General features: G+C 68.3%; 215 protein-coding genes, 4 tRNA genes and 1 riboswitch (2 of these 220 cut by a window edge). Of the genes, 107 read left to right on the top strand and 112 right to left on the bottom strand.

From position 1 onward, the window contains the following. The 7 genes from dapA to LOS8367_RS05130 form a co-directional block, all read left to right on the top strand. Positions 1-219, top strand: the final stretch of a protein-coding gene (gene dapA, locus LOS8367_RS05160) for a 4-hydroxy-tetrahydrodipicolinate synthase (RefSeq protein ID WP_085895401.1). 657 nt of this gene lie to the left of the window's left edge; only the last 219 of its 876 coding nucleotides appear in the window; its start codon lies beyond the left edge, outside the window; its stop codon occupies positions 217-219. A gap of 108 nt (positions 220-327) precedes the next feature. Continuing rightward, entirely contained in the window at positions 328-804 is a 477-nt protein-coding gene (gene smpB / locus LOS8367_RS05155; RefSeq protein ID WP_085895400.1) for an SsrA-binding protein SmpB, read from the top strand. A gap of 64 nt (positions 805-868) precedes the next feature. After that, positions 869-1,750, top strand: a complete 882-nt coding sequence (gene sseA, locus LOS8367_RS05150; RefSeq protein ID WP_085895399.1) for a 3-mercaptopyruvate sulfurtransferase — start codon at positions 869-871, stop codon at positions 1,748-1,750. 2 nt (positions 1,751-1,752) lie between these two features. Then, entirely contained in the window at positions 1,753-2,937 is a 1,185-nt protein-coding gene (locus tag LOS8367_RS05145; protein WP_085895398.1) for an amino acid aminotransferase, read from the top strand. A gap of 204 nt (positions 2,938-3,141) precedes the next feature. Next, entirely contained in the window at positions 3,142-3,981 is an 840-nt protein-coding gene (locus LOS8367_RS05140; RefSeq protein WP_085895397.1) for a hypothetical protein, read from the top strand. After that, positions 3,978-4,412: a phage holin family protein gene (locus LOS8367_RS05135; RefSeq protein WP_085895396.1), complete on the top strand. Its 435-nt coding sequence runs from the start codon at positions 3,978-3,980 to the stop codon at positions 4,410-4,412. Before LOS8367_RS05140 ends, LOS8367_RS05135 begins: the two co-directional genes overlap by 4 nt. Beyond that, entirely contained in the window at positions 4,405-5,508 is a 1,104-nt protein-coding gene (locus LOS8367_RS05130) for a DUF3618 domain-containing protein (protein WP_165761383.1), read from the top strand. The genes LOS8367_RS05135 and LOS8367_RS05130 overlap by 8 nt, the downstream gene beginning before the upstream one ends. Before the next feature lie 123 nt (positions 5,509-5,631). On the opposite strand, the gene LOS8367_RS05125 is transcribed toward LOS8367_RS05130, so the two are convergent. Both LOS8367_RS05125 and LOS8367_RS05120 read right to left on the bottom strand, forming a co-directional pair. Further along, positions 5,632-7,011 carry an ammonium transporter AmtB gene (locus tag LOS8367_RS05125; RefSeq protein ID WP_085895394.1) on the bottom strand — a complete coding sequence of 460 codons (1,380 nt, stop codon included), beginning with the start codon at positions 7,009-7,011 and terminating at the stop codon, positions 5,632-5,634. A 25-nt stretch (positions 7,012-7,036) separates the two neighbouring features. Next, positions 7,037-7,375 (bottom strand): P-II family nitrogen regulator, encoded by a 339-nt coding sequence (locus LOS8367_RS05120; protein ID WP_085895393.1) that lies wholly within the window; start codon positions 7,373-7,375, stop codon positions 7,037-7,039. Positions 7,376-7,620: 245 nt separating this feature from the next. On the opposite strand from LOS8367_RS05120, the gene LOS8367_RS05115 reads away from it, so the two are divergent. Beyond that, positions 7,621-9,942, top strand: coding sequence for a transglycosylase domain-containing protein (locus LOS8367_RS05115; protein ID WP_085895392.1), 2,322 nt, complete (start codon positions 7,621-7,623; stop codon positions 9,940-9,942). Position 9,943: 1 nt separating this feature from the next. Here the strand turns inward: LOS8367_RS05115 and LOS8367_RS19240 are convergent, their stop codons facing one another. Beyond that, positions 9,944-10,636 (bottom strand): hypothetical protein, encoded by a 693-nt coding sequence (locus LOS8367_RS19240; protein WP_242665504.1) that lies wholly within the window; start codon positions 10,634-10,636, stop codon positions 9,944-9,946. 145 nt (positions 10,637-10,781) lie between these two features. Between LOS8367_RS19240 and LOS8367_RS05105 the strand changes: the two genes are divergently transcribed. The 6 genes from LOS8367_RS05105 to LOS8367_RS05080 all read left to right on the top strand — a co-directional run bounded on the left by LOS8367_RS05105 (position 10,782) and on the right by LOS8367_RS05080 (position 16,667). Further along, positions 10,782-12,521 carry a type I secretion system permease/ATPase gene (locus LOS8367_RS05105; RefSeq protein WP_085895391.1) on the top strand — a complete coding sequence of 580 codons (1,740 nt, stop codon included), beginning with the start codon at positions 10,782-10,784 and terminating at the stop codon, positions 12,519-12,521. Then, positions 12,518-13,840: an HlyD family type I secretion periplasmic adaptor subunit gene (locus LOS8367_RS05100; protein ID WP_085895390.1), complete on the top strand. Its 1,323-nt coding sequence runs from the start codon at positions 12,518-12,520 to the stop codon at positions 13,838-13,840. Before LOS8367_RS05105 ends, LOS8367_RS05100 begins: the two co-directional genes overlap by 4 nt. Positions 13,841-13,905: 65 nt before the next feature. Next, positions 13,906-14,376, top strand: a complete 471-nt coding sequence (locus tag LOS8367_RS05095) for a RidA family protein (RefSeq protein ID WP_085895389.1) — start codon at positions 13,906-13,908, stop codon at positions 14,374-14,376. Continuing rightward, the gene (locus LOS8367_RS05090) at positions 14,373-15,149 is read left to right on the top strand and encodes a glycerophosphodiester phosphodiesterase family protein (RefSeq protein ID WP_085895388.1); all 777 of its coding nucleotides are present in this window, start codon (positions 14,373-14,375) and stop codon (positions 15,147-15,149) included. Before LOS8367_RS05095 ends, LOS8367_RS05090 begins: the two co-directional genes overlap by 4 nt. Positions 15,150-15,180: 31 nt before the next feature. After that, on the top strand, positions 15,181-16,383 hold the full coding sequence (locus LOS8367_RS05085) for a GNAT family N-acetyltransferase (RefSeq protein WP_085895387.1): 1,203 nt from the start codon (positions 15,181-15,183) through the stop codon (positions 16,381-16,383). Then, positions 16,380-16,667, top strand: a complete 288-nt coding sequence (locus LOS8367_RS05080) for a 4a-hydroxytetrahydrobiopterin dehydratase (protein ID WP_085895386.1) — start codon at positions 16,380-16,382, stop codon at positions 16,665-16,667. The genes LOS8367_RS05085 and LOS8367_RS05080 overlap by 4 nt, the downstream gene beginning before the upstream one ends. Positions 16,668-16,797: 130 nt before the next feature. On the opposite strand, the gene LOS8367_RS05075 is transcribed toward LOS8367_RS05080, so the two are convergent. Next, a complete protein-coding gene (locus LOS8367_RS05075; RefSeq protein WP_085895385.1) occupies positions 16,798-17,286 on the bottom strand; it encodes a peroxiredoxin in 489 nt (162 codons plus the stop codon). A 78-nt stretch (positions 17,287-17,364) separates the two neighbouring features. Here LOS8367_RS05075 and LOS8367_RS05070 point away from each other — a divergent pair, with 78 nt between their 5' ends. Continuing rightward, a complete protein-coding gene (locus tag LOS8367_RS05070; RefSeq protein WP_085895384.1) occupies positions 17,365-18,576 on the top strand; it encodes an NAD(P)/FAD-dependent oxidoreductase in 1,212 nt (403 codons plus the stop codon). Then, positions 18,573-19,130, top strand: coding sequence for a 16S rRNA (guanine(966)-N(2))-methyltransferase RsmD (rsmD, locus tag LOS8367_RS05065; RefSeq protein WP_085895383.1), 558 nt, complete (start codon positions 18,573-18,575; stop codon positions 19,128-19,130). The genes LOS8367_RS05070 and rsmD overlap by 4 nt, the downstream gene beginning before the upstream one ends. Here the strand turns inward: rsmD and map are convergent. Then, entirely contained in the window at positions 19,127-19,954 is an 828-nt protein-coding gene (gene map, locus LOS8367_RS05060) for a type I methionyl aminopeptidase (protein WP_085895382.1), read from the bottom strand. The genes rsmD and map overlap by 4 nt on opposite strands. 119 nt (positions 19,955-20,073) lie before the next feature. On the opposite strand from map, the gene LOS8367_RS05055 reads away from it, so the two are divergent. From LOS8367_RS05055 to LOS8367_RS05040, 4 genes are read left to right on the top strand one after another with little or no spacing between them, the layout of a single operon-like run. Continuing rightward, positions 20,074-20,808 carry a competence/damage-inducible protein A gene (locus LOS8367_RS05055; RefSeq protein ID WP_085895381.1) on the top strand — a complete coding sequence of 245 codons (735 nt, stop codon included), beginning with the start codon at positions 20,074-20,076 and terminating at the stop codon, positions 20,806-20,808. Next, entirely contained in the window at positions 20,805-21,491 is a 687-nt protein-coding gene (locus LOS8367_RS05050) for a GNAT family N-acetyltransferase (protein WP_085895380.1), read from the top strand. The genes LOS8367_RS05055 and LOS8367_RS05050 overlap by 4 nt, the downstream gene beginning before the upstream one ends. Continuing rightward, positions 21,488-22,405, top strand: a complete 918-nt coding sequence (locus tag LOS8367_RS05045) for an OmpA family protein (RefSeq protein WP_085895379.1) — start codon at positions 21,488-21,490, stop codon at positions 22,403-22,405. Before LOS8367_RS05050 ends, LOS8367_RS05045 begins: the two co-directional genes overlap by 4 nt. 45 nt (positions 22,406-22,450) lie before the next feature. Continuing rightward, positions 22,451-23,392 carry a cation diffusion facilitator family transporter gene (locus LOS8367_RS05040; RefSeq protein ID WP_085895378.1) on the top strand — a complete coding sequence of 314 codons (942 nt, stop codon included), beginning with the start codon at positions 22,451-22,453 and terminating at the stop codon, positions 23,390-23,392. A gap of 62 nt (positions 23,393-23,454) precedes the next feature. On the opposite strand, the gene LOS8367_RS05035 is transcribed toward LOS8367_RS05040, so the two are convergent. The 4 genes from LOS8367_RS05035 to ilvD all read right to left on the bottom strand — a co-directional run bounded on the left by LOS8367_RS05035 (position 23,455) and on the right by ilvD (position 28,934). Next, positions 23,455-24,360 (bottom strand): LysR family transcriptional regulator, encoded by a 906-nt coding sequence (locus LOS8367_RS05035; RefSeq protein WP_085895377.1) that lies wholly within the window; start codon positions 24,358-24,360, stop codon positions 23,455-23,457. Between the two features lie 121 nt (positions 24,361-24,481). After that, a complete protein-coding gene (locus LOS8367_RS05030; RefSeq protein ID WP_085895376.1) occupies positions 24,482-26,497 on the bottom strand; it encodes an NADPH-dependent 2,4-dienoyl-CoA reductase in 2,016 nt (671 codons plus the stop codon). Between the two features lie 77 nt (positions 26,498-26,574). Next, positions 26,575-27,204: a DUF6478 family protein gene (locus LOS8367_RS05025; RefSeq protein WP_278247959.1), complete on the bottom strand. Its 630-nt coding sequence runs from the start codon at positions 27,202-27,204 to the stop codon at positions 26,575-26,577. Further along, entirely contained in the window at positions 27,201-28,934 is a 1,734-nt protein-coding gene (gene ilvD / locus LOS8367_RS05020; RefSeq protein ID WP_085895374.1) for a dihydroxy-acid dehydratase, read from the bottom strand. Before ilvD ends, LOS8367_RS05025 begins: the two co-directional genes overlap by 4 nt. A gap of 280 nt (positions 28,935-29,214) precedes the next feature. Between ilvD and accD the strand changes: the two genes are divergently transcribed. From accD to LOS8367_RS05005, 3 genes are read left to right on the top strand one after another with little or no spacing between them, the layout of a single operon-like run. Beyond that, positions 29,215-30,207: an acetyl-CoA carboxylase, carboxyltransferase subunit beta gene (gene accD, locus LOS8367_RS05015; RefSeq protein WP_085895373.1), complete on the top strand. Its 993-nt coding sequence runs from the start codon at positions 29,215-29,217 to the stop codon at positions 30,205-30,207. Continuing rightward, the gene (locus tag LOS8367_RS05010; protein ID WP_085895372.1) at positions 30,204-31,481 is read left to right on the top strand and encodes a bifunctional folylpolyglutamate synthase/dihydrofolate synthase; all 1,278 of its coding nucleotides are present in this window, start codon (positions 30,204-30,206) and stop codon (positions 31,479-31,481) included. The genes accD and LOS8367_RS05010 overlap by 4 nt, the downstream gene beginning before the upstream one ends. Continuing rightward, positions 31,478-32,002 carry a hypothetical protein gene (locus LOS8367_RS05005; RefSeq protein ID WP_085895371.1) on the top strand — a complete coding sequence of 175 codons (525 nt, stop codon included), beginning with the start codon at positions 31,478-31,480 and terminating at the stop codon, positions 32,000-32,002. The genes LOS8367_RS05010 and LOS8367_RS05005 overlap by 4 nt, the downstream gene beginning before the upstream one ends. A 251-nt stretch (positions 32,003-32,253) precedes the next feature. Here the strand turns inward: LOS8367_RS05005 and zapE are convergent, their stop codons facing one another. Next, a complete protein-coding gene (zapE, locus tag LOS8367_RS05000; protein WP_085895370.1) occupies positions 32,254-33,327 on the bottom strand; it encodes a cell division protein ZapE in 1,074 nt (357 codons plus the stop codon). A 66-nt stretch (positions 33,328-33,393) separates the two neighbouring features. Here zapE and LOS8367_RS04995 point away from each other — a divergent pair, with 66 nt between their 5' ends. Then, entirely contained in the window at positions 33,394-33,888 is a 495-nt protein-coding gene (locus LOS8367_RS04995) for a GNAT family N-acetyltransferase (RefSeq protein ID WP_085895369.1), read from the top strand. 99 nt (positions 33,889-33,987) lie between these two features. Continuing rightward, entirely contained in the window at positions 33,988-35,226 is a 1,239-nt protein-coding gene (locus tag LOS8367_RS04990; RefSeq protein WP_085895368.1) for an MFS transporter, read from the top strand. Between the two features lie 19 nt (positions 35,227-35,245). On the opposite strand, the gene LOS8367_RS04985 is transcribed toward LOS8367_RS04990, so the two are convergent. Further along, positions 35,246-35,893 (bottom strand): YggS family pyridoxal phosphate-dependent enzyme, encoded by a 648-nt coding sequence (locus tag LOS8367_RS04985; protein WP_085895367.1) that lies wholly within the window; start codon positions 35,891-35,893, stop codon positions 35,246-35,248. 180 nt (positions 35,894-36,073) lie between these two features. Here LOS8367_RS04985 and LOS8367_RS04980 point away from each other — a divergent pair, with 180 nt between their 5' ends. From LOS8367_RS04980 to holA, 4 genes are all read left to right on the top strand, one after another. Further along, positions 36,074-37,174, top strand: a complete 1,101-nt coding sequence (locus LOS8367_RS04980; protein WP_085895366.1) for a porin — start codon at positions 36,074-36,076, stop codon at positions 37,172-37,174. A 187-nt stretch (positions 37,175-37,361) separates the two neighbouring features. Beyond that, positions 37,362-39,920 carry a leucine--tRNA ligase gene (gene leuS, locus LOS8367_RS04975; protein WP_085895365.1) on the top strand — a complete coding sequence of 853 codons (2,559 nt, stop codon included), beginning with the start codon at positions 37,362-37,364 and terminating at the stop codon, positions 39,918-39,920. Further along, the gene (lptE, locus tag LOS8367_RS04970) at positions 39,907-40,395 is read left to right on the top strand and encodes an LPS assembly lipoprotein LptE (protein WP_085895364.1); all 489 of its coding nucleotides are present in this window, start codon (positions 39,907-39,909) and stop codon (positions 40,393-40,395) included. The genes leuS and lptE overlap by 14 nt, the downstream gene beginning before the upstream one ends. Further along, on the top strand, positions 40,392-41,414 hold the full coding sequence (gene holA / locus LOS8367_RS04965) for a DNA polymerase III subunit delta (protein WP_085895363.1): 1,023 nt from the start codon (positions 40,392-40,394) through the stop codon (positions 41,412-41,414). The genes lptE and holA overlap by 4 nt, the downstream gene beginning before the upstream one ends. 166 nt (positions 41,415-41,580) lie before the next feature. Here holA and LOS8367_RS04960 read toward each other — a convergent pair whose 3' ends face one another. From LOS8367_RS04960 to LOS8367_RS04945, 4 genes are all read right to left on the bottom strand, one after another. After that, positions 41,581-41,802, bottom strand: a complete 222-nt coding sequence (locus LOS8367_RS04960) for a hypothetical protein (protein ID WP_085895362.1) — start codon at positions 41,800-41,802, stop codon at positions 41,581-41,583. 100 nt (positions 41,803-41,902) lie between these two features. After that, on the bottom strand, positions 41,903-42,523 hold the full coding sequence (locus LOS8367_RS04955) for a YjbF family lipoprotein (protein WP_165761382.1): 621 nt from the start codon (positions 42,521-42,523) through the stop codon (positions 41,903-41,905). 14 nt (positions 42,524-42,537) lie between these two features. After that, positions 42,538-44,685 carry a YjbH domain-containing protein gene (locus tag LOS8367_RS04950; protein ID WP_242665503.1) on the bottom strand — a complete coding sequence of 716 codons (2,148 nt, stop codon included), beginning with the start codon at positions 44,683-44,685 and terminating at the stop codon, positions 42,538-42,540. Between the two features lie 88 nt (positions 44,686-44,773). Further along, positions 44,774-45,919, bottom strand: a complete 1,146-nt coding sequence (locus tag LOS8367_RS04945; protein WP_106534985.1) for a TIGR03862 family flavoprotein — start codon at positions 45,917-45,919, stop codon at positions 44,774-44,776. A gap of 132 nt (positions 45,920-46,051) precedes the next feature. Here LOS8367_RS04945 and LOS8367_RS04940 point away from each other — a divergent pair, with 132 nt between their 5' ends. After that, the gene (locus tag LOS8367_RS04940) at positions 46,052-46,399 is read left to right on the top strand and encodes an HNH endonuclease family protein (RefSeq protein ID WP_085895359.1); all 348 of its coding nucleotides are present in this window, start codon (positions 46,052-46,054) and stop codon (positions 46,397-46,399) included. A gap of 6 nt (positions 46,400-46,405) precedes the next feature. Here LOS8367_RS04940 and LOS8367_RS04935 read toward each other — a convergent pair whose 3' ends face one another. Then, positions 46,406-47,149 carry an SDR family oxidoreductase gene (locus tag LOS8367_RS04935; RefSeq protein ID WP_085895358.1) on the bottom strand — a complete coding sequence of 248 codons (744 nt, stop codon included), beginning with the start codon at positions 47,147-47,149 and terminating at the stop codon, positions 46,406-46,408. Between the two features lie 124 nt (positions 47,150-47,273). On the opposite strand from LOS8367_RS04935, the gene LOS8367_RS04930 reads away from it, so the two are divergent. The 6 genes from LOS8367_RS04930 (at position 47,274) to lpxK (ending at position 53,455) form a co-directional block, all read left to right on the top strand. Continuing rightward, positions 47,274-48,785, top strand: coding sequence for a DUF2125 domain-containing protein (locus LOS8367_RS04930; protein ID WP_085895357.1), 1,512 nt, complete (start codon positions 47,274-47,276; stop codon positions 48,783-48,785). 79 nt (positions 48,786-48,864) lie between these two features. Then, positions 48,865-50,211 carry a TldD/PmbA family protein gene (locus LOS8367_RS04925; RefSeq protein ID WP_085895356.1) on the top strand — a complete coding sequence of 449 codons (1,347 nt, stop codon included), beginning with the start codon at positions 48,865-48,867 and terminating at the stop codon, positions 50,209-50,211. Further along, on the top strand, positions 50,198-51,001 hold the full coding sequence (locus tag LOS8367_RS04920; protein WP_085895355.1) for a 3'(2'),5'-bisphosphate nucleotidase CysQ: 804 nt from the start codon (positions 50,198-50,200) through the stop codon (positions 50,999-51,001). The genes LOS8367_RS04925 and LOS8367_RS04920 overlap by 14 nt, the downstream gene beginning before the upstream one ends. 65 nt (positions 51,002-51,066) lie before the next feature. After that, entirely contained in the window at positions 51,067-51,312 is a 246-nt protein-coding gene (locus LOS8367_RS04915) for a DUF4170 domain-containing protein (RefSeq protein ID WP_085895354.1), read from the top strand. Beyond that, complete coding sequence (locus LOS8367_RS19170) at positions 51,309-52,454, top strand: 3-deoxy-D-manno-octulosonic acid transferase (protein ID WP_207569225.1); 1,146 nt, start codon at positions 51,309-51,311, stop codon at positions 52,452-52,454. The genes LOS8367_RS04915 and LOS8367_RS19170 overlap by 4 nt, the downstream gene beginning before the upstream one ends. Then, the gene (gene lpxK, locus LOS8367_RS04905; protein ID WP_085895352.1) at positions 52,454-53,455 is read left to right on the top strand and encodes a tetraacyldisaccharide 4'-kinase; all 1,002 of its coding nucleotides are present in this window, start codon (positions 52,454-52,456) and stop codon (positions 53,453-53,455) included. Before LOS8367_RS19170 ends, lpxK begins: the two co-directional genes overlap by 1 nt. Here lpxK and LOS8367_RS04900 read toward each other — a convergent pair. Further along, positions 53,442-54,278, bottom strand: coding sequence for a DsbA family protein (locus LOS8367_RS04900; RefSeq protein ID WP_242665502.1), 837 nt, complete (start codon positions 54,276-54,278; stop codon positions 53,442-53,444). The two genes, lpxK and LOS8367_RS04900, sit on opposite strands and share 14 nt — an antisense overlap. 13 nt (positions 54,279-54,291) lie before the next feature. Continuing rightward, entirely contained in the window at positions 54,292-54,801 is a 510-nt protein-coding gene (locus LOS8367_RS04895) for a DUF721 domain-containing protein (protein ID WP_085895351.1), read from the bottom strand. Positions 54,802-54,847: 46 nt separating this feature from the next. On the opposite strand from LOS8367_RS04895, the gene mutY reads away from it, so the two are divergent. After that, the gene (gene mutY, locus LOS8367_RS04890; protein ID WP_085895350.1) at positions 54,848-55,924 is read left to right on the top strand and encodes an A/G-specific adenine glycosylase; all 1,077 of its coding nucleotides are present in this window, start codon (positions 54,848-54,850) and stop codon (positions 55,922-55,924) included. Positions 55,925-55,934: 10 nt separating this feature from the next. Further along, positions 55,935-57,077: an alkane 1-monooxygenase gene (locus LOS8367_RS04885; RefSeq protein WP_085895349.1), complete on the top strand. Its 1,143-nt coding sequence runs from the start codon at positions 55,935-55,937 to the stop codon at positions 57,075-57,077. Here LOS8367_RS04885 and LOS8367_RS04880 read toward each other — a convergent pair. From LOS8367_RS04880 to LOS8367_RS04870, 3 genes are all read right to left on the bottom strand, one after another. Next, entirely contained in the window at positions 57,074-58,183 is a 1,110-nt protein-coding gene (locus LOS8367_RS04880; RefSeq protein WP_085895348.1) for a site-specific DNA-methyltransferase, read from the bottom strand. The two genes, LOS8367_RS04885 and LOS8367_RS04880, sit on opposite strands and share 4 nt — an antisense overlap. 90 nt (positions 58,184-58,273) lie before the next feature. Beyond that, complete coding sequence (gene rnhB / locus LOS8367_RS04875; protein WP_085895347.1) at positions 58,274-58,903, bottom strand: ribonuclease HII; 630 nt, start codon at positions 58,901-58,903, stop codon at positions 58,274-58,276. Positions 58,904-59,098: 195 nt separating this feature from the next. Further along, positions 59,099-60,103 (bottom strand): hypothetical protein, encoded by a 1,005-nt coding sequence (locus LOS8367_RS04870; RefSeq protein ID WP_133056288.1) that lies wholly within the window; start codon positions 60,101-60,103, stop codon positions 59,099-59,101. 169 nt (positions 60,104-60,272) lie between these two features. Between LOS8367_RS04870 and LOS8367_RS04865 the strand changes: the two genes are divergently transcribed. Further along, entirely contained in the window at positions 60,273-60,569 is a 297-nt protein-coding gene (locus LOS8367_RS04865; RefSeq protein ID WP_370737690.1) for a hypothetical protein, read from the top strand. Beyond that, on the top strand, positions 60,541-61,245 hold the full coding sequence (locus LOS8367_RS04860; RefSeq protein ID WP_207569219.1) for a winged helix-turn-helix domain-containing protein: 705 nt from the start codon (positions 60,541-60,543) through the stop codon (positions 61,243-61,245). Before LOS8367_RS04865 ends, LOS8367_RS04860 begins: the two co-directional genes overlap by 29 nt. Positions 61,246-61,279: 34 nt before the next feature. On the opposite strand, the gene LOS8367_RS04855 is transcribed toward LOS8367_RS04860, so the two are convergent. Continuing rightward, entirely contained in the window at positions 61,280-62,080 is an 801-nt protein-coding gene (locus LOS8367_RS04855) for a Crp/Fnr family transcriptional regulator (protein WP_242665501.1), read from the bottom strand. 88 nt (positions 62,081-62,168) lie between these two features. Beyond that, a tRNA-Arg gene (locus tag LOS8367_RS04850) sits at positions 62,169-62,245 on the bottom strand. Positions 62,246-62,351: 106 nt separating this feature from the next. On the opposite strand from LOS8367_RS04850, the gene LOS8367_RS04845 reads away from it, so the two are divergent. After that, positions 62,352-63,377: a LacI family DNA-binding transcriptional regulator gene (locus LOS8367_RS04845; RefSeq protein ID WP_085895343.1), complete on the top strand. Its 1,026-nt coding sequence runs from the start codon at positions 62,352-62,354 to the stop codon at positions 63,375-63,377. Positions 63,378-63,535: 158 nt separating this feature from the next. Continuing rightward, positions 63,536-64,528, top strand: coding sequence for a histidine kinase dimerization/phosphoacceptor domain -containing protein (locus tag LOS8367_RS04840; protein WP_242665509.1), 993 nt, complete (start codon positions 63,536-63,538; stop codon positions 64,526-64,528). A 151-nt stretch (positions 64,529-64,679) separates the two neighbouring features. On the opposite strand, the gene LOS8367_RS04835 is transcribed toward LOS8367_RS04840, so the two are convergent. Continuing rightward, positions 64,680-64,755, bottom strand: a tRNA-Lys gene (locus LOS8367_RS04835). A 95-nt stretch (positions 64,756-64,850) separates the two neighbouring features. On the opposite strand from LOS8367_RS04835, the gene dapF reads away from it, so the two are divergent. The 3 genes from dapF (at position 64,851) to LOS8367_RS04820 (ending at position 67,733) form a co-directional block, all read left to right on the top strand. Next, positions 64,851-65,669 carry a diaminopimelate epimerase gene (dapF, locus tag LOS8367_RS04830; RefSeq protein ID WP_242665500.1) on the top strand — a complete coding sequence of 273 codons (819 nt, stop codon included), beginning with the start codon at positions 64,851-64,853 and terminating at the stop codon, positions 65,667-65,669. Continuing rightward, positions 65,669-66,940, top strand: a complete 1,272-nt coding sequence (gene mtaB / locus LOS8367_RS04825) for a tRNA (N(6)-L-threonylcarbamoyladenosine(37)-C(2))-methylthiotransferase MtaB (protein WP_085895340.1) — start codon at positions 65,669-65,671, stop codon at positions 66,938-66,940. The genes dapF and mtaB overlap by 1 nt, the downstream gene beginning before the upstream one ends. Positions 66,941-67,124: 184 nt before the next feature. Continuing rightward, complete coding sequence (locus tag LOS8367_RS04820; RefSeq protein WP_085895339.1) at positions 67,125-67,733, top strand: glutathione S-transferase N-terminal domain-containing protein; 609 nt, start codon at positions 67,125-67,127, stop codon at positions 67,731-67,733. A gap of 22 nt (positions 67,734-67,755) precedes the next feature. Here the strand turns inward: LOS8367_RS04820 and LOS8367_RS04815 are convergent, their stop codons facing one another. Next, on the bottom strand, positions 67,756-68,403 hold the full coding sequence (locus LOS8367_RS04815) for an outer membrane protein (protein WP_085895338.1): 648 nt from the start codon (positions 68,401-68,403) through the stop codon (positions 67,756-67,758). A gap of 329 nt (positions 68,404-68,732) precedes the next feature. On the opposite strand from LOS8367_RS04815, the gene petA reads away from it, so the two are divergent. From petA to LOS8367_RS04800, 3 genes are read left to right on the top strand one after another with little or no spacing between them, the layout of a single operon-like run. Beyond that, positions 68,733-69,293 carry a ubiquinol-cytochrome c reductase iron-sulfur subunit gene (gene petA / locus LOS8367_RS04810; RefSeq protein ID WP_085895337.1) on the top strand — a complete coding sequence of 187 codons (561 nt, stop codon included), beginning with the start codon at positions 68,733-68,735 and terminating at the stop codon, positions 69,291-69,293. 11 nt (positions 69,294-69,304) lie between these two features. Continuing rightward, entirely contained in the window at positions 69,305-70,648 is a 1,344-nt protein-coding gene (locus tag LOS8367_RS04805; RefSeq protein WP_085895336.1) for a cytochrome b, read from the top strand. Between the two features lie 14 nt (positions 70,649-70,662). Next, positions 70,663-71,508 (top strand): cytochrome c1, encoded by an 846-nt coding sequence (locus tag LOS8367_RS04800; protein ID WP_085895335.1) that lies wholly within the window; start codon positions 70,663-70,665, stop codon positions 71,506-71,508. A 173-nt stretch (positions 71,509-71,681) separates the two neighbouring features. Here LOS8367_RS04800 and LOS8367_RS04795 read toward each other — a convergent pair whose 3' ends face one another. The 3 genes from LOS8367_RS04795 to LOS8367_RS04785 form a co-directional block, all read right to left on the bottom strand. After that, entirely contained in the window at positions 71,682-72,377 is a 696-nt protein-coding gene (locus tag LOS8367_RS04795; protein ID WP_085895334.1) for a thiamine ABC transporter ATP-binding protein, read from the bottom strand. After that, positions 72,364-73,833, bottom strand: a complete 1,470-nt coding sequence (locus LOS8367_RS04790; protein ID WP_242665499.1) for an ABC transporter permease family protein — start codon at positions 73,831-73,833, stop codon at positions 72,364-72,366. Before LOS8367_RS04790 ends, LOS8367_RS04795 begins: the two co-directional genes overlap by 14 nt. Before the next feature lie 83 nt (positions 73,834-73,916). Further along, a complete protein-coding gene (locus LOS8367_RS04785; RefSeq protein WP_085895332.1) occupies positions 73,917-74,903 on the bottom strand; it encodes a thiamine ABC transporter substrate-binding protein in 987 nt (328 codons plus the stop codon). Between the two features lie 34 nt (positions 74,904-74,937). Next, a riboswitch (TPP riboswitch) is annotated at positions 74,938-75,036 on the bottom strand. A 93-nt stretch (positions 75,037-75,129) separates the two neighbouring features. On the opposite strand from LOS8367_RS04785, the gene aroC reads away from it, so the two are divergent. Continuing rightward, complete coding sequence (gene aroC, locus LOS8367_RS04780) at positions 75,130-76,230, top strand: chorismate synthase (RefSeq protein WP_085895331.1); 1,101 nt, start codon at positions 75,130-75,132, stop codon at positions 76,228-76,230. A gap of 103 nt (positions 76,231-76,333) precedes the next feature. On the opposite strand, the gene LOS8367_RS04775 is transcribed toward aroC, so the two are convergent. The 4 genes from LOS8367_RS04775 to LOS8367_RS04760 all read right to left on the bottom strand — a co-directional run bounded on the left by LOS8367_RS04775 (position 76,334) and on the right by LOS8367_RS04760 (position 80,601). Beyond that, positions 76,334-76,690 carry a PRC-barrel domain-containing protein gene (locus LOS8367_RS04775; protein WP_085895330.1) on the bottom strand — a complete coding sequence of 119 codons (357 nt, stop codon included), beginning with the start codon at positions 76,688-76,690 and terminating at the stop codon, positions 76,334-76,336. Between the two features lie 207 nt (positions 76,691-76,897). Further along, the gene (locus LOS8367_RS04770; protein ID WP_017927686.1) at positions 76,898-77,188 is read right to left on the bottom strand and encodes an HU family DNA-binding protein; all 291 of its coding nucleotides are present in this window, start codon (positions 77,186-77,188) and stop codon (positions 76,898-76,900) included. Positions 77,189-77,320: 132 nt separating this feature from the next. Beyond that, positions 77,321-78,796: an AMP nucleosidase gene (locus tag LOS8367_RS04765; RefSeq protein WP_085895329.1), complete on the bottom strand. Its 1,476-nt coding sequence runs from the start codon at positions 78,794-78,796 to the stop codon at positions 77,321-77,323. A 5-nt stretch (positions 78,797-78,801) separates the two neighbouring features. Then, the gene (locus LOS8367_RS04760; RefSeq protein ID WP_085895328.1) at positions 78,802-80,601 is read right to left on the bottom strand and encodes an adenine deaminase; all 1,800 of its coding nucleotides are present in this window, start codon (positions 80,599-80,601) and stop codon (positions 78,802-78,804) included. Positions 80,602-80,798: 197 nt separating this feature from the next. On the opposite strand from LOS8367_RS04760, the gene LOS8367_RS04755 reads away from it, so the two are divergent. From LOS8367_RS04755 to LOS8367_RS04745, 3 genes are read left to right on the top strand one after another with little or no spacing between them, the layout of a single operon-like run. Beyond that, positions 80,799-81,779, top strand: coding sequence for a DNA topoisomerase IB (locus LOS8367_RS04755; RefSeq protein ID WP_085895327.1), 981 nt, complete (start codon positions 80,799-80,801; stop codon positions 81,777-81,779). Beyond that, positions 81,776-82,186: a DUF1810 domain-containing protein gene (locus tag LOS8367_RS04750; RefSeq protein ID WP_085895326.1), complete on the top strand. Its 411-nt coding sequence runs from the start codon at positions 81,776-81,778 to the stop codon at positions 82,184-82,186. The genes LOS8367_RS04755 and LOS8367_RS04750 overlap by 4 nt, the downstream gene beginning before the upstream one ends. 24 nt (positions 82,187-82,210) lie before the next feature. Continuing rightward, a complete protein-coding gene (locus LOS8367_RS04745; RefSeq protein ID WP_085895325.1) occupies positions 82,211-83,068 on the top strand; it encodes an SDR family oxidoreductase in 858 nt (285 codons plus the stop codon). Positions 83,069-83,120: 52 nt separating this feature from the next. Here LOS8367_RS04745 and dxs read toward each other — a convergent pair whose 3' ends face one another. The 6 genes from dxs to LOS8367_RS04715 all read right to left on the bottom strand — a co-directional run bounded on the left by dxs (position 83,121) and on the right by LOS8367_RS04715 (position 88,455). Next, positions 83,121-85,061: a 1-deoxy-D-xylulose-5-phosphate synthase gene (gene dxs, locus LOS8367_RS04740; protein ID WP_085895324.1), complete on the bottom strand. Its 1,941-nt coding sequence runs from the start codon at positions 85,059-85,061 to the stop codon at positions 83,121-83,123. 16 nt (positions 85,062-85,077) lie between these two features. Beyond that, positions 85,078-85,944: a polyprenyl synthetase family protein gene (locus tag LOS8367_RS04735; protein ID WP_085895323.1), complete on the bottom strand. Its 867-nt coding sequence runs from the start codon at positions 85,942-85,944 to the stop codon at positions 85,078-85,080. After that, the gene (locus tag LOS8367_RS04730) at positions 85,937-86,179 is read right to left on the bottom strand and encodes an exodeoxyribonuclease VII small subunit (protein ID WP_085895322.1); all 243 of its coding nucleotides are present in this window, start codon (positions 86,177-86,179) and stop codon (positions 85,937-85,939) included. The genes LOS8367_RS04735 and LOS8367_RS04730 overlap by 8 nt, the downstream gene beginning before the upstream one ends. Continuing rightward, entirely contained in the window at positions 86,176-87,102 is a 927-nt protein-coding gene (locus LOS8367_RS04725) for a histone deacetylase family protein (RefSeq protein ID WP_085895321.1), read from the bottom strand. The genes LOS8367_RS04730 and LOS8367_RS04725 overlap by 4 nt, the downstream gene beginning before the upstream one ends. A 145-nt stretch (positions 87,103-87,247) precedes the next feature. Next, the gene (locus LOS8367_RS04720; RefSeq protein WP_085895320.1) at positions 87,248-87,949 is read right to left on the bottom strand and encodes a response regulator; all 702 of its coding nucleotides are present in this window, start codon (positions 87,947-87,949) and stop codon (positions 87,248-87,250) included. Continuing rightward, complete coding sequence (locus tag LOS8367_RS04715; protein WP_085895319.1) at positions 87,946-88,455, bottom strand: MarR family winged helix-turn-helix transcriptional regulator; 510 nt, start codon at positions 88,453-88,455, stop codon at positions 87,946-87,948. Before LOS8367_RS04715 ends, LOS8367_RS04720 begins: the two co-directional genes overlap by 4 nt. 156 nt (positions 88,456-88,611) lie before the next feature. On the opposite strand from LOS8367_RS04715, the gene LOS8367_RS04710 reads away from it, so the two are divergent. After that, the gene (locus LOS8367_RS04710) at positions 88,612-89,481 is read left to right on the top strand and encodes a branched-chain amino acid aminotransferase (RefSeq protein WP_085895318.1); all 870 of its coding nucleotides are present in this window, start codon (positions 88,612-88,614) and stop codon (positions 89,479-89,481) included. A 62-nt stretch (positions 89,482-89,543) separates the two neighbouring features. Here the strand turns inward: LOS8367_RS04710 and LOS8367_RS04705 are convergent, their stop codons facing one another. The 13 genes from LOS8367_RS04705 to LOS8367_RS04645 all read right to left on the bottom strand — a co-directional run bounded on the left by LOS8367_RS04705 (position 89,544) and on the right by LOS8367_RS04645 (position 105,211). Next, positions 89,544-90,002 (bottom strand): DUF1294 domain-containing protein, encoded by a 459-nt coding sequence (locus LOS8367_RS04705; RefSeq protein WP_085895317.1) that lies wholly within the window; start codon positions 90,000-90,002, stop codon positions 89,544-89,546. A gap of 9 nt (positions 90,003-90,011) precedes the next feature. Beyond that, on the bottom strand, positions 90,012-90,923 hold the full coding sequence (locus tag LOS8367_RS04700; RefSeq protein ID WP_242665508.1) for a DMT family transporter: 912 nt from the start codon (positions 90,921-90,923) through the stop codon (positions 90,012-90,014). Positions 90,924-91,119: 196 nt separating this feature from the next. After that, entirely contained in the window at positions 91,120-91,305 is a 186-nt protein-coding gene (locus LOS8367_RS04695; RefSeq protein WP_085895315.1) for a hypothetical protein, read from the bottom strand. Positions 91,306-91,433: 128 nt separating this feature from the next. Next, complete coding sequence (locus tag LOS8367_RS04690; protein ID WP_085895314.1) at positions 91,434-92,636, bottom strand: PQQ-dependent sugar dehydrogenase; 1,203 nt, start codon at positions 92,634-92,636, stop codon at positions 91,434-91,436. A 21-nt stretch (positions 92,637-92,657) separates the two neighbouring features. Then, the gene (gene queG, locus LOS8367_RS04685; protein ID WP_085895313.1) at positions 92,658-93,722 is read right to left on the bottom strand and encodes a tRNA epoxyqueuosine(34) reductase QueG; all 1,065 of its coding nucleotides are present in this window, start codon (positions 93,720-93,722) and stop codon (positions 92,658-92,660) included. Between the two features lie 46 nt (positions 93,723-93,768). Beyond that, the gene (gene fzlA, locus LOS8367_RS04680) at positions 93,769-94,455 is read right to left on the bottom strand and encodes an FtsZ-binding protein FzlA (protein WP_085895312.1); all 687 of its coding nucleotides are present in this window, start codon (positions 94,453-94,455) and stop codon (positions 93,769-93,771) included. A 45-nt stretch (positions 94,456-94,500) separates the two neighbouring features. Beyond that, the gene (mtgA, locus tag LOS8367_RS04675) at positions 94,501-95,244 is read right to left on the bottom strand and encodes a monofunctional biosynthetic peptidoglycan transglycosylase (protein ID WP_085895311.1); all 744 of its coding nucleotides are present in this window, start codon (positions 95,242-95,244) and stop codon (positions 94,501-94,503) included. Positions 95,245-95,275: 31 nt separating this feature from the next. Further along, complete coding sequence (locus LOS8367_RS04670) at positions 95,276-96,280, bottom strand: alpha/beta fold hydrolase (protein ID WP_207569218.1); 1,005 nt, start codon at positions 96,278-96,280, stop codon at positions 95,276-95,278. Between the two features lie 139 nt (positions 96,281-96,419). Beyond that, the gene (gene gltB, locus LOS8367_RS04665) at positions 96,420-100,967 is read right to left on the bottom strand and encodes a glutamate synthase large subunit (protein WP_085895310.1); all 4,548 of its coding nucleotides are present in this window, start codon (positions 100,965-100,967) and stop codon (positions 96,420-96,422) included. After that, positions 100,954-101,673 carry a hypothetical protein gene (locus tag LOS8367_RS04660; RefSeq protein ID WP_085895309.1) on the bottom strand — a complete coding sequence of 240 codons (720 nt, stop codon included), beginning with the start codon at positions 101,671-101,673 and terminating at the stop codon, positions 100,954-100,956. Before LOS8367_RS04660 ends, gltB begins: the two co-directional genes overlap by 14 nt. 134 nt (positions 101,674-101,807) lie before the next feature. Next, complete coding sequence (locus LOS8367_RS04655; protein WP_085895308.1) at positions 101,808-103,247, bottom strand: NAD(P)-dependent oxidoreductase; 1,440 nt, start codon at positions 103,245-103,247, stop codon at positions 101,808-101,810. Between the two features lie 157 nt (positions 103,248-103,404). Continuing rightward, positions 103,405-104,211 (bottom strand): undecaprenyl-diphosphate phosphatase, encoded by an 807-nt coding sequence (locus LOS8367_RS04650; protein ID WP_085895307.1) that lies wholly within the window; start codon positions 104,209-104,211, stop codon positions 103,405-103,407. 16 nt (positions 104,212-104,227) lie between these two features. Beyond that, on the bottom strand, positions 104,228-105,211 hold the full coding sequence (locus LOS8367_RS04645; protein WP_085895306.1) for a complex I NDUFA9 subunit family protein: 984 nt from the start codon (positions 105,209-105,211) through the stop codon (positions 104,228-104,230). Positions 105,212-105,441: 230 nt separating this feature from the next. Here LOS8367_RS04645 and LOS8367_RS04640 point away from each other — a divergent pair. From LOS8367_RS04640 to LOS8367_RS04605, 8 genes are all read left to right on the top strand, one after another. Next, positions 105,442-105,528, top strand: a tRNA-Leu gene (locus LOS8367_RS04640). A 31-nt stretch (positions 105,529-105,559) separates the two neighbouring features. Further along, positions 105,560-106,171: a ribonuclease D gene (locus LOS8367_RS04635; protein ID WP_085895305.1), complete on the top strand. Its 612-nt coding sequence runs from the start codon at positions 105,560-105,562 to the stop codon at positions 106,169-106,171. 1 nt (position 106,172) lies between these two features. After that, positions 106,173-107,153 carry a KpsF/GutQ family sugar-phosphate isomerase gene (locus tag LOS8367_RS04630; RefSeq protein WP_085895304.1) on the top strand — a complete coding sequence of 327 codons (981 nt, stop codon included), beginning with the start codon at positions 106,173-106,175 and terminating at the stop codon, positions 107,151-107,153. Beyond that, complete coding sequence (lptC, locus tag LOS8367_RS04625; RefSeq protein WP_085895303.1) at positions 107,154-107,765, top strand: LPS export ABC transporter periplasmic protein LptC; 612 nt, start codon at positions 107,154-107,156, stop codon at positions 107,763-107,765. Then, the gene (locus LOS8367_RS04620; RefSeq protein ID WP_085895302.1) at positions 107,762-108,244 is read left to right on the top strand and encodes an LptA/OstA family protein; all 483 of its coding nucleotides are present in this window, start codon (positions 107,762-107,764) and stop codon (positions 108,242-108,244) included. The genes lptC and LOS8367_RS04620 overlap by 4 nt, the downstream gene beginning before the upstream one ends. Then, positions 108,241-108,999 (top strand): LPS export ABC transporter ATP-binding protein, encoded by a 759-nt coding sequence (gene lptB, locus LOS8367_RS04615; RefSeq protein WP_085895301.1) that lies wholly within the window; start codon positions 108,241-108,243, stop codon positions 108,997-108,999. Before LOS8367_RS04620 ends, lptB begins: the two co-directional genes overlap by 4 nt. Positions 109,000-109,213: 214 nt before the next feature. Continuing rightward, complete coding sequence (hpf, locus tag LOS8367_RS04610; protein ID WP_085895300.1) at positions 109,214-109,789, top strand: ribosome hibernation-promoting factor, HPF/YfiA family; 576 nt, start codon at positions 109,214-109,216, stop codon at positions 109,787-109,789. 53 nt (positions 109,790-109,842) lie between these two features. Beyond that, a complete protein-coding gene (locus LOS8367_RS04605) occupies positions 109,843-110,307 on the top strand; it encodes a PTS sugar transporter subunit IIA (protein ID WP_085895299.1) in 465 nt (154 codons plus the stop codon). Between the two features lie 13 nt (positions 110,308-110,320). Here LOS8367_RS04605 and LOS8367_RS04600 read toward each other — a convergent pair whose 3' ends face one another. The 8 genes from LOS8367_RS04600 to cysQ form a co-directional block, all read right to left on the bottom strand. Then, positions 110,321-111,742, bottom strand: a complete 1,422-nt coding sequence (locus LOS8367_RS04600) for a nodulation protein NodH (protein ID WP_085895297.1) — start codon at positions 111,740-111,742, stop codon at positions 110,321-110,323. Then, positions 111,735-113,435 (bottom strand): DUF5927 domain-containing protein, encoded by a 1,701-nt coding sequence (locus LOS8367_RS04595; RefSeq protein ID WP_085895295.1) that lies wholly within the window; start codon positions 113,433-113,435, stop codon positions 111,735-111,737. The genes LOS8367_RS04600 and LOS8367_RS04595 overlap by 8 nt, the downstream gene beginning before the upstream one ends. Next, positions 113,432-114,442 (bottom strand): glycosyltransferase family 2 protein, encoded by a 1,011-nt coding sequence (locus LOS8367_RS04590; protein WP_085895293.1) that lies wholly within the window; start codon positions 114,440-114,442, stop codon positions 113,432-113,434. Before LOS8367_RS04590 ends, LOS8367_RS04595 begins: the two co-directional genes overlap by 4 nt. A 28-nt stretch (positions 114,443-114,470) precedes the next feature. Beyond that, positions 114,471-115,655 carry a glycosyltransferase gene (locus tag LOS8367_RS04585; protein WP_085895291.1) on the bottom strand — a complete coding sequence of 395 codons (1,185 nt, stop codon included), beginning with the start codon at positions 115,653-115,655 and terminating at the stop codon, positions 114,471-114,473. Positions 115,656-115,682: 27 nt separating this feature from the next. Beyond that, positions 115,683-116,576: a UTP--glucose-1-phosphate uridylyltransferase GalU gene (galU, locus tag LOS8367_RS04580; protein ID WP_085895289.1), complete on the bottom strand. Its 894-nt coding sequence runs from the start codon at positions 116,574-116,576 to the stop codon at positions 115,683-115,685. 119 nt (positions 116,577-116,695) lie between these two features. Continuing rightward, a complete protein-coding gene (locus LOS8367_RS04575) occupies positions 116,696-117,940 on the bottom strand; it encodes a glycosyltransferase family 2 protein (protein ID WP_085895287.1) in 1,245 nt (414 codons plus the stop codon). Beyond that, positions 117,937-118,740, bottom strand: coding sequence for a 3-deoxy-manno-octulosonate cytidylyltransferase (locus LOS8367_RS04570; RefSeq protein WP_085895285.1), 804 nt, complete (start codon positions 118,738-118,740; stop codon positions 117,937-117,939). Before LOS8367_RS04570 ends, LOS8367_RS04575 begins: the two co-directional genes overlap by 4 nt. Continuing rightward, on the bottom strand, positions 118,740-119,534 hold the full coding sequence (cysQ, locus tag LOS8367_RS04565) for a 3'(2'),5'-bisphosphate nucleotidase CysQ (RefSeq protein WP_085895283.1): 795 nt from the start codon (positions 119,532-119,534) through the stop codon (positions 118,740-118,742). The genes LOS8367_RS04570 and cysQ overlap by 1 nt, the downstream gene beginning before the upstream one ends. A 146-nt stretch (positions 119,535-119,680) precedes the next feature. On the opposite strand from cysQ, the gene LOS8367_RS04560 reads away from it, so the two are divergent. Together LOS8367_RS04560 and LOS8367_RS04555 are read left to right on the top strand one after the other, a co-directional pair. Then, positions 119,681-120,502: an ABC transporter permease gene (locus LOS8367_RS04560; RefSeq protein WP_085895469.1), complete on the top strand. Its 822-nt coding sequence runs from the start codon at positions 119,681-119,683 to the stop codon at positions 120,500-120,502. Next, on the top strand, positions 120,499-121,101 hold the full coding sequence (locus LOS8367_RS04555; protein WP_085895281.1) for an SH3 domain-containing protein: 603 nt from the start codon (positions 120,499-120,501) through the stop codon (positions 121,099-121,101). Before LOS8367_RS04560 ends, LOS8367_RS04555 begins: the two co-directional genes overlap by 4 nt. 56 nt (positions 121,102-121,157) lie before the next feature. On the opposite strand, the gene LOS8367_RS04550 is transcribed toward LOS8367_RS04555, so the two are convergent. After that, the gene (locus tag LOS8367_RS04550; protein WP_085895278.1) at positions 121,158-121,766 is read right to left on the bottom strand and encodes an alpha-ketoglutarate-dependent dioxygenase AlkB family protein; all 609 of its coding nucleotides are present in this window, start codon (positions 121,764-121,766) and stop codon (positions 121,158-121,160) included. A gap of 207 nt (positions 121,767-121,973) precedes the next feature. On the opposite strand from LOS8367_RS04550, the gene dnaK reads away from it, so the two are divergent. The 3 genes from dnaK (at position 121,974) to radC (ending at position 125,939) form a co-directional block, all read left to right on the top strand. Continuing rightward, on the top strand, positions 121,974-123,896 hold the full coding sequence (dnaK, locus tag LOS8367_RS04545) for a molecular chaperone DnaK (protein WP_085895276.1): 1,923 nt from the start codon (positions 121,974-121,976) through the stop codon (positions 123,894-123,896). An 81-nt stretch (positions 123,897-123,977) separates the two neighbouring features. Continuing rightward, positions 123,978-125,132 (top strand): molecular chaperone DnaJ, encoded by a 1,155-nt coding sequence (gene dnaJ / locus LOS8367_RS04540; protein WP_085895274.1) that lies wholly within the window; start codon positions 123,978-123,980, stop codon positions 125,130-125,132. 45 nt (positions 125,133-125,177) lie between these two features. After that, positions 125,178-125,939, top strand: coding sequence for a RadC family protein (gene radC / locus LOS8367_RS04535; protein ID WP_085895272.1), 762 nt, complete (start codon positions 125,178-125,180; stop codon positions 125,937-125,939). Here radC and LOS8367_RS04530 read toward each other — a convergent pair. The 3 genes from LOS8367_RS04530 to secA all read right to left on the bottom strand — a co-directional run bounded on the left by LOS8367_RS04530 (position 125,936) and on the right by secA (position 131,396). After that, positions 125,936-127,546: a phosphate ABC transporter substrate-binding/OmpA family protein gene (locus LOS8367_RS04530; RefSeq protein ID WP_106534970.1), complete on the bottom strand. Its 1,611-nt coding sequence runs from the start codon at positions 127,544-127,546 to the stop codon at positions 125,936-125,938. The two genes, radC and LOS8367_RS04530, sit on opposite strands and share 4 nt — an antisense overlap. Further along, entirely contained in the window at positions 127,543-128,445 is a 903-nt protein-coding gene (locus LOS8367_RS04525) for a hypothetical protein (protein WP_085895269.1), read from the bottom strand. Before LOS8367_RS04525 ends, LOS8367_RS04530 begins: the two co-directional genes overlap by 4 nt. A 134-nt stretch (positions 128,446-128,579) precedes the next feature. Next, the gene (gene secA / locus LOS8367_RS04520) at positions 128,580-131,396 is read right to left on the bottom strand and encodes a preprotein translocase subunit SecA (RefSeq protein ID WP_085895267.1); all 2,817 of its coding nucleotides are present in this window, start codon (positions 131,394-131,396) and stop codon (positions 128,580-128,582) included. A gap of 185 nt (positions 131,397-131,581) precedes the next feature. Between secA and LOS8367_RS04515 the strand changes: the two genes are divergently transcribed. The 4 genes from LOS8367_RS04515 to LOS8367_RS18985 all read left to right on the top strand — a co-directional run bounded on the left by LOS8367_RS04515 (position 131,582) and on the right by LOS8367_RS18985 (position 134,310). Next, positions 131,582-132,424 carry a peptidylprolyl isomerase gene (locus tag LOS8367_RS04515; protein WP_085895265.1) on the top strand — a complete coding sequence of 281 codons (843 nt, stop codon included), beginning with the start codon at positions 131,582-131,584 and terminating at the stop codon, positions 132,422-132,424. Between the two features lie 2 nt (positions 132,425-132,426). After that, positions 132,427-133,644 carry a bifunctional glutamate N-acetyltransferase/amino-acid acetyltransferase ArgJ gene (argJ, locus tag LOS8367_RS04510; protein WP_085895264.1) on the top strand — a complete coding sequence of 406 codons (1,218 nt, stop codon included), beginning with the start codon at positions 132,427-132,429 and terminating at the stop codon, positions 133,642-133,644. Continuing rightward, the gene (locus LOS8367_RS04505; protein WP_085895263.1) at positions 133,641-134,039 is read left to right on the top strand and encodes a (deoxy)nucleoside triphosphate pyrophosphohydrolase; all 399 of its coding nucleotides are present in this window, start codon (positions 133,641-133,643) and stop codon (positions 134,037-134,039) included. The genes argJ and LOS8367_RS04505 overlap by 4 nt, the downstream gene beginning before the upstream one ends. Positions 134,040-134,169: 130 nt before the next feature. After that, on the top strand, positions 134,170-134,310 hold the full coding sequence (locus LOS8367_RS18985) for a hypothetical protein (RefSeq protein WP_165761381.1): 141 nt from the start codon (positions 134,170-134,172) through the stop codon (positions 134,308-134,310). 79 nt (positions 134,311-134,389) lie between these two features. Here the strand turns inward: LOS8367_RS18985 and LOS8367_RS04500 are convergent, their stop codons facing one another. From LOS8367_RS04500 to dps, 8 genes are all read right to left on the bottom strand, one after another. Next, positions 134,390-134,935, bottom strand: a complete 546-nt coding sequence (locus LOS8367_RS04500) for a P-loop NTPase family protein (RefSeq protein WP_085895262.1) — start codon at positions 134,933-134,935, stop codon at positions 134,390-134,392. Between the two features lie 111 nt (positions 134,936-135,046). Next, on the bottom strand, positions 135,047-137,548 hold the full coding sequence (infB, locus tag LOS8367_RS04495) for a translation initiation factor IF-2 (protein ID WP_085895261.1): 2,502 nt from the start codon (positions 137,546-137,548) through the stop codon (positions 135,047-135,049). A gap of 5 nt (positions 137,549-137,553) precedes the next feature. Beyond that, the gene (locus tag LOS8367_RS04490) at positions 137,554-138,177 is read right to left on the bottom strand and encodes an RNA-binding protein (protein ID WP_085895259.1); all 624 of its coding nucleotides are present in this window, start codon (positions 138,175-138,177) and stop codon (positions 137,554-137,556) included. Between the two features lie 7 nt (positions 138,178-138,184). Further along, positions 138,185-139,801 (bottom strand): transcription termination factor NusA, encoded by a 1,617-nt coding sequence (nusA, locus tag LOS8367_RS04485; protein ID WP_085895258.1) that lies wholly within the window; start codon positions 139,799-139,801, stop codon positions 138,185-138,187. After that, positions 139,801-140,379 (bottom strand): ribosome maturation factor RimP, encoded by a 579-nt coding sequence (gene rimP / locus LOS8367_RS04480; RefSeq protein ID WP_085895256.1) that lies wholly within the window; start codon positions 140,377-140,379, stop codon positions 139,801-139,803. The genes nusA and rimP overlap by 1 nt, the downstream gene beginning before the upstream one ends. A 148-nt stretch (positions 140,380-140,527) precedes the next feature. After that, the gene (locus tag LOS8367_RS04475) at positions 140,528-141,145 is read right to left on the bottom strand and encodes a glutathione S-transferase family protein (protein ID WP_085895255.1); all 618 of its coding nucleotides are present in this window, start codon (positions 141,143-141,145) and stop codon (positions 140,528-140,530) included. Between the two features lie 31 nt (positions 141,146-141,176). Further along, a complete protein-coding gene (locus LOS8367_RS04470) occupies positions 141,177-141,671 on the bottom strand; it encodes a DUF2165 family protein (RefSeq protein ID WP_085895254.1) in 495 nt (164 codons plus the stop codon). Positions 141,672-141,899: 228 nt separating this feature from the next. Further along, positions 141,900-142,373: a DNA starvation/stationary phase protection protein Dps gene (gene dps, locus LOS8367_RS04465; RefSeq protein ID WP_085895252.1), complete on the bottom strand. Its 474-nt coding sequence runs from the start codon at positions 142,371-142,373 to the stop codon at positions 141,900-141,902. Positions 142,374-142,723: 350 nt separating this feature from the next. Here dps and LOS8367_RS04460 point away from each other — a divergent pair, with 350 nt between their 5' ends. Continuing rightward, positions 142,724-143,356, top strand: a complete 633-nt coding sequence (locus tag LOS8367_RS04460; RefSeq protein ID WP_085895250.1) for a hypothetical protein — start codon at positions 142,724-142,726, stop codon at positions 143,354-143,356. Positions 143,357-143,620: 264 nt separating this feature from the next. Here the strand turns inward: LOS8367_RS04460 and LOS8367_RS04455 are convergent, their stop codons facing one another. The 5 genes from LOS8367_RS04455 to pip form a co-directional block, all read right to left on the bottom strand. After that, positions 143,621-145,165: an ABC transporter substrate-binding protein gene (locus tag LOS8367_RS04455; protein ID WP_085895249.1), complete on the bottom strand. Its 1,545-nt coding sequence runs from the start codon at positions 145,163-145,165 to the stop codon at positions 143,621-143,623. 46 nt (positions 145,166-145,211) lie between these two features. Then, positions 145,212-146,855, bottom strand: coding sequence for an ABC transporter ATP-binding protein (locus LOS8367_RS04450; RefSeq protein ID WP_085895248.1), 1,644 nt, complete (start codon positions 146,853-146,855; stop codon positions 145,212-145,214). Continuing rightward, on the bottom strand, positions 146,852-148,024 hold the full coding sequence (locus LOS8367_RS04445) for an ABC transporter permease (RefSeq protein WP_085895247.1): 1,173 nt from the start codon (positions 148,022-148,024) through the stop codon (positions 146,852-146,854). The genes LOS8367_RS04450 and LOS8367_RS04445 overlap by 4 nt, the downstream gene beginning before the upstream one ends. Further along, entirely contained in the window at positions 148,021-149,013 is a 993-nt protein-coding gene (locus LOS8367_RS04440) for an ABC transporter permease (protein WP_085895246.1), read from the bottom strand. Before LOS8367_RS04440 ends, LOS8367_RS04445 begins: the two co-directional genes overlap by 4 nt. Before the next feature lie 128 nt (positions 149,014-149,141). Then, positions 149,142-150,134: a prolyl aminopeptidase gene (gene pip, locus LOS8367_RS04435; RefSeq protein WP_085895244.1), complete on the bottom strand. Its 993-nt coding sequence runs from the start codon at positions 150,132-150,134 to the stop codon at positions 149,142-149,144. A 63-nt stretch (positions 150,135-150,197) separates the two neighbouring features. Here pip and ubiG point away from each other — a divergent pair, with 63 nt between their 5' ends. Beyond that, a complete protein-coding gene (ubiG, locus tag LOS8367_RS04430) occupies positions 150,198-150,965 on the top strand; it encodes a bifunctional 2-polyprenyl-6-hydroxyphenol methylase/3-demethylubiquinol 3-O-methyltransferase UbiG (protein ID WP_085895242.1) in 768 nt (255 codons plus the stop codon). Here ubiG and LOS8367_RS04425 read toward each other — a convergent pair. The 4 genes from LOS8367_RS04425 to LOS8367_RS04410 are packed head-to-tail and all read right to left on the bottom strand — an operon-like array spanning position 150,962 to position 153,251. Beyond that, a complete protein-coding gene (locus LOS8367_RS04425; protein WP_085895241.1) occupies positions 150,962-151,405 on the bottom strand; it encodes a MarR family winged helix-turn-helix transcriptional regulator in 444 nt (147 codons plus the stop codon). The genes ubiG and LOS8367_RS04425 overlap by 4 nt on opposite strands. Continuing rightward, the gene (locus LOS8367_RS04420) at positions 151,402-152,238 is read right to left on the bottom strand and encodes a carbon-nitrogen hydrolase family protein (protein WP_085895240.1); all 837 of its coding nucleotides are present in this window, start codon (positions 152,236-152,238) and stop codon (positions 151,402-151,404) included. The genes LOS8367_RS04425 and LOS8367_RS04420 overlap by 4 nt, the downstream gene beginning before the upstream one ends. Continuing rightward, a complete protein-coding gene (grxC, locus tag LOS8367_RS04415; protein ID WP_085895239.1) occupies positions 152,235-152,504 on the bottom strand; it encodes a glutaredoxin 3 in 270 nt (89 codons plus the stop codon). The genes LOS8367_RS04420 and grxC overlap by 4 nt, the downstream gene beginning before the upstream one ends. A gap of 36 nt (positions 152,505-152,540) precedes the next feature. Next, positions 152,541-153,251 carry a ComF family protein gene (locus tag LOS8367_RS04410; protein ID WP_085895238.1) on the bottom strand — a complete coding sequence of 237 codons (711 nt, stop codon included), beginning with the start codon at positions 153,249-153,251 and terminating at the stop codon, positions 152,541-152,543. A gap of 28 nt (positions 153,252-153,279) precedes the next feature. On the opposite strand from LOS8367_RS04410, the gene LOS8367_RS04405 reads away from it, so the two are divergent. Together LOS8367_RS04405 and hemH are read left to right on the top strand one after the other, a co-directional pair. Then, a complete protein-coding gene (locus LOS8367_RS04405; protein ID WP_085895467.1) occupies positions 153,280-154,107 on the top strand; it encodes a methyltransferase domain-containing protein in 828 nt (275 codons plus the stop codon). A 117-nt stretch (positions 154,108-154,224) separates the two neighbouring features. Beyond that, positions 154,225-155,274, top strand: a complete 1,050-nt coding sequence (gene hemH / locus LOS8367_RS04400) for a ferrochelatase (protein WP_085895237.1) — start codon at positions 154,225-154,227, stop codon at positions 155,272-155,274. Between the two features lie 53 nt (positions 155,275-155,327). Here the strand turns inward: hemH and LOS8367_RS04395 are convergent, their stop codons facing one another. Then, complete coding sequence (locus LOS8367_RS04395; RefSeq protein WP_085895236.1) at positions 155,328-155,927, bottom strand: L,D-transpeptidase; 600 nt, start codon at positions 155,925-155,927, stop codon at positions 155,328-155,330. Between the two features lie 164 nt (positions 155,928-156,091). Between LOS8367_RS04395 and dalA the strand changes: the two genes are divergently transcribed. Then, complete coding sequence (gene dalA / locus LOS8367_RS04390; protein ID WP_085895234.1) at positions 156,092-156,601, top strand: divisome-associated lipoprotein DalA; 510 nt, start codon at positions 156,092-156,094, stop codon at positions 156,599-156,601. 73 nt (positions 156,602-156,674) lie between these two features. Here the strand turns inward: dalA and LOS8367_RS04385 are convergent, their stop codons facing one another. The 7 genes from LOS8367_RS04385 to hslO all read right to left on the bottom strand — a co-directional run bounded on the left by LOS8367_RS04385 (position 156,675) and on the right by hslO (position 165,078). After that, positions 156,675-157,169 (bottom strand): L,D-transpeptidase family protein, encoded by a 495-nt coding sequence (locus LOS8367_RS04385; protein WP_207569216.1) that lies wholly within the window; start codon positions 157,167-157,169, stop codon positions 156,675-156,677. Positions 157,170-157,256: 87 nt separating this feature from the next. Continuing rightward, on the bottom strand, positions 157,257-158,507 hold the full coding sequence (locus tag LOS8367_RS04380) for a class I SAM-dependent RNA methyltransferase (protein ID WP_085895233.1): 1,251 nt from the start codon (positions 158,505-158,507) through the stop codon (positions 157,257-157,259). Between the two features lie 11 nt (positions 158,508-158,518). Then, positions 158,519-160,351, bottom strand: a complete 1,833-nt coding sequence (locus LOS8367_RS04375) for an ABC transporter ATP-binding protein (protein ID WP_085895232.1) — start codon at positions 160,349-160,351, stop codon at positions 158,519-158,521. Next, positions 160,348-162,213 carry an ABC transporter ATP-binding protein gene (locus tag LOS8367_RS04370; protein WP_085895231.1) on the bottom strand — a complete coding sequence of 622 codons (1,866 nt, stop codon included), beginning with the start codon at positions 162,211-162,213 and terminating at the stop codon, positions 160,348-160,350. The genes LOS8367_RS04375 and LOS8367_RS04370 overlap by 4 nt, the downstream gene beginning before the upstream one ends. 81 nt (positions 162,214-162,294) lie before the next feature. Then, positions 162,295-163,452, bottom strand: a complete 1,158-nt coding sequence (locus LOS8367_RS04365) for a CCA tRNA nucleotidyltransferase (protein WP_085895229.1) — start codon at positions 163,450-163,452, stop codon at positions 162,295-162,297. Further along, positions 163,449-164,057, bottom strand: coding sequence for a CoA pyrophosphatase (locus tag LOS8367_RS04360; protein ID WP_085895227.1), 609 nt, complete (start codon positions 164,055-164,057; stop codon positions 163,449-163,451). The genes LOS8367_RS04365 and LOS8367_RS04360 overlap by 4 nt, the downstream gene beginning before the upstream one ends. After that, positions 164,044-165,078, bottom strand: a complete 1,035-nt coding sequence (gene hslO / locus LOS8367_RS04355) for an Hsp33 family molecular chaperone HslO (RefSeq protein ID WP_085895225.1) — start codon at positions 165,076-165,078, stop codon at positions 164,044-164,046. Before hslO ends, LOS8367_RS04360 begins: the two co-directional genes overlap by 14 nt. 70 nt (positions 165,079-165,148) lie before the next feature. On the opposite strand from hslO, the gene LOS8367_RS04350 reads away from it, so the two are divergent. The 3 genes from LOS8367_RS04350 (at position 165,149) to msrA (ending at position 167,709) form a co-directional block, all read left to right on the top strand. Continuing rightward, positions 165,149-165,616, top strand: coding sequence for an NUDIX domain-containing protein (locus tag LOS8367_RS04350; RefSeq protein WP_085895223.1), 468 nt, complete (start codon positions 165,149-165,151; stop codon positions 165,614-165,616). 63 nt (positions 165,617-165,679) lie between these two features. Then, entirely contained in the window at positions 165,680-166,906 is a 1,227-nt protein-coding gene (locus LOS8367_RS04345; RefSeq protein ID WP_085895222.1) for an argininosuccinate synthase, read from the top strand. Positions 166,907-167,067: 161 nt separating this feature from the next. Beyond that, the gene (gene msrA / locus LOS8367_RS04340) at positions 167,068-167,709 is read left to right on the top strand and encodes a peptide-methionine (S)-S-oxide reductase MsrA (protein ID WP_085895221.1); all 642 of its coding nucleotides are present in this window, start codon (positions 167,068-167,070) and stop codon (positions 167,707-167,709) included. A 5-nt stretch (positions 167,710-167,714) separates the two neighbouring features. On the opposite strand, the gene LOS8367_RS04335 is transcribed toward msrA, so the two are convergent. From LOS8367_RS04335 to LOS8367_RS04325, 3 genes are read right to left on the bottom strand one after another with little or no spacing between them, the layout of a single operon-like run. After that, a complete protein-coding gene (locus LOS8367_RS04335) occupies positions 167,715-168,278 on the bottom strand; it encodes an HD domain-containing protein (RefSeq protein ID WP_085895220.1) in 564 nt (187 codons plus the stop codon). A gap of 32 nt (positions 168,279-168,310) precedes the next feature. Then, the gene (locus LOS8367_RS04330) at positions 168,311-169,351 is read right to left on the bottom strand and encodes a glycosyltransferase family 8 protein (RefSeq protein WP_085895219.1); all 1,041 of its coding nucleotides are present in this window, start codon (positions 169,349-169,351) and stop codon (positions 168,311-168,313) included. Next, complete coding sequence (locus LOS8367_RS04325; protein ID WP_306456250.1) at positions 169,348-170,310, bottom strand: glycosyltransferase family 8 protein; 963 nt, start codon at positions 170,308-170,310, stop codon at positions 169,348-169,350. Before LOS8367_RS04325 ends, LOS8367_RS04330 begins: the two co-directional genes overlap by 4 nt. A 136-nt stretch (positions 170,311-170,446) precedes the next feature. Between LOS8367_RS04325 and ahcY the strand changes: the two genes are divergently transcribed. Next, positions 170,447-171,838: an adenosylhomocysteinase gene (gene ahcY / locus LOS8367_RS04320; RefSeq protein WP_085895217.1), complete on the top strand. Its 1,392-nt coding sequence runs from the start codon at positions 170,447-170,449 to the stop codon at positions 171,836-171,838. Between the two features lie 3 nt (positions 171,839-171,841). Here the strand turns inward: ahcY and LOS8367_RS04315 are convergent, their stop codons facing one another. The 6 genes from LOS8367_RS04315 to tsaD all read right to left on the bottom strand — a co-directional run bounded on the left by LOS8367_RS04315 (position 171,842) and on the right by tsaD (position 176,030). Continuing rightward, a complete protein-coding gene (locus tag LOS8367_RS04315) occupies positions 171,842-172,579 on the bottom strand; it encodes a ZIP family metal transporter (protein ID WP_085895216.1) in 738 nt (245 codons plus the stop codon). Positions 172,580-172,818: 239 nt separating this feature from the next. Then, the gene (locus LOS8367_RS04310) at positions 172,819-173,214 is read right to left on the bottom strand and encodes a DUF1761 domain-containing protein (protein ID WP_085895215.1); all 396 of its coding nucleotides are present in this window, start codon (positions 173,212-173,214) and stop codon (positions 172,819-172,821) included. Positions 173,215-173,265: 51 nt separating this feature from the next. After that, positions 173,266-173,691: an EVE domain-containing protein gene (locus LOS8367_RS04305; protein ID WP_085895213.1), complete on the bottom strand. Its 426-nt coding sequence runs from the start codon at positions 173,689-173,691 to the stop codon at positions 173,266-173,268. Beyond that, positions 173,691-173,963 carry a YciI family protein gene (locus LOS8367_RS04300; protein WP_085895212.1) on the bottom strand — a complete coding sequence of 91 codons (273 nt, stop codon included), beginning with the start codon at positions 173,961-173,963 and terminating at the stop codon, positions 173,691-173,693. Before LOS8367_RS04300 ends, LOS8367_RS04305 begins: the two co-directional genes overlap by 1 nt. Beyond that, entirely contained in the window at positions 173,960-174,928 is a 969-nt protein-coding gene (locus LOS8367_RS04295; protein ID WP_085895211.1) for an NAD(P)H-dependent glycerol-3-phosphate dehydrogenase, read from the bottom strand. The genes LOS8367_RS04300 and LOS8367_RS04295 overlap by 4 nt, the downstream gene beginning before the upstream one ends. 10 nt (positions 174,929-174,938) lie before the next feature. After that, entirely contained in the window at positions 174,939-176,030 is a 1,092-nt protein-coding gene (tsaD, locus tag LOS8367_RS04290) for a tRNA (adenosine(37)-N6)-threonylcarbamoyltransferase complex transferase subunit TsaD (RefSeq protein ID WP_085895210.1), read from the bottom strand. Positions 176,031-176,115: 85 nt separating this feature from the next. On the opposite strand from tsaD, the gene LOS8367_RS04285 reads away from it, so the two are divergent. From LOS8367_RS04285 to LOS8367_RS04265, 5 genes are all read left to right on the top strand, one after another. Beyond that, positions 176,116-176,847 (top strand): uroporphyrinogen-III synthase, encoded by a 732-nt coding sequence (locus tag LOS8367_RS04285; protein ID WP_085895209.1) that lies wholly within the window; start codon positions 176,116-176,118, stop codon positions 176,845-176,847. A gap of 86 nt (positions 176,848-176,933) precedes the next feature. Continuing rightward, positions 176,934-178,406 carry a COG4223 family protein gene (locus LOS8367_RS04280; RefSeq protein WP_085895208.1) on the top strand — a complete coding sequence of 491 codons (1,473 nt, stop codon included), beginning with the start codon at positions 176,934-176,936 and terminating at the stop codon, positions 178,404-178,406. A gap of 10 nt (positions 178,407-178,416) precedes the next feature. After that, entirely contained in the window at positions 178,417-180,003 is a 1,587-nt protein-coding gene (locus tag LOS8367_RS04275) for a heme biosynthesis protein HemY (protein ID WP_085895207.1), read from the top strand. 42 nt (positions 180,004-180,045) lie between these two features. Then, positions 180,046-180,121 (top strand) — tRNA-Thr (locus LOS8367_RS04270). Positions 180,122-180,703: 582 nt separating this feature from the next. Next, entirely contained in the window at positions 180,704-181,531 is an 828-nt protein-coding gene (locus LOS8367_RS04265) for a hypothetical protein (RefSeq protein ID WP_085895206.1), read from the top strand. Positions 181,532-181,924: 393 nt separating this feature from the next. Here the strand turns inward: LOS8367_RS04265 and LOS8367_RS04260 are convergent, their stop codons facing one another. Both LOS8367_RS04260 and LOS8367_RS04255 read right to left on the bottom strand, forming a co-directional pair. Then, positions 181,925-182,476 carry an ActR/PrrA/RegA family redox response regulator transcription factor gene (locus LOS8367_RS04260; protein ID WP_085895205.1) on the bottom strand — a complete coding sequence of 184 codons (552 nt, stop codon included), beginning with the start codon at positions 182,474-182,476 and terminating at the stop codon, positions 181,925-181,927. Positions 182,477-182,528: 52 nt separating this feature from the next. After that, positions 182,529-183,155, bottom strand: a complete 627-nt coding sequence (locus LOS8367_RS04255; RefSeq protein WP_085895204.1) for an SCO family protein — start codon at positions 183,153-183,155, stop codon at positions 182,529-182,531. 91 nt (positions 183,156-183,246) lie between these two features. Between LOS8367_RS04255 and regB the strand changes: the two genes are divergently transcribed. The 10 genes from regB to hslU all read left to right on the top strand — a co-directional run bounded on the left by regB (position 183,247) and on the right by hslU (position 197,314). After that, positions 183,247-184,620 carry a sensor histidine kinase RegB gene (regB, locus tag LOS8367_RS04250; protein ID WP_242665498.1) on the top strand — a complete coding sequence of 458 codons (1,374 nt, stop codon included), beginning with the start codon at positions 183,247-183,249 and terminating at the stop codon, positions 184,618-184,620. A 118-nt stretch (positions 184,621-184,738) separates the two neighbouring features. Beyond that, on the top strand, positions 184,739-186,343 hold the full coding sequence (locus tag LOS8367_RS04245) for a PAS-domain containing protein (RefSeq protein WP_085895203.1): 1,605 nt from the start codon (positions 184,739-184,741) through the stop codon (positions 186,341-186,343). 47 nt (positions 186,344-186,390) lie between these two features. After that, positions 186,391-186,858 carry a tRNA (adenosine(37)-N6)-threonylcarbamoyltransferase complex ATPase subunit type 1 TsaE gene (gene tsaE / locus LOS8367_RS04240; protein WP_085895202.1) on the top strand — a complete coding sequence of 156 codons (468 nt, stop codon included), beginning with the start codon at positions 186,391-186,393 and terminating at the stop codon, positions 186,856-186,858. Beyond that, complete coding sequence (locus tag LOS8367_RS04235; RefSeq protein WP_085895201.1) at positions 186,851-187,810, top strand: aminoglycoside phosphotransferase family protein; 960 nt, start codon at positions 186,851-186,853, stop codon at positions 187,808-187,810. The genes tsaE and LOS8367_RS04235 overlap by 8 nt, the downstream gene beginning before the upstream one ends. After that, the gene (locus LOS8367_RS04230) at positions 187,807-188,508 is read left to right on the top strand and encodes a nucleotidyltransferase family protein (protein WP_085895200.1); all 702 of its coding nucleotides are present in this window, start codon (positions 187,807-187,809) and stop codon (positions 188,506-188,508) included. Before LOS8367_RS04235 ends, LOS8367_RS04230 begins: the two co-directional genes overlap by 4 nt. Beyond that, positions 188,498-191,467 (top strand): double-strand break repair protein AddB, encoded by a 2,970-nt coding sequence (gene addB, locus LOS8367_RS04225; protein ID WP_085895199.1) that lies wholly within the window; start codon positions 188,498-188,500, stop codon positions 191,465-191,467. The genes LOS8367_RS04230 and addB overlap by 11 nt, the downstream gene beginning before the upstream one ends. Beyond that, on the top strand, positions 191,464-194,835 hold the full coding sequence (gene addA / locus LOS8367_RS04220; protein ID WP_085895198.1) for a double-strand break repair helicase AddA: 3,372 nt from the start codon (positions 191,464-191,466) through the stop codon (positions 194,833-194,835). The genes addB and addA overlap by 4 nt, the downstream gene beginning before the upstream one ends. 57 nt (positions 194,836-194,892) lie before the next feature. Continuing rightward, positions 194,893-195,213, top strand: a complete 321-nt coding sequence (trxA, locus tag LOS8367_RS04215) for a thioredoxin (protein WP_085895197.1) — start codon at positions 194,893-194,895, stop codon at positions 195,211-195,213. A gap of 178 nt (positions 195,214-195,391) precedes the next feature. Continuing rightward, entirely contained in the window at positions 195,392-195,949 is a 558-nt protein-coding gene (gene hslV / locus LOS8367_RS04210; protein WP_085895196.1) for an ATP-dependent protease subunit HslV, read from the top strand. Positions 195,950-196,015: 66 nt separating this feature from the next. Then, a complete protein-coding gene (gene hslU / locus LOS8367_RS04205) occupies positions 196,016-197,314 on the top strand; it encodes an ATP-dependent protease ATPase subunit HslU (RefSeq protein ID WP_085895195.1) in 1,299 nt (432 codons plus the stop codon). Here hslU and LOS8367_RS04200 read toward each other — a convergent pair. Next, positions 197,311-198,099, bottom strand: a complete 789-nt coding sequence (locus LOS8367_RS04200; RefSeq protein ID WP_085895194.1) for a metallophosphoesterase family protein — start codon at positions 198,097-198,099, stop codon at positions 197,311-197,313. The genes hslU and LOS8367_RS04200 overlap by 4 nt on opposite strands. After that, a complete protein-coding gene (locus LOS8367_RS04195; protein WP_085895193.1) occupies positions 198,096-199,034 on the bottom strand; it encodes a diacylglycerol/lipid kinase family protein in 939 nt (312 codons plus the stop codon). The genes LOS8367_RS04200 and LOS8367_RS04195 overlap by 4 nt, the downstream gene beginning before the upstream one ends. Before the next feature lie 122 nt (positions 199,035-199,156). On the opposite strand from LOS8367_RS04195, the gene LOS8367_RS04190 reads away from it, so the two are divergent. Further along, positions 199,157-200,404 (top strand): MFS transporter, encoded by a 1,248-nt coding sequence (locus LOS8367_RS04190; RefSeq protein ID WP_085895192.1) that lies wholly within the window; start codon positions 199,157-199,159, stop codon positions 200,402-200,404. Here the strand turns inward: LOS8367_RS04190 and LOS8367_RS04185 are convergent. From LOS8367_RS04185 to LOS8367_RS04175, 3 genes are read right to left on the bottom strand one after another with little or no spacing between them, the layout of a single operon-like run. Then, positions 200,401-201,018 carry a Smr/MutS family protein gene (locus LOS8367_RS04185; RefSeq protein ID WP_085895191.1) on the bottom strand — a complete coding sequence of 206 codons (618 nt, stop codon included), beginning with the start codon at positions 201,016-201,018 and terminating at the stop codon, positions 200,401-200,403. The genes LOS8367_RS04190 and LOS8367_RS04185 overlap by 4 nt on opposite strands. Continuing rightward, positions 201,018-202,049: a murein transglycosylase A gene (gene mltA, locus LOS8367_RS04180; RefSeq protein WP_085895190.1), complete on the bottom strand. Its 1,032-nt coding sequence runs from the start codon at positions 202,047-202,049 to the stop codon at positions 201,018-201,020. The genes LOS8367_RS04185 and mltA overlap by 1 nt, the downstream gene beginning before the upstream one ends. Beyond that, entirely contained in the window at positions 202,046-202,705 is a 660-nt protein-coding gene (locus tag LOS8367_RS04175; RefSeq protein WP_085895189.1) for a Tim44/TimA family putative adaptor protein, read from the bottom strand. Before LOS8367_RS04175 ends, mltA begins: the two co-directional genes overlap by 4 nt. Positions 202,706-202,846: 141 nt before the next feature. Between LOS8367_RS04175 and LOS8367_RS04170 the strand changes: the two genes are divergently transcribed. Together LOS8367_RS04170 and secB are read left to right on the top strand one after the other, a co-directional pair. After that, positions 202,847-203,344 (top strand): FxsA family protein, encoded by a 498-nt coding sequence (locus LOS8367_RS04170; protein ID WP_085895188.1) that lies wholly within the window; start codon positions 202,847-202,849, stop codon positions 203,342-203,344. Between the two features lie 55 nt (positions 203,345-203,399). Beyond that, a complete protein-coding gene (gene secB, locus LOS8367_RS04165) occupies positions 203,400-203,945 on the top strand; it encodes a protein-export chaperone SecB (RefSeq protein WP_085895187.1) in 546 nt (181 codons plus the stop codon). 3 nt (positions 203,946-203,948) lie between these two features. Here secB and dnaQ read toward each other — a convergent pair whose 3' ends face one another. Genes dnaQ through LOS8367_RS04145 form a run of 4 tightly spaced genes read right to left on the bottom strand, consistent with a single transcriptional unit; the run spans position 203,949 to position 206,644 of the window. After that, a complete protein-coding gene (gene dnaQ / locus LOS8367_RS04160) occupies positions 203,949-204,635 on the bottom strand; it encodes a DNA polymerase III subunit epsilon (RefSeq protein ID WP_085895186.1) in 687 nt (228 codons plus the stop codon). Further along, positions 204,628-205,221 carry a dephospho-CoA kinase gene (gene coaE, locus LOS8367_RS04155; RefSeq protein WP_085895185.1) on the bottom strand — a complete coding sequence of 198 codons (594 nt, stop codon included), beginning with the start codon at positions 205,219-205,221 and terminating at the stop codon, positions 204,628-204,630. The genes dnaQ and coaE overlap by 8 nt, the downstream gene beginning before the upstream one ends. Continuing rightward, a complete protein-coding gene (locus LOS8367_RS04150) occupies positions 205,218-206,048 on the bottom strand; it encodes a shikimate dehydrogenase (RefSeq protein ID WP_085895184.1) in 831 nt (276 codons plus the stop codon). The genes coaE and LOS8367_RS04150 overlap by 4 nt, the downstream gene beginning before the upstream one ends. Then, complete coding sequence (locus LOS8367_RS04145; RefSeq protein ID WP_085895183.1) at positions 206,045-206,644, bottom strand: Maf family protein; 600 nt, start codon at positions 206,642-206,644, stop codon at positions 206,045-206,047. Before LOS8367_RS04145 ends, LOS8367_RS04150 begins: the two co-directional genes overlap by 4 nt. 417 nt (positions 206,645-207,061) lie before the next feature. On the opposite strand from LOS8367_RS04145, the gene hemJ reads away from it, so the two are divergent. The 7 genes from hemJ to LOS8367_RS04110 all read left to right on the top strand — a co-directional run bounded on the left by hemJ (position 207,062) and on the right by LOS8367_RS04110 (position 214,375). After that, positions 207,062-207,511: a protoporphyrinogen oxidase HemJ gene (hemJ, locus tag LOS8367_RS04140; protein ID WP_085895182.1), complete on the top strand. Its 450-nt coding sequence runs from the start codon at positions 207,062-207,064 to the stop codon at positions 207,509-207,511. Between the two features lie 133 nt (positions 207,512-207,644). After that, positions 207,645-208,919 (top strand): transcription termination factor Rho, encoded by a 1,275-nt coding sequence (rho, locus tag LOS8367_RS04135; protein WP_085895181.1) that lies wholly within the window; start codon positions 207,645-207,647, stop codon positions 208,917-208,919. 24 nt (positions 208,920-208,943) lie between these two features. Next, positions 208,944-210,227 (top strand): tRNA uridine-5-carboxymethylaminomethyl(34) synthesis GTPase MnmE, encoded by a 1,284-nt coding sequence (mnmE, locus tag LOS8367_RS04130; protein ID WP_085895180.1) that lies wholly within the window; start codon positions 208,944-208,946, stop codon positions 210,225-210,227. A gap of 3 nt (positions 210,228-210,230) precedes the next feature. After that, positions 210,231-212,096: a tRNA uridine-5-carboxymethylaminomethyl(34) synthesis enzyme MnmG gene (gene mnmG, locus LOS8367_RS04125; protein WP_106534975.1), complete on the top strand. Its 1,866-nt coding sequence runs from the start codon at positions 210,231-210,233 to the stop codon at positions 212,094-212,096. After that, positions 212,093-212,710, top strand: a complete 618-nt coding sequence (gene rsmG, locus LOS8367_RS04120) for a 16S rRNA (guanine(527)-N(7))-methyltransferase RsmG (RefSeq protein WP_085895179.1) — start codon at positions 212,093-212,095, stop codon at positions 212,708-212,710. Before mnmG ends, rsmG begins: the two co-directional genes overlap by 4 nt. After that, positions 212,703-213,485, top strand: coding sequence for a ParA family protein (locus tag LOS8367_RS04115; RefSeq protein ID WP_085895178.1), 783 nt, complete (start codon positions 212,703-212,705; stop codon positions 213,483-213,485). The genes rsmG and LOS8367_RS04115 overlap by 8 nt, the downstream gene beginning before the upstream one ends. A gap of 8 nt (positions 213,486-213,493) precedes the next feature. After that, positions 213,494-214,375 carry a ParB/RepB/Spo0J family partition protein gene (locus LOS8367_RS04110; protein ID WP_085895177.1) on the top strand — a complete coding sequence of 294 codons (882 nt, stop codon included), beginning with the start codon at positions 213,494-213,496 and terminating at the stop codon, positions 214,373-214,375. Between the two features lie 6 nt (positions 214,376-214,381). On the opposite strand, the gene hemW is transcribed toward LOS8367_RS04110, so the two are convergent. From hemW to rph, 3 genes are read right to left on the bottom strand one after another with little or no spacing between them, the layout of a single operon-like run. Beyond that, complete coding sequence (gene hemW, locus LOS8367_RS04105) at positions 214,382-215,545, bottom strand: radical SAM family heme chaperone HemW (protein WP_085895176.1); 1,164 nt, start codon at positions 215,543-215,545, stop codon at positions 214,382-214,384. After that, a complete protein-coding gene (gene rdgB, locus LOS8367_RS04100; protein ID WP_085895175.1) occupies positions 215,535-216,143 on the bottom strand; it encodes an RdgB/HAM1 family non-canonical purine NTP pyrophosphatase in 609 nt (202 codons plus the stop codon). The genes hemW and rdgB overlap by 11 nt, the downstream gene beginning before the upstream one ends. Next, the gene (rph, locus tag LOS8367_RS04095; RefSeq protein ID WP_085895174.1) at positions 216,143-216,850 is read right to left on the bottom strand and encodes a ribonuclease PH; all 708 of its coding nucleotides are present in this window, start codon (positions 216,848-216,850) and stop codon (positions 216,143-216,145) included. Before rph ends, rdgB begins: the two co-directional genes overlap by 1 nt. Positions 216,851-217,016: 166 nt before the next feature. Between rph and hrcA the strand changes: the two genes are divergently transcribed. Next, positions 217,017-218,051 (top strand): heat-inducible transcriptional repressor HrcA, encoded by a 1,035-nt coding sequence (gene hrcA, locus LOS8367_RS04090; RefSeq protein ID WP_370160985.1) that lies wholly within the window; start codon positions 217,017-217,019, stop codon positions 218,049-218,051. A 15-nt stretch (positions 218,052-218,066) separates the two neighbouring features. Continuing rightward, positions 218,067-218,627 (top strand): nucleotide exchange factor GrpE, encoded by a 561-nt coding sequence (locus LOS8367_RS04085; RefSeq protein ID WP_085895172.1) that lies wholly within the window; start codon positions 218,067-218,069, stop codon positions 218,625-218,627. Between the two features lie 96 nt (positions 218,628-218,723). On the opposite strand, the gene mutS is transcribed toward LOS8367_RS04085, so the two are convergent. Further along, positions 218,724-221,375 (bottom strand): DNA mismatch repair protein MutS, encoded by a 2,652-nt coding sequence (gene mutS, locus LOS8367_RS04080; RefSeq protein ID WP_085895171.1) that lies wholly within the window; start codon positions 221,373-221,375, stop codon positions 218,724-218,726. Positions 221,376-221,519: 144 nt separating this feature from the next. Between mutS and LOS8367_RS04075 the strand changes: the two genes are divergently transcribed. Continuing rightward, on the top strand, positions 221,520-223,283 hold the 5' portion of the coding sequence (locus LOS8367_RS04075; protein WP_085895170.1) for an NADP-dependent malic enzyme. Its footprint extends 498 nt past the window's final position; the window shows 1,764 of its 2,262 coding nt (coding positions 1-1,764); the start codon lies at positions 221,520-221,522; the stop codon falls past the right edge of the window.

The raw sequence follows: 223,283 nt of genomic DNA, 5'->3' as shown, positions 1-223,283 counted from the left end.
CTCCGGGGCCGCTACGACACCGCGCTCGACCTCTTGGACCGGCTGATGCCGCTGCACGAGGCGATCTTCATGGAGCCGGGCGTGGCGGGCGCGAAATACGCGATGAGCGTGCTCGGCCTGTGCCGCGACGAGGTGCGCTCGCCGCTGACCACGCCGCTCGAAGGCACGCGTCTGGCGATCAAGGACGCGCTGCGCCATGCCGGGCTGATCGGGCACTGAACCGGATCGGCCCCGCAGGGGGCTGGCCGGGCGCCATGCGTATTTGAAGAAAGATGAACCGGAGGGGCGGTGCTGGACTTGCGCGCCCCGCATCCCTAGATCGGGCGCATGGCCAAGAAAGAGCAGAACAAGAACTACAAGGTGATCGCCGAGAACCGGCGGGCCCGCTACGATTACGCGATCGAGAGCGATCTCGAATGCGGGATCATGCTGATGGGGTCGGAGGTCAAGAGCCTGCGCACCGGCCAGTCCAACATCGCCGAGAGCTATGCCGCGGTCGAGGATGGCGAGCTGTGGCTCACCAACGCCTATATCGCGCCCTATGACGCGGGCCGCACCTTCGGCCACGAGGAACGGCGCAAGCGCAAGCTCCTGGTCAAGCAGAAGGAGCTGGTGCGGCTGGGGAACGCCACCCAGCGCGAGGGCATGACCATCGTGCCGCTGGTGATGTATTTCAACGATCGCGGGCTGGTGAAGCTGAAGATCGCCATCGCCAAGGGCAAGAAGCTGCACGACAAACGCGCCACCGAGGCCAAGCGCGACTGGGGCCGCCAGAAGCAACGGCTGCTGCGCGAAGGGGTCTGAGCGGCTTGCACCCGGCGGGCCGGGGGGCTACTGCTCCGCCGAGCGCCCCGACCCGAGGTAACGCATGCCCGAGACCGCCGACGATCCCCGCACGCTCGTCTCCACCCGCTGGCTGGCCGAGCGGCTGAAGGACCCGGACCTGCGGATTCTCGACGCGTCGTGGTATCTGCCCGACACCGGTCGCGATGGCCGCGCCGAATACCGCCAGGCACATATCCCCGGCGCCCGTTTTTTCGACATCGACGACATCTCGGACCACCGCAGTGGCCTGCCCCACATGGCGCCGCCGCCCGAAAAATTCGTCTCGAAGCTGCGCGCCATGGGCGTGGGCGACGGCCACCGGATCGTGGTCTATGACGGCGCCGGGCTCTTCTCGGCGGCGCGGGTGCGCTGGCTGTTCAGGCTGATGGGCAAGGAAGAGGTGGCGGTGCTCGATGGCGGGCTGCCGAAATGGCGCGCCGAGGGCCGGCCGCTCACCGCCGAGGCCACGCCGCTGCGCGACCGGCACCTGACGGTGAATCCGCGCCGCGACATGGTGGTCGACGCCACAGAGGTGGCCCGCGCCGTGAAGCTCGGCAGCCATGTCATCATCGACGCCCGCGCCTCGGCCCGGTTTGAGGGCAGCGCGCCCGAGCCCCGCGCCGGGCTGCGCGCGGGCCACATCCCCGGGTCGCGCAACCTGTTCTTCCGCAACTTGCTGCGCCCCGACGGCACCATGAAGGACGAGGCGGGCATCCGCGCCGCCTTCGCGGAGGCGGGCGTCGATCTCGACCGCCCCGTGATCACCAGCTGCGGCTCTGGCGTGACGGCGGCGGTGCTGTCGCTGGCGCTCGAGCGCATCGGCAAGACCGACCACCAGCTCTATGATGGCTCTTGGTCCGAATGGGGCATGTACCCCGACCTGCCGGTGGAAACCGGCCCCGCCAAAGACAACCTCGAAGGATAGACATGTTCGAGCACCTGACCGACCAGCCGGCCGACAAGATCCTGGCGCTGATGAGCGCCTACAAGGCCGATCCGCGCGACGACAAGATCGATCTCGGCGTCGGCGTCTACAAGGACGCCGAGGGCCGCACCCCCATCATGCGCGCGGTCAAGACCGCCGAGGCGCGGCTGCTCGAGACCCAGGACACCAAGAGCTACACCGCGCTCGCGGGCGATCCGGCCTTTGCCGACGCGATGATCGAGCTGGTGCTCGGCGACACGCTGCCGCGCGACCGGGTCGCCGCCGTGGCGACCCCGGGCGGCACCGGCGCGGTGCGCCAGGCCTTCGAGATGATCGGCATGGCCTCGCCCGAAGCCACGATCTGGGTCTCCGACCCGACCTGGCCGAACCACCTGTCGATCCTCAAGCATCTCGACGCGAAGACCCGCAACTACCGCTATTTTGACAGCGAGACCCGCTCGGTCGACATGGCCGGCATGATGGCCGATCTGGCCGAGGCGAAGCCCGGCGACGTGGTGCTGCTGCATGGCTGCTGCCACAACCCGACCGGCGCCAACCCCAGCCCCGAGCAGTGGGACGAGATCGTGGCGACGCTCAAGGCGCGCCATCTCGTGCCGATGATCGACCTCGCCTATCAGGGCTTCGGCGACGGTCTCGACGCCGACGCGGCGGCCACCCGGCTGATCGCGGGCGCGCTCGACGAGGTGATCATCGCCGCCAGCTGCTCGAAGAACTTCGGCATCTACCGCGAGCGGACCGGCATCCTGATGGCGATCGGCCGCGACGTGCCGCAGACCCGGAAGGCGCAGGGCACGCTGGCCTATCTGAACCGGCAGAACTACTCCTTCCCGCCCGATCACGGCGCGCGGGTGGTCACCACGATCCTCACCGACGCCGAGCTGCGCGCCGACTGGCAGGCCGAGCTGGAAGAGGTGCGCACCGGCATGCTGCGGCTGCGCGAGGCGCTCGCTTCCGAGCTCAAGCGCCTGTCGAACTCGGATCGCTTCGACTTTCTGGCCCAGCATCGCGGCATGTTCTCTCGCCTCGGCGCCGCGCCTGAGCAGGTGGCGCGGCTGCGCGACGATCACGGCATCTACATGGTCGGCGACAGCCGCATGAACATCGCCGGTCTCAACGACCGCACCATCCCGGTGCTGGCGCAGGCGATCATCGACGTCGGCGTCTGAGACGCCCCTGCCCCTCTGTACGTTACCGGACGCCGCCCCTCGGGGCGGCGTTTCGCGTTTCCGCCCTGCGTGGCAGGGGAATGGCGGAATCCGCCACTTCCTCACGAATCCGCGAAACTTTTGATCCCGCCCGGTGGTTCTGCCAGCGAAACGGGTCCGAGGCCACGCTTCGGAGCCCGCTCAAGCAAACCCAAGGAGGTCGACATGGCCAACACTGGCGAGACGATGGACCAGAAGGCGAAACGGGCGGCCGCCGACGCCAAGAGCGGCGCGGCCGAATTCGCCGATACCGCCCGCGAGCGGGCGCGCGAGATGGCCGATGAAGCCAAGACCCGCGCCTATGATTACGGGCGCGAATACAAGAACGAAGCCGCGAACGAGACGTCGAAGATCGCGGAAGCGCTGCGCAAGGCCGCCGACGACCTGCATGACGGCTCGCCGCAGGAGCGCATCTTCGCCAAGCTCGCCGACACCGTGGCCGACACCGCCGACGGCATCCGCGACATGGAACTCGACGAGATGGCCTATGCGGTCAATGATTTCGCGCGCCGCAACCAAGCCGCCTTTCTCGGTGGCGCGGCGCTGCTCGGCTTCGTCGCGGCCCGCTTCATGAAGGCGTCGGCCCGGCATGACGATCACCGCATCGGCAGCTATGGCGCGAGCGGCGACTACGGCCGGGATGACCGCTATTCGCCCGATGTGACGCCCAATGATTACGACGATGACGACCGGGTTTCGCGCCCGGTGCCGACCTCGTCGCCCACCACCAGCGCCGCACCGCGTCCCGCGCCCACCGGCACCACGCAGAGCACGGCGCGTCCGGCTGCGACGGGCACCAGCGGCACGAGCGGAGCCGCCAGCACCGGCGCCACCACCGGCACCGCCGGAACCTCGTCATCGGCTGGCTCGACGGGTTCGACCGGGTCCGCCGCATCCAAGGGTTCCGGCTCCACCGGCTCGGTCGGTGGCATCGACAAGCCCGATGAAAAGCCGGAAATCCCCGGTGCGCCGCAGCCCGGTACAACGGGAGCGGTGAAAAAATGACCCAGACAGATCCGCATCACGACACCCCGGGGACCGTACACCGGGTCGAGAGCAAGAGCACGGCGTCCCTGCTGTCTGAGGCGCTGAACCATGTGAGCGGCCTCGTGCGCAAGGAGGTCGATCTGGCCCGCGCCGAGATGTCGCGCGCGGCGAGCCGTGCCGGCATGGGGATCGGCCTCATCGTCGCCGCGGTGATCCTGAGCCTGACCGCGCTGAACGTACTGGCCGCCGCCTTCGTGGCCTGGCTGGCCGAAACCGGCCTCGGCGCGGGTTGGTCCGCGCTGATCGTCGGCGGCGTGATCCTCGTGATCGCCGCGATCCTCGTGAAGGTGGGCATCAACCGCGTGAAAGCCGTGACCAATGCACCAAAGCGCAGCGCCGAGAGCATCCGCCGCGATGCCGCTGCCGTCAAAGGAGCCATCAATGACTGACCAGACCCGTTCCCCCGAAGAGATCGAGCGCGAGATCGAGACCGAGCGCTCGGAATTGCAGCGCACGATCGACGACCTGCAGGAGCGCCTGTCGCTCGACGGGATCCTGCGCTCCGTGACCGACAGCGTGACCGACAACGCCTCCGACATCGGCCGGACCATCTCGACCACCGTGCAGCGCAACCCGGTGCCGATCGCGCTGGTAGGCGCGGGCCTTGCTTGGCTCGCGGTCTCCAACGTCCGCGGCAGCCATGAGGACGAGCGCTATGCCGGCGAGGTCGATTATCGCGGCCAGCGCGACTATGCCCGCTCGGGCCGCCTCGGCGCCGATCCCTACCTGTCGCGCAAATACGGCACCGACAAGATGGACGAGCCGCGCGGCCCGGTGCACGCGACGCCCGAGGATCACGGCGATTCGCCGTGGCACGAAACCCGCTCGCGGGGCGGTGCCCTGCGCGACCGCGTCAGCGGCGCGATGGGCGGCGCCAAGGGCCGGATCGGCAAGTATCGCGAACGCGCCCGCGCCCGTGGCGCCTCGATGGGCGCCTCGGCGCGCAGCCTGCGCGAGCGCATCGCCGACGGCACCCATGGCATGTCCGAAGAGGGCAAGAAGCGCGTGATCGCGGCGCGCACCCGCGCCTATGAGGCGCAGGTGAAGGCCGAGTACTACGCCCGTCAGGGACGCGACCACGCCGCGAGCCTCTACGACCAGCAGCCTCTGCTGGGCGGTCTTCTGGCGATGGCGGCGGGTGCCGCCGTGGCGGCGATGCTGCCGCGGACCCAGCGCGAGGACGAGGCTTTCGGCACCTATCGTGACGACCTGATGGACGAAGCCTATCGCGTCTACGAGGAAGAGCGGGCGCGCCTGAGCGACGTGGCGAAGGCCACGGCCGAGGATGCGCGCCAGCAGGCCGAAGGTCTGGCCCGTACCGTGCAGGAAGACCTCAAGGGCGCTGCGACCGACGTGCAGGGCCGGGCCCGCGAGGCGGCCGAGCACGTGGCCGATACCGCGAAATCCGAAGCCCAGAAGAAGGATGTGGGCGCCAGCGCCCAAGCCGAGGCGGAGAAGGCCCGCCAGAAGGCTGGCGGCCACTGAACACGGCCTCCCTCCAAAACCTGAAAAGGCGCCCCGCGGGGCGCCTTTTCCTTTGGCTTCTCCTTGTAGGCGGCCCGGACGCCGAGGCGTCCGGGCCTTTCCACCTCGGGCCCCCGGGGGAGGTCAGCTCGGGGTGAAGTCGGGATAGGCCTCCATGCCCAGCTCGGCCATGTCGAGCCCGGTGACCTCGGCCTCTTCGCCGACCCGGATGCCCATGACGGCCTTGAGCACCATCCAGACCACGAGGCTGACTACGAAGGTGAAGATACCGACGATGACGATCGGGACGATCTGGCCCGCCAGGGTGGCGTCGGGGTTGGTGAACAGCACCGCGATGGTGCCCCAGATGCCGCAGAACAGGTGCACCGGGATCGCGCCGACCACGTCGTCGATCTTCATGCGGTCGAGCATCGGCACCGCGAAGACCACGATCACGCCGCCCACCGCGCCGATCAGCGTCGCCGCGCCGAGCGTGGGGGTCAGCGGTTCGGCGGTGATCGAGACAAGGCCCGCCAGCGCGCCGTTCAGCACCATGGTGATGTCGGGCTTCTTGTAGAGCAGCTGTGTGAAGACCAGCGCGGCCACCGCACCGCCCGCCGCGGCGGCGTTGGTGTTGGCGAAGATCCGGCCGATATCGGCCACGTCGCCCACGGTGCCCATCGCCAGCTGCGAGGCGCCGTTGAAGCCGAACCAGCCCATCCACAGGATGAAGGTGCCGAGCGTCGCCAGTGCCAGGTTCGAGCCCGGCATCGGGATCACCCGGCCATCCTTGAACTTGCCCGCCCGGGCGCCAAGCACCAGCGCGCCGGCCAGAGCCGCCCAGCCGCCGACCGAGTGCACCACGGTCGAGCCGGCGAAGTCGAGGAAGCCCCACTGGCTATCGAGGAAACCGCCGCCCCATTTCCAGCTCGCCTGGATCGGGTAGATCAGGCCGGTCAGCACGATGGTGAAGATCAGGAAGGGCCAGAGCTTGATGCGCTCGGCCAGGGTGCCCGAGACGATCGAGGCGGTGGTCGCCGCGAACATCAGCTGGAAGAAGAAGTCGCCCGAGGTCGCGGCATAGCCGTAATCATCGGCCGCATCGCGACCGATGCCGACCGCCTCCATCACCGCGACGCCGAAGGCGCCGATATAGCCGCCGGTCTCGTCCGAGCCGATCGACCAGTTACCCAGCGGATACATCAGGTTGTAGCCGATCAGGTAGTACATGATCCCGGCGAGCGAGAAGAGCGCGACGTTCTTCATGCACTGCATGGCGACGTTCTTGGAGCGCACCAGACCGGCTTCGAGCATGGCGAAGCCCGCCGCCATCCAGAACACGAGGAAGCCGCCGATCAGGAACAGCAACGTGTTGAGGATGAAGGCGGTGTCGGTCGCGGCGGCGATACCCGCCTCGAGCACGGCGGGTTCGGCGGCCTCGGCCGCCTCCTGTGCGAAGGCCGGGCCGGCCATCAGGCAGGCAAGCGGCGCAAGCCCGCGAAGCGGGGTTTTCCAGTTAGTCATTCCTTGGTCTCCTGGGAGGGTCGGCTCAGAGCGCGTCGTCGTTGATTTCGCCGGTGCGCACGCGCAGCGCGCTCTCGACGTCCAGCACGAAGATCTTGCCATCGCCGATCTTGTCGGTACGGGCGGTCCTGGCGATGGTCGCCACCACCTGCTCGGCCAGCCCCTCGGGGACCACGATCTCGAGCTTGACCTTCGGCACGAAATTCACGGCGTATTCTGCGCCGCGGTAGATCTCGGTGTGACCGGACTGGGAGCCGAAGCCCTTGATCTCGGTCACCATCATGCCGCGCACGCCCTGCGAGGTCAGCGCCTCGCGCACCTCCTCGAGCTTGAACGGCTTGATCGTTGCGATGATGAGTTTCACGTCGGTCCCCTTGTGGCGTCTCGGTTCGACTGCCCTCAACAGCCCCGCATCCTGCCTTCGGGGCAAGCTTCGGCGCGGCTGATAAATGCCCCGGACCGGGCAGGATGCACAATTTTTGCACAATGGCGGATAACTGCTCGATTCGTGGGCGGCATAAAAAAGCCGACATCGCAAAACCGGGCTGCTCAACATTCCGCTGCGATGCGGCTATGGTGGCGCCAATCATAACGGACAGGCAGCGGCAGATGAGCGCGAGCAACGGCAGGAAACCGCCCCTAACTGCGGAGCGGCGCTACGGCGCGGGCGGCGGCAAGGGTGGTGGCAAGGGAAGCGGCGGCGGCGGCAGGCCCGGCGCGGCAAAGCCCGCGACGCCCGCCGCCAAGTCACGCCGCCGCGCCGCCAAGCCCGCCAAGGCCAGGCCGCGCGGTCCGCTGGGCTGGCTCTCGGCGCTGGTGTCGGGGCTGTTGCGCTTCGTGATGCGGGTGATCTGGGGCGTCGGCTGGCGCGTCGCCGTGGCGCTGAGCCTCGTGGTGGGCCTCGGCGTCGCCTATTACGCGGCGCAACTGCCTCCGGTCACCAACCTCGTCGATGGCCGCGCCCGCGGCTCGGTGACGCTGCAGGACCGCGATGGCGCGACCTTTGCCTGGCGCGGCGACCAGTTCGGCGGCATGGTCACCGCCGACACCATCAGCCAGCATTTGCGCAACGCCGTGGTCGCGACCGAGGATCGCCGCTTCTGGTGGCATCCGGGCATCGACCCACAGGGCATCGCCTCGGCGGTCCGCATCAACCTCTCCGAGGGGCGCGGCCCGCTCTCGGGCAATGGTGGCTCGACCATAACCCAGCAGACCGCCAAGCTTTTGTGCCTCGGCAAGCCGTTCGATCCGGAAGTCTGGAAGAACGAGAGCGAATACGAGGCCGACTGCCGTCGCACCACGCTGTGGCGCAAGGTGCAGGAGGCGGTCTACGCGATGGCGATGGAGGCGCGCTATACCAAGGAGGAGATCCTGACGGTCTACCTCAACCGCGCCTATCTCGGTGCCGGCACGCGCGGCTTCGAGGCCGCCTCGCAGCGCTATTTCGGCAAGCCCGCCGCGCAGGTGAACCCGGCCGAGGCAGCGATGCTGGCGGGGCTTCTGAAGGCCCCCACCACCTACGCCCCCACCAATAATCTCGGCCGCAGCCAAAGCCGAGCCAACGTCATCGTCGGGCTGATGCAGGAGCAGGGCTATCTCGCGGCCGCCGAGGCCGAGGCGGCCCGCGCCAACCCCGCCACGCTCTCGGCCACCGCGCAGCAGGACCAAGGCGGTTATTTCGCGGACTGGGTGATGGAGACCGGGCCCGAATTCTTCACCCGCGACACCACCGAGGACGTGGTGATCCGTACAACGCTCGACCCCCGCATCCAGACCGCCGCCGAAAAGGCGCTGCTGCAGGTGTTCGAGGAGCGGGTCAGCCCCGGCTCCGAGGCGCAGGCGGCGATCGTGGTGATGAGCGCCGACGGCGCGGTGCGCGCCATGGTCGGCGGCCGCAACGTCTCGGCTTCGGGCGCCTTCAACCGCGCCACGCAAGCGCTGCGCCAGACGGGCTCGGCCTTCAAACCATTCATCTACGCCGCCGCGCTCGATCTGGAGAAGGAACCCACTAGCTTGGTCGATGATAGTCCTCTGACTATAAACATCCCTGGTTCCGGACCGTGGTCGCCAGAGAATTACGACCGGCAGTATGATGGGATGGTGACGCTCACCGAAGCGCTGGCCGAGAGCCGCAACATCCCTGCGGTGCGGGTTTCCGAGGAAGTCGGCCGCGAGAACGTGCGCACGGTGGCCTCGATGTTCGGCATCGACAGCGACCTCGCTGCCGGGCCGGCGCTGGCGCTGGGCGTGTCGGAGAGCACGCTTCTCGAGATGACCGGCGCCTATGCGGGTATCCTCAACGGCGGCTCGTCGGTGACGCCCTACGGCCTCGTGGAGCTGCGGCTCAAAGGCGACGACACGCCGTTGATGGGTACCGGCGGTGGCATCGGCGAACGGGTGATCAGCCAAGACGCCGCTGAAAAGCTCACCTGGATGATGAGCCGCGTCGTAGCCGAGGGCACCGGGTCCCGCGCCCAGATCGACGGCTGGGAGATCGCGGGCAAGACCGGCACCACCCAAGGCGCGCGCGACGCCTGGTTCGTGGGCTTCGCGGGCGATTACGTCGCCGGCGTCTGGATGGGCTATGATGACAACCGGCCGCTTTCGGGCGTCACCGGGGGCGGCCTGCCCGCCACGATCTGGCGCGAGACCATGGTGCGCGTGCTCGAGGGCCAGCCGGTGAAACCGCTGCCGATGCGGGTGCCCGAGCCGAGCCAAGCCACCGGCGCCATCGCCGATAGCGGCAACGTCTCGCCCTCGAACGGGCAGGCCAGCGACCCCGAGACCGATCGGCTGCTGCGGGAAATGCTCGGCACGCCCGAGGGCCAGCAGCCTCAACCCCAGCCGCAGCCGACGGGCGAGGCCTCCGGCAGCCGCGAGCGGATGATTCTCGACGTGCTGACCAACATCCTCGGCGCGGCCACGAACTAGTTCAGTTCGGCTCCCCCGCGCCGATGGCGCGGGCCGAGGCGCCGCCGCTGGCATCCGGCCCGCCCTCGTCCTCATCCCCGTCTTCGTCGGGCGACGCCTCGTCCCCATCGGATGACGGCGCGCCGGCCTTGGGGGCCGTCGCGCCCCCTGCCGGTCCGGGCAGGGCGGTGACAACCGGTACTTCGACCTTGGGCAACTCGACCCGAGGCAGTTCGACCACGGGCAGCACCACGCGGGGTGGCGGCAACCCGTCGCCCCCGCCCTCGGTCTCCGCCTCGATCTCGGCGCCCGTTTCGGCGGCTTGCTCCGCCTCCTGCGCTTCGGCCGTGCAGCGCTCGTAGCGGAAGGCATAGCCGTCCCAGAGCATGATCAGGCCGTCATCCTCCGCCGCGCGCATCAGCAGCGCCCGCTCGCTCCAGCGGGTATCGCCGGCGCTGCACTCCATCGTGTAGAGGGTGGCATCCATGTCGACCACATCGACCGGGCGCGTCATCCGGCACTCGCTGTCGATCCCTTCGAACAGACCGTCAGCGATCCGTAGCGCCCCGCCTTCCTCGCCTATCTTGGTGCAATCGGCATCCCGGCTGAGCCGGTAGGTGCCGTCATAAGGCGCGGCTGCCGCACCGCTCGCCAAGAGCGCCGCCAGTGCCAAGCCACCGATCCAGCGGCTGTTTTTCATGAAGTCGTCGGACATGGAGTGAAAGCTAGCGGCAAGAATCCGCAGGTCCAGAAGTCGTTGCAAAACAATCGCTGCAGCCCTGATCGCAACATGCTACCCAGCTTGCCGCGTTTGCTCTACTAAGGGTGACGTAGCGGACCTACGGGGAAATGAGGCCGATATGACACATGATGCAGGCGCCATTGGCGCCGCAGAACTCCGCGCTGCGCGCAACCAGAGCCTCTGGCTGTTCTGGGCCGTGGCGATCTTCAGCTTGATCGTCAACGTGCTGATGTTGACCGGTCCGCTCTACATGCTCAACGTCTATGACCGGGTATTGGGTTCCCGCTCGGTCGCGACCTTGGTGGCATTGTCGGTGCTGGTGGTGTTCCTCTACGCGATGATGGGGCTTCTGGACATGGTGCGCGGCCGGGTGATGAACCGGATCGCGGCGCGGTTCCAGGCCCGGCTCGACCAGCGCGTCTTTTCCGCGGCGCTGCGCGCCAGCTCCGGCCCGAAGGCCCGCGCCGAGGCCGCCACCGCCCAGCGCGATCTGGAATCGATCCAGCGCTTGATCGCGTCGCCAGCTCTGATGGCCAGCTTCGATTTGCCATTCGCGCCGCTGTTCTTCCTCGGCATCTTCATCTTCCATCCGATACTGGGCTTCCTCGGCCTGGCAGGCGCAGCGGTGCTGATCGTGATGGCGCTCGCCAACCAGCTGATGACCCGCAAGCAGCTGGAGGAGGCCAACGCCACCTCCTTCCGCTCCGAACAGCTCGGCACCCAGATCCGTCAGGACAGCGACATGGTGCAGGCGCTGGGCATGCGCGGCGCCGCTTTCGGACGCTGGAACGAGGCGCGTTCGCGCTCCCTGACCGCCTCGATCGACGCTACCGATACCGGTGGTGGCTTCTCCGCCGTGATCAAGGCGTTCCGGCTTCTGCTGCAATCCGCGATGCTGGGCCTCGGCGCCTATCTGGTGCTGCAGGGCGAGATGACGCCGGGCGCCATGATCGCGGGTTCGATCCTGCTCGGTCGCGCGCTGGCGCCGATCGAGATGATCGTCAACCAGTGGCCCTCGTTCCAGCGTGCTCGCGAGGGCTGGCACCGGCTCACGGTGCTGTTGGGTGAGGTTCGCCCCGAAGAGCCTCGCACCACCCTGCCTCGCCCCCGGGCCCGCATCTCCTGCGAGCAGGTCACCGTGCTGCCGCCCGGCGAGAGCCAAGCCGCGCTGCGGATGGTGAGCTTCGTCGTGGAGCCGGGCCAGGCGGTCGGCGTGATCGGCCCGTCGGGTGCCGGCAAATCGACGCTGGCGCGCGCCGTGACCGGCCTGTGGCGCCCCGCCGCCGGAAAGATCCGCCTCGATGGCGCCAGCCTCGACCAGTACGACCCCGACGTTCTGGGCAGCTATGTGGGCTACCTGCCGCAACAGGTCACCCTGTTCGACGGCACCATCAAGGAAAACATCGCGCGGATGTCGCGCAGCCCGGATGACGCGGAAGTGGTGCGCGCCGCCAAGGCCGCGGCCGCGCACGAGATGATCCTCAAGCTGCCGGATGGCTACGACACCCCGGTTTCCTCCAAGGGCGGCCGCCTCTCCGGCGGCCAGATCCAGCGCATCGGTCTGGCCCGCGCCCTTTATGGCGACCCGGTTTTCCTGGTGCTCGACGAGCCGAACTCCAACCTCGACAACGCTGGCAGCACCGCGCTGAACCAGGCGATCCGCGACGCCAAGGAGGCCGGGAAATGCGTGCTGATCATGGCGCACCGACCCGCCGCGATCGCCGAATGCGATCTGATCCTGATGATCGAGGGTGGCGGCCGTCGGGCCTTTGGCCCCAAGGACGAGGTGTTGCGCGAAATGGTGCAGAATCATCGTGAAATCGCTGCCTCCGGCGGCAAGGGCGGAGGCGTCTCGTGAACCGCAAACCCCTTTCTCCCGCGGACGGCCCATCGGCCTGGTCGGCGGCACGGCCCTTGATCGTGGGCTTTCTCGCCCTCGTCGTGCTGCTCGGCGGCTTCGGCACCTGGGCCGCAATGAGCCAGATCTCCGGGGCCGTGGTGGCGTCGGGCCGGGTCGAAGTCGATCAGAACCGGCAGGTCGTGCAGCATCCCGATGGCGGCGTGGTCGAAGAGATCCTCGTCGACGAGGGCGACGAGGTTAAGGCGGGCGACCTGCTGATCCGGCTCGACCCCGAGGAGATCCGCAGCGAACTGGCCGTTGTCGAAGGCCAATTGCTCGAAGTTCTGGCCCGCCGGGCCCGGCTCGAGGCCGAGCGCGACAACACTCAGGAGCTGAACTTCGACCCTCTGCTACTGGAGACCGACAACGAGGTCGCGCCCGAACTGATGGAGGGTCAGCGGCGGCTGATCGAGGCGCAGCTCGAGAGCGAGCAGCAGCAGGCCGACCAGCTGGCCCGCCAACGCGAGCAGATCGCCGACCAGATCGTCGGGCTCGAATCCCAGCAGACCGCCGTGGCCAAGCAGCTCGAGATCGTCGAGAAGGAGCTGGCGGACCAGCAATCCCTGCTCGACCGCGGCTTGGCTCAGGCCCAGCGGGTGCTGGCGCTGCAGCGCGAGCAGGCCAACCTGTTAGGGCGCGAAGGCGAATTGAAGGCCTCGACGGCACAGGCCGGTGGGCGCATCGCCGAGATCGAGATCGAGATCCTGAAACTGGCCTCGACCCGGCGGCAGGAGGCAATCAGCCAGCTGCGCGATTTGCAGTTCAACGAGATCGAACTGTCGAACCGCCGCCGCGCGCTGCTCACCCAGCTCGACCGGCTCGACATCCGCGCCCCGGTCGGGGGCATCGTCTACGGCCTCACGGTCTTCACCCCCCGATCGGTGATCCGCGCCGCCGAGCCGATCCTGTACATCGTGCCGCAGGACCGGCCACTGGTCATCGCCACTCAGGTGCAGCCCACCGATATCGACCAGCTGTTCCTGGGCCAGGAGGTCAGCCTGCGCCTGCCCGCCTTCGACCAGCGCCGCACCCCGGAACTGACTGGCGAGGTGGTGCAGATCTCGGCCGACGCCTTCCAGGACGAGGGTCAGGCCATCTCCTACTACCGCGCCGAGATCCGGTTGCCGGAGGGCGAGATGGACAAGCTGCCGAAGGACATGACCCTGATCCCCGGCATGCCGGTCGAGGCCTACATCCGGACCAGCGACCGCACGCCACTGGCCTATCTGGTCAAGCCGCTGGCCGATTACTTCGCCCGCGCCTTCCGCGAGGGGTGAGCCGACGTTGCCCTTGGTTCCGGCGCAAGCTAGCTTGCGCCGGAACCAACACCCGGAGGGACGTCATGGGCATCGCCGCGAACATCGAAACGAAACTGGCCGAGATGGGGCTCGCGCTTCCCGAGGCGCCGAAGCCCGCGGCCAATTACGAGCCCTTCGTGATCCATGACGGGCTGCTGCACGTGTCGGGCCAGATTTCGGCCGGACCGGACGGGCTCATCACCGGCCGTCTCGGCGACAACATGACCACCGAAGAGGGCGCCAAGGCCGCCCGCGCCTGCGCGCTGAGCCTGCTGGCCCAGGCCCGTGCCGCCTGCGACGGCGATCTCGACCGCGTCGCGCGTCTGGTGAAGCTGACCGGCTTCGTCGCCTGCACCCCCGATTTCACCGAGCAGCCCAAGGTGATCAACGGTGCCTCCGACCTGATGGCCGAGCTTCTGGGCGAGGCCGGCCGCCATGCCCGCGCCGCCGTCGGCGTGGCCGCGCTGCCGCTCGGCGTCGCGGTCGAGGTCGAAGCCGTCTTCGCCCTCGCATGAGCCGCACCGCCCCGGCGCTGCCGCAGGGCTTTCTCGACCGGCCCATCGCGCATCGCGCCTTTCACGGCGCGGGGCGCCCCGAAAACTCGATGAGCGCGATCCGTGCCGCGATCGAAGCGGGGTTCGGCATCGAGATCGATGTGCGCGCCTCGCATGACGGCGCGGCCATGGTGATCCACGATGCCGCGCTCGACCGGCTGACCCGCGAACGCGGGCTGGTCGCGTCGCGCGATGCCGCGGCGCTGCAGGCGCTCCAGTTGATCGGCAGCGCCGATACCATCCCCACCCTCGAACAGGTGCTCGACCTCGTTGCCGGCCGGGTGCCGCTGCTGATCGAGATCAAGGATCACGACTACACGCTCGGCCCCAATGTCGGCGTGGTCGAACCTGCCGTGGTCCGTGCGCTCGAAGGCTATGCGGGCCCCGTCGCGGTGATGTCGTTCAACCCGCACGCGGTGTCCGAGATGGCCCGCCTCGCTCCCGACCTGCCGCGCGGTCTCGTCACCTGCGCCTTCGAGCCCCAGGACTGGCCTGACCTTCCGGCACGCACCGCCGCGCGGCTGCGCGAGATCCCCGATTACGACAATCTGGGCGCCAGCTTCATCAGCCACGAGGTGTGCGATCTCGACCGGCCGCGCGTCGCCGAACTGCAGGCGCAGGGTGCGAAGATCCTGTGCTGGACGACCCGCTCCCCCGAGGAGGAGGCCGCAGCACGGCGCATTGCCGACAACGTGACCTTCGAGGGCTACCTTCCGGGCCCCGCCACCGCTTGACCCCACGCCCCGGGGGCCCAACTCTGCGGCCATGAGCCAGACAGACACGGACCCCGAGGCGGTGGTCGAGATCACCGCCCATGCGCGCCTGCGCGACATCGCCGCCGCCGAATGGGATGGCTGTGCCTGCCCCGAGGCGGCGACGGGCCGTCCGCGCGACCCCTTCACCACGCATCGCTTTCTCTCGGCGCTCGAGGAGAGCGGCTCGGTCGGACCCGGCACCGGCTGGCAGCCGCATTACATCACCGCCCGGCGCGGCGGCGAGCTGATCGGCTGCGCGCCGCTCTACGCCAAGGGTCACAGCCAGGGCGAATACGTGTTCGACCACGCTTGGGCCGACGCCTATGAGCGCGCGGGCGGCGATTACTACCCGAAGCTGCAGATCGCGGTGCCCTTCACCCCGGTGACGGGGCGGCGTTTCCTTACCAAGCCGGGCTTCGAGGCCGAGGGTATGGCGGCGCTGCTGCAAGGCGCGGTGCAACTCGCGGCCAATAACAACCTGTCGTCGCTGCATGCCACCTTCTGCACCGAGGCCGAGGCCGTGGCGGGCGAACAGATGGGGCTGATGCGCCGCACCGGGCAGCAATTCCACTGGATCGACGAGGGCTATGGCGATTTCGCGGGTTTTCTGGCGGCGCTCTCCTCACGCAAGCGCAAGACCATCCGCAAGGAGCGGGAGGGCGCAAGTGCGGCGGGGCTGCGGATCGAGCACCTGACCGGCGCGGATCTGAAACCGCATCACTGGGACGCGGTCTGGGCCTTCTATCAGGACACCGGGCGGCGCAAATGGGGCTCGCCCTATCTCAACCGCGCCTTCTTCGAGATCGCGCACGAGACCCTGCGCGACGACATGCTGCTGATCCTCGCCTCCGACGGCAACCGGCCGGTGGCCGGCGCGCTGAACCTGATCGGGCGCGACACCCTGTTCGGCCGCTACTGGGGCGCGCTCGAACACCATCCCTTCCTGCATTTCGAGCTGTGCTACTATCAGGCCATCGACTGGGCGCTGGCGCATGGCCTGCCCCGGGTCGAGGCCGGCGCGCAGGGCGAGCACAAGCTGGCGCGCGGCTATCTGCCGGTGGCGACGCATTCGCTGCACTGGATCGCCGATGCGGGGTTTCGCGACGCGGTGGCGCGCTATCTCGAGGCCGAACGCGCGGCGGTGGACGAGGAGATCGAGGTGCTGACGGGCTACGGCCCGTTCCGGCGCACCCGAATGGAGGATCAGGAATGACCGAGACGCTCGACGAGGCGGGCCGCAAGACGTTGAAGGCCGCGGGCTGGACCCCGGAACCGGATCGCGACGCGGTCACCAAGACCTTTCGCTTCAAGAACTTCGTCGAGGCCTTCGGCTTCATGACCCGGGCCGCGCTCTGGGCCGAAAAGCTGAACCACCATCCAGAGTGGAGCAATGTCTACCGGACCGTGACCGTCACGCTCACCACCCATGACGCGGGCGGGCTGACCGAGCTCGACGCCAAGCTCGCTTCCAAGATGGACAAGCTGGCGGAAGGCTGAGCGGCCCCCGCATGCGCAGCGAGCGCGGGCCGCCGTTTCGGACGGCCCTGCGCCCCGGCCAGCCGACCGATGCGTGGGCCGGCGGACGTGTATCGGAGAAGCGTGAAAGAAGGCCCTTTCCCGACAGGGATCAGAGCGCCTCGACCATGCTCTCGCCGCCCGAAATGTCGCAGGTGCCGGTGCCCTCCTCGGGGTGCCAGACCTTGACCACCCCATCCTCGGCCATCAGGGCGAACCGCTTGCAACGGCGGATGAAGCCGCGATCGGGGTTGGAGAACTCCATGCCGATCGCCGAGACCCAGTCGCAGCCCGGATCGCCCAGCAGGGTGATCCCCGCCGCCGTGGCGCCGGTGGCCTCGCCCCAGGCCCTCATCACGAAGGGATCGTTGACGGAGATGCACAGCACCTCGTCGATCCCCTTAGCCCTCAGCGCCTCCTTCGAGCGGATGAAGCTAGGCACATGCGCGGTCGAGCAGGTCCCCGTAAAGGCGCCGGGCAGGCCGAAGATCACGACGCGGCGGCCCTTCAGGATCTCGTCCAGACTCACCTTTTCCGGGCCATCCGGCCCCATCCGCAGCAGATCCGCCCCCGGCAGCCTGTCTCCCAGCCCGATCGTCATGCCTCGCTCCCTTTCGCGATTGCGGTCAGGTCCCAGCGATATAGGTTGCCGCAGGTCAGCGGAAGAAGGAGCGCGCCCATGTCCCATTTCGTCGTGATCGGGGCCGGACAGGCCGGTGCCGCCCTCGTGGGTAAGCTGCGCGCCGAAGGCTTCGACGGTCGCATCACGCTGGTCGGCGCCGAGACCGCGCCGCCCTACCAGCGGCCGCCGCTCTCCAAGGCCTATCTGCTCGGCGAAATGCAGAAGGAGCGGCTCTTCCTGCGTCCCGAAAGCTGGTATGGCGATCACGGCGTCGATCTGCGGCTGGGGGCGACGGCGACGGCGCTCGACACCACGTCCCGCAGCGTGACGCTCTCGGATGGCGAAACGCTCGCCTATGACCGGCTGGCGCTGTGCACCGGGGCGCATCCCCGTCGCCTGCCCGCCGCGATCGGCGGCGATCTCGCTGGCGTCTTCACCATGCGCGATCTCGCCGATGCCGACAGGCTGGCGCCGGAACTGGTCGAGGGGCGTCGCCTGCTCGTGGTCGGCGGTGGCTATATCGGGCTAGAGGCGGCGGCGGTGGCCGCCAAGCGCGGGCTCGAGGTCACGGTGATCGAGCAGGCCGAGCGGATTCTGCAGCGCGTGGCGGCGCCCGAGACCGCCGGATATTTCCGCGACCTGCATCGCCGCCACGGCGTCGAGATCCGCGAGAGCTGCGGTCTGGAAACGCTTCTGGGCGAGACGCGCGTGACCGGCGCCCGGCTCACCGACGGGACCGAGATCGCCTGCGACTTTGCCGTCATCGGGGTCGGCGTGGCGCCGGGCACGGCGCTGGCCGAGCCCGCGGGCCTCGCGGTCGAGAACGGCATCCGCTGCGACATCCATTGCCGGACCTCGGACGAACATGTCTGGGCCGCCGGCGACTGCGCCTCGCTGCTCTGGGGCGACATGCGCATCCGGCTCGAAAGCGTCGGCAATGCCATCGACATGGCCGAGACGGCGGCGCTGAACATGATGGGGCGCGGCGTCGAATACCGGCCCCGCCCCTGGTTCTGGTCGGACCAGTTCGACGTGAAGCTGCAGATCGCCGGGCTCAACGCCGGTTGGGACGCGGTGCATGTTCGGCCCGGCGAGAGCCCCGCCCAATGCTCGCACTGGTATTATCGGGGCGACCGGCTCATCGCCGTGGACGCGATGAACGACAGCCGCGCCTACATGGTCGGCAAGCGGCTGATCGAGGCGGGCAAGTCGCCCGACCCGGCGCGGGCCACGGACCCGGGTGTCGAGCTGAAGGCGCTGTTGAAATGAGGATCATCGCCGGCAGCCATCGTGGCACGGCCCTCGCCGCGCTCGGCAAGGGCGATGCGGGCGCGCATCTGCGCCCCACCGCCGACCGGGTGCGTGAAAGCCTGTTCAATGCGCTGATGGGCGGCCGCTACGGCGATCCGATCACCGAGGCCCACGTGCTCGATCTCTTTGCCGGCACCGGCGCGCTGGGGCTGGAGGCGCTATCGCGCGGTGCGTCCCACGTCACCTTCGTCGATGACGGGCGCGTCTCGGGGCGTTTGATCCGCGAGAACGTCGCCAAGCTGCGCGTCGCGGATCGGGTGACTCATCTGAAATGCGACGCGACCCGCCTGCCCGCCCCCGAGGCCCCAGCGGGGCTCGTCTTTCTCGATCCGCCCTATGGCAAGGGCCTTGGCGCGCGGGCGCTGGCCTCGGCGCTGGCGCAGGGCTGGATCGCCACCGGCGCGCTGATCGTCTGGGAGGAGAGCGCGCCACAGCCCGCGCCCGAGGGGTTCGCCCCGCTCGATACGCGTCGCTACGGCGACACCCATGTCACGCTGCTGGAGCGGCTCTAGATATCCCAGGTTGGATGAAACCGGTCGGCCGGCGACAGGGTGAAGATCTCGTTGCCCTGCGCGGTGATGCCGATCGAATGCTCGAACTGCGCCGAGAGCGACTTGTCGCGGGTCACCGCGGTCCAGTCGTCGCCAAGTACCTTGGTCTCGGGACGGCCCAGATTCACCATCGGTTCGATGGTGAAGAACATGCCCTCTTCGAGCACCGGCCCGGTGCCGGGGCGGCCGTAATGTAGCACGTTGGGCGGCGCGTGGAACACGCGGCCCAGCCCGTGGCCGCAGAAATCGCGCACCACCGACATGCGATTCTCCTCGACATAGGACTGGATCGCATGGCCGATGTCGCCGAAGGTGTTGCCCGGCTTCGCCGCCTCGATACCGCGCATCAGCGCATCATGGGTAACCTGGATCAGCCGCTCGGCCTTGCGCCCGAGCTTGCCCGCCACGTACATCCGGCTGGTATCGCCGTACCAGCCATCTACGATGACGGTGACGTCGACGTTGAGAATGTCGCCGTCCTTGAGCTTCTTGTCGCCGGGAATCCCGTGGCAGACCACGTGGTTGACCGAAATGCAGCTGGCGTGCTGGTAGCCCTTGTATCCGATCGTCGCGCTTTCGGCGCCGGCCTGCTTGATCAGGTCGGTGATGAGACGATCGATCTCAGAGGTCCGCTGGCCCACGACGACATGCTCGGCGATGTCGTCGAGGATCGAGGCGGCAAGCCGCCCGGCACGGTTCATCCCCGCGAAATCCGCGAGATCATGGATGCGGATGCCGTCGCGCGTGAGGCGGCCCTTGCGTTCGTCAGCGGCGGTCTCGTCCAATGTGTCACCTCTTTCCCTTTGCCCATGAAATAGGCCCTATGGCCGGGGGAATCCACCCGCTCGCGTGGAAATGGCCCCGCCCCTGCCCTATACATTGAGGCAACAGACGGAGCCCGCCAATGACCGAACGGACCAGCAACCCCACCGCCGCCATGCTCGTCATCGGCGACGAGATCCTTTCGGGGCGGACCCGCGACAGCAACATGAACCATCTCGCCCGCGAACTGACGCTGCGCGGCATCGACCTGCGCGAGGCGCGGGTGATCTCCGACGATCACGACGCCATCGTCGCGGCGGTGCGCGAACTGTTGGCCACCCATGACCACCTGTTCACCTCGGGCGGCATCGGCCCGACCCATGACGACATCACCGCCGAGGCGGTGGCCGCGGCGATGGAAACGCCGATCGACGTGCGCGACGACGCCCGCGCGATCCTCGCCGCGCATTACGAGGCCCGTGGGGTCGAGCTGAACGCCGCCCGGCTGCGCATGGCGCGCATCCCCGATGGCGCCACGCTGATCGACAACCCGGTCAGTGCCGCGCCGGGATTCTCGCTGCGCAACGTTCATGTCATGGCGGGCGTGCCGCGCATCTTCGAGGCGATGCTGGCCGGGCTCCTGCCGACGATCCCCGGCGGCCGCCCGGTGCTGTCGCAATCCTTGCGCGTCGAGCGCGGCGAGGGCGACGTGGCCGAGCCGCTGTCCGAGCTTGCCCGCGCGCATCCGACGCTGGCCATCGGCTCCTATCCGTTCACCGAGAACGGCGTCTCCGGCACCAACGTCGTGATCCGCGGCAGCGACGGCGCCGAGATCGAGGCGGCGCTGGTGCAGCTCTCCGGTTGGCTCGAAGCGTGACGCCGCAGGCGGGCTTCGCGACGCTCGCCGCAACATGGCCTGCCGCGGCCACGCGCGATCTCGGGCCGATGCGGCTGCGCGACGGCGCGGGCGGCGGCAGCCGGGTTTCGGCCACGACGCTGGAAGGGCCTTGGCAACCCGCCGACGTCATTGCCGCCGAGACGGCGATGCGCGCGGCCGGTCAGGTGCCGCTCTTCATGCTGCGCCAAGGCGAGGACGATCTCGACGCGGCGCTGGGAGCGCGCGGATACGGGATCATCGATCCGACCCTGATCCTTGCCGCGCCACCGGACAAACTTGAGACAGGCAGCCCCCGCGCCGTCTGGCCGCCACACCCCGAGCAGATCGCGATCTGGGAGGCTGGCGGCGTCGGCCCGTCGCGCATCGCAGTGATGCAGCGGGTGACGGCGCCCAAGGCGGTGCTGCGGGCCGCGCAGGCCTGCGCCTTCGTCGCCTGCCACGAGCGCCACGCGATGCTGCACGCGCTCGAGGTTGCGGCACCGGCGCGGCGGCGTGGCACAGGGCGGGCGCTGATGGCGATGGCGGCGGGCTGGGCTCGCGCCGCCGGCGCGCAGAGCCTCTGCCTCGCGGTGACCCGCGCCAACGCCCCCGCCCGCGCCCTCTATGCCGATCTCGGCTATGCGGAACTGACCGGCTATCACTACCGCCGCGCCGCCGCATGAGGCGGCTGCTGCCACTGGCCCTACTCTGGCCCGGCCTCGCCTTGGCGCAGCCGCCGGAACTGCCGCTTCCCGATGGCGCGGTCCGAACGGCCGGGATCCTGCGCGAGGCCGATGCCTATGCCCTGCCCACCGGCCCCGCCCGCGACGGGCCGCCCCCCGCCACGCAGTTGCAGGGAGACGTGCGGATAGAGGCGTGGCGCATCGCGGATGCCCCCGATCCAGCTCGAATCCTCGCGCCGATCCGCGCGGCTCTGGAGCGCGCGGGCTTCGAGATCCTGCTCGACTGCGCGGCAGAAGGCTGCGGCGGATTCGATTTCCGCTATGGGACAGAGGTGCTGCCGCCACCGGAGATGCATGTCGACCTCGGCGCGTTCCGGGCCCTTTCGGCCCGGCGCGACGGGCCCGAGGGCGCGATCGCGGTGAGCGCGCTGGCGAGCCGCGCCGGGCCCTCTGCATTCCTGCAGCTGGTCACGGTCACGCCCGACGGCGAGGCCGTGTCAGTCACCGCTCCGGCCGCCACACGCCCGGGCATTCCAGCGTCCAATGGCTTGACCAGCGAGCTCATGCGCGAGGGACACGTTGCGCTGAACGGCATCGATTTCGCCCCCGGCAGCGCCGAGCTACGCGTGGCCGACATCCCGGCGCTCGACGCTTTGGCCGCGTGGCTTGCCGCCGATCCGTCGCGCCGCCTTGTGCTGGTGGGCCATACCGATATGACCGGCCCGCTCGACGCCAATATCGCGCTGTCGCGGCGACGGGCCGAGGCGGTGCGGCGCAGGCTCACCGAGGCCGGCATCGCGCCGGCCCAGCTCGAAGCCCATGGGGCGGGCTGGCTCGCCCCGCGCGCGCCCAACGCCACGGCAGAGGGCCGCGCCGCCAACCGCCGGGTCGAGGCAGTGGTCCCGGGGGGTTGAATTCGCGACATAACGGTCTTCCATGAACCGTATTGGAGGACAGGCATGGCCGGACATTCGCACCAGCATCATGGCGGCCACGGCCACCATCATCATCACATCGACCCGGAGGCGGGCGACTGGCGGGTCGGCGGCGCGATCGCGGTCAATCTCGCGCTGACGCTGGCGCAGATCGTGGGCGGACTCGTGTCCGGCAGCCTCGCTCTGATCGCCGACGCGCTGCACAACCTTTCGGACGCGGTCTCGCTCGGCATCGCCCTTGCGGCCCGCCGCATCGCCCGGCGTCCCGCGGATGCGGAGATGACCTTCGGCTATGGCCGGGCCGAGGTGGTGGCGGCGCTGGTCAACTACACCACGTTGATCTTGATCGGGCTCTATCTCGGCTACGAGGCGATCGCGCGCATCTTCGCCCCCGAGCCGGTCATCGGCTGGATCATGATCTGGGTCGCCGGGCTGGCGCTGGTGGTCGATCTCGTCACCGCCGCACTGACCTACACGATGTCCAAGGACAGCGTGAACATCCGCGCCGCCTTCGCGCACAACCTCGCCGATGCGCTGGGCTCGGTCGCGGTGATCGTGGCGGGCGTCGCGGTGCTGGTCTTTGGCTGGGTCTGGGTCGATCCGGCGGTAACGCTGGCGATCGCCGGCTACATCCTGTGGATGTCGCTGGGACAGATCGGCGGCGTGATCCGCATCCTGATGCTCGGCGCGCCCCCCGATCTCGACACGGCGGCCGTGCTCGACCACCTGCGCGGCATCGACGGTGTCGCCTCGGTTCACCACGTGCATCTGTGGCAGATGCAGGAGAACACGCCCGCGCTCGACGCGCATGTCGCGGTGCCGCAGGGGCGCTGGGGCGAGGCCGACGCGATCAAGGCGCGCGTGAAGCGGGCCTTAGAGGAACGCTATGGCATCGGCCATGTGACGCTGGAGATGGAATGCGCGGCGCATGCCTGCGATGGCGCCAGCGCGATCGGCCACGGATGAAAAAAATGCGACCCCCGAGGGGGCCGCAAGGTCGAAAGCGGGATGCAGCTCCGCTTTCGGGGCTACCAGGTGTCGGGGCCCTTCTCGGCGAAGGCCTCGACCAGGAAATCGATGAAGGCGCGGACCTTGGGCTGGGTGAAGCGACCCGGCGGGTAGACCGCGTAGATGCCCTGCGTCTCGGTCGGCAAGTCCGGGATCGCCTCCTCCACCAGACCCTTTCGCAGCGCGTCCGCGTAGAGGAAGGACGGCAGATAGGCGATGCCGAGCCCGCCGATGCAGGCATTGAGCAGCGACTGTCCATCATTGACGGTGAGCCAGCCCGCGGTGCGCACCTGCCGCTTTTCCCCGGAGGGGGCGGTGAGCTTCCACACCGCGCCATTGGCGGCGTTCGAGTAATGCAGCAGCTTGTGCTCGTTCAGATCGTCGATCCGCGCAGGGCGGCCATACCGCTCGAAATAGGCGGGGGAGGCGATCATCTTCTTGGAAGTCTCTGTAAGCTTGCGAGCGCGCAGCGTGCTGTCCTCCAGCTCGCCGATGCGGACCGCCATGTCGAAACCCTCGGAAATCAGCTCCACGAAGCGGTTGTTGAGAACCATGTTGACGGTGATGTCGGGAAATTCCTGAAGGAAATCGCCGAGCACCGGGCTCAGATGATTGACCCCGAAATCGGTGGCGACCGAGATCCGCAGCAGACCCGAGGGCGCCGATTGCATCGAGGTAACCAGCGCGTCGGCCTCGCCCGCGTCGTTGAGCACGCGCCGGGCGCGGTCGTAATAGGCCAGGCCGATTTCGGTCGGAGACACGCGCCGCGTGGTGCGGTTCAAGAGCCGCGCACCCAGCCGCGCCTCGAGCGAGGAGACATGCTTGGACACCGCGGATTTGGAGATGCCCATCTTGCGCGCCGCATCGGTGAACCCGCCTTGGTCCACCACGGTGGCGAAGGCCTCCATCTCGGTCAGCCTGTCCATGGCCGTTCTCCACGCTGTTCGTTTCGGTCGACCTCATGGATGACGGAGGATTCGGGCATGAATTGGTCCGTGCCCTGACAATATAGCGGTTTGGGCGCGACCGATGCGCAGGCGGAAACAGCTAGAGCGTAGCGGCGAGCCGCGTGCCCTGATCGATCGCGCGCTTGGCATCGAGCTCGGCCGCGACATCCGCGCCGCCGATCAGATGCGCCTCCACCCCGCTGCCGCGCAGGGCTTCGGCCAGCGTCCGCTCGCTCTCCTGACCCGCGCAGAGCACGATGGTGTCGGCCTCGATCAGCCGCGGCCCCTCCGAGGTGGTGATATGCAGCCCCTGCGCGTCGATCCGCTCGTAGCTCACGCCGCCCAGCATCTCGACGGCGCGCATCTGCAGACCAGCGCGATGCACCCAGCCGGTGGTCTTGCCAAGCCGCTTGCCCAGCTTCTCGGCCTTGCGCTGCAGCAGCGTCACCTTGCGGATCGCCGGGTCGGGGCGCGGCCCTTCGGGGGCGAGGCCGCCGCGCGCGACCGACGGATCGGTCACGCCCCATTCGGCGCGCCAGGCGGGCGGGTCGATAGTGGTGCTATGCCCGGTCACCAGATACTCGGCCACGTCGAAGCCGATGCCGCCCGCGCCGACCACGGCGACTCGTGGCCCCGCCTGCACCCGGCCTGACAGCAGGTCGGCATAGGAGATCACGTTGTCCCCCTCCTGCCCCGGGATGCCCGGATCGCGCGGTCGCACGCCGGTGGCGACGATCACCGCGTCGAAGTCCGCCAGCTCCTCGGCGCTTGGCGCGTGGCCGAGGCGCAGATCGATCGCGCTCGCGGCCACTTCCGTCTCGAACCAGTCGATCAGGCCGCGGAACTCCTCCTTGCCGGGGATCGCGGCGGCGTAATGCAGCTGCCCGCCGATCCGCTCCGCCCTGTCGAACAGCGTCACCGCGTGCCCCCGCTCGATCGCGGCCAGCGCCGCCGAGAGACCCGCCGGCCCGGCGCCGACCACCGCGATGCGGCGCGGAGTCATGACCGGCTCCAGCACCAGCTCGGTCTCGTGGCAGGCCCGCGGATTGACGAGGCAGCTCGACAGCATGCCCGAGAAGGTGTGATCGAGACAGGCCTGATTGCAGGCGATGCAGGGTGCGATGCGCGCGGCATCGCCCCGCGCCGCCTTGGCGACGAAATCCGGATCGGCGAGAAAGGGGCGCGCCATGGAGATCATGTCGGCTTGGCCCTCGGCGAGAATCGCCTCGGCCACCTCGGGCGTGTTGATCCGGTTCGAGGCGATGACCGGTGCCGCGACCTCCGCGCGCAGCTTCGCGGTCAGATGCGCGAAGGCGGCGCGCGGCACGGAGGTCACGATGGTCGGCACCCGCGCCTCGTGCCAGCCGATGCCGGTGTTGAGCACGTCGGCACCCGCCTCGGTCACGGCATGGGCCAGAGCCACAATCTCGGACCAGTCCTGCCCCTCCGGCACCAGGTCGATCAGCGAAATGCGGTAGATCAGCAGTTTTTCGGGGCCCAGCGCGGCACGGACCCGGCGCACAACTTCGACCGGCAGGCGCATCCGGTTCTCGAGGCTGCCGCCCCAGCGATCCTCGCGGCGATTGGTGCGCGGCGCGAGGAACTGGTTGAGGAAATAGCCCTCCGAGCCCATCACCTCGACCCCGTCATAGCCCGCCTCGACCGAGCGGGCGGCAGCGGTGGCGATGTCGGCGATCTGTTTCTCGATTCCCGCCTCGTCGAGCGCGTTGGGGGTAAAGGCGCTGATCGGGGCCCTGATCGCCGACGGCGCGACACAGTGCTTGGAATAGGCGTAGCGGCCCGCATGCAGGATCTGCATGGCGATGCGCCCCCCCGCCTCGTGAACCGCACCGGTGACCCTGGCGTGGTTCGCGATGTCCTCTTCGCTAAAGAGCCCGGCCGCGCCGGGATAGACGCCGCCTTCGCGGTTGGGCGCCATGCCGCCCGTCACCATCAGCCCCGCGCCGCCACGGGCGCGGACGGCGTAGAAGGACGCGACCCGGCCCCAGTCGCCGGTCTCCTCGAGCCCGGTATGCATTGAGCCCATCATCACCCGGTTGGGCAGGCGGAGCGGCCCGAGGTCGATCGGCGATAGCAGCGTCGGATATGCGGACATGTCGGGCCTCCCTGGTGCCCGGAGATTGGCGGCGCTTGACGCGCGCGTCACCATCGACGCGGCGTCAACCGGGCGGCTCAGAGCCCGGCGCGAGGCCTGCGCGCCACCACCAGATCGCGGATCTCGATCCGCGCCGGCAGCGGTGCCTCGAAGATCAGGTCGATCCAGCCTGTATCCACCCGCTCGGGCTCGATCCCGAGCGGCCAGAGATCGAACTCGGTGCCAGTGGCGCCGCCTCGAGGCAAATCGCGCAGCAGCGTTTCGCTGTTGGGGCCTTGCTTCAGGTTGAGACGGGCATAGGCGCGCGGCATGTCCTGCGCAGCCCATGCGAGGTCGAGGCCCAGCAGGTGACGTCGTTCCAGCCCCGCCAGAGCACCCTTGGGCAGGGCTATGGCAAGGCTGAGAAATCCGCCGTCGAAGCCTTCGAGGCCAAATTGCAGCGGATGCGTTGCGTCAGCATCATCCGTGCCGCGGCCAAGCCGGACCCCTCCCTGCGCCGCATCGTGGAACAGCCGCACCTCGCAGCCGAGATCGGCACCGTTCGCGACCGGGTCGGTCGAACCCACCGCCCCGCCCCACGGCCCGGGCCGCCAGGCCCAATCCGCGCCGGGCTGGCGCAAAGGCGAGGCCGCCCGCGCCGCTGCCCCAAAGGGCGTACGGATTGGACGGCCGGCTCCGGCCCGCCAAGGCAGGCCGAAACGTCTCACTGGTCCATATAGACGTGGCTTTCGCCCTGCGCGCCGGGATGCGTCACCGCACCCTTGCGGGCCGAACCCACGAGCTGCGCGTATTTCCAAAGCGCGCCGGCGGTGTAGTCATTGGTGCGCGGGCCTTTCCACGCGCCCTTGCGCTCGGCCAGCTCGGCATCCGACAGGTCGACCGAGATCTCGCCCTTGATCGCGTCAATGGTGATCACGTCGCCGGTCCTGACCAGCGCGATCGGACCGCCATGCGCGGCCTCGGGGCCGACATGACCGACGCAGAAGCCACGGGTCGCGCCCGAGAAACGGCCATCGGTGATCAGCGCCACCTTCTTGCCCATGCCCTGCCCCGAGAGCGCGGCAGTGGTCGAGAGCATCTCGCGCATGCCGGGGCCGCCCGCCGGGCCCTCGTTGCGGATCACGATCACGTCGCCCTCGGCGTATTCACGCTTGCGCACCGCCTCGAAGGCCTCCTCCTCGCATTCGAACACGCGCGCCGGGCCGGTGAAGACCTGGTCCTCGGCGGCCATGCCCGCGACCTTCACGATGGCGCCGTCGGGGGCGAGGTTGCCCTTGAGGCCCACAACGCCGCCGGTGGGCGTGATCGGTTTCGCCACGGTGTGGATCACACGGCCGTCTGCCTCGCGGTCGATGCGGTCGAGCTCCTCGCCCAAGCTCCGGCCGGAGGCGGTGATGCAGTCCTCGTGCAGCAGCCCCGATTTGCGCAGCTCCTTCAGCACCACCGGCACGCCGCCCGCCTCGTGCAGGTCCTTTGCGACGTATTCGCCGCCCGGCCGAAGGTTCACGAAATAGGGCGTGTCGCGGAAGATGTCGCAGACGTCGAGCAGGTCGAAATCGATCCCCGCCTCATGCGCAATCGCCGGAAGGTGCAGGCCGGCATTGGTCGAGCCGCCGGTGCATGCCACCACACGCGCCGCGTTCTCGAGGCTCTGGCGGGTGACGATGTCGCGGGCGCGGATGTTCTTCTCGATCAGGTTCATGACGGCCTGGCCGGAGAAATCGCCATACTGGTCGCGGCTCTCGTAGGGCGCGGGCGCGCCGGAGGAGTTCAGCAGCGCGAGACCGATCGCCTCGGACACGCAGGCCATGGTGTTGGCGGTGTACTGGCCGCCGCAGGCACCCGCCGAGGGGCAGGCCACGCGCTCGAGGATCGCCAGTTCGGCGTCGGTCATGTTGCCCGCCGCGTGCTGGCCCACGGCCTCGAACACGTCCTGGACCACGACGTCCTTGCCGTTGAGCTTGCCCGGCAGGATCGAGCCGCCATAGATGAACACCGACGGCACGTTCAGCCGCACCATCGCCATCATCATCCCCGGCAGCGACTTGTCGCAGCCCGCGAGGCCCACCAGCGCGTCGTAGCAGTGCCCGCGCATCGTCAGCTCGACCGTGTCGGCGATCGCGTCGCGCGAGGCGAGCGAGGAGCGCATCCCCTCGTGGCCCATGGCGATGCCGTCGGTGACGGTGATCGTGGTGAACTCGCGCGGCGTGCCGCCGCCCTTCTTCACGCCCATCTTCACCGACTGCGCCTGCCGGTTGAGCGCGATGTTGCAGGGCGCGGCCTCGTTCCAGCAGGTGGCGACGCCGACCCAGGGCTGGTGGATCTCTTCTTCCGAGATGCCCATGGCATAGAAGTAGCTCCGGTGCGGGGCGCGCTCGGGCCCTTCGGTCACGTGGCGGCTGGGCAGTTTCGTCTTGTCGAAACGGGCGTTGGTCATGGGGCTGTCCCTTCCCGGAGTTAGCTGGTGGCAAGGGATAGACAGGCCCCGCCGCAACGGCAAGCCGCGATGACCCTCCCCGAGGCGGCAAGGCGGCACAATCCGCGCCTTTTCTGCCCGAAACCCGCAACGAAGGTCCCGCCGGGCCGCACTTTCGGGACAGATCCGCAAACCCCCTCCCGGGCCGGGCCCCACTGCGGTAATGCGGCAGCAGGCCGAATTGCATTCCGACGTCGCGGGGCGTATCTCCGTCTCGACCCGACGCGCCCGGAGCTGCAAGATGAACTGGATTTCCAACTACGTCCGTCCGCGGATCAACTCGATCTTCTCGCGCCGCGAGGTGCCCGAGAACCTGTGGACCAAGTGCGACGAGTGCGGGACGATGCTGTTCCACCGCGAGTTGGCGGACAATCTCAACGTCTGCACCAATTGCGAACACCACATGGCGATCACGCCGCGCGACCGGTTCAAGGCGCTGTTCGACGGCGGCGTCTTCACGGAGGTGAAGGTGCCTGAGCCGATCGCCGACCCGCTCAACTTCCGCGACCAGAAGAAATATGTCGACCGGATCAAGGAAGCCCGCCGCAAGACCTCGGAAAAGGAGGCGATGCTGGTGGCCGAGGGCGAGATCGGCCGCACCAAGATCGTCGCCGCCGGTCAGGACTTCTCCTTCATGGCCGGGTCGATGGGCATGTATGTCGGCAACGCGATCATCGCGGCGGCCGAACACGCGGTGAAGCTGAAATGCCCGCTGGTGCTCTTCTCGGCCGCCGGCGGCGCGCGGATGCAGGAGGGGATTCTCAGCCTGATGCAGATGCCGCGCACCACGGTCGCGGTGGAGATGCTCAAGGAGGCCGGGCTGCCCTATATCGTGGTGCTCACGCACCCCACCACCGGCGGCGTCACCGCCTCCTACGCGATGCTGGGCGACGTGCAGATCGCCGAGCCGAACGCGCTGATCTGCTTTGCCGGTCCGCGCGTGATCGAGCAGACGATCCGCGAGAAGCTGCCCGAGGGGTTCCAGCGCGCCGAGTACCTGCTCGACCATGGCATGCTGGACCGGGTGACGGCGCGCGGCAAGCTGCGCGAGGAGTTGATCGGCATCACCCGGATGCTGATGGGGCTGGAGCCCGCTGTGATGGGCGATCTGCCCGCCCCGGCCACGCCGGAACCGGCGGCGGCCAAGGATGCCGAAGCGGCGCAGGACAAGCCGGTCGAAACCCCGGCCGCCAAGCCCGCCCCCGCCAAGAAGGCGGAGACGTCGAAGAAATGAGCGCTGCGCCCGGATCCGACGCGATTCTCGCGCGGATGATGACGCTGCACCCCAAGGTCATCGACCTGACGCTCGACCGGGTGTGGCGGCTGCTGGCGGCGCTTGACCATCCCGAGCGGCGGCTGCCCCCGGTGATCCATCTCGCCGGGACCAACGGCAAGGGCTCGACCCAGGCGATGATCCGCGCCGGGCTCGAGGCGTCGGGCGACCGCGTCCACGCCTATACCTCGCCGCATCTGGCGCGGTTTCACGAGCGGATCCGGCTCGCGGGCGAGCTCATCTCAGAGCCGGCTCTGACCGATCTGCTGGACCGCACCCACGCGGCGAACGGCCCAGACCCGATCACCTATTTCGAGATCACCACGGCGGCGGCGCTCATGGCCTTTGCCGAGAGTCCGGCCGAGTGGACGCTGCTCGAGACCGGCCTCGGCGGCCGCCTCGACGCGACCAACGTGGTCGAGCGTCCGGCGCTCACCGTCATCACCCCCGTCGATCTCGACCACCAGCAATATCTGGGCGAGACGCTCGAAGAGATCGCCGGCGAGAAGGCCGGCATTCTCAAGCGCGGCGTGCCCTGCGTGGTGGCGCCGCAGCACGAGGCCGCGCTCGAGGTGATCGAGGCCAAGGCCGCGCGGCTCGGCGTGCCGCTTCTGGCGCATGGCCAGCACTGGCATGTCACGACCGAGCGCGGCCGCCTGATCTACCAGGACGAGCGCGGGCTTCTGGATCTGCCGCTGCCAACCCTTCGCGGTCCGCATCAGCTGGTGAACGCGGGCACCGCCATCGCGGCGCTGCGGGCACTGGGCCAGGACGAGGCCGCCTGCGAGGCCGCGACCCGCGCCCAGTGGCCCGCCCGAATGCAGAAGCTGGGCCGCGGCCCGCTGGTGGAACTCGCCGGCGGGGCCGAGCTGTGGCTCGATGGCGGCCACAACCCGGCGGCGGGCGCTGTGCTGGCGCAGACGCTGCGCGAACTGCCGGAGCGCGCGACGCATCTGGTCTGCGGCATGCTCAACACCAAGGATATCGCGGGCTATCTGCGCCCCTTGGCCGAGGTGGCGCAAAGCCTTCAGGCGGTCTCGATTCCCGGCGAGGTCAACACTATCCCCGCCGCCGAGACCGCCGCCGCCGCCCGCACGGCGGGTTTCGCGCAGGTGGCCGAGGCTAATGACGTGGCCGGGGCGATCCGCGCCATAACCGCGCGGGAGCCGGGCGCGCGCATCCTAATCTGCGGCTCGCTCTATCTGGCGGGCCACGTGTTGCGCGACAACGGATGAGGCTCTGGCCGCCGCTTCTCGCGGCGCTGGCTGCCGGCCCCGCGCAGGCGGTTGAGCTGCACTTCTGCTGGCGCGGCGCCTCGGGCTACAGCATGACCGGCACCATGCGGTTTCCCGACGCCCTGTTGCAGGCAGCGCGCGTCACCGAATCCGATCTGACCCATTTCGAAATCACCGGCTGGCAGGATGGCGTGCGGATCGGCGGCTGGAGCCTCGACGCGCTGACGCCCGAGACCACCTGGCTGCTGAGCTTCGACCCGCGCGCCATGCGCTTTCCAATGCCTGGAATCGGCGTCTTCCAAGCCTGGAACGCCGATGGCGGCGTCGCGAATTGCGGCGATCCGGGCTTTGGCTTCAACGCCGGCAATGCCGGGCAGGATGTCTGCGTCGACAACCGATTCGTGTCCGAATCGACGATTCCATGGTGGACGCCGCTAACTGCCTCTCCCGCACCCGTCTCGCCCGACTGTAACGCACCGATGGTGCTGTCTTTGCTCCATGAAAAGAAAACTTCGCCATAAATACAGGCAATTGCGCCGAATGGTGGCGCAGCGAACCTGCCGAATTGCGCCAATATGCAAGGCGCGATCGGCGTCCCGCTAAAAGTTAACGACGTTACGAAACTACGCCCTTCGGTTGACCCACCGCGGTCAATTCAGGATTCTGAATGCAGGGGAACGAACCGAATATCTCGGCAGGAAAGATCGGGACTTCGGCAGGTTGACGGGCAGTGAGGAAGGGGGCCAGGGGAAACGGCCCCCTTCATACTGCATCAAATGCGGCCCCAGTCTTCGCCCTGCATTTCTTCCAGCCGGCTCGCGGTGCGTTCGAATTCGAAGCTGCCCTCGCCCTCGACATAGAGATAGGCAGGCGCCGCTGCTGCCGAGGCCACGAGCCGGGTCTTCGCCTCGTAGAGCGCGTCGATCAGCGTCACGAATCGCTTTGCCTCGTTGAAGTTCGAGCGCGACAGCCGCGGAATGCCGTCGATCATCAGCATCTTCACCGCTTCGGCGAGCGCGAGATAGTCGGCCGCGCCGAGGGGCCGGCCGCACAGCTCGTGAAATCCCGCCCGTGCGATGCCATTGCGGTACTCCGGCACGGTCACCTCGCGCCCTGACACGCGCAGCACGAGCGGCTCGCCCCCCGGCGCGCCCGCCAGATCCGCCCAGATCGCGTCGAGCTTCGCGCGCGCGCTCGAATCATTTGGCATGATCCAGCTTTCCGAGCCCTTGAGCCGCCCTTGCCGGTGATCGACGGGGCTTTCCAGCTCCAGCACCTCCATCCGCGCCTTCAATTTCTCGATGAACGGCAGGAACAGCTGGCGGTTCAGCCCGTCCTTGTAGAGGTCGTCCGGCACCCGGTTCGAGGTGGTGACGATGGTGACGCCCTGCTCGAACAGCTTCTCGAACAGGCGACCGACGATCATCGCATCGGTGATGTCGGTGATCTGCATCTCGTCGAAGGCAAGGAACCGCAGCTCTCCCGCCAGCCCCTCGGCCACCGGCGCGATGGCGTCGTCGACGCCCTGCGCGCGGGCCTTGTTCATGTCGGCGTGGACCCGTTGCATGAAGGCGTGGAAGTGCCAGCGCGCCTTGGGCAGGTCGATCTCCTCGTAGAGCAGGTCCATCAGCATCGACTTGCCGCGCCCCACCCCGCCCCAGAAGTACAGGCCCTTCACCGGCTCCGGAGGTTTGGGCTTTCGGAACCAGCCGCCGCGCTGCGGCTCGGGCTGGCGCGCGAGGTCGCGGGCCACGCGGTCGAGCGCGGGCAGCACGGCCTCTTGCGCCGGGTCGGGTTTCAGCGCGCCCTGCTCGATGCGGGCGCGGTAGGCGTCTTCGATGCTCATGGGATGGCGACATAGCTGCCGCCCGGCGCATTGCAAAGCGGCGCGCCGCACGCGAGGGTCGCGGCCATGGAGATCCGCATTGCCCGCCCCAGCGACGCGCCCGAACTGGCCGATCTGCACGTGACCTGCTGGGCCGAAACCTATCCCGGCCTGCTGCCCGCGGAAGAGATCGCGCGCTTCGACCGCGACTTTCGACTGCGGCAATGGCGCGAGCAGATTGCCCGAGGTGGCAGCCGCATCGTGATCGCGCCGGGTGCGGGCTTCGCGCAGATCGGCCCGCAACGCGAGGCGGCGCTCGCGGCGCGCGGCTACTCAGACGAGCTTCACGCCCTCTACCTCACCCGCGCTGCACAAGGCCGGGGCCTCGGTCGCGCACTTCTTGCCGCGGCACTCGGCCCCGCGCCGGGGCGGCTTTCCGCGCTGGTGTTGGGCGGCAATGACCGCGCCTGCCGATTCTATGAGGCCACGGGTGCGCGACTGGCCGAGCGCCGGCCGGAGCGGATCGGGACCGCGGAGATCACCGACCTGCTCTTTTTGTGGGACGCCGCCCCCCGTCCCTGATTTCGGGCAACTTTGTTCCCCAAATACGCAAAACCCGGCCCTGCCGCCCGCGAAACGCCGGAGATTGACACCGCCACGCCGGCGGCGCCTAGATCGCGCATGACACGTCAGCCGCTCTTTACCCCCGTCCTGATCGCCGGTTGCATCATTGTGATGGCAGGCTTCGCCATCCGCGCGAGCTTCGGCGTGTTCCAGATCCCCATCGCCGAGGAGTTCGGCTGGCCGCGGGCCGAGTTCAGCCTCGCCATCGCGATCCAGAACCTCGCCTGGGGAATCGGCCAGCCGCTCTTCGCGGCGATGGCCGAGAAGGTCGGCGACCGCAAGGCGATCGTGCTGGGCGCTCTGGCCTATGCCGCCGGCCTGATCCTGTCGGCGGGCGCGACCCTGCCGATCCAGCACCAGCTTCTGGAGATCTTGGTGGGATTCGGTATCGCCGGCACCGGCTTCGGGGTGATCCTCGCCGTGGTGGGCCGCGCCGCTTCGAACGAGAATCGCTCAATGGCGCTCGCGGTAGCGACGGCGGCGGGATCGGCGGGGCAGGTCTTCGGCGCGCCGATGGCCGAGATCCTGCTGGGCTACATGACCTGGCAATCGGTCTTCCTCGTCTTCGCCGGGCTGATTCTCGCCAGCTTGCTGACCCTGCCGATGATGCGCTCTCCCGCCCCCGCCTCGACGGCAGAGCTGCAGGAGAGCATGGCCCGCGTGCTGGGCCGCGCCGCGCGGGATCCTTCCTATGCGCTGATCTTCATCGGCTTCTTCTCCTGCGGCTACCAGCTCGCCTTCATCACCGCGCATTTCCCGGCCTTCGTGACCGAGATCTGCGCGCCAATCGCCGCCGGCGGCGTGCTGGCCTCGCTGGGGATCACCACGACCGCAGGCCTCGGCGCGGTGGCGATCTCGCTGATCGGGCTGGCCAACATCGCGGGCACCATCGCGGCGGGCTGGGCCGGCAAGCGCTATAGCCGCAAGTACCTGCTGGCCGGGATCTATACCGGTCGGACGCTGGCGGCGGCGTGGTTCATTCTGACGCCGATGACGCCGGCGACGGTGCTGATCTTCTCGGGCGTGATGGGCAGCCTGTGGCTCGCCACGGTGCCGCTCACCTCCGGCCTCGTCGCGCATCTCTACGGGCTGCGCTACATGGGCACGCTCTACGGCATCGTGTTCTTCAGCCACCAGCTCGGCAGCTTCATGGGCGTCTGGCTCGGCGGGCGGATGTACGACATCTACGGCAATTACGAAGCGGTGTGGTGGGTCGGCGTCGGCGTAGGCGCGCTGTCGGCGATCGTGCACCTGCCGATCCGCGAGGCCCGGGCCCCGATCGCCGCCCCCGCCTGAGTCTGGGCCTGAGCCCGCCCTAGTCGCGCGCGCCGAAGATCGCCGAGCCCACCCGCACATGGGTGGCGCCTCTCGCGATCGCGGCCTCGAAGTCGCCGCTCATCCCCATCGACAACCCCGCGAGACCGTTGCGCGCGGCCATCTCGCGCAGCATGTCGAAATGCGGCGGGGGGTCCTCCTCGGCGGGCGGAATGCACATCAGCCCGACCACCGGCAGGTCGAGGTCGCGGCAGCGCGCCACGAAGCCGTCGGTCTCGGCGGGCAGCACCCCGGCCTTCTGCGGCTCTTCGCCGGTGTTGACCTGCACGAAGAGCTCGGGACAGCGGCCGAGCTCCTGTGCCAGCCGCGCCAGCGTCTCGGCCAGCCGAGGCCGGTCAAGCGAGTGGATCGCATGGGCGATCTCCATCGCGGCGCGCGCCTTGTTGGTCTGCAGCGGGCCGATGATGTGCAGCTCGGTTCCCGGAAAGCGCGGCGCCAGCACCCCCCAGCGCGACTGCGCCTCCTGCACCCGGTTCTCGCCGAATACCCTTTGCCCGGCCTCGAGCACCGGCAGCACCCGCGACTCGGGCTGCATCTTGGAGACCGCGACGAGGGTGATGTCGGCGGGGTCGCGACCCGCCGCACGGGCCGCCTCGGCAATGCTTCGACGGATCCGGTCGAGCGACATGGGCATCTCCTGCTTGGTTCCGAGAGGTGGTCTGACATGTGTGTGACCCGGTTGCATCAATTTTCGGGCAGCACCGGGAGGGGGGGCCAAACTCCTTGAGTGTGAAGCGTCTGGTGCGCAATGAAACCTCCAATGCTGGCTCGACTGGCATTCTCGGGAATGCAAACACGAGGGAAATCCATGAAACGCATCCTGCTCGCCTCGGCCTCGATCGTGGCCTTTGCCGGCGCCGCCGCCGCTGAAATCAGCTTCAACGGTGAAGCCGCTCTCGGCTACAACGACACCGAGTCCGTTTCCGAAACCGACGACGATGACGGCTTCTACTGGGACGCCGAGCTCGGCATCACCTTCAGCCAAGAGCTCGACAACGGCCTGACCGCCGCCGCGACCGTCACCTCCGACGTCGTCGACAACCAGCTCGAGGGCGACATCTTCGCCGAAGGCTACGTGCTGTCGCTGACCTCCGAGACCGCCGGCCTGTTCTTCGGCGACACCGACATGGCTGCCAACCTGCGCTGGGACGGCGTTTCGGAAATGGCCCATGACGGCTTCTCCGAGACCGACGGCGAGACCGTGCTGCGCGGCGACTTCATGGCCTATGGCTTCAACGTCTCGCTCTCGGGCCTCGTGGACGACACCACCGACGGCAACATCGAGCCGGTCGGCGACACCCTCGACCAGTACTCGGTCGGCGTGGCTGGCTCCTTTGGCGCGTTCGAGATGAGCGCTGCCTACCAGGAGAAAGAGACCGACTTCTCCGAAGCTGTCGCCCTCGACAACGGTGACTACAACCCGAACGAGATCTTCGGCATCTCGGTCGGCACCGCCTTCGCCGGCGCCGATGTCGACGTCGCCTATGCTCGTGAAGAGGATGCGGTGACCGGTGACGCCGAAGACTCGACCGGCATCGAGGTCGCCTTCCCGGTCGGCCCCGTCACGCTCGGCGCCTTCTACGTGGCCGAGTCGGACCAGGATGACGGCTACGGCGTTGCCGTGGACTACGTCTCGGGCGCGCTCACCGTCTCCACCGCTTGGGAGAACGTGGACGACTCCGAGGACTGGGCGATCGAAGCCGGCTACGACATGGGCCAGGGCCTGAACTTCTACGCCGGTGTCGCCGACGCGGGTGACGACTACTACGTCGCCACCACCTACGAGCTGGCCGAAGGCGCTCAGCTGCTCGTCTCCTACGGCGTCGACGATAACGACGACTCCGAGGACGAGATCGGCGATCCCGAGTACCAGGAAGGCACGACCGTCGAGGTCTCCTTCGAGTTCTGATCCAACCGGATCACGACTTCAGGCAAGGGCGGTCCTTCGGGGCCGCCCTTCGCTTTTGTAGGGGGTGCATTCGGGCGTCGCAGGAGTGGCACAGCCGCGCGATGTGCAGTATCACCGCCAGCGGGCCGGAACGCCCCCTTGCAGACCCGCACCCAAGACGTGCCAGACCATCCGAGGGACACCCAACATGTCGCGCTACACCGCCGCCGAGATCGAAGCCAAATGGCAGGCCGCCTGGGACGAGGCCGGCCTCTTCACCGCGCGGCGCGACGAGAGCCGTCCGAAATACTACGTGCTCGAGATGTTCCCCTACCCCTCGGGGCGGATCCACATGGGCCACGTGCGCAACTACACGATGGGCGACGTGATCGCGCGCCATAAGGTGGCGACGGGCCATAACGTGCTGCACCCGATGGGCTGGGATGCCTTCGGCATGCCCGCCGAGAACGCCGCCATGGCCTCGGGCGGGCACCCGAAGGAATGGACCTACAACAACATCGCCGACATGCGCGCGCAGATGAAGCCGCTGGGTCTCTCGATCGACTGGAGCCGCGAATTCGCGACCTGCGACCCGGAATATTACGGCCAGCAGCAGGCGCTGTTCATCGACATGCTGGAGAAGGGCCTCGTCTACCGCAAGAACGCGGTGGTGAACTGGGACCCGGTCGACATGACCGTTCTGGCGAACGAGCAGGTGATCGACGGCAAGGGCTGGCGCTCGGGCGCCGAGGTCGAGCGGCGCGAACTGACCCAGTGGTTCTTCAAGATCTCCGAATATTCCGACGAGCTGCTCGCGGCGCTGGACGGGCTCGATGACTGGCCCGCCAAGGTCAAGCTGATGCAGGCCAACTGGATCGGCCGATCGCGGGGTCTCGAAATGGCCTTCGGCCTGACCGAGCCCACACATGGCCATGACCGGATCGAGGTCTACACCACCCGCCCCGACACGCTCTTGGGCGCGAGTTTCATCGGCATCTCCCCCGACCACCCGCTGGCGCGGGCGCTGGAGCGCGACCGCGAGGACGTGGCGGCCTTCTGCGCCGAGGCGCGCAAGGGCGGCACCACCGAAGAGGCGCTGGAGACCGGCGAGAAGCTGGGCTTCGATACCGGGCTCACGGCGCGGCACCCGTTCGATCAGGGCCGCGAGCTTCCCGTGTGGATCGCCAATTTCGTGCTGATGGATTACGGCACCGGCGCGATCTTCGGCTGCCCCGGCCACGACCAGCGCGATCTCGACTTCGCGCGCAAATACGACCTGCCCGTCATCTCGACCTTCGCGCCCACCAAGGATGACGGCCAGCCGCTCGCCGAGGATGGTGGCCCGGCCTTCGTGCCGCCCAAGACCGAGCCGGTGATCTACATCAAGGGCTTTGCCGGCGAGACCGAGCAGACCGGCGAGCAGGCGATCGACGCGGCCATCGCGTTTTGCGAGGAGCACGGCGTCGGCCGCGGCGTGACGCGCTTCCGGCTGCGCGACTGGGGCCTGAGCCGCCAGCGCTACTGGGGCTGCCCGATCCCGATCGTGCATTGCGCCGATTGCGGCGCGGTGCCCGAGAAGAAGGAGAACCTCCCGGTCCGCCTGCCCGACGATGTGAGCTTCGACGTGCCGGGCAACCCGCTCGATCGCCATGCCACGTGGCGCGACGTCCCCTGCCCGCGCTGCGGCAAGGACGCGCGCCGCGAGACCGACACGATGGACACCTTCGTGGACAGCTCGTGGTACTACGCGCGCTTCACCAGCCCCCGCGCAGAGACGCCGACCGATCTGGCCGAGGCCGAGTACTGGATGAATGTCGATCAGTATATCGGCGGCATCGAGCACGCGATTTTGCACCTGCTCTATTCGCGCTTCTTCGCGCGGGCGATGCATGTGACCGGGCACCTGCCGGAAAAGGCGATCGAGCCGTTCAACGCGCTCTTCACCCAAGGCATGGTGACGCACGAGATCTACCAGACCCGCGACGCCAATGGTCGACCGGTCTACCACCTGCCCGAGACGGTCGAGAACGGCGCGTTGAAGGCGACCGGCGAAGAGGTCGAGATCATCCCCTCGGCCAAGATGTCGAAGTCGAAAAAGAACGTGGTCGATCCGGATGCGATCCTCGCGCAGTACGGCGCTGATACCGCGCGCTGGTTCGTGCTGTCCGACAGCCCGCCCGAGCGCGATGTCGAATGGACCGCCGCCGGCGCCGAGGCCGCGCACAAGCACCTCGCCCGGGTCTGGCGCATCGCCGACGAGCTGGCCGGAGCCACGGACGGTGATGTCGCGCAGGACGAGGAGCTGATGCGCCAGCTGCACCGCACAATCCGCGATGTCACGCTGGGGCTCGAAAGCTTCGGCTTCAACGCCGCCATCGCCAAGCTCTACGCCTTCACCTCGGTGCTGTCGAAATCCACCGCCTCGGCCGAAGCGCGGCGCGGTGCCGCCCGGGTGCTGGCGCAGCTAATGTCGCCGATGACCCCGCATCTCTCGGAGGAGATCTGGGCCCGGCTCGGCGGCGAAGGTTTCGTGGCGCGGGCCCCATGGCCGGTGGCGGAGGAGCGCTTCCTCGTCGAGGACAGCGTCACCCTGCCGATCCAGATCAACGGCAAGCGCCGCTCCGAGATCACCGTGCCCAAGGCGATGCCCAAGGACGAGATCGAGGCGCTGGTGCTGGCCGACGAGGCGGTGGCGAAGGCGCTCGACGGGTCCGCGCCGAAGAAGCTGATCGTGGTGCCCGGCCGGATCGTCAATGTGGTTCTCTGAGCCCGGCCGCCGCGCCCTGCTGCTGGGGGCGCTGGCGCTCGGCGGCTGCGGCTTCGCCCCGGCCTACGGGCCGGACAACGACGCCGCGCGGCTGCGTGGCAAGGTCGCGGTCGAGGCGCCGGCGAGTTTCCCGGGCTACCTGCTGCGCGCCCGGCTGCTGGACCGGCTCGGCGCGCCGGTCGAGCCGCTCTACGAGCTCGATGTCGAGACCTCCGAAGAGGTCGAGCAGGCCGCGATCAGCGCCGATGGCGCGGTGCTGCGCTACCGGTTGCTGGGACGCGCGAGCTACGCGCTGCGCCCCGTCGCGGGTGGTCCGGCCCTGGCCGAGGGCGCGGTCGAGGAGTTCGCGGGTTACTCCGCCACGCTCGGCACCGTCGCCTCCGACGCGGCCGAGCGCGATGCGCGCGAGCGGCTGGCGGTGCTGCTCGCCGACCAGATCGTGACCCGGCTGCTGGTCCTCCCGGCGCTGCCATGAAGCTCTCGGCGCGCGACGCTGCGGCCTTCTTCCGCAAGCCCGACCCCAAGGTCGCCGCCGCGCTGATCTGGGGCGAGGACGCGATGCGCGTGGCGCAGCGCCGGGCCGAGGTGATCGCCGGACTCGCCGGGCCCGATGCCGAGGCCGAGATGCGGCTGACCCGCCTGCCCGCCGCCGATCTGCGTCGTGAGGGCGCGCTTTTGATCGACGCGGTGAAGGCGCAGGGCTTCTTTCCCGGCCCGCGCGTGGTCTTCGTCGAAGGCGCGACAGACGGGCTTTCGGGCCTGTTCGACGCGGCGCTGAAGGACTGGCGCCCCGGCGACGCGCAGATCATCGCCACCGCCGGTCAGCTGGCGTCGAAATCGGCGCTGCGCAAGCTGTTCGAGGCGCAGCCCGTCGCCGTCTCTATCGGGATCTACGACGATCCGCCTGGGGCGGAGGAGATTGCCGCGATGCTGGGCGCGGCCGGTGTGCCCGACCCCGATTCTGATGGGCGGGCGCTGCTCACGGAACTGTCGCGTGCGCTCGATCCCGGCGCTTTCCGGCAAACGGTGGAAAAGCTCGGCCTTTACAAGCATGGCGACGCCACGCCGACCACGGCCGCCGACATCGCCGCCGTCGCACCCCGCTCCACCGAGGCCGATACCGACGCCCTGCTCGCGGTGGTGGCCGAGGGACGGGCGCCGCAGATCGCGGCATTGCTGCGGCGCCTCTATGCGCAAGGCACCACGCCGGTGTCGCTATGCATCATGGCGCTGCGGCATTTCCGGCAGCTGCACGCCGTGGCCAGCGATCCGGGCGGGCCGGGCCAGGGAATCGCCCGGCTCAGACCGCCGGTCTGGGGGCCACGCCGCGACGCGATGACCCGCCAGGCCTCGGGCTGGGGCCGCGACCGGCTAGAGCGGGCGGTGAGCCTGCTGATCGAGACCGACCTGCAGCTGCGCTCGGCAAGCCGGGCGCCGTCGCAGGCGCTGGTCGAGCGCGCGCTGATCCGGCTGGCGATGATGGCGCGGCGCTGATCCCGATTCCGGCCGCTGATCGGAATCAATTCCCCGCCACACAAGCGAATGCAGCCCCGACAGGCCCCGCCGATCGGTAACGAACGCAGGCACCATAAACGAAAAACGGCGGACCCGAAGGCCCGCCGTTTCAAGCATCCGGCCCGAAGACCGGATGGTCCTGAAATCAGGAGTCGTCCGAAGCGGCCAGAGCGACCAGACCGGCGACAGCGGCCAGCGGCAGCAGGAAGCCGAGCGGGCCAGCAAGGGTGCCGCGGGGCTCGGCTTCGGGCTCGACCACGACGACCGGGGGCTCGACGATCTCGACGGCCAGGCCACCGGCGAAAGCCGAAGAGGCGGTCATGGTGCCGGCGAGGGCGGCGGCGACGAGGGTCTTGGTGAGGCGCATGTCTCTACTCCAGTTGATAACAAAGCGTTAGGTCGGCTATAGCCAAGATAGGTGTATCACACAAGCTGGATGACCAGTGTGGCGCGGCCCGAATGCGAAACTAAAGGTCGCTGCTGCGCAAATATGCAACACTTTGGCTGATGAACTGACGTGACGAAATGATCTCCCCCGCAGCGTCAAGCCAATAATAGTTCGTGAAGATCAGGCCCGTGCCTTGGCATTCCTCGTCGAAGCGCCGGGCGGTGACCTGGCGATTGCCGAGATTAACGGCTTCGGTCCCTTGCAAGCTCACGGTGCAGTTGAATTCGGCCCGCTCGATTCGATCCAGCCCGTCGAGCGTCTCGTGCACCCGCACAGCCTGCCCGCCGCCGGCGCGCAGCGCGGCGCGGCTCTGGCGGGCATCGGCGGCCATCAGGTCGGGGCCGAGGCCGCGGGTCGAGACCAGCATCCCGTCGCGCAGCGTGTAGGTGAAGCCAGCCGGCCCCGAAAAGCTCTTCGAGACCCCGTTGTCGATCACCTGCCGCGCCGTGCCCGACAGGCCGAGCGCCGCGATCTCGACCCGGCGCGAGGTCGCGGCATTCGCAGGGGCGGCGACCGCGCCCCCTGCCGGGGCCGCCTGCGTGCCGACCAGCGGCGCGATCGCACCTTGCAGCGCCGCAGTAACCCCCGCGCCGCCACCGCAACCCGCCAGCAGCGCCAGAGCCGTGAGGGCGCCCGTCATCCTGATCCGCATCGTCATTTCCAGAACCGTCCCCAGCCATCGTCGAGATCGTTCAGATGGCCGTCACGGACCACCTCATAGAGCCGCCCGTCCACGCGCAGCTTGGCGCCGCCATCGCGCTGCAGAGAGGCAAGCGCACTCGACGCCTCGCGGCGCGTCGGCTGGCCGACCACGTAATCGAGCGGAATCGTCACCCGGATGCCCTTGTCGAAGGAGCCTTCGCCGTAATCCTCGAAAGGCACGTCGGTCAGGGTGAAATAGCCCCCGACGCTCCAGCCGTTCTCGAATTCGCGGTCGAGGGTAAAGGTGGCACCCCAATCACCGGCGAGATAGCGGCCGACATCGATCTGGCCGTAGAAGCGGTTGTCGAAGTCGTAATAGGCCGAGGCATGGCCCGTCACGACGTCGTAATCCTGAAAGCCGAATCCGAGGTCGAAATCGCGCTGCCGCGCGTAGTTGACCTCCGCGCCGAGGCCGAGACGGCTGTCGGCGGGCTTCCAAAGCACCTCGGTCGAGACGCCGCCATACATCTCCTCGAGATAGCCCAGAGTGGTGCGGGCATAGACGTCCGGCGCGAGGCGTCCGTATTGCGCCAGCGTCAGGTCGCGGAAGCCGGTGGTGCCTTCCTTGGCGTAGAGCGCGGCGTTCCGGCGCACCGGATAGGGCTCACCGCCTTCGGCCACGATCAGTTCGGGATCCTCGCGGTTGGTATAGAGCTGCTGGCGCAGCGTGCCCGAGGCGACGAGGCTATCGGTGATCTCGTAGCTGGCAGTGACCTGTGCGCCGAGCTCGACCTGGAACGGCGCGTCGCCGTCGAAGACAGTGATGCGGGCATAGGGCGCGAGCCCCCAGGAGAACCGGTCATCGACGCGCGGCAGCGGCTTCAGGCCCACCGACGGGCCCGCATCGTCGAGCACGAGGCGCTGGGACAGCGCCTCGGTGCCGCCGGCAGTGTCGGCGAAGGCCTCGATATCCGACCGGCTCAGCGTCACGGCGGAGAGCGGCACGCCCCGTTGCATCGGCTCGAGCGTGAAGCTCTCGATCGAATCTGGCAGGCCGATGCTCAGCATCCGCGCGATCCGCCCCATCGCCTGCGCCTCGGCGCGGTAGCGGGTGTTGGTATAGCGCAGCCGCACGGCGCGATCCGACAGCTGGATCGAGGACAGCTCGACCCCCTCGGCGGCCAGCGCCTGCTGCAGCGCCGTGCCGATCGTCGCTTCGGGCAGCGCCGCGCGATTCCAGCTCTGGGCCGCGCGGGCGTCGCCCTGGCGGATTTTCACCGGTGCCGGAGCGGGATCGAGACCGGGGCCATAGGGCCGCTCGGTCGGATCGATCAGGAAGGTGCCGGTCAGCGCCAGCTCCGAGCCGTAGAGCCAGGACGCACCGAGTTGCACCCCCGGCAACGGCCGGTAGACCGCACCGAAATTGAGCGGCGAATCGCGATCGATCAGTCCCAACTCGGTCTCGCGATCATATGCGTCCGAGGAGTACTCGGCCTTGAGCGTGAGCTTTTCGGTCGGGGCATATTCGAGACCCGCGAACAGCGCCGCGTCGCCCCTGAACAGCTGATCGAAGGCCAGCGTGCCGCCTTCCTCGAAATCGAGATCCGGACGCTCGTCGAAATCCGAGGCAAGCACGCCCAGCGGGTTGTCGAAGCCGTTATGGGAGCCGAAGCGGCCCCAGCCGAGACCCGCCGAGACCCGCAGCGTATCGCCGAAGGTCTTGGTCGCGACGAGGTACTCCGCACCATAGGCACCGGTCCCGAGGAAATCCTGTAGGCCAATGGCGAAAGCGGGCATCACCGCCGTTTCGTCGTTGAAGCGGTAGCGCAGGTCGAAGCTGCGGTCGAAATAGGTGTCTACCTGCCCCCGCTGCCCCGGCAGGCTGTAATCCTCGATCCGGCTGTAGCGGAAACTGCCCGAGAGGCGCGGCAACAGCTGGAAGGTGAAAGTGGTGCGGGTCTGGCCGTCGAAATTGCCGATCGTCGCGGCGATCTGGCCATCCTTGGCGCTCAGCGCCGAGGGCATTTCGATCAGCCCCGGCGTACCATAAAGCGTGTAGCTCAGGCCCCTGTCGGACACCGTCTGGGCGTTCACCGCCCCGGCCGCCAGAAGGGCCGCAAGGCTGGCCGCCCCGCCCCGGCGCATCGCTCGGATCGTCATGTCGTGCTGCACTCCCTGCTCGCTCGCCGCACCCTAGCCGCGCCTCGGTGCAATTGAAAGCCGGGCCGACCGGGCGCGCAGCCGCGCCTCAGCCCTCGGCGCGGGGTCCCGCCCCGGCCCAGGCCGCCGCCGCGCGCCCGGCATGGCGTCCGGTGGCCAGACAGGCGGTGAGCAGGTATCCGCCCGTCGGCGCTTCCCAGTCGAGCATCTCGCCCGCGGCGAAAACGCCAGGCCGGTCGCGCAGCATGAGGCCCGCATCGAGCGCGTCGAAACGCAGCCCGCCCGCGGTCGAGATCGCCTCGTCGAGCGGGTGCGGCCCAATGATCGGCACCGGAAGCGCCTTGATCAGCGCCGCCAATGTCTGGGGGTCGTTCGGCAGCGGCCGCGCGAATTCCTGCAGCAGTGCCAGCCGTACCGGGTCGAGCTTCAGCGCCTTGCGCAGGTGGTTGCCGAGGCTCGCCTTGCCGCGCGGACGTGCCAGTTTTCGCGCTACCGCGTCGGTGTCGAGATCCGGCAGCAGGTCGAGCGCCAGCGCCGCACCGTCGCGCAGATCGGCCGAGACCGCATAGAGGCCGCCGCCCTCGAGCCCGCGCGCCGAGATCACGCATTCGCCCCGCACCCGGCGCGCCCCGGCGATCAGCGCCACCGGCTTGACCGGTGCGCCGAAATGCGGGTGCATATGCGCCGACCAATCAATGCCGAAGCCCATGTTCGCCGGGCGGAACGGCGCGACATGGTTCGGCAACAAGGTGGCCCAGGCCCCGTCGGAGCCCAGCCGCGACCAGCTTGCCCCGCCCAGCGCCAGCACCGTGACATCGGCTTGAGCGACCTGCCGCCCCTCCGGGGTCTCGAACGCGGCCCCGCCTTCCTCCCAGCCGACGAAGCGCCAGCGGGTGCGCAGCTCCACCCCGGCCCCGGCCAGCCGAGCTAGCCAGGCCCGCAGCAGCGGCGAGGCCTTCATCACGGTGGGAAAGACGCGGCCCGTCGAACCGGTGAAGACCTCCTGCCCGAGCCCGCGCGCCCAAGCTTGCACCGCATCGGGACCAAAGCCGGCTAGCGCCGCCCTCAACGGCCCGGGCATCGCGCCATAGGCCGCGTCGAACGCCTCGCGCGGCTCCTCCTTCGTCATGTTGAGCCCGGACTTGCCGGCCATCAGCAGCTTGCGTCCCATGGTCGGCATCTGCTCGGCGAGCAGCACCCGGAGACCCGCGCTCGCCAGCTCCTCGGCCGCCATCAGCCCCGCCGGTCCGCCGCCGATCACCAATGCCCGCACGCCATGCCTCCCCGCGGCCCCGGGGACCGCCTTCGCACCTGCGGCCCGAGGCCGCGCTTGAGGACGCCATCGCCGCGCCCCATCTTTTCCCCCATGCCAAGCCGCCGCGAGAAACGCCAGACCGAGGCCCTGTCCGTCGCCACACCGCACGCCGATCCGCTCTGCGCGCTGTGCCAGCGGCCGATCCCGCCCGGCGTGCCACAAAGCGCGCATCACCTCGTGCCGAAACTCAAGGGCGGCACGCATGGGCCGCAGGTGCTGCTGCACCACATCTGCCACAAGGAGATCCATGCGACGCTGAGCGAGGCAGAGCTGGCGCGCGACTACAACACGCCGGAGCGGTTGCGCGCGCATCCCCGGCTGGAGAAGTTCATCGCATGGGTGTCGAAGCGGCCGCCGAGCTTTTCCTCGAAGGTGTCGGGCAAGCGCCGCGGCCGCTGAGCCCTCTCAGCGCAGCCCGATGCGTCGGCGGATTTCCTCGTCGCGCAGCGACACCTCCTGACCGACCTGATCCTGCGCCTTGTCGGAGCACATCCAGACCAGCGCTTTGGCCGGCCATTCCGGCGGGATGTGCACCGACCAGTCGAGCCGGCTCACCGCGTTGATGCCCGATGCCTTGATCTCGCGCTGCATCTGCGTGGCGACGGTGCCCGGGCTCAGCCCCATGGCGCGAATGCCGCGGCCGCGATACTCGAGATCGAGCGAGCGGGTCAGCATCGCCGCCCCGGCCTTGGACGCGCAATAGGCGGACCAGCCCTCGACCGCGTTGTGCGCGGCGCCCGACGAAACGGTGATGATCGTGCCGCCGCCCTGCTCGAGCATCACCGGCAGCGCCGCGCGCATGCCGTTGAAGACGCCCTTGAGGTTGATGTCGATCACCTTGCCCCAGGCCTCGGGGTCGAGCCCGCCCATGGCGCCGATCGGCTCGATCGCGCCCGCGTTGTTGACCATCACGTCGAGCCGGCCGAATTCCTTGACGCAGGCCTCGACCGCCGCCTCGACCTCCCAGTAGCGGCTGACGTCGCAAGGAATGGCGAGACCGGCCTCGCCCAGCTCCTTGGCGATGTCCGAGAGCGCCTCGGCGCTGCGCGCGAGCAGCGCGACGCGGGCCCCGGCCCCGGCGAAGGCGCGCGCGGCGGCGGCTCCGATGCCGCGGCTGGCCCCGGTGATCAGTACCGTCTTCCCCTGCATCGCACCCTCCCCGCGCTTTGACCTTTCGTCCAGCGTAACGGGGGCCTAGTCTCCGGTCCAGACGCCCCGGTCACCGGCGCGACGGGCCCGGCCCGTGGAACTGCGATTGCGAGGAGGGCCCGACATGGCCGCATTGTCCAAAACCGCGCCGATCGGCGCGCTGATCCTGTTGGCCGGCGCCGCACAGGCCGAGGTCACCGCCGAGCAGGTCTGGCAGGACTGGCAGGAGGGCGCGGCCCGGCTGGGCGATACCCGGATCGAGACCGGCGCCGAGACCCGCTCCGCCGACGGCCTGACCGTTACCGACCTCGTGCTGACCATGCAGGGCGAGGATGGCGAGCTGGTGGCGCGGGTGGCCGAGATTACCTTCACCGAGGCCGGCGACGGCACCGTCGCGGTGTCGCTGCCCGACAGCTACCCGGTCGTCATCACCGGCACCGACGAGGACGGCGTCGAGACCGAGATCGACCTCGGGGTGCGGCAGGACGGGCTCGAGGTGACGGTCAGCGGCGATCCCGGCGCGATGCGCTACGACTATGCCGCACGACGCTACGCGCTGGTGCTCGAGGCGTTGCGCGAGGACGGGGTGCAGATGCCGGCCGAGGCAACGCTCGCGCTCAACGTCCTGCGCGGCAGCTACCTGTCCGAGACCGGCCCGGAGGGGCTGCGCCGCACCGATTACGACATCGCCGCCGAGACGCTCGAACTGTCGATCGAGGGCGAGGACCGCGAGGAAGGTGGCACCGTCTCGATCGATGGCAGCGTCGCCGAGATCGCCCTGTCCGGTGCGCTGGCGCTTCCCGAAGGCATGGAGGACGCCGAAGCGCTGCCCGAGGGCTTCGCGCTCGGCTTCGACTACGCCACCGGCCCGGCGCTGGTGGAATTCGAGGGCGAAGGGCCCGAGGGGCGCGCCGCCGGCACCGCGCGCACCGTCTCGAGCGCCGTCGAACTGGCGCTCGACCCGGCCCGCGTCGCCTATGCCTCATCGACCAAGGGGCTCGACCTGCGGCTCACCGGGCCGCTGCCCTTCCCTGTCGAGATCGGGGTCGGCGAATACGGCTTCGGCCTCGACGCGCCGCTGGCGGCGGGCGAGGCGGCGCAGGATTTCTCGGCCCGGGTCACGCTCGACAGCCTGACGCTCGGCGACCCGGTCTGGACGCTGTTCGATCCCGCCGCGGTGCTGCCGCGCGAGCCCGCAACGCTGATCGCCGAACTGTCGGGCACCGCCCGTCTGCCGCAGGATCTCACCGATCCCGACACCGCCGAGGCGGTGGGCGAGGAGGCTGCGATGGCCGAGGCCGCGCCCGAAATCGAGAGCCTGATGCTGGACCGGCTGGTGCTGCGTCTCGCCGGTGCCGAACTTCTGGGCGACGGCGCCTTCACATTCGACAACGAGGATTTCGAAACCTTCGAGGGCTTTCCCCGTCCCGAGGGCAGGATCGAGCTGAAGATCGCCGGTCTGAACGCGCTGATCGAGAACCTCTCGACGCTGGGCGTGATCCCGGCCGAGCAGCTGATGGGCGCGCGGATGATGCTGGGGCTGTTCACCACCCCGATCGGCAATGACGAGCTGCGCTCGGAGATTGAGTTCAACGCCGAGGGCCACGTCATCGCCAACGGCCAGCGGATCAAGTGAGGCGCACCGCCCGCGGCCTCGCTTTCCAGCGCGGCGCGGGCGCGCTAGATGGTCGGGCGACAGCCCGAAAGGATGCGCCATGACCGTCTCGCTCGCCGACCTGACCGACAGGATGCTCGCCGCCGCCCGCCGCGCCGGGGCGGAGGCCGCCGACGCGGTCGCGGTGGACGGCACCTCGGTGTCGATCGACGTGCGCGAAGGCTGGCTGGAGCAGGCCGAGCGCGCCGAGGGGGTCGATATCGGCCTGCGGGTGCTGATCGGGCGTCGGCAGGCGGTGGTCTCCTCGTCGGATGCGCGCGACGCCACGATCGAGACCATGGCCGAACGCGCCGTCGCCATGGCGCGCGAGGCGCCCGAGGACCCGCATGCCGGGCTCGCCGATCCGTCGCAGCTGGCCCGCGACACCGATTCGTCGCGACTCGAGATGTACGACCCCGCGCCCGAGCCGGACCCGGCCGCGCTCGAGGAGGATGCGCGCCGCGCCGAGGCGGCGGCGCGCGGCGTCGAGGGGGTGACGCAGGTGCAGGGCGCCAGCGCCGGCTATGGTCATCGCCGGATCCATCTCGCCGCCACCAACGGCTTTTCAGGCGGCTACGAGCGCTCGGACCGCGCGATCTCCTGTGTCGCGGTGTCGGGCAGCGGCACCGGCATGGAGCGCGACTATGATGGCGACAGCCGCATCTTCCAGTCCGAGCTGCGCAGCGCCGAGGAGATCGGCCGCACCGCCGGGGAACGCGCCGCCGCCCGGCAGAACCCGCGCCGCCCGCGCACAGGGAAATACCCGGTTCTGTTCGACGAGCGCATCTCCTCCTCGCTGATCGGCCATCTGCTGGCCGCCGCCAATGGCGGGGCGATCGCCCGCGGATCAAGCTGGCTTCTGGGCCGCGACGGGTCGCAGGTCCTGCCCAAGGGGCTCTCGGTGATCGAGGAGCCACACCGCCCGCGGGCCTCCGGCTCGCGGTTGTTCGACGGCGAGGGGCTGCCCACCGCCGAGCGTGCGTTGATCGATGACGGGGTGCTCACCGGCTGGGTGCTCGACCTCGCCACCGCGCGCAAGCTGGGGCTGGAAAGCACCGGCAACGCCGCGCGCGGCACCTCGGCGCCGCCCTCCCCCGCCGTCACCAATGTCCGGCTGACCGAGGGCAGCGCCACGCGCGCCGATCTGATCGCGCAGATGGGCACCGGTCTTCTGGTCACCTCGATGATCGGCTCGACCATCAATCCCAACACCGGCGACTACTCGCGCGGCGCTTCTGGCTTCTGGGTCGAGAAGGGCGAGATCGTCCACCCGGTCAATGAATGCACCATCGCGGGCAACCTGCGCGAGATGCTGATGACCCTGTTGCCCGCCAACGACGCGCGCCAGCATCTGAGCCGCGTCGTGCCCTCCCTGCTCGTAGATGGAATGACCCTTGCCGGCGACTGATCCAAGCGACGATCTGGCGCTGCTGGTCGCGGCGGCGCGCGAGGCGGCGGTCATCGCCTGCGGCTTTCGCGCGCCGCAGGTCTGGGACAAGCCCGATGAGGGCGGCCCGGTCTGCGAGGCCGATCTGGCGGTGGACGCGATGCTGCGCGAACGACTCGGTGCGGCGCGCCCCGATTATGGCTGGCTGTCCGAGGAGACGGCGGACGCGCCTGAACGGCTTCAGGCCGAGCGGATCTTCATCGTCGATCCGATCGACGGCACCCGCGCCTATCTCGAAGGCAGCCGCGACTGGGCGCATTCGCTGGCGGTGGCCGAGAACGGCCGGATCACCGGCGCCTGCGTGCTGCTGCCGCAGCGCGATCTTCTCTATACCGCCACGCTGGGCGGCGGCGCCTTTCTCAACGGCGCGCCGATCCGCGCCAGCGCCGAGACCGACCCCGCCCGCGCCACGCTCTTGGGCCCGCGCCTTGCCATGAGCCCCGAGCATTGGCTGGGCGGCGAGGTGCCGCCCCTGCGACGCGCGTTCCGCTCGGCGCTGGCCTGGCGGCTGTGCCTGCTGGCCGAGGCGCGCTTCGACGCGATGCTGACGATCCGCCCGACCTGGGAATGGGACATCGCCGCGGGCAGTCTGATCCTGAGCGAGGCCGGCGGCACCGCCACCGACCAGCGCGGCGCCGAGCTGGGCTTCAACAAGCCGCATCCGCAGAGCGACGGCGTGCTGGCGGGCGGGGCGCTGCACGACGTGCTGCTGCCGCTGCTCGCCGCTTCGCCCGTCTCGCCTCCAACTTGACCCCGGCTTGACCCGGGCCCTTCGACGCGTAATTTGCCGCGAAAGCCCCAACCCCGAGGATTCCCATGACCCAGCGCCTGCATCTCGTCTTCGGCGGCGAGCTGATCGATCCTTCGAAGAACGTGTTCCGCAACACCGACGACATCCACATCGTCGGCATGTTCCCCGATTACGCCTCGGCCTATTCGGCTTGGAAGAGCGAGGCGCAGCGCACCGTCGACAACGCCCACATGCGCTACTTCATCGCGCATATCCACCGGCTGCGTGACGAAGAGGCCGCCGCCTCGCCGACCGAGGAACTCGGCAACTGAGACAGCCGCCCGCCGATCCCGCGAAGCGCCCCGAGGGACCGCTGGTCTGGGTCCATTGCCCCGACCCGGCACGCAGCGCCGCGGTCGCGGCGCTGGCCCGGCGCTTCGACGAGGATCGCGACCCGCTGACGCTGCTGCTGACGGCACCGGCGCGGCTGCGCGACGCGCCGCGCAAGCTGCTGCAATGGCCGCCGTTGCCGGATAGCCGCTCTGCCACGCAGGATTTCCTGATGCGCTGGCGGCCCGATCTTCTGGTCTGGATGCGTGGCCCGGTGCAGCCCTCCGTGCTGTTCGAAACCGCCAAGGCGGGGCTGCCCGCTCTAATGGTCGATGCAGAGGCCGAAATGATCGCGGTGGCGGGCGGCGGCTGGCGGCTTGGCACGAAGCGTGCGGCCTACCAGCAGTTCGAGCGGCTGCTCGCCGCCGACGGCACCGCCGCGGCACGGCTGCGCCGCATCGGCGTCGAGCCGACACGGATCGAGATCATCGGCCGCCTCGACGCCACGCGGCCGCTGCCCGATTGCTACGAGCGCGACCGGGCCGATCTCGCCGCCGCGATCGGCTCGCGGCCGGTCTGGCTCGTCGCGGGTGGGGTCGAGGCCGAGATCGACGCCATCGCTGCGGCCCAACGTCAGGCCAGCAAGCGCGCGCACCGGCTGCTGATGATCGTTGCCCCCGCAAGCGAGGCCGCCGCTCTGCCGATCGCCCGCGCCCTGCGCGCGCGGGGCTTCATCGTGGCCGAGCGGGCGGAAGGCGACGAACCGGACGAGGCGACCGAGATCTACGTCGCCGACGGGCCGGGCGAGATCGGGCTGTGGTACCGACTCGCACCGATGACCTTTCTGGGCGGAACGCTCTCCGACCTGCCCTGCCGCGACCCGATGGAGCCCGCGGCGCTTGGCTCGGCGGTGCTGCACGGCCCGCGACAGGCGCTGCATGCCCCAGGATTCGGCCGGCTGGCCGCCGCCGGGGCCTGCCGCATCGTGCGCGGCCCCGCCGATCTCGGACAGGCGGTCGAGGCGCTGCTCGCGCCCGACCGCGCGGCGATGCTGGCCCGCGCCGCCTGGGACGTGGCGACCGAGGGCGCAGAGGCGACCAACCGGACCATGGAACTGGTGCGCCAGACCTTGGAGCGGCGCTGATGAGGGCGCCGGCCTTCTGGGATGGCGACCCGGCGCGACCCGGACCGCGCGCCCGCGCGCTGGCGCCGCTCGCAGCGCTCTATGCCACGGCCACCGCGCGGCGGGTCGCGCGGCCCGGCTGGCGCGCGCCGGTGCCGGTGATCTGCGTCGGCAATCTCAACGCCGGCGGTACCGGCAAGACGCCGACCGCCATCGCGCTGATGCAGCGCCTCGTCGAACGCGGCATCGAGGCCCATGTGGTGAGCCGGGGCCATGGCGGACGGCTGGAAGGACCGGTCCGGGTCGATGAGCGCCGCCATGCGGCGGATGAGGTCGGAGACGAGCCGCTGCTTCTCGCGGCCTTCGGCCCGGTCTGGGTCGCGCGAGACCGCGCCGCGGGGGCACAGGCGGCGGTGGCCGCGGGCGCGCGGGCGCTGATCCTCGACGACGGCTTCCAGAACCCGGCGCTCGACAAGGATCTCTCGATCGTGGTGGTGGATGCCGCGCGCGGCTTCGGCAATGGCCGGGTGATCCCGGCCGGGCCGCTGCGCGAGCCGGTCCCCGCCGGGCTAGCGCGCGCCGACATGGTGCTCTCGATCGGCGGCGCGGCGCAGCAGGCCCGCTTCTCCGAGCGCTGGGGCGCGCAGCTGGCCGGTCTGCCGCATCTGACGGGCCGTCTTGCGCCGCTGATGACCGGCATGGTGTGGGAGCGGATGCCGGTGCTCGCCTTTGCCGGCATCGGTCACCCGGAAAAGTTCTTCGCGACGCTCAAGGGACTTGGTGCCGATCTGCGCCGGGCCGAGGCCTTGGGCGATCACCAGCCGCTGACACCGGCGCTGATGGCGCGGCTCGAACAGGAGGCGCGCGCCCTGCCGGCGCAGCTGGTGACGACGGAAAAGGACGCGGTGCGCCTGCCCGCCTCCTTCAGATCCAAGGTACTGACCCTGCCGGTGCGGCTCGAATGGGGCGATACCGCCCCGCTCGACGCCGCGCTGGACCGGCTGGGGCTTACTCCTCGATAAGCCCGTCGATGATCTCGGCCATGTCGGCCCAGGCCATGTTCGAGTGCTTCTCGCCATTGATCAGGAACGTGGGCGTCGACGTGATATCGTCCGCCTTGGCGTTTTCTTCGAACCAGCTCACCAGCTCCTGCGCCTTGCCGCCATCGGTCAGGCAGGCCTCGAGCTGCGCCTCATCGAGCCCGGCCTTGAGGCCGATCTCGCGCAGCTTCGCGGCGATCGCCGCCGGGTCGCCGCCGGCTGCCCAGTCGCGCTGCTGCTCGTAGAGCATGTCGGAGATGCCGAAGAACTTCTGCTCGCCGCCGCAACGCGCGATCATCGAGGCCCAGAGGCCGGGCCGGTCGAAATACACCTCGCGATAGACGAAGCGCACCTTACCCTCGTCAATGTAGTCCTTGAGCTGCGGATAGCTGGTCTCGTGCCAATTCGCGCAATGCGGGCAGGTGTAGGAGGCGTATTCCATCACCGTGACCGGCGCGTCCTCGGCGCCCTGCACCATCTCGACGATGCCGTCCTCGGCCGGGGCGGCATCCTCGTCGGAGGCAGTTGCCGTCCCGGTTTCGGCCTCGGCGCCGGCTTCCGCTTCGATTTCGGTTTCGGCGCTTTCAGCTTCGGCCTCCATCTCCGTTGCGGCTTCGGTCTCAGCCTCGGCCGCTGCGTCGGCTTCCTCGGTCCCGGCCTCGGCCTCTGCGCTGGTCTCCTCAGCCGTAGTCTCGGCGGTTGTCTCGGTCTCGGTCTCGGTGGCCTCCTGCGCCGAGAGCGGGGCGGCGAGGGCCATCCAGCCCAGCGCGGCGGTCAGGGCGATGGTGGAGCTTGCGAGTTTCATGCGGTGTCCTGTCTTAATTCCGACGTTTGGACAGGACATTGGCAGCCAAGGCCTCGAGCGCAAGTCGCAATTCCGTGTCCCCGACACCCTCGGCGGTCTTCGCCGCCTGCGCCTGCACCTCGGGGTCCGGCGCGCGCGGCGCCGCTTTGGGGGCGGGCGCGAAGGCCGCTTGGCCATCGGCGAATCCCGTCGGCGCGGTCTGGGTGATCCGCACCTTGGAGATGGCGCGGTAGCCGTAGCAGGCATTGACCCGCTCGCGGATCGTCTCGGCCTGCATCGACAACATCGGCGCCTGCGCGCCGGTGGTCAGAAGCGTCAGCGTCGCGCCCAGACCGTCGCGGCCATAGCCGATCTTCACCGGCTGCGCGATCCGCGCCGTATCTTCGCCGACGATCTCGGCCCAATGGGTCAGAAGCCGCGTGACGGCAAAGCCGCGTGCCTCGGAGGCGCCGCGGATGCGCGACTGCAACAGGCCCGAGGCCTGCGCAAATCCGCGTGTGGTGGAGGTGCGTCGCTGTTTCATGACAGCGCCCATCCTACTAGATCGGGCGGGGGCCGGACCAGAGGGGATGCGCGTGACCGAGACCGAAATGACCAAGGCGCTGCGCGACTGGTACGACCGCTACGCCCGGACCATGCCGTGGCGCACCGGGCCGGCCGAAAAGCTGGCGGGCACGCGTCCCGACCCCTACAGCGTCTGGCTGTCCGAGGTGATGCTGCAGCAGACCACCGTGGCCGCGGTGAAGAAGTACCACGACCGCTTCGTCGCGCTGTGGCCGAGCGTGGCCGATCTCGCGGCGGCCGAGGATTCGGAGGTGATGGCCGAATGGGCGGGGCTCGGCTATTACGCCCGGGCCCGCAACCTCCTGAAATGCGCCCGCGCCGTGGTGGCCGATCACGGTGGCCGGTTCCCGGACACGCATGACGCGCTGATCGCGCTTCCGGGCATCGGCCCCTATACCGCCGCCGCCATCGCCGCGATCGCCTTCGACCGGGCCGAGACGGTGGTGGACGGCAATGTGGAGCGGGTCATGTCACGGCTCTTCGACGTCGCCACGCCCTTGCCCGCAGCCAAGCCCGAACTCACCGCCCATGCCGCCCGGCTGACACCGCGCGACCGCCCCGGCGATCACGCGCAGGCGGTGATGGATCTCGGCGCGACGATCTGCACGCCACGCAACCCGGCCTGCGGCATCTGCCCGCTGCGTGATCCTTGCCTCGCGAGGCAGCGCGGCACGCAGGGCGAGCGCCCGGTGAAGGCCCCGAAGAAGGCCAAACCGCAACGCCGCGGCTATGCCTATGTCGGACGGCGCGCCGACGGTGCTTGGCTCATGGAAACCCGGCCCGACAAGGGGCTTCTGGGCGGCATGCTGGGCTTTCCCGGATCGGACTGGACGCAGGCGCCCGAACCCGCGCCGCCAGCCCCCGCCGATTGGCGCGAGGCGGGCGAGGCCGTGCATGTCTTCACCCATTTCGCGCTGACCCTGACCGTGATGGTGGCGGAACTGCCGCCCACCAATCCCGAGCGCGGGCATTTCGTCGCGGCCGAGGCGTTCCGCCCCGCCGCCCTGCCGACGCTGATGCGCAAGGTGCACGACGTGGCGACGCCGCATCTCGCCGTTGAGCGGCCCGGAGCGGCGGGCTAGGCTCTCGCGCATGACCACGCTGCCGGCGCCGCGCGCCCCGTTCCTGTCCGCCCTGCCCTACTGGGTGTCGCTGCTGACGCTGCCACTCGCGGCCGTCGCGGCGCATATGGGAGGCTGGTGGGTGCTGCTGCTGCCCGCCTTTGCCTGGCTGCTGTTCGACATCCTCGACCTCGTCGGCGGCCTCGACCGCTCGAACCCCGACCCCGAAACGCCCGAGAGCGCGCTCATCTGGCACCGGCTGCTCACCATGATCTGGGTCCCCGCGCAGGCGGTCATGACCTTCGGCCTCGTCTTCTATTCCAGCCGCGCAGGCCATCTTGGGACGTGGGAAAAGATCGGGCTCTTCGTGGGACAGGGCGTGATCTCGGGCGCGGTCGGGATCGTCTATGCGCATGAATTGCTGCACCAGCGCGACCGGCTGGAGCGCTGGCTGGGCGACATCCTGCTCGCCATGGTGCTCTGGTCACCGTTCCGCTCGCATCATCTGCGGGTGCATCACCTGCATGTCGGCACCCCCGCCGACGTGGTGACGGCGCGCTACAACGAGGGCTTCCACCGGCACTTCTTCCGGGTGCTGTGGCGGATGCCAAGGGATGCTTGGCGCGCCGAGGCGCGGCTCTTGGCGCGCAAGGGGCTGAGCATGCGCAGCGCCAAGAACCCGTTCTGGCGCTACGCGGCGCTGCAGGCGGGGATGCTGGGGCTGGCGCTAGCCTTGGGTGGCATCGAGGGGCTCGTGCTGTTCGCGTTGCAGGCCTTCGTCGCGATCTGGCAGCTGGAGCTGGTGAACTACATCGAGCATTACGGGCTAACGCGAAAGCATCTCGGAGAGGGGCGCTACGACCACGTGCAGCCGCGCCATTCATGGAACGCCGAGCACCGTGCCTCGAACCGACTTCTGATCAACCTGCAACGCCATTCGGATCACCATTACAAGCCCGACCGCCGCTATCCGCTGCTGCAGACCTATCCCGAGGACGAGGCGCCGCAGCTGCCGCAGGGCTACCCGATCATGGGGGTGGCGGCGCTGATCCCGCCCGTCTGGCGGCGCATGATGAATCCGCGCGTGCGCGCCTGGCGCAGGCGGTTCTACCCGGAGATCACCGATTGGGGGCCGTACAAGCGAAGCGAGCTGCCGCTGCCGCGCGGCGCCTAGTCCCCTGCCATCTCCGCGCGCACCTGCTGGCGCAGCAGATCGATCGGCACCGTCGCGCCGTCGCGCTTGAAGTGCCAATAGGTCCAGCCGTTGCAGGAAGGTGCGCCCTCCAGCTGGGCACCGACCTGGTGGATCGAGCCCTTGGCCTCGGAGCAGACCAGCGTGCCGTCGGCGCGCACCCGGGCGCGGTGACGACCGTTGAGGCTGTGCAGCACCTCGCCCGGGCGCAGCATGCCGCGCTCCACCAGAACGCCGAAAGCGACGCGCGGCTCGGCGCGCTTCGAGGTCGAGACCTGAAGCGCATCCGAATCGTAGGGGCGGACCTGCGCGATCCGGGCCTCGGCGACACGACGATAATCGGCCTCGCGCTCGATGCCGATGAAATCGCGGCCCATCGCCTTGGCCACGGCGCCGGTGGTGCCGGTGCCGAAGAACGGATCGAGGATCACGTCGCCGGGGTTGGTGGTGCCGAGAATCACCCGGTGCAGCAGCGATTCGGGCTTTTGCGTCGGATGCGCCTTCTGGCCGTTCTCGTCCTTGAGCCGCTCGCCACCCGTGCAGATCGGGAGCACCCAATCCGAGCGCATCTGCACGCCTTCGTTCAGCGCCTTCAGCGCCTCGTAATTGAAGGTGTATTTCGCGCCCTCGGATTTCGACGCCCAGATCAGCGTCTCATGCGCGTTGGTCAGCCGCTTGCCGCGGAAGTTCGGCATCGGGTTCGACTTGCGCCAGACCACGTCGTTGAGAATCCAGAACCCCTGGTTCTGCAGCTCGGCGCCGAGGCGGAACACGTTGTGATAGCTGCCGATTACCCAGATCGCGCCCTCGGGCTTGAGAACGCGGCGCGCCTGTTTCAGCCAGGCGCGGGTGAAGGCGTCATAGGTCTTGAAGCTGGCGAAGCTGTCCCAGGCATCATCCACCGCATCGACGCGGGAATTGTCCGGGCGCATCAACTCGCCCCGGAGCTGCAGATTGTAGGGCGGGTCCGCGAAGACCAGATCGACGCTCGCATCCGGCAGCTTCTTCATCTGCGCGACGCAGTCGCCGGCCAAAACGCTGTTCAGGGGGAGCGTGGCCGCCCCCCGGCTTGTCGTCTTCGTGGTCATGGAAACGCCTCTGATCCGCGGCGGTGGCCCGCTTCGTGCTTGTGGATAAATATGAGTCAGAGGTGAGTCGGTGTCAAAATCTTTTTCGAATCAGTCGGTTGCGATTGCGGGTTGATACAAGATGTTGTGGATGGGTTTGAAGCCACGTCTATGATGAGGCGTCACCCCCAGATCCAGTAGCGCCGCCATGTGTTGGGCCGTTCCATAGCCGGAGTTCCGCTCCCAGCCATAGCCCGGATGGCGCAGCGCCAACTCCGCCATGATCCGGTCGCGCGCCACCTTGGCGACGATCGAGGCCGCGGCGATCGACAGCGACCGCGCATCGCCGCCCACCATGGTTTCGTTCGGGTACTCCAAGCCGCGCGGCACCATGTTGCCGTCGATAAGCACGTGGCAGGGCGGTGCCGAAAGGCCGGCCACGGCGCGGACCATCGCCAGATGCGACGCGCGCAAGATGTTGTGGCTCTCGATTTCCTCGACGCTCGCATGGGCGATCGAAACCTCGGCCACCGCCGCGATCTCGGTGGCCAAAGCGAGCCGACGACGCGCAGTGAGCCGCTTCGAATCGTCGAGCCCTTCGGGAATGCGCTCGGGATCGAGAATCACCGCAGCGGCGGTGACCGGGCCGGCGAGCGGGCCGCGCCCCACCTCGTCGACGCCGCAGATGCGGACGAGCCCGCGGGTGCGGGCGGTGGTCTCTGCTGTGAAATCGGGTGGCATGCGGGGGTTCTGGCGCGACGGCGACCGGCGATCAAGGGCCGCATCGGGAAAACAGGGGCGGGGCACAAGGACACCGCCGCCCCCCACTCGTCACCAGGGCCACCGGGAAAAAATGATTAGGGGGTGGAAGCCAAGCTTCCACCCCCGGGGGCGATGCGGCAACTGGGGCAAGAGCCGCATCTCTGCTCGACCGTTTTACCGGACGGCAATTCTGTAGCCGCGATCGCGCAGGCACTGCGTGTCGTAGCCGGAGGTGATCCGGCCCTCCTCGCGGCCCGTCACGGCGCAATCGAGCGGAAAGCTGCGGGCCAGCACCGGGTAATCGTCGAGGCAGTCGCCATCGACCAGCGAGGCGGATTCGAAGCCGCTTTGCTGCCGGCGCAGGCAGGCGAAGGGAATCTCTCCCGTGGCGACCGGGGTGGTCGTCTCGGGCAGGGTCTGCGCAGAGGTCGTGGCCGGCTTCCAGTCGCGCAGCAGATCCGGGGTCACCTCGTCGCGCGGTATCGGCGGCAGCGCCTCGGGTGCCGGGGCCACCGGGCTTCCCTGCGCTTCGAGCCGGGCACGCGCCTCGGCGCGGCGCCGCTCTTCGGCGGCCCGGGCGATCTCGGCGAGCCGGGCCTCCTCGGCCTGGCGCACAATCTCGGCGCGGCGGGCCTCGGTTTCGGCGCGTTCGCGTTCGGCCGCCAGGGCCTCTTCGCGCGCGACTGCCTCGGCGCGGGCCTGCGCTTCGGCCTGGGCCCGGGCCTCGGCCTGCGGATCGCTCAGATCGAGCCCGAACTCGCGCGCGATGGCTTCGATCCCGGAGCCCCCGCCCTGCCCGGCGATGATCGCGCTCAAGGCGCCCAGCGCCGCGCGGGTGCGGACATCGGACTCGCTTTCGCGCTCTTCTTCCTCTTCGCGGCGCTCCAGCTCGCGCTTCAGGCGCTTCTCGGCTTCCTTGCGCTCTTCCTTGGCAGCCTTGCGTGCCTCCTTGCGCTCCTCCTTGGCCTCCTTCTCGGCGGCCTTGGCCTTCTTCTCGGCGCGCTCCTTGTCCTTGTCGCGCTGCTGCTTGGCGGCGGCACCGATTACGCCGAGCGCCACCAGCCCGCCGATCAGCCGGCCCATGCTCGCATTGTCGTCCTGCGCCATGACCGGCGCGGGGGCGAGGCCGGACAGCCCGAGCGATAGCGAAAGCGTTGCGGCGATGAGGCGTCGTGCCATGTCGGTCTCCGTCATGCGGCTCCCGGCGGAGCGAATACCCTGCTGCCGGCCGATCGTGCGGGGCCGGGTGGAGGCAGGTCTTGTGAGGCAAAGTTGGGCCGATTGCTCCGTCAGGCAATAACGCGGCGTCCCGCGGGGCGCGTTATTGAATAGCGCCGGGCCGCGCCGCATGGTGAAGCCCATGAAAACCCTCGCCCTCACCCTCTCATTCATCGTCGTCGGCGCCGCATCGGCGCAGGCGGCCTGTTACGCCGATTACAAGGCCAAGCGCGACGATCCGCTCAGGCTGCATTACGGCGTTGCCGAAATCTCCTCGCCATGCGACCAACCCGACGCCGCCGCGGACGAACTGCGCCCGCGGCTCGGCTCGGATGGTTGGAAGCTCCTTGCCATCGTGAGCCTGTTCGGCGACGAGGGTCTGGAGAAAAGGCGGGACAGTGCAGGCGATTACTTCCTCCGCTACTGAGGCGCGACAAGCAGGCAACAAGATCGTCACCGCGGGACTCGCGGCAATCGCGCTGTTGCTGATCGGCGCGGCGATCCTGCTCTTCGTCAACCTGCCCGACGCCAATGCCTTCAATGCCCGGGTCGAACGGCTCTTCGTCGAGAATGACGACCTGACCGCGCAGGCCGAGATCAAGCTCCTTGAGATCCTCGCGCAGTCGGGCACCGCCTTTTCGGAGGTGCTGTCGAGCTACCGCTTCGTGATCTTCGTGCTGCTGACCTTCGCGATGGCGATGCTGGTGGCGGCGGTGGCGTTCCTGCTGATGCTGATCCAGCTCAACCGCCGCATGGGCCGGATCGAGCGCAAGGGCATCGAGGTGAACAGCCTCGTCATCAACCGCGACCAGAACGCGGTGCATCTCAACGATTTCGAGTTCAAGCTGACGCCGGCGGCGATCGAGACGCTGTCGGTGCTGGCCGAGGCCCGGATGGATGACGAGGTGCTCTCGGGTTCGGAAATCGAGGCGGTGATCTCGGGCCGCTCCGCCGCCGATTGCGACGAGGCCGCCGGAGCCACGCGGATCAAGCGGTTGCGCGATACGCTGGGCAACCAGCTGGTGAGCGAGCTTCTGGTGAAGAACATCGCCAAGCGCGGCTACGTGCTGGCGATCGACAAATCGGTGATCCGGATGCAGTGAGGCCGGGCCCTCGGCCCGCGTTCTCGATCCTGCCTCAGTCGCGCATCAGCCGCGCGTATTCCGCCTCGGGCACGCCGTAGCAGCCGCCGACCATCTCTTCGAGGCCGCGGCGGTTCAGGATGCGGATCTGCCCGCGCGTGGCCCGCACCAGCCCCTGCCCTTCGAGAATGTGCAGCGACACGGTGACGCCGGCGCGGCGCACGCCGAGCATGATCGACAGGAAATCATGCGTCAGCATCACCTCGTCCCCGTCGATCCGGTCGTGACACATCAGCAGCCAGCGCGCGAGCCGGGCATCGAGCTTGAGCTTGGCGTTGGCCAGAGCGGTATGCGCGGTCTGCACCGACAGCGTATGGCAATAATGCAGCAGCCGCTCGCGCAGCGGCTCCTGCTCGAGCGCGTCGCGCAGCCGGTCCGCCTCGAGCCGGTAGCCGGTCCCGGCGATTTGCACCGTGGTCTGGTGCGGCGACCGGTCGGTGCCCATCACCACCATGGTGCCCGACATCCCCTCGCGGCCGACCAGCCCCGCCTCGATCTGGGCATTGCCCTCGCCGTTCATCGCCACGATGGAGATGACGCCACCTGTCGGGAAATAGATGTGCTCGACCGGTTCGTTGGGCTGCTCGATCACGAGGCCCTGCGGCAGGCTGACGGGTTCGAGATGGGCGAACATGAGGTCGGCAAGCGCTGCGGGCATCCGGGCCAGCAGCTGGTTGCCTTCACCCCGTGTACCTTTTTCCTCGACCTTCATCGGCGCCTTCTCGTCGCGGGCGGTCGCACGACGCTCGTCGCAGCCCCGGCGGATGCATCCCGTATTCGTCCTTGCAACCGCCATACTGTGCTACTGCGCCGTAATAATAAACGCCAGTAACCCAAGAGGTTCCGTGCGGAGCCGCACAAAGTTCGAACATCGTGTCAGTCCATGGTGACCCCGGCAGGACTCGAACCTGCAACCTATCCCTTAGGAGGGGATTGCTCTATCCAGTTGAGCCACGGGGCCACGGCCCCTTCCATGCCCGGCTTTGCCGGGCCCGTCAACGTCGCTTGGACAAGCCCGGCGTCGCATCCTATAGCTCGTTCCGTTCTCCCCCACCGGACCCGTTGCCATGACCATTCCGCCCCGCCGCCCCCTCACGCTCCGCGACGTCTCGGAGGCGTCAGGCGTGAGCGAAATGACCGTGAGCCGGGTCTTGCGCAACAAGGGCGACGTCAGCGAGGCGACCCGGACCAAGGTGCGCGCCGCCGCCAAGAAGCTGGGCTACGTGCCGAACCGGATCGCCGGATCGCTGGCGTCGAGCCGGGTCAATCTGGTCGCGGTGATCATCCCGAGCCTTGGCAACATGGTCTTTCCCGAGGTGCTGTCTGGCATCTCCGAGACGCTGGCCGGGACCGGGCTGCAGCCGGTGGTGGGGGTGACGGATTACCTGCCGGACACCGAGGAGCGGGTGCTGTTCGAGATGCTGTCCTGGCGGCCCTCGGGGGTGATCATTGCCGGGCTGGAGCACACCGAGGCGAGCCGGGCGATGCTGATGCGCGCCGAGATCCCGGTGATCGAGATCATGGATACCGACGGCGCGCCGATCGATGCCTGCGTCGGCATCAGCCATCGGCGGGCCGGGCGCGAGATGGCCGAGGCAATCCTGCGCGAGGGTTATCGCCGGATCGGCTTTCTCGGCACCAAGATGCCGGCCGACCACCGGGCCCGCAAACGCTTCGAAGGCTTTACCCGCCATCTCGCCCGCGCCGGCATAGAGATTGCCGACCAGGAATTCTATTCCGGCGGCTCGGCGCTCAAGAAGGGCCGCGAGATGACCGAGGCGCTGCTCACCCGCACGCCGGATCTCGATTTCCTGTATTTCTCCAATGACATGATCGGCGCGGGCGGACTGCTGTGGCTGCTCGAACAGGGCATCGACATTCCCGGGCAGATCGGACTCGCCGGCTTCAACGGGGTCGAGCTTCTCGACGGGTTGCCGCGCCAGTTGGCCACGATGGATGCCTGCCGCCGCGAGATCGGTCGCGAGGCGGCACGGATCATCGCGGCGCGCTGTGCCAACCCGTCCGAGGGCGGTGCCGAGCGGGTCGAACTGACGCCGCTGATCGCCCGGGGCGACACGCTGCGGCGTCACTGAAAGCCTCCTCCGGCCAAAAACGGACGTACGAATCGGCACTTATGTGCAGTTCGGCCGATCTTTGCTTCGCATACGGCGCGATTCGGCATAGCCTGTTATCCACAGGTCGCTTCCGGGAATGAGCGGCCCGGACGGGGGAGTGGTTTGCCGTGACCAAGATGCCGCTGCAGTTGTCGGCGCGCGAAGTCGACATGTTCATCGGATTTCTCGATGACGGCTTCTGCACCTGCGAGATGATCACCGACAGCGAGGGTCAGCCGGTCGATTACAGGTTCCTCCAGATGAACCCGCAATTCGAGGAGATGACCGGCCTCTATGGCGCCAAGGGGCGTACCGCGCTCGAAATGGTGCCGAACCTCGAAACGTTCTGGATCGAGACCTATGGCCGGATCGCCCTGAATGGTGAATCGCGGCGCTTCCAGCAGGGCTCGCTCGCCATGGGACGCTATTTCGACGTCTACGCCGCGCCGATCGAGCCGCATGGGCGCTTCGCGATCCAGTTCAGGGACATCACCGAAACCAAGCGGATCGAGGCGGAGCGCGAGGCGGCGCTGAGCGAGGCGCAGCAATTGCTGGCCGAGCTGAACCACCGGGTGATGAACAGCCTCGGCACTATCTCCTCCATTATCTCGATGGAATCGCGGGCCCGCGCCGAAGGCGAGGGACGCGAGGCGCTGCGCCGGATCGGGGCACGGGTGCAGGCCGTGGCCAGCCTTTATCGCCGGCTCAATGCCTCGGGTTCGATCGACACGGTGTGTTCGCGCGACTACCTCGACAAGATCGTGGAAGGGCTGTCCGAATCGATCGGCAGCGACAGCGTCCTGCTTGAACCCCGGATCGCGCCGATGAAGCTCTCGACCCGGATCGCGGTGCCGCTGGGGCTGATCGTCAACGAACTGGTGACGAACAGCCTCAAATACGCCTTCGCACCTGGCGGGACGGGCAAGGTCATCGTGGCGCTTGAAGAGCTGCAGGATGGAAAATTGCAACTCACGGTTGCGGACGACGGCTGCGGGCTTGGCGCGGATCGGCGCTCGGACAGCGGCATCGGTCAGCAGCTCGTGCATGCCTTCGCCACGCAGCTCGGCACCACCCCGGTGATCGAGAGCGGCCCTGGCGGCACCACGGTGACATTGCGGTTCGACGACTGAAACAGGCCGGGTATTGAAGAGGTGCGCTGCACTGCGGCATGACGCGCATTGATGACGAGGCCGGGCAGCACATCGGGAGGGGCACGATGCCGCGGTAGGGGAAGGCATGCGCTCCCGCCCCGTCCGCGATCGATGATCCTGGAGTGATCAGTGGTGAGCCGTGCAGGATTCGAACCTGCGACCCACTGATTAAAAGTCAGTTGCTCTACCAACTGAGCTAACGGCCCACTGGGCGGCTAACTACGGTTAGTGGCCGGGGGGGTCAACCGCAAAAATACGCTTTTTCTGGATAAAGTTCGCGGGCTTTGCTATGGGCCCCGCCATGCAGGACAACAGCCCCCTCCCCGGCCTGCCGTTCATGAAGATGCACGGCCTCGGCAATGATTTCGTCGTCATCGACGCGCGCCGAGGGGTGCCGGAGATGACGCCCGATCTCGCGCGCGCCATCGCCGACCGCCATCGCGGCGTCGGTTTCGATCAGCTGGCGACGATCCATCCGAGCGCGGATGCCGACCTGCATCTCGTCTTCTGGAACGCCGATGGTTCGCGTTCGGCGGCCTGCGGCAACGCCACACGCTGCATCGCGGCATGGGAAATGGCGCGCAGCGGCAAACCCGCGCTCGACCTCACTACCGAGCGCGGCCGCCTCGCCGCCCGCGACGCCGGAGACGGGCTGGTCGCGGTGAACATGGGACAGCCGCAGCTCGACTGGCGCGAGATCCCGCTGGCAAGGGAGGTGGATACGCTGGAGTTGCCGATCGAAGGCGCGCCCACTGCCACCGGCATGGGCAATCCCCATTGCAGCTTCTTCGTCGCGGATGCCGAGGCGATCGATCTCGACAGTTTCGGCCCGCCGCATGAGCATCACCCGCTGTTCCCGGAGCGCACCAACGTGCAGGTGGCGCAGGTCACCGGGCCCGATCGAATCCGCATGCGGGTCTGGGAGCGCGGCGCCGGGCTGACGCTGGCTTCGGGCTCGTCCTCATGCGCCGTGGCCGTCGCCGCCGCGCGGCGCGGACTTACCTCGCGCGCCGTCACCATCGATCTCGACGGCGGCACGCTTCACATCGACTGGCGCGAGGACGGGGTCTGGATGACCGGCCCGACCGCGCATGTCTTCGACGGAGTCTGGAGGCTCTGATGGACCGCCCCGAATCTTCCAAGGCACCGATCTTCACCACCATGGGCTGCCGCCTCAACGCCTACGAGACCGAGGCGATGAAGGATCTCGCCGCGCGCGCCGGGGTCGAGGATGCGGTGGTGATCAACACCTGCGCCGTCACCGCCGAGGCGGTGCGCAAGGCGGGGCAGGAAATCCGCCGACTGCGGCGCGAGAACCCGACGGCGAAGATCATCGTCACCGGCTGCGCCGCGCAGACCGATCCCAAGCGCTTTTCCGACATGGAAGAGGTCGACCTAGTCATCGGCAACACCGAGAAGATGCAGCCCGAAACCTGGAAGGGCATGGCGCCCGACCTGATCGGCGCGACCGAGCCGGTGCAGGTCGACGACATCATGTCCGTGACCGAGACCGCTGGGCACCTGATCGACGGCTTCGGCAGCCGTTCGCGCGCCTATGTGCAGGTCCAGAACGGCTGCGATCACCGCTGCACCTTCTGCATCATTCCCTTTGGCCGGGGCAATTCGCGCTCGGTGCCGGCGGGCGTGGTGGTCGAGCAGATCAGGCGGCTGGTGGATCGCGGCTATGAGGAGGTGGTGCTGACCGGCGTCGACCTGACCTCCTGGGGCGCTGACCTGCCCGCGCAGCCGAAGCTGGGCGATCTGGTGATGCGCATCCTCAAGCTGGTGCCGGATCTGAAACGGCTGCGCATTTCCTCGATCGATTCGATCGAGGTCGACGAGAACCTGATGCAGGCGATCGCCACCGAGAAGCGGCTGATGCCGCATCTACACCTGTCGCTACAGCACGGTGACGACCTGATCCTCAAGCGGATGAAGCGCCGCCACCTGCGCGACGACGCGATCCGCTTTGCCGAAGAGGCGCGCCGGCTGCGGCCCGACATGACCTTCGGCGCCGACATCATCGCGGGCTTTCCGACCGAGACCGAGGCGATGTTCGAGAACTCGCTGAAGCTGGTCGAGGAGTGCGACCTGACCTGGCTGCACGTCTTTCCCTATTCGCCCCGCCCGGGCACCCCGGCGGCACGGATGCCACAGGTGAATGGCCGGGCGATCAAGGCGCGCGCGGCACGGCTGCGCGCCGCAGGCGATCTGGCGGCGCAGGCGCATCTGGCGGCGCAGGTCGGGCGGACCCACCGCGTGCTGATGGAAAGCCCGCACATGGGGCGGACCGAGCATTTTGCCGAGGTGGATTTTGCTAGTGACCAGCCGGAAGGGCGCATCGTCGAAGCCACGATCACCGGGGTCTCCGGCACCCGCCTCATCGCCTGAGCGGCGACCCCGGTTCGTCTTCTCGTAAATACGCAGATCTCTTCCGCTTCAGACCGGCGCACATGCCGTGACGGGGTGCCATGCGTATTTGAGGAAAGATGAACCAAGGGGCGCGCTCTCCGGGTCGGCCTTGCGCGTGGCGGGCGCCGCTGCTTGACTGCGCGGGCCAACCGGAGCGTTCCACATGAAACTTCTCACCTCCCCCGCCTCGCCCTTCGCGCGCAAGGTCCGCGTCGTCCTGCGCGAGACCGGGCAGGCCGAACAGGTCACCGAGATCGCCGCCGCGACCGATCCTCTCGGCGATCCGGTCGATGTGATCCATGCCAATCCGCTGGGCAAGATCCCCGCGCTGGTGCGCGATGACGGGCCCGCGCTTTATGACAGCCGGGTCATCACCCGCTATCTCGATGCCCGCGCCGAGGGGCGGCTCTATCCCGAGCGTCGGATCTGGGAGGTGCTGACGCTCGAGGCGACGGCGGACGGCATCATGGACGCGGCGCTCGCCATGGTGCTGGAGGCCCGCGTCCGGCCTGAAGGCCAGCGCTCCGAGAAATGGGTCGCCGGCCAATGGCGCAAGGTCGAGCGCGCGCTCGACGCGATCGAGGCGCGCTGGATCAGCCATCTCGAAGGTCAGGTCGACATGGGCCAGATCGCCGTGGCCTGCGCGCTGGGCTATCTCGATCTGCGCCATGCCGCGCGCGACTGGCGCGCCGGGCGCCCGCAGCTCGCCGTCTGGGCCGAGCGCTTTGCCACCCGCGAGAGCATGATCGCCACCGCCCCGCCCGCCGCCTGAGGCGGGCGCCGGCCGGGTCGCATCAGAAGTTGAAGCTGACGCCGAGATTGAGCGCGTTGGTCACGATATCCGATTCCAGCGTGCCGCCGCCGACCAGATCGGCCTCGTTCTGGGAATAGGTGCCCTTGTACTCGCCGAACACCGAGACCCGGTCGCTGAACTCGTAGCTCGCCCCGGCCATCAGCGCCACCGCCGGACCGGTGATCTGGTATTCGTCGGTGCGGCCTTCGCCGTCATCATATTCGACCCGCGGCGCCGCGATGCCGAGACCGCCGCCGACATAGGGCGTCAGCCCGTAGGCGGCATCGGGGAAGCGGCGATAGGCGTTGAGGGTCAGGATGTTCAGCCCGTCGGTGAATTCCAGCGTCTCGAGCCCCTGCTCGGCGAGGGTATCATCGTCGGCATAGACCTTGGTGTGGTTCAGATCGACGCCGAAGCCGAGATTGTCCTCGCGCCACCAGGTCGCGCGCAGGCCGTAATAGGGCGGCGCGTCGAAGGAGTTGCCGTCCCAGCCGGCGGTGAAGTCGCGGTCGTTTGCGGTGCCGGGCCGATCGACGTCGACGCCCGAATGCGGCGCGCCCTGGACACCGCCATAGAAACTCAGCTCGACCTCGGCATTGGCCAGGGCGGGGGCGAGGATCAGGAGCAGCGGCGCGGCAAGGCGGAACATCGGATGCGGCTTTCGAACAGGCGGTGGCGGAGGAGCGGAATCGGGAATAGCGATGCGCTACTATCACCCGGATTTGGGATCTGCGGAGTCAAACCGCAACGTAACGGCAATTCACATCGGCGTTGTCGCTTTCGCGCAACGCGACGCGTGTCTTCCCGCCCCTTGTCGGGCCGGATCACACGGCATAGCTGCCTCCGGCTGCGCGGTATTGTCCGCTGGACGGGCGCGGGATTGATGGCTAAACAGCGCGAAAACGCCAAGCGGGTCACGGCCCGCGGTCTTTTGCCGTCCGGGCGACGCCGCCCCAGCCATACCGGAGATCCACCCCCGTGTCACACGCAGACGATCATCAGGGCACCCGCCGCGATTTTCTCTACTATGCCACCGCCGGGGCGGGCGCCGTCGTCGCCGGTGCCGCGGTCTGGCCGCTGGTCAACCAGATGAACCCCTCGGCCGATGTCCTGGCCCTGGCTTCGATCCGGGTCGACGTCTCGGGCGTCCAGCCGGGCACCCAGCTGACCGTGCTGTGGCAGGGCAAGCCGGTGTTCATCCGTGCCCGCACCGAGGCGGAGATCGCCGCCGCGCGCGAGGTCGATGTCGACTCGCTGCCCGACCCCGTTGCCGGCAACGAGAACCTCGCCGGTGCCGCGCCCGCGACCGATGAGAACCGCGCCCTCGACGAGACCGGCACCTGGCTCGTGCAGATGGGTGTCTGCACCCATCTGGGCTGCGTGCCGCTGGGCGAGCAGGGCGATTTCGGCGGCTGGTTCTGCCCGTGCCACGGCTCGCATTACGACACCGCCGGGCGCATCCGCAAAGGGCCCGCGCCGAAGAACCTGCCCATTCCCGTCGCCGAATTCGTCGACGAGACGACCATCAAGCTCGGCTGAGGAGACCTCTGATGTCCGGTATTCCGCACGATCACTACGAACCCAAGACAGGCGGCGAGCGCTGGCTCAACAACCGCCTGCCGGTCCTCGGCCTGCTCTACGACACGCTGATGATCCCCACGCCGAAGAACCTGAACTGGATGTGGATCTGGGGGATCGTCCTCACCTTCACCCTGGCGCTGCAGATCGTCACCGGCATCGTGCTGGTGATGCACTACACGCCGCATGTCGACATGGCCTTCGCCAGCGTCGAGCACATCATGCGCGACGTGAATGGCGGCTTCATGCTGCGCTACATCCACGCCAACGGCGCATCGCTGTTCTTCGTGGCGGTCTACGCGCACATCTTCCGCAGCCTCTACTACGGCAACTACAAGTCGCCGCGCGAGGTGACATGGATCATCGGCATCCTGATGTACCTGCTGATGATGGGCACCGCCTTCATGGGCTACGTGCTGCCCTGGGGCCAGATGTCGTTCCACGGCACCGCGGTGATCACCGGCCTGTTCGGCGCGATCCCCTTCGTCGGTGAATCGATCCAGACCTGGCTGCTGGGCGCCTCGGCCGTCGGCCAGCCGGCGCTGAACCGCTTCTTCTCGCTGCACTACCTGATGCCCTTCATCCTGGCGGGCCTGACCATCGTGCACATCTGGGCCTTCCACTCGACCGGCAACAACAACCCCACCGGGGTCGAGGTGCGCCGCACGTCGAAGGAAGAGGCCAAGCGCGACACCCTGCCCTTCTGGCCCTACTTCGTCATGAAGGACCTGTTCGCTCTGGCGATCGTGCTGATGATCTTCTTCGCCATCGTCGGCTTCATGCCGAACTATCTGGGCCACCCCGACAACTACATCGAGGCGAACCCGCTGGCGACGCCCGCGCACATCGTCCCGGAATGGTACTTCCTGCCCTTCTACGCGATCCTGCGCGCCTTCACCGCCGACGTCTGGGTCGTGATGTTCGCCAACTGGGTGACCTTCGGCATCGTCGACGCCAAGTTCTTCGGCGTGCTGGCGATGTTCGGCGCCATCGCGGTGATCGCCCTCGCGCCGTGGCTCGACACCTCGAGCGTCCGCTCGGGCCGCTACCGGCCGATGTTCAAGTGGTGGTTCGCGCTGCTCGTCGTCGACTTCTTCGTGCTGATGTGGGTCGGTGCGATGCCGGCCGAGGGGATCTATCCCTACATCTCGCTGATCGGCGCCGCCTACTGGTTCGGCTACTTCCTCGTGGTCCTGCCGCTGCTGGGCGTGATCGAGAAGCCGCTGCCGATCCCGGCGACGATCGAAGACGACTTCAACGCGCATTACGACCCCAAGACCGGCGGCACCCACACCGCCGTCAAGCCGGCCGAGTGAGAGAGGCAAGACAGATGCTGAGAACCGTCACGCTGGCCGCGATCGCGGCGATGGGCCTTGCCGGCACCGCCATGGCCGCCGAGACCGAAACCCACATCACGGATTACGACTTCCCCTATGAGGGTCCCTTCGGGGCCTTCGACCAGATGCAGCTGCAGCGCGGCCTGCAGGTCTACACCGAGGTCTGTGCCGCCTGTCACGGGTTGCAGTACGTCTCCTACCGCACCCTGCATGACGAGGGCGGCCCCGGCCTGCCCGAGGACCAGGTGCGGGCCTATGCCGCGCAGTTTGAGACCTTCGACGAGGAGCTCGACGATTTCCGGCCGGCGACCCCGGCTGACCACTTCGGCAAGAGCGCCATGCCCGAGGCGCCCGACCTGTCGCTGATGGCCAAGTCGCGCGCAGGCTTCTCCGGCCCCTACGGCTCGGGCCTCAACCAGCTGTTCAAGGGCATGGGCGGACCGGAATACATCGCCTCGCTGCTGACCGGCTACGAGGAAGCGCCGGCCTGTGCCCCCGAGGACTTCCCGGGCTACTACAACGTCGCCTTCGCGGCCGGCGGCTACCCCGAGGAATGCATCGACGAGGAGGGTCACCACGTGGCGCCCGGCTCGTGGATCGCCATGCCGCCGCCGCTCCTGGGCGACGACGTCGTCTACGAGGACGGGCACGAGGCCTCGGTGGTCGAGGAGTCGAAGGACGTGACCGCCTTCCTGATGTGGGCGGCCGAGCCGAAGATGATGGCCCGCAAGCAGGCCGGCTTCACCGGCGTGCTATTCCTCGGCCTTCTCGCCGTGCTGCTCTACTTCACCAACAAGCGGATCTGGTACCGCGCCAAGTACGGCCCGCGCGACGAGTGATCGCAGGGCCATGACGGCAAACGGGGCGTCCCTTCGGGGGCGCCCTTTTTTATGCGCGGGTCCGTGAGTTTCTCGGCCTCGGAAGACGGACAAGAGCGCGCCCTGTCGCGTTCACGCGTTTCAACACAAACGCATGATGCAGCATCGGCACTGGCGCGATGGCGGCAGAGGTCTCAGCGTCCCAGATAGCTCCTGAGCGCCCGCGGCGGGTCGGCCAGCAGCGGCCCTGCCGCCTCGGGCGTGGCGGCGACGCCATCGTGGACGAGGACGATATGGCTGGCGATGCGCGCGGCGTCCTCGGGCGCGTGGCTCACCATCAGCAGCGTCCGCCCCTCCCCCGACAGCACCTCGCGCGCCAGGTCGAGCATCTCCATCCTGAGCCCCGGCCCCAACGCCGCGAACGGCTCGTCGAGCAGCACCAGCGCGCGGTCCATCAAAAGCGCCCGCGCCAGCGCCGCCCGGCTCTGCTGGCCGCCCGACAGCGCCGCGGGTTTCCGCGCCCCCATGCCGGCAAGCCCCACCCGGTCCAGCACCTCGGCGATCCGCTGGCGCGAGCCGGCGTCGAGCCGCCCGCGGGGGTCGAGCCCGAGCGCGAGATTGCGCTCCACCGTCAGATGCGGGAACAGGTTGTTGTCCTGAAACAGGATCGAGATCGGCCGCCGCGCCGGGGGCAGCGCGGTCAGCTCGTGCCCGTTCCAGGAGACCCGACCGGATGTGGGCGCGAGAAACCCCGCGATCACCGCCAGAAGCGTCGACTTGCCGCCGCCCGAGGGACCCATGACCGCGCAGACCGCGCCGTCGGGCAGCGCCCAGTCCGCCCGCAGCTCGAAATCTCCCTGCCGGATCTCCAGCCCCTCAAGACGCAGCATCGACGCGCCCTCCCCTGTCGAAAATCCAGAACAGCGCGAGGCTGAGCGCCAGAAGCACCAGCGCCACACCCGCCGCCTGCTCCATCCGGTAGGCCGCCATCAGCCGCACCATCAGGAGTGGCAGCGTCGCCTCGCCGTCGCCCGCGAACAGCGCGATCACGCCCAGATCCCCCATCGACAGCGCCCCCGTGAGACCGGCGGCAAAGCCCAGTGGCCGGCGCAGGCGCGGCAGGATCAGCCAGCGCAGCCGGGCCCAGCCGACAAGCCCCAGCGAGGTCGCGAGCCGCCCATGCGCGGTTTCGGCCTGCGCCAGCGCAGGAACCAGCACCCGCGCCGCGAAGGGCAGCGCCATCGTCGCGTTGACCAGCCCGGTAACCACCAGCGCCGCGTCACGCGGCGCGACCACCGGGTAGAGCAGCACGAAGAGACCGGTGCCCATCACGAGGCTGGAGGCCGCCAGCGGCAGCAGCATCGCCAGTCGCGCCAGCGCGCCGCCGCGCAGCGCGAGGGCCAGCGCCATGGCCAATGTCAGCGCCGTCGCACCCAGCGCCACCGCGATCGATCGCAGCGCCGCGCCCCAAAGCCCCTCCGGCAAGTCGAGCAGGCCCGGCGCGCCGCGCGCCACGATCATCGCCAGCGGCGCCATGAGGAACAGCGCCGCCAGCGCGACGGCCACTGCATCGCGCATCCGCCCGCCTGGCTCGAACCGCTCGACCACCCGGTCGAGCCCGGCACCCAAGGCGTCGGGCGCGCCTGCCGCGCGCACCATCAGCGCCGCTGCCAAGCAGAGGCCGAACTGCACCATCGCCAGCACCGCCGCACGCCCCAGGTCGAACTCGAATCGCACCGCCTGGTAGATCGCCAGTTCCACGGTGGTGGCGCGCGGCCCACCGCCCAGGGTCAGTGCCACGGCAAAGCTGGTCAGGCAGATCAGGAAGATGACCGCGAAGGCCCCCGGCGCCACGGCGCGCAGCATCGGCCATTCGAGCAGCCGGCCCACCGGCGCGCCGAGCGAGGCGGCAAGGCGAAACCGCTCGGCCGGGATCGAGAGCCAGCCCTGCAGGATCAGCCGCACTGCCAGCGGCAGGTTGAAGAAGACATGCGCCAGCACCACACCGTGCCAACCATAGACCGAAACCGGGCCCAGTCCCACGAGCGCCAGCGCGTCGTTGAGGATGCCGCCGCGCCCGAACACGCCGATCAGCCCGATCACCGCGACGATCACCGGCAGGATGAAGGGGGCACCCAGCAGCGTCACCAGCGCCCCCCGCCCGGGGAAGCGCCGCCGCGCCAATGCCCGGGCCACCGGCACGGCGAGCGCTACCGACAGCGCCGCCGAAAGCGCGGCCTGCCAAGTGGTGAACCAGATCGCCGAAAGATCGGCGGGGCCGAGGCTCAGCGCGAAACCGGCCCGCCAGGCGACCGCGGCGAGCGTGCCCAGCGTCAGTCCCAACACCAGCCCGGCGGCGACGCCGCCCGCCCAGCGCGTCGGGTTGCCCCCCCGCCACTGCGCGGAGGGCGCTGCGCCCAGGCCCGGCGTTATCGCGACATCCCCTGCCGCCAGGCCTCGATGGCCGGTGCGCGCAGCGCGTCGGCCTCGTCCTCGGGCAGCCAGATCGCCTTTTCGGGCATGTCGAGTTCGCGGAAGCCTTCAGGCCATTCGGCCTCGGGCAATGCCGCCGGGTAGGACCAGTTAGAGGTCGGGATCAAGGACTGGAAATCGGCGCTGACCACGAAATCCATGAATTGCTGCGCCAATTCGGCGTCATCGGTGCCCTTGAGCTGGGCCGCCAGCTCGATGGTCATGTAATGCCCCTCGTCGAAGATCGCGGCCGAAACGGTGTCATCGGCCTCGGCGATCGCGTGATAGGCGGGCGATGTGGTGTAGCTCAGCACCATGTCGACCTCGCCCTCGGTGAACAGGCCATAGGCTTCGGACCAGCCGGGCGTCACCGTGGTGATCTTGGGCGCGAGTTCGGCCCACTTGGCCTCCGCCTCGTCGCCGAACACCTCCTCGGCCCACAGCACCAGCGACAGGCCCGAGACCGAGCTGCGCGGATCTTGGATCGCGATGCGCAGGTCGTCGGGCGCCGCGACCAGCTCGGCGAAGCTGCCCGGCACATCCTTCAGCGCCTCGTTGTCGTAGACGAAGGCAAGATAGGACCAGTCGAAGGGCAGGAACACCGCGTCGTCCCAGTCGATCGGCAGCGTCAGGGCGGCGGTGTCGACCCCATGCGGCGCGAAGAGCCCGGTCTCGCGCGCCTTCTTCATCTCGGTGGAATCGAAACCGATGGCCACGTCGGCCTCGGTGCGTTCGCCCTCGAGCAGCAGGCGCGGCAGCAGGTCACCGGTCTGGTAATCGAGCGTGCAGCCGCAACGCGCCTCAAAGGCCTGCTTGATCGCCGGGCCGGGCCCCCATTCGGAGGCGAAGTAGTCAGGCGCGTAGACGGTGAGGGTCTTGTCCTGGGCGATCGCCGGCAGGGCGGCGAGCGACAGGGCGAGACCCGCGATCAGGCGATGGTGCATGGTCATCCTCCGATGCGGGCGAAGAGCAAGGAGGACATCGGTCCGCTACCTTCCCTCCGCCGGTGTGATCCGGTTCAGGTTCAACGGGTCCGCGCGATGCGCATCTCAGCCATTGGCTCCCCGAGGTGCGCCGGACACTAGGGCATCGGGGGCCACGCGCAAGCCCCCCGGCCTTTCCCCCGGGTCCGCGCCGCGCTACACCGGCCCCGCCACAAGGAGAGCGCCCATGTCCCTCAACAGCTTCGGCCACCTGTTCCGCGTCACCACATGGGGCGAAAGCCACGGCCCCGCGCTCGGCGCCACGGTCGATGGCTGCCCGCCGGGGGTCGAGATCCGGGAAGAGGAGTTGCAGGTCTGGCTCGACAAGCGGCGCCCGGGACAGAACAAGCACACCACCCAGCGCCGTGAGCCGGATGCGGTCGAGATCCTGTCGGGCGTGTTCGAGGGCAAATCCACCGGCACGCCGATCCAGCTGATGATCCGCAACACCGACCAGCGGTCCAAGGATTACGGCGACATCGCCGAAACCTTCCGGCCCGGCCATGCCGACATCGCCTATCACCAGAAATACGGGCTGCGCGACTATCGCGGCGGCGGACGTTCGAGCGCCCGGGAAACGGCGGCACGGGTCGCGGCAGGCGGCGTCGCGCGTGCAGCGCTGGCGGCGCTGCTACCCGAGCTGAAGATCACCGGCTACATGGTGCAGATGGGCGAGAAGGTGATCGACCGCTCGAAGATCGACATGGAAGAGATCGCGCGCAACGACTTCTGGTGCCCCGATGCGGCCGCGGCGGCCGAATGGGCCGACTATCTCGATGCGCTGCGCAAGGACCACAACTCGGTCGGCGCGATGATCGAGGTGACGGCCTCGGGCGTGCCCGCCGGCCTCGGCGCGCCGGTCTATGGCAAGCTCGACACCGATCTTGCGGCCGCGATGATGTCGATCAACGCCGTGAAGGGGGTGGAGATCGGCGAAGGCATGGCCGCCGCCGCCCTGACCGGGCGCGACAATGCGGATGAGATCTTCATGGGCGCGAACGGGCCGGAATATGGCTCGAACCATGCGGGCGGCGTGCTGGGCGGGATCAGCTCCGGACAGGATGTGGTGGTACGCTTCGCGGTAAAGCCGACCTCGTCGATCCTGAGCCCGCGCCGCTCGATCCGCATCGATGGCAGCCCCACCGAGGTGGTCACCAAGGGACGACACGATCCCTGCGTCGGCATCCGCGCGGTGCCCGTGGCGGAGGCGATGATGGCCTGCGTGCTGCTCGATCACTACCTGCTCGATCGCGGCCAGACCGGCAGCGCGCGCGGCCGGATCGGCTAGAGCCGGACCCTTGCAAGGGTCCGGACCGATCTCTTGGAAGAGATCGGAAACAGGCCGCCGAGGCTGTGCCCAGCGGCCTCACCGCGTCGCGGTCGCGAAGGGCTCAGATCCAGTAATATGGCGCGCCGTAATGGGCATAGGTCGCCTCTTCCCAGCGGCGGTCCTCATACCAGCGTTCGGGCCGTTCCGGCGCCCCCTTGAGCTGGCTTTCGGTGATGTCCGTACGGTAGCCGTTCAGCCTGGTGTCGTATTCGAGCTTGGCCCAGGGGATCGGGTGATGCTCCTCGCCCATGCCGAGAAAGCCGCCGAAACCCATCACGGCGTAAGTGATCTTGCCGGACTTCTTGTCGATCACGAGATGGTCGATATGGCCGATCTTCTCGCCGCCGGCGCCGTAGACCTCGGTACCGTTGACCCGGTCGGACGAGATCGTGGAATGTCTGTCGCTGTAGTCGAACATGATGTCCTCCTGTGCTGTGCCGGTAAAACCGACAGCGCCGCTCGGCTGTTCCACAGGCTGCATCGATGCGCCGGTTTTCGCTTGTAAGATGCGGCCGCACCCGACCGGCCCTACACTTATCGGCACGATTGGCACGCAAAGGTAAAGGGCCGCCACGAGGGCGACCCTTTCCTGATCCGCAGCGCGCCGCGAGGGCGCGAGAAGCGATCACTCCTCGTTGACGCTGTCCTTGAGCGCCTTGGCGATGGTCATCTTGACCACCTTGTCGGCGTCCTTCTTGATCTGCTCGCCCGTGGCCGGGTTGCGGACCATGCGCTCGGGGCGCTCGCGGCAGTAGATCTTGCCGACGTTCGGCAGGGTCACGGCGCCGCCCTGCGACACTTCACGGGTGATGATGGCGACCAGCGCGTCCAGATGGGCGCCGGCGGTCTTCTTGTCGCCGCCGGTCTCGTCGGCGATGGCGCTGACGAGCTGCGCCTTGGTCATCGGTTTGGCCATTCGAGGTCTCCTTGCCACAGCCCGCTCGGGGCTTGTCCTTGCACCGCTTGGCGCGGCGTGTTGCCTAGACCCACAATGAAACAAGCGTCATTGCAAGCAAAAACCGCTGTTTCCTTGCGGTATCGGCGGGTTTCAGAGGAAAGCCGTCTCTTCGAAGCTACGCAGCTTGCGACTATGGATGCGTTCCAGCGGCATCTCGCGCAGCCGTTCCATCGCCCGGATCCCGATCATCAGGTGGCGCGCCACCTGTGTCTTATAGAAATCCGAAGCCATGCCCGGCAGCTTCAATTCGCCATGCAGCGGCTTGTCCGAAACGCAGAGCAGCGTGCCGTAGGGCACCCGGAAGCGGAAGCCATTGGCCGCGATGGTCGCGCTTTCCATGTCGAGCGCCACGGCACGCGACTGGCTCAGACGCTGCACCGGACCGGACTGGTCGCGCAGTTCCCAGTTGCGGTTATCGATGGTGGCGACGGTGCCGGTACGCATGATCCGCTTGAGTTCATAGCCCTCTAGGGCGGTGACCTGGGCCACCGCGTCCTCGAGCGCGATCTGGATCTCGGCCAGCGCCGGGATCGGCACCCAGACCGGCAGGTCGTCGTCGAGCACGTGATCCTCGCGCAGATATCCATGCGCCAGAACGAAATCGCCCAACCTCTGGCTGTTCCTGAGCCCGGCGCAATGCCCGACCATCAGCCAGGCATGCGGCCGCAGCACCGCGATGTGGTCGGTCGCGGTCTTGGCGTTCGAGGGGCCGACGCCGATATTGACCAGCGTGATCCCCTGCCCATTGGCGCGCTTGAGGTGATAGGTCGGCATCTGCGGCATCTTGGCCGGGATGTGCATCGCCCCCTCGGGGTCGCGGATCACCTGATTGTTCGGACCGACGAAGCTGGTGTAGCCGCTCTCGGGATCGGCCAGCACGTGGCGGGCATAAGCCTCGAATTCCTCGACGTAGAACTGGTAGTTCGTGAACAGCACGTGGTTCTGGAAATGCGTCGGATCGGTCGCCGTGTAATGCGCCAGACGGGCCAGCGAATAGTCGATCCGCTGCGCCGTGAAGGGCGACAGCGGCCGCGCCCCGTCGGGATAGGTGAAGCCGTTGCCGTTGACGATGTCGTCATGGGTGGTCGAGAGATCCGGCACGTCGAACACGTCTCGTAGGTGGAAATCCATCGCCCCGTCCTGCGGCACCGTCACGCTCGCGTCATTGGCCACCGCGAAATGCACCGGCATCGGCGTCTCGGAGGCGCCGATCACCACCGGCACGCCGTGGTTCTCGATCAGGAGCCGCATCTGCTGCATCAAGTAGTTTCCGAACAGCTCCGGTCGGGTGACGGTCGTGGCATAGGTGCCGGGCTCGGCCACGTGGCCGAAGCTCAAGCGGCTGTCGGCCTGCGCGAAGGTCGCGGTCGAGAAGCGGATTTCCGGATAGAAGGCGCGGAACCGGGTTTCGGGCACGCCGCCCCGCAACGTCTCGGTGAATCTCTCGCACAGGAAGCGCGAGGCCGTCTCGTAGATCTCCTTGAGACGCGCCAGCGCCGCCTCGGGATCGGTAAAGGCCTCGGCGGCGGGGCTGGGGGGCGTCTGGATCTTCAGCGTTCTCTCCATATTGGTCAGTCCTGTCCCTCGAATGGTGTCGTGATCTCGAACCGGGTGACGTCCACCAGCCCGAGATCCGATATGCGCAGCTCGGGGATCACCACGAGCGCGAGCAGCGAATGCTGCATGTAGGCGTTGTTGAGCGTGCAGCCAGCGTCGTGCATCGCCGCGACCATGCCATCGGCGGCCGCTGCCACGTCACGTGCCGGTGCATCCGACATCAACCCGGCGATCGGCAGCCGCACCAGCGCCCGCTCGGCGCCGTCGCGCCAGACCGTGACGCCGCCGCCGACCTCTCCGAGCCGGTTCGCGGCGGCCGCCATCATCTCGGCATCGGTGCCGACGACGATCATGTGATGGCTGTCATGCGCGACGGTTGAGGCGATCGCCATGCGACCCTCGTAGCCGAAGCCCTCGACGAAGCCGTTCACCACGCCCCCCGTGCCACGGTGCCGCTCCACCAGCGCGATCCGCGCCACCGGACCCTCGGGCATCACGCAGCCCCCCTCGACGGGAAGCTCGCGCACCAGCGCCTTGGTCGGCGCTTGGTTCTCGACCACGCCGATCACCTTGGCACGGACCGTCTCCGCCCCTTCGGGCGCCGCGACCTTGAAATCATCCGCCACCAGCTCCCGGCCCAGATGCACGGTGTTCCGTGCGCTTTCGGGCCAATCGTAATGCGGGCATGTGGCACGCAAGTCACCGCTTTCGGCAACCAGCTGGCCCCGTGCGAAGACGGTCTCGATCGGCAGCGTGGCGAGATCCGAGGTCAGGATCACGTCGGCGCGCCGCCCCGGCGCGATGCTGCCCAGCTCGCGCTCCATGCCGAAATGCGTAGCCGAGTTGATCGTCGCCATCTGCAGCGCCACCACCGGGTCGCAGCCGCATTCGATGGCGTGGCGCACCACACGGTCCATGTGGCCGTCATTCACCAGCGTGCCGGAATGGCAGTCATCGGTGCACAGCACGAAATTGCGCGGATCGAGGCCGCGCTCGGTGACGGCGGTGATCTGGCTCTCTACGTCGTACCACGCGCTCCCCAGCCGCAGCATCGAGCGCATGCCCTGCCGGACCCGGTCGATCGCGTCCTGCTCGCGCGTGCCTTCGTGATCGTCGGCGGGGCCGCCCGCGACATAGGCGTGGAACGGCACGCCCCGGTCGGGGCTCGCGTAATGCCCGCCCACGGTCTTGCCCGCGCGCATGGTGGCCGCGATCTCGGCCAGCATCTTCGGATCGCCCGCGACCACGCCCGGGTAGTTCATCATCTCGCCCAGGCCCACGATGCCGGGCCATGACATCGCCTCGGCCACGTCCTCGGGGGATATCTCGTGGCCGGTGGTCTCGAGCCCCGGCGCCGAGGGCGCGCAGCTGGGCATCTGGGTGAACATGTTGACGGGCTGCATCAACGCCTCGTCATGCATCATCCTGACGCCCTCAAGCCCCAGCACATTGGCGATCTCATGCGGATCGGTGAACATCGTCGTGGTGCCGTGCGGGATCACCGCGGCGGCGAATTCCGCCGGGGTCAGCATGCCGCTCTCGACATGCATATGCGCGTCGATCAGCCCGGGGATCAGGTAACGGTCGGCGGCATCCACCACCTCGGTGCCCTCGCCGATGCAATGGCTCGCATCGGGGCCGACATAGGCGAAGCGGCCCGCGGCCACCGCCACCTCCCAGCCATCGAGGATCTCGCGGCTCTGCACGTTGACGAGACGACCGCCGCGGATCACGAGATCGGCGGCCTCGCGGCCTGCGGCCACGGCGACGAGACGGGGGGCAACTTCGGCCCAGGAGCTGATGGCATGTTCCATCTTCGGATTTCATACCAACCGGCGAGCCGCCGCAACCCCGCCGGATGCTGGGCGCGAGAGGCCCCGGGCAAGCGCCCTGCGGCACCGCCGCGCATGCGTATTTGAGGAAAGATGAACGGGGGACGCGCGCGAGCGTGATTGTCGCGCCGGGAACGGGCGCCGCGCGCCCGGCGTTGCACGGCCGAGGAGATCCGCCGATGCCGCCCCCCGCCAAGCTCGTCTACTATCCCGATTCAGAGCCCGGAATCGCGCGCCGCCGCTGCGGGCGCGGTTTCTCCTATACCGCGCCCGACGGCACCACCATCGAGCGCGGAGCCGAGCGCCGGCGGATCGAGGCGCTGGCGGTACCGCCCGCCTACGAGAAGGTCTGGATCTGTCCCAAGCCGCATGGCCACCTTCAGGCCACCGGCCTCGATGCCCGCACCCGCAAGCAATACCGCTACCACCCCGAATGGCGTGCCTGGCGCGAGTCGCACAAGTTCGACCACCTGTACGAGTTCGGGGCGGCCCTGCCCGCGATCCGGCGCCGCATCCGCCGCGACCTCTCCGGCGAGGCGGGCGAGCTCGATTTCGCCATCGCCGCGGTCTTGGCACTGATCGACCGGGTCTCGATCCGCGTGGGCAACCCGGCCTACGCGGCCGAGAACCGCACCTATGGCGCCACCACCCTGACGGGCCGGCACATCCGGCTCGATGGCGGCCAGATGCGGCTGCGCTACATGGCCAAGGGCAACAAGAAAGTCGACCGCAAGCTCAAGGACAAGTCGCTTATGAAGGTGCTGGGCCAGCTGCACGACCTGCCGGGGAAACAGCTCATCGGCTGGATCGACGAGGACGGCGCGCCGCATGGCGTCTCCTCGGGGCAGGTGAACGACCGGCTGGCCGAGATCACCGGCTCCGATCATGTCACCGCCAAGACCTTCCGCACATGGGCAGGCTCGGAGGCGGCTCTGGCCTGCGCGCTCTCGGACGAGACGCTCTCCATCAAGAGCATGAGCGAGGCCGCCGCCGAGCGGCTGCACAACACCCCGACCATCGCGCGCAACAGCTATATCCACCCAAAGGTCATCGCGCTGCACGAGGCCACGCCCGAGGACCGCGCCGCGCTGCTCCAGGGCCTCCCCGAGACCGACGGGCTGCGACAGGCCGAACGGGCCCTACTGAGGCTGCTGTCATGAGCCTCGATCGCTTTGTCGAGGCGCAGCGGGACAGCTTCGCCACCGCCCTGTCCGAGATCGAGGCTGGGCAGAAGCGCAGCCACTGGATGTGGTACATCTGGCCGCAGCTACGCGGTCTCGGCCATTCGCAGATGGCGCAGCATTACGGGATCGCGGATGCGGCAGAAGCGCGCGCCTATCTCGCCCACCCGACTCTCGGCCCCCGGTTGGTCGAGATCTCCCGCGCCATGCTGGCGCATCGCGGCCGCGCGCCCGAGGACATCCTCGGCGGCATCGACGCGTTGAAGCTCAGGAGTTCGGCCACGCTCTTCGCGGCGCAGCCCGGCGCCGACCCGGTCTTCGGAGAGATTCTGGAGGCCTTCTATGACGGGCCCGACGACCGGACCCTCGCGCTGCTGGACCGCTAGTGCCGCATCGGGCACATATTGCCCATGAAGACGCTCCTTTCCTTCGGCCACGGCTATTCGGCCCGCGCCCTCGCCCGCCTGTTGCCGCGCGACGCATGGCAGATCATCGGTACCACCCGCTCGGCCGAGAAGGCCGAAGACTTGCGCGCCGAGGGCGTCGAGCCCGCGATCTGGCCCGGCGCCGACCTCACTGAGGCGCTCGACGCGGCCACGCATCTTCTCGTCTCCGCGGCCCCCGACGCCGATGGCGACCCGGTGCTGCGCGAATGGCGCGACGCCATCGCCGCGCGCGCGAGCCGCTTCGCATGGGTGGGCTATCTTTCGACCACCGGCGTCTATGGCGACCGCGACGGCGATTGGGTCGATGAGGACAGCGATCTGCGCCCCGCGACGGCGCGCGGCCGGGCAAGGGTCGGGGCCGAGGCGGCCTGGCGCGCCGTTCCCGGCCTGCCGCTGCACATCTTCCGTCTCGCCGGCATCTACGGGCCCGGTCGCGGCCCGTTCGAAAAGGTGCGGCAGGGCACGGCCCGGCGCATCGTCAAGCAGGGGCAGGTGTTCAGCCGCATCCATGTCGACGACATCGCGCAGGTGCTGAAGGCCAGCATCGATCGCCCGAACCCCGGCGCGATCTACAACCTGTGCGACGACGATCCGGCGCCGCCGCAGGACGTCATCGCCCATGCCGCCGAACTGCTCGGCCTGCCAGTGCCGCCCGAGGCACCGTTCGAACGGGCCGAGATGACGCCGATGGCGCGCAGCTTCTACGCCGAATCGAAGAAGGTCCGGAACGATCGGATCAAGAACGAGCTGGGGGTGGAACTGATCCACCCCGATTACCGCTCGGGGCTGGCCGCGCTGCTGCGCACCGAAACCGGCAGCTGATCCGCAGCAGCCCGCCGCAAGGGGGCTCGATGCCCCCGCGCGGCGGCGCCCCTCAGGCCCTCTTGCCGATCACCTCGACGCCCAGCACCGACAGCACCTTTTCCTCGATATGCTTGGCCGAAAGACCGGCGGTCTCGTACATGTCCGAGGGGCTGGCTTGGTCAATGAAGATGTCGGGCAGAACCATTGAGCGGAACTTCAGCCCGGCATCGAACACGCCCTCCTCGGAAAGAAGCTGCGCCACGTGACTGCCGAAACCGCCGACGGCCCCTTCCTCGATGGTGATCAGCGCCTCGTGCTCTCGCGCCAGCGTCAGGATCATCTCCCGGTCCAGCGGCTTGGCAAAGCGCGCATCGGCGATGGTGGGCGTGATGCCGCGTGCCGACAGCGCCTCGGCGGCCTTCACCGTCTCCGACAACCGCGTACCGAAGGATAGGAGCGCGACGCGACTGCCCTCCTGCACGATCCGGCCCCGGCCGATCTCCAATGGCTCCGCCTCGGCCGGGATCTCGACGCCGACCCCCTCGCCGCGCGGAAATCGGAAGGCGATCGGCCCGTCGTCATGCGCCGCCGCCGTCACCACCATGCGTACCAGCTCGGCCTCATCGGCGGCGGCCATCACCACCATGCCCGGCAGATTGGCCATGAAGCCCACGTCGAAGCTGCCGGCATGGGTGGCGCCATCGGCGCCGACGAGCCCGGCGCGGTCGATCGCGAAGCGCACCGGCAGGCGCTGGATAGCGACGTCATGCACCACCTGGTCGTAGCCACGCTGCAGGAAGGTTGAGTAGATCGCGCAGAACGGTTTCATCCCGCCCGCCGCGAGGCCTGCCGCAAAGGTCACCGCGTGCTGCTCGGCGATGCCGACGTCGAAGCAGCGGCTGGCATAACGGTCCATGAACCGCGCCAGCCCGGTGCCGTCAGGCATCGCCGCGGTGACCGCGACGATCTTCTGGTCGTTCTCCGCCAGCTTGACGAGCGTGTCCGAGAACACCGAGGTATAGGATGGCGCGTTGCTTTTGGCCTTGGCCTGCGCGCCCGACACCACGTCGAACTTCGCGGTCGCGTGGCCCCTGTCCGAGGCCGCTTCGGCCGGGGCATAGCCCTTGCCCTTCTTGGTGATCGCGTGGATCAGCACCGGTCCGTCGGCGCGCGCCTTGACCGTGCGCAGCACCGACAGGAGCTGCTCCATGTCGTGCCCGTCGACCGGGCCGATATAGGAAAAGCCCAGCTCCTCGAACAGCGTGCCGCCGACGGTCATGTGCTTGAACACGTCCTTGGCGCGCCGCGCCCCCTCCTGGAACGGCGGCGGCAGGAAGCTCACCGCGCCCTTGGCAAGCGCCTTGAACTCCTGAAACGGCGCGCCGGCATAGAGCCGCGACAGGTAGGAGGACATCGCGCCGACCGGGGGCGCGATCGACATCTCGTTGTCGTTGAGGATGACGATCAGCCGCTTGCCCAGATGGCCCGCGTTGTTCATCGCCTCATAGGCCATGCCCGCGCTCATCGCGCCGTCGCCGATCACCGCGATGCAGTCGCCAAGGCTCTCCCCTTCGAGCCCGCGCCCGCCCAGGTCGCGCGCCGCCGCCAGCCCGAGCGCCGCCGAGATCGAGGTCGAGCTATGCGCCGCGCCGAACGGGTCATAGGGGCTCTCGGAGCGCTTGGTGAAACCCGACAGCCCGTCCTTCTGGCGCAGGGTGCGGATTCGGTCGCGCCGGCCGGTGAGGATCTTATGCGGGTAGGACTGGTGGCTGACGTCCCAGATCAGCCGATCACGCGGCGTGTCGAACACCGCGTGCAGCGCCACGGTCATTTCGACCACGCCGAGGCCCGCGCCGAGATGGCCGCCGGTCTCGCTCACCGCCGAGATCGTCTCGGCGCGCAGCTCGTCGGCGAGCCGCCGCAGTTCGGCGTCGCTCAGCCGCTTCATGTCGGCGGGGATCTGCACCCGGTCGAGGATCGGCGTGACGGGGCGGTTCGGCGTCTGGGTCATGGCGGGCCCCCTCTGATCAGTTGTCGCGCGCGATAACGAAGCGGGCGGCGTCGCGCAAGGTTGCCGCCTCGGCGCCATAGGGCGACAGGGCATCGCAGGCCCCCTCAACGAGCTCGGCGGCGCGGGTCTTCGCCGCGTCGAGCCCGAGCAGCGAGACGAAGGTCGCCTTGCCGGCGCCGGCATCCTTGCGCACGGCCTTGCCCAGCTTCGCGGCATCCCCCTCCACGTCGAGAATGTCGTCGGCGATCTGGAAGGCAAGGCCCAGCGCCGCCGCGTAGCGCCCCAGCGGGCGCGGGTCGGCGCCGGCCATCACCGCGCCGGCCTCGGCCGACCAGCGGATCAGCGCCCCGGTCTTGCCCTGCTGCAGCACGGTGATCTGGTCGATGTCGAGCGGCATGGCCGCGGTCTCCGCCATGATGTCGCGGGCCTGACCGCCGACCATGCCGGCGATGCCGGCAGCCCGCGCCAGCGACAGGCACAGATCGGCGCGATGCGGCCCGACATCCGGGTCGGCGCAAAGCTCGAAGGCCAGCGTCTGCAGCGCGTCGCCCGCGAGGATCGCGGTCGCCTCGTCCCAAGCGACATGCACGGTGGGCCGTCCCCGGCGCAGATCGTCGTCATCCATCGCGGGCAGATCGTCATGCACGAGGCTGTAGGCGTGCAGCGCCTCGATCCCGGCGGCAGGCAGCAACGCCGCCTCGCGCGCCACCCCGTGCAGCCGCGCGCCTTCGAGCACGAGAAACCCGCGCAGCCCCTTGCCGCCCGCGACCGCGTGCTCCATCGCGCGGGCCACGGGCAGGTCGTGCCCTGCAAGCCTTTCGCGGAGCAGTCCTTGCGTCTCGCGCCCGGCCTGCGCCAGCGCGGCGGCAAAGCCCTCAGCCATCGAGCGGCGCGGTGCCCTGCGCCTGGCCGTCGGGACCTTGGGTAATCTTCGCGACCTTCTCCTCGGCCTCGGCGAGCTGCTTCTCGCAGCGGGCCTTCAGCTCCGCGCCGCGCTGGTAGAGCGCGATGGATTCGTCGAGCGCGACATCGCCGCGCTCCAGCTTGCCCACCACCTGCTCCAGCTCGCGGATCGCTGCCTCGAAGCTCATTTCGTTCACGGGTGTCGCGTCGGTCATCGCCCACGTTCCTCCAATATCCTGACATGGGCGGCCGCACAGGCGCCCAGCGCCTCGAGGTCATAACCGCCTTCGAGCGCGGAGACCACGCGCCCCGAGCACAGATCCGCCGCCAGATCGCAGATCCGCGCCGTGACCTTCGCGAAATCCTCGGCCTCGAGCATCAGCCCGGCCAGCGGATCGTCGCGATGCGCGTCGAACCCGGCCGAGACGAGGATCAGCCCGGGCCGGTGCGCCACGACGCGCGGGAACACCTTCTCCTCCAGCGCCGCCAGCATCCCCGTCCCGTCGCAGCCCGCGCGCAGCGCCACGTTGACCACCGTGTCATGCGGCCCGGTGTCCGATGGATCGCCGGTACCCGGGTAGAGCGGCATCTCGTGGGTCGAGCAGAACAGGATGCGCGGGTCGTCCTCCACGAGGTCTTGTGTGCCATTGCCGTGATGCACGTCGAAATCGATGATCGCCACGCGGCTCAGCCCGTGATGGTCGAGTGCGTGTTTCGCCGCCGCCGCGACGTTGCCCAACAGGCAGAACCCCATCGCGGTCTCGGTTTCGGCGTGATGGCCGGGCGGGCGCATCGCGCAAAAGGCATTGGCCGCCTCGCCCCCCAGCACCGCATCCACGGCGCGGATCGCCGCACCGGCGGCGCGCCACGCCGCGCCGAGGCTGCCGGGCGACAGCCAGGTATCGGCGTCGAGCTGACGGCGGCCATGCTCGGGCACGTCCTCATGCAGCCCGTCGAGATAAGCTTTCGGATGCACCCTCAGAAGATCGGCCTCGGCCGCCATCGGCGCCTTGAGCCGCAGCAGATTCACGCCCTCCAAGGCGCCCAGCACCGCGTCGAGCCGCGCCACCTGCTCGGGGTGGCCGGGCGGCGTGGAATGGTTGAATCCATCGGGATGGGTGATCAGCGCGGTGGTCATCCCCGCAAGCAAGCGCAGATCACGGACGGGCGCAAGCGCATCGCGATCACCGTCGCGCGTGCGGCAGAGTGTGGCTCAGGGACGAGATCAAAGGAGCCGCACGCCCCTTGGTTCATCTTTCCCAAAATACGCAAATCCTGCCGCTTCAGTCGGGCGCCAGCATGTATCCCTCGCCGCGCACCGTCTGCAGGTAGCGCGGCTGGCGCGGATCGGCCTCGAACTTGCGCCGCAGCCGGGTGATCTGCACGTCGACCGCGCGCTCCTGGCTCTGGCCGCCGCCACGGCCCAGCTCCTCGACCAGCCGCGCCCGGCTCACCGCTTCGCCCGGGCGCGCGGCGAAGATCCGCATGAGTTGCGACTCGGTGGCGGTGAGCCGGATCCGGCTTTCGCCCTCCCACATTTCGCCGCGCGCCACGTCGTAGCGCACCGGGCCCAGCTCCAGCGTCGCGGGCCGCTCCGGCACCGGGTCGGGCGCGGGCTGGCGGCGCAGCACGGCGTTGATCCGCAAGAGCAGCTCCTTGGGATCGAATGGCTTGGCGAGATAGTCGTCCGCCCCGGCCTCGAGCCCGATGATACGGTCCTCGGTATCGCCACGCGCGGTCAGCAGCAGGATCGGCACCGGCAACTCCTCGCGCAGCGCCCGGCAGAGCGAGATCCCGTCCTCGCCGGGCATCATCACGTCGAGCACGATCAGGTCGAAATCGAGCCCGGTGAGCAGGCGACGGGCATGGCCCGCATCGCGGGCGCCGGTGACGAGGTAGCCATGCCGGGCAAGGAACTTCTGCAACAACGCGCGCAGCCGCGCGTCGTCATCGACCACCAGGAGATGCGCGAGTTCGGTGCTCATTGGCCACCCCTTCCCGCCAGCGCCTCGTATTGGCGCCGGCTTTCCTCGTCCATCATCGCCTCGAGCACCTGCCGGAAGCCCGCCACCGCCACGGGGCCGGCGGTGCGATAGGCGGCGCGCATCCGCTCGCGCTGGGCATCCGAAAGCTCGCGCTCCAGTGCCGCGCCTTCGCGCGTCAGGTAGAGATGCCTTTCGCGCCGGTCGCGCCGCCCGACTCGCGCCTCGACCAGACCCGCCGCGATCAGCGCCCGCAGCACCCGGTTCAGCGACTGCTTGGTGACGCCCAGAAGCGCCATCAGGTTCGACACGGTGGTGCCGGGAGAGCGATGGATGAAATGGATCGCCCGGTGGTGGGCGCGGCCCATCTCCCGCCCCTCGAGGATGCGGTCGGGATCGGCGGTGAAGCCGCGATAGGCGAAGAACATCGCCTCGATGCCCTTCCTGAGCTGTTCGTCGGTCAGGAAGAGAAGGCTCGATCCCCCCTGCGGCGCCGGTGCCTCGGCCATGCGGTCTCGTCCCCTTCGGTCGTTCGGCTTCGGGTCACAATACGTCAGCCTTGTTGACATTCCAAGGGCGAAGCGGTAGCGATCTGCCCCATAGGGCGCAATTTTCGGTCCCGGGTGACCGAATCCGCGCGCGACATCTTGACAGGGAGGCACGCCATGGCGGGCGGCTACGACGATCGCGACGGGAAGATCTGGCTCGACGGCCAGCTTGTGGAATGGCGCGACGCGAATGTGCACATCCTGACCCACGCGCTGCACTACGCCTCTTCGGTGTTCGAGGGCGAGCGCTGCTATGACGGCAAGATCTTCAAGGGGGTCGAGCATTCGCAGCGGCTGCGCAAATCGGCCGAGCTTCTGGATTTCGAGATCCCCTATTCGGTCGAGGAAATCGAAGCGGCGAAATATGCGGTGCTCGAGGCCAATGGCTGGTCCAACGCCTATGTGCGGGCGCTGGCCTGGCGCGGCGCCGGTCCCGACATGGGCGTGGCGAGCTTGCGCAACCCGGTCCGCATGGCGATCGCGGCTTGGGAATGGGGCAGCTATTACGGCGACGCCAAGATGAAGGGCGCTAAGCTCGACATCGCCAAGTGGAAGCGCCCGAGCCCCGAAACCGCGCCGAGCCAGGCCAAGGCAGCCGGTCTCTACATGATTTGCACCATGTCCAAGCATGCGGCCGAGGCCAAGGGCTGCTCGGACGCGCTGATGTTCGACTATCGCGGCTACGTAGCCGAGGCCACGGGCGCCAACATGTTCTTCGTGAAGGATGGCGAGGTCCACACGCCGCTGGCCGACTGCTTCCTGAACGGCATCACCCGTCAGACCGTGATCGCGATGCTGAAGGAGAAGGGCATCACCGTGCATGAGCGGCACATCATGCCCGAGGAGCTCGAGGGCTTCGAGCAGTGCTGGCTCACCGGAACCGCGGCCGAGGTCACCCCGGTGGGGCAGATCGGCGACTACAATTTCGAGGTCGGCGCGCTGACCCGCGACGTCGCCGAGAGCTACGAGAAGCTCGTCCGCGCCTGAACCGGCTGCATGCCGTGACATAGAGGGGCGGTGCCGCAAGGTGCCGCCCCTTTGCGTTGCCCTCACAGGCCGCGGTTGATCTTCACCGCATTGCCCGGCGCGGGTTCGGGCACGGCCGGCTCCGCCACGGGCCAGGCTTCGGCGACGCCCGCCACCGCCATGGCGACGGCACCCAGCGCCTGCTTGGCCTGCAGGCGCAGATGCGCCTGACTTGCCAGTGCGAGGGTAAGCGCCAGTACCAGCACCGCCTGCGTCCAAACGATCATCTTCAAATGCCGCGCGAAGGGCTGCTTGCGCGTCTTGTGGCGCAGGTGGCGCTGCGCCAGCACGGTGCCCAGACCGCCTCCCCAGAAGGCGATCCGCAGCAGCCGCCGTTCGGGCCAGCGCCACAGCCCGCGTTCGGCGCGCCGCTTGTCCTGTGCCATGGCGGCGAAGCCTGCAAGGTTCATCAGCGCCAGCAGGGCGGCCAATCCGAGCGCACCCGCGATCCACTCCGTGCCCACTGTTTCATGTGGCGCCATGATCCCACCCTAGCCGTTCGGGCTCATCGCGCGGCGACCGCGACCACGCTCCAGCCCCAGCTTGCGCTCGCGCCAGATGATGGCGATGCCCGCCGCGACGATGATCGCCGCGCCCAGCATCATCGTCCAGGTCGGCACCTCGTCGAACAGGAAATAGCCCACGCCCAGCGCCAGCAGCATCGAGGCGTATTCGAACGGCGCGATGAGCGAGGCGTCGGCGTAGCGGTAGCTGGAGGTGAGCAGGATCTGCCCCACCCCGCCCAGCAGTCCGGCCAGGATCAGCAGCCCGAAGGTGCCCGCCCCGGGCAGTACCCAGCCGAAGGGAAGGGTCAGAAGCGCCAGAAGGCTCGCCGTGGTCGAGAACCAGAACACGATCGCCGCCGTGCCCTCGGTCCGGGTGAGCTTGCGCACGAAGACCTGCGCCAGCGCCGCGCAGAGCGCGCCGCCCAGCGCCACCACCGCGCCCAGCGTCTCGGCCATGCTGAGCGGGTCCGAGGTGACCGAGAGCCGGGGCGACATCACGATCAGCACCCCAGCGAGTCCCGCCCCCACCGCCGAGAGACGGAACAGCCGCACTTCCTCGCCCAGAAACATCGCGGCGAGGATCACCACCATCAGCGGCGCCGCGTAGCCGATCGCCGTAACCTCGGGAAAGGGCAGCAGCCCCAGCGCGGTGAAGCCCAGCCCCATCGCGGCGGTGCCGACGACGCCGCGCCACAGATGGCCCATCGGGTTGGGGGTCTCGAGCCCATGGCGCAACTCGCCGCGCCACAACAGCCAGACGATGATCACGGGAAGCGCGAAGAAGGAGCGGAAGAACACCGCCTCGCCCGGCGGCACGTCGTTCGAGGTCGCCTTGATGATCGCGGCCATGGCGACGAAGACGCAGACCGAGGCGGTCTTGAACAGGATGCCGCGCATCGGCTGCTGGACCGGGGCCGGTCGCGGCGCGGCGGGCGCCGTGGAGATGGCGGGCGTTTCGGGGCGTGGCATGAGGGATCCTTTCGCCCCGACCCTAGCCCCGCGCGCGACAAGAGCAAGCGGCCGGCAGCGGCTTGGCGCTACCGGCCGGATTTCTCATGACACCGAGGGGGTCTACTCCCCCGGCCGGTCGTCATCAGGCTTCGTGACCGCGCTCGATGCGCAGGAACTGACGCAGCCGGGTGGCACCACGGGCGCCGAGGCTGCGGGCATGGAGCCGTCGTACCGCGCGGTGCGGGCCCTCCTCGCGCTCGAGCCGCATGTATTCGCGGGCTTTGATATCGGAGCGGTCCTTGGGCTTGTCGATCACGTGCTTGGTCATCGATATGTCCTCCCTTGGGGATATCGCGGGTCTGCAACCTAACCGATCGGCGCGATTCGGTCTGCATCTTTCGATCGGGCCCCCGGCAAGGGCCATTTGCCGCCGCAGATCGGGGATCGGGCCGCGCGTCAGGATTTCGGCGACATGCGCAGGATCGCGCCCGCCTCGCTGTCGATCAGGAACAGCACCGTGCCGTCCTCGGCGATTTCGACATCGCGCACCCGGCCATTGCCGCCAGCCAGCGCCTCCTCGCCGACCACGAGCCCCTCCTCGTCGAAGTCGAGCCGCACGACTTCGCCGGGTGAGAGCGAAGCGATGATCAGGTCGCCCTCCCAGCCCTCGAAGGCGTCGCCCTCGTAGAAGGCCATGCCCCCCGGCGCGATCACCGGATCCCAGAAATAGACTGGCTCCTCCATACCCTCGGCGCGTGGCTCACCTGTGCCGATCGGGGCACCGTCATAGCGGATGCCGTAGCTCACCTCGGGCCAGCCGTAGTTTTTGCCGGCCTCGGGGCGGTTCAACTCGTCGCCACCCGCCGGACCATGCTCGATGGTCCAGTAGTCGCCGGTCGCGGGCTGGATCGCCGCGCCTTGGATGTTGCGGTGGCCATAGGACCAGATCGCGTCCTCGCCGTCCTGCCCCACGAAGGGGTTGTCCTCGGGCACCGAGCCGTCGGGATTGAGCCGCACCACCTTGCCATAGGTGTTGTCGAGTTCCTGCGCCATCTTGCGGTACTCGTCGGTGAAATGCTCGCCGGTGGTGATGAAGACACGGCCTTCGCCGTCGAAGGTGATGCGCGAGCCGTAATGCATCGGTGCGTCCGAAGGTGGGCCCTGCACGAAGATGTCCTCGACATTCTCCAGCGCGGTCATGTCCTCGGTCAGCATGCCACGCGCGGCTGCCGTGGCGACGCCGCCATCGACGGGCTTGGCATAGGTGAAATAGACCATGCGGTCGGAGCCGAAATCGGGAGAGAGCGTCACGTCCAACAGGCCGCCCTGCTCGCGCGCGTCGATCTCGGGCAGGCCGGAGATCGGCTCGTGCACCTCGCCTCGGGCGGAAACGTGGCGCAGCCGGCCCGGCCGCTCGGTGACGAGATAGCTGCCATCGGGCAGCGGCGCGATGCCCCAGGGGCGTTCGAGGTTCTCGGCGAAAGTCTCGATGGCGACCTCTGTCGCCTCCAGCTGCGGCGCCATCTCCTGCTCGGGAAAGGCGGGCTCGTATTCGGCGTTGGGCGGGCCACGATCGACCGGCTTGGCCTCGGTATGCTGTTCGGCGAAGGCCGCGCCGGGCAGCAGCGCCGCAAGCACGATCGGGGATAGCGTTCTCATCTCGATCTCCTCTCCTGATTGTCAGGAGAGAGAGCTAGCCCCGCCTCCCTTACCATCCAGACGCCTCACGGCCCATTGACCCGCCTCGGCCAGCACCGGATCCGGCTCGGCCGCAAGATCGCGGGCCACGGGCAGCAGGCTCGGATCGCCGGAATTGCCGATGGCATAGGCCACGTTGCGCAGGAAACGGTCGCGGCCGATCCGCTTGATCGGGCTGCCGGAGAACATCTCACGAAAGGCCGCGTCGTCGAGCCGCGCCAGATCGGCCAGCGGCGGCGCGTCGACCTTGCCGAAATAGCGCATTTCGGTAGCTTCTTGCGCAAACTTGTTCCACGGGCAGACCGCGAGGCAGTCGTCGCAGCCATAGATCCGGTTGCCCAGCGCCTCGCGGAATTCCTCCGGCACCGGTCCCTTGTGCTCGATGGTGAGGTAGGAGATGCAGCGCCGCGCATCGAGCTGGAACGGCGCCGGGAAGGCGTTGGTCGGGCAGATGTCGAGGCAGCGCGTGCAGGATCCGCATTTCTCGGCCGCGGGCGCGTCGACGGGCAACTCCACGGTGGTGAAGATCGCCCCGAGGAAGACCCAGTTGCCGACCGTCCGGCCCAGAAGGTTGGTGTGCTTGCCCTGCCAGCCCAGCCCCGCCGCCTGAGCCAGCGGCTTTTCCATCACCGGCGCGGTGTCGACGAAGACTTTGATCTGTTCGTCGGGACATTGCTCCAAAAGCCAACGCCCGACCCTTTTCAGCCGTTTCTTGACGAGGTCGTGGTAGTCGCGGCCATGGGCATAGACGCTGATCGCGGCGCGGTCGCGCTGCCCCAGCACCTCGAGCGGGTCGTGTCGCGGCGTATAGGCCTCGGCCAGCATGATGACGGACCGCGCCTCGGGCCAGAGCGCGGCAGGATTGCCGCGCCAGCCCATGCGCTCCTCCATCCAGCCCATCTGGCCGTGACGTCCCTCTTCGACATAGGTGGCGAGCCGTCCTGCGGCCTCGGGGATGGCGTCGGGACGACAGATTCCCATCTCGGCGAATCCCTCGCCGAGCGCGGCCTCGCGCAGCCGGGTCTTGAGGGCGGCCCCCTGGTTCATCTTTCACCAAATACGCATTCGGGCCGCCGGCCCCAAGCGCGCGGTCTCAGAAATCGAGATCGGCGTAATGCGCGGGCTGCGGAAAGCCCGGCAGCTGATCGGCCAGAAGCGAGCGGAAGGCGGGGCGCGACTTGATCTTGGCGTACCAGTCCTTGACCGTCTCGGAGCGGTTCCAGTCCACGTCCGAGATGTAGTCGAGGCAGGACAGGTGCGCAGCGGCGGCGAAGTCGGCGAGCGACAGCTCGTTGCCCGCGAGCCAGCGGCGCTGGTCCAGAAGCCAGGCCATGTAATCGAGGTGATACTTGATCGCCCGAGCCCCGGCCTTGACGTTGGTGCTGTCGGGATAGCCACCGCCCATAACTTTCTTGAAAACCCGCTCTCCGAGCAGCTTCGAGGTCACCTCGCGGTTGAACTTGTCGTCGAACCAGCCAACGAGCCGGCGCACCTCGTAGCGGGCATCCACCGATTGCGGCAACAGCGGTGGATCGGGCTGCACCTCTTCGAGATACTCGCAGATCGCGGTGCTTTCCGACATCATGCGGTTGCCGAGCTTGAGCACGGGCACCTTGCCGGCCGGGTTCCGGCGCATGAATTCGGGATCCTGCTCCCAATAGCGCTCTTCGACCAGCTCCACCTCGATGCGTTTCTCGGCGAGCGAGAGCCTCACCTTCCGCGAGAAAGGCGAGAGCGGGAAATGATAGAGGCGGTGTGTGGCGGGACGGCTGTTCTGCATGCCCCCCTATCTGCCGCAAGCGTGGCGCCGCTTCAATCCCGCGCGTCACTCGAAGCAGTCGTCTCGCCCGTCGCGGCGGATCGTGGCGGCGCCGTCGAGGATCGCGGCGGCGCGGCGGCGCACGAAATCGGAAGGGTTCGCGGCCGAGCGCCCCTTGGGGTTGGGCAGGATCGCGGCGAGGCGCGCGGCCTGCACATCCGTCAGATCGGCCGCCGCGACGCCGAAATAATGCGGCGCGGCGCGGCCGATGCCGAACACGCCCTCGTCGAACTCGGCGACGTTGAGATAGACCTCGAGGATCCGCCGCTTGGTCCAGACCGCTTCGACCGCGGGCGTCATTCCCGCCTCGAGCGCCTTGCGGAACCAACTGCGCCCCTGCCAGAGATAGACGTTCTTCACGACCTGCTGGCTGATCGTCGAGGCGCCGCGATTGCCGCCAGAGGCCATCGCGGTGCGGATCGCCTTGAGATCGAGACCCCAATGCAGGCAGAAATTCGCGTCCTCGGCCGCGACAGCGGCGCGGGCCATCACCGGGGCGATCTCCTCCATCGGCACCCAGTCATGGGCGATCTCCCCCAGCCGGGCGCGTTCCGACATCATGTAGGGAGTGGTCGGCGGGTTGAGGGTCGAGAATAGCAGGACCAGTACCCCGGCGACACCGATCAGCGCCGCTCCGGCCCAGAGCAGCAGCCGGGCGATCCTGCGGCCCGGCTTCGACGGCGTGTCTGAGGCCTTGCGCCGGCGGCGGCGTGCCGACCCTGTTTTCGATGTGTTCACGGGCTTGGACATGCCGCCATAGACCCTGCGCGTCGGGGTCGGGTCAAGCCGGTCGCGCGGTCCCCACGCGCCCTTCCGCCCGCTCGATCGCCGCCATCACCGCCTCGGGCGCGGTCTGGTGGATCATGTGCCCCACCCCCGGCAGCACGGTGTAGCTGCTCTGGGCGATCTCGCGGTGCAACCGCGCCGACTGCGCCTCGGAATCAACGACCCGGTCATCCGCCCCGGCGATGATCGCCACCGGCATGCGCAGTTCGCGGTAGCCGTGGCGCGCCGCGGCGGCCTGCGGGATCATCATCGCGGTTTCGGCGCCGCTGGCGCGCAGCTGCGAGGGACGTAGGGCCATCTCGCGCGGGAACCCGGCGAAACCGGGCGCCACCGGCGCGGGGGCGAAGATCCGGCGGATCAGCCGGGGCCAGATCAGCCGGGCCAGCGGCGGGGAAATGGTGTAGCGCAGCGCGTCGCCCAGCACCGGGACCGCCGGGGCAGAGAGGCCGATCACCTCGGGCCGCGCCGTCGGGTAGTGATAGCCGGCGGCCAGCACCAGCGCCCCGACCATGCCCGGATCGCGTCGTGCCAGCGCCACCGCCACCGCGCAGCCCCAGGAGTGGCCCAACACGGTGGCCCGCGCCACGCCGAGATGGCGCAGCGCCGCGTGCAGCAGATCCGCCTGCGCGGCGGCGCTCCAGACCCGGCCACGCGGCCGGGTGCTGTGGCCGAAGCCGGGCCGGTCGAAGACGATGACGCGATGCGTCCGTGCTGCCATCGCCACGAGGCCGCTGCCCACGAAATCCTCGATCATGCTGCCATTGCCGTGCAGCAGCACCAGCACCGGGCCGTCGCCGCGATCGAGGTAATGCAGCCGCACGCCGTGCAGATCGAGGAACCGCCCCCGAGGCGGATTGTCGCGCTCGGCCTGCATGGCGGCGCGATGGTTGGCATAGGCCGACACGGCCAGCGCGGTCGCGGCGAGCCCGGCCAGCGTGCGGATCGGGCGGCGTCGCGCGGGAGGATGCTGTCGGTAGGCAGGGGGCGGGGTCTGGGTCATGGGCCGGCTCCATTGCGGGCGCGCGCTGCAGCGCGGCGCAGGGATTACGCGCCAGACTGCGCCAAGTTCCCCTGCCCCAAAACGACGCGGGGCCGGCGCGTCGCCGCGCCGGCCCCTGTTTTCGATTTCGCTCAGGCCGTCACTCGGCCGGCAGGGCCACCTTCTCGACGGTGAGCGGGTGCGGGATGTGGCGCAGCATCTCCTTGGGGCAAACCTGCAGGAAGTTGTGCTTCTCGCTGTCCCAGTGCTGCAGGATCTCGGCGGCCTTGCGGCTGCCGGTCTCGAGCTGGTGGCGCTCGATCAGACCCTTGAGCTGGTTTTCCCAATGCTCGACCGTGACGCCGCAGGTGACCAGCGTCTCGGTGTTCATCAGCGGCTCGGCGAGGCCATCGGGGTCGTAGAGATAGGCCATGCCGCCGGTCATGCCGGCACCGAAGTTCGCACCGATCGAGCCGAGGATCACCGCGACGCCGCCGGTCATGTATTCGCAGCCATTGGTGCCGCAGCCTTCGATCACCACATGCGCGCCCGAGTTGCGGACCGCGAAGCGCTCGCCCGCCCGACCGGCGGCGAAGAGGTAGCCCGCCGTCGCGCCGTAGAGCACGGTGTTGCCGATGATCGTATTCTCCGAGGCCACCAGCGGGCTCGCCATCGCCGGGCGCACCACGATGGTACCGCCGGAGAGGCCCTTGCCGACATAGTCGTTGGCGTCGCCGGACACCTCGATCTTCAGGCCGGGGGCGGCGAAGGCGCCGAGCGACTGGCCCGCCGAGCCGGTGAGCTTGACGGTCAGGTGGTCGGGCTGCAGCTGGTTCCGCATCCCGAAATTCTCGACGATATGCGCCGAGGTGCGGGTGCCGATGGTGCGGTGCGTGTTCTGCACCGCGTATTGCAGCTGCATCTTCTCGCCGTCCTCGAGGAAGCGGCGGGCATCCTTGACGATCTCGGCGTCGAGCGTGTCGAGCACCTCGTTGCGCGGCTTGTTGCGGTCGTAGCGGATGCGGTTGGTGCCATCCACGGTGATCAGCAGCGGGTTGAGGTCGAGATCGTCGAGATGCGCCGAGCCACGGCTGACCTGAGTCAGCAGGTCGGCGCGGCCGATCACGTCGTCAAGCGAACGCGCGCCGATCGAGGCGAGGATCTCGCGGACCTCTTGGGCGTAGAAGGTGATCAGGTTGACCACCTTGTCGGCGTTGCCGGTGAACTTCTGGCGCAGCGCCTCGTCCTGGGTGCAGACCCCCACCGGGCAGGTGTTGGACTGGCACTGGCGGACCATGATGCAGCCCATCGCGATCAGCGCGGCGGTGCCGATGCCGTATTCCTCGGCCCCCATCATCGCCGCCATGACGATGTCACGGCCGGTGCGCAGGCCGCCATCGGTCCTGAGCGTGACCCGGTCGCGCAGGTTGTTCATCGACAGCACCTGGTGCGCCTCGGTGAGACCCATCTCCCACGGAAGACCCGCATATTTGATCGAGGTCGCGGGCGAGGCCCCGGTGCCGCCATTATGGCCCGAGATCAGGATCACGTCGGCCTTGGCTTTGGCCACGCCGGCGGCGATGGTGCCGACGCCCGAGGAGGAGACCAGCTTCACCGTCACCTTGGCGCGCGGGTTGATCTGCTTGAGGTCGTAGATCAGCTGCGCAAGGTCCTCGATCGAGTAGATGTCGTGATGCGGCGGCGGCGAGATCAGCGTGACCCCTTCCGTCGAATGCCGCAGCCGCGCGATCAGCTTGGTGACCTTCATGCCGGGAAGCTGGCCGCCCTCGCCGGGCTTAGCGCCCTGCGCCACCTTGATTTCCAGCTCCTCGCAGGCGCCCAAGTATTCGGCGGTGACGCCGAAGCGGCCCGATGCCACCTGCTTGATCTTGGCACTCGGGTTGTCGCCGTTGGCTTCGGGCAGGAAATGCGCCGGATCCTCGCCGCCCTCGCCCGAGTCGGACTTGGCGCCGATGCGGTTCATCGCGACGTTGAGCGTCTTGTGCGCCTCGGGGCTGAGCGCCCCCAGCGACATGCCCGGCGTGACGAAGCGCTTGCGGATCGAGGTGATGCTCTCGACCTGCTCGATCGGCACCGCCTCGCCCATCGGCTTGATCGCCAGAAGGTCGCGGAGGTGGATCGGCGGGTTGGCCTGCATGGTCGAGGCGTATTGCTTCCACAGCTCGAAGGAGGCGCGGTCGCAGGCGGCCTGCATCATGTGCATGGTCGTGGCTTCCCAGGCGTGCTTCTCGCCTGAGCGGCGCGACTTGTAGAAACCGCCGATCGGCAGCGTCCCGAGATCGGCGCCGGGCTTGGTCCAGCCGCGGGCGTGCACCTCTTCCAGCTTCTTCTGGATGCCGGTGAGACCGATGCCCGAGATGCGGCTGTGCATGCCGGGGAAATACTCGGCGCACATGGCGCGCGACAGGCCCACGGCCTCGAAGTTCAGGCCACCGCGATAGGAGGAGATTACCGAGATGCCCATCTTGGCCATGATCTTCAGCAGGCCCGCATCCACCGCATCGCGGTAGCGGCGCATGATGTCGGTGAGCGTGCCTTCAAGCAGGCCGCGGTTCAGGCGGTCTGCAAGGCTGTCCTGCGCCAGATAGGCGTTCACCGTGGTCGCACCCGAGGAGATCAGCACCGCGAAGTAATGCGGGTCGATGCACTCGGCCGAGCGCACGTTGACCGAGCAGAAAGTGCGCAGGCCCTTGCGGGTCAGCCACGAATGCACGGCCGAGGTGGCGAGGATCATCGGCATCGGGACGCGGTCCTCGTCCTGATGCTGGTCGGTGAGCACGATGTGCCCCGCACCCGAACGCACCGCGTCCTCGGCTTCGGCCCGGATCCGCTCGAGACCCGCGCGCAGCCCGTCGGGTGCACCGCCCGTCGGGAAGGTGCAGTCGATGAAGGCCACCTGGTCGCCGAACTGCTCGACCATGGTGTCGAACTCGGCATTGGCAATGAACGGGCTCTCCAGCACCAGGATCTCCGCCTGGCTGGAGCTTTCGTCGAGCACGTTCTTGAGGTTGCCGAAGCGGGTCTTGAGCGACATCACCCGGCTCTCGCGAAGCGAGTCGATCGGCGGGTTGGTGACCTGCGAGAAGTTCTGCCGGAAGAAATGCGACAGCGGCCGGTACTTGGTCGAAAGCACGGCGGAGGGGGTGTCGTCGCCCATCGAGGCGATCATCTCCTTGCCGTCCTCGGCCATCGGCGCGAGCACCTGCTCCAGCTCCTCGATCGAGTAGCCGGCGGCGATCTGGCGCTTGCGCAGCTCGGGGCCCTCGAAGAGCGGCTCCTCCGGCACGTCGCGCAGGATGTCGTTGAGGTTCACGACCTTCTCGATCCACTCGCTGAAGGGCTGCGAGGCGGCGAGCTTGTCCTTCATCTCGCTGTCGTGGAACAGCTTGCCCTCTTTCATGTCGACCGCGATCAGCTGGCCAGGCCCGAGCGCGCCCTTCTCGATCACGCTGGCCTCGTCGACCGGCACCATGCCCGCCTCGGAACCCGCGACCAGAAGCCCGTCGCCGGTGACGACGTAGCGCATCGGCCGCAGCCCGTTGCGGTCGAGACCGGCGCAGACCCAGCGGCCATCGGTCATGGCGAGCGCCGCGGGACCATCCCAAGGCTCCATCACCGCGTTGCAGTAGGAATACATGTCCTGCCAGGCCTGGGGCATCTCGACCCGGCTCTTGGACCAGGCCTCGGGCACCAGCATGGTCTTGGCCATCGGCGCGTTGCGGCCGGCGCGGACCAGCACCTCGAACACCGAATCGAGCGCGGCCGAGTCCGAGGAGCCCTGCGGCACGATCGGCTTGATGTCCTCGGCCATCTCTCCGAAGGTCGAGGAGGCCATCCGGATCTCGTGGCTCTTCATCCAGTTGATGTTGCCCTTGAGCGTGTTGATCTCGCCGTTATGGGCAAGCATGCGGAAGGGCTGGGCCAGCCACCATTGCGGGAAGGTATTGGTCGAATAGCGCTGGTGATAGAGCGCGAAGGCGCTCTCGAAGCGCGGGTCCATCAGGTCGGGGTAGAACACCGCCACCTGCTCGGCCAGCATCATGCCCTTGTAGATCACCGAGCGGCAGGACAGCGAGGCGAGGTAGAGCTCGCGCACGCCGGCCTGGGTGGCGGCGCGCTCGATGCGGCGGCGGATGATGTAGAGCTCGCGCTCGAACTGCTCCTCGTCGATGTCCTTCTCACAGCGGATCAGGATCTGCTCGATCTCGGGGCGGGTGGCGTTGGCCTTTTCACCGAGGCAGGTGATGTCGACCGGCACGTGGCGCCAGCCATAGATGTAGTGCCCCATGCGGAGCACCTCGGTCTCGACGATGGTCCGGCAGGTTTCCTGCGCGCCGAAATCGTTGCGCGGCAGGAACACCTGGCCCACGGCGATGCGGCGGCCGGCCATCGGCTCGTGGCCGGTGCGGCGGATCTGGTCCTCGAAGAAGGCGCGCGGGATCTGCACGTGGATGCCGGCGCCGTCGCCGGTCTTGCCGTCGGCGTCGACGGCGCCGCGATGCCAGACCGCCTTCAGCGCGGCGATGCCCTTTTCGACCACCGCGCGCGAGGGCGAGCCGTCGATCGACACGACGAGGCCGACGCCGCAGGAGGCGTGCTCGTCATCCTCGCGGTAGAGACCGTTCTCGGCCATGTACTTGCGCTTGGCCTCTTCCGAGGCGACCCAGGCGTCATCATAGGTGGTCATGGAAGATCTCCTTCGCGGTGGAGGCGGGCGCCGACGACATGGTCGCGCCGCAGCCGTGTTTGGGGTTGGACGAGAGGAAGCCCGGCTCGTCCGGAAAGATGAATTCGACGGGGCTGTCGTCGGAGGTGAAGGTGCCTTGCGCGTTGGTCACCTCGCTGGTGCCCGACAGGAAGATGCGCCGCGTCCGGTCGATGAATTCCGAGCCGGTGCTGCGCCAGATCTGCTCGCCATCGGGGCCGATGGCCCGGACCTCGTAATCGGTGCGCTCCAGCTCGACGCCGTCGATGGTGACGGTCTCGCCGGTCAGGCTGTCGAATCCGACATAGCGGGTCTCGCCGACCTGATCGGAGATCGTGGTGAAATCGAAGCTGTCGGCGCCGGCCTCGACCAGCTCGCTGAACGAGGCCGGGTCGGCCGGGTCGGGGGCCAGCTCCTCGCGCCGGTCGGCGCGGGGATAGACGCTCTCGACCCATTGGGTTTCGGCGTCGATGGCCCCGAAATAGCTCACGCCGTCGAGGTCGAGATCGACCCTGCGGCGCCAGCCCTCTGGGTCGCCCTCGCAGGTGAAATGATGCGAGACGGTGCAGTTCGCGGCCTGCACGGTCATCTCGGCAGTGCAGCCCTCGGGCAGCGTCACCTGACGCGGCCCCTGCGCGGCGGCCGTCATCGGCAGCGCGCAGATCAGGAGGGCGATGGGCGTCTTCATGGCGGTCTCCGAAAACAGGATCGCGGGACGTGGTGTGATCGGGGGTCAGGCCGCCCCGGCCGGGTGGCCGGGGCCTCGGCCCCTGAACCGAGACATGGATCGCGCGCGGGCCGATCGGGCCTCGCGCCGCTAGCTCACTCGGCAGCGACGCTGGCGCTGGCGGATTGGTCGAGATACTCCACGATCGCCGAGGCGCTGTCACGCCCGTCGCGGATCGCCCAGACGACGAGCGAAGCCCCGCGCACGATGTCGCCCACGGCGAAGACGCCGTCGAGCGAGGTGGCGCCGGTGCCGAACTCGGCCCGCACCGTGCCCCAGCGGGTCACCTCCAGTCCCTCGACGCCCCAGAGCTGCGGCAGGTCCTCGGGCTCGAAGCCCAGCGCCTTGACCACCAGATCGGCCTCTTCGAGGTAATCCGCGCCCTCGATCTTCTCGGGCATGCGGCGGCCCGTGGCATCCGGCGTGCCAAGGCGCATCCTGTGGACATGCACACCCTTGACCCCGTCAGGGCCGCACTCGAAGCCCTTGGGAGCCGAGAGCCAGACCAGCTCGACGCCCTCCTCCTCGGCGTTGGCCACCTCGCGCTGGCTGCCCGGCATGTTGGCCCGGTCGCGGCGATAGAGGCACTTCACGCTGGTCGCGCCCTGACGGATCGCGGTGCGCACGCAGTCCATCGCGGTGTCACCGCCGCCGATCACGACGACTTTCTTGCCCTCGGCGTTCAACTCGCCGCTGTCGTATTCCGGCACCTCGTCGCCAAAGTTCTTGCGGTTCGAGGCGGTGAGGTAGTCGATGGCGCGGACCACGCCGCCATGGTCGCTGTCGGGCAGGTCGCGCGACTTGTAGACGCCGGTGGCGATCAGCACCGCGTCGTGCTTGCCACGGATCGCGTCGAAGGAGATGTCCTCGCCGACCTTGCAGTTCAGCACGAACTCGACGCCCGATTCCTCGAACTGCTTGGTGCGACGGTCCACGACCTCCTTCTCGAGCTTGAAGCCCGGAATGCCGTAGGTCATCAGCCCGCCGACGCGGTCGTAGCGGTCATAGACGGTGACCTGCACGCCGGCACGGCGCAAATAGTCGGCCGCTGCCAGACCACCCGGCCCGGCGCCGATGATGCCGACGCTCTCGGAGCGCTCGCGAGCGGGGCGGATCGGCTGGACCCAGCCCTCCTCCCAGGCGGTGTCGGTGATGTACTTCTCGACCGAGCCGATGGTGACGGTGCCGTGCCCCGACTGCTCGATCACGCAGTTGCCTTCGCAGAGCCGGTCCTGGGGGCAGATGCGGCCACAGATCTCGGGGAAGGTGTTGGTCGCCTGGGAGACCTCATAGGCCTCCTGCAGACGGCCTTCGGCGGTCAGGCGCAGCCAGTCGGGGATGTTGTTGTGCAGCGGGCAATGCGTCTGGCAGTAGGGCACGCCGCACTGGCTGCAGCGGCTCGACTGCTCGGCCGCCTTGTCGCGGGCGAACTCGGCATAGATCTCGTGGAAGTCCTCGCGCCGCGCGGCCGCCAGACGCTTCTCCGGCATGTCACGCGGCACGGACACGAATTTCAGCATCTTGTTTTCGGCCATGGCTGGTCTCCCTCTGGCTGGGCGTGCCGAGGGGATAGCCAATGCTTGACCACATGAAAAGTCAGCATTGCTGACCTAGTTAGCGGTTTTCGCGCCAATCGGATCGAAATCTTCGGTCCGATTGGCGATTTTAGGTCACAACAAATGACCTATCGCCTCAGCCGGCTATAAAAATGCCCAGCAACGCCCCCGCCCCGATCACGATTCGCCACCAGCCGAACAGCGCGTAGCCATGCCGCGACACGTAGCCCAGCAGCCATTTCACCACGACCACGGCGGTGACGAAGGCCACGACGAAACCGATCGCGATCTCGTTGAGCGCGCCCCAGTCGAGCACGTCGCGATTCTGGAACAGGTCATAGGCCACGGCCCCGGCCATGGTCGGCATCGACAGGAAAAACGAGAACTCGGCCGCCGCGCGCTTGCCCACGCCCATCGACAGCCCGCCGACGATGGTCGCGCCCGAGCGCGATACGCCCGGCACCATCGCCAGCACCTGGAAGAAGCCGATCGCCAGCGCCGTGCGGACCGGCAGCCGCATCGCGTCCTCGTGGCGCGGCTCCGGTGCCATGCGGTCCGCGAAGAGCAGCACCACCCCGCCCAGCACTAGCATCACCGCGATCAGGGCCGGCGTCTCGAACAGCACCGTCTTGATCAGGTCATGCGCCAGCACGCCGATCACCGCCGCCGGCAGGAAGGCGATCAGCACCGCCCAGACGAAGCGCCGCGCCGCCGGGTCCGCGGGCGCCGCCCGCAGCACGCCCCAGAGCTGCCCGAAATAGACGGTGAGTAGCGCCAGCACCGCGCCGAGCTGGATCACCACCTCGAAGGTGCGCCCGGCGCTCTCGAATCCCAGGAAATGCCCCGCCAGCAGCAGATGCCCGGTCGAGGACACCGGGATGAACTCCGTCAGCCCCTCCAGAAGGCCCAGGAGGAGTGGCAGGAGAATCGTATCTCCGGTCATGGCGATGTCCGTCCGTTCAGTGGTTGCGCAGGTTGCGCGCCGATTCCTTGATGGCCAGATACTGCCCCGAGGGGCGGAATCGCCACAGGTAGTCCGGCAGCACGGCCTCCATCGCGATCGGCGACAGGCCCAGATCGGCGAAAGTTTTGGCGCCCGGGCTCACGACATTGTCGCGGCGCAGATTGGCGACCTGATCGGCGGTGATCGGCGCCCGCACCAGCCCGAGGCTCAGCGTCTGCATCAGCCCTCCGACGCTTGCCATGATCCGGCCCACGCCGAAGGGCAGCGACAGCACGAGGCGACGGCGGCGGATGTAGTGCAGCATCTGCACGATCAGCTCGCGGAAGGTATGCACGTCCGGCCCGCCCAGCTCGTAGATCCCCGGCGCGGCGCGACCCTCGATCGCCAGCGCCGCGGCATGGGCCACGTCGTCGACATGCACCGGCTGAAACCGGGTGCCGGCCCCGACCACCGGGATCACCGGCGAAATTTGCGCCATCGAGGCGAAGCGGTTGAAGAACTCGTCCTCGGCGCCGAACAGGATCGAGGGGCGCAGGATCACCGCCTGCGGCATGTGCCGCAGCACACCCTGCTCGCCCGCGGCCTTGCTGCGCGCGTATTCGCTCGGGCTGTCGGCATCGGCGCCGATCGCCGAGACATGCACCATCCGCGCCACGCCCAGCTCCGCGGCGAGACGGGCGATCCGCTCGGGGCCCTCCTGCTGCACCGCCTTGAAGGTGTTGCGGCCCTTTTCGGCCAGCACGCCTACGCAGTTGACCACCGCCTGTGCGCCGGTCATCGCCGCGCGCACGCTGTCGTCGTCGCGGATGTTGCAGAACACCGGCTCGACCTGGCCCACCACGCCGTAGGTGCGCACGAAAAGCGCTTCCTCGGGGCGGCGGCAGGCCACGCGGACGCGCCAGCCCTGCTGCGCCAGCCGGCGCGTGATATAGCGCCCGAGGAAGCCCGATCCGCCGTAGATGGTCACAAGTCCGGTCATCGGCCCCGCCCTGATAAGGTGAATTGACGCCTCGCGGTTTACCCGCCGGGGCGGGCGCGGACAAGCGCCGATCCGGGCGGCTCTCCCTGTCACCGGCATCGCCGTCGCCGCATGCCCGACAAGCGGCGCATCCCGAGCGACGGCCCGCTTCCGCCGCGACAACCGAAATTCCCGCGAATTGCCCGTTGACACCCCCTGCGGCATTCCGTAGATCGCCCCTCACACGACCTGCCCAGGTGGTGGAATTGGTAGACGCGCTGGCTTCAGGTGCCAGTGTCCGAAAGGACGTGGAGGTTCGAGTCCTCTCCTGGGCACCATCCCTCCTCGTATTGAGAAACGCGAGGGATCATGGCGAACTATCTCTACCAGAACGATATTCCCGACGATCTCGACCTCGGCTCCGTCGTGGCGATCGATTGCGAGACCATGGGTCTGAACCCGATGCGCGACCGGCTCTGCCTGGTGCAGATGTCGGGCGGCGACGGCCATTGCCACATGATCCAGGTCCATCCCGGCCAGTCCGAAGCCCCCAATCTCGTGCGGCTGCTCGAAGACCCCGACATCCTCAAGCTGTTCCATTTCGGCCGGTTCGACATCGCCGCGATGCAGCACGCCTTCGGCGCCACCGCATCCCCGGTCTACTGCACCAAGATTGCCTCGAAGCTGGTGCGCACCTTCACCGACCGGCATGGGCTGAAGCAGCTGCTGCAGGAGCTGGTCGGCGTCGACATCTCCAAGCAGCAGCAGCAATCCGACTGGGGCGCCGAGGAGCTGAGCCCGGCGCAACTCGACTACGCCGCCTCGGACGTGCTGTACCTGCATCGGCTGAAGGAGGCGCTCGACGCCAAGCTGGCGCGCGAAGGGCGCAGCGAACTGGCGCAGGCCTGCTTCGACTTCCTGCCTACCCGCGCCAGGCTCGACCTCGCGGGCTGGCCCGACACCGACATCTTCTCGCACTGACATGACCGAGGACACCCAGCGCCCCGACGATCTGGAAGTCGCGCGGCAGGTGATCGCCGACGAGGCGGCGGGCCTCGCCGCACTGGCACGCGGGCTCGACGGCGGCTTCGGCGCGGCGCTCGAAGCGATCCGCGCGGCCCCCGGACGGGTCATCGTCTCGGGCATGGGCAAGTCGGGCCACGTCGCGCGCAAGATCGCCGCCACCCTCGCCTCGACCGGCACCCCCGCTTCCTTCGTGCATCCCGCCGAGGCCAGCCACGGCGATCTCGGCATGATCACCCGCGGCGACGTGGTGCTGGTGCTGTCGAATTCCGGCGAGACCCCCGAGTTGGCCGATCTCGTGGCGCATACCCGCCGCTTCGGCATCCCGCTGATCGGCGTCGCGGCACGGCCCGAGAGCACGCTGATGACCCAGGCCGACATCGCCATCGTCCTGCCCGCCTTGCCCGAGGCCTGCGGCATCGGCGTGGTGCCCACCACGTCCACCACGATGACGCTGGCGCTGGGCGACGCGCTGGCGATCGCGCTGATGCGCGGCCGCGGCTTCACCGCCGCCGATTTCCGCGCCTTCCATCCGGGCGGCAAGCTCGGGGCGCGGCTGGCGCGGGTGCGCGACCTGATGCACGGGGCCAGGGAACTGCCGCTGGTCGATCGCGACACGCCGATGGCCGACACGCTCCTGGCGATCACCGGCGCCGGGTTCGGCGTGGTCGGCGTCACCGATCCGGAAGGCGGTCTTTGCGGCATCGTCACCGATGGCGATCTGCGGCGTCACATGGCCGGGCTGCTCGATCATGTGGCCCATGAGGTGATGACGCCGGCGCCGCGCACCATCCGACCCGACGCGCTGGCGGCCGAAGCGCTGGCGCAGATGAACGAGCGCAAGATTACCTGCCTCTTCGTGGTGGACGAGTACGACGCGGCGCGCAGGCCCTTGGGCATCCTGCACATCCATGATTGCTTGCGCGCCGGCGTCGCCTGAATGCACGCCCGCGACAACGCCTATTCGCGATTCATCGGCTGGGCCAAGGTGGCGCTGCCGCTGATCGGGCTGATCCTGCTCTCGACGCTGTTCCTGATCGCCCGGGGCCCCTCCGGGCCAAGCGAGATCCCCTTCGCCGAGATCGAGGCGATCGCCGCGGAACAGCGCGTCAGCGCGCCGCGATTCGCCGGCCGCACCGAAAGCGGCGCCTCGATCGCGATCGCCGCCGATACGGTGCGACCGCGCGAGGCCGGCGAGGGAATCTTCGCGGTCGAGGCGCCGCGCGGCACCATCGAAGGCCCCGGCGATACCCGGATCGAGCTGAGCGCCGCGCGTGGCGAGATCGAGACCGGCCGCAATCTGTTGCGCCTCGACGGGCCGGTATCGGTCACCAGCAGCAACGGCTACAGCGTCGAGACCCCGACGCTCGAAGCCGATCTGGGCACCGGCGGGCTGGTCTCGACCGGGGAGATCAGCGTGACCGCGCCCTATGGTACGCTCAGCGCCGCCGCGATGCGCACCACCCTGCCTGAGGGCGGCGCGCCGCGCATGGTGTTCTCCGGCGGGGTTCGGCTGCTATATGATCCAGCGAACCAGGGAGAGCGCCGATGACCCGCATGATGACCGCCATGCTGACGATCCTGCTGATGCTGCCGGGCCTCGCCGCCGCGCAGACGCAGATGGCGCTGGGCGGGCTCGCCGCCGATCCCGACGCGCCGGTCGAGATCACCGCCGAGCGACTCAGCGTCGATCAGGCCACGGGCCGCGCCACCTTTGAGGGCGAGGTGCTGATCGGCCAGGGCGAGATGAAGATCTCCGCCGCCACGGTCGAGGTGGTCTATGACGACGCCACGGGCGAGATTTCGCGGTTGGAGGCCGAGGGCGGCGTCACCTTCGTCACCCCGACCGAGGCCGCAGAGGCCGACCGCGCGGTCTATGACATCGCCGGCGGCAACCTCACCCTCACCGGCGACGTGCTGCTGACGCAGGCGCGCACCGCGCTGTCGTCGCAAAGCATGGTGATCGACCTTGCCGCCGGCACGGCGCAGCTCGAAGGTCAGGTGCGCACCGTGATCGAGCCCGCGCAGTGACGCCGCCCGAGCTTGACGTGACACCGGGCCAAGGCGGGCTGCGGGTCGCCGGGCTGCGCAAGAGCTACCGCAAGCGCCCGGTGATCCGTGACGTGTCGCTGCATCTCGACCGCGGCGAGGTGGTGGCGCTCTTGGGCCCCAACGGCTCGGGCAAGACCACCTGCTTCTATTCGATCGCGGGCCTCGTGACGCCCGAGGGCGGCCAGGTGACGATCGACGGGCGCGACGCGACTTTGCTGCCGATGTACCGCCGCGCCCGGCTCGGAATCGGCTATCTGCCGCAGGAGATGTCGGTCTTCCGCGGCCTCAACGTCGAGGACAACATCCTCGCGGTACTGGAGATCGCCGAGCCTGACCGCACCTCGCGGCGCGAGCGGCTCGAGGAGCTCCTGTCGGATTTCTCGATCGGCCATTTGCGCCGCGCGCCCGCGCTGGCGCTGTCGGGCGGCGAACGACGTCGCGTCGAGATCGCGCGCTGCCTTGCCGCGAATCCGCGCTACGTGCTGCTCGACGAGCCCTTCGCGGGCGTCGACCCGATCGCGGTGGGCGACATCCGCGACCTCGTGGCGGCGCTCAAGACCCGGGGCCTCGGCGTGCTGATCACCGACCACAATGTCCGCGAGACGCTGGGCATCGTCGATCGTGCCTACATCCTGCATGACGGCCGCGTTCTGATGTCGGGCACCACCGACGAGGTGGTGCGCGACGAAAATGTACGTCGCGTCTATCTCGGCCAAGGCTTCCGCATCGGCTGAACGGCGAAGTTGACAAGCGGGGCCGCGATCGGGCGAGATGGGACTCGATGACGCAGGCCAGACACCCTTGTCCACAGCTTCAGACGGCTCCGACGCAACGGGCCGCACGGCGCGCGGACAGCGCGGGCCCTGCCCATCCTCACCCCTTGCCGGCCCCTGAGCGACGCGAGCCCGAGGCTCGCTTCGCGGAGCCGTGCCCCCAAAGGAGACGTCCATGCGCTACCAGATCACCGGCAAGCAGATCGAGATCGGCGAGTCGCTGCAGATACATGTGCAGACCGAACTGGGCGCGACCGTCGGCAAATATGCCGGTCGCCCGACCGATGCCAACGTGGTGTTCTCGCGCTCCGGCCATGAGCATGTCTGCGAAGCCGTGGTGCATCTGTCCACCGGGCTGAACGCCCAGGCCACCGGCCGCGCCACCGAGATCTACGCCGCTTTCGAAGCCTGCTGCGAGAAAATGGACAAGCAGCTCAGGCGCTACAAGCGCCGCCTGAAGGACCACCACAAGGCGCGCCCGAACCCGGTTGAACAATCCCTCGCGGGCTCCTATATCCTCGCCGCGTCAGGAGACAATGAAGAGACCGAGCAGGACGGCCTGGCACCGATGATCGTCGCGGAGATGGAATCGAAGATTCCCGAGCTCTCGGTCGGTGAAGCGGTGATGCAGCTTGAGCTGGCGGATGCGCCGGTGCTGGTGTTCCGAAACGAGAAGCATAGCGGGATCAACGTGGTCTATCGCCGCGAGGACGGCAATTTCGGCTGGATCGACCCGCGCAACATCGGCTAGGAGGGCGCTAGATCCTGGCTCTCCGAGCCCGCCTCGCAGACAGGGGATTCCCTATGCAGATTTCCGAGATCCTACCCTCCGAGGGCGTGAAGATGCTGGCCTCCACCAGCTCCAAGAAGCGCCTATTCCAGGATCTCGGGGACCTCGCCGAGAGCTGCTACGACCTGCCCTCGGGCCGCGTGGTCGAGGCGCTGCTCGAGCGCGAAGGCCTCGGCCCGACCGGCGTCGGCCATGGTGTGGCGCTGCCGCATGCCCGGCTCGAAGGGCTCGAGCGGGTGCGCGGCCTGTTCATCCGGCTGGAAAAGCCCCTCGAATTCGATTCGATCGACCGCCAGCCGGTGGACCTCGTCTTCTGCCTGCTGGCGCCGGATGGCAGCGGCGTCGAGCATCTGAAAGCGCTGGCGCTGGTCTCGCGCACGCTGCGCGACGCCGCCACCTGCCAGAAGCTGCGCGCCAATGCCGAGATCGGCACGTTGCATGCGATCCTCACCGAGGGCCCGGCAATACAGGCCGCCTGACCCTCCGGGGCCCTCAGCCGCGCAGCGGCTGCCAATCTCCGAACCCGAAGCGATCGTAATCGCGCGCATAGACCGTGCGAATCGCCCGCTCGACCTCGGCATCGTAGATCGCCACGAGCGCGGCCTCCTGCGGGTCCGGCGCGGGCCGCCACGGCGGCGCTTCGCGCCCGAGCTGCGCGGCGATCCATGACAGGTCGCGCGCCAACTCCGCCTCGCGCAGCACCGCATCCGGGCTTTCGACCGAGGCCGCGCCCTGCAACAGCGCACTCTGGCTGGCCCATGCCGCATCGACGCGGATCGCGGTCTGGCCGCCGAGATTGGCCTTCAGGAAGCCCGCGAATTGCAAGAAGGCCGCGCGGTGCCGCGCCGGATCGAGATCGGGCCCGTTCGCAGCCGCATCGATCGGCAGCCCATGGCGGTGACGCAGCGTTTTGCGGATCTCGCTATAAGAGCCGGGGCCCGTGGACAGGATCCGGTCGCAAAAGGCGGCATGGGCCCGCGCCACCGGGTGGCGCAGCACCGCGAAGCTGCGATGCCCGGGATGGGCGCGGCGCCAGTCGCGCAGCGTCTTTTGCGTGAACCCCTCGCGCACCGGCGCGCCATCGAGCGCTTCGAGCCAATGCCGAAGCGCCGTCTCGGGCCCCGATGTCAGCGGCAGGCACAACAGACCCGTGGTCGCGGCGGCGATGTAGCCCGGCACCATCGCGCCGCGCCGCGGCTCGAAATTCGGCGTGCGGTGCAGGTCGAACCTGTCGATCCGCGCCAGCGCCGCCTGCATCTCCTCGACATTCTCGACCTTGTCCGTGATCGGGCCGGGGTTCTGCTTCTTGAGCCCTCGGTCGAGAGTTTCGAGCCGCCCCGTCACCCCGAGCCAGGCCGCGAGGCCGTTCAGGACATCGACATCCTGCAGATCCGCGTAATCGACGTAGAAGGCGGTCTGTCCGCGCCGTTGCAGCGCCCCCATGATCCGGATCTGCGTCTCCTGCAGCCGCTGCAGATGCGCCTCGAATCCTTCCGGCTCGAAACGGATGCGCGCGGCACGGGCATGGCGCGCATCGGTAAGCTTCCACTGCCCGGTGGCGGCGGCGATGCGATGGCTGACATAGGAATCGAGCGGGTTACGGGTCAGCACGATCTTGGCAATGCGCGGCTCGTCCATGATCGGGGCGAAGAGCCTCGGATCGTGATCGCCGAAATAGCGAAACCCGTTGAGGCCGGGCGCCGCCCGCAGCCGCGCCAAGAGCGCGGTGGGATCCGCGTCGCGCGCGGTGCGATCAAACCCGAGGATCGGCGCGTCTTGCGGGCTGCCGATGAAATGCGGGTTGAACGCCTCGCCATGGCAGCGCACGCCGTCGAGCGCGTTCAAATTGGCTTCGAGGAAATTCGAGCCGGTGCGCATCTCAGCGAGCACCACGAAGCTGTCGAATTCAGGCATGGGGTCTCACAAGGTAGGGCCGCGGCGCAGGTCGGCGCGGTGCCGGCGGCTCGATCGGAATGTCGCCGGTCAAATAGGGATGCATACCGAGATTGCGCATCTCCTGCAGGAAACGTCCCAACCCGTCGAGCGGCACCATGGCGGGCGGTGCGGGCGGCGGCCCTGCTCGGCCCGGCGCGATGTCCGACAGCATCAGCGCCAGCGCCTCGGCCGGCGCCTCAAGGAATTCCGCCAGCGTCCAGACGCGAATCCGCGCCTTGGCCTGGGGCGAGCGCAGCGCCGCGAGGTGATCGGCCTCGACCTGCTGCAGCCGTGCCGCCAGATCGCAAAGCCGCGCCGCCGGTCGGCCCGAGCGGAACAGCGGCACCGCCCAGGCTCCCGAGATCACGCCGATCCTCGCATTGGGATCCTTGGCGATGTCCCAACTCACCCGCTGGCTGTCGCGCGGGCCGAACTGGAATACCTGCCGCGCGCCTCGCCCGTTCCAGATCAGGTTAGTGAGAAAGCGCGGCCCTTGGTGGTCGCGCAGCGCCGCGCTGTCCGACATGGCCCCGCGCCAGACCGTCGCTCCATCCGCGAACTCGACCCGCTCCGGCGCGAAGATATGGCCATGCACCGTGGCGCCGCTGGCGCGGGCGAACCACTCCGTGAAGCCGTCTTGTAGCTCGGCGAAGCCTTCGAGCACGCCATAGGGCGCGGCGGTGAAGCCGTTCTCCCAGCCCGGATTCGGCAGACGGCTCTGCATGTAGAGGCCCGACCGGCCGCGCACCCGCCGCTCGGTCGCCTCGGCAAAGACCCGGTCGATGCGCGCGGGCGAAGGCGCAGCTTCATCTGCCGGATGGCCGCCTGTCGCCATCTCGTCGTAGATTGCCTGCGCCCGCGGCCAGATCTTGCGCGCCACGAAACAACCCGAGCGGCGCAGCAACGGTAAATGATCATCGTAAAACAGGTGTGGCTTGCCCTGAAAATCAAACTTGCACATCGTCAGCGATCGGCTTTCGATATGCGTCGACCAGCGCCGCGCGAGGCTCTGGAAATAGCTCTCGTCGGGAATCCAGACCCGGCGGAAATAGCGGTCGATCTCCGGGCGCTGCGGATCCGACAGGATCGCGCGAAGCGTCGCCGCCGACAGGCACCACCATTGCGAGCCCATATACGGCTCGAACCCTGCGGGCAGGCTGCGCCGCACCCCGAGCCGGCGCTGCAGCGCCACGTAACGGTCGAACAGCCAGCGCCGTCGCTTCCAAGAAAACGGGAAGCGCAGCGTGAAGCGCTCCTCGGACAGGCCACCAACGGTCCAGGGAACCTGCGTGACCCGGGCGCTCTCGATGAAATCGGTGCGGGGCCGCGCCGCGAGATAGGCGTCGAGCTCCGCCACCGGGCGCAGTGGCACGCAGGAGCCAGAAGCCAGATAAACGTGTCCCAGGCCCGGAAATCGCTCCAGCAGCAGTTCCGCCCCGGACTGGGTCGCCGCGACGATGCCCCAGCCGCCCCATTCGCAGCGGTGGCGCGCGCAAAAAAGGACTCGGTCGGACAGATCCTCGAGATCCTCGCGAAACCGTTCGAACCGAGCGCGACGCACGGCACGGTCGACATGCACCACCACCGGGCAGCCCGCGCTTGCCCAGTGCCGGATCACCTGGGCCGCGCGGTCCAGTGCGTTGTGCACGAGGATGACGACCCCGAAGCTCATGTCCAGTTGCCCCGCGACATCAGCCCCAGCACCTCGAGTTGACGCCAGTTGATGTATCTTTCGCTCCATCGGCACCACAGCTCGGGCTCCGCCTCAAGCGCGGCGGCATAGGCCTTGTATTCGGCGCTTGCGGCGTAATGTTGGCGGCGCCGCAGCTCCTCGCGGGCCTTGTCGGAAAAGCCGTCGAGAAACTTGGTATGGAGCAGCATGCCGCAGGTCTTCTCGCCCCCCCACTCGTCGAAGACGAGGTTGAGCCCGCGCGGCAGCAGCATGTGGGTCGAGCTGACATAGGCGAAGCGGCGGTCCCACTTCACCAGCGGGATCTTGTTGAGCGCGGGCGCGCGTTCGGGGTCGTCCGCGAAGAAGCTGCGCGCCCGCGGCCCGCCCTGGATCCAGAGATTGCCGTAGGTCGCGTTGCGCGACAGGCTGTAATTGCCGGGATCGAACCAGCAGGCGATGTCGAGCGGATCATCCCCGCGCTCGTATGCCTGCGCGCCGATCGGCCCCTTTGGGTAAAGGTCGAGCAGCATCGCCCCGAAGCTGCGGATCGACGACGCGTCGAGCCAGTCGGTCAGCGCCTTGAGCGGCCGCGTATCGCAAAACGGATAGACCAGCAGCTCGTCGGGATCGACGGTTAGGCACCAGTGGCCGTGGCCATGGCGGCGCGCCAGCCAGTTGAGCCAATCGACCCCGAAGCGCGCGCGCTTGTAGCTCGCCTCCGTGCGCCACAGCGACACGTCCTCCTGCGCCGCGAGATATTCGGCGCCGCCATCCGTGCTGCCATTATCGACCACCAGGAAATGGCCCACCCCGAGCCGCCGGTAGTAGTCGAAGAAATGCGGCAGCCGCGCGTTCTCGTTGCGGAGGGTGGTCAGCACGAGGATGTCGGCGGGGCGGATCTTATCGGTGCGGTCGGCCACTACCGACAGCTCGCGCCGCTTGCGCAGCGCGCGCAGTCGCCAGCGCTTGCGCTGCAATCTCAACCGATATGCCTGCCAGGCCTTCACGCGCCTGCCCCTCCTCGCGATCCGCGTCTCACAGCCCGTCCAGGGCGCGGGCGACATGAGCCTCCCAGCTGGGCGGGGCGAGACGAGGCGGGGTTTCGGAGATCGCGGCCTGCGCCCGGACCGCCCGTTCCCACCGGTAGCGATCGGTCGGGTCGCAGTAAACGGCGCGGTCCCCGAGCAATTCGCGGCAGATGGCAAGATCGCCACAGATCACCGGGCAGCCCAGGGCCAGCGCCTCGAGCGGCGGCAGCCCGTAGCCCTCGGCCAGCGAGGGAAAGAGCAGCGCCCGCGCCCGTTCCAGAAGCGCCGCGATCGCCGGGTCCGACAGGCCCGGAAGCTCGGTCACGCCGGCCACGCCCCGGTCGAGCCGGGCAAAGACGTCGGCATTGTTCCAGCCGCGCGCCCCGCAGATCAGCAACCGTGGCGCCTGCGGACCCAGCCGCTCCCAGACGTCGAGCAGCAGCGCGTGATTCTTGCGCGGCTCGATGGTGCCCAGCACCACCATGAAAGGCGCTTCCAGATCGAGCCCCGGCGGCAGGGTCGTGGGATCGGGCCGGGCCGACGTGACGCCCAGCGGCGCCACGACGATCTCGGGCAGGCAGCCGCGCCGGGCCAGATGCGCCGTCACCGGCGCGGCCGTGGTCCGGGCGGTGACGATGACCCGGTCGGCATGGCGCGCCACCACATCGAGCTTCGCGGCAAAGCCTTCCGCTATGCCGGGGCGCGCGGCCCAAGGCAGATCGAGCGGTATCGTATCGTGCAGCAGAACCGCGATCCGCGCGCCCGCACCCCGCATCGCCCGCATCACCCGGTCGTCGAGATCGGCATGGCCGGTGTTGAGATAGAGCGCACCTGGCGGCAGATGATGGCGCAGCATCCGTTCGAGCCCGGGCCGCGTGCTGCGAGCGATGGCATGGCGACGAACATGGCCCTGCGCCGCGCGCCGGGGTGGATCCAGCCTGCGAAACAGCGATGCCACGCGGCCCGCCGCGCCCCATTCATCGGTATCCGACGCGGCGGCAAAGCGCGCCAGCCCGGCGCGATCAAGAAGTAGAAAACCGATCGGCGAGCGCAGCAGTCCGAAGACCGGCCGCGCCTCGGCGAGGCAGGCATCGAGCCAGGCCCGCTCGACCCGGTCGACGCCTGTCCTCGTCCGCCCGGCGCGGCTCGCGAGCCGCGTCAGGTCGAGAACCAGCGCCCTGGGCGCGCCCATGTGGCCGGGTATCCGCCTACGTCGCGATTACTGCGCGGCGTTGCGCAGACCCATGACCTCGTTGAGATACTGGCCGAACTCGTCGCGCAACTCCTCGCGGGCGAGGCCGAAGGCCACAGTCGCCTGCAGGAAGCCTGCCTTCGAGCCGCAATCGTAGCGCTCGCCTGCGAAACGGTAGCCATAGACGCCGCGCGGCCCGTCGATTTCCTTGGCGATGGCGTCGGTCAGCTGAATCTCGCCGCCTGCACCCTTTTCGCCGGAATCGAGGTGGTGCATCACCTCGGGCGACAGGATGTAGCGGCCGATCACCGCGAGGTTCGAAGGCGCGTCAGCGGGCTTGGGCTTTTCGACCATGCCGCGCACCTTCATCGCATTGCTCTCACCCGGCTCGACGTCGAGCACGCCGTAGGAGGATGTGCGCTCGTTCGGCACCTCCATCGCGGCGACCATGCAGCCGCCGGTCTCGCGGTGCGCCTCGACCATCTGCTGCAGGCAGGGCTTGTCGGCCGCGATCACGTCGTCGGGCAGAATCACCGCGAAGGGCGCGTCGCCGATCAGGTGGCGGGCGCACCACACGGCATGGCCGAGGCCCAGCGCCTGGTGCTGGCGGATATAGGCGATGGCGCCCGACGGCATGTAGGTCGATTTCAGCACGTCGAGCAGCTGCTGCTTGCCATCCTCGGCGAGACGCGCTTCCAGTTCGGGGGAATGGTCGAAGTAGTCCTCGAGCGCCGATTTTCCACGCGCGGTAACGAAGATGAACTCCTCGATCCCGGCGGCGCGGGCCTCGTCGATCGCGTATTGGATCAACGGCTTGTCGACGAGGGTCATGATTTCCTTGGGCACCGATTTGGTGGCCGGAAGGAAACGTGTTCCAAGTCCTGCAACGGGGAAGACGGCCTTGGTCACGCGTTGTGTCATCTGTCTAAGTCCTTTGGGTCGCCACTCCGAAAAAAGCGGAGGCGTAGAAAACGAAATCACGATGTGCTGTCACATCTGTCTATCACAGAACACGCGATTACAATGGCGGTTTCATCGCATCAGACCGCACCACCGGCGGCGGGGTCGCGCAGCGCTCTCTGGCGCGCTTCCTCGAAGGCCGCACGCTCGGCGAAACGCCAGTAGCGGAAGGCCGGGTCGCCCGGCAGCGACGGCCCGAACAGCCCGCCCGACTGGACCCAGACGCCGCGCGGATCGAAGCGCAGCCGGTGGCGTCGGGCATCGGGCCACAGCACCAGCAGGGTCACCACGTGGCCGCGCGCCGCGAGCATCGCGGCCTCGGCCATCTGCGCCCGCGCGGTGAAGGGCCGGGCCGACAGCCAGACGCTGGGCATATCGGGCATGTCGTCATGCAGGGGCGCGAAGGGCGGCGGCGGCTCGTCGAGCGGCGACAGCCGCTTCAACTCCCGCAGGCGTCCCTCGGAGACGCCGGCATCGAAGCCCGCCATCAGCGGCCCGACATCGCTTGGGGCGATCCGGCCCCATTGCATGTGGTGCAAGAGCCTGCGCCGCTGCGCCGCCCGCTCGGCCTCGATCCGGGCATTGCCGTCGAGCCGGGCGCCGTGGCGCCGCAGGAACACCGCCAGGCTGGCGCCGATCTCGGAAAGGTCCCGCGGCACCCTGTCATGGCGGCGGCGCGGGCTCTCGAGATAGCCGTGATGCACCTGCGCCCCCGGCACCACGGCGGTGCGCGCGCCCAGCGCCGCGAGGCGCAGATTCAGGTCGGTCTCGTCGAGATAGAATCGATAGGCCGGATCGAAGCCACCCATCGCGGCGAGCACCGAGCGGCGCAGCGCCATGTTGGTGCCCTCGGTCTTGATGCCGCGCCCAAGCCGGCCGCGCAGCACCATGGTCTCGTCCCTTTCCATGACAAGGTCGCGGCAGCTGCCATCGGCGAAGGCCGCCCGCGCCCGCCATTGCCAGCCCAGATGGCCGGGGCCGCGCACGAACCCGCCCGCCGCCGCCACCGTCTCGTCCGCGAATGGCGAGGTGAGCGCGGCGAGCCAGCCCGGCTCGGGCAGCGCATCATCGTCGAGAAAAGCCACCACCTCGCCCGCCGCCGCCTCGATGCCGATGTTGCGCGCGAGGCTGATATTGGCCTCGTCGCAACGTCGCACCCGGATGCGGTCGCCCCATGGCGCCAGCGTGGCCTCGCCCTCGGCATCGGTGACGACGATCACCTCATAGGCGGGGTGACGGTTCTGCGCCAAGGCGGTGAGGCACAGCCGCAGCGCCGATGCACGGCCGCGGCTGGCGATGACGACGCTGACGCGCCCCGGCGTCACGCCACCCGCATCTCGGCGAGCATCGCCTCGATCCGCGGCACGTCCTGCGGGTTGTTCAGCTCCCAGAACTGCCGTCCCCGCGCCTCGACCTCGACGCAGAGGATCGGCACCCGACGCTCGAGAAAGCGCAGCTGCTCCAGCCCCTCGAGCGTCTCCAGCGGCCCCTGCGGCCAGCGGCCATAGGCGGCGAGCGCCGAGGGGCGGTAGGCATAGACGCCGACATGGTGGAACACCGGCGTCGCCTCGTCGGCGGCGTAATCGTCGCGGCCCGTGTAGGGGATGACTTCCTTGGAGAAGTAGAGCGCGGTGTTGTCGGCACCGAAGACCGCGGTGGTGCCGCCGACCCGGCCGGCGCGGCGATCCTCGCGGAATCCCTGCAGCGCCGCCGCATCGGCACGCAGCACCGGCGTGGCCACCTCGGCCACCGGGTGGTCGCGCAGATCCTCGATCAGCCGCTCCACGAACCAGGGCGGCGTCAACGGCGCGTCGCCTTGGAGGTTCACGACGATCTCGAAGCCACCGCCCAGCACATCGAACGCCTCGGCGCAGCGCTCGGTGCCGTTGCGGCAGGATTCCGAGGTCATCACCACCTCGGCGCCGAATCCCTCCGCATGGTCGCGGATCCGTTCGTCATCGGTGGCGACGACGATACGCGGGTCGCCAGACACCTGCCGCGCCGCCTCCCAGGAGCGGCGGACGAGGCTGCGCGCCTCGCCGGTGGCGCCCCTGAGTTCGACCAGCGGCTTGCCGGGATAGCGGGTCGAGGCATAGCGCGCGGGGATGACGATCAGGACGGACATCAGGGTTTCGCCAGCTCCACGCCCGGCGCATGGGCGATGAAGAACGGGTTCTCGAAGCCCGGCTTGCCATAGCCCAGCGGGGTGTGATCGTCGAAGCGGACCACGCGGCCGCCCGCGCCCGCCAGCACTGCGTGACCGGCCGCCGTGTCCCATTCCATGGTGCGGCCGAGCCGCGGGTAGAGATCGGCCTCGCCGGTCGCCACGAGGCAGAACTTGAGCGAGGACCCCGCGCTCTTCATGTCCGCGACCTCGTACCTGCCGATATAGTCGTCGGTGGCGGCGTCGCGGTGACTTTTGGAGGCGACGACGCGCAGCGCGGCCTCGGGCACCGACACCGAGATCGGCGTCGTGGCGCCCGCGGTCCGGGCGTCGAAGGGGCCCTGTTCCTCGACCGAGACGCCGGAGGCATCGGTGTAGAACAGGCGCTGCTTGGCGGGGGCGTAGACGACGCCACGGGTGGGCTGGCCGTCCTCGACCAGGGCGATGTTGACGGTGAAATCGCCGCGGCGCTGCACGAATTCCTTGGTGCCGTCGAGCGGATCGACGATCAGGAAGGTCGAGACGGACTGACCGTGGCTGTCGGCCTGCTCCTCGGTGACCAAGGGCAGGTCGGGAAAGGCCTCGCGCAGACCGGCCGAGATCAGCGCGTCGGCGGCCTCGTCGGCGGCGGTGACGGGGCTGTCGTCGCCCTTGGCGCGGACGTCGAAATCGGGGCCGTCATAGATCTCCATGATCTTCTCGCCCGCTTCGATGGCCAGGGTGCGCATTACCTGCGTCAGCCGTTCGAAATCCATGCAATCGTCCCTTTCAACAATGTGGTGCCCCGAAATCGTCATCCGCTTCGTGCAAAGTTGATAGGCGGAGCGATATCCTTATGATGTCCTGCCTGAGGATCGGCAAGAAATTCGTCGCCGGCCCGCCGGCCGCCAAGCGAGGTCAGATGTTCGAAAGCGAGCGCCCCCGTGGCACCGGCAGACGCGCCGCCGGACTGGCCGAGCTGATCTATCATTCCACGGTGCGCGAGGTGCGCCGGAGCCACCGCAACGCATTGGCCGGGCTGTTGTTGAACATCGCGCAGGCGGTGATCTTCGTGCTCGCCTTCTACCTGATGTTCACCCTGATCGGCGCGCGCGGCGCCGGGCTCAGGGGCGATTTCCTGCTCTACCTGATGTCGGGGATTTTCCTGTTCCTGACCCATACCAAGGCGGTGACGGCGGTGGTCAAGGCGGACGGCCCGGCCTCGTCGATGATGAAGCACGCACCGCTCAACACCGCCGTGACCATCTCGGCGGCGGCCTTGGGCGCGCTCTACATCCAGCTGCTGTCACTTCTTGTGATCCTGTTCTTCTACCACGTGCTGGTAACGCCGGTGGAGATCGACGACCCCGTCGGCGCGATGGGCATGCTGCTGGTTGCGTGGTTCTCTGGCGTCGGCGTCGGAATGATCTTCATGGCGATCAAGCCTTGGCTGCCGGAATTCACCCAGATTGGCGTCTCGGTCTATGCGCGCACCAATATGATCGCCTCGGGCAAGATGTTTGTCGCCAACACGCTGCCCGGCTACCTGCTGCCGGTATTCGACTGGAACCCGCTGTTCCACGCGATCGATCAGGCCCGCGGCCATATCTTTCTCAACTACACGCCGCATTTCACCTCGGCCCTCTACCCTCTCTGGGTCGGGCTGGCGCTGGTGGCGATCGGCATGATGGCCGAGTTCTTCACCCGCAAGCGCGCCTCCGCGAGCTGGAGCGCCGGGCGATGAGGTGGCTCGCGCTGCTCGTGTTCCTCTGGGCCGCGCCCGTCTCTGCCACGGTCGATGCCTGGCCGGCGCTGTTCGACGTGGCGGGGGTGGCGGCGGATGACGCGCTCAACATCCGCTCGGGCCCCGGCACCAGCCACGAGGTGATCGGCAGGCTCGCCCATGACGCGCGCGGCGTCGAGGTGATCGAGATGTCCCGCGACGGGCGCTGGGGCCGGGTCAATGCCGGCGAGGGCACCGGCTGGGTGTCGCTGGCCTTCCTCGACCGTCGCCCCGGACAATGGGACGGGGCGATACCGCCCCTCGCCGCCTGCTTCGGGACCGAACCGTTCTGGCGTCTCGAGACCGGTGCGACATGGCGCATGGAAACGCCCGAGGGGGCGCTCTTCGATGCGCCCGCCCCCGATCTCCTGGGCAGCGCCGCCCATCGCGGCCGCTTCGCCGGGGCGGTGACGGCGGGCGGGGCGATCTGGACCCTGTCGGTGCTGAACCAGCAATGCGCCGACGGCATGTCCTCGCGCCGCTACGGCTTCGAGGCGATGCTGATCGGCACGGCACCCGAGACCAGCCTCCGCACCGGCTGCTGTTCGCTCGCCCCCTGAGCCTTTCGCGCCAAAAGCCTTCGAAGGCTTTTGCAAAAACTCTTGCAAGAGTTTTGCTACCGCACCACCCGCAGCGTGACATTGATCCGGCCGCCGCCCGGGATCAGCGTCGAGGACCCCGCCCGGACCCGGTCGATGCCGTGATGCACCAGCCGCGCCGCGCCGCTCATCACCGCCACGTCGCCCGAACGCAGCCAGATCGAGGCGGTCGAACCGCCCCGCTCGACCGAGCCCACTCGGAACAGCGCCTCGTCGCCGAGGCTGATCGACACCACCGGATAGGAGAAATCCCCCTCGTCGCGATCCTGATGCATGCCCATCTTCGCCCCTTCGCGGTAAAGATTGACCAGACAGCTGTCGGGATCGACCGCGACCCCGGCGACCGCGCGCCAGACGGCGAGCACGCTGTCGGGGATCGGCGGCCAGGGTGCGCCGGTCTCGGGATGCAGCGGCGCGTATCGATAGCCGCGCCGGTCCGCGACCCAGCCCAGCCGGCCGGCGGAGGTCATCTGCACGCTCATCGGGCCGCGCCGGGTCACCGGGCGCATCACCGGGGCGGCGCGCGCCACCTCGCGCAGCTCCGCCAGCATCGCGGCCTGCGCATCCGCATCGATGAAGCCCGGCAGCACCTTCACGCCGCGCAGCTCGATCTCCTCGCCTCTCATCCGCTCTCCCGCCATTCGGTTCCGGCCATACGGCCATACGGCAAAATGGCGCGTCTCGGCCAATGCTGCCAGTTGCAGCCCGAAAATGCCCTCCCTATATAGCCCAGTGATCCGCGACGGGCCCGTCCCGCCGCAAAATTCCTGTCCGGGGCAGATGCCTCAACGGGTCCGCACCGGAAAACCGCCTAGAGCTAGAGGGTTTTGAACATGGCTAAAGTAATCGGCATCGACCTTGGGACCACCAATTCCTGCGTCGCGATCATGGATGGCTCGCAGCCCCGTGTGATCGAGAACTCGGAAGGCGCCCGCACCACCCCGTCGATCGTCGCCTTCACCGATGACGAGCGTCTCGTCGGCCAGCCCGCCAAGCGGCAGGCCGTCACCAACCCGTCCAACACGATCCACGCGGTCAAGCGCCTGATCGGCCGCCGCATGTCCGACGCCGCGGTCGAGAAGGACCGCAAGCTCGTGCCCTACAAGATCGTCGATGGCGGCAATGGCGACGCCTGGGTCGAGGTGAAGGGCGAGAAGTATTCCCCGTCGCAGATCTCCGCCTTCACCCTGCAGAAGATGAAGGAGACCGCCGAGTCCTATCTCGGCGAGGAGGTGACGCAGGCTGTCATCACCGTTCCCGCCTATTTCAACGACGCCCAGCGTCAGGCCACCAAGGATGCGGGCAAGATCGCCGGCCTCGAAGTGCTGCGCATCATCAACGAGCCCACCGCGGCGGCGCTGGCCTATGGCCTCGACAAGAAGGATTCGAAGACCATCGCCGTCTACGACCTCGGCGGCGGCACCTTCGACGTCACCATCCTCGAGATCGATGACGGCCTGTTCGAGGTGAAGTCGACCAATGGCGACACCTTCCTCGGTGGCGAAGATTTCGACATGCGCATCGTGAACTACCTCGCCGAGGAGTTCAAAAAGGAGCATGGCAGCGACCTCACCCAGGACAAGATGGCGCTGCAGCGCCTGAAGGAAGCGGCCGAAAAGGCGAAGATCGAGCTCTCCTCGAGCCAGCAGACCGAGATCAACCAGCCCTTCATCTCGATGGACGGCAAGACCGGCACGCCGCTGCACCTCGTCATGAAGCTGACCCGCGCCAAGCTGGAAAGCCTCGTGGGCGACCTGATTAAGGCCTCGATGAAGCCCTGCCAGGCGGCGCTGAAGGATGCCGGCATCTCGACCTCCGAGATCGACGAGGTCGTGCTCGTCGGCGGCATGACCCGCATGCCCAAGGTGATCGAGGAAGTGACCAAGTTCTTCGGCAAGGAGCCGCATAAGGGCGTGAACCCCGACGAGGTCGTGGCGCTCGGCGCGGCGATCCAGGCCGGCGTGCTGCAGGGCGACGTCAAGGACGTGGTGCTGCTCGACGTGACGCCGCTGAGCCTTGGCATCGAGACGCTGGGTGGCGTGTTCACCCGTCTGATCGATCGCAACACCACGATCCCGACCAAGAAGAGCCAGATCTTCTCGACCGCCGAGGACAACCAGAACGCGGTGACGATCCGGGTCTTCCAGGGCGAGCGCGAGATGGCCGCCGACAACAAGATGCTCGGCCAGTTCAACCTCGAGAACATCCCGCCCGCGCCGCGCGGCATGCCTCAGATCGAGGTGACCTTCGACATCGACGCCAACGGCATCGTCTCGGTCTCGGCCAAGGATAAGGGCACCGGCAAGGAGCAGAAGATCACCATCCAGGCCTCGGGCGGTCTCACCGACGAGGACATCGAGAAGATGGTGCGCGAGGCCGAGGAGAACGCCGACGCCGACAAGAAGCGGCGCGATCTGGTCGAGGCCAAGAACCAGGCGGAGAGCCTGATCCACTCGACCGAGAAATCGCTCGAGGAGCACTCCGACAAGGTCGACCCCTCGACCGTCGAGGCGATCGAGCTGGCCATCGCGGCGCTCAAGGACGAACTCGAGGGCGACAACCCCGACAAGATCCGCTCCGGCATCCAGAACGTCTCCGAGGCGTCGATGAAGCTGGGCGAGGCGATCTACAAGGCCAGCCAGGCCGAGGCCGGCGAAGAGGAGCCTGCCGAGAGCGACAAGCCGCGTGACAACGATGACGATGGCATCGTCGACGCCGACTTCGAGGATCTGGACGACGACAAGCGGGGCCGCTGAGGCGCCGCGAGAGCTCTAGTCCAAGGAGCCGGCCCGGCGACCGGGCCGGCTCCTTCCGTTTCCGAAAGGTAGGACGATCCTATGGCAAAACGCGACTATTACGAAACGCTCGGGGTCTCCAAGGGCGCGTCCGCCGACGAGATCAAGAAGGCCTATCGCCGCAAGGCGAAGGAGCTGCATCCCGACCGCAACTCCGACAACCCGCAGGCCGAGGAGCAGTTCAAGGCCGCCAACGAGGCCTATGACGTGCTCAAGGACGCCGACAAGAAGGCCGCCTATGACCGCTATGGCCACGCCGCCTTCGAGGGCGGCATGGGCGGGCGTCCGGGCGGCGGCGCTGGCGGCTTCCGTGGGCAGGGCGATTTCGCCTCGGCCTTCTCGGACGTGTTCGACGATCTGTTCGGCGATTTCATGGGCCAGCGCGGCGGTGGCGGCGGCCGGTCCCGCGCCGCGCGCGGCAACGACCTGCGCTACAACCTGCGCATCAATCTTGAGGACGCCTTCGCCGGCATGCAGAAGACCGTGACGGTGCCGACCTCGGTCACCTGCGGCAAGTGCCACGGCTCCGGCGCCTCCGACGGCTCCGAGCCCGCCACCTGCCCGACCTGCTCGGGCATGGGCAAGGTCCGCGCGCAGCAGGGCTTCTTCACGGTCGAGCGCACCTGCCCGACCTGCAACGGCATCGGCCAGATCATCAAGGATCCCTGCCGGGCCTGCCAGGGCGCGGGACGCGTCGAAAAGGAGAAGTCGCTCTCGGTCAACATCCCGGCGGGCGTCGAGACCGGCACCCGGATCCGTCTCGCTGGCGAGGGCGAGGCCGGGCTCAGGGGCGGTCCTTCGGGCGATCTCTACATCTTCATCGACGTGGCCGAGCATCAGCTGTTCAAGCGCGATGGCCATGATCTCTACTGCCGCGTTCCCGTCTCGATGGCGGCGGCGGCGCTGGGTGGCGATATCGAGGTGCCGACCATCGATGGCGGCAAGAGCCGGGTGAAGATCCCCGAGGGCAGCCAGTCGGGCCGGCAGATGCGGCTGCGCGGCAAGGGCATGCCGGCGCTGCGCGGCGGCCAGCGCGGCGACATGTTCATCGAACTCGCGGTCGAGACGCCGGTGAACCTCACCGCGCGGCAGCGTGAATTGCTGCGCGAGTTCGACGAGGCGAGCGAAAAGAATAACCCGCAGAGCTCGAATTTCTTCTCCGCCGTGAAGGGGTTCTGGGACTCGATGAAGGGCTGAGCCCCTTAAGCCCGTCTTAACCATGCCCGCGAGACAGTCGCGGGCATGGCACCCGACCCGACATTCTCCGAGCGCCCCCTGCCCTTCGACGCCGACGAGGTGGCCGAGATCGCGCCGCTGCCCAAGGGTCGCATTCCTTCCTACATGGCCGATCACCGCCGCCGCCTGCGCGAGAGGTTCCTTGCTGGCGGCGCCGAGGCGATGCCCGATTATGAGCTTCTGGAGCTGCTGCTGTTTCTCGCGGTTCCTCGGCAGGACATGAAACCTCTGGCGCGGCGGCTGATCGACGAGTTCGGCGATCTCAACAGGATCCTCGCGGCTCCGATCCCGCGATTGACCGAGATCGAGGGCGTGGGGCCTTCGGTCGTCGGCGCCCTGAAGGTGGTCGAGGCCGTGGCCCACCGCATGGCCCGCGCCCGGGTTATCGCGCGCCCCGTCCTGTCGGGCTGGGAGCCGCTTCTCGACTACTGCCGCACCGTGATGGCGCATCGCGAGACCGAGCAGTTCCGCGTGCTGTTCCTCGACCGGCGCAATGTGCTCGTCGCGGACGAGGCGCAGGCGCGCGGCACGGTGGACCACGTGCCCGTCTATCCGCGAGAGGTGGTCAAGCGGGCGCTCGAGCTGAACGCCTCGGCGCTGATCCTCGTGCACAACCACCCGTCGGGCGATCCGACCCCGTCCGAGGCCGACATTGCCATGACCGCGCAGATCGAGGCAGCCGCCGGGGCCTTGGGCATCACGCTGCACGATCACCTCGTCATCGGTAAATCGCGAGAGACCAGCTTTCGCGCTGAGGGGCTGCTCTAGCGCAGCGGCGCCACCCAGAGCTCGACCCGGCGATTGATGCCGCGCCCGGTCTCGGTGTCGTCGCAGCCCATCGGCAAAGCCTCGCCGAAGGCCGCGACCTCGAGCGCCACGCCTGCGGGCAGCGCACCGCCAAGCAGCGACAGCACCGCCGCGCGCACCGCCTCGGCCCGTTCCAGCGACAGGTCGTGATTGGCCACGGGCCCGCCGAGCCCGTCGCTGAACCCCGCCAGGAGCAGCGACTCGCCGTTGTGACGCCCGTCCCGGATCGCGTGGGCGAGCTGCACCACATGGCTGCGCGATACCGCGTCGAGCGCCGCCGCGCCGGGCTCGAAGCGAAAGGTGGTCGACAGGCGCTGGCGCGGCTCAAGCACCCGCAGCATCCGCTGCAGCTCGCCCAGCCCCACATCCTCGCCCGCCGCGAGCACCGCCCCCGCGAGGCGGCGGCCCTGTGCCTCGATCGGAATCGGCAGCGGCGCCAGCCCGGTCACCCCGGCACGGCGCAGCACCAGCTGCGCCTCGGCGCTGGCGATCCAGTCGAGAAACGCTTCGGCCGCTTCCGGCAGGCGGCGCATCGGGCGATAGAGCACCAGCGGCAGAGTGAGCGGGAAATCCCCGGTCATCACCGTCTCGGCGCTGGCGTTGCTGCGCAGGCCGCAGGGACCGCTGAGCGTCAGCGGCTGCGTCGTACCGAGCCGCCCGAAGGGCAGCATGCCGATGCCTCCGGGATCGGCAGCGACGGCGGCGGCCAGCGTATCGGTATCGGGATGGCGGATCACCTCGGGCGACAAGGCGCGCTCCGAGCGACCCAGCACCAGCGCCTCGAAACCCTGCATCTGGCCGCTGGCCTCCGGCCCCAGATGCAGCCGCACCGGCCCCGGCGTACCGCCCAGCCGCGACCAGTCTGTGATCTCGCCCGCATAGAGCCGCGACAGCTGCGGCAGCGACAGGGCCCGAAGCCTGCGCCCCGGCGCCACCACCGGCACCAGCGCGTCGAGACCGATCAGCTGCAACCGCCCCGGGCTGTCGAGCCGGCCCAGACCGGCATCGCGCGCCAGGGCAAGCTCCTCGGCGTCGAGCAGCCGCTCGGCCATGGCGAGATCGGCCTCGTCGGCGAGCAGGTCGGCAAAGCCGTCCTCGGTCGAGGTAAGTCGGAACGACACCCGCAGCCGCGTCTCGCCCCCCTCGGCCGAAACGAGGGCGTAATGCCGATGCGTGGCATCGGTTTCGACGGTGTCGATCGCTAGTCCCCGCTCGCGCGCATAGCCATCGACCAGCGCCGGCAGCACCAGCTCGCCCAGCCGCGCCGCGCCAGACAGCCGCAGTTCGGGCACCCATGTCTCGGGATCGGGGCAGGCCATGCCCTCGCAGCTCACGCCCGACAAGGGCAGCGTCAGTTCGCCATGCTCGGTCGCCACCCGCAGATAGCGCCCGTCATAGCCCAACAGGCTGCCGGTGAGGCGCAGCGAGCCGCTGCGCGAGGTGAGCTGCACGGTGGTGTCAGGCTCTTGCGCCAGCGTCGGAAGCGGCCAGAACGCCAACGCGGCCCAGAGGGCCGCGCGGCGCAGGATCTGCTGAAACGATGGGGGTGCGGGTCGTTGCGGCGTCATCTCGACGCGACTGTCAGTCCCGGCTCGAGGTTTTGCAAGACGAGAAGCTCGCCTACCGCGTCGCAGCCCGGAAGCGTGACTTCGATATCGGTGCTGGCGATGCTCTCGGCGTCGCCCACGCGGACCAACTCCGCCGCAACCGGGCTACCGCAATTCGTCGCGGTGACCTCGATCTCGACGCTGATCGCGGCGGCGTCGCCCACGGGCGCGCTATAGATCTCGGCCAGACGCGGCGCCGGTGCGGCCGGATCGCCAAGCCCGATCATCGAGGCCCCGCCAGCCGTGCCCGGTGCCATGTCGCGGCTCACATGGCCGGGCTCGCCATACCGCGCGCCGGGCGCCAGCGCGTGGAGCGAGAGCCCGTCGCCATCGCGCCACTGCAGCGCCACGCGGTGCCACTCGGCCATGTCCGGAAGCTCGGTTCGGGCCACCGCCATGGCGCCCCCCGCCTCGGCTATGAAGACCGCGTCGCGCGAGAGCGCCGGGAACAGCACTCCGGCCTCGCCTTGCGCATCGGTCAGCAGCGTCACCGTCAGCCCCTGATGCCGCAGCGTGACGCGGGCCAGCGGCGCGCAGGGCGCGGCGAGCTGCAACTCCGCGATGGCGCCGGGGCGCGGCTGGGCCGAAAGGCGCAGATCGCAGCCCTCCTTCGCGGGCACCGGTCCGAGCCGCGCCAGCCGGGCCGGGCTGCGCGGCGGCTGCGGCAGGTCGAACGCCCCGGAGAGGCGCGGTGCCATCTCGGTGACGGCGGCGGTCAGCACCGGCGCTTCGGGATAGGTTTCGGGAAGGTCGACCGGCGTCGCGGCGGCGCGCGACACGCCGCTTTCCATGAACTGTCCGATCGCGATGGCCGCGCCCGCGCAGGCGGTCGCGGTCAGGAGAAAACGCAAGACGGCCATGACCAGATCCTCTTTCAACTCCACCGATCATGGCACCCCCGCAAGGCCCGGGCGCGTCCGCAACCCGGCACCTTGAGGGAGTCATCCGGGCACAATTGCGGCAAAACCCGCGGCCCGGACGGGAGATAGGAGGATCAGAGCTTGCCGTGGCAGTGCTTGAACTTCTCGCCCGAGCCGCAAGGGCACGGCTCGTTGCGCGAGGGCGCGCCCCAGGTCGCGGGATCGTTCTCGTCGAAGCCCGGCGCCGCTCCGCCAGCCGCGTCGGCGGCAGGTGCCGCCCCGGCGGTGGCCAGCTCGGGCGCCTCGCGGCGCGGCGCGGGGGCGGGCTGTGCCGCCGCACCGGCGGCACCGGTCGCACCGGCGGCAGCACCGGTCGCGGCCGAGGCACCGGCAGCCGCGGCGCCGTTGCCACCGGCAGCCTGCGCCCGCGCCTGCATCGCGCGCTGCAGCATCGCCTGCTGCTCTTCTTTGGAGATCGGCCGGATCTGCGCCAGCTTCTCGGTCACCTCGGTCCTGAGCCCGTCGAGCAGCCCCTCGAACAGTTGGAAGCTCTCGGTCTTGTACTCGTTGAGCGGGTCGCGCTGCGCATAGCCGCGGAAGCCCACCACCGAGCGCAGATGCTCGAGCATCAGCAGGTGTTCGCGCCACTTGCCGTCGATGGTCTGCAGCAGCACCTGCTTCTCGATGCTCTTCATGGTCTCGGGGCCGAAGGTCTCGGCCTTTTCGGCCATCAGCTTGTCCGAGGCTTCTTCGAGCCGCTCGCGGATCTCCGCGTCGTCGACGCCTTCCTCCTCGGCCCATTTCATCACCGGCACGTCGATGCCGAGCACCTGGATCGCCTGGGCGTAGAGCCCCTCGGTGTCCCACTGGTCGGCATAGGCCTTGGGCGGGATATGGGCGGCGACGAGATCCTCGATCACCTGATGGCGCATGTCGGCGACGATCTCCGACAGGTCCTTGGCCTCCATGATCTCGCGGCGCTGGGAGAAGATCACCTTGCGCTGCTCGTTCATCACGTCGTCGTATTTGAGGAGCTGCTTGCGGATGTCGAAGTTGCGGCCCTCGACCTTGGCCTGCGCGCGCTCGAGCGACTTGTTCACCCAAGGGTGCACGATCGCCTCGCCTTCCTTCATGCCCAGACCCGACAGCACCTTCTCGAGCCGCTCCGAGCCGAAGATCCGCATCAGATCGTCTTCAAGCGACAGGAAGAAGGAGGACCGGCCCGGATCGCCCTGCCGGCCCGAGCGGCCGCGCAGCTGGTTGTCGATGCGCCGGCTCTCGTGGCGCTCGGTGGCCAGAACGAACAGGCCGCCGGCTTCCAGCACCGCCTTCTTCTCGTCGGCATGCTCGGCCTCGATCCGGGCGCGGATCTCGTCGGGATGCGCCTCCGGGTCGGCGGCCAGCGCCTCGAGCACCTTCAACTCGACATTGCCGCCAAGCTGGATGTCGGTGCCGCGGCCGGCCATGTTGGTGGCGATGGTCACCGCGCCGAGCTTGCCGGCATCGGCGATGATCTGCGCTTCCTGCTCGTGCTGGCGGGCGTTGAGCACGTTGTGCTTGATGCCCTCCTTTTCGAGCAGCTGGCTCAGGAACTCGGATTTCTCGATCGAGGTCGTGCCGACGAGGATCGGCTGGCGCTTCTCATGCGCCTCCTTGATCGCCTTGACCACGCCATCGAACTTCTCGCGGGCGGTGCGATAGACCTGGTCGTGCTCGTCGATCCGCTGGATCGGGCGGTTGGTCGGCACCTCGACCACGCCGAGGCGGTAGATCTCGTAGAACTCGTCGGCCTCGGTCAGCGCGGTGCCGGTCATGCCCGCGAGCTTGTCGTAGAGCCGGAAGTAGTTCTGGAAGGTCACCGAGGCCAGCGTCACGTTCTCGGGCTGGATGTCGAGATTTTCCTTGGCCTCGATCGCCTGATGCAGACCGTCCGAAAGCCGGCGGCCATGCATCATCCGGCCGGTGAACTCGTCGATCAGCACGGCTTGGCCGTCGCGAATGATGTAGTCCTTGTCGCGCTGGAACAGCTTATGCGCGCGAAGGCCCTGGTTGACGTGGTGCACGATGGTCGTGCTCTCGGGGTCGTAGAGCGTCTGGCCCTCGGGCAGGATGCCGAGCGCCTGCAGCCGCGTCTCGAGAAACTCGTTGCCCTCGTCGGTATAGGTGACCGAGCGGGTCTTTTCGTCGAGCGTGTAATGCTCGTCGGTGAGGTCCGGGATCACCCGGTCAATGCTCCGGTAGAGCTCCGAACGGTCCTGGCTCGGACCCGAGATGATCAGCGGCGTGCGCGCCTCGTCGATGAGGATCGAGTCCGTCTCGTCGACGATCGCATAGTTGTGGCCGCGCTGGTTCATCTGGGACAGCTCGGACTTCATGTTGTCGCGCAGGTAGTCGAAGCCCAGCTCGTTGTTGGTGGCATAGGTGACGTCGGCGGCATACGCCCCCTTCTTCTCGGCCTCGGGCTGCTGCGGATAGACCACGCCGGTGGTCAGCCCCAGCGCGCCATAGACCTTGCCCATCCATTCCGCGTCGCGCTTGGCGAGGTAGTCGTTCACGGTGACGACGTGCACGCCCTTGCCCGACAGCGCGTTGAGATAGGCCGGGAAGGTCGCGACCAGGGTCTTGCCCTCGCCGGTCTTCATCTCGGCGATGTTGCCCTGATGCAGGAAGATCCCGCCCATCAACTGCGTGTCGAAGGCGCGCAGGCCAAGCGCGCGGCGTGCCGCCTCGCGGCAGTTGGCGAAGGCCTCCGGCAGCAGGTGGTCGAGGCTTTCGCCCTTCTCGATCCGCTCCTTGAACTCGACGGTCTTGGCCTTGAGGCCATCGTCATCCAGCGCCTGGAACTCGGGTTCGAGCGCGTTGATCTTTTCGATCAGCGGTCGCGTGGACTTGATCTTGCGGTCGTTCGGCGTGCCGAAGACCTTCTTGGCCAGCGATCCGATACCCAGCATTGGCGATTGTCTCCTGCCGTCGTCCTGTGATCTGCAAGGAGGTCGCTTGTCGCCCCCGCATGTGGGGCATAGATAGGGCGCAAGTGCCGCCCTTTGCCAGCCCATCCGGCGATGTAAGGGGCGGGGGACCGAGTGTCAACGTCGCGCCCGGGACGCGTCCCCGCGCGGCTAGGGAAGGAAACCACATGATCCGCACGCTGCCCGCCGCCGCCCTGATGGCCGGCTTCGCCACGATGGCCTCCGCGCAACAGGCCTCGGACGTCGTCGCCACGGTGAACGGCACCGAGATCACGCTGGGCGAAATGATCATCACTCGCAGCCAGTTGCCGCAGCAATACCAGCAGCTGCCGCCCGAGACCCTGTTTCAGGGCATTCTCGACCAGCTGATCCAGCAGCAGGTGCTGGCCGACACGCTGGAGAACACCCCGGCCCGGGTCGAGCTGGCCCTGCAGAACCAGCGCCGCTCGCTGCTCGCGGGCGAGGCGATCAACGCGATGATGCAGGAAGAGGTCTCCGACGAGGCGCTGCAGGAGGCTTATGACGAGGCCTTCGCCGACGCCGAACCGGTGCAGGAATACAACGCCAGCCACATCCTCGTGGAGACCGAGGAAGAGGCGCAGGCGGTGCTCGAGCGGCTCGAGGCGGGCGAGGATTTCGCCGAGGTCGCCAAGGAGGTCTCGACCGATCCGGGCTCGGGCGCACAGGGCGGCAGCCTCGGCTGGTTCGCCGAGGGCATGATGGTCGAGCCGTTCCAAGCCGCCGTGGCGGAGCTGGAAAAGGGCGGAATGACCGAAACCCCGGTCGAGACCCAGTTCGGCTTCCACGTGATCCGGCTCGACGACACCCGCACCCAGGAGCCGCCCTCGCTCGACGAGGTGCGCGAGGATCTTGCCAGTCAGATTCAGCAGGGCAAGATCGAGGAGCGCCTGACCGAGCTCGAGGGCGAAGCCGAGATCACCCGCCCCGAGGAGGGCGCGTTCGATCCGGCGCTGCTCACCGATCTCGACCTGCTCGAAGAAGGCAACTGATCATGGCCGGTCCGGTCTCGCCTCTGGCGCCCGCCGCCTTTCCCGCCCTGCCCGAGATCGCGGGCGTGCGTTTCGCCTCGGTCGCGGCCGGGGTGCGATACGCGAACCGGACCGACGTGATGCTCGCGGAGCTCGCCGAAGGGTCGGCGGTGGTGGGGGTGTTCACGCGCTCCTCCACCCGCTCGGCCCCGGTCCGCGATTGCGAGGCGAAGATCGGCGCGCAGACATCCCGCGCCGCCTTCCTCGTCAATTCCGGCAATTCCAACGCCTTCACCGGCCAAGCGGGCGAACGCTCGGTGGCCGAGATCTGCGCCGCCGTGGCGCAGGCCACCGGCATCGACGCGGCGCGCGTCTTCACCTCATCGACCGGGGTGATCGGCGAGCCGCTTCCGCATGAGCGGATCGTGGCGAAGCTGGGCGAGCTGAACGCCGCGCTGGAGCCGTTGGGCATCGAGGGCGCGGCGCGCGCCATCATGACCACCGACACCTTTCCCAAGGGCGCGACCGAGACGGTCGAGATCGACGGGAAGAGCGTGAAGATCGCCGGCATCGCCAAGGGGTCGGGCATGATCGCGCCCGACATGGCGACGATGCTGGTCTACATCTTCACCGACGCGAAGCACGACCAGCCCGCATTGCAGGCGCTTCTGCGCGAGATCACCGACCGGACCTTCAACTGCATCACCGTCGACAGCGACACCTCGACCTCGGACACGCTCTTGATGGCCGCGACCGGGGCCTCCGGCGTCGATGCGACCGGCAACGCCGATTTCGCGGCCGGGCTGGAGCGGGTGATGCTCGACCTCGCGCATCAGGTGGTGCGCGATGGCGAGGGTGCGACCAAGTTCGTCGAGATCCGCGTCTCCGGCGCGGCTTCCGACGCCGATGCCCGCAAGGTCGCCATGGCCACCGCCAACTCGCCGCTGGTCAAGACCGCAATCGCCGGTGAGGACCCGAACTGGGGCCGCGTCGTCATGGCGGTGGGCAAGTCCGGCGCCGAGGCCGATCGCGACCGGCTTTCGATCCGCTTCGGCGAGATCCTCGTGGCCGAGAATGGCTGGGTCAGCCGCTCCTACAGCGAGGAAAAGGCCGCCGCCTACATGAAGGGGCAGGAGATCGTGATCGACATCAATCTTGGTCTCGGCACGGGCAAAGCCGTGGCCTGGACCTGCGATCTGACGCATCGCTACATCGACATCAACGCCGACTATCGGTCATGAAGATCGTTCTCGTTGCCGCCGTCGCCCTGATCGACGCCGATGGCCGGGTGCTGCTCGCGCAGCGCCCGGAAGGCAAGTCGATGGCAGGTCTGTGGGAATTTCCCGGGGGCAAGGTCGAGGCGGACGAAACGCCCGAGGCGGCGCTGATCCGCGAGTTGCACGAGGAGCTTGGCATCGACACGCAGGAGAGTTGCCTCGCGCCGCTCACCTTCGCCAGCCATGCCTATGAGAGCTTTCACCTGCTGATGCCGCTCTATGCCTGCCGCCGCTGGCAGGGCACGGCGCATGGGCGGGAGAATCAAGCGCTCGAATGGGTGCGACCGAACCGGCTGCGGGAATACCCGATGCCGCCGGCGGATCTGCCGCTCATTCCCGTTTTGCGCGACTGGCTCTGACGCAGCTCTCGTAACCCTGCGTCGAAACCGGCCAATTGGTTCCATATCCTATCAAAAAGACGTCAGAGTGGTGTATTCTTCACACACCCGCGCATAATATGCGGGGCGTGAACCATCTCTGGAGTCCATTATGCTGCAAACCATCCTGATCGGAAGCTGCATCTCGGTGCAGGGTCTTCTCGTCAAGCAACTCGAGAACGGGCGCATGCGCATTCGCGTGGGCGAGCGTTTCTACGAAGGCCGCCCGGCAAACGTCGCGAAGGCTGCCTGATCCCTTTCGCGTTGCCCGCGTTTCACGAGTGTTCCGCACGCGAAGGGGACGGCTCCGGGCCGTCCCTTTTCTTTTGCCCTCAACGATGCGGCAGGCCGAGATTGCCCCGCTTTACCGCCTCCGACAGGCCGTGCAGATAGGCCGCGACCTCGCCGCGGCTACGCAAGCGGTGACGGTCCTTGCCCTCGGGGATCTGGCCGTAGAACCAGTTCAGCCGCGAGCGCATCGAATTCCGGGTGCGCCAGACCCATCGGTAGAATTCCCGGTCGAACCGCTCCGGGCAGCCCTGCGGCATGTCCGGCCGGGTTCGGCCATAGCGGCGCAGCGTTCTCCACAGCAGCCGCGGCAGCCTGCGCCGTAATGGCAGATCGAGCCAAATCACCGTATCGGCTCGGGCCAGCCTTTCGCCCCAGGTCGAGGAATGTCCGCCCTCGAAGATCCATTCGGGCCGCGCGTGGACCTCCGCGCAGAGCCGATCCTTCTCGGGGCGCGACCGTTGGATCCAGCCGGGGGCCCAGTGGATATGGTCGATATGGATCACCGGCAGATGCGTGATCTCTCCCATCCGCCGCGCCAGCCACGACTTGCCCGATCCGGGCTGTCCGATGATCATCACCCGCTTCATGGCCCATGGATCGCGGCCCGCCCATATGGCGTCAAGCGGCGAACACGTCGCATGACGGAAAAGGGGCGGCCCGAAGACCGCCCCTTTCCAATTCTCCATCGCGCGGGGTGGTCAGAGCGACCGCTCGACCGATTCCCGCTCGAAGATCTCGATGACGTCGCCGGGGCGGATGTCCTCGTAGTTCTCGAAGGCCATGCCGCATTCCTGACCCGACTGGACCTCTGCGACTTCGTCCTTGAAGCGCTTGAGCGTCTTCAGCGTGCCCTCGTGGATCACCACGTTGTCGCGCAGCAGGCGGACACCGGCGGAGCGGCGTGCCACGCCCTCGGTGACGAGGCAGCCCGCGACCTTGCCCACGTTGGAGACCTTGAAGACCTCCTTGATGTTGGCATAGCCGATGAACTTCTCGCGGATCTCGTTCGACAGAAGGCCCGAGGCCGCCTGCTTCACGTCGTCCACGAGGTCGTAGATCACGCTGTAGTAGCGGATTTCGACGCCCTTCTGGTTCGCGGCCTGACGCGCGGGCGCGTTGGCCCGGACGTTGAAGCCGAAGACCGGCGCACCCGAAGCCTCGGCGAGGCCGATGTCGCTCTCGGTGATCGCGCCAACGCCCGAATGCAACACCCGGACCCGGACCTCGTCGTTGCCGATCTTCTCCATCGCCTGGACGATGGCTTCGGCCGAACCCTGCACGTCGGACTTCACCACGATCGGCAGCTCGGAGACGTTCTTGTCTTCCTTGGCCTTGGCCATGAGCTGCTCGAGGGTCGTCGCGGCACCGGCGGCGGCGCGCTTCTCCTTGGCGGCATTGGCGCGGTATTCCGCGATCTCGCGGGCCTGCGCCTCGGTCTCGACGACGTTCAGCACGTCGCCCGCCTCGGGCGTGCCGTTTAGACCCAGCACTTCGACGGGGACCGAGGGACCGGCCTCCTCGACGCGCTCGCCCTTGTCGTCCACGAGCGCGCGGACCTTGCCCCACTGCTCGCCCACGACGAAGATGTCGCCGCGCTTGAGCGTGCCGTTTTGCACGAGGACGGTCGCGACCGGGCCGCGGCCCACGTCGAGCTGCGCCTCGATCACGGCGCCCTGCGCCGGACGGTTCGGGTTGGCCTTGAGCTCGAGGATCTCGGACTGCAGCGCGATCGCCTCGAGCAGCTGGTCCAGACCCTTGCCGGTGATCGCCGAGACCTCGACGTCCTGCACGTCGCCGGACATCTTCTCGACGATGACCTCGTGCTGGAGCAGGTCGGTGCGGACCTTGTCGGGGTTGGCGTCGTACTTGTCGACCTTGTTGATCGCCACGATCATCGGCACCTTGGCGGCCTTGGCGTGGTTCAGCGCCTCGATCGTCTGCGGCATCACCGCGTCATCGGCCGCGACCACCAGCACCACGATGTCCGTCACCTGCGCGCCACGGGCCCGCATCGAGGTGAAGGCCGCGTGGCCGGGCGTGTCGAGGAAGGTCAGACGCGTGCCGCTCTCGGTATCCACCTGATAGGCGCCGATATGCTGGGTGATGCCGCCGGCTTCGCCCGAGACGACCTTGGTCTTGCGGATCGCGTCGAGCAGCGAGGTCTTGCCGTGATCGACGTGACCCATGACCGTGATGATCGGCGCGCGATCCTGCAGGTCCTCGGGCTTGTCCTTGACCTGCTCGATCACCTGCTCGACGTCGGCATCCGAGACGCGGACGACGCGGTGGCCGAAATCCTCGATGATCAGCTCGGCGGTGTCGGCATCGATCGACTGGTTCTGCGTCGCCATGATGCCGTTGTTCATCAGCGACTTGACCACGTCGGCCACGCGCTCCGCCATGCGGTTGGCGAGCTCGCCCACGGTGATGACCTCGGGCAGCTGCACGTCGCGCACCACCTTCTCGCGCTCGACATGACCGCCCATCGCCTTCTGGCGCGCGCGCTCCTGCTTGCGCTTCATCTGCGCCATGGAGCGCTGGCGGCCACCTTCGCCGGACAGCGCCTGGTTCAGCGTCAGCTTGCCCGAGCGGCGGTTGTCGGCGCCACCCTTGGTCGCGGGCTTGGCCTTCTTGTCGGCGCGGGCGTCGCGGTCGCGGTCGCCGGCCTTGCGGGGGGCCGAGCCGGGACGCGGGCCGCCGGCCGGCATCTCGCCGGGGGTCGCGGCGGCGGGCTGCTGCGGCGCCGGCTGGGCAGCGCGGCGCGCGGCCTCTTCGGCCTCGCGCTTCTTGCGCTCCTCTTCCTCGGCCTTGGCCTTCAGCGCTTCCTCGCGCTCGCGATCCTCGCGTTCCTTGGCCTCGATCTCGGCGCGGCGGCGCTCGCGCTCCTCGGCGCGGGCGGCCTCCTCGGCGGCGCGCTTCTCGGCCTCCTCGGCCTCACGGGCCCGGGCCAGCGCCAGAGCGCGCATCCGGCGCTCGAGTTCGGCCTCGCTGATTCCGGCCGGGCGCTTGGACGGGTCGCCCCGCACCGCGCCGGTCGCAGCCGTGCCCTGCGCCGCGCCGCCCGGCTTGGGCACCACGACGCGCTTGCGTTTGGTCTCGACCACGACGTTCTTGGTCCGGCCATGACTGAAGCTCTGCTTGACGTTCCCCGGACGGGATCCGCGCAGACCAAGAGGTTTCTTGCCGTCGGTATCGCTCATCAGATTTACATATCCTTCCCGGAGGCCGTATCGCCGCCGTTGCTCTCTCGTAGACCGCGCAGTTTCGCGGCCTCCTCTACAACACGGTCGCTGAGTCCGCCAGCGGCGAGCGCGCCGTGTATCACACTTTGCCGGCCGAAAGCCAAACCCAATTCTTCCGAGGTCAGGCAGCCGTAATATCTTGCCCCCGTGGGGGTCCAGAGCTTGGACTTGCCGCGCACCGACCCGTCGGAGGCCTGAAGCAGCACGCGGACGTGATCGCCAGCAAGCGCCGCCTTCACCTTTTCGAAGCCGGCGATCGCCAGCCCCGCCTTGCGGGCCAGAGCGATCAGATCGACCACCCGGCGCGCCTGCTGACGCTCCACCTCGGCCGCCAGCCCGTCCGGCACCGTCACCGGCGCCTTGGCGGCGCGGGCGAATTGCCCGCGCTTCGCCGTTTCTATCACGGCCTTCTCGGCCGTCACGTAAATGCCCCGTCCCGGCAGCTTGCCGAGAATGTCGGGCACCACCTGGCCGTCGGGGCCGATCACGAAGCGGATCAGGCCGGATTTCGGCTGCACGTCACCGGTGACGATGCATTTCCGTTCCGGCCCGTCGGCCCGCTCCGCCTTCATTCCACCGCGACCCATGCGTGTCTCAGACCTCTTCCTCGTCGTTCTCGGCCGCCGCGGCGGCCTCTTCGGCGGCGAGCTCGTCGGGATCGACCCAGCCCAGCGCCACGCGCGCGGTCATCACCAGCTCCTGCGCCTCTTCGAGGCTCACGTCGAAGGGCTCCAGCACGCCGTCATCCTTCACGCGCTCGCCGTTCTGGGTGGTCCAGCCGCCGGCCAGTTCCCAATCCGCGCAGGTCGCAAAATCCTCGAGCGTCTTGACGCCGTCCTTGGCGAGCGCCTCGACCATCTGCGGGCTCAGCCCCGGGAAGCCGATCAGGCTGTCCTCGACCCCCAGCTCGCGGGCCCGCTCCAGCGCGGCCTTGTTCTGGGCGTCGATATAGTCGCGGGCACGCGCCTGGAGCTCGGCCGCGGTGTCGCTGTCGACACCGTCGATCACCAGAAGCTCGTCCTGATCGACATATGCGACCTCGTCGAGATTTGTGAACCCCTCGGAGACGAGAAGTTGCGCAAAGAACTCGTCGAGATCGAGCGTGTCCATGAACAGCTTGGTGCGGGTCTCGAACTCGGCCTGACGGCGCTTCGATTCCTGCTCCTCGGTCATGATGTCGATGTCGAGCCCGGTGAGCTGCGACGCCAGACGCACGTTCTGGCCACGACGGCCGATGGCGAGCGACAGCTGCTCCTCGGGCACCACCACCTCGATCCGCTCGGCCTCTTCGTCGAACACGACCTTGGAGACCTCGGCGGGCTGCAGCGCGTTGACGAGGAAGGTCGGCATGTCCTCGTTCCACGGGATGATGTCGATCTTCTCGCCCTGCAGTTCGCCGACCACGGCCTGAACGCGGCTGCCGCGCATGCCGACGCAGGCGCCGACCGGGTCGATCGAGTTGTCATAGGAGATCACGGCGATCTTCGCGCGCGAGCCGGGGTCGCGGGCCACGGCCTTGATCTCGATGATGCCCTCGTAGATCTCGGGCACTTCCATCTTGAACAGCTCGGCCATGAACTCGGGCGCGGTGCGCGACAGGAAGATCTGCGGGCCACGCACCTCGCGGCGCACGTCCTTGACGTAGCAGCGGATCCGGTCGCCGGGGCGATAGGCCTCGCGGCCGATCTTCTCGTTGCGGCGCAGCACGGCTTCGCCCGCGCCGGGAAGCTCGACGACGATGTTGCCGTATTCCTCGCGCTTGACGGTGGCGTTGATGATCGTGCCGGCGCGGTCCTTGAACTCCTCGTATTGCCGGTCGCGCTCGGCTTCGCGGACCTTCTGCAGGATCACCTGCTTGGCCGATTGCGCGGCGATACGGCCCAGCTCGACCGGCGGCACCTCCTCGGCATAGACGTCGCCGACCTTGGGGTCGTCGAGATACTGCTTCGCCTGCTCGACCGTCATCTCGGCCTGGTAGTTCTCCAACTCGTCATCGGCGACGACGGTGCGCACGCGAGTGAAGCGGGCGCGACCAGTCTTGCGGTCGATGTTGACCCGGATGTCCATCTCGGCGCCGTAGCGCGACTTGGCGGCCCGGGCGAGGCTCTCTTCCATCGCCTCGACCACGAGCGCGGGGTCGATCATCTTCTCGCGCGCCACCGCCTCGGCGGTCTGCAGCAATTCCAGCTGGTTTGCGGACGTGATGGCCATCAGTCGTTCTCCTCATCACCATCAATGATGGTTTCAACATCGTCGAATTGGGTCTCGTCGATCTGCCCCGCATCCTTGCGGTTGCGCAGCACCTCACGAATGAGCTCGTCGGTCAGCACCAGCTTGGCATCCGACAGCCATTCGAATTTCAGCCCGATCGTGCCTTCCTCGATCTCGATCAGCACCTCGTCGCCCGCGGTGCCCGCCAGCTCGCCCTTGAAACGGCGGCGGCCGTCGATCAGCTCGTCGGTCTCGATCTTGGCCTCGTAGCCCTTCCACTGCTCGAAATCCTTGAGCCGGGTCAGCGGCCGGTCGATGCCGGGCGAGGAGACCTCGAGCGTATAGGCGTCGAGGATCGGGTCCTCGACATCGAGCACCGCGGAGACGGCGGTGGAGATCTGGCCGCAATCATCGACCTCGATCGTGCCGTCGGGCTTCTGCGCCATGATCTGCAGCGTCGTGGACTTGCCCGACATCAGCCGCACACGCACCAGCTCGAAGCCCATGTCATTGATGACGGGCTCGATGATCTCCTGGACGCGGCGGTCGATCGCGGCCTTGGCGATGAGGTCGGACATGGGGTCCTCCAAGCACAAAAAAACGGGCCAGCGGCCCGTCGATCTTTCCCGGTGGGCGCCGGTTGTGGAGGCCGGCGCGCCGCTGTTCTGAGGGGGATATAGAGGGACGGATCCGAGTCTGCAAGGGTGGCGTGCCGGGGCCCCCGGATCAGGCCTCCGGAAAGAAGGCCTCGGGCGCGCGAGCCGCCGGCAGCGCGCGCATCCGCTCGATCCAACCGGCCATCGCCGGGCTCGGGAAGACGCCGGCCTCGGTCAACCACTGCACGTAGCCCCAGACCGCGCAGTCGCCGATCCCCGGCGCCGCGCCGTGCAGGAAATCGGCGCCGTTCAGCATCCGGTCGAACCGCGCGCGGTCGACCGCGAAACGCCCCTCGAGCCAGTCGATCACCGCCGGATCGAAGTGCGCCCCGCCCAGCCGCCGCGCCTCCTTGAGCTGCGGCAGGCACATGCCGATGCGGTTGGCCTCCCACAGGACCACCTCGCGACCGCGCCGAAGTCCGGCCGCGCTCTCGCCGCCCAGCGTCCGGAATCGGCTGGCGATCTCGATCAGGATCGCGCCGGACTGGGCATGGGCCACGCCGTCGATCATCAGCACCGGCACCTCGGCCGCCGAGCTCGCGGCGAGAAAAGCCGCCGGGCGGCTGTCCGGCGGCGCCCAGATGTCGACCCAAGCCGGACGCCAGTCAAGCCCGGCCAAGGACAGCGCCAGCGCCACCTTGCAGGCATGGCCCGAATCCGGGTGGCCAAAGAGTTCGAGATCGGTCATGCGGACAGCTTCCGCCCGGGCGCGGCCGCCGTCAATGCTCGGCCGGTTCGGGCTGCATGACGAAGATGATCACCGCCATGATGGTGATATAGAAGCGGAACGCCGGCTGCTGGCCGTTCCAGATATCGGATTGCCACATCAGGAACCACTCGGCCCCGACCGCCATGAAGCCGACGAACCAGACCAGGAAACCGGTGGTCGCACCCAGAACGGCCCAATCCTTGGCCCCATGGAAAACGGCCGCCGGCGCCCGCAACGCCATCGCGAGCCGGATCGCACCGAAGCCGAGCAGCAGCGCGGTGAGCCCCTCGCCCGCGATGATCAGCCAGTAGCCCGCGTGCCACATCCATTCGGTGGTGATCGCGCGGCCCATCAGCGCGTTGCCTTCGAAGGTGGTGTCCATCGACAGCACATGCTGCACGAAGGCGAAGTTCGAGCCGTAATCGAGAATGTTGTTGAGCGTGACGAGGAAGGCGAAGAAGGCGAGGCCGAGCAGCATCGCGATCTTGGAGAGACGCAGGGGCATGAGGGTCCTTTCGGGCGGGTCTGAAAGCATGGCCGCCACGCGCCAGAGGCGAGCGTGACCGCAAGCAGCACCGACTAGAAGTGGCAAGCCGCCGCGCTGTCCATCTGCAAATCCCCCATGCCCTCCATGCTGTGGCCCGATTGCCGCCCCCTTCTCCGGGGTGTCGAACGAGAACGGCCCGCTCTCCGGTCGGAGAGCGGGCCGTTCATGCGGCGCAGGGGCGCGGGATCAGCCGTTGGCGCCGATGAACCACGCATCCTTGTCGATGGTGCGGCTAACCTCGGTGAACAGGTCGGCGGTGTCCTCGTCACCGGCATCGCCCGCTTCCTCCATCGCCTTGCGAATTTCGCCGCCGACGAACATGTAGCGCGACTTCAGCTCCTCGACATGCTGCTTGATGTCGGAGATCTCGACCGGATAGGCGTCCAACTGCGCCTTCTCGGCCGCGACCTCGAGGGTGCCGCGGGCAAAGCCGCCGAGGATCACGGCACGCTCTGCCATCAGATCGGCGCCCTCGCGCAGCCGGTCGGCGGCCTCGTCGAGCAACTCGTGCACGCCGATGAAGCCCGGGCCCTTGAGGTTCCAATGCGCCTGCTTCACCGCCAGCGTCAGGGCAAGCATGTTGGCAAGGTTCTTGTTGAGCAGATCGACCATCTGGGTGCGGACGTCCTGCGTCAGTTCTCCGGCGAAATTCTCGGGCATCGTGGTCCTCGTTCGTGACGATAGGTCATGTGTCAGGCAGCCAACGCCGCGGCGAAGCGTCGGTTCCTGTGCGGTCGGGAGCGGTTGAAGAACGGGCAACGGGCCGGATTCGCCCCCGAGACGGCCGAGAAACTGGTAGCGATCGCGTCTGGCGCCATGTCGACAAAAGCGGTCGCAACCTGAGGTAGCGCTGGCGGCGGGACTCCGCAGCGGGTCCGCGCGCGGGTGAGCGCGTTCCCGCCGGATCGGCCCTGGCAAGCCGTGCCGTATTTTTCAGCAGTCGATTTGCCACGTATCCGGGCAAGGTTCGGGCGCCAGGATCGAAGGGCGCCCCAGAGAGGAGACAAGACATGATCATCCGCAAGAGCATCCTCGCCGGCCTGTCGGCAGCTTGCATCACCCTCGCGGCGCCGGCCGCGATGGCCGCCCCGAGCCAGGAAGTCGTGGACGCCCTGGTTGCCGAGCTCGTGGAGCAAGGCTTCAACGGCGAGATCCGCATCCGCCCGAGCGGCGACCGGATCGAGGTCGAGGCCAGCGGTCCCAGCGGCTACACCGAGCGGGTCTACAGCGAGGATGGCGGGCTGCTCTTCGAAGAAGAGACCGAGATGGCCGACGGCTCGCGCGTCGAGCGCGAATACGACAGCGCCGGCCAGCTGGTGTCCGAAGAGTACGAGGCCAGCGACGAGGTCGAAGAGCTTCGCGAGATCGAGGAAGACGAGGCCGAGGAGCGTCGCGAACGCGCCGAAGAGGAAGAAGAAGAGCGCCGCGAGCGCGCAGAGGAAGAAGAAGAGGAGCGCCTCGAGCGCGAAGAGGAAGAAGAGGAAGAGCGCCGCGAGCGCGCGGAAGAGGAAGAAGAGGACCGGCGCGACCGCGAGGAAGACGAGGCCGAGGAACGCCGCGAGCGCGAAGAGGAGCGTCGCGACCGCGAGGCGGACGAGGAAGAGGAGCGCCGCGAGCGCGAGGAAGAGGCCAACGACGACTGAGGCCAACGACCGAGCCCCAAGCCGGCGGTTCCGCCTCCTTCAACGGAGACGGGCCGCGGCCACGGAGCCTCTATCTTCGGGACCTGCCGGGCATTCCGGCGGGTCCTTTGCTTTTGCACCGCCCGCCAGCGTCTCGGACCGGGCGCAACACCGGTGCCGTCGACCCTAGGAATGGGCCGACGGCCCGCGCCGGGTCGCACCGACCAAACGAAAATGCGCCGTCCCCGGGGGGACGGCGCGCCAAATCGCGGAGAGCGGCTGGCCTTAGGCCATCCACCACCGTTCGCAGATGCGGTTGCTGTCGAGGTCGAACACGTTGCCGACCACCTCGGGGTGGCCGAGCTTGATGTTGTAGCCGTCGACGAAGTTCGCATACATCGGGATCGCCGTCGCGCCCTCCTTCGAGCACAGCGCCTGCATCTCGTGATACATGTCGCGGCGCTTGTCGCTGTCGAGCTCGGCGCGCGCCTCCTTCAGCAATGTCTGGAACCGCTCGTTCTCCCAATGCGTGTCGTTCCACGCCGCGCCGGTCTCGTAGCCCAGCGTGAACATCCAGTCCTCGGTGACCCGGCCCGACCAATAGGAGGCGCACCAGGGCTTCTTGATCCAGACGTTGGACCAGTAGCCGTCGGCCGGCTCCTGCACGACATTGATGTCGATGCCGCAGTCGCGGGCCGAGGCCTGGTAGAGAAGCCCCGCGTCGATCGCACCGGCAAAGGCCGCCTCCGAGACCGAGAGATCGATGCTCAGGCCGTCGAGCCCGGCCTCCTTCAGCAGCGCCTTCGACTTTTCGGGGTCGTAGTCGTTCTGCTCCAGATCGGCGTGGTAGTACTGGTTCGCCGGGCCGATCGGGTGGTCGTTGGCGACCGCGCCGTGACCCATCAGGATCTTCTCGACCATCTCCTCGCGCCGCACCGCGTGCTTGAGCGCCCGGCGCACCGTGACGTTGTCCATCGGCGACAGGTCGGTGAGCATCGGGAAGGTGTAGTGCTGGTTGCCGGTCACCTCGTTGAGCGCGAGCTGCGGGTTGGCCTTCAGCAGCGGCTCGACCTGGAACTCGACATTGTTCACCGCGTCGACCTGCCCGGTCATCAGCGCCGTCATCCGCGCCGAGCCGTCATTGATCGCGATCACCTCGATCTGGTCGAACCAGCCCGCCTTGCCGTCCTTGTAGTGGCCGTCGACGCGGCTCAGCAGCGTGCGCACGCCGGGATCGAAGCTCTCGACCTTGTAGAGACCGGTGCCGATGCCCTGCGCGATCGCCTCTTCGACGTTCTGATGCGGGTACATCAGCAGGTGGTAGTCCGACATCAGGAAGGGGAAGTCGGCATTGCCGGCCTCGAGCGTGAACTGCACCTGATGCTCGCCGAGCTTCTTCATCTCGGTGATCGGCGCGACGATCGGGCGGGCGGCGGATTTCGCATCCTCGTCGAGATGCAGCTTGAGCGAGGCGATCACGTCGTCGGCGGTAAAGGGCTGGCCGTTGTGGAAGGTCACGCCCTCGCGCAGGTCGAAGGTCCAGGTCTTCGCATCCGGCGTCGATTCCCACGAGGTCGCCAGCTCGCCCACCAGTTCGCCATTGGCGGCGATCTCGGTCAGGCAATCGAACACCGCGCCATAGGCGGTGACGATCATGTAGGTGTCGGAATGGGTGCGCCCGTCCCAGCTGTCGGAGGTGTTGGCGCCCGCGAGGCCGAGCCTCAGCGTGCCGCCGCGCGACTGCGCGCGAAGCGGCAGGCCGGTAACCGACAGAAGGCCCGCGGCGGCCCCGGACCTGAGCAATCCCCGGCGGCTGATCTGTGGCAACATATGTCTCTCCCTCTTGATTCCCTCTCGGCCCGCTGGACCGATTCGCTTACATCTTATCAGTTGCCGCCTCGCCCAATGCCTCAACTCCCCGTTCGGCCAGGAGCCGGTCGAGCCAGTCGGGATCCATCTCGGGCACCGAGGACAGCAGCAGGTCGGTGTAGGGGTGGTGCGGCGGCGTGAACATCTCGGTCTTGGGGCCCTGCTCGATCACCTGGCCCTCCTTCATCACCACCACCTCGTCGGCGATCGCCTTCACCGTGGCGAGGTCGTGGGTGATGAACATGTAGCTCAGCCCCAGCTCGTCCTGCAGCCGGGCGAGGAGCTTGAGGATGCCCTCGGCCACGAGCTGGTCGAGCGCGCTCGTTACCTCGTCGCAGATGATTAGCCTCGGCTCGGCGGCGAGCGCGCGGGCGATGCCGACGCGCTGCTTCTGCCCGCCCGACAACTCGCCCGGCAGCCGGTCGCGGTAGATGGCGGGGTCCATCTCGATCTGGTCGAGCAGTTCATCGACCCGCGCGGCCAGCTTGCGCCCCTTGAGCCCGGAGTAGAACCGCACCGGCCGTCCGACGATCTGCGCGATGGTCTGGCGCGGGTTCAGCGCGGTATCGGCCATCTGGTAGATCATCTGGATCTGCCGCAGTTGGTCCTTGGACCGCTGGCGGTAGCTCGGCGGCAGCGCCTCCCCCTCGAAGCGCACTACCCCGTCCCTTGGCGGCAGCAGCCCGGTGATCACCCGCGCCGTCGTCGACTTGCCCGAGCCGCTCTCGCCCACCACCGCCACAGTGCGGCCGGGGTGGATGTCGAAGCTCACCTCGTTCAGCACGACCTGTTCGCCGTAAGCCGCCGTCACCCCCTCGACCGCGAGAATCGGCACGCTCTCCGGGCCGGGCTTCGGCTTTTCGGGCCGGTGATAGCCGCGCACCGCCCAGAGCGACTTGGTGTAGTCCTCGCGCGGGTGATCGAGCATTTCGCGCGTCGGCGCGGTCTCGACCTCGTCGCCCCTGAGCAGCACTTTGATGCGATCGGCCATCTGCGCCACCACCGCGAGGTCATGGGTGATGTAGATCGCCGAGGTGCCGAACTGGTCGACGATGTCGCGGATCGCCGCGAGCACCTCGATCTGGGTGGTGACGTCGAGCGCGGTGGTCGGCTCGTCGAAGATGATGAGATCGGGACGGCAGGACATCGCCATCGCGGTCATCGCGCGCTGCAACTGCCCCCCCGAGACCTGGTGAGGGTAGCGGAAGCCGATCTCCTCGGGGTTGGGGAGGCGCAGCTTGCGATAAAGCTCGATAGCGTCCTCGATGCTTTCGCCCCGATCCTGCACGCCATGCCGCACCGGCGCCTCGACATGCTGGTCGATCAGCTTGTGGGCGGGATTGAAGCTCGCCGCCGCCGATTGCGCGACATAGGCGATGCGGCGGCCCAGGAGAGAGCGCTTTTCCTCGGTCGAGGCGTTCATCAGGTCGATGCCGTCGAACATCACCGAGCCGCCGGAAATCCGCACCCCGTCGCGCACATAGCCCATCGCGGCGAGGCCCAGCGTCGATTTGCCCGCCCCGGATTCGCCGATCAGCCCCAGCACCTCGCCCCGGCCCAGCGTCAGGTCGACGCCGTTGATGATCGGGTGCCACTCCTCGTCCGAGCGGCCCTCGATCCGCAGGTCACGGATTTCCAGAAGCGGCGTCACGATTTCAGCCCCGAGGCGCGGTGCAGCATCCAGTCCACCACGAAGTTCACCCCCACCGTCAGGATCGCGATGGCCAGCGCCGGCAGCAGCGGCGCAAGCGCCACCATCGGCGCGAAGGCTGCGAAATTGATGAATTGCGCGAGGTCGCGGACCATGGTGCCCCAATCCGCCAGCGGCGGCTGGATGCCGACCCCGAGGAAGGACAGCGAGGCGATGGTCAGGAACACGAAGCAGAACCGCAGTCCGAACTCGGCCAGAAGCGGCGCCATGGCGTTGGGAAGGATCTCGCGGAACACGAGATGGCCCATCCCCTCGCCCCTGAGCTTCGCGGCCTCGACGTAGTCCATCACCACGATGCCGATGCCGACCGAGCGCGCGAGGCGGAACACCCGCGTGCTGTCGATCACCGCGATGATCAGCACCATGTAGAAGGTGAGCAGCCCGCGCGCGCCATCGGCCCAGACCGAGGCGATGGTGAGCAGCAAGAGCGCGAAGATCAGCGACGGGATCGCCATCAGCACGTCGACGCCCCGGCTCAGCACCTGGTCGAGCCAGCCGCCGACGACAGCGGCCAGAAGCCCAAGCGAGCCGCCGAGAAAGAAGGCCAGCAGCGTCGTCGCGAAGGCAAGACCCACGGTGTTCTGCGCCCCGTAGATCAGCCGCGAGAGGATGTCGCGGCCGATCCGGTCGGTGCCGAGCGGAAAGGCCGGGTCGCCGCCCATCGCCGGATCGCCGCCCGGCACCACGTTGGCCGCGCCCAGCACCGCCTCCTGCCCGTGCGGGGCGATCCAGGCCGCGAAGATCGCGACGAAGGCGTAGATCAGGATCACGAGGATGCCGAAGGCCGCCGTCAGCGGCATCTTGCGGAACTGCCGCTTCAGCCTCTCGGGGCCGAGATGGCGCCCGGCGAGACGGAACAGGAAGGCCGCGACCGCGCAGACGGCAAAGCCCATCACCGCCCAGCGGAAATACACCGCGCCCGGCTTCATCCACAGCCAGACTCCAGCCGCGATGGCGGCGAGCGCCAGCGCGTAACCGAAGGCCACGCCATAGGACATGTCGCGGTAGCGCGGCGCGTTGCCGCTGAGCCTGCGCGCTGCCCAAAGACCGAGCCAAGCCAGCGCCGCGATGGCGGCCAACGCGCCGAGGAGCCAGATCCAGAGACTCATTTCGGGTGCCTCAGACGCGGGTTCGAGATGATCGACAGGATGTCGGCGGTGAGATTCAGCAGGATGTAGGCGGCGGCGAAGATCAGGCAGCAGGCCTGCACCACCGGGATGTCGCGCAGCTTCACGCTGTCGACAAAGAGCTGGCCGATGCCGGGATAGACGAAGACCACCTCGACCACGACCACGCCGGTGACGAGATAGGCGAGGTTGAGCGCCACCACGTTGACGATCGGCGCCAGCGCGTTCGGCAGCGCGTGGCGCCAGATCACCCGCAGCGGCCGCATCCCCTTTAGCCGGGCCATCTCGATATAGGGCTGCGCCATCAGGTTGAGGATCGCGGCGCGGGTCATCCGCATCATGTGCGCGGTGACCACCAGCGTCAGGGTCAGGGCCGGCAGCAGGGTCTTTTCCAGCCTTTCGCCGAAGCTCATGCCGGGAAAGATGTTCGACAGCGACGGCAGTACCGGGTTCACCACCGCGAACAGCAGGATCAGGATGTAGGCCACGAAGAATTCGGGGCTGGATATCGAGGACAGCGTCGCGATGTTGGCGCCCTTGTCGAACGCGGTGTCGCGCCACAGCGCCGCGAGGATGCCGAGGCCCACCGCCAGCGGCACCGCGATCGCCGCCGTCACGCCCGCGAGGAACATGGTGTTGGCGAAACGCGGCCCGATCTGCGCCAGCACCGTGGCCGAAGGGTCGACCCGGCCCGTGAAGCTCGCGAAATTCGCCTGCGCGAAGCTGACGCCGAGATCACCGCGCGCTGCGTCCCAGAGCCATTGCGCGTAGCGGACCGGCAACGGCTGATCGAGACCGAGTTGGGTGCGGATCGCGGCGACTGCCTCGGGCGTCGCGGACTGGCCGAGCACAGCCTGCGCGAAATCGCCGGGGAGCAGGTTCACCGCGCCGAAGATCACCGCCGAGACGATGAGCAGCGTCACCAAGCCCAGCGCCAGACGCTGCAGGACGATACGGATCACGCTCCCCAAACTGCCGTGCTCTCCCCTGTGACCCGGGATGCGGGTCGCTGCGGTGCGGTTCCGCACCCTTCTTGATTGCGGTCAGGTTAGCGATGCCTCGGAATCTGTAAAGCCTTGTGAAGATTACCCAACGTCGCCTAGCCGAAGATCGGCCCGTCATTACCCCGGCCCAGCGCGTCGGTGGCGCGCACCAGCTCGGCCGAGATACCCGGCTCGGACAGCGCGTGACCGGCGCGCGGGATCATCCTGAGGGTCGCGGCGGGCCAGCGCGCGACGAGGCTGTGCGCCCCGGCGGGCGGGCAGATCATGTCGTAGCGGCCCTGCACGATCAGCCCGGGGATCTGCGCGATCCGGTCCATTCGTTCGAGGATGCCCTGTCCCGGCGCCAGAAAGCCGCGATTCTGGAAGTAGTGGTTCTCCAGCCGGGCAAAGGCGCGGGCGTATTCGGCGGGACCGTCGCCCAGGGGCCCGTCATTGTCGATCGAGGCCAGGGCGTTCTCCCACGAGGCCCAGCTCCGGGCATGACGAAGCTCGCAACCCGCATCGCCCGAGAACAGCCGCCGGTGATAGGCGCCGATCAGGTCGTCATGCTCGGCCTCCGGGATCGGCGCGGTGAAGCGCTGCCACAGCTCGGGCCAAAACTGCCCGGCGCCGCCGCCATAGAACCACTGCAACTCGGGCTCGGTCATCAGGAACACGCCGCGCAGGATCAGCGCCGCGGCCCGTTCGGGATGGGTCTGCGCGTAAATCAGCGCCAGCGTCGCGCCCCATGAGCCGCCGAACAGCACCCAGCGCTCGATCCCGAGCATCTCGCGGATATGCTCCATGTCGGAGACGAGATGCCAGGTCGTGTTGGCCTCGACGCTGGCATGCGGGCGCGAGCGGCCGCAGCCGCGCTGGTCGAACAGGATCACCCGCCAGGCCGAGGCGTCGAAATAGCGCCGCATCGCGGGCGAGCAGCCGCCGCCCGGGCCGCCATGCAGCACCACGACCGGCTTGCCGTCCGGGTTGCCGCATTGCTCGACATAGATCCGGTGCCCGTCGCCGACATCGACCATGCGCTGGTCGAAGGGCTCGACGGGGGGATGAAGATGCGCGATGGCGCGCCGGTGACCTGAGACCTTGTCCATGCCCGACCTATATAGGCACAAGCATCATGCCGTCACCCGCCCGCGACGAAGAAGGACCGAAACATGCCGCAGACCGATCCCGCCCGCTCCACCGTCGATGCGCAGGAGGTCGCCAAGTTCGAGGCGATGGCCGCCGAATGGTGGGACGAGAACGGTAAGTTCAAGCCGCTGCACATGCTCAATCCATGCCGGCTGGGCTATATCACCGACCAGATCGCGGCACAGTTCGACCGCGATCTTTCGGCGAAACGGCCGTTCGAGGGTCTGCGCATTCTCGATATCGGCTGCGGCGGCGGGCTGTTGTGCGAACCGATGGCGCGGCTGGGCGCGACGGTGGTGGGCGCCGACGCGGCGGAACGCAACATCCCCGTGGCACGGCTCCATGCCGAGCAGTCGGGGCTCGAGATCGACTACCGCCACACCACCGCCGAGGCGATGGCCGAGGCGGGCGAGCGCTTCGACGCGGTGCTCAACATGGAGGTGGTCGAGCATGTCGCCTCGCCGATCGACTACCTCAGCGCCTGCCACGATCTGCTCGAGCCCGGGGGCCTGCACATCTGCTCGACCCTGAACCGCAATGCCAAGAGCTTCGGCATGGCGATCCTCGGCGCGGAATGGGTGATGCGCTGGCTGCCCAAGGGCACGCATGACTGGAAGAAGTTCATCACCCCGGACGAGCTCTACGACCTGCTCAGGCGCGCCGGGCTGACGCCGGTGGACCGCAAGGGCATGGTGTTCAACCCGATCTCTTGGAGCTGGTCGCTCTCGGAGCGTGATCTTTCGGTCAACTACGTCACCGCGAGCCTGCGGCCCGAGCGCGTCACGCTCTAATCCACGTCCGAGAGCCTCAGCCTGAGTTCGCGCAGCACCGGCAGCGCGGCGCGGGCACGCTCGGCGCCAACCCGTTCGACCACGTCCGAGACGATCGGTGTGATCGCGGCGACGGCGGCGTTGCGCGCCTCGAGCCCGGCGGGGCTGATCGCCACCATCTTGCGGCGCGCATCGTCCCAGTCGGGGCGGATATGCACCCAGCCCGCCCATTCGAGCTTGCCCAGCGTGTTGGTCATCGCCCCGCGCGTCAGGTGAAAGGTCTTGGCGAGCTGCGCCGGGCTGCGCTCGGACCCCGAGAAGGCAAGGTGGTTCAGCACCGAGAAATGCGACAGCTCCATGCCCTTGGGCAGCACCTTCGACATGGTGTTGCGCGCCAGCTGGTCGACGGCCAGGATCTCGCTGAACAGCGTGATGGCGAGGTTGTCGAGGGGCTGGCTCATGCGGGTCCTTCATAGGTGCGGTCATGCGCGAGCGAGGGCACCCGCCGTCTCGCTTGTGCCACTTCGGCCATGTCCAGATCAACGATGCAGATACCGGCTGCCGTGCCGGCATCGGCGATCACCGCGCCCCAGGGATCGACCGCGAGGCTGTGGCCCCATGTCTCCCGGACCCGGCCTTCGGTCGCGGCGTGTCGCCCGGTCTGCGCCGCCGCCAGCACGTAGCAGCCGGTCTCGATGGCGCGGGCCCGCAGCAGCGTCTCCCAATGCGCGGCGCCGGTGACCGGGGAAAAGGCGCTGGGCACCAGCAGGATCTCGGCCCCGGCCTGCGCCAGCGCCCGGTAGAGATGCGGAAACCGCACATCGTAGCAGATGCTGAGCCCGAGCCTGCCCAACGGTGTCTCGGCCAGTACGGCGCGATCGCCGGGGCGGTATCCGGCGGATTCGCGGTAGGTCTCGGTTTCGCTGACCTCGACATCGAACATGTGGATCTTGTCGTAGCGGGCATGGACGCCGCCATCAGGCCCGATCAGCAGCGAGCGGTTGGCAAAGCGCCCGTCCGCGTCCCCGGTCTTCACCGCGATCGAGCCGAGCGACAGCCAGATGCCCGCCCCCGCCGCCTCGTCGCGCATCGCCGCGAGCATCGGATCCTCGGCCTCGTGCCGCAGCACCTCGAGTTGCCGCGCCCGGCTGGCCGAAACGCAATTGGAGACCTCGGGCGTGCAGACGAGCTCCGCGCCCTGCGCCACCGCCTCCCGGACCATCCCGCGCAACGTCTGGACGTTCTGCGCCGGATCATCCGAGGCGGTGAACTGCAAGAGCGCGGCGCGGGTCACTTGCCCAACATCGGGTCGAGCCCGCCGCGACGGTCGAGAAGCGCCATGTCATCATAGCCGCCGACATGGGTGCCGCCGATGAAGATCTGCGGCACGGTGCGGCCGCCATTGGCACGCTGCACCATCTCGGCGCGGCGCTCGGGCTGGGCCACCACGTTGATCTCGGTATAGCTGACGCCCTTCTGAGCCAGCAGGCGCTTGGCGGCGTGGCAGTAGCCGCAGGTGGGCGAGGTGTAGATCTCGATCTGTGGGGTCGTCTCGGCCATTCGGGTTCTCCGGAAAACAAAGAGGTTTCCCATGATCTAGGCATCCGGAGCGGCGCGGGCCAGTGCGATCACGCAGATCTCTTTCGCCCCCGCGGCGCGGGCCGCGGTGGCGCAGGCCGCGAGGGTGGCGCCGGAGGTCAGCACGTCGTCGGCGATCAGAACCTCGCGCCCCGCCAGCCGCGTGCCGCGGCGCGGATGCGGCACGATGGCCCCGTCGAGCGTTGCGCGGCGGGCCTCTGCATCGCCGGACAGGCTGTCGGTCGCGCGGCGCCGCCACAGCGCATCGGGGCAATGATCGAGCCGCAATTCCCGCGCGATGCGCGCGGCCAGCAGCGCCGACTGGTTGTAGCGGCGCTGCCAGAGCCGGCCGCGGTGCAGCGGCACCGGCACCAACAGCATGCCGGGCCGCGCCAGATCCGCCGCCGCCCGTGCCATCCAGCGCCCCAGTGGCCGCGCCAGATCGGTGCGGTCGCCATGCTTGAGCGCCAGCGCCAGCCGCCGCCCGCCATCGCGGTAGCGCAGCACGGCCCGCCCCGCGCGCCATGGCGGCGGGGCAACAAGGCAGGAATCGCAGCGCAGCCCCGGCTCCGTCTCGCCCGGCAGCGGTCTCGCGCAAAGATCGCAGAGCGCGCCGCCAAGGAACGGCGTGTCGCGCCAGCAGGCCCCGCAAAGCCCGTGATCCGCCTCGGTCATTTCGCCGCAACCCATGCAGACCGGGGGGTAGATCGCCCTCAACACGCTTTGCATTCCGGTGCCGCCCCCCTATCTGCGGCGGATGTCACAGACCCAGCGCCCCGCCTTGTTCGATCGCCCCGCCCTCGCGCTTCGCCGCGCCCGCGCCGCCCGCGCGCCGGCCCTGTTCCTGCAGGAGGCGGTGGCCGACGACGTCGAGGATAGGATCGCCGAGGTTAACCGCAGCTTTACCGACCCGGCCGTGGTGACGCCTTGGCCCGACCTCTGGGCGCGGCGGCTGCCGGAGGCGAAGATCGTCCCCGATGCCGAGATCCTCGAGCTCGCTCCCGGTACGCATGACCTTGTGATCCACGCGCTGGCGCTGCACTGGGCCGAGGACCCGATCGGCCAGCTAATCCAGTGCGCCCGGGCGCTGCGCCCCGACGGGCTCCTGATCGCGACGCTGTTCGGCGGCGAGACGCTGGCGGAACTGCGCGCGGCGCTCACCGCCGCCGAGACCGCCGTCACCGGCGGGCTGTCGCCCCGGGTCGCGCCGATGGGCGAGATCCGCGATCTCGGCGCGCTGCTGCAACGCGCCGGGCTGGCGCTGCCGGTGGCCGATGGCACGCCCTTCGACGTCAGCTACGAAACGCCATTCCACTTGATGCGCGACCTGCGGGCGATGGGCGAGACCAACGCCATGGCGGGCCGCCTGCGCCGTCCCACCCGCCGCGCCGTGATGGCCGAGGCGGCGCGGCTCTATGCCGAAAGCAACATGCGCCCCGACGGCCGGGTCGGCGCACGTTTCGAGGTGATCACCCTGACGGGCTGGGCTCCGGCGGCGGACCAGCCGCAGCCGTTGCGCCGCGGCTCGGCGACGCATAGCCTCGAAGAGGCGCTGCGGCGCGCCCGCGACGAAAGCGCCGATTGACCCGATGGCCGCGGGGCCCGATCCCTGCGGCGGAACCTGCCGGCAGCTTGTCGGGACCGCATTTCCGCTACCTTGCTTTGAAAACACTCATTAACGCCGCAGCCCCGAGGACAGACGATGCTCGACGCGACCCGACCAACCCATGCCCCCGCCGATCACCCGGCGTTGCCGAAATCCCGCGTCGGCATCCTCGTCGCCAATCTCGGAACCCCTGACGGCACCGATTACCGCTCGATGCGGCGTTACCTGTCCGAGTTCCTCTCCGACCGCCGTGTCGTCGACACCAACCCGTTGATCTGGCAGCCGATCCTGCAAGGCATCATCCTGTCGAAGCGGCCGCAGAAATCCGGTGCCGCCTACAAGTCGATCTGGAACGAAGAGCTGAACGAGAGCCCGCTCCGGACCATCACCCGCGCTCAGACCGACGCGCTGCGCGCCCGCTTCGAGGCGGAGCATGGCGACGCGGTGCAGGTCGAGTTCTGCATGCGCTACGGCAATCCCTCGACCAAGTCGGTGGTGCGTCGCATGGTCGAGAACGGCTGCCGCAAGATCCTGTTCTTCCCGCTCTACCCGCAATATGCCGGTGCCACCTCCGCCACCGCCAACGACGCTTTTTTCAAGGCTCTCTCCAAGGAGAAGTGGCAGCCCACCGCGCGGGTGGTGGACCCCTATTTTGACCGGCCCGATTATATCGAGGCGCTGGCCAACTCGGTGCGCCGCGCGCATCCCACGCCCGAGAGCCGCCCCGAGGTGCTGGTCTGCTCCTATCATGGCCTGCCCAAGCGCTACCTGCTGGAGGGCGACCCCTATCATTGCCAGTGCCAGAAGACGACGCGGCTGCTGCGCGACGCGCTGGGCTGGGAGGACACGCGCGTCGTGACCACCTTCCAGTCGGTCTTCGGCCGCGAGGAATGGCTCAAGCCCTACACGGTCGAGGAGGTGGCGCGGCTCGCCAAAGACGAGGGCGTGCGGAAGATCTCGATCTGCGCCCCGGCCTTCTCGGCCGACTGCATCGAGACGCTCGAAGAGATCAACGAGGAAATCCGCGAGAGCTTCGAGCATGCGGGCGGCGAAAGCTTCACCTATATCTCCTGCCTGAACGAGCATCCCGAACATATCGACATGCTGGAGCGGGTGATCCGCGAGAACCTCTCGGGCTGGATCTAACACGAAAAAGGGGGCCCGTGCGGCCCCCTTCCTGCATGCGCTGCGGCGCGATTTCAGATCAGCATGACCTGCGTGCCGATCTTCGACAGCGAGAACAGCTCGGCGATGTGCTCGTTGTAGAGACCGATGCAGCCATTCGAGGATCGGCGACCGATCTTGCGCGTGTCGTGGGTGCCGTGGATGCGGTAATACTGCCAGGTCAGCCACATCGCATGGGTCCCCAGCGGGCTGTCGGGACCGGCGGGAATGTATTCGGGCCATTCGGGGTTGCGCTGGCGCATCTCGGGCGTCGGCCGCCAATCCGGGCCTTCGACCTTCTTGATGATCTCGGTGCGGCCGAGGCGTGTGAGATCGGGCGTCAGCGGCACCGAGCTCGGATAGAGCCGGTAGACGCTCTCGTCCTCGCTCCAGAAATGCACGGCCCGGCTCTGGGTATCGGCGAGGATCGCGCCGTTGCGCAGGTCGGAGAAGTAGGGCCGCCAGTCGAGCGAGCGGAAGCTCGAGACGTTGCGGCTCACGGAGGACGAGATGTCGCCTTCGATCTCGGTCGAGCCCGACAGGGCGAGCGCGGGGCTGGCCAGCGCGGTCGCGCCCAGAGCGGCGGTTGCGGCGATGAAGCCGCGGCGGTTCAACGCTTTGGGGTCGTTACCCATGCGAATCTCCAGACAGGGGGTGACGTCACCGGATTTTCGTAGATCGCGATCCCGTGAGGTGCAATTCACGCAAACGTCAGGGTGGCGGGGCACCGCCGATCTCGTTTGATCTGTCGCTCCAACGCCGCTAATCAGGCGCCTGTTCTCGATCTCACAGGTGACGCATGCAGCGACGCGAGCTGATTCTCGGTCTTCTCCTTACCGGCCTTTCGGCCTGCGCCGCGCCCTCGGGCCGGATCGGCCCGGACGGGCTGCCGCTGCCGCAGGTCTACAGGATCAAGCCCGAGGACGAGGCGCAGATCCCCTACCGGATGCTCGACGGCGTCAACACGCTGCGCCGGGCGCGCGGGCTGTCGCAGTTGACGCTCGACGCGCAGCTCAACGCCGCCGCCGCGACGCATTCGCGCGACATGAGCGTCCAGAACCGGCCTTGGCATTTCGGCTCGGACGGCTCCTCGCCGGTCGACCGGCTGCGCCGCGTCGGCTTTTCGGGGCGGCTCGTGGGCGAGGCGATCTCCGAGACCTACGAGACCGAGCTCGAGACCCTTGCCGCTTGGATGGAGGAGCCCGCCACGCGCGACGTGATCCTCGACCCCGCGGCGACGCGGATGGGCCTCGCCTGGTTCCAGGAACCGGCGGGCAAGATCTGGTGGACCCTGGTGCTCGCGGCCTGACCCGGGTCAAGGACTAGGCATGAAAAAGGGGCGCTGCGGCGCCCCTTGGCATTTCGAAGATGCCGCTTTCGGCTCAGGCCTTGACGAAGACCGGCGTATAGTCGCCGACCATCGAATAGATCTCCTCGACCTCGTTGTTCATCACCGCGATGCAACCAGCGGTCCAGTCCTGCTTGGACTCGAAGGCCCGCGGCGTGCCGTGGATGAAGATCTCGCCGCCCGGGCTCTTGCCATGCGCCTCGGCGAAGGCACGATCATGGTCGTTCGGATAGGAGATCCCGACCGACAGGTGATAGGCACTGTTGGGATTGCGGCGGTCGATGATATAGGCGCCCTCCGGCGTCTTGCCATCGCCCTCGAACTGCTTGTGGCCCACCGGCGCGAAACCGAGCTGAAACGGATAGGCCTTCAGCGCCTTGTTGCCATGCATGAGGTAGAGCCTGCGCTGCGACTTGAAGGCCATGATCGAGGTCACTTGCGGTCCGTCATAGCTCAGTACCTTGCGGCCCGAGCATGCCGCGAGAAGCGCCGGCGCGGCGAGGAGGATCTTGCGTCTGTCGATGGTCATGCTGCCCACTGTCCCGGTCTGATGCCGTTTGATCGAAATTACCGGATTCGGAAATCCGCGCCTAGGGGGCAGCTTGGGGCGACATCCTTAGCGTCGCGTGAATCGTGTCGCCAACTCCACATGCGGCGACCAGCGGAACTGATCGACCACGGTGACCGGCCCCATCTCGAACCCGTTGTCGATCAGGGCTTTCGCATCGCGCGCAAAGCTCGCCGGGCTGCAGGACACCATCGCGATCACATTGATTTGCGAGGCGGAAAGCTGCGCCACCTGCGCCTGTGCCCCGGCGCGCGGCGGATCGATCACGGCGGCATCGAATCGCGCCAGCTCGTCCGGCAGCAGGGGCCTGCGGAACAGGTCGCGCGTCTCCGTGGTGACCCGCTTGAGACCGGGCACGCCGCGCCAGCCCCGGTCGAGCGCGGCCAGCATCGCCGCCTCGCCCTCGACGGCGTGGATCTCGGAGGTTTCGGCCAGCGGCAGCGAGAAGGTGCCGCAACCGGCAAAGAGATCGACGATACGCGGCGCCCCGGCCACGGCCTCCCGCACCGCCTCAAGGAGCGCCGCCTCGCCATGGGCGGTGGCCTGAAGGAAGGCACCGGGCGGCGGCACCACCCGAGCCCGGCCCATGCGCTGCACCGGCGGCTCCAGCTCGGCCACGATCTCGTCGGCCCAGACGAGCCGCGCCAGCCCGGCCTCGCGCGCAATCTCGGGCAGCGCGATGCGCAGCTCCTCGGTCAGCGGCTTGTCGGTGTCGATATGCAGGTCGGGCCCGGCCTCGCTGTCGGTCACGGTGAGCCCGGCCTCGCCCTTGCGCGAGGCGGCGAGCGCGGCGATGCGCTCCAGCGCCGGGATCAGCCCGGTCAGCTGCGGCAGCATTAGCCGGCAGCCGGGCACCTCGATCACCGTGTCAGAGGCCCGGGCATGGAAGCCTACCAAGGCGCCCTTCTTGGTGCGCCGCCCGGCCAGCCGCGCCCGGCGCCGGCTGTCGGGCGGCGAGGTGAGCACGGCGGCGATTTCGCCCTCGATCCCCTGGGCGCGCAGGGCGGTGCGCACGATCTCGGCCTTCCACGATGCCACGAAGCCGTCCGAGGCGTGCTGCATCGCGCAGCCGCCGCAGGACTTGAAATGCCGACAGGGCGGCGCGACGCGCTCGGGCGAGGGGGTCACGATCTTCGGGCCGTCGGCGGCCAGCGTCACCAACTCGCCGGGCAGTACGCGCGGCACCAGCGTGCCATCCGCCGTCCGCCCCATGCCATGATGCGTCACCGCCTCGATCATCACCTCGCCCCGGGGCGCGGGATCGGGCTGCGGGGTCTTCGGCGGCAGGGTCTCGGTCATGGCGTCCTCTTTTACTCAGCGGCCTCCTGCCCGAGGAACCCGCCCGATTGGCGGGCCCAGTAGCGGGCATAGACCCCGTCTTGGGCGAGCAGCGCTTCATGCGTGCCCTCCTCGACGATGCGGCCGCCCTCCATGACCACGATCCGGTCCATGCGCGCAATGGTCGAAAGCCTGTGCGCGATGGCGATCACGGTCTTACCCTGCATCGCCTGTTCGAGCGCTGTCTGGATCTGCGCCTCGACCTCCGAATCCAGCGCCGAGGTCGCTTCGTCCAGCACGAGGATCGGCGCGTCCTTGAGCATGGCGCGGGCGATGGCGATGCGCTGGCGCTGGCCGCCCGACAGTTTCACCCCGCGCTCGCCCAGATGCGCGTCGTAGCCGCGCCGCCCCTTGAGGTCGGCGAGATCGGCGATGAAGCCATGCGCCTCGGCCCGCGCCGCCGCCGTCTCGACCGCCTGCTGCGGCGCATCGGGATAGCCGTAGCGGATGTTGTCGCGGGCCGAGCGATTGAACATCGCGGTATCCTGCGTGACCATGCCGATCTGCCGGCGCAGGCTTTCCTGCGTCACCGCGCTGATATCCTGCCCGTCGATGCTGATGCGGCCCTGTTCCACGTCATAGAGCCGCAAGAGCGCCGCCACGAGGGTCGATTTGCCCGCCCCCGAGGCGCCGACGATGCCGATCTTTTCGCCCGGCGCGATGTGCAGGTCGATGCCGCGCAATCCGCCCGCGCCGCCACCATAGGTGAAACTCACGCCATCGAAGTCGACGCTGCCCTCGCGCACCTCCAACTCGCACGCGCCGTCCCGGTCGGTCAGCCCATGCGCGGGCGAGAGCGTGTGGATCGCGTCCTCGACCTCGCCGAGGTTGGAATACATGCCCATCAGCGTGAAGCTGACCCAGCCGGTCATCTGCGCCAGCCGCAGCGAGATCGCCCCCGCCGCCGCGATGTCACCGGCACTCGCGCCGCCATTGGCCCAGAACACCAGCGTCGCACCGGTGACGATCACCGGCAGCACGCCGGCCAGCGCCATCAGCCAGAACCGGAACCCCGCCGATACCACGCCGAAGCCCAGCGCCCGCTCGCGATACTCGTGCATCGCACCGAGCGCGGCGCGGTCCTCGTGCTCGGAATGGCCGAACAGCTTCACAGTCTTGATGTTGGTGATGGTGTCGACGACCTGCCCGGTCACCATGGCGCGGGCCGAGGCGCGGGCGGTCGAACTAGCGCGGATCTTCGGCATGTAGACCCGGATCAGAGCGATGTAGCCCAGAAGCCAGAGCGTCAGCAGCCCCGCCGTCAGGCCGTCGATGGTCAGCAGCAGCAGCACCGAACCGACCAGCGAGGCCAGCGCGAAGAACACGGTCTGGATCGTGTCGACGGTCAGCTCGGTCGTGGCGCGGGCCGCCTGCATCTGCTTTTGCGCGATCCGGCCCGCGAAATCGTTGTCGAAGAAGCTGACCGCCTGTCCCAGCGTGTGCCGGTGCAGCCGCGACAGCACCAGCGTGTAAATCGAGGGCTGCAGCACCACGCTCTGCATCAGGCCGGACAGCCCCATGACGACCGGGCGCAGCAGCACGAAGAACGCGGCGACCCCCAGCAGCAGACCCATGTTGCCCGCGAAGAAGCCGTCCGGCTCCGCGGCCAGCGCCGCGTCGATCACCCAGCCGAGGATCAGCGCCGACAGCACCTCGAGCACGCCCGCCGACATCGACACCACGGCGCTGAGGCCGGTCACCGCGAAGCTGCCGGACAGCGCCCAGCGCAGGAACCGCCACAGTGTCGCTGGGGGCGGGCCATCGGCGGGGCGGAACGGCGCGATCAGACGCGAGACATCGATCATTCGGCGGCCTCCGTGGATGGCTTGTCGTCGGAGTCCATGCCGAGGAAGCCACCCGATTGGCGCTTCCAGAACCGGGCATAGATGCCCCCCCGCGCCAACAGTTCCTCATGGGTGCCGTCCTCGGCGATCCGGCCCTCCTCCATCACCAATACCCGGTCCATCCGGGCGATGGTCGAGAGCCGGTGCGCGATCGCGATCACGGTCTTGCCCTCCATCATATGGTAAAGCGTCTCTTGGATCGCCGCCTCGACCTCGGAATCGAGCGCCGAGGTCGCCTCATCGAGCACGAGGATCGGCGCGTCCTTGAGGATCACCCGCGCCAGCGCGATGCGCTGCCGCTGACCGCCCGAAAGCTTGACGCCGCGCTCGCCGACCTGCGCGTCGTAGCCCTGCCGTCCCTCGCCATCGACGAGATCGAGGATGAAGTCATGCGCCTCGGCCTGCCGCGCGGCAGCGATCATCTCGGCCTCGGTCGCGTCGGGGCGGCCATAGAGGATGTTCTCGCGTACGCTCCGGTGCAGCAGCGCGCTGTCCTGCTGCACCATGCCGATGGCGGAGCGCAGGCTGTCCTGCGTCACCCGGGTGATGTCCTGCCCGTCGATCTCGATCCGACCCGCCTCGGGGTCGTAGAAGCGCAAGAGCAGCTTCACCAGCGTCGACTTGCCGGCGCCGGAGGCACCGACCAGCCCGATCTTCTGTCCCGCCGGGATGGTGAGATCCAAGGGCCCCACCCCGCCCGCGTCGCGGCCGTAGCGGTGGTTAAGATCTTTGAGCGCGATGTCGCCGCGGCTGATGCTCAGCTGCCCGGCGCGATCGTCGTCGGTCAGCGTGATCGGCTGGGCGATGGTGCGCATGCCCTCGGCGATGACGCCAAGGTTCTGGAAGAAGTTGGTCACCGCCCACATGATCCAGCCGGTCATCGCGTTGAGCCGCAGGCACAGCGCCGTGGCGGCGGCGACCACGCCGACGCTGGCCGCGCCGGAGATCCACAGATAGAGCCCCCAGCCGACCACGCCGACGATCAGCAGGCCATTCAGCACCGACAGCGCCACGTCCATGATCGTGAACAGCCGCATCTCGCGCTGAAAGGTGGCACGGGCCTGCTCGATCACCGATTTCGCGCCGTCCAGTTCGCGGTCGTGATGCGCGAACATCTTGACCGAATGGATGTTGGTATAGGTGTCGACGACGCGGCCCGTCACGGCGCTGCGCGCGTTGGACGAGGCCTCCGAGGCCGGTCCGATCCGCTTTACGGTCCAGCGCATCAGCGCGGCATAAAGTCCGAACCAGACCAGCAGCGGCAGCAGCAGCATCGGGTCCGCCTCGCCCAGAAGCACGGCGGCGCCGACAATGTAGGCGAGCGCGAAGGTGATCGCATCGAAGATCTGGAACACCACCTCGCCGGCGGCGGGCGGCGTCTGCATGATCCGGTTGGCGATGCGGCCCGCGAAATCGTTCTCGAACCAGCCCACCGACTGGCGCAGCACGTGGCGATGCGCCCGCCAGCGCACGGTGGTGCCGAAATTGGGCAGGATCGCGTTGTTGAGAAGCAGCACATGCGCCGCCTGGAAGGCCGGGCGCAGGATCAGGATGAAACCGGCCACCAGAAGCAGTTCGACCCCGTGCCGCGCCAATACCGTCTCGGGGGTGGCCCGGCCCAAGAGGTCCACGAGGCGGCCCATATAGGCGATCAGCCAGATCTCGACCACGGCCACCACTACCGACAGCAGGCCGGTGACCCAGAACACCCGCGCAAAGGGCCGCGCATACTCCTTCAGGAAGGGCCAGAGCCGCGATGGCGGACGGTCGGTCTGCTCGTATTCCCCATAGGGGTCCACGAGGTTTTCGAAGAAGCGGAACATGGGATGTCTCGAATACGTGTCACCGGCATATAAGCCGGTTCGCCTCGAAGGAAAACGTGCATGCGCGGCGGGCTGCGCAACTCAGGGAAGAAGTTCGTTCCGCCCCAGCGCAAAGCCCGAGGCGATCCATCGCGCCTCGATCTCGCGCAGCTTCTCGCCCAGCGCCGGCCCGTCGAAATCGGGCATCAGGTCGGCCGCCTTCACCGGCAGCGCCGCACGCGCCCCGGCCTCGGCGGTTTCCCGTGAAACAGCCTCGATCTCGCGCCCCGACAGCGCCGCGTTGAGCGCCAGCACGTCGAGCGCGGCCCGCGCGCCGAGCCGGTAGCCCAGCTCGCCGGGGCCCCAGCCCGCCTCCTGCGCCTCGCGCAGCCGTTGCAGCGCGCCCGCCTGCGCCCGGCTGAGCCGCAGCCGCTCGGCCACCTCCTCGCCGCCCACCAGCGCCAACCGCCGGATCGGGTCGGGGGCCAGCCCGGCCTCCTCCTCGACATGCACCAGCACCGCGAGCGGGTCCGAAGCGCCGCCAGGCAGCACCCGCATCAACACGCCCGAGATCGCCATGGAGGCGACGGCGGGGGCCGGGTCCGGCGCCGCCATCAGCTTGAGCATCTCGGCACCGACGCGCTCGCGCGACAGCCCGCCGATCCCCTCGGCCAGCTCGGCGCAGGCGGCGAGCCCGTCGGCGTCGATGCCGCCATGCGTGTCGCCATACCAGGCGTGGAAGCGAAAGAAGCGCAGGATCCGCAGGTAATCCTCGCGGATCCGGTCATGCGCGTCGCCGATGAAGCGCAGCCGCCGCGCCGCGAGATCGGCAAGCCCGGTGCCGAGCGGATCCGCGACCGCGCCCCGCGCATCGGCATAGAGCGCGTTCATCGTGAAATCGCGCCGCGCCGCGTCCTCGGCGATATCCTCCGAATAGGCGACCGTGGCGCGGCGGCCGTCGGTCTCCACGTCACGGCGGAAGGTCGTGACCTCGATCGGCGTGCCCTGCGCCACGACGGTGATCGTGCCGTGATCGATGCCGGTGGGCACCGGCTTCAGCCCGGCGGCGCGGGACAGTTCGACCACCCGCTCGGGGCGGGCATCGGTGGTCAGGTCGAGATCCGAGACCGGCTGACCCAACAGCGCGTTGCGCACGCAGCCACCGACGAACCAGGCCTGGTGGCCCGCGGCCTCCAGCATGCCGGTCACGGCGCGCGCGGGCGCGGCCTCCAGCCAGTCCGCCTCGATCCGCTCGCTCATCGATTCATCCTCTCCGCCAGGCTGCGCAGCATCCGCGCGGTGGCGCCCCAGATGTAATACGGGCCCCACGGCACCACATAGTAGTGCCGCCGTCGCCCCTGCCAACGCCGCCCCTCGATCCGGAACCGCGCCGGGTCGGTGACATGCGACAAGGGCACCGAGAACACCTCGGCCACCTCGCCCGCCTCGGGCACCGCCTCGAACCGGCCACGCAGCAGACCGATCACCGGCGTCACCGAGAACCCCGTCACCGTTTCATGCGGCGGCAACGTGCCCAGCACCTCGACCCGGCCCGGCGCCAGGCCGATCTCTTCCTGCGCCTCGCGCAACGCCGCGCCGACGGGGCCGTCATCGACCGGCTCGACCTTACCGCCCGGAAAGGCGATCTGGCCCGGGTGATGGCGCAGCCGCGCCGAGCGCTTGGTCAGGATCAGCCGCGCCTCGGTACCGTCGAGATGCACCGCCGCCAGCACACCGGCCTGCCGCAGGCTGCGCCCCTCGGGGACCGGGAGCCGCGGGTCGATGTCGTAATCGGACGAGGCATCGCCCGGCCGCTCCAGCGCCCGGGCGAGCCGCGCCTCTATCGGGACCTCAGCCGCGGCCACCGGCGGCCTTGTTCTGGCCCTCGGCGGCGTCGGGCCCCTCGGTCGCCTCGAAGCCGAGCGTCTGGGGCACGAATTCGTAATGCGCACCGCAGAACTGGCAGTCGGCGGTGACGATGCCCGCCTCGGTGGTCATGTGGGCGATATCCTTGGCCGAGTAGATTGACAGGCTCTGGCGCACCTTCTCCTCCGAGCAGGTGCAGCCGAACTGCACCGGCTGCGCCTCGAAGACCCGCGGACCTTCCTCGTGGAACAGCCGGATCAGCAGGTCCGTCGGCGTCACGCTCGGCCCGATCAGCTCGAGCTGGTCCACCGTGTCGAGCAGCAGGTTGGCGCGGTTCCAGTTCTCGCCCTCGTCCTCGTCGAGGATGTCGGCGGCCTCGAGAAGTCCCTCCTCGCCCGAGCCGCCCTCGGCGGTTGCGGCGAAGGGCGAGGCCTTGGGCATCTTCTGCAGCATCACGCCACCGGCGCGCCAGCTTTCGCCCCGGCCCGGCTCGGTGGATTTGCCGAAGGTGAGCGAGAACCGCGTCGGCAGCTGCTCGGACTGCGCGAAATAGGTCTCGGCGCAGGCAGCCAGCGACTCGCCGGTGATCGGCGTGATGCCCTGATAGGGCGCCATGCCCTGCCCCTGATCGATCAGGATCGCGAAGTAACCTTTGCCGATCAGCGAATAGGGATCGGCCCCCTGCTCGAGACGGCTCTCGTCGAAGCTGGCCCAAGCGCGGATCCGGGCCGGGGCACCCTCTTCGGTCGGGGCGTAGTAATCGGTGGCGATTAGCCGGGCCGGGCCGTCGCCACGCACCTGAAGCGACAGCTTCCAGCGCAGCTTCACGGTCTGGCCGATCAGCGCGGTGAGCAGCGTCATCTCGGCCACCAGCGCCTCGATCTGGGCGGGGTAGTCATGCTGCTCCAGCACCCGGTCGAGCACGCCGTCAAGACGCGCGACCCGGCCCCGGATGTCGGACTGGTCGAGCTGGAAGGGCAGGACGGTGTCGTCCCAGGCAATGCGGGCGCCGAGGCTCATGGGGTTTCCTTGCGTGTCGGGGATGGGCATACCGCGACCATATAGGAAGCTTGTCGGGAGACAAAAAGGGATGATCCGGCGCTATGGCGAACAGGTGCGGCGCGGCCAGCGATACCGGCTGCGCACCGGGGTCTACGCGATCCTCGAACAGGGCGGCGCCCTGCTTCTGACCTGCAAGGAGGACGACCCCACCGATATCCAGCTGCCCGGCGGCGGCATCGATGCGGGCGAAAGCACCCTGCAGGCGCTGCACCGCGAGGTGTTCGAGGAGACCGGTTGGCGCATCGCCGCGCCGCGCCGCCTCGGCGCGTTCCGGCGTTTCGTCTTCATGCCCGACTACGACATGTGGGGCGAGAAGCTGTGCCACATCTACGCCGCCCGCCCGGTCCGGCCGCACGGCCCGCCCTCCGAGCCCGGCCACCGCGCGCTGTGGATGCCGATCGCCGATGCGGCACCGCGGCTCGGCAATGCCGGCGACCGCGCCTTCGCGCGGGCCTTCGCCGAGGCGGGCCGCACCCGTGGCCGCGCCGCTGCCTGAGCTTGCCCCAAGGGCCGAAAGCCTTTAACGCACGCCCCTGAACGCCCACACGGAGAATTGCCCATGGCCGCCCAGCCCGCCCCGAAGAAGGTCGTCCTCGCCTATTCCGGCGGTCTCGACACCTCGATCATCCTGAAATGGCTGCAGACCGAATATGGCTGCGAGGTGGTGACCTTCACCGCCGATCTCGGGCAGGGCGAGGAGCTGGAGCCGGCGCGCAAGAAGGCCGAGATGATGGGCGCGACCTCGATCCATATCGAGGATCTGCGCGAGGAGTTCGTACGCGACTTCGTCTTCCCGATGTTCCGCGCCAACGCGCTCTACGAGGGTCTCTACCTGCTCGGCACCTCGATCGCCCGGCCGCTGATCTCCAAGCGCCTGGTCGAGATCGCCGAGGCCGAGGGCGCCGACGCCGTGGCCCACGGCGCCACCGGCAAGGGCAACGACCAGGTCCGCTTCGAACTCGCGGCCTACGCGCTCAACCCCGAGATCAAGGTGATCGCGCCGTGGCGCGAGTGGGACCTGACCTCGCGCACGCGGCTGATCGAGTTCGCCGAACAGCACCAGATCCCGATCGCCAAGGACAAGCGCGGCGAGGCGCCCTTCTCGGTCGACGCCAACCTGCTGCACACCTCCTCCGAAGGAAAGGTGCTGGAGAACCCGGCCGACGAGGCGCCGGACTACGTCTACCAGCGCACCGTGAACCCCGAGGATGCCCCGAACGAGCCCGAGATCGTCGAGATCGGCTTCGAGAAGGGCGACGCGGTCTCGATCAACGGCGAGGCGATGAGCCCGGCGACGATCCTTACCAAGCTCAACGAGCTGGGCGGCAAGCACGGCGTCGGTCGTCTCGACCTCGTCGAGAACCGCTTCGTCGGGATGAAGTCGCGCGGCATCTACGAGACGCCCGGTGGCACGATCCTGCTGGAGGCGCATCGCGGCATCGAGCAGATCACGCTGGATTCCGGCGCCGGTCACCTCAAGGATTCGATCATGCCGCGCTATGCCGAGCTGATCTACAACGGTTTCTGGTTCAGCCCTGAGCGTGAAATGCTGCAGGCGCTGATCGACAAGAGCCAGGAGCATGTCACCGGCACCGTCCGGCTGAAGCTCTACAAGGGCTCGGCCCGCACCATCGCCCGCTGGTCCGATCACAGCCTCTATTCCGAGGCGCATGTGACCTTCGAGGAGGACGCCGGCGCCTATGATCAGGTCGACGCCAAGGGCTTCATCCAGCTCAACGCGCTGCGGCTGAAGCTGCTCGCCGCCCGGAATCGCCGGGTGAAGTGACCTGTCGGCGCCGGGTCGTCAGACGCGGCGCCGGTCGACAGGGCGGGATCTGCGTATTTGAGGAACAAAGTGGCCAAGGGTCACGCCCGGATCACGCAGCCTTGTCTTGCGGCGTCGGCAGCCTGCGACAGCATGGGGGACGACCGGACAGGGAGTTTGCCATGCTACGCCAAAGGATTTCGTACCTTGCCGCCACCTTGGCTCTCATCGCGCCGATGGCACAGGCTCAGGCCACCGAGACCATCACCGTCGCGGGCGGCTGCTTCTGGTGCGTCGAAGCCGATTTCGAGAAGGTCGATGGCGTGATCGAGGCGGTGTCGGGCTTTGCAGGCGGCGACACCGCGAACCCGACCTATGAGCAGGTGACCGGCGGCGGCACCGGCCATTACGAGGTGGTCGAGATTACCTACGACCCCTCGAAGGTACAGGCGCGGCAGCTCTACGACCTGTTCTTCCGCTCGATCGACCCAACCGATGCGGGCGGCCAGTTCTGCGACCGCGGCCCCTCCTACCGCACCGCGATCTTCGCGGATGCGGGAGATCGGGCCGCCGCCGAGGCCGCCAAGCAGGCGGCCGAGCAGGCACTGGGCCGCCAGATCGTCACGCCGATCCTGGGCGACGCGCCCTTCTATCCCGCCGGCAGCTATCACCAGGACTACTACAAATCCTCCGAACGGCTTGCCGTCTCCTCGGTGGGAATCTTCGTGCCGAAATCCGAGGCCTACAAGCGCTACCGCGAGGGCTGCGGGCGGGATTTCCGGGTGCGCGAGCTGTGGGGCGCGGATGCGCCTTTCGTGAACTGAAGACCCTAGATCAGCGCGATCAGGTCCTCGTGGCGGGCCACGAAGCCCTCGCGCGTCTCGCGCGGAGGTCTGAGCCGGATCTCGAAGCGCGCGGCGAGGTCGCGGTCGAGCCTGCCGAACAGGCGGTCGGCCTCGCGCTCCGAGAAGCCCGCGATCCGCGTGGCCTCGAGCCAAGCAGATATTTTGTCGGCGCGCTTGATCCGTTTCTTGAGCTCGGCGGGCAGCACCGCCGGCAGGCCGAAGCGCAGGTGGATCGCCGCCGTTAGCCGCGCGTCGAGTGCGCCGTAGCCCGGCCCCACCGCCGCCTTCACCGGCGAGATCATGTCGCCGATCACGTATTCGGGCGCATCGTGCAAGAGCGCCGCCAGCCTGTCGCGCGCGCCCGCCGCCGGGTAGCAATGTGCGAAGATCTCCTCGACCAGCAGCGAATGCTCGGCCACCGAATAGGCGAAATCGCCCCGGGTCTGGCCGTTCCACCGCGCCACGAAGGCCAGCCCATGGGCGATGTCGGAAATTTCGATGTCCATCGGCGTCGGGTCGAGCAGGTCGAGCCTGCGCCCCGACAGCATCCGCTGCCAGGCCCGGGGCGCGCGGCCACGGCTCACGCCACCTCCGCCGCATCGATCAGCGCCTGCATCGCCGCCTGCCCCGAGGCGCCGATTGCGAGGCGCCGCGCCTTGTGGCGCATCACCGCGACATGCGCGCGGCGGTGCAGCGCATCGAGCGGTCGCAGCCGGAACACCGGGTTGGCCTCGAACCAAGCGGCGCTGCCGCGCCGGGCCTCGGGGGAGAAATCGGGGGACCATTGCGACAGCGCCGCGAACCAATCGGGGTTCACCTCGCCCACCAGCGGCTCGTCGGCCAGCATCCACGGCTTGGCGCGCCCGGTGAAATGCAGGATATGCGGATCGAACCGCTCCAGCAGGTCGGGATGATGCCAATCCTCGTGGTGCCAGTTCCACAACGGGCTGAGCAGCACGATCTCGTCGGCGAAGACCGCGTTGAGCGCACCCTGATCGCCAAGCCGGTGCCGCTCCAGCAGGTCGTGATGCGTCTCGACATAACTAAACAGGCGCTCGGCCACGCGCGCCTTCAGATGCGCCTCGATGTCGATCATCTGCACGCCCGACTGCCAATAGTCGCCGTTCGTCCCGGCAAAGGCACCGAGCACGCGCTCCGCGCGCGGGCTGACCGGGTGCGGGCGCTCCAGCAGGTCGGGCCGGTAGATGAAGGAAGCGACGGCAGCAAGCGGCACGCCGCGCGGCCGCCGGTCGAACAGGCCCTGCAGGCCGGGCCGCCGCATCCATGTATCGGTGTCCATGTAGAACAGCGCGCCATACTCGTCGCGCAGGATCTCCGGCAGCAGGTGCCGAAAGAAGGTGCCGACGGTGATCCGCGGATTGCCATGCCTGAACGGCGGAATCGCCGAGACGTCGATCCGCCGGAACCGGATCGGCCCCCGCCGCGCCACCTCGGGCACCGGAGACAGATCCGGCGTGGCGATCACGATGTCGAAGCGCCGCTCCGGCTCAGCATGGTGGATGCCCATGGCGGCGGCATAGGCATAGGCGAGATGGCCCGCGTCGCAGGCGAAGATCGCGGCGTCGGGATGCTCGGCGGGGCGGGTGGCCGCATCGCTCATGCGCGCACCGTCAGATCATCGGGAAATTGCGCGAGATAGCGCGCCATCGCCGGCGCCGCGACGAGATGCTTGAGCAGGTGCTTGCGCATCAGCCGCGCGTCATGGGCGGGTCCGAGTCCGATCGGGACCGGGGGCCGGTCGGGCCAGTGCCGCGCCAGGAAGGTGCCCATCTCGCGGGCGAAGCGGGGCGGCAGCTCGCCCTCGGCATCCTTCCACGGCTTTCGCTTGCCGATGAAATGCACCACATGCGCGGTCTGCATCGCCTCGAAGAAGCGCGACGCCCAGGTGTATTGCCAGTTCCATGCGGGCGAGAGCTCGGCCCAGTCGCCCTGCAGCACCGCGTTGTAGAGATTCTGGTCGTGCCGGATCATCCGCCCCGCCTCGGCCCGGCCCAGCGCCACGCAGCGCGCCAGCAGATCGGCTTCCAGATAGCGCGGCACGTCCATCAAGAGCACGCCCGCGTTGAAATAGCGCGCTGCCGGCAGGCCCAGCACCCGGAACTGCGCCGGCCGCCGGCTCGGCGTGCGCCATTGCGTGTTGTCGCGGACAGCGCCCAGCGGGCGGCCGCCCAGATCCACCGAGAGCAGCGCCGAGAAATCGCCGCCCTGCACGTGGATGTCGCTGTCGAGATAGAGGATGCGGTCGTAATCCACGCCCAGCGCCTGCGGCAGCGCGAGGCGAAGATAGACATCCGGGCTGCGGCCGGGATCGAGCCGGAGCCCGTCGAACATGTCCCCCACATCGACGCGGCACAGCCGGATGTCGAGATGCGCGAGGCTGGCCGGGATCTCGACCGGCAAGACGCCGGTGCACAGGCAGATGTCGAAATCGCGTTCGGGATGCAGCGCAGCGATGCGCGAGATCGCGAATAGCGCGTAGGGCAGATAGCCCTCGTCGCAGGCGAACACCACCGCGCGGCGGTGCCGCGCCGGCCGGTCGCTCGTGCAGGTCATTCCCATCGGCGCTCTCCCGGTACTGGCCGGTGATGCGCTAGCACGACGCGCCGACCCGCTTCAACGCCGCCGCGATTGCCAAGCCGCCGAGGGGGATGCTACGTCAAGCGAGGGACACGTCCCCTGCGCGAGGAGGCCCCGCATGGATCGCGATCACATCGTCAAAGACATCTCGCTGGCCGATTGGGGCCGCAAGGAGATCGAGATCGCGGAAACCGAGATGCCGGGGCTGATGGCGCTGCGCGCGGAATATGGCGACAGCCGGCCGCTGCAGGGCGCGCGCATCGCCGGATCGCTGCACATGACGATCCAGACCGCCGTGCTGATCGAGACTCTGATCGCGCTGGGCGCCGAGGTGCGCTGGGCCTCGTGCAACATCTTCTCGACACAGGACCACGCCGCCGCCGCAATCGCCCATACCGGCACGCCGGTCTTCGCGGTGAAGGGCGAGAGCCTCGCCGAGTACTGGGCCTATACCGACCGGATCTTCCAGTTCGAGGAGGGTGCGAACCTGATCCTCGACGATGGCGGCGACGCCACGATGTACATCCTCATGGGGGCGCGGGTCGAGGCGGGCGAAACCGGGCTGATCGAGGTCCCGACCTCCGAGGAGGAAACCGCGCTGTTCGAGCAGATCCGCAAACGGCTCGACCAGAGCCCCGGCTGGTTCACCCGGCAGCGCGACGCGCTGCGCGGCGTCTCCGAGGAGACCACGACCGGCGTGCACAGGCTCTACGAACTGCATCGCGAGGGGCGGCTGCCCTTTCCGGCGATCAACGTGAACGACAGCGTAACTAAGTCGAAATTCGACAACCGCTATGGCTGCCGCGAAAGCCTCGTCGACGGCATCCGCCGCGCCACCGACACGATGATGGCCGGCAAGGTCGCGGTGGTCTGCGGCTATGGCGATGTCGGCAAGGGCTCGGCCGCAAGCCTGCGCGGCGCCGGCGCGCGGGTGAAGGTCACCGAGGCCGACCCGATCTGCGCGCTGCAGGCGGCGATGGATGGCTACGAGGTGGTGCTGCTTGAGGACGAGGTGGCGACGGCCGACATCTTCGTCACCGCCACCGGCAACCGCGACGTGATCCGCATCGAGCACATGCGCGAGATGAAGGACATGGCGATCCTCGGCAATATCGGCCATTTCGACAACGAGATCCAAGTCGCCGCGCTGCGCAACCACAAATGGAGCCGGATCAAGGATCAGGTCGACATGATCGAGATGCCCTCGGGCAACCGGATCATCCTGCTCTCCGAGGGGCGGCTCCTCAATCTCGGCAACGCCACCGGGCATCCCTCATTCGTGATGTCGGCCAGCTTCACCAACCAAGTGCTGGCGCAGATCGAGCTCTGGACGAGGGGACAGGAATATCGGCCCGGTGTCTTCGTGCTGCCCAAAGCGCTCGACGAGAAGGTGGCGCGGCTGCATCTGGGGCGGGTCGGCGCGAAGCTGACAGAGCTCAGGCGCGAGCAGGCCGACTATATCGGCGTGCCGATCGAGGGCCCGTTCAAGCCCGAGCATTACCGCTACTAGCGGTCAGGCGAGGATCAGCAGCGCCGCGTAGAGCCCGGCACCCAGCGCAAAGGCCCAGAGCCGGCTCTCGCGCTCCTCCGGCAGTTCCTCCTTGATGACGTTGAGCACCACCGAACCGGCCAGGAAGCCGAACGCCCCGGCGATCCAGCCCTGAGGGATCTCGTAGCCGAGGCTCGCCGCGAAACCGAACAGCACCGCTACCGCCAGCAGCCAGCGCCCCTCGCGCAGGTATCTCGGACCGTGATGGGCATAGAGCGCCCGGTCGTTGACGACGAAATGCAGGCCCAGCGCCAAGGCATAGAGCAGCATGCCGCCCAGTCCCTCCTCGCGCAGCTGCTCTTCGAGCAGGTAGCCCACGAGGAAGTTGTAGATCGCGAAGCCCGCCAGATGCAGCCAGAACGCACCGGCCCCGGATTCCGTCGCGCTGCGGTGCCCGGCATGGCGCTGTGCCATGCGCTCCAGCGCGTAGAACACCACGAGGCCGGTCAGCGCCAGCAGGTAGATCCAGACCTCGAGCGCGCCCTCCTCCGTTTCGCCCTCGCCCGAGAGTTCCCCGAACTCGGCCAGTTCGGGCAGGAGGTGCACGAAGACATAGGCGACCGAGACGCCCCCCGCGGTCGAGAGCCAGACGCTGCGCGGCGTGCGATCGAGAAAGACCAGCCGGGGGCTCAGCAAATGCACCGAGGCGAAGATCAATGCCACGAGGGCGGCGCCGATCTGGTTGCCGATCGCGATCTCCATGGCGGGCCTCCTGCGTCGTATCCCCTTCCCAAACGGCAGGATATCTGGGCAGTTCCCGACAAGACGCGGGGCATTCGAACCGACTTCGCGACATCGAAACGTTGCGCCGAATCCCGCTCCGGCCTAAGCAGGTGGCGTCGGCCAGGACGGCCAGACCCCAGTTTTCGCAGATCCGCCGGGTGGGAGTCCGCGGGTGAGAACGGGGGTGCTGGCGACCCCGCCGCCCCCCGTATACCGCTTCAGAACAGCCCGAGCACCAGCCCCATCACCGCGCAGCCCAGCGCGGCATAGCCGCCATCGATCCCCGCCAGGAACCATGGCCGGTTCGAGTATCCGATGTTGAGCGTGATCCAGGGCGCGATGAACAGCGCCCCGACCGCCAGCCCGCCGAAAAATCCGCCGATCGGCGTCGTGATCCCCGCCAGCCCGAAGCCGTAGCGCATCGTGGCCGCGATGATCAGCATCGCGATGAAGGAGACGAGATAGGGCACCGGCGAGCCACTGTTGGCCGGTTTGCCGTCGGCGCCCACCGGGACCCCGGAGGCCGCCATCCACGGCTTGGCCAGCGCCATGTACCACACCGCGCCCAGCGCGAAGGAGGCCAGCGCCGCCAGCAGGATCGAGAGTATCGCCATACGAGGTCCCTCCGGGTTTTGTCCCAGAGTGCCGCGTTTGCCAGCCGAGTGCTATGCCTCGGCCAGAGATCCTGCGAGTTCGTGGATCACGCGCCACTCATCCTCGGTCACCGGCTGCACCGAGAGGCGTGAATTGTTCACCAGCACCATCTGCGCCAGCCGCGGCTCGGCCTTGATCTCGTCGAGGCTCACCGCCCGGCCCAGCTTGTAGAGTGCGCGGATGTCGACGCATTCCCAGCGCGGGTCCTCGGTCGAGCTGTCGGGATGGATCGTGGCGCAGACCTCGACCACGCCCACCGCCTCCTTGCCGATGTTCGAATGATAGAAGAAGCCGCGATCGCCGATCTTCATCTCGCGCATGAAGTTGCGGGCCTGGTAGTTGCGGATCCCATCCCACTCCTCGCCGGCCTCGCCCTTGGCGACCTGCTGATCCCACGACCAGACGTTCGGCTCGGATTTGAACAGCCAGTAGCGCATCAGCCGATCACCTTCTTCCAGGCGCGGATTTCGACGCTCTCGAACAGCCCGGCACGGGCGTAGGGGTCGTTCTCGGCCCAGTCCTGCGCCGCCTGCAGATCCGCCACGTCGAGGATCACCAGCGATCCGTCCATCTCGCCATTCACGTCGAGGAACGGTCCGGCCATGGTCACCACGCCGGTGGCCTCGATATACTCCAGATGCGCTTCGCGGGTGTCCTTGCGGATCTGCAGCGCGCCCGGCTTGTCGCGGGTGATCAGGGCAAAGCTCATTCTCGTTCCTCCTTAAGGGGTCTGTTGATCAGCGCGTCGAGCGCCTGCAGCGGGGTCAGCTCGCCCGCGACCATGCGCGCGGTCACGGCCGAGATCGGCATGTCGAGCCCGCGCGCCGCGGCAAGCCCGGTAACGGCGCGCGCGGTCGCGGCACCCTCGACCGTGGTGGCGGCGTCGAAGCTTTCGCCCCGGCCCAGCGCGAGGCCGTAGCGGTAGTTGCGCGATAACTCCGACGAGCAGGTCAGCACCAGATCGCCGAAGCCCGACAGGCCCATCAGCGTCTCGGGCCGGGCGCCGAGACTGGCGGCGAGGCGCTGCATCTCGGCGAAGCCGCGGGTCATCAGCGCGGCGCGGGCGCTGTCGCCCAGACCCGCGCCGATGCAGGCGCCGCAGGCGATGGCGACGACGTTCTTAAGCGCGCCGCCCAGCTCGGCGCCAGTGACGTCGGCCGTGCGGTAAAGCCTGAGGCTGGGCGTCGAGAGCGCGTGCTGCAGCGCCGCGCCGCAAGGCGCGTCCGCGCAGGCCAGCGTCAACGCGGTGGGCAGGCCGCGCGCGATGTCGGCGGCAAAGCTCGGCCCGGTCAGAAGCGCCGGCGTGGCCGAGGGCACGGCCTCGGCGATGATCGCGGTCTGACCGGTCAGGCTGTGCAGATCGATGCCCTTGGCGCAGGCCACGAGCACCTTGCCCGCAAGCGTCTCGGCATGGGCGGTAACGAAGCCGCGCGTCGCCTGCGCCGGCAGCGCGAGCAGGATCGTGTCGCAGGCGAACAGCGCCGAGAGGTCCGAGACCGGCGCGACGCCGTCGGGCAGCGTCACCTCGGGCAGCCGCGCCACCCGCCGCGCCTCGCGCATCGTCTCGACGGCCGCCGCGTCGCGGGCCCAGAGCGTCACCTCGCGCCCCGCCTGCGCCAGCGTCACCGCCAGCGCCGCGCCGAAGGCCCCTGCTCCCGCGATCCCGATCCTCATGCCGTGCTCCTCACGCCTTCGCCCCCTTGCGACCCGAGCCGATCATCGGCGCCGCCCGCGCGTCGAGCGGCCAGCGCGGCCGCGCCGCAAGCCCGAGCCCGTCGGCCTCGCCCGCCGCGAGACGGCCCAGCCCCGCGAAGGCGATCATCGCCGCGTTGTCGGTGCACAGCGCTAGCGGCGGTGCCGAAAACGCCACGCCGCGCTCGGCACAGAGCTCCTGCAGCGCCTCGCGGATCGGGCCGTTCGCGGCGACGCCGCCAGCCACGGCAAAGGCCGGGCGCGCTGGTGCCAGCTCGAGATAGAGGTCCAGCGCCCGGCGGGTCTTTTCACGCAGGATCTCGACCACCGCCGCCTGGAAGCCCGCGGCGAGATCGGCGCGGGCGGCGCGGGTCAACCCGCCGGCCGCCGCCATCTCGGCGTCGCGGGCCCGCAGCAGCGCGGTCTTGAGGCCTGAGAACGACATGTCGCAGCCGGGGCGGTCGAGAAGCGGTCGCGGCAACGCGATCCGGGCCGGATCGCCCGCCCGCGCCTCGGCCTCGACCGCCGGGCCGCCGGGCTGCGGCAGGCCCAGAAGCCGCGCGGTCTTGTCGAAGGCTTCGCCCGGCGCGTCGTCGATCGTGCCGCCAAGCCGGCGGAACGCGTCCTCGCCCTCGACCACGAGGAACTGGCAATGCCCGCCCGAGACCAGCAGCATCAGATAGGGAAACTCGAGCCCGTCGGTGAGCCGCGGCGTCAGCGCATGGCCCGCGAGATGGTTGACGCCGATCAGCGGCAGGCCGGTGGCGGCCGAGAGCCCCTTGGCCAGCATCACGCCCGACAGCACTCCGCCGATCAGCCCCGGCCCGGCGGTCACGGCGATGCCGTCGAGATCGGCGATACCGATCCCCGCCTGCTCCAGCGCCGCCTCGACGCAGTGATCGAGCACCTCGGCATGGGCGCGCGCCGCGATCTCGGGCACGACGCCACCGAACGCCGCGTGCAGCTCGGCCTGACCGCGCACCACCGAGGAGAGCACCCGCGCCGCGCCATCCTCGCGTCGCACCACCGCCGCCGCGCTGTCGTCGCAGCTCGATTCGATGCCGAGGATGGTGAGTCTGGCCATGTCCGCTCCGCTTGCGCCCGCGCCCCGTGCAGCTACCATCCCCGCCTGCCGCGAACAATGCCGCGAAGGGGAGAGGATGTCCGCGATGCCAGAGCCGACCCTGCTGTTGACGCGGCCCGAACCGGCGGCGCGGCGCTTTCTGGCGGAGCTGGAGATCCGGGCCGGGCGGCACCTCGAGGCGGTGATCGCGCCGCTGATGCGGATCGATGAGATGACGCCGCCGCGTCCGGCCCGCAGCCCTGCCGCGCTGATCCTGACCTCCGAGCGCGGCGCATGGGGCGCGGCGCGCATGGGCTATACCGGCCTGCCCGCATGGTGCGTCGGGCCACGCACTGCCCAGGCGGCGCGGCTGGCGGGTCTCGACCCGCGCCCGGGCGGCGGCACCGCCGAGACGCTGCTTGCCGCGATCCTGAAGGCACCGGATGAGGGACCGCTTCTGCACCTGCGCGGCGACCACCAGCGCGGCGATCTCGCGGACCGGCTGCGCGCGGCCGGGCGCGGCTGCGACGAGGCGGTGGTCTATGCGCAGACCGCCCGTCCCCTCTCCGAGGCGGGGCGGGACCTGCTGTCGGGCCGCGCCCCGGTCGTCGCCCCGGTGTTTTCGCCGCGCAGCGCCGCGCTGCTCGCCGCCTGCGGGCCCATCGCCGCGCCGCTGGCGCTGGTGGCGATCAGCGCCGCCGCAGCAAGACCGCTATCGAAGCTCGGCCCGCCGGTCACGCTGGCAGCGCGCCCCGATGCGGATGCGATGATCGACGCAACCCTTGAGGCCCATGCGACGTTCGGTTGCAGGGACCCGATGCGGGGCGGCGGCGCTTGAGGCGCCGCACGGGGCGGGCTAGGGTCTGCAAATGCTGCGGCGGCACGGATAAATCCGACGCGATCGGGGACGGAAGGGACAGGGTTTTGGCACGAAAGACGACAGGCACACCCGGCAGGCCCGCCGGTGCGAAGACAGGCGCGGCACCGCGATCCGGCGAGACCGACCGCGAGAAAAGCGCCGCCACGCCCGGCGAAGCCACCTCCGCCACGCCCGGCTCCGGCACCGTGCAGGGCGGCGCGACGCCCCCCAAGACCAACCCCGCGCCGGAGACCGGCAAGACCGCGACGCCCGCCAAGGAGAGCGACACGCCCAGCGCGCCGCGCCAGGCCAGCGCGGCGGTGGATCTGGGCACCACCTCGCGCCCGGCAGCCACCACCGCAGGATCGATGCCCGCCGTGACGCGCAGCCCGCGCGCGGCCGGTGCCGACAAGCCCACCGAAGAGACCACTGAAAAGGCCGCAACGGCCGCCGAAAAGGCACCGAAGACCGGCGATCCCGCCAGCGTCCGGACCTCGGAAGCGCGCGACCCCGCCACTGCGACGCCTGCGACGCCGCAGACCACTGCTCCGCCGAGCCGTGCCTCGGGCTTCGGGGCCGGTCTGCTGGGCGGCCTGATCGCCGCGGCGCTGGGCCTTGGCGCGGGCTGGATCTGGCTTAACAACAGCCAGCGCGGCGAAGAATTCGAGGCGCGGCTCGCGACGATCGAGGGCGAGATCGCACCTCTTGCAGACGGGCTCGACGGTCTGCGCGCCCAAAGCGAAACCGGGCTGTCCGAGCTGGGCAAACGTCTCGACGGCGTCGAGACCGGCCTGACCGAGATGAACACCCGGATCGAGACCCTCGAAACCCGTCTCACCGAAGCCGAGGCCAGCGCCGGCCCCGACGGCACTCTGGCGCGCGAGGCGGTGGCCCGTTGGCAGTCCGAGGTCGACGCGCTGCGCGCCGATCTCGAGGCGCAGGCGCAGGAGATCGCGGGGATGGCCGAACAGGCCGCCCAGCAGGTCGCCACCGCCGGGCGCACCGCCGAGCAGATCGAGGCCGAGGCCGCCGCCGTCGCCGCCCGCGCCCGGGCCCGCGCTACACTGGCCGAGATCGAAGCCGCGCTGGAAACCGGCGAGCCCTACCCGGCGCTGATCGAGGAATTGCAGGCCACCTCGCCCACCGAGATCCCGCAAGGGCTCAGCGCTCCCGCCGCCGAGGGCGTGGCGAGCCGCTCCGAGCTGATCGAGGCCTTTCCCGAACCGGCCCGCGCCGCCTTGGCCCGGGCCCGCCGCGAGGGGCTGTCCGGCGAGGAGGGCGGCCGCGTCGCCGGTTTCTTCCGCGACACGCTGCAACTGCGCTCCACCGCGCCGGTCGAGGGCGAGACCACCGACGCCGTGCTGTCGCGGGCCGAGGCCGCGCTGCGCGACGGTCGCCTGCAGGCGGCGCTCGACGAGATCGCTGCGCTGCCCGAACCGGTCCGCGAGGCGCTGTCCGACTGGATCGCCCCGGCCCGCACCCGTGCCGAGGCGCTCGCCGCCGCCGACACCCTGTCGCAATCCCTGACCGAGAATTGAGGCGCCGCACATGCTCCTGTCCCTGATCAAGATCCTGGCCTTCGTCGCCGCCGTGGCGGGCCTCACCTGGGGCGCCGCGCGGCTCACCGACGTGACCGGCGGGGCCGAGATTGCCATGGCGGGCTACGAGGTCACGCTCGGGCCGCTGCAGCTGGTGCTGGCGATCGCGCTCTTGGCGCTTCTCGGTTGGCTGCTGTTCAAGGCGCTGGGCCTGCTCCTGGCCCTGCTGCACTTCATCAATGGCGACGACACCGCGGTCAGCCGCTGGTTCTCGCGCTCGCGCGAGCGCAAGGGCTACAAGGCGTTGGGCGATGGCCTCGTCGCGCTCGCCGCGGGCGAGGGCGAGGCGGCGATGGCCAAGGGCCGCAAGGCCGAGCGTTACCTGCGCCGCCCCGAGATCACCTCGATCCTGGTGGCTCAAGGCGCCGAGCTGGTGGGCGACCGCAAGACCGCCGAGGGCGCCTATCGCGATCTGGTGAAGATCGACCGCACCCGCTTTGTCGGGGTGCGCGGGCTGATGCGCCAGCGCCTCGCCGAGGGCGACACCGATACCGCGATGAAGCTCGCCCAGAAGGCGTTCGAGCTGAAGCCGCGCCATGTCGAGACGCAGGACACGCTGCTCCGGCTACAGGCCGAGGCGCATGACTGGTCCGGCGCCCGCGCCACCCTCGAGGCCAAGCGCCGCTCCGGCGCGCTGCCGCGCAACGTGGTCCGGCGCCGCGACGCGGTTCTGGCGCTGTCCGAGGCGCGCGACGTGATCGACGAGACCGCCAGCATCGAGATGCGCGAGAAGGCGATCGAGGCGAACCGGCTGTCGCCGGACCTGATCCCCGCCGCCGTCATGGCCGCGCGCAGCTACCTCGCCGTCGGCAACACCCGCTACGCCACGCGGGTGATCCGCAAGGCCTGGGAGGCGGAGCCGCATCCCGACCTCGCGCAGGTCTTTGCCGAGATTGCCCCCGAAGAGGACGCGCAGGCCCGGCTCAAGCGCTTTTCGGTGCTGCTCAAGGCGCGGCCCGACCACTCCGAGACGCGGATGCTCGAGGCCGAACTGATGATCGCGGCCGAGCAGTTCAACGAGGCGCGGCGCGCGCTCGGCGATCTGGTCGAGACCGACCCGACCGCCCGCGTGCTGACGCTGATGGCGGCGATCGAGCGCGGCCGCGGCGCCGACGACGCGGTGGTGCGCGGCTGGCTGACCCGGGCGCTGACCGCGCCGCGCGGGCCGCAATGGGTCTGCGAGAACTGCCACAACGTGCACCCGCACTGGGAGCCGGTCTGCTCGAACTGCCATGCCTTCGACACGCTGGGCTGGACCCGTCCGGCCGAAAGCGGCACGACGCTGCCGCGCGGCACCGAGATGCTGCCTCTGATTGTTGGCGGCGGTGTCGGCCGCGCCGAGGCACCGGTGCCCGCGGTGGCCGAGGTGCGCGAGGCCGGCGCCACCGCCTCGCCCCTGCCCGCCCGCGACGCCGCCGCCTCCATGCCGCGCACGAACGGCGACAAGGAGATGGACGAGGCGGAGATCGTCGTGCCGCAAGGCGACAATACCGCTGCCCGGTCCGAGGCGGAGGTCGTGACCGAAGGGCGAAAATAGCCCTTTTCCCTCCGGCGCCCGGGTGCTAAGAGGCGCCCGGGCGCCGCTGTAGCTCAGCTGGTAGAGCACGTCATTCGTAATGATGGGGTCGGGGGTTCGAGTCCCTTCAGCGGCACCACCCAAATCTCCAAAGCATTGGAACACCTCGGCTTTTGATCGGATCAGGCCAAGGCGTAGTACATGCCGGAGTACATTTCTGCCCCTCGCTGCTTCCTCAAGGATGACGTCTTCTACTTCCAGCATCGGGTGCCGACGGAGCTGAGACGCCATTACACGACATCAAGGATCTCGTAGTCGCTTCAGACTGGGTCGGCGCGAGTGGCAGCTGCACGGGCCGTGTGTGCGGGGCAAGATGTGTATGTCAGCCCGACAATGGACGAAGCGGGTTCCACGTCCCACCGAGGAAAGATCGGAGGCTGTGATCTCTCCATTCCTTGGTAAATATTTTACCGTTTGGACAAAGTCTTCAAAATGCCTGTTTCGTTAGCAAGTTGCGCCTTGATTAAGCAACAGAGGTTTCGAGCAAGTCAAAGAGGAGGATATCCGAATGACGATCTCCACTATTGGCCAGCAGCTCGACCCGCTCTGGCAAGCCGCGCAGAATGCCGCATCCGCGACCCCTACTACTACTACTACTACTACTACTACTAGTTCTGATCCATCGCCATCTAGCGGAACACAAACTTCCCCCGCGATCATCATGGATATTTCCGGGGATACTAGCAGTGGCTCCGCCAGTACGACGACCATGACGAAGGCGGAGCGAGACGCGGCGAAGGCTGCTCTGAAGGCCCAAGAAGAGGCGGCAGAGGCTCAGGCGAAGGCCGAAGAGGAAGCACTCGAAGCGGCAGAGAAAGCCGCCAAGGAGGCTGCAGAGGCTGCTGAAGACGTTGCAAAGGCCGAGGCCAAAGCCGCTGAGGAAGCAGCAGAGGCGCAGGCCAAGGCCGAGGAAGAGGCTCTTGAAGCAGCCGAAAAGGCGGCCAAGGAAGCCGCTGAGGAGGCGGAAGATCTGGCCAAGGCTCAGGCCAAGGCCGACGAGGAAGCTGCCGAAGCTGCTGCAAAGGCGGCGAAGGACGCCTCCAGGAGTGAAGGTGATCCAGTTGCCGGGCCTGCTGGAGCAACTGCCGCGCCAGGAACGGATGGCGCCAAAGAGAATGGCTTCATTGACGAAACCGGCACTGTCGCCAGTCGCGCCTCCGAGAACTCCAAGGCCACTGAGCGTGCTGGCCCGAAGGAGAAAGGCTGGAATAGGAATGATGACTCCATGATCGCGGCCGCTCGTCCCGGCGAGGCCCAGAAAGTTGAAGAGGATGTAGATATCGCCGCGTCGCGTGCAGCGGCCGAGCGGGTACAAGCCAAGATGATGCAGGAGTCCGTTATCTCCCTGATCGGCAGTACCGATAAAGTGGGCATCACGCTCGCGCCTATCGAGAACGTTTCGACAGAACGAGCTGGCGGCTCCTACGCAGCGGCCACGCCCAAGCCGGACTCAGCAGAGGCCAAGCAACGCGTGTCAGTGGCAGCCTGACGTGGGAAGGGCCAGGAAACACATCGTCCCGGCCCACCTCTCCGCATGCCACTCCGCATCTCCCTCATGGTCCTGAGAAGCCTGAGATCGCGCACGGATCACCCAGGCGTCGATCCGAACAACCGTGCATCGGGGGAAGCGTGAGGATTGGGTCACGGCTACGGGGAAGGTCCTCCCGCTGAACTCGGCGCCCGAGGGAGCGAGCCGAGATCCCACATCCGCGCCGTGACCCTTGCAAGCGACCAAGCAGTACTCATCAACCCACGAAACGAGGGTACCATCCCTGCCGTTCCTGATCTAAAGTAAACGTCCGGAGACATCCGGTCTGTACGGGTTCCGACAAAGCCGGGAGCCGCCTCTCCAGACATGTGCCGCATGTATCCCGGAGAAGCGTCAGCGGGGGCTGCGCTTGGCCAAGATCCGCTGCAAGGTGCGGCGGTGCATGCCCAGACGCCGTGCCGTCTCGCTGACATTGCGATCGCACAGCTCGTAAACCCGCTGGATGTGCTCCCAGCGCACCCGGTCGGCGCTCATCGGGTTCTCGGGCGGCGGCGGCAGCGCGTCGTCACGCGCCAGAAGCGCGTTGGTCACTTCGGTCGCATCGGCGGGCTTGGACAGGTAGTCGGTCGCACCGATTTTCACCGCCGCCACTGCCGTGGCGATGGCGCCATATCCGGTCAGCACCACGATCCGCGCCTCCGGCCGGCTTTCGCGCAGCACCTCGACCACGTCGAGCCCGTTGCCGTCCTCGAGCCGCAGATCGACCACCGCATAGGCTGGCGGGGTCTGCGTGGCGATGCGCCGCCCCTCCTCGACCGTGCCGGCGAGCGTCACCGTGAAACCGCGCTTTTCCATCGCCTTGCCGAGACGTTTCAGAAAGGCCTCGTCGTCATCGACCAGCAGCAGGCTCGGGTCCGGGCCGAGATCGATCGCCTCTGCGTTCATGTCCGGGTCTCCTCTTGGACGTTCGGGGAAGCTAGCTTCGGCCCCTGCCGGGTCAATCCACCGCCTCGACGAGGCAGGCGGTGCGGCGCGCCACTTCCTCGGGGCCGTCGTCGCGCTTGAAGAACTCCACCGTGCCCTCCTCCGGCAGCACCAGATAAGTCATCGTCTGGTGGTTCATCAGGTAATAGTCGGGATCGTCGTCGGCGCGGGCGTAATAGGTCGAATAGGCCTTGGCCGCGGCGGCGACCTGCTCCTCGCTCCCTGACAGCCCGACCATCTCGGGATGCATGTTGGCGGCGTAGTCGCCCATCACCTCGGGCGTGTCGCGCGCCGGGTCAACGGTGATGAAGACAGGCTGCGCCTCGATGCCGTGATCCTCGGCGAGGATGTCGACGGCGGCGGCGTTGCGGGCATTGTCGACCGGGCAGACGTCCGGGCAGGAGGTATAGCCGAAATAGACGAGGCTCGGCTCGGTGATGACATCGGCGTCCGTGACCTCGCGCCCGGCACCGTCGAGCAGGGTGAACGGCCCGCCGAGCCGGTCGAAGCCGCCCGCGACATTGCCGGTGCGGCAGGCGGCGAGACGGTCCGAGGGCGCGAGGATCGTGGTGGCGATCAGCGCGCCGCCCACGATGGTGGCGACGATGCCTGCGGCGGCAATGGCGATGGGGCGCTGCATGCGAACTCCTGTGGGGCGGGCCGCCGCATTGATGGCGGCGCGAGGGCTGCCTATCAATGGTCCTCATTGACGCACAAGCCGGAGCCGCGCCTTGCCCCTTCACGATTCAGAGTTGGCGATGCTGCGCGATTTCGGCCGCCGCAACCGGGTCCGGGTCAGGACCCAGATCCTGCTGCGCTGGATCGCGCTGGCCGGGCAGACCGGCGCGGCACTGGTCGCGGCGCTGGTTTACGGCCTCGTCTTTCCCACCGGGCTGGTGGCGATCACCATCGGCGTCGCCGGCATCGCCAACCTGCTCGCGGCCTTCCTGCTGCCTTCGGCGCGGCGGCTGAGCGAGGGTGAATCCACCGCGATGCTGGTCTTCGATATCGTCCAGCTTTCGGTGCTGCTGTGGCTCACCGGCGGCATTTCCAATCCCTTTGCGCTCCTGATGCTGGCCCCGGTCACCATCTCGGCCACGATGCTGCGGCTGCCCGGCGTGCTGCTGGTGGGCGGGCTGGCGCTGGTCTCGGTGACGGTACTCTGGCTGTGGAGCATGCCGATCCTGTCGCCGCAGATGACCCCGCTCGCGCCGCCCGAGCTGCTGCGCTTCGGCTTCTGGCTGGCGATGGCGATCGGCATCACCTTCATCGGGCTCTACGTGCGAAGGGTGACGCTCGAGCGGCAGGCGATGGGCGACGCACTGGCCGCGACGCAGCTGGCGCTGGCGCGCGAGCAGAAGCTGACCGATCTGGGCGGCGTCGTCGCGGCGGCCGCGCACGAACTGGGCACGCCGCTCGCCACCATCACCCTGACCGCCTCCGAGCTGGCCGACGATCTCTCGGACAGCCCCGAACTGGCCGAGGACGCGGCGCTGATCCGGGCCCAGGCGATCCGCTGTCGCGACATCCTGCGCTCCATGGGACGGGCGGGCAAGGAGGACACGCATCTGCGGCAGGCACCGCTCGAGGCGGTGGTGCGCGAGGCCGCCGAGCCGCATCTGGCGCGCGGCCGCGAGGTGGTCTTCGCGGTCGGGGCCGAGCCCGGCGCCGAGGAGGATATCGAGTTCCAGCCGGTGATCCATCGCCGGCCCGAGATCGTGCACGGGTTGCGCAACCTGATCCAGAACGCCGTCGATTTCTCGGCCGGCCGGGTCGAGATCGACCTCGCCTGGACCGCCGACAGCGTCATGGTGACGATCGAGGATGACGGGCCCGGTTTTCCGCCGGGGCTGATCGAGCGGATCGGCGACCCGTTCATGCGATCGCGCCGCAGGCCCGGCTACGAGGGGATGGGGCTGGGGCTGTTCATCGCCAAGACGCTGCTGGAGCGGTCCGGCGCGCGGCTGAGCTTCGCCAATGGCGGCGACCGGCTGCGGGCCAGCGGCGTCGCGGCGGGCGGTGCCATCGTCATGGTGGCCTGGCCGCGCGCCGCGCTGGAGGCGCAGCCCGGCGCGAACGAGCCCAATCCGCATTTTCTTCCCTGAACGTTACGTCGCCATTCAAGGACGCCACGTCGCGAGCGGTGCAGGCGCCGTTAAGGTTAACACCCGGTTAAGGGTTGGTTTCCACTCTGGGTCGACACTCCTTGAGGTTGCGTGTCCCATGCCCTTGCCACCCTTGCTCTCGCTCCTGCTCGTCATCTGCGTCTCGACCCTGTCGGCGACGATGATCGTGGTCCTGCTCGGCCGGATGACGAGCCGGCCCAAAACCGCGCCCCCTCCCGCCCCTCGAAGCGTGTTCCTGTTCGACGGCGATTGCCTGATCGATGCCAGCGCCCCGGCGCGGCGCCTGCTCGACCGGCTCGACGGGGTAGGCACCGAGCGCGACCTGCTCACCGGGCTTCTGGAACACCGCTTTCCGGGCCTTGGCGCACGGCTGCGAAACCTGGAGGGCGACGGCCAAAGCCGGCTCGAGGCGCGCGGCGGCATCGGTCGGATCGAGATCGAACATTGGGACGGGTTGCTGCGGCTGACCCTGTGCCCCGACGGGACCTCCGACCTGACCCGCGAGGCGGTCGATGCGATCGCCTTCGCGGCGCTTCAGGACGAGCTGGAGACCCTGCGCTGCATCGGCGAAGACGCGCCGCAGCTGATCTGGAAGCTCGACCCCGAGGGACGGCTGAGCTGGGCCAACCGCGCCTATATGCGGCTCGCCGAGGCGCGGCGGCAGGCGCATGACCCGCCTTGCCCGACCGGGGATGTCGACTGGATGCCGGGCGAGCTGTTCGAGGCGCCGGGCTTCGAGCCCGCCGGCCCCGACCGCGAGCGTTGCCGCACCAGCCTGTCGCTCGGGGAGGCGCGCCGCAGCTGGTTCGAGATCACCCGCATCAAGCGCGGCGCGGAACACGTGCATTTCGCGCTCGACGTGACCGAGGTCGTCGAGGCCGAGCAGGCCCGACGCAAATTCGTGCAGACCCTGACCAAGACCTTCGCGCAGCTCGCCATCGGCCTCGCCATCTTCGACCGCGACCGCAAGCTGGTGATGTTCAACCCTGCCTTTCACGACCTGACCGGCCTGCCGATCGCCTTCCTGAGCTCGCGCCCGCAGGTGCAATGCGTGCTCGATCGCCTGCGCGACCGCAACATGCTCCCCGAGCCCAAGGATTACACCAGCTGGCGCGAACAGGTCGCCGCGCTCGAGGCGCAGGCGGCGCGCGGCACCTATTGCGAGACGTGGTCGCTGCCGGGTGGCCAGACCTACCGGGTGACCGGGCGGCCGCATCCCGACGGCGCGGTGGCCTTCCTGTTCGAGAATATCAGCGCCGAGATCTCCCTGACCCGGCACTTCCGGGCCGGGCTCGATACGGCGCGGGCGGTGCTCGACACGCTGCCCGAGGCGATCGCGGTGTTCTCGGCCGGCGGCACGCGGCTGCTGCATAATGGGGTCTACGCGGCGCTGTGGGACCTGCCCGAGGGCGGTCTCGCCGAGATCGGGCTGACCGAGGAGATCGCCCGCTGGCAGGCGCTGGTCGCGCCCTCTCCGGTGCTGGGCGAGCTGCGCGATTTCGCCACCGCCTTCGGCGAGCGGGCCGAATGGTGCGACCGGCTCCGGCTCAATGACGGGCGCGGCCTGAGCTGCCGCTTCACGCCGCTGCCCGGCGGCGCGACGCTGGCGAGCTTCTGGCCCGACGCGCCCGAGGCGCCCTGCATCGCGGCCCGGGCCAACGGCGGTGCGGAGTCCGCGCTGGTCCGCGCACGCGGCGGCTGAGCGGCGTTTCGGCTTGCAGCACACGGCCCAGCGCCTAGGTTGCGGCCATGACCCTGTTGGCCGGACCGATCCCCCTTTCCGACGAATCGCACAGCCTGGCGCTGGCCCGTCGGCTCGCGCCGCATCTGCGCGCGGGCGACACGCTGCTGCTCTCGGGGCAGATCGGCGCGGGCAAGAGCTTTTTCGCCCGCGCCCTGATCCGCGCCCGCATCGGCAATCCCGACGAAGAGGTGCCCTCGCCCACCTTCACGCTGGTGCAGAGCTACGAGGCGCCCGGCGGCGAGATCTGGCATTGCGATCTCTATCGGCTCTCCGACCCTTTCGAACTGGTCGAGCTGGGGCTCGAAGAGGCGATGGGCCGCGCGATCTGCCTGATCGAATGGCCCGACCGGATGGGCGAGATGGCCCCGCCCGAGGCGCTGTCGCTCGACTTCGAGGCGCGCGCCGACGGGCATCGGCTGAGCATTCGCGGTCCCGAGAGCTGGCGCGCGCGGCTGGAGCCGGTCCTTGGCTGAGATTGACGCCTTCCTCGCCCGTCATGGCCTTGGCGGCCATGCCCGCACCCCGCTGGCAGGCGACGCCTCGTCGCGGCGCTACGAGCGGCTGCAGGATCCCTCGGGCGAGAGCCTGATCCTGATGATCTGCCCGGCCGACACGCTGCCCGCGCTCGATGCCTTCCTGGCCATCGCGCGGCACCTGACCGGGCTCGGCCTCTGCGCGCCGCACATCTACGCGCTCGACCGCGCGGCGGGGCTCGCGGTGCTCGAGGATCTCGGTCCGACCCAAGTGGCGCAGTGGGCCGAGGCGCATCCCGGCGACACGGCCCCCTACGAAACCGCGATCGACGTGCTGGCACGGCTGCAGTTGGCGCCAGCGCCCGAGGGGCTCGCGGCGCTGACGCCCGGGATCGGGGCCGAGATGATCGCGCCCTTGGGCGAATGGTACGCGCCCGGGCTCGAGCTCGCGCCGCTGCGAGAGGCTCTGCAACGCGCGCTGGAGCGGCACGCGCCGACGGCCTCGGTGCTGGCGCTCAGGGACTACCACGCCGAGAACCTGATCTGGCGCCCCGGGCGCCACGGCACCGACCGGATCGGCCTGCTCGACTTTCAGGACGCGCTGCTGGCGCCGCCCGAATACGATCTGGTGTCGTTGCTGCGCGACGCGCGGCGCGACGTCTCGGACCGGCTCCGCGCCGCGATGATCGCCCGTTTCGCCGAGGCCACCGGCCGCGCGCCGGAGGCGGTCGAAGCCGCCTGTGCCGTGCTCGGACTGCAGCGCAACCTGCGCATCCTCGGCATCTTTGCCCGCCTCGCCAAGCGCGACGGCAAGACCCGCTACCTTGCGCTGATGCCCCGCGTCTGGGGGCAGATCCGCGCCGATCTCACGCATCCGGCGCTGGCCGAGCTTCGACCCCACGCCGCCGCCATTCCCGCCCCCCTGCATGCTCCCGAGGAGACCGCTTCATGACGACCCAAGGGACGCCCAGCGCCATCATGATCTTTGCTGCCGGGCTCGGCCGCCGCATGGGGCCGCTCACGGCCCACCGGCCCAAGCCGATGGTCGAGGTCGGGGGGCGGCCGCTGATCGACCACGCGCTCGATTTGACCGTACCGCTGATGCCGCTCAGGCGCGTCGTCAACCTGCATCACCGGGGCGAGGTGCTGCGCGAGCATCTTCAGGGCCGCGACGTGATCCTGTCGGACGAGACCGACAAGCTGCTGGAGACCGGGGGCGGCCTGAGAAAGGCGCGGCCGCTGCTCGGGCCGGGGCCGGTGTACACGCTCAATTCCGACGCGATCTGGTCCGGGCCGAACCCGCTCACCGCGCTCAAACGCGCATGGGACCCGTCGCGCATGGAGGCGCTGTTGCTGCTGCTCCCGCGCGAGAACGCGCTGGGCCATACGGGGCAGGGCGATTTCCTCGTCGATGCCGAGGGGCGGCTGTCGCGCGGGCCGGGCCATGTCTATTCGGGCGCGCAGATCATCGTGCCGGACGGGCTCGACGCGATACCCGAAGACGCTTTCTCGCTGAACCTTCTGTGGAACGAGATCGCGGCGCGGGGCAGGCTCTTTGGCGTGGTGCATGACGGGCGCTGGTGCGATGTCGGCCGCCCCGACTGCATCCCCCTGGCCGAAGAGATGCTGCAAGGTACACATGCCGTCTGAGAGCTTTCGCGACGCCGGGCCCTTCTCGGATACCGGCCCCACCCATCTCTACGCCCTGCCCTGCGGCGTCGATTTCGCCGAAGGCCTCGTCGCGGGTCTGCGCGCGCGCTTCGGCGACAAGGGCCCCGAGGCCATGGCCCGGGTCACCGTCTATCTGGGCACCAACCGGATGCGCCGCCGGGTGCGCGACATCTTCGATCAGGGCCCGGCGACGCTGCTGCCGCGGCTGCGGCTGATCACCGATCTGGCGCTCGACCCGATGGGGCCGGAGCTGCCGCTGCCGGTCAACGGGCTGCGCCGCAGGCTGGAGCTGACGCAGCTCGTGTCGCGGCTGATCGAGGCGCAGCCCGATCTCGCGCCCCGTGCAGCGCTCTACGACCTTTCCGATAGCCTCGCGGGTCTGATGGACGAGATGCAGGGCGAGGGGGTGTCGCCCGACGACATCGCCGGTCTCGACGTGACCGACCTCTCGGGCCACTGGGCCCGCTCGCTGCAATTCCTCAACATCGTCAACGTCTGGTTCGGCCCGGACGCCGCCCCGGACCGCGAGGCGCGCCAGCGCATGGCGGTGGAGCGGCTGATCGAGAGATGGGCCGAGGAGCCCCCCACCGACCCGGTGATCGTCGCGGGCTCCACCGGATCGCGCGGGGCGACGGCGCTGCTTTTGCAGGCGGTGGCGCGGCAGGCGCAAGGTGCGGTGGTGCTGCCCGGCGTCGACATGGACCAGCCGCAGGAGGTGTGGGAGCGGCTCGACGAGGCGCTCGCCGCCGAGGACCACCCGCAGTTCCGGTTTCGCCGGATCCTGCGGATGCTCGAGATGGAGGCCGGCGATCTGCGGCTGTGGCACGACACGCCCGCCCCCTCGCCCGAACGCAACCGGCTGGTCTCGCTGTCTCTGCGCCCCGCGCCGGTCACCGACCAGTGGCGCGACGAGGGGCCGGACTTGGGCGATCTCGGCCCCGCCACCGAAGGGCTGACGCTGCTCGAAGCGCCGTCGCCCCGGATGGAGGCCGAGACCATCGCGCTGCGGATGCGCGCCGCCGTGGACGAGGGCAAGACCGTGGCGCTGGTCACCCCCGACCGGATGCTGACGCGGCAGGTTTCGGCAGCGCTCGACCGCTGGGATCTCGTGGCCGATGACAGCGCCGGCGTACCGCTGCCGCTGACCCCGCCGGGACGGTTCCTGCGGCTGGTGTCCGAGATCATGGGCGAACGGCCCGGCCCTTCAGCGATCCTGTCGCTGCTCAAGCACCCGCTTTGCCATTCGGGACAGGATCGCGGCCCGCACCTGCTGCGTACCCGAGAACTGGAGCTGGCACTGCGCCGCGAGGGCGCGGCCTATCCCGAGGCTGCTCTGCTCAGGCGCTGGGCCGAGAAGACGGGCGAGCGCGACACCGGCCGCATGGTCTGGGCCGACTGGCTCTGCGAGGCGCTGGGCCTCGTGCCCGAGGCGGGCGACCGGCCGCTCGCCAAGCATCTGGATTGCCATCTGAAGCTGGCCGAATGCCTCGCCTCCGGCCCCGGTGCCGAGGGCAGCGGCGGGCTCTGGGACGAAGCGGCGGGACGCGCCGCGCGGCAGGCCTGCGAGGGGCTTGCCGAACACGCCGAGGCAGCGGGCGAGATGGGCACGCGCGACTACCGCTCGCTGTTCCTTGGCGTTCTGCGCCGGGTCGAGGTGCGCAACCCTGATATCGGTCATCCGCAGGTGCTGATCCGCGGCACGCTCGAGGCGCGGGTGCAGGGCGCCGATCTGACCATCCTCGCCTCGATGAACGAGGGGTCGTGGCCCGAGGCCCCGCCCGCAGATCCATGGCTCAATCGCAAGATGCGGGCGCAGGCGGGGCTGCTGCTGCCCGAGCGGCGGATCGGCCTGTCGGCGCATGACTACCAACAGGCGGTGGCGGTGCGCGAGGTCTGGATCACCCGCTCGACCCGTTCATCGGATGCCGAGACCGTGCCCTCGCGCTGGATCAACCGGCTGACCAACCTGCTCGAGGGCCTGCCCGATCAGGGCGGCCGCGCGGCGCTGGCCGGGATGCGGGCGCGCGGCGCCGACTGGCTCGCCCGCGCCACCGCGCTCTCGGTGCCCGAGGCCCGGGTGCCGCCCGCGCCGCGCCCGTCGCCGCGCCCGCCGGTGGCGGCGCGGCCCGACCGGCTTTCGGTCACGACGATCCGCACCCTGATCCGCGACCCCTACACGATCTATGCCCGCCACGTGCTGCGGCTGCGTGCGCTCGACCCGCTGACGCCCAGCGCCGATGCGGCGCTGCGCGGCACGGTGCTGCACAAGGTGTTCGAGACCTTCCTGCGGGACGGCATCGCCCCCACCGACCCGGGCGCCAAGGCGCGGCTGATGGCGGTGACCGAGCAGGTGCTCGAAGCGGAGTGCCCATGGCCCACCGTGCGCCGGCTCTGGATCGCCCGGATCGCCCGGATCGCGGACTGGTTCCTGCGCACCGAGGCCAAGCGGCAGGCGCTGGCCACGCCAAGTCATTTCGAAATCGACGGTTCGTCCGGCATGGAGGATCTGGGCTTCACCCTGACCGCGCAGGCCGACCGGATCGACATCGGCGAGGACGGACTCAGGATCTATGACTACAAGACCGGGGCGCCGCCCAGCGTGCCGCAGCAGAAGATCTTCGAGAAGCAGCTGCTTCTGGAGGCGGCGATGGCCGAGCGCGGCGGCTTCAAGAACGTGGAGGCGGGCCGCGTCGCGGGGGCGGCCTATATCGGCCTCGCCGGACAGGGCACTACCGTCGACGCGCCCATCGACGAGATCCCGCCGGACCTCGTCTGGTCGCAGCTGCGCGATCTGATCGCACGCTGGCAGGATCCCGGACGCGGCTATTCGGCCCGCATGGCAATGATGAGCGACAAGGACCGCAGCGATTACGACCACCTGTCGCGCTTCGGCGAGTGGGACTTCTCCGAAACGGCCCGAGGGGAGGATGTCGGATGATCCGCGACGACGCGACCGAGCGGCAGGTCCGCGCCGCCGATCCGGCCAATTCGACATGGCTCTCGGCCAATGCCGGATCGGGCAAGACCCGCGTGCTCACCGACCGGGTGGCGCGGCTGCTCCTGGATGGCACCGACCCGCAGAACATCCTGTGCCTGACCTACACCAAGGCCGCCGCCTCCGAGATGCAGAACCGCCTGTTCCGGCGCCTGGGCGAATGGGCGATGATGGAGGACACGGAGCTCAGGGACGCGCTGGAGCGGCTCGGCACGCCGCAGGCGATCTCGCTGCGCTCGGCCCGCACGCTGTTCGCCCGCGCGATCGAGACGCCCGGGGGCTTGCGCATCCAGACCATCCACTCCTTCTGCGCGGGTCTGCTGCGCCGCTTTCCGCTCGAAGCCGGGGTCAGCCCGCAATTCACCGAGATGGAGGACCGCACCGCGCAGCTTCTGCGCGCCGAGGTGGTCGACGCCATGGCCTCGGGGCCCGAACGGGCGCTCGTGGACGCGCTGGCGCTGCAGGCGCCCGAAGGCGATTTCGACGCGCTCCTGTCGGAGATCACGGCGCGGCGCGAGACCTTTCTCGACGCCCCGGACGAGGCCGCCTTGGCGCGCTATTTCGACGTCCCCGCCGGGCTGACGCTCGAGCGGTTCTACGATGTCTGCCTGGAGCCGGATGATTTCGAACTGCTGGGCGCGCTCAGGCTGCTGCTGCGCAAGGGCACTGTAACCGATCAGAAGGCCGCCGACAGGCTCGACGCAGTCGATCTGAGGGCCGCCCCCGGCCCGGCGCTGCTCGACCTGCTGGAGGGCCTGTTCCTATTCGGTGCCAAGGCCGCCGCTCCCTTCGGCGCCAAGATCGGCAAGTTCCCCACCAAGAAGCTGCGCGAGAGCGATCCGGCGCTGATCGAGCAGCTCGACGATCTGATGGCCCGGATCGAGGAGGGCCGCGCCACCCGTTTGGCGCTGGTGGCGCTGGAAAAGACCCGCCATCTCGACGCCTTCGCCCGCGCCTTCGTGCCCGCCTATGAGCGGCGCAAGCTCTTGCGCGGCATGCTCGATTTCGACGATCTGATCGGCAAGGCGCGCAAGCTTCTGACCGACCCGGCGGTGGCGCAATGGGTGTTGTTCCGGCTCGATGGCGGCATCGACCACATCCTCGTGGACGAGGCGCAGGACACCAGCCCGGCGCAATGGGCGGTGATCGAGCGGCTGGCGCAGGAATTCGCTGCCGGAGAGGGTGCGCAGCCCGACCGCAACCGCACGATCTTCGTCGTCGGCGACAAGAAGCAGTCGATCTACTCCTTCCAGGGGGCCGATCCCGAGGGCTTCGACCGGATGCAGCAGCATTTCGCGGAGCGGCTCGAGGCGGCGGGCGCGGGTCTGAACCGGCTCGATCTGGAGCACAGCTTCCGCTCCTCCGAGGCGGTGCTGCGGGCGGTGGATGCGACCTTCGTGGGCCCGCATCGCGAGGGGCTCGGCGTCGAGGTGCCGCACCGGGCGTTCAAATCCGCGATGCCGGGCCGCGTGGATCTGTGGCCCACGGTCGAAAAGCCCGCGACCGAAGCCGAGGAGGCCGACTGGACCGACCCGGTGGACCGACCCGGCGAGACCGCCCCCTCGGTCGAGCTGGCCCGGCGCATCGCCGAGGAGATCGTCCGCATGAAGGCCGAGGAGACGATCCCGGTCGAGCGCGGGCATTCCGGCGTCTATGATCGCCGCCCCGTCAGCGAGGGCGACGTGCTGATCCTCGTGCAGCGGCGCTCGGCACTGTTCTCCGAGATCATCCGCGCCTGCAAGGCGGCCGGGCTCAACGTCGCCGGGGCCGACCGGCTGCGGATCGGCGGCGAGCTGGCGGTCAAGGACATCGCGGCGGTGCTGCGCTTTCTGGCGCTGCCGGAGGACGACCTGTCGCTTGCCTGCGCGCTGCGCTCGCCGCTGCTGGGTTGGAGCGAGAACGACCTCTATCGCCTCGCGCAGGGCCGCCCCGGCCATCTCTGGCCACAGCTGCGCGACCGGCGCGAGGCGTTTCCCGAAACCATGGGCGTGCTCGACGACATGCGGCGCCAGGCCGATTACCTGCGCCCCTACGACCTGATCAATCGGCTGCTGCTGCGCCACGATGGCCGCCGCAAGCTTCTGGCCCGGCTTGGGCCCGAGGCCGAGGACGGGATCGACGCGCTGCTCAGTCAGGCGCTGTCCTACGAGCAGTCCGAGGTGCCGGGGCTCACCGGCTTCCTCGAATGGCTCGAGACCGATGATCTGGAGATCAAGCGGCAGGCGGAATCCGCAGGCGACCGGCTCAGGGTGATGTCGGTGCATGGCGCCAAGGGTCTCGAGGCGCCGATCGTGATCCTGCCCGATACCGCCAAGCGCGACGTACGGCTGCGCGACCGGCTCTATGACGCGGGCGGGGCGCAGCTCTGGGCCGGCGCCGCGGCCGAGATGCCGCCGCCGATGCAGGAATTGCGCGAGGGGCTGATCGACGCGCAGGAGCGCGAGCGGCGGCGGCTTCTCTACGTGGCGATGACCCGGGCCGAAAGCTGGCTCATCCTCTGCGCCGCCGGCGATACCGGCGAGGCGGGCCAGAGCTGGCACGCCACGGTGGCCGAGGGTCTGGACCGGCTCGGCGCCGCTGCCGCGCCGATGCCGGGCGGCGAGGGGCGGCGCTTTGTGCATCTCGACTGGGCCTGCGGCGATCTGCTGCCGCCCCGCGCGGCGGCGATCGCCCTGCCCCCGGCCCCGGTCTACCCGGCCGTCACCATGCCTGAGGAGGCCACGCCGATCCTCAGCCCGTCGGATCTCGGCGGCGCCAAGGTGCTGCCAGGCGACAGCGACCCCGACGAGGGCGAGGTCGCGCGGGCGCGCGGCACGCTGATGCACCTGCTGCTCGAACACCTGCCCGCACTGCCCGAAACCAGCCGGGAAGCTCAAGGGCGCCGCCTGCTCGACAATGCCGAGGAGGCGGCCGAGGCTGGCGAGACCGAGAGCCTGCTCGCCGATGCACTGGCGCTGGTCTCGGCCCCGGGGCTGGAGCCGGTCTTTGCCCCCGGCACGCTGGCCGAGGCCGCGATCACCGCCGATCTGCCGCAGCTGGGCGGGCGGCGGCTGCACGGCGCGATCGACCGGTTGTTGATCGAGGAGGACCGCGTGCTCGCCATCGATTTCAAGACCAACCGCATCGCGCCGGAGGGGCCCGAGGACACGCCGGAGGGCATCCTGCGGCAGATGGGAGCCTATGCGGCAATGCTGGCGCGGCTCTGGCCCGACCGGCGGGTCGAGACGGCGATCCTGTGGACCGCAACGGCGCGGCTGATGCCCCTGCCCCATGATCTCGTCATGGCGGCCTTGCGCCGGGCCGCCCATTGACGCGCCTACCCCGCATCCTTACGTCTCTCACCCAAACCGAGACCCAAGGAGAGCCCGATGGCCACCGTTGCAGTCAATGACGCGAATTTCGACGCCGAAGTGCGCCAGTCCGATGTCCCCGTCGTGGTGGATTTCTGGGCCGAGTGGTGCGGCCCCTGCAAAACGATCGGCCCGGCCCTCGAGGAGCTGTCGGACGAGTACCAGGGCCGCGTGAAGATCGTAAAGGTCAACGTAGACGAGAACCCGAACTCCCCGGCGCAGCTCGGCGTGCGCGGCATCCCGGCGCTGTTCCTGTTCAAGGATGGCGAGATCGTCTCGAACCGCGCCGGCGCCGCCCCCAAGGCGGCGCTGAAGGGCTGGATCGACGAGTCGATCTGATCCTCCTTTCACTGGACGACCAAAGGCGCCTACGGGCGCCTTTTTCGTCTCTGATCCGGGGCAAACTTGCCCTTCCGGCCCCCGGCCCCCATATCGGCCCGAACGGTGAAGGGGCCTTCCCCTTCATCTTTCGACAAATACGCATGGCGCGCGGTTCGCCCCGCGCCCGACTGGAGGCATGATGAGCGACGACTTCCCCGGCTGGCATGGCACAACCATCATCGGCGTGCGCAAGGGCGGCAAGGTGGTGATCGCGGGCGACGGCCAGGTGAGCCTCGGCCAGACCGTGATCAAGGGCACCGCGCGCAAGGTGCGCAGGCTCTCCCCCGGCGGCTACGAGGTCATCGCCGGCTTCGCCGGGTCGACGGCCGACGCCTTCACCCTGCTAGAGCGGCTGGAGAAGAAGCTCGAGGCGACGCCGGGCCAGTTGGCGCGGGCCTCGGTCGAACTTGCCAAGGACTGGCGCACCGACAAGTACCTGCAAAAGCTCGAAGCGATGCTGATCGTCTCGGACGGCAAGGATCTGCTGGTGATCACCGGCGCCGGCGACGTTCTGGAGCCTGAGCATGACGTCACCGCGATCGGCTCGGGCGGCAATTACGCCCTAGCCGCGGGCCGGGCGATGATGGAGACCGATCTCGACGCCGAGGAGGTGGCGCGGCGCGCCATGGCGATCGCCGCCGACATCTGCGTCTACACCAATGGCAAGCTCACCGTTGAGACGCTGAGCGCGTAAATTTCTTCGAAGAAATTTGGCAAGATCCTTCGAAGGATCTTGGCCCCTCATCCGACGAGGAATCCCATGACCGACCTGACCCCCCGCGAGATCGTCTCCGAGCTCGACCGCTTCATCATCGGCCAGAAGGAGGCCAAGCGCGCCGTGGCCGTGGCGTTGCGCTCGCGCTGGCGGCGCAAGCAGCTCTCTTCGGATCTGCGCGACGAGGTGTACCCGAAGAACATCCTGATGATCGGCCCCACCGGCGTCGGCAAGACCGAGATCTCGCGCCGTCTTGCCAAGCTCGCGCATGCGCCGTTCCTCAAGGTCGAGGCGACGAAGTTCACCGAGGTGGGCTATGTCGGTCGCGACGTGGAGCAGATCATCCGCGATCTTGTGGAGGCCGCGATCTTCCAGACCCGCGAGCAGATGCGCGAGGACGTGAAATCCAAGGCGCATGAGGCCGCCGAGAACCGCGTGATCACGGCGATCGCCGGCACCGATGCCCGCGATCAGACCCGCGAGATGTTCCGCCGCAAGCTCAAGAGCGGCGAACTCGACACCACGATGATCGAGATCGAGGTGACCGACAGCTCCAACCCGATGCAGGGCTTCGACGTTCCGGGCCAGCCCGGCGGCATGATGAATCTCGGCGATCTCTTCGGCAAGGCGATGGGCGGCCGCAAGGTGAAGAAGCGCGTCACCGTGGCCGAGAGCTACGAGTTGCTGATCGCCGACGAGGCCGACAAGCTTTTGGACGACGAGACCGTGACCAAGGCCGCGGTCGAGAACGTGGAGCAGAACGGCATCGTGTTTCTCGACGAGATCGACAAGGTCTGCGCCAAGGCAGATGCGCGCGGCGCCGATGTCAGCCGCGAGGGCGTGCAGCGCGACCTGCTGCCGCTGATCGAGGGCACCACCGTCTCGACCAAGCACGGTCCGATCCGCACCGACCACATCCTGTTCATCGCCTCTGGCGCGTTCCACGTGGCCAAGCCCTCGGACCTGCTGCCCGAGCTTCAGGGCCGTCTGCCGATCCGGGTCGAACTGCGCGCCCTGACCGAAGAGGATTTCGTGCGCATCCTGACCGAGACCGACAACGCGCTGACCCGGCAATACGCGGCGCTGATGGGCACCGAAGAGGTGACGGTCGAGTTCACCGAAGGCGGCATCGCGGCGCTGGCGCGGATCGCCGCAGAGGTGAACCGCTCGGTCGAGAATATCGGCGCGCGCAGGCTCTATACCGTGCTGGAGCGGGTGTTCGAGGAGCTGAGCTTCACCGCGCCCGACCGGGCCGGCGAGACGATCAAGGTCGACGAGGATTTCGTCGAGGCGCATCTGGGCGAGCTGTCGCGTTCGACCGACCTGTCGCGCTACGTGCTCTAGACCTCGCGCCAGACCCCTTTTCCCTTGGCGAAGCGGGCGGTCTGAATGATCTCGAAACGGGGCCGATCCTCGGCCCCGTAACGTTCGACCTTGATGCGGTCGGGCTCGATATGGAGCAGGTTGAAATTGTTGGTCTCCTCGCGCAGCCGCGAGGAAAGCCCGGTTCCGGCCTGCACCAGAAGCACGCCCGGCGCCGCGGTGAGCGGTGCCACGGCCGCGTTGTGCAGATGCCCCGAGAGCACGACGTCGGCGCCGCAACGCCCGAGGCAGGCCACCGCGGCACGGGCGCCGCGCATCAACCGCTTCTCGGTGCCCGGATCGTGTTCGAGCGGGTGGTGCATCATCGCCAGATGCGTGCGTCCGTCCGGCGCGCCCGCGAAGGCGTCGCAGACACGGCGGATCGTGCGCTGGCTGATCTTTCCCGATTGCCAGGCGAAGCGGTTCACCGTGTTGACGCCGATCAGCGCCACTTCCTCGTCGATATGTACGGGCTCCAGCTCCTCGCAGATCAGGCTGCGATAGCGGTGGAACGGCTTCACGAAGCGCAGCCACGGATTGTCGATCGGCGTGTCGTGATTGCCCGGCACGGTATAGACCGGCATCTCCAGCCGCGAGATGAAGTCGGCGGCCTGGGCGAACTGGCTTTCGCGGGCACGCTGGGTCAGGTCGCCGGAAAAGGCCACCATGTCGGGACCAAGCCGGTTGATCGTCTCGATCAGCGGCTCGAGGAGATCCTCGCGGGTACGGCCGAAATGCAGGTCCGAGATGTGCAGCACCCGCCTCATGCCGCCGCCTCGCCGGCGGCGTCGGGTACGATGATCCGAAAGGCATTGCGGACCATCTCGAATTCGAGCGGACCGTCCATGGCGAATTTCTCGCCGTCGCAGGCGACGAGTTGACGCCGGCGCTTCACGTGAATCACCAGACGGTCGGCGCAGATCAGTTCGAAATCTTCGCCCAGCCGCATCTGCTTGACCGCTAGCCTTACCGCATCCGACAAGAGGCCCATCCGGCCCTCGTCCGGCGCCACGAACACCGCGAAGCCGCCTTGGCGGATGCAGTCCGCGCCCTGCAGCCCGAAATGATCTAACTGGAACGCCGAGCGCGCGGCGAAGACCAGCGGCGTGCGAAACCGGCGGCGCTGCCCCTCGACCTCGATCTCGACCTTGAGCGGCCGGGTAAAGCGCCAGAAGGTCTTGAGCACCGACCAATGCGCCGCGATGCGCCTGCGGCCCCATCGGCGATAGACCGTCTCGCGCTCCTTGAGGATCGCGGGATAGACCCCGATGCTGGCGTTGTTCAGAAACAGCCGCCCGTTGACCGCGCCGAGATCGATGCTGCGGCTGTGCCCGGCGGCGATGACTTTCGCCGCGCCCTCGGGGTCCTCGGGGATGCCGTAGCCGCGTGCGAAGAAGTTGAAGGTGCCCAAGGGGAGCACGCCCAGCGCGCAATCCGAGCCGTTGAGCGCGGAGGCCACGGCCATGATCGTGCCGTCGCCGCCCGCCGCCACCACCGTGCCATAGCCGTCGCGTACCGCGGCGCGTGCGGTTTCGGCGATGTCTCGCCCTTTCACGTGGCATAGCTCGGCCTCTGGGCCCAGCACCGCCATAGCACGGTCGATGGCCTCGGCCTCGCGGCTGTTGCGGCCGGAATGATCGTTGCAGATCACACGGATGCCGGCCCGGTCCGGGGCGGGTCGGGCAGCGATCGGGTCGGACATGTCCGCGAGGCTCCTGAAAAGGGTTCGGCGGATAAACGTTTGGAGTCGGGGAAGGTTTCGGAGCGTACCGACTTCCACCTCCGGACCAAGGCTGGCACCAAGGGCACGAAAGGCGGCATTCCATGACCCTGATCCGTTTCCTGCGTGACAACGCGCCCTTTCTCGCGGCCGGTGCGCTGCTGAGCTTCGGCTCCTCCTTCGGGCAGACTTTCTTCATCTCGATCTTCGCGGGCGAGATCCGCGCCGAGTTCGGTTTGAGCCACGGCGCCTGGGGCGGGATCTACACGCTGGGCACCACGTTCTCGGCGCTGGTGATGATCTGGGCCGGCGGGCTGACCGACCGGTTCCGGGCGCGCCGGCTCGGCCCTGCCGCAATGGCGCTCCTGGCGCTGGGCTGCCTGTGCATGGCGGTGCTGCCGGGGAGCTGGGGCTGGGCGCTGGTGCCGGTGATCTTCCTGCTGCGCTTTGCCGGGCAGGGGATGATGACGCATATCTCGGTCGTCGCCATGGCGCGCTGGTTCGCCGCCGGGCGCGGCAAGGCGCTGTCGATCGCCTCGATGGGCGTGGCGCTGGGGCAGGCGGTGTTGCCGGTGATCTTCGTGGCGGGGCTCGGCCTGATCGACTGGCGCCGGCTCTGGGTCGCGGCGGCGGCGCTGTCGCTCATGGCGGTGCCTCTGGCGTTGCGGCTGCTGCGCCGCGAGCGGACCCCGCAGAGCATCGCGCAGGACAGCCAGAGCCTCGGCATGGAGGGTCGGCACTGGACCCGCCTCGGCGCGGTGCGGCACTGGCTGTTCTGGATGCTGGTACCGGCACTGATGGGGCCGCCCGCCTGGGGCACCGCGCTGTTCTTTCAGCAGGTGCACCTCGCCGAGGTGAAGCCCTGGAGTCTCGGGCAATGGGTGGCGCTGATGCCCGTCTTCACTGGCATGACCATCGCGGGAACCTTTGCCGCCGGTGCGGCGCTGGACCGGCTTGGCACGGCGCGGCTGATGCCGTTCCTGATGCTGCCATGGACCTTGGCCTTCTTGGTGCTGAGCCAGGCCGACGGGCTTGGGCTCGCGGCGCTGGGACTCGCGGTCGCGGGGTTTGGCGGCGGCGTGCAGGCGGTGCTGCCGGGCGCGTTCTGGGCCGAGTTCTACGGCACCCGCCATATCGGCGCGATCAAGTCGGCGGCGGCGGCAGTGATGGTGCTCGGCACCGCGATCGGTCCGGGGGTGAGCGGCGTGCTGATCGATCGCGGCATCGATTTCCCGGACCAGATGTTCGGCATCGCCGCCTATCTCGGGCTGGCGGGCCTGCTGCTCGCGGTTGGCGTACGGCGTGCGGCGCGGCTGTTACCTAGCTCGGAGCCGCTGGTCCGCGCCGCCTAGCGGCTGCGGCGCAGATAGACGTAATAGGCCCCTTCGCCGCCATGGCGGATATGGGCGGGGGTGATCTGCAGCACCGCTTCGCGCAGCGGCGACAGGCCGAGCCACTGCGGTACCTGATGGCGCAGCACCCCGTGCCGCACCGGCATCGGCGCCTCGTAATCACGTACGCGCCCCTTGCCGGTGATCACCAGCACCAGCCGGCGGCCCATCGCTTGGCTCGACAGGATGAAGGCCACCAGCTCGGGATGCGCTTCCGACAGCGTCATGCCATGCAGGTCGAGCCGCGCCTCGGGCTTGAGCTTGCCACGGGTCATCCGGCCATGCGCCTTGGCATCCATCGCCACCGGGGCGGCGCGCAGCCGGTCCCGCAGGCCGGGCAGCAGATCGTCGGGGCGCTTCGGATCGGCCTTCTGACCGACCTGGAACCGGGGCAGGGGATCGAAGCGCTCGGACGGGGCGGTGTCCGGCGAGGCCGGTGCTTTCGGCGCGGAAGAGGATGGGCTCTCGGCGCCCAGCGCAGGCTTACCGCGCTTGTGCATCGGCGCCGCCTGACGCGCAACACTGTCCCACAACGCCCGTTCCTCGGGCGACAGATGCCTCGGTTTGCGCGCCATCAGGCCGGGTCGGCCAGCGTCTGCGGCAACATGTCCCAAGCGCGCTGGATCGGCAGCAGCACCACCATCCGGCCGGTATCGCGAGTCCGGCCCGCGCGCTTGCCCGCAAGCCGCCCGGTGCCGAAAAAGATGTCGGCGCGCTGAGCGCCCTTGATCGCCGATCCGGTGTCCTGCGCGATCATCAGTCTGCGAAACCGATCCTCGCCCTCGGTCTCGATCCAAACCGGCGCGCCGAGCGGCACAAAGGCCGGGTCCACTGCGATGCTGCGCAGCGGCGTGATCGAGCGGTTCATCGCACCAAGAGGGCCCCGCTCGGCCGGAACCTCGTTCACCTCGCGGAAGAACACGTAAGAACGGTTGGTCCAGAGCAGCTCCTTGCCATCCACCGGGTTGCGCCGCACCCAAGACCGTATCACGTCAGCCGAGACCTGGTGCGGCTCGTAGACGCCGCGCGCCACCAGCTCCTGGCCGATCGAGGAATAGGGCTGGCGATTGGCGGCGCCATAACCCAACCGGATCATCCGGCCATTGGGCAGACGCACCCGGCCCGACCCCTGGATCTGCAGAAAGAACAGGTCGACCGGGTCGACATAGGCGATCTCTAGGCCGCGGCCGCGAAGCGCGCCACTCTGATCGATCTCCTGCCGCGTCAGCCATGGCCCCTCCGAGGGCAGGTCGTCGGGGACGCGGTAGACCGGCGCGACATAGCGCCCGTCGGGCACCTCCGAGCCGCGCAGCTCGGGCTCGTAATAGCCGGTGAACAGCGCCTCGCGCCCATCCTCGATCTGCACCGGCAGGAAGAACAGCTCGAAGAAGCTCTTGGCATCCTCGGTCTCGTGACCCAGCGCGCAAAGCGCCTGCCAGTCGCGGTCGCGCAGATCGCCGCAGGTTTCGAGAAAGGTGTCGAGCGCGGCGCGGTGGTCGTCGGTGGCCCAGCCCCTGAGTTGGTCGAAGCCAAGAAGCTTCGGACTGGCCGCCGCGCCAAGCGGCAGCCCCAGGGCCAGCGCCAGTGCCGCCGCGAGCCGGGTCATTCCCCGGTTGCCACCAGTTTCCAGTTGGGATCTTCGCTGCCCATGACGCGACCGAAGGTCCAGACGTCGCGCTGGCGCTTGATCTCGGAGGTCGAGCCCTCGACGATCTCGCCCGCGGCGTTGCGCACCACGTAGGTCATCTCGCCGGTGAAGCGCACGGCGATCTCGCCCTCGCGGCTGGCGGCATCGAAGCTGGCCTCGCGGACCGCGATCTCGCCCAGGCCCACGAAGGTCGCCTCGACCTTGAGCCCCTCGCGCTCGCGCGCGGTGATCACCTCGGCGAAGGCTTCGTAGACGTCATCCGACAGGAACGGCCGCACGCTTTCGAGGTCGCCGTTCTCGAACGCCATCAGGATCATCTCGTAGGCGCCGCGCGCGCCTTGCAGGAATTCGCTGAGATTGAAGTTCGGATCCGCCGCCTTCATCGCGTAGAGCGCCTTGGCGGTGTCGCTGTTCTCGGGGACGTGATCGGTGATGTCGCGATCCGGCCCGCCCTCGATCACCTCGAATTCGGGGCGGTTGCGGCGCTTTTCGGCCTGCGCCGGAAGGCTTGGCTTTTCGAAGCCCTCCCGCGTTCCCAGCACGCCGCGCAGCCGCAGGATCAGGAAGATCGCGATGCCTGCGAGCACCAGAAGCTGGATGATGGGAGAGTTCATTCGGAGCCTCTTGTCAGCACGGACCTCGCACCGGGTCCATGTCGCACCTATGTAAGCCACGCAACCGTTCAAGTCCACCGACCCACCGGCGCGGATTGCCTTTGGGTACGGGGATGACAACACAGTTTCGGGAGACCGCCCATGTGGCTCTTCATCGCCTTCCTCGCCGTGCCGTTGATCGAGATCGGCCTGTTCATCCAAGTCGGCGGGCTGATCGGCTTGTGGCCGACGCTGCTGATCGTGGTGCTGACCGCGATTGCCGGTACCGCGCTGGTGCGCGGGCAGGGCATGCAGGCGATCGCGCGGCTCAAACGCTCGATGAACGAACTCTCCGACCCCTCGCGGCCGCTGGCGGACGGGGCAATGATCCTGTTCGCGGGCGCGCTCTTGCTGACGCCGGGTTTCTTCACCGATGCCTGCGGCTTCGCGCTGCTGGTGCCGGCGGTACGGAGCCGGGTGTTCAAGCTCTTGAAGGACAAGGTGAAGGTGGCGAGCTTCGAGATGGGACAGCAATCGCCGCGCCGGCCATATGATCCGCGCGGGCCGCAGGCACCGCGCGACACCGTGATCGACGGCGAATTCCAGGAGCTGGGCGAAGGCCGCGCGCCGACGCATCCATCGGGATGGACACGGCATTGAGGGGCGCCCCGGCGGCTGCTAGACAAAGGGCCAACAGTTACCGGAGGACCCAGTCATGACCGATACACCCGACGCTCCCGCCACCCCCGAGACCGAGGGGCAGGCGCCCCAGCAGCCCAAGGTGACGCAGCGCGTCGTGGCGCAGTACATCCGTGACATGTCCTTCGAGAACGCGCTGGCGCAGAAGGGCCTGACCGGCGACCTGCAGCCCGAGGTCTCGGTGCAGGTCAATCTCGACGCCCGCAAGCGCGGCGCCGAGGGCCAGTACGAGGTCATCACCAAGCTCAACATCACCTCGAAGGCCAAGGAATCCGGCGAGCCGCTGTTCCTGTTCGAGATCGAGTATGCCGGCGTCTTCCAGATCTCCGGCGTGCCGGACGAGCAGCTGCACCCCTATCTGTTGATCGAGTGCCCGCGCATCACCTTCCCCTATCTGCGTCGGATCGTCTCGGACGTGACCCGCGACGGCGGCTTCCCGCCGCTGAACCTCGAGCAGATCGACTTCCTGCAGCTCTACCGCAACGAGCTTCAGCGCCGCGCCCAGGCGCAGCAGGCCCAGAAGGCCTCCGAGGCCGAGCCGGGTCCGTCCGGCACCGCCTGAGGCCTAGCCGAACCTCTTCCAAAGCGCGTCGTCGCCCAGCTTGCCGATGAACTCGGCATGGGCGGCGGCCTCTTCCTCCGTCAGCCGCGCCGGCAACGGCACGGGACGGGGGCGCGGCCGCCAGTCGGCCTCGGCCTCGCCGGAACGGCCTTGCGTGACGTTCAACGCGAAATCGGGCTGCCGCCCGCCGATCAGCTCCAGATAGACCTCGGCCAGGATCTCGCTGTCGAGCAGCGCGCCGTGCAGCGTGCGCGACGAGTTGTCGATGCCGAAGCGGCGGCACAGCGCATCGAGCGAGGCGGGGGAGCCCGGGAACCGCTTGCGCGCGATGGCCAGCGTGTCGAGCGCGCGATCCATCGGGATCTTCGGCATCTTCACCCATGACAGCTCGGCATTGAGGAATTTCATGTCGAAGGCGGCGTTGTGGATCACTAACCGCGCATCGCCGATGAAATCGACGAAATCCTGCGCGATGGCGGCGAAGACCGGCTTGTCGCGCAGAAACTCGTCGCCCAGCCCATGCACCTCGAAGGCGCCTTGCGGCATCGAACGTTCGGGATTGATGTATTGGTGGTAGGTGCGACCCGTGGGCATGTGATTAAGCAGTTCGACCGCGCCGATCTCGACGATGCGATCGCCCTCGGCGGGCTCGAAACCGGTGGTTTCCGTGTCGAGAACGATCTCACGCATCGCGCATCTGCCTCCTGATCTGGGCGATCACCTCGCGCACGCCCTGCCGGGCGGCCTCGAGGCTCGTCGTCTCGATCAGGTAATCGGCCTTGGCGCGTTTCTCAACATCCGGCATCTGTCGCCCGAGGATCGCCTCGAACTGTGGCCGGGTCATGCCGGGCCGGGCGAGGACGCGCGCGGCCTGGGTTTCGGCCGGGGCGCTGACCACCACCACCGCGTCCATCTCGGCCGCGCCGCCGGTCTCGTAGAGGAGCGGCACGTCGAGCACGACGATATCAGCCGATTGCGCGGCGACGAAAGCCTCGCGGTCGGCTTGGACCAGCGGATGGACGATTGCCTCGATGCGGGGCAGGGCCTCGGGATCGGCGGCGATGATCTCCTTGAGCGCGGGGCGCGAGACCGCGCCATCTATCACCGCAGCGGGAAAGGCCGCCTCTATCGGCGCCACCGCGGCACCGCCGCGACCATAGAGCCGGTGCACCGCCGCATCCGCATCCCAGACCGGCAGGCCCTCATCGGCGAACATCCGTGCCGTGGTGGATTTGCCCATGCCGATCGAACCGGTGAGGCCGAGCCGGAAGCTCATGCCAGCACCGCCGCCCGCGTTGCCTCCGTCACCTGCGGCGTTGCGCCGAACCAACGCTCGAAGCCCGGCACCGCCTGGTGCAGCAGCATGCCCAGACCATCGACCGTGCGGCAGCCCCGCGCCCGCGCCGCGAGAAGCATCGGCGTGTCGAGCGGCGTGTAGACCAGATCGGTCACCAGCGCCGAGCCGGGCAGGGCGGAGAGGTCGAGATCGAAAGGATCGGCGCCCTCCATGCCCAGCGAGGTGGTGTTCACGACGGTCGCCGCGCCGTCGAGCGCGGGAGCCACCTCGGCCCAGTCGATCACGCGGATCTTCGGGCCGAAGGCCTCGGCCAGCGCCTCGGCGCGGGCCCGGGTGCGGTTGGCGAGACGGATTTCGGGCACGTTCGCTTCGATCAGCGCGTCCAGGACCGCCCGCGCCGCGCCGCCCGCACCGAGCACCACCGCCGGCCCGTCAGCAGGCCGCCAGTCCGGCGCGCCCTGGCGCAGGTTCTCGACGAAGCCGTAGCCGTCGGTGTTGTCGGCGTGGATGCCATCGTCCCGAAAACTCAATGTGTTAGCTGCGCCGATCCGCGCCGCGCGGGCGCTGACATGATCGGCCACCTGCAACGCCGCGTGCTTGTGCGGCAAGGTTACGTTGGTGCCGCGAAACCCCATGCGGGGCAGGGTGCGCACGACCTGCTCGAAATCCTCCGGCTCCACATGCATGGGCACGTAATGCCCGGCGATGCCGAGATCCGCGAGCCAGTGCGCGAAGAGCCGCGGCGAGCGGGAATGTGCGATCGGGGCGCCGATGACGCCGGCCAGCGGAATGCGATGCGCGCTCATCGTTGCAGATCTCCCCTCAGCACCAGCCAGTTGATCAGCTCCACCAACGGCAGGCCGAGCACCGTGAAATAATCGCCCATCACTCGCACGAAAAGGCGCACGCCCTCTTCCTCGAGCTTGTAGCCGCCTACCGAGTGGCGGATCGATTCCCAGTTGCGGTCGACGTAATCGCGCAGATACGTCTCGGAGCATTTCGCCATGTCGAGCCGGACCACGCCGACATGGCGCCAGATCGGCTCACCGTCGCGGCAGATCACCGCCGCCGAAAGTAGCTGGTGGGTGCGGCCCGAAAGCCGAGTGAGCTGGTCGAGCGCCTCTTCGCGGCTTTCGGGCTTGGAAAAGATCTCGCCGCCGAGCGCCAACACCTGATCGCAGCCCAGAACCAGGGCGCCGGGATTGCGATTCGAGACCTTCAGCGCCTTCATCTCGGCCAGCTTGTCGGCAAGATCGCGCGGCGGCGCGCCTTCGGCCAGTAGCGCGGCCTTCAACGCCGCCTCGTCGATACGCGGCTTCTCGATCTCGAACGGGATCGCGGCCCCTTTGAGGAGGCTGGCACGGATCTCGGATCCGGAGGCGAGGATGAGGGTCTGGATCATGGCAGCCTGTGGACGACTCTAGGGAGGAATCGGGATCGAATCATGAGCACGACTCGGTGGAAGGTTGTGACCCCTCCCGCGACTCGGGACAAGCGGGGTGAGTCGTCTCCGCGACTCAGCGACTTATCCACGGGGGACGAGCATAAGCCCGGCATTGGGGATCGTTGTGGGCAAATGGCGGAGTCAAGATCGCGACTCGGGCGTGACATATGGCAAGCTGAAAATTTAAATCATTTACTTTCAGTACGTTGACCGATGTAGCCGAGTCGTTCCAATGGCCTCGACTGCAAGCCCAGCCTGTGGACGACTCTGAGGATATGCCGTCAACGGCCGCTTATCCACGGCCCTACTACCCTCTTCATCTTTTCTTTTATCCTTATTCATTTGAGAAGGAGTTGGTCTGAGAGAGGGACCGAGATGACCGACTTCGCCGCCTACGCCTATCCGTGGATAAAGACGGGACACATCCTGTCCTTCGTGGCGTGGATGGCGGGCATGTTCTACCTGCCCCGGCTCTTCGTGTACCACGCGGAGCGGGCAGAGAGCGGCTCGCAGCTCGACGAGACCTTCCAGATCATGGAGATGAAGCTGCTGAAGCTGATCATGGGGCCAGCGATGATTTCGACCTGGCTCTTCGGGCTGCTGCTGATCTCCTTCGGCGTCGTCGACTGGTCCGAGCCGTGGCCCTGGATCAAGGCGGCCGCGGTGCTGGCGATGACCGGGATGCATGGCTGGCTGTCGAAGCGGCGCAAGGAGTTCGCCGCTGGCACCAACAGCCGAAGCGGCAGGCAATACCGCATCGCCAACGAGGTGCCGACGTTGCTCCTGCTGGTGATCGTGGTGGCGGTGGTGGTGCGCCCGTTCTGAGGCATCCCGCTGCGCGGCGTTGACGTACGACTTATCCACGCCTAAGACTGCTCCCGCTTGCCCGTCCGGGCAAAGCGATTCCATTTTCACGACCGACAAGAGCGGCCCGCGGGCTGCCACAGGACCGTTTCCCATGTCCCAGGACCGCCTGAACCTCGCCGATCTCAAGGCGCAGAGCCCGAAGGATCTTCTCTCGCTGGCCGAAGAGCTGGAGATCGAGAACGCTTCGACCATGCGCAAGGGCGACATGATGTTCGCCATCCTTAAAGAGCGCGCCGAGGAGGACTGGGTCATCGGCGGCGACGGCGTCCTCGAGGTGCTGCAGGACGGCTTCGGCTTCCTGCGCAGCCCCGAGGCCAATTATCTGCCGGGTCCCGATGACATCTACGTCTCGCCCGACATGATCCGCCAGTTTTCCCTGCGCACCGGTGACACGGTCGAGGGCGTGATCCAGGAGCCGAACGAGAACGAGCGTTACTTCGCTCTGGTCAGCGTCGAGAAGATCAACTTCGAGGATCCCGACCGCGCCCGCCACAAGGTGGCCTTCGACAACCTCACCCCGCTCTATCCCGATGAGCGGCTGAAGATGGAAGTCGAGGAGGAGGCCGCGACCAAGGATCGTTCGGCCCGGATCATCGATCTGGTGGCGCCGATCGGCAAAGGCCAGCGTTCGCTCATCGTGGCGCCGCCGCGCACCGGCAAGACGGTGCTCCTGCAGAACATCGCCCACTCGATCGAGAAGAACCATCCCGAGTGCTATCTCATCGTGCTGCTGATCGACGAGCGGCCCGAGGAAGTCACCGACATGCAGCGCTCGGTCAAGGGCGAGGTCGTCTCCTCGACCTTCGACGAGCCCGCGACGCGGCACGTGGCCGTGTCCGAGATGGTGATCGAGAAGGCCAAGCGCCTGGTCGAGCACAAGCGCGACGTGGTCATCCTGCTGGATTCGATCACCCGTCTGGGCCGTGCCTTCAACACCACGGTTCCGTCCTCGGGCAAGGTGTTGACCGGCGGTGTCGACGCCAACGCGCTGCAGCGGCCCAAGCGGTTCTTCGGCGCGGCGCGCAACATCGAAGAGGGCGGCTCGCTCACCATCATCGCGACCGCGCTGATCGACACCGGCAGCCGCATGGACGAGGTGATCTTCGAAGAGTTCAAGGGCACCGGCAACTCCGAGATCGTGCTCGATCGCAAGGTGGCCGACAAGCGCGTCTTCCCGGCGATGGACATCCTCAAATCCGGCACCCGCAAGGAAGATCTGCTGGTCGAGAAGATCGATCTCCAGAAGACCTATGTGCTGCGCCGCATCCTGAACCCGATGGGAACCACCGACGCGATCGAGTTCCTGATCTCGAAGCTGAAGCAGACCAAGACCAACTCGGACTTCTTCGACTCCATGAACACCTGACGCGGCACGCGCGAGGACTTCTCCATGGACACGATCTATGCCTTGGCCACGGCGCGCGGGCGCGCCGGGGTCGCCGTCGTTCGCATTTCTGGCCCATCGGCGCGCCTCGCGGCCGAACGAATGGCGGGTGCGCTGCCGAAGCATGGGCGCGGCCTGAGAACGCTGCGTGACGGGGAAGGGGAGGCGCTCGACGAGGCGCTGGTACTGACCTTTGCCGAGGGGCGCAGCTTCACAGGGGCTGAGGTGGTCGAACTGCATCTTCATGGCAGCCGCGCGGTGATCAACGCCGTTCTGACGCGCCTGTCCGAGATGCCAGGGCTACGTCTGGCGGAAGCAGGTGAATTCACACGGCAGGCGCTCGAGAATGGGCGTCTCGACCTGTCGCAGGTCGAAGGCCTGGCCGATCTCATCGATGCGGAAACTGAAGCGCAGCGGCGACAAGCGATGCGCAGCATGGCCGGCGGCCTCGGCGAGAAGGCGGACCTGTGGAAGCGGGATCTGCTCCGCGCGATGGCGCTCCTCGAGGCGGTGATCGATTTCGCGGAAGAAGACGTGCCTGTCGATGTCACGCCTGAGGTGATCGAGTTGCTCGATCGCTGCGAGACGGCGATGCGCCGGGAGATGGAGGGTGTCGGTGCCGCCGAACGAATCCGCGAAGGGTTCGAGGTGGCGATCATCGGCGCACCGAACATGGGAAAGTCTACACTTCTCAATTACTTGGCCGGGCGCGACGCGGCGATCATCTCGGATGTGCCGGGCACCACGCGCGACGTGATCGAGGTCCGGATGGAGCTTCGTGGCCTGCCGGTCACGCTACTTGATACGGCTGGGTTGCGCGATTCCGACGATGAGGTTGAGGCCATTGGGATCGCACGGGCGCGAAGCCGTGCAGCGAGCGCCGATCTGCGGCTGCATCTCGTGGTGCCGGAAGATTATGATCACGGTTTTTCCGGTCCGGACGACATTGTGCGGATTGGGCGCGCCGATCTACAAGCGGATCCGCGACTAGGCATCTCCGGTAAAACCGGCGCCGGTGTCTCCGAACTGCTTGATGAAATCGCCGGCCGCCTGTCGGAAAGGACACTCGGTGCCGGGGTCGCGATCAGGGAACGGCATCGCTTGGCTCTGCGTGATGGCATCGAACACATTAACCACTGCCGAGACATCCTGCCGGAGGGAACCATGAGCCTCGACCTGGCGGCGGAAGAACTCCGGCTTGCCGTCAGGGCGCTTGACAGCCTCGTCGGTCGGGTCGATGTGGAGGACATCCTCGGGGAGATTTTCTCTAGCTTCTGTATCGGGAAATAGGAGTTGTTTCACGTGAAACAGAAATCCTACGACATCGTGGTGGTCGGTGGCGGTCATGCCGGCGTCGAAGCTGCAGCCATTGCAAGCCGCATGGGTGCGAAGACGGCGCTGGTGACGATGAAGATTGCCACGATCGGCGCAATGTCCTGCAATCCCGCCATCGGTGGCTTGGGCAAGGGGCATCTCGTTCGAGAAGTGGATGCTCTCGACGGTCTGATGGGGCGAGTGGCGGATGCTTCGGGCATCCAGTTCCGCCTTTTGAACCGGCGCAAGGGCCCCGCCGTCCAAGGCCCGAGATTGCAGGCAGACCGAGAAATCTATCGCAGCCGCATGCAGGAGGAGTTGCGCGCAATCGCGGATCTCGAACTCGTTGAAGGAGAGGTCTACGATCTGGTCGAGCGCGGCGGTCGGATCTGCGGCGTCGATCTGGCCGATCGCACGCGTCTCGACGCTCGGAGCGTCATTCTCACCACCGGAACCTTCCTGCGCGGCGTTCTGCATTTCGGCGCGGAGACGCGGCCGGGGGGTCGGGTAGGGGACGAAGCCTCGACCCGTCTCGCGGAACGCATCGACAGCTTCGGATTGCAGATGGGCCGACTCAAGACCGGCACACCAGCGCGGTTGGACGGAAAGACGATCGACTGGGCGCGCTTGGAAATGCAGCCGGGTGACGATGATCCGGTGATGCTGTCCTTCCTGAACAAGCGTCCCGAAGCAAGGCAGATTTCCTGCGGCATCACCCACACCAACCCGGCTGCACATGAGGTGATCCGCGCAAATCTTTCGAAATCGGCAATGCATAGCGGCAATATCAGCGGCACCGGTCCGCGCTATTGTCCTTCAATCGAAGACAAGGTCGTTCGATTTGCCGAGAAAGAGAGCCATCAGGTTTTCCTCGAACCCGAAGGGCTGAACACCGATACGGTCTATCCAAATGGCATCTCGACCTCGCTACCGCTTGATGTCCAGGAAAACTTCATCCGCGCGATGGTAGGGCTTGAGAACGTCCGTATTGAGCAGCCCGGTTACGCCATCGAGTATGACTACATCGATCCGAGAGCGCTCACGCGCGGGCTGGAGCTGAAGGACGTCCCGGGCCTGTACCTTGCGGGGCAGATCAACGGTACGACGGGCTATGAGGAAGCAGCCGCCCAAGGCTGCGCTGCTGGTCTGGCAGCAGCTTCTGAGGCCTTGGATCGTACCCCGCCAGAGTTCAGCCGGACGTCCAGCTATATCGGCGTAATGATCGACGATCTCGTTACGCGGGGCGTTACCGAGCCCTATCGCATGTTCACTTCACGGGCAGAGTTCCGGCTGTCGCTTCGCGCGGACAATGCTGATCAGCGGCTGACGCCTATGGGGCACGCTTCGGGTTGCGTTGGCGAGGCGCGCTGGGAGCAGTTCTCGGCCAAGATGAACCGGCTCGAAATCGCGCGTTTGAGACTCGCGGAAATGAGTTTTGCGCCGCGGGATCTTGCCTCGCAAGGGGCAAATCTCAACCCGGATCGCCCGAGGAAGGACGGTATCGAAGCCCTAAGCATCGCCGATGTCGATTTCGAAATGCTGTGCGCTATCGAACCTGAACTCGCTGAAATCGACACTGAGACTGCGGTTCAGCTGAAGAATGATGCAATCTACAGTGCTTACGCGCAGAGGCAGGATCGCGACGCTGAATCCATCCGGCGCGATGAAGCACGTCGTCTTCCAATCGATCTCGATTATGCGAGCTTGCCTGGTCTCTCGAACGAGTTGCGGCAGAAACTCGAGGTGGCGCGGCCCCGGTCGGTAGGCGAAGCGGGCAAGATCGAAGGAATGACTGCGGCCGGGATGCTCTTGCTGATCAACGCCAGCCGCAGAGCGGCCGCATGAGCGAAAGCGTTCTTCAGGATTTGGGTGTTTCACGTGAAACACGAGAGCGTCTGATCGCTTACGCGGCACTCGTCCGCAAATGGTCGCCGGCGATCAATCTGGTCTCCAAATCCGACCTCGAACAGGTGGAAACTCGGCATATCGCCGACTCCCTACAACTCGCAGAGTTCATACCGAGTACGCGCGGCCCTTGGGCAGATTTGGGATCGGGTGGCGGATTTCCTGGAATCGTGGTCGCCATAATGGCTGCCGAGCAGGAGACCGGTCTCGACCTGCATTTGGTCGAAAGCGACCAACGGAAAGCAGCATTTCTGCGGACTGCGGGGAGGGAACTAGGTCTTTCCCTGACCGTCCACTGCACGCGGGTCGAGCAGCTCGCTCCTTTGGAGGCGAAAACAATCAGTGCGCGTGCCTTGGCTCCCCTAACAGATCTTCTGTCCTACGCGCATCTGCATCTTGCGCCGGGCGGACGATGCGTGTTCCTGAAGGGACAGAGCTACGAAGCCGAGATCGACGAAGCTCGTAGGACTTGGCATTTCGACATCGATACCCGACAGAGTGTTACCGACCCCGCAGCCCGTATCCTGCTCGTGAGCAACCTGACCCATGCCTGAGACCTGTCGTATCATCGCCCTTGCCAACCAAAAGGGCGGGGTCGGGAAAACCACCACGGCGATCAACCTCGGAGCGGCCCTTGCCAAGGCCGGGCGCCGGGTCCTGCTGATCGACATGGACCCCCAGGGCAACGCCTCGACGGGTCTCGGCCTCGCCGCCGGCGATCGTCGATCCACTACCTATGACCTGCTTCTGGGTCAGGATCCCGCATCGGAAGGGATACATGGGACGCAGGTTTATGGGCTGGATATCATCCCGGCGACGACCGATCTGAGCTCCGCCGATGTCGAGCTGATGGCCTCGGGTGGCCGCAGTCGCATGCTGCAGCGCCGCTTGGCCGAGCTTATCGCCGACCGGGGCGATTATGATTACATTCTGATCGATTGCCCACCGGCGCTGAACCTTCTCACGATCAACGCGATGGTGGCCGCTGGCTCGATGATCGTGCCCTTGCAGAGCGAGTTCTTCGCGCTCGAAGGCCTTTCGCAGCTCATGCTGACATTGCGCGAAGTGCGCAGCACCGCCAACGAAGCCCTGCGGATCGAGGGTATCGTCCTGACCATGTATGATCGCCGCAATAACCTGTCCCAACAGGTCGAAGCCGACGCGCGGGGCACCTTGGGCGATCTTGTGTTCAAGACGGTGATCCCGCGCAATGTGCGGTTGAGCGAAGCGCCGTCCCATGCCATGCCGGTTCTCGATTACGATCCCGCCTGCGCGGGCACCAAGGCCTATCTGGATCTGGCCGCAGAAGTCATTGAACGGGAGGGATGAGAGCGGATATGGCCGAAAAGCAGAAGACGCGCGGTCTCGGGCGGGGGCTTTCCGCCCTCATGGCCGATGTGACCCAGGATCAGACCACCGCAGAACAGGCAAGGCGTCCCGACATGATGGTTCCGATCGAAAAGATCCGTCCCAATCCGGACCAGCCACGGCGACATTTCGACGAAACGGCGCTTGAGGAACTCGCATCCTCGATCCGCGAAAAGGGCGTGATCCAGCCGCTGATCGTGCGCCGCGATCCCAATCGCGACGGCTATTTCGAGATCGTCGCCGGCGAACGCCGCTGGCGCGCCTCGCAGATCGCGAAACTGCACGAACTCCCGGTGTTGATCCGCGAATACAGCGACACCGAGGTTCTCGAAGTCGCGATCATTGAAAACATCCAGCGCGCCGATCTCAATGCGATCGACGAAGCCGCCGGCTATCGGCAGTTGATGGACCGGTTCGGCCATACGCAAGAGCAGCTGGCCAGCGCGCTCGGCAAGAGCCGAAGCCATATCGCGAACCTGATGCGGCTCCTGTCGCTCCCCGCGGATGTGCAGGAAATGCTGACAACTGGCCAGCTGACCGCTGGCCATGCACGTACCTTGGTCGGCAACGAACATGCCTCCAGTCTGGCGCGTCAGATCCTGCTCAAGGGCATGTCGGTGCGTGACGCTGAATCGCTGGTTCGCAAACCCGGCAAGGCGCCGACGCCGAAGGCCGCGCGTAAGCCGAGCAAGGATGCTGATACGCTCCAGATCGAAAGCGAGCTTTCCGCGACGCTGAAAATGCCGGTGAGCATCGATCATGATGGCCAAGGGGAGGGCGGCCGTATCTCGATGCGCTATCGCGATCTGGAGCAGCTCGACGACATCCTTCGCGTCCTTTCGGGGAACTGAGCGCTCCTAGGCCAGCAATTCCCGCAACACGCCGTTCAGGATCGGTCGGCCCGCCTCTGTAGCGATGAGCCGGTCCTGAACGCGGTTCAAGAAACCCAATTCCGTTAGTGCCTCCACGCGTCGGTCGAAATCTTCGGAGAGAAGATCGACTTTTTCCGGAAGCTGCACGCCTTCCGCCAATCGCAGCCCCATCATCAAGCGTTCTTCCACGCCTTCGAGGGGCGAAAGCCGAACACGCTCGATCTCGCCCCCACGGCCACTTTCGACTTGGGAAAGCCAGGCTCCCGGCGCTTTCGGCGCTTCGGTGGCATAACGGATCCCGTCGAATTCCAGTCGACCATGCGCACCCGGACCGATGCCGATCCAGTCGCCCGAGCGCCAATAGACGAGGTTGTGCCGGCTTTCCGCGTCGGGGACCGCATGGTTCGAAATCTCATAGGCCGGGAGGCCTGCTTCGGTCGTCAACGTCTGGGTGATCTCGTACATCTCCGCCGAACGATCTTCGTCCGGCAGACCGCGAAGCCCGCCCCGTGCCAGACGGTCGCCAAAGGCCGTGCCTTCCTCGACCGTGAGTTGGTAGAGCGAGAGATGATCGGCGCAAAGCTCCATGGCCCGCCGCAACTCGCTTTCCCAAGCCTCGGGACTTTGGTCCTGCCGCGCATAGATCAGGTCGAAGCTGATCCGGTCGAAGGCATTGCGCGCAATGTCGAAGGCCCGAAGCCCCTCATCGACACTATGCAAGCGTCCTAGCCGCCGCAGATCCATGTCGTTCAGGGCCTGCATTCCCATTGAGACGCGGTTGACCCCGGCTTGGCGATATCCGGTGAACCGATCCGCCTCGATCGAGGTCGGGTTGGCTTCCAAGGTCACTTCGAAATCGTTGCGCAACCGCCAATGCCGCGAAATCCGATCAAGTATCGTGCCAACGATGCGCGGCTCCATCAGGCTTGGCGTACCGCCACCGAAAAAGACCGAGCCGAGAATTCGATCGCCGGTCTCCTCGGCCAAGCGGTCGAGTTCCAGAAGATAGGCCGCAGCCCATCGATCTTGGTCGATCCGCTGCGCGACGTGGCTGTTGAAGTCGCAATAGGGGCATTTGGCCTGGCAGAAAGGCCAGTGCAAATAGAGACCGAACCCGCCTCTCTGCCAGTTTTCGACCCTATTCTCCAAGGCAGGCTCGCAGCTTCTCGACGGCTTGGGCCCGGTGGCTCATGGCGTTCTTGGCCGAGGCATCCATCTCGGCAAAGGTGATGTCATGCCCGTCCGGCATGAATATCGGGTCGTAGCCGTGGCCCCGCGCCCCGCGCATCGGCCACACGACCTGTCCTTCGGCGAAGCCCTCGAAGACCTCTTCATGCCCATCGGGCCAGCACAGCACCAGCGTGCAGCAGAACCGGGCGCGATGCGGGGCAGGGCGGCCGCTGGCCTCGAGCTCGCGATGGACACGCTCCATCGCGATGTCGAAATCGCGGCCATTCCCGGTCTCGGCCCAATCCGCGGTATGCACCCCGGGACGACCGTCGAGGTCGAAGACCTCGAGGCCGCTGTCATCGGCCAGGGCCGGAATGCCCGTGGCGGCCACGGCGGCGCGGGCCTTGATCCGGGCATTGCCGACGAAGCTGTGTTCGGTCTCCTCGGGTTCGGGCAGGCCGTGATCGCCATTGCCGGTCACGGTCACCCCCAGCGGCGCGAGCAGGGCGCGGAATTCCTCCAGCTTGCCGGCATTGTGTGTCGCCACGACGAGCGATTTCTCGGTGAAGCGCCGCATCAGGCGGTCGCCTGCAATTGCGCTCGGGCCAGCTCGGCGCAGCCTGATTCGGCAAGATCCAGAAGCTGGGTCATCTGCTCGCGCGAGAAGGTCGAGCCCTCGGCCGACATCTGCACCTCGATCAGCTTTGACCCGATCATGACGAAGTTGCCGTCGACACCGGCCTCGCTGTCCTCGGGATAATCGAGATCGAGCACCGGCTGCCCGGCATAGAGGCCGCAGCTGATCGCCGAAACCGGATCGCCTAGCGGGTCGGACTTCACCAGCCCGGCGCTCATCAGCTTCTGCACCGCGAGCTTCATCGCGACCCAACCGCCGGTGATCGAGGCGCAGCGCGTGCCGCCATCGGCTTGGATCACGTCGCAATCGATGGTGATCTGCCGCTCGCCGAGCGCATGGAAATCGACCCCGGCGCGCAGGCTGCGGCCGATCAGGCGCTGGATTTCCTGGGTGCGGCCCGATTGCTTGTCCTTGGCCTCACGACGCATCCGGCTGTTCGTGGCGCGTGGCAGCATGCCGTATTCGGCGGTGACCCAGCCCTGGCCGGAATTACGCTTGAACGGCGGGACCCGCTCTTCGACCGTGGCGGTGCAGATCACCTGGGTATCCCCCATACGGATCAGGCAGGAGCCTTCCGCATGGCGGTTAAAGCCCGTTTCGATCTCGACGGCGCGCAGCGCGTCGGGGGTCCGGCCGGAGGGGCGCATGGTCTCATCCTTTCATATGTCGGGCTTGCGCATACGCCTTGCAGGCCACAAATCCAAGGCCGGCATGGGGCCGCATTGACCTCCTGCCGGTGCCGCCCTTAATGTGCCGTGCCCCCAGACAGGACCCAAACCCGCGATGCCAGACAGATCGCCCCGAATCGAGGATATGAACGACCGCTCCCGCGAGGTGTTCCGCCGCGTGGTCGAGGGTTATCTCGAAACCGGTGCCCCGGTCGGATCGCGCACGCTGACCCGGCACATGTCGGAAAAGGTCTCGGCCGCCACCATTCGCAACACGATGCAGGATCTCGAACATCTGGGCCTGCTCGGTAGCCCGCATGTCAGCGCCGGGCGGATTCCCACCCAGACGGGCCTGCGGATGTTCGTCGACGGGCTTCTCGAGGTCGGCGATCTCGATGGCGAGGACCGCCGCCGCATCGACCAGTCGATGCAGGAGGCCGATGGCGACGTGACCACGCTGCTCGACCGGGTCGGACACGCGCTCTCGGGGATCACCCATGGCGCGTCGCTGGTGCTGACGCCCAAGCACGAGGCGCCGATCAAGCATGTCGAATTCGTCTCGCTTTCGCCCGATCGGGCGCTGGTGGTGCTGGTCTTCGCCGATGGCCATGTCGAGAACCGCATCTTCACCCCGCCTGCCGGTCAGACGCCCTCCTCGATGCGCGAGGCGGCGAATTTCCTCAACGCCATCGCCGGCGGTCACACGCTGCGCGAACTGGCGGGCGTGATCTCGCGCGAGATCGCGGCCCGGCGGCAGGAGATCGATCGGCTCGCCGCGGATCTCGTCGAATCGGGCCTCGCCACATGGGTCAATCCGGGCGAGCAGGGCGAGCGCCTGATCGTGCGCGGTCGCGGAAATCTGCTCGGCGGCCCGGGCGAGGAGGCGGATCTCGACCGGATCCGCTCGCTGTTCGACGATCTCGAACGCAAGCGTGACATCGCGCAGTTCCTTGACCTTGCCGAAGAAGGTGACGGGGTGCGGATTTTCATCGGCTCCGAGAACAAGCTTTTCTCACTTTCGGGTTCCTCTCTGGTGGTTTCTCCTTATATGAACGCCGACCGTAAGATCATCGGCGCCGTGGGCGTCATCGGGCCGACCCGTCTCAATTACGGGCGGATCGTGCCCATCGTGGACTACACAGCACAGCTGGTCGGGCGCCTCGTCTCCGACCGCTCCTGAAGGGAAAGACGACAGATGGCAGAGCAAGACGAACCGCGCAGCCTCGACGAGCTGGCCGCAGAGGTGGACGAGAACGGCGAGGTGAGCGCCGAGGCCGCCGAGGGCTCGGACGATCTCGAGATCCTCAAGCGCGAGCGCGACGAGATCCGCGACCGTTTCATCCGCGCGCTGGCCGATGCCGAGAACACCCGCAAGCGGGCGGAGCGCGATCGCCGCGAGGCCGAGAATTACGGCGGCTCCAAGCTCGCGCGCGACCTGCTGCCGGTGCATGACAACCTCTCCCGCGCCCTCGACGCCATTGCCGAGGATCAGCGCGAGGCGCAAAAGGCGCTGATCGAGGGGATCGAGCTGACGATGCGCGAGCTACTGAGCGTCTTCAAGAAGCACGGCATCCACCCGATCGACCCGAAGGTGGGCGACAAGTTCGATCCGCAGATGCATCAGGCGATGTTCGAGGCGCCGGTGCCCGGCACCAAGGCGGGCGAGATCATCCAGGTGGCGGCACAGGGCTTCCTGCTGCATGACCGGTTGCTGCGCCCGGCGCAGGTCGGCGTGTCTTCCTTCAAGGAAAGCTGAAAGTTTCTCGGAACTTGTCCTCGCAGCATGCGTTGGAGGGCAAGTTCGATTTGAAACGTGATCGAAGGCGTGGCCTATGGCCGCGCCTTTCTTTTTTCAGCGGTCCCGCGACGCGGGCAGCAGCCCGTGCAACTCGTAGACCAGTTCGAGCGCGGCACGCGGCGTCAGCTCGTCGGGATGCAGCTCGCGCAGCCGCGCTTCCACCGCCGAGACCGCCGGCGCGGCGGGTTCCGGCGCGGCGCTCACGGCGGCAAAGAGCGGCAGGTCGTCTATCAGCGCCTGCCGCCGTCCGCCGCCCTCGCGCTCGCCCTGCTCAAGCGCCTGCAGCACCACCCGCGCCCGATCGACCACCGTCGCCGGAAGCCCCGCAAGCCGCGCCACCTGCACGCCGTAGCTGCGATCGGCGCTGCCGCGTCGCACCTCGTGCAGGAAGATCACCTCGCCCTGCCATTCGCGCACTGCGACGGTCGCGGTCGCCACGCCGTCGAGCTTGGCCGCGAGCTGAGTCATCTCGTGGTAATGGGTGGCGAAGATGCCGCGGCAGCGGTTCACGTCATGCAAGTGTTCCAGAACCGCCCATGCGATCGACAGCCCGTCATAGGTGGCAGTGCCGCGCCCGATCTCGTCGAGGATGACCAAGGCGCGGTCATCGGCCTGGTTCAGGATCGCTGCCGTCTCGACCATCTCGACCATGAAGGTGGAGCGGCCGCGCGCCAGATCGTCCGAGGCGCCGACGCGGCTGAAGATCTGGCTGACCAGACCGATATGGGCCGAAGCCGCGGGTACGTAGCTGCCGATCTGCGCCAGCACTGCGATCAACGCGTTCTGCCGCAGGAAGGTCGATTTACCCGCCATGTTCGGACCTGTCAGCAGCCAAAGCGGCGCATCGCCGAGATCGCAGTCATTGCCGACAAAGGTTTCTCCGGCGCGGCGCAGCGCCTGCTCGACCACCGGGTGGCGGCCGGATTCCACGTGAAACGCGCGGCTGTCATCGAGCTGCGGGCGGCACCAATCCGCGCCGCGCGCCAGATCGGCAAGACCGGCCGCGAGATCGATCTCGGACAGCGCCCGGGCCAGCTGCCCGAGCGGCGCGGCATGGTCGAGAATGGCCGATTTCAGCCTATCATAGACCCGTTTTTCAAGCTCGAGCGCGTGTCCGCCCGCATTCAGTATGCGGGTTTCGATCTCGTTGAGCTCCACGGTCGTGAACCGCACCTGGTTCGCCGTGGTCTGGCGATGGATGAACCGCTCGGAAAGCGGCGGCGCCAGCATCTTCGCGGCATGGGTGGCGGTGGTCTCGATGAAATAGCCCAGCACGTTGTTATGCTTGATCTTCAGGCTCTGAACACCGGTTTCGGCGGCATATTCGGCCTGCATCGCGGCGATCACCCCGCGCCCCTCATCGCGCAGCCGCCGTGCCGCGTCGAGATCGGCGTCATAGCCCGCGGCGACGAAGCCACCATCGCGCGCCAGAAGCGGCGGCTCGGCTACCAGCGCCTCGTCGAGCAGCGCATGCAGCGTCTCCTGACCCCTCAGGCTGCGCATCGCCTCGGCCAGCGGTCCGGGCAGATCGCCGCCCTCGGCCAAGGCGGCGATCTGGTCTGCGACGTCGAGCGTGGCGCGGATCGCCGCCATGTCGCGTGGACCGCCCCGGTCGAGCGCGAGCCGCGACAGCGCCCGGTCGAGATCATGGGCGCCGCGCAGCGCTTCGCGCAGATCGCCGCGCAGCCGGTCCTCCTCGACCAGATGCGCCACCGCCTGCTGCCTCGCCGTGATGGTGTCGAGATTGCAGGAGGGCGAGGCCACCCGCCGCTCCAGCAGCCGGGCCCCGCCCGCCGTCACCGTGCGGTCGATCGCATGCAGGAGCGAGCCTTCGCGTCCGCCTTGCATCGCATGGGTCAGCTCCAGCGACCGGCGCGTCGCTGCATCGATCCGCATCGCCGACATCCGCGCCTCCTGATGCGGCGGGCGCAGCAGCGGCAGGTTCCCCTTCTGGGTCAGCTCCAGATATTCGACCAAGGCCGACATCGCCGAGATCTCGGCACGCGAAAACGATCCGAAGGCATCGAGCGAGGCGACCTTCCACAGGCGTGCCAGCCGCGCTGCGCCGCCGGCGCTGTCGAACGCCCCTCGGTGCAGCGGCGTCACCGCCAGATCGAAGCCCGATGTGACCTCCGACAGGCTCTGTTCGAGGCTTTCGTCGACCAAGAGCTCGCGTGGGGTCAGCCGCGCCAGCTCCGGGCCCAGCGCCAGCCGGTCGCAGCCCAACACCGAGATCGCACCGGTCGAAATGTCGACCCATGCCAGGGCGCAGTCGTCGCGGAGCTCCGAGAAGGCGGCGAGGAAGTTGTGCCGCCGCGCATCCAGCAAGCTCTCCTCGGTCAGCGTGCCGGGGGTGACGAGCCGCACCACGTCGCGCTTCACCACCGATTTCGAGCCGCGCTTCTTGGCCTCGGCCGGGTCTTCGAGCTGCTCGGCAATGGCCACGCGAAACCCCTTGCGGATCAGCGTCAGCAAATAGCTCTCGGCGGCATGGACCGGGACGCCGCACATCGCGATGTCCTCGCCCATATGCTTACCGCGCTTGGTCAGCGCGATGTCGAGCGCCTCGGCGGCGGCCACCGCGTCGTCGAAGAACATCTCGTAGAAATCGCCCATCCGGTAGAACAGCAGCGCGTCGGCATGCGCCGCCTTGATCTCCAGATACTGCGCCATCATCGGCGTCACGGTGCCGGCCTGCGTGTTCATGCGTCTCTCCCGGGGGTGCAGCGGCGCGACCCTAGCTTTTGCGGCCGCCGCGCGAAACCCCGCAGCCGCGCTGACGCTAGGGCGTTGCGCCGCGCCGCAGCATCCCGCTATGCCTGTGCGTCCAAGGGACAGAAGGGACGAGCGATGGCCAAACCCCGTTTCACGCGCGAGGACGCGCTGAACTTCCACGAGGCCCCAAGCCCCGGCAAGTGGGAGGTGACGGCGACGGTCCCGATGACCACCCAGCGCGATCTGAGCCTCGCCTACAGCCCCGGCGTGGCGATCCCCTGCGAGGTGATCGCCGAGCACCCCGAGACCGCCTATGACTACACCAACAAGGGCAACCTCGTCGCGGTGATCTCGAACGGCACCGCCGTGCTCGGCCTCGGCAATCTCGGCGCGCTGGCCTCCAAGCCGGTGATGGAAGGCAAGTCGGTGCTGTTCAAGCGCTTCGCCGATGTGAACTCGATCGACCTCGAGCTCGACACCGAGGATCCGGACGCCTTCTGCAACGCGGTGCGGCTGATGGGCCCGTCCTTCGGCGGCATCAATCTCGAGGACATCAAGGCACCCGAATGCTTCATCATCGAGCAGCGCCTCAAGGAAGAGATGGACATCCCCGTCTTCCACGATGACCAGCACGGCACCGCCGTCATCTGCGCCGCCGGGCTGCTCAACGCGCTGCACCTGTCGGGCAAGAAGATCGAGGATGTGCGCATCGTGCTGAACGGCGCAGGCGCGGCGGGCATCGCCTGTCTCGAGCTGCTCAAGTCGATGGGGGCCAAGCACGACAACTGCATCATGTGCGACACCAAGGGCGTGATCTGGAAGGGCCGCGCCGAGGGCATGAACCAGTGGAAATCGGCCCACGCCGCCAACACGTCGCTCAGGACGCTGGAAGAGGCGATGGACGGGGCCGATGTGTTCCTCGGCGTCTCGGCCAAGGGCGCGGTGACGCAGGCGATGGTCAGGTCGATGGCGCCGAACCCGGTGATCTTCGCCATGGCCAACCCCGATCCCGAGATCACGCCAGAGGAGGCGCACGAGGTTCGCGAGGACGCAATCGTGGCGACGGGGCGCTCGGACTATCCGAACCAGGTGAACAACGTTCTTGGCTTTCCCTACCTGTTCCGGGGCGCGCTCGACATCCATGCCCGTGCCATCAATGACGAGATGAAGATCGCCTGCGCCGAGGCGCTGGCCGAGCTGGCGCGCGAGGAGGTGCCCGACGAGGTGGCGCTGGCCTATGGCCAGAAGCTCAGCTTCGGGCGCGACTACATCATCCCGACGCCCTTCGATCCGAGACTGATCCACCGGATTCCGCCCGCCGTCGCCCGCGCCGGCATGGCCACCGGCGTGGCCCGGCGGGAAATCGAGGACATGGAGCACTACCAGCAGGCGCTGAAGGGCCGGATGGACCCGACCGCGAGCGTGCTGCGTGGGCTCAACGCCCGGGCGCGGGCGGCGCAGGCCACCATGATCTTCGCCGAGGGCGACGACCCGCGGGTGCTGCGCGCCGCCGTGCAGTACCAGCGTTCGGGCTTCGGCAAGGCCCTGGTGGTGGGGCGCAGCGACGACGTGGCCGAGAAGCTCGCCGCCGAGGGCATGGCCGATGCGGCGGCCGAGCTGGAGGTGGTCAACGCCGCCAACACGCCGCATCTCGATACCTACAAGGCGTTCCTCTACGAGCGGCTGCAGCGCAAGGGCCATGACCAGCACGACATCCATCGCCTTGCCGGGCGCGACAGGCACGTCTTTGCCTCGCTGATGCTGGCGCATGGCCATGGCGACGGCATGATCACCGGCGCCACCCGCAAATCGGCGCATGTGATGGAGCTGGTGAACCACGTCTTCGACGCGGGTCCGCATGACGGGGCGGTCGGCGTCTCGGTGGTGATGCATAACGGC

It is taken from the genome of Limimaricola soesokkakensis, from assembly GCF_900172345.1.
Taxonomy (GTDB): Bacteria; Pseudomonadota; Alphaproteobacteria; order Rhodobacterales; family Rhodobacteraceae; genus Limimaricola; species Limimaricola soesokkakensis.
This window is presented reverse-complemented; position numbering and strand designations above follow the sequence as displayed.

Coding starts and splice junctions, on each gene's coding strand:
- smpB (WP_085895400.1), top strand. CDS start 328: ATGGCCAAGAAAGAGCAGAACAAGAACTACAAGGTGATCGCCGAGAAC.
- sseA (WP_085895399.1), top strand. CDS start 869: ATGCCCGAGACCGCCGACGATCCCCGCACGCTCGTCTCCACCCGCTGG.
- LOS8367_RS05145 (WP_085895398.1), top strand. CDS start 1,753: ATGTTCGAGCACCTGACCGACCAGCCGGCCGACAAGATCCTGGCGCTG.
- LOS8367_RS05140 (WP_085895397.1), top strand. CDS start 3,142: ATGGCCAACACTGGCGAGACGATGGACCAGAAGGCGAAACGGGCGGCC.
- LOS8367_RS05135 (WP_085895396.1), top strand. CDS start 3,978: ATGACCCAGACAGATCCGCATCACGACACCCCGGGGACCGTACACCGG.
- LOS8367_RS05130 (WP_165761383.1), top strand. CDS start 4,405: ATGACTGACCAGACCCGTTCCCCCGAAGAGATCGAGCGCGAGATCGAG.
- LOS8367_RS05125 (WP_085895394.1), bottom strand. CDS start 7,011: ATGACTAACTGGAAAACCCCGCTTCGCGGGCTTGCGCCGCTTGCCTGC.
- LOS8367_RS05115 (WP_085895392.1), top strand. CDS start 7,621: ATGAGCGCGAGCAACGGCAGGAAACCGCCCCTAACTGCGGAGCGGCGC.
- LOS8367_RS19240 (WP_242665504.1), bottom strand. CDS start 10,636: ATGTCCGACGACTTCATGAAAAACAGCCGCTGGATCGGTGGCTTGGCA.
- LOS8367_RS05105 (WP_085895391.1), top strand. CDS start 10,782: ATGACACATGATGCAGGCGCCATTGGCGCCGCAGAACTCCGCGCTGCG.
- LOS8367_RS05095 (WP_085895389.1), top strand. CDS start 13,906: ATGGGCATCGCCGCGAACATCGAAACGAAACTGGCCGAGATGGGGCTC.
- LOS8367_RS05090 (WP_085895388.1), top strand. CDS start 14,373: ATGAGCCGCACCGCCCCGGCGCTGCCGCAGGGCTTTCTCGACCGGCCC.
- LOS8367_RS05085 (WP_085895387.1), top strand. CDS start 15,181: ATGAGCCAGACAGACACGGACCCCGAGGCGGTGGTCGAGATCACCGCC.
- LOS8367_RS05080 (WP_085895386.1), top strand. CDS start 16,380: ATGACCGAGACGCTCGACGAGGCGGGCCGCAAGACGTTGAAGGCCGCG.
- LOS8367_RS05075 (WP_085895385.1), bottom strand. CDS start 17,286: ATGACGATCGGGCTGGGAGACAGGCTGCCGGGGGCGGATCTGCTGCGG.
- LOS8367_RS05070 (WP_085895384.1), top strand. CDS start 17,365: ATGTCCCATTTCGTCGTGATCGGGGCCGGACAGGCCGGTGCCGCCCTC.
- rsmD (WP_085895383.1), top strand. CDS start 18,573: ATGAGGATCATCGCCGGCAGCCATCGTGGCACGGCCCTCGCCGCGCTC.
- LOS8367_RS05055 (WP_085895381.1), top strand. CDS start 20,074: ATGACCGAACGGACCAGCAACCCCACCGCCGCCATGCTCGTCATCGGC.
- LOS8367_RS05045 (WP_085895379.1), top strand. CDS start 21,488: ATGAGGCGGCTGCTGCCACTGGCCCTACTCTGGCCCGGCCTCGCCTTG.
- LOS8367_RS05040 (WP_085895378.1), top strand. CDS start 22,451: ATGGCCGGACATTCGCACCAGCATCATGGCGGCCACGGCCACCATCAT.
- LOS8367_RS05035 (WP_085895377.1), bottom strand. CDS start 24,360: ATGGACAGGCTGACCGAGATGGAGGCCTTCGCCACCGTGGTGGACCAA.
- LOS8367_RS05030 (WP_085895376.1), bottom strand. CDS start 26,497: ATGTCCGCATATCCGACGCTGCTATCGCCGATCGACCTCGGGCCGCTC.
- ilvD (WP_085895374.1), bottom strand. CDS start 28,934: ATGACCAACGCCCGTTTCGACAAGACGAAACTGCCCAGCCGCCACGTG.
- accD (WP_085895373.1), top strand. CDS start 29,215: ATGAACTGGATTTCCAACTACGTCCGTCCGCGGATCAACTCGATCTTC.
- LOS8367_RS05010 (WP_085895372.1), top strand. CDS start 30,204: ATGAGCGCTGCGCCCGGATCCGACGCGATTCTCGCGCGGATGATGACG.
- LOS8367_RS05005 (WP_085895371.1), top strand. CDS start 31,478: ATGAGGCTCTGGCCGCCGCTTCTCGCGGCGCTGGCTGCCGGCCCCGCG.
- zapE (WP_085895370.1), bottom strand. CDS start 33,327: ATGAGCATCGAAGACGCCTACCGCGCCCGCATCGAGCAGGGCGCGCTG.
- LOS8367_RS04995 (WP_085895369.1), top strand. CDS start 33,394: ATGGAGATCCGCATTGCCCGCCCCAGCGACGCGCCCGAACTGGCCGAT.
- LOS8367_RS04990 (WP_085895368.1), top strand. CDS start 33,988: ATGACACGTCAGCCGCTCTTTACCCCCGTCCTGATCGCCGGTTGCATC.
- LOS8367_RS04985 (WP_085895367.1), bottom strand. CDS start 35,893: ATGTCGCTCGACCGGATCCGTCGAAGCATTGCCGAGGCGGCCCGTGCG.
- LOS8367_RS04980 (WP_085895366.1), top strand. CDS start 36,074: ATGAAACGCATCCTGCTCGCCTCGGCCTCGATCGTGGCCTTTGCCGGC.
- leuS (WP_085895365.1), top strand. CDS start 37,362: ATGTCGCGCTACACCGCCGCCGAGATCGAAGCCAAATGGCAGGCCGCC.
- lptE (WP_085895364.1), top strand. CDS start 39,907: ATGTGGTTCTCTGAGCCCGGCCGCCGCGCCCTGCTGCTGGGGGCGCTG.
- holA (WP_085895363.1), top strand. CDS start 40,392: ATGAAGCTCTCGGCGCGCGACGCTGCGGCCTTCTTCCGCAAGCCCGAC.
- LOS8367_RS04960 (WP_085895362.1), bottom strand. CDS start 41,802: ATGCGCCTCACCAAGACCCTCGTCGCCGCCGCCCTCGCCGGCACCATG.
- LOS8367_RS04955 (WP_165761382.1), bottom strand. CDS start 42,523: ATGACGGGCGCCCTCACGGCTCTGGCGCTGCTGGCGGGTTGCGGTGGC.
- LOS8367_RS04950 (WP_242665503.1), bottom strand. CDS start 44,685: ATGACGATCCGAGCGATGCGCCGGGGCGGGGCGGCCAGCCTTGCGGCC.
- LOS8367_RS04945 (WP_106534985.1), bottom strand. CDS start 45,919: ATGGCGGCCGAGGAGCTGGCGAGCGCGGGTCTCCGGGTGCTGCTCGCC.
- LOS8367_RS04940 (WP_085895359.1), top strand. CDS start 46,052: ATGCCAAGCCGCCGCGAGAAACGCCAGACCGAGGCCCTGTCCGTCGCC.
- LOS8367_RS04935 (WP_085895358.1), bottom strand. CDS start 47,149: ATGCAGGGGAAGACGGTACTGATCACCGGGGCCAGCCGCGGCATCGGA.
- LOS8367_RS04930 (WP_085895357.1), top strand. CDS start 47,274: ATGGCCGCATTGTCCAAAACCGCGCCGATCGGCGCGCTGATCCTGTTG.
- LOS8367_RS04925 (WP_085895356.1), top strand. CDS start 48,865: ATGACCGTCTCGCTCGCCGACCTGACCGACAGGATGCTCGCCGCCGCC.
- LOS8367_RS04915 (WP_085895354.1), top strand. CDS start 51,067: ATGACCCAGCGCCTGCATCTCGTCTTCGGCGGCGAGCTGATCGATCCT.
- lpxK (WP_085895352.1), top strand. CDS start 52,454: ATGAGGGCGCCGGCCTTCTGGGATGGCGACCCGGCGCGACCCGGACCG.
- LOS8367_RS04900 (WP_242665502.1), bottom strand. CDS start 54,278: ATGAAACTCGCAAGCTCCACCATCGCCCTGACCGCCGCGCTGGGCTGG.
- LOS8367_RS04895 (WP_085895351.1), bottom strand. CDS start 54,801: ATGAAACAGCGACGCACCTCCACCACACGCGGATTTGCGCAGGCCTCG.
- mutY (WP_085895350.1), top strand. CDS start 54,848: ATGCGCGTGACCGAGACCGAAATGACCAAGGCGCTGCGCGACTGGTAC.
- LOS8367_RS04885 (WP_085895349.1), top strand. CDS start 55,935: ATGACCACGCTGCCGGCGCCGCGCGCCCCGTTCCTGTCCGCCCTGCCC.
- LOS8367_RS04880 (WP_085895348.1), bottom strand. CDS start 58,183: ATGACCACGAAGACGACAAGCCGGGGGGCGGCCACGCTCCCCCTGAAC.
- rnhB (WP_085895347.1), bottom strand. CDS start 58,903: ATGCCACCCGATTTCACAGCAGAGACCACCGCCCGCACCCGCGGGCTC.
- LOS8367_RS04870 (WP_133056288.1), bottom strand. CDS start 60,103: ATGGCACGACGCCTCATCGCCGCAACGCTTTCGCTATCGCTCGGGCTG.
- LOS8367_RS04865 (WP_370737690.1), top strand. CDS start 60,273: ATGGTGAAGCCCATGAAAACCCTCGCCCTCACCCTCTCATTCATCGTC.
- LOS8367_RS04855 (WP_242665501.1), bottom strand. CDS start 62,080: ATGGCGGTTGCAAGGACGAATACGGGATGCATCCGCCGGGGCTGCGAC.
- LOS8367_RS04845 (WP_085895343.1), top strand. CDS start 62,352: ATGACCATTCCGCCCCGCCGCCCCCTCACGCTCCGCGACGTCTCGGAG.
- LOS8367_RS04840 (WP_242665509.1), top strand. CDS start 63,536: ATGCCGCTGCAGTTGTCGGCGCGCGAAGTCGACATGTTCATCGGATTT.
- dapF (WP_242665500.1), top strand. CDS start 64,851: ATGCAGGACAACAGCCCCCTCCCCGGCCTGCCGTTCATGAAGATGCAC.
- mtaB (WP_085895340.1), top strand. CDS start 65,669: ATGGACCGCCCCGAATCTTCCAAGGCACCGATCTTCACCACCATGGGC.
- LOS8367_RS04820 (WP_085895339.1), top strand. CDS start 67,125: ATGAAACTTCTCACCTCCCCCGCCTCGCCCTTCGCGCGCAAGGTCCGC.
- LOS8367_RS04815 (WP_085895338.1), bottom strand. CDS start 68,403: ATGTTCCGCCTTGCCGCGCCGCTGCTCCTGATCCTCGCCCCCGCCCTG.
- LOS8367_RS04805 (WP_085895336.1), top strand. CDS start 69,305: ATGTCCGGTATTCCGCACGATCACTACGAACCCAAGACAGGCGGCGAG.
- LOS8367_RS04800 (WP_085895335.1), top strand. CDS start 70,663: ATGCTGAGAACCGTCACGCTGGCCGCGATCGCGGCGATGGGCCTTGCC.
- LOS8367_RS04795 (WP_085895334.1), bottom strand. CDS start 72,377: ATGCTGCGTCTTGAGGGGCTGGAGATCCGGCAGGGAGATTTCGAGCTG.
- LOS8367_RS04785 (WP_085895332.1), bottom strand. CDS start 74,903: ATGCACCATCGCCTGATCGCGGGTCTCGCCCTGTCGCTCGCCGCCCTG.
- aroC (WP_085895331.1), top strand. CDS start 75,130: ATGTCCCTCAACAGCTTCGGCCACCTGTTCCGCGTCACCACATGGGGC.
- LOS8367_RS04775 (WP_085895330.1), bottom strand. CDS start 76,690: ATGTTCGACTACAGCGACAGACATTCCACGATCTCGTCCGACCGGGTC.
- LOS8367_RS04770 (WP_017927686.1), bottom strand. CDS start 77,188: ATGGCCAAACCGATGACCAAGGCGCAGCTCGTCAGCGCCATCGCCGAC.
- LOS8367_RS04765 (WP_085895329.1), bottom strand. CDS start 78,796: ATGGAGAGAACGCTGAAGATCCAGACGCCCCCCAGCCCCGCCGCCGAG.
- LOS8367_RS04760 (WP_085895328.1), bottom strand. CDS start 80,601: ATGGAACATGCCATCAGCTCCTGGGCCGAAGTTGCCCCCCGTCTCGTC.
- LOS8367_RS04755 (WP_085895327.1), top strand. CDS start 80,799: ATGCCGCCCCCCGCCAAGCTCGTCTACTATCCCGATTCAGAGCCCGGA.
- LOS8367_RS04750 (WP_085895326.1), top strand. CDS start 81,776: ATGAGCCTCGATCGCTTTGTCGAGGCGCAGCGGGACAGCTTCGCCACC.
- LOS8367_RS04745 (WP_085895325.1), top strand. CDS start 82,211: ATGAAGACGCTCCTTTCCTTCGGCCACGGCTATTCGGCCCGCGCCCTC.
- dxs (WP_085895324.1), bottom strand. CDS start 85,061: ATGACCCAGACGCCGAACCGCCCCGTCACGCCGATCCTCGACCGGGTG.
- LOS8367_RS04735 (WP_085895323.1), bottom strand. CDS start 85,944: ATGGCTGAGGGCTTTGCCGCCGCGCTGGCGCAGGCCGGGCGCGAGACG.
- LOS8367_RS04730 (WP_085895322.1), bottom strand. CDS start 86,179: ATGACCGACGCGACACCCGTGAACGAAATGAGCTTCGAGGCAGCGATC.
- LOS8367_RS04725 (WP_085895321.1), bottom strand. CDS start 87,102: ATGACCACCGCGCTGATCACCCATCCCGATGGATTCAACCATTCCACG.
- LOS8367_RS04720 (WP_085895320.1), bottom strand. CDS start 87,949: ATGAGCACCGAACTCGCGCATCTCCTGGTGGTCGATGACGACGCGCGG.
- LOS8367_RS04715 (WP_085895319.1), bottom strand. CDS start 88,455: ATGGCCGAGGCACCGGCGCCGCAGGGGGGATCGAGCCTTCTCTTCCTG.
- LOS8367_RS04710 (WP_085895318.1), top strand. CDS start 88,612: ATGGCGGGCGGCTACGACGATCGCGACGGGAAGATCTGGCTCGACGGC.
- LOS8367_RS04705 (WP_085895317.1), bottom strand. CDS start 90,002: ATGGCGCCACATGAAACAGTGGGCACGGAGTGGATCGCGGGTGCGCTC.
- LOS8367_RS04700 (WP_242665508.1), bottom strand. CDS start 90,923: ATGCGCGGCATCCTGTTCAAGACCGCCTCGGTCTGCGTCTTCGTCGCC.
- LOS8367_RS04695 (WP_085895315.1), bottom strand. CDS start 91,305: ATGACCAAGCACGTGATCGACAAGCCCAAGGACCGCTCCGATATCAAA.
- LOS8367_RS04690 (WP_085895314.1), bottom strand. CDS start 92,636: ATGAGAACGCTATCCCCGATCGTGCTTGCGGCGCTGCTGCCCGGCGCG.
- queG (WP_085895313.1), bottom strand. CDS start 93,722: ATGAACCAGGGGGCCGCCCTCAAGACCCGGCTGCGCGAGGCCGCGCTC.
- fzlA (WP_085895312.1), bottom strand. CDS start 94,455: ATGCAGAACAGCCGTCCCGCCACACACCGCCTCTATCATTTCCCGCTC.
- mtgA (WP_085895311.1), bottom strand. CDS start 95,244: ATGTCCAAGCCCGTGAACACATCGAAAACAGGGTCGGCACGCCGCCGC.
- LOS8367_RS04670 (WP_207569218.1), bottom strand. CDS start 96,280: ATGACCCAGACCCCGCCCCCTGCCTACCGACAGCATCCTCCCGCGCGA.
- gltB (WP_085895310.1), bottom strand. CDS start 100,967: ATGACCACCTATGATGACGCCTGGGTCGCCTCGGAAGAGGCCAAGCGC.
- LOS8367_RS04660 (WP_085895309.1), bottom strand. CDS start 101,673: ATGAAGACGCCCATCGCCCTCCTGATCTGCGCGCTGCCGATGACGGCC.
- LOS8367_RS04655 (WP_085895308.1), bottom strand. CDS start 103,247: ATGGCCGAAAACAAGATGCTGAAATTCGTGTCCGTGCCGCGTGACATG.
- LOS8367_RS04650 (WP_085895307.1), bottom strand. CDS start 104,211: ATGACCGGAGATACGATTCTCCTGCCACTCCTCCTGGGCCTTCTGGAG.
- LOS8367_RS04645 (WP_085895306.1), bottom strand. CDS start 105,211: ATGACCGGACTTGTGACCATCTACGGCGGATCGGGCTTCCTCGGGCGC.
- LOS8367_RS04635 (WP_085895305.1), top strand. CDS start 105,560: ATGGCGAACTATCTCTACCAGAACGATATTCCCGACGATCTCGACCTC.
- LOS8367_RS04630 (WP_085895304.1), top strand. CDS start 106,173: ATGACCGAGGACACCCAGCGCCCCGACGATCTGGAAGTCGCGCGGCAG.
- lptC (WP_085895303.1), top strand. CDS start 107,154: ATGCACGCCCGCGACAACGCCTATTCGCGATTCATCGGCTGGGCCAAG.
- LOS8367_RS04620 (WP_085895302.1), top strand. CDS start 107,762: ATGACCCGCATGATGACCGCCATGCTGACGATCCTGCTGATGCTGCCG.
- hpf (WP_085895300.1), top strand. CDS start 109,214: ATGCGCTACCAGATCACCGGCAAGCAGATCGAGATCGGCGAGTCGCTG.
- LOS8367_RS04605 (WP_085895299.1), top strand. CDS start 109,843: ATGCAGATTTCCGAGATCCTACCCTCCGAGGGCGTGAAGATGCTGGCC.
- LOS8367_RS04600 (WP_085895297.1), bottom strand. CDS start 111,742: ATGCCTGAATTCGACAGCTTCGTGGTGCTCGCTGAGATGCGCACCGGC.
- LOS8367_RS04595 (WP_085895295.1), bottom strand. CDS start 113,435: ATGAGCTTCGGGGTCGTCATCCTCGTGCACAACGCACTGGACCGCGCG.
- LOS8367_RS04585 (WP_085895291.1), bottom strand. CDS start 115,655: ATGGGCGCGCCCAGGGCGCTGGTTCTCGACCTGACGCGGCTCGCGAGC.
- galU (WP_085895289.1), bottom strand. CDS start 116,576: ATGACACAACGCGTGACCAAGGCCGTCTTCCCCGTTGCAGGACTTGGA.
- LOS8367_RS04570 (WP_085895285.1), bottom strand. CDS start 118,740: ATGTCCGTCCTGATCGTCATCCCCGCGCGCTATGCCTCGACCCGCTAT.
- cysQ (WP_085895283.1), bottom strand. CDS start 119,534: ATGGATTTCGAACGGCTGACGCAGGTAATGCGCACCCTGGCCATCGAA.
- LOS8367_RS04560 (WP_085895469.1), top strand. CDS start 119,681: ATGTTCGAAAGCGAGCGCCCCCGTGGCACCGGCAGACGCGCCGCCGGA.
- LOS8367_RS04555 (WP_085895281.1), top strand. CDS start 120,499: ATGAGGTGGCTCGCGCTGCTCGTGTTCCTCTGGGCCGCGCCCGTCTCT.
- LOS8367_RS04550 (WP_085895278.1), bottom strand. CDS start 121,766: ATGAGAGGCGAGGAGATCGAGCTGCGCGGCGTGAAGGTGCTGCCGGGC.
- dnaK (WP_085895276.1), top strand. CDS start 121,974: ATGGCTAAAGTAATCGGCATCGACCTTGGGACCACCAATTCCTGCGTC.
- dnaJ (WP_085895274.1), top strand. CDS start 123,978: ATGGCAAAACGCGACTATTACGAAACGCTCGGGGTCTCCAAGGGCGCG.
- radC (WP_085895272.1), top strand. CDS start 125,178: ATGGCACCCGACCCGACATTCTCCGAGCGCCCCCTGCCCTTCGACGCC.
- LOS8367_RS04530 (WP_106534970.1), bottom strand. CDS start 127,546: ATGACGCCGCAACGACCCGCACCCCCATCGTTTCAGCAGATCCTGCGC.
- LOS8367_RS04525 (WP_085895269.1), bottom strand. CDS start 128,445: ATGGCCGTCTTGCGTTTTCTCCTGACCGCGACCGCCTGCGCGGGCGCG.
- secA (WP_085895267.1), bottom strand. CDS start 131,396: ATGCTGGGTATCGGATCGCTGGCCAAGAAGGTCTTCGGCACGCCGAAC.
- LOS8367_RS04515 (WP_085895265.1), top strand. CDS start 131,582: ATGATCCGCACGCTGCCCGCCGCCGCCCTGATGGCCGGCTTCGCCACG.
- argJ (WP_085895264.1), top strand. CDS start 132,427: ATGGCCGGTCCGGTCTCGCCTCTGGCGCCCGCCGCCTTTCCCGCCCTG.
- LOS8367_RS04505 (WP_085895263.1), top strand. CDS start 133,641: ATGAAGATCGTTCTCGTTGCCGCCGTCGCCCTGATCGACGCCGATGGC.
- LOS8367_RS18985 (WP_165761381.1), top strand. CDS start 134,170: ATGCTGCAAACCATCCTGATCGGAAGCTGCATCTCGGTGCAGGGTCTT.
- LOS8367_RS04500 (WP_085895262.1), bottom strand. CDS start 134,935: ATGAAGCGGGTGATGATCATCGGACAGCCCGGATCGGGCAAGTCGTGG.
- infB (WP_085895261.1), bottom strand. CDS start 137,548: ATGAGCGATACCGACGGCAAGAAACCTCTTGGTCTGCGCGGATCCCGT.
- LOS8367_RS04490 (WP_085895259.1), bottom strand. CDS start 138,177: ATGGGTCGCGGTGGAATGAAGGCGGAGCGGGCCGACGGGCCGGAACGG.
- nusA (WP_085895258.1), bottom strand. CDS start 139,801: ATGGCCATCACGTCCGCAAACCAGCTGGAATTGCTGCAGACCGCCGAG.
- rimP (WP_085895256.1), bottom strand. CDS start 140,379: ATGTCCGACCTCATCGCCAAGGCCGCGATCGACCGCCGCGTCCAGGAG.
- LOS8367_RS04475 (WP_085895255.1), bottom strand. CDS start 141,145: ATGACCGATCTCGAACTCTTTGGCCACCCGGATTCGGGCCATGCCTGC.
- LOS8367_RS04470 (WP_085895254.1), bottom strand. CDS start 141,671: ATGCCCCTGCGTCTCTCCAAGATCGCGATGCTGCTCGGCCTCGCCTTC.
- dps (WP_085895252.1), bottom strand. CDS start 142,373: ATGCCCGAGAATTTCGCCGGAGAACTGACGCAGGACGTCCGCACCCAG.
- LOS8367_RS04460 (WP_085895250.1), top strand. CDS start 142,724: ATGATCATCCGCAAGAGCATCCTCGCCGGCCTGTCGGCAGCTTGCATC.
- LOS8367_RS04455 (WP_085895249.1), bottom strand. CDS start 145,165: ATGTTGCCACAGATCAGCCGCCGGGGATTGCTCAGGTCCGGGGCCGCC.
- LOS8367_RS04445 (WP_085895247.1), bottom strand. CDS start 148,024: ATGAGTCTCTGGATCTGGCTCCTCGGCGCGTTGGCCGCCATCGCGGCG.
- pip (WP_085895244.1), bottom strand. CDS start 150,134: ATGGACAAGGTCTCAGGTCACCGGCGCGCCATCGCGCATCTTCATCCC.
- ubiG (WP_085895242.1), top strand. CDS start 150,198: ATGCCGCAGACCGATCCCGCCCGCTCCACCGTCGATGCGCAGGAGGTC.
- LOS8367_RS04425 (WP_085895241.1), bottom strand. CDS start 151,405: ATGAGCCAGCCCCTCGACAACCTCGCCATCACGCTGTTCAGCGAGATC.
- grxC (WP_085895239.1), bottom strand. CDS start 152,504: ATGGCCGAGACGACCCCACAGATCGAGATCTACACCTCGCCCACCTGC.
- LOS8367_RS04410 (WP_085895238.1), bottom strand. CDS start 153,251: ATGCAAAGCGTGTTGAGGGCGATCTACCCCCCGGTCTGCATGGGTTGC.
- LOS8367_RS04405 (WP_085895467.1), top strand. CDS start 153,280: ATGTCACAGACCCAGCGCCCCGCCTTGTTCGATCGCCCCGCCCTCGCG.
- hemH (WP_085895237.1), top strand. CDS start 154,225: ATGCTCGACGCGACCCGACCAACCCATGCCCCCGCCGATCACCCGGCG.
- LOS8367_RS04395 (WP_085895236.1), bottom strand. CDS start 155,927: ATGGGTAACGACCCCAAAGCGTTGAACCGCCGCGGCTTCATCGCCGCA.
- dalA (WP_085895234.1), top strand. CDS start 156,092: ATGCAGCGACGCGAGCTGATTCTCGGTCTTCTCCTTACCGGCCTTTCG.
- LOS8367_RS04385 (WP_207569216.1), bottom strand. CDS start 157,169: ATGACCATCGACAGACGCAAGATCCTCCTCGCCGCGCCGGCGCTTCTC.
- LOS8367_RS04380 (WP_085895233.1), bottom strand. CDS start 158,507: ATGACCGAGACCCTGCCGCCGAAGACCCCGCAGCCCGATCCCGCGCCC.
- LOS8367_RS04375 (WP_085895232.1), bottom strand. CDS start 160,351: ATGATCGATGTCTCGCGTCTGATCGCGCCGTTCCGCCCCGCCGATGGC.
- LOS8367_RS04370 (WP_085895231.1), bottom strand. CDS start 162,213: ATGTTCCGCTTCTTCGAAAACCTCGTGGACCCCTATGGGGAATACGAG.
- LOS8367_RS04365 (WP_085895229.1), bottom strand. CDS start 163,452: ATGAGCGAGCGGATCGAGGCGGACTGGCTGGAGGCCGCGCCCGCGCGC.
- hslO (WP_085895225.1), bottom strand. CDS start 165,078: ATGAGCCTCGGCGCCCGCATTGCCTGGGACGACACCGTCCTGCCCTTC.
- LOS8367_RS04350 (WP_085895223.1), top strand. CDS start 165,149: ATGATCCGGCGCTATGGCGAACAGGTGCGGCGCGGCCAGCGATACCGG.
- LOS8367_RS04345 (WP_085895222.1), top strand. CDS start 165,680: ATGGCCGCCCAGCCCGCCCCGAAGAAGGTCGTCCTCGCCTATTCCGGC.
- msrA (WP_085895221.1), top strand. CDS start 167,068: ATGCTACGCCAAAGGATTTCGTACCTTGCCGCCACCTTGGCTCTCATC.
- LOS8367_RS04335 (WP_085895220.1), bottom strand. CDS start 168,278: ATGCTGTCGGGGCGCAGGCTCGACCTGCTCGACCCGACGCCGATGGAC.
- LOS8367_RS04330 (WP_085895219.1), bottom strand. CDS start 169,351: ATGAGCGATGCGGCCACCCGCCCCGCCGAGCATCCCGACGCCGCGATC.
- LOS8367_RS04325 (WP_306456250.1), bottom strand. CDS start 170,310: ATGGGAATGACCTGCACGAGCGACCGGCCGGCGCGGCACCGCCGCGCG.
- ahcY (WP_085895217.1), top strand. CDS start 170,447: ATGGATCGCGATCACATCGTCAAAGACATCTCGCTGGCCGATTGGGGC.
- LOS8367_RS04315 (WP_085895216.1), bottom strand. CDS start 172,579: ATGGAGATCGCGATCGGCAACCAGATCGGCGCCGCCCTCGTGGCATTG.
- LOS8367_RS04310 (WP_085895215.1), bottom strand. CDS start 173,214: ATGGCGATACTCTCGATCCTGCTGGCGGCGCTGGCCTCCTTCGCGCTG.
- LOS8367_RS04305 (WP_085895213.1), bottom strand. CDS start 173,691: ATGCGCTACTGGCTGTTCAAATCCGAGCCGAACGTCTGGTCGTGGGAT.
- LOS8367_RS04300 (WP_085895212.1), bottom strand. CDS start 173,963: ATGAGCTTTGCCCTGATCACCCGCGACAAGCCGGGCGCGCTGCAGATC.
- LOS8367_RS04295 (WP_085895211.1), bottom strand. CDS start 174,928: ATGAGGATCGGGATCGCGGGAGCAGGGGCCTTCGGCGCGGCGCTGGCG.
- tsaD (WP_085895210.1), bottom strand. CDS start 176,030: ATGGCCAGACTCACCATCCTCGGCATCGAATCGAGCTGCGACGACAGC.
- LOS8367_RS04285 (WP_085895209.1), top strand. CDS start 176,116: ATGCCAGAGCCGACCCTGCTGTTGACGCGGCCCGAACCGGCGGCGCGG.
- LOS8367_RS04275 (WP_085895207.1), top strand. CDS start 178,417: ATGCTCCTGTCCCTGATCAAGATCCTGGCCTTCGTCGCCGCCGTGGCG.
- LOS8367_RS04265 (WP_085895206.1), top strand. CDS start 180,704: ATGGATATTTCCGGGGATACTAGCAGTGGCTCCGCCAGTACGACGACC.
- LOS8367_RS04260 (WP_085895205.1), bottom strand. CDS start 182,476: ATGAACGCAGAGGCGATCGATCTCGGCCCGGACCCGAGCCTGCTGCTG.
- LOS8367_RS04255 (WP_085895204.1), bottom strand. CDS start 183,155: ATGCAGCGCCCCATCGCCATTGCCGCCGCAGGCATCGTCGCCACCATC.
- LOS8367_RS04245 (WP_085895203.1), top strand. CDS start 184,739: ATGCCCTTGCCACCCTTGCTCTCGCTCCTGCTCGTCATCTGCGTCTCG.
- tsaE (WP_085895202.1), top strand. CDS start 186,391: ATGACCCTGTTGGCCGGACCGATCCCCCTTTCCGACGAATCGCACAGC.
- LOS8367_RS04230 (WP_085895200.1), top strand. CDS start 187,807: ATGACGACCCAAGGGACGCCCAGCGCCATCATGATCTTTGCTGCCGGG.
- addB (WP_085895199.1), top strand. CDS start 188,498: ATGCCGTCTGAGAGCTTTCGCGACGCCGGGCCCTTCTCGGATACCGGC.
- addA (WP_085895198.1), top strand. CDS start 191,464: ATGATCCGCGACGACGCGACCGAGCGGCAGGTCCGCGCCGCCGATCCG.
- trxA (WP_085895197.1), top strand. CDS start 194,893: ATGGCCACCGTTGCAGTCAATGACGCGAATTTCGACGCCGAAGTGCGC.
- hslV (WP_085895196.1), top strand. CDS start 195,392: ATGATGAGCGACGACTTCCCCGGCTGGCATGGCACAACCATCATCGGC.
- hslU (WP_085895195.1), top strand. CDS start 196,016: ATGACCGACCTGACCCCCCGCGAGATCGTCTCCGAGCTCGACCGCTTC.
- LOS8367_RS04200 (WP_085895194.1), bottom strand. CDS start 198,099: ATGAGGCGGGTGCTGCACATCTCGGACCTGCATTTCGGCCGTACCCGC.
- LOS8367_RS04195 (WP_085895193.1), bottom strand. CDS start 199,034: ATGTCCGACCCGATCGCTGCCCGACCCGCCCCGGACCGGGCCGGCATC.
- LOS8367_RS04190 (WP_085895192.1), top strand. CDS start 199,157: ATGACCCTGATCCGTTTCCTGCGTGACAACGCGCCCTTTCTCGCGGCC.
- LOS8367_RS04185 (WP_085895191.1), bottom strand. CDS start 201,018: ATGGCGCGCAAACCGAGGCATCTGTCGCCCGAGGAACGGGCGTTGTGG.
- mltA (WP_085895190.1), bottom strand. CDS start 202,049: ATGACCCGGCTCGCGGCGGCACTGGCGCTGGCCCTGGGGCTGCCGCTT.
- LOS8367_RS04175 (WP_085895189.1), bottom strand. CDS start 202,705: ATGAACTCTCCCATCATCCAGCTTCTGGTGCTCGCAGGCATCGCGATC.
- LOS8367_RS04170 (WP_085895188.1), top strand. CDS start 202,847: ATGTGGCTCTTCATCGCCTTCCTCGCCGTGCCGTTGATCGAGATCGGC.
- secB (WP_085895187.1), top strand. CDS start 203,400: ATGACCGATACACCCGACGCTCCCGCCACCCCCGAGACCGAGGGGCAG.
- dnaQ (WP_085895186.1), bottom strand. CDS start 204,635: ATGCGTGAGATCGTTCTCGACACGGAAACCACCGGTTTCGAGCCCGCC.
- coaE (WP_085895185.1), bottom strand. CDS start 205,221: ATGAGCTTCCGGCTCGGCCTCACCGGTTCGATCGGCATGGGCAAATCC.
- LOS8367_RS04150 (WP_085895184.1), bottom strand. CDS start 206,048: ATGAGCGCGCATCGCATTCCGCTGGCCGGCGTCATCGGCGCCCCGATC.
- LOS8367_RS04145 (WP_085895183.1), bottom strand. CDS start 206,644: ATGATCCAGACCCTCATCCTCGCCTCCGGATCCGAGATCCGTGCCAGC.
- hemJ (WP_085895182.1), top strand. CDS start 207,062: ATGACCGACTTCGCCGCCTACGCCTATCCGTGGATAAAGACGGGACAC.
- rho (WP_085895181.1), top strand. CDS start 207,645: ATGTCCCAGGACCGCCTGAACCTCGCCGATCTCAAGGCGCAGAGCCCG.
- mnmE (WP_085895180.1), top strand. CDS start 208,944: ATGGACACGATCTATGCCTTGGCCACGGCGCGCGGGCGCGCCGGGGTC.
- rsmG (WP_085895179.1), top strand. CDS start 212,093: ATGAGCGAAAGCGTTCTTCAGGATTTGGGTGTTTCACGTGAAACACGA.
- LOS8367_RS04115 (WP_085895178.1), top strand. CDS start 212,703: ATGCCTGAGACCTGTCGTATCATCGCCCTTGCCAACCAAAAGGGCGGG.
- LOS8367_RS04110 (WP_085895177.1), top strand. CDS start 213,494: ATGGCCGAAAAGCAGAAGACGCGCGGTCTCGGGCGGGGGCTTTCCGCC.
- rdgB (WP_085895175.1), bottom strand. CDS start 216,143: ATGCGGCGCTTCACCGAGAAATCGCTCGTCGTGGCGACACACAATGCC.
- rph (WP_085895174.1), bottom strand. CDS start 216,850: ATGCGCCCCTCCGGCCGGACCCCCGACGCGCTGCGCGCCGTCGAGATC.
- hrcA (WP_370160985.1), top strand. CDS start 217,017: ATGAACGACCGCTCCCGCGAGGTGTTCCGCCGCGTGGTCGAGGGTTAT.
- LOS8367_RS04085 (WP_085895172.1), top strand. CDS start 218,067: ATGGCAGAGCAAGACGAACCGCGCAGCCTCGACGAGCTGGCCGCAGAG.
- mutS (WP_085895171.1), bottom strand. CDS start 221,375: ATGAACACGCAGGCCGGCACCGTGACGCCGATGATGGCGCAGTATCTG.